The sequence below is a fragment of the Pseudomonas sp. P42 genome (assembly GCF_017973755.1).
GTDB classification, from domain to species: domain Bacteria; phylum Pseudomonadota; class Gammaproteobacteria; order Pseudomonadales; family Pseudomonadaceae; genus Aquipseudomonas; species Aquipseudomonas iridis.
In genome coordinates this window covers 115,344-346,029 of sequence record NZ_JACOPU010000006.1, presented here as the reverse complement: position 1 = coordinate 346,029, position 230,686 = coordinate 115,344, and the positions used below count along the sequence as shown (strand labels likewise).

The 230,686-nt window shown below is 56.2% G+C and carries 195 protein-coding genes, 1 tRNA gene, 14 pseudogenes and 2 riboswitches (2 of these 212 only partly in view); of the genes and pseudogenes, 105 read left to right on the top strand and 105 right to left on the bottom strand.

What is annotated here, in order from left to right; all coding sequences use genetic code 11:
• Positions 1–498, bottom strand: partial view of an SDR family NAD(P)-dependent oxidoreductase gene (locus H8B20_RS21010; protein WP_210624452.1) — the 5' portion only. The gene continues 276 nt to the left of window position 1, outside the view; 498 of the gene's 774 nt are visible here — the first part of the coding sequence; the start codon lies at positions 496–498; its stop codon lies off the left edge, out of view.
• Between the two features lie 156 nt (positions 499–654).
• On the opposite strand from H8B20_RS21010, the gene gcvA reads away from it, so the two are divergent.
• The 6 genes and pseudogenes from gcvA to tnpC form a co-directional block, all read left to right on the top strand.
• Positions 655–1,587 (top strand): transcriptional regulator GcvA, encoded by a 933-nt coding sequence (gcvA, locus tag H8B20_RS21005; RefSeq protein WP_210624451.1) that lies wholly within the window; start codon positions 655–657, stop codon positions 1,585–1,587.
• 452 nt (positions 1,588–2,039) lie between these two features.
• Positions 2,040–2,795, top strand: coding sequence for a DMT family transporter (locus H8B20_RS21000; RefSeq protein WP_342345717.1), 756 nt, complete (start codon positions 2,040–2,042; stop codon positions 2,793–2,795).
• Between the two features lie 159 nt (positions 2,796–2,954).
• On the top strand, positions 2,955–3,554 hold the full coding sequence (locus H8B20_RS20995) for an FMN-dependent NADH-azoreductase (protein WP_210624449.1): 600 nt from the start codon (positions 2,955–2,957) through the stop codon (positions 3,552–3,554).
• Between the two features lie 242 nt (positions 3,555–3,796).
• Positions 3,797–4,120: an IS66-like element accessory protein TnpA gene (tnpA, locus tag H8B20_RS20990; protein WP_210624448.1), complete on the top strand. Its 324-nt coding sequence runs from the start codon at positions 3,797–3,799 to the stop codon at positions 4,118–4,120.
• Positions 4,117–4,452 (top strand): IS66 family insertion sequence element accessory protein TnpB, encoded by a 336-nt coding sequence (tnpB, locus tag H8B20_RS27900; RefSeq protein WP_228732726.1) that lies wholly within the window; start codon positions 4,117–4,119, stop codon positions 4,450–4,452. Before tnpA ends, tnpB begins: the two co-directional genes overlap by 4 nt.
• Before the next feature lie 61 nt (positions 4,453–4,513).
• A pseudogene (tnpC, locus tag H8B20_RS20980) lies at positions 4,514–5,806 on the top strand (IS66 family transposase); the annotation flags it as partial.
• 139 nt (positions 5,807–5,945) lie between these two features.
• Here tnpC and H8B20_RS20975 read toward each other — a convergent pair.
• Positions 5,946–7,165 (bottom strand): IS3 family transposase gene (locus H8B20_RS20975; RefSeq protein ID WP_414704608.1). Its coding sequence is split into 2 segments (ribosomal slippage): positions 5,946–6,826 and positions 6,826–7,165, totalling 1,221 coding nucleotides; the frame shifts between segments, so codons are not numbered across the junction.
• Between the two features lie 550 nt (positions 7,166–7,715).
• On the opposite strand from H8B20_RS20975, the gene ltrA reads away from it, so the two are divergent.
• The 5 genes and pseudogenes from ltrA to H8B20_RS28375 all read left to right on the top strand — a co-directional run bounded on the left by ltrA (position 7,716) and on the right by H8B20_RS28375 (position 11,422).
• On the top strand, positions 7,716–9,200 hold the full coding sequence (ltrA, locus tag H8B20_RS20970; RefSeq protein ID WP_228732725.1) for a group II intron reverse transcriptase/maturase: 1,485 nt from the start codon (positions 7,716–7,718) through the stop codon (positions 9,198–9,200).
• A 30-nt stretch (positions 9,201–9,230) separates the two neighbouring features.
• A pseudogene (locus H8B20_RS28460) lies at positions 9,231–9,377 on the top strand (hypothetical protein); the annotation flags it as partial.
• A gap of 104 nt (positions 9,378–9,481) precedes the next feature.
• A pseudogene (locus H8B20_RS20965) lies at positions 9,482–9,699 on the top strand (transposase domain-containing protein); the annotation flags it as partial.
• Between the two features lie 367 nt (positions 9,700–10,066).
• Positions 10,067–10,834, top strand: a pseudogene (locus H8B20_RS28380) (PAS domain-containing protein); the annotation flags it as partial.
• Positions 10,826–11,422, top strand: coding sequence for a methyl-accepting chemotaxis protein (locus H8B20_RS28375; RefSeq protein ID WP_414704614.1), 597 nt, complete (start codon positions 10,826–10,828; stop codon positions 11,420–11,422). The pseudogene H8B20_RS28380 and the gene H8B20_RS28375, both read left to right, overlap by 9 nt.
• An 887-nt stretch (positions 11,423–12,309) precedes the next feature.
• Here H8B20_RS28375 and istB read toward each other — a convergent pair.
• From istB to H8B20_RS20945, 3 genes and pseudogenes are all read right to left on the bottom strand, one after another.
• Positions 12,310–13,065, bottom strand: coding sequence for an IS21-like element helper ATPase IstB (istB, locus tag H8B20_RS20955; RefSeq protein ID WP_210624445.1), 756 nt, complete (start codon positions 13,063–13,065; stop codon positions 12,310–12,312).
• A gap of 20 nt (positions 13,066–13,085) precedes the next feature.
• A pseudogene (gene istA, locus H8B20_RS20950) lies at positions 13,086–14,598 on the bottom strand (IS21 family transposase).
• A 310-nt stretch (positions 14,599–14,908) separates the two neighbouring features.
• Positions 14,909–15,400: pseudogene (locus tag H8B20_RS20945) on the bottom strand (IS66 family transposase); the annotation flags it as partial.
• A gap of 451 nt (positions 15,401–15,851) precedes the next feature.
• Between H8B20_RS20945 and H8B20_RS20940 the strand changes: the two are divergent.
• Positions 15,852–16,406 (top strand): restriction endonuclease, encoded by a 555-nt coding sequence (locus H8B20_RS20940; protein ID WP_210624444.1) that lies wholly within the window; start codon positions 15,852–15,854, stop codon positions 16,404–16,406.
• 178 nt (positions 16,407–16,584) lie between these two features.
• Here the strand turns inward: H8B20_RS20940 and H8B20_RS20935 are convergent, their stop codons facing one another.
• Positions 16,585–17,172, bottom strand: coding sequence for a TetR/AcrR family transcriptional regulator (locus H8B20_RS20935; protein ID WP_210624443.1), 588 nt, complete (start codon positions 17,170–17,172; stop codon positions 16,585–16,587).
• A gap of 165 nt (positions 17,173–17,337) precedes the next feature.
• Here H8B20_RS20935 and H8B20_RS20930 point away from each other — a divergent pair, with 165 nt between their 5' ends.
• The 7 genes from H8B20_RS20930 to H8B20_RS20900 all read left to right on the top strand — a co-directional run bounded on the left by H8B20_RS20930 (position 17,338) and on the right by H8B20_RS20900 (position 22,679).
• Positions 17,338–18,438: an alkene reductase gene (locus H8B20_RS20930; protein ID WP_210624442.1), complete on the top strand. Its 1,101-nt coding sequence runs from the start codon at positions 17,338–17,340 to the stop codon at positions 18,436–18,438.
• A gap of 51 nt (positions 18,439–18,489) precedes the next feature.
• Positions 18,490–19,272 (top strand): SDR family NAD(P)-dependent oxidoreductase, encoded by a 783-nt coding sequence (locus tag H8B20_RS20925; RefSeq protein ID WP_210624441.1) that lies wholly within the window; start codon positions 18,490–18,492, stop codon positions 19,270–19,272.
• A gap of 108 nt (positions 19,273–19,380) precedes the next feature.
• Positions 19,381–20,250: an alpha/beta fold hydrolase gene (locus tag H8B20_RS20920; RefSeq protein ID WP_210624440.1), complete on the top strand. Its 870-nt coding sequence runs from the start codon at positions 19,381–19,383 to the stop codon at positions 20,248–20,250.
• 75 nt (positions 20,251–20,325) lie between these two features.
• Positions 20,326–21,324, top strand: coding sequence for an NADP-dependent oxidoreductase (locus H8B20_RS20915; RefSeq protein WP_210624439.1), 999 nt, complete (start codon positions 20,326–20,328; stop codon positions 21,322–21,324).
• A 90-nt stretch (positions 21,325–21,414) separates the two neighbouring features.
• Positions 21,415–21,708: a hypothetical protein gene (locus H8B20_RS20910; RefSeq protein WP_210624438.1), complete on the top strand. Its 294-nt coding sequence runs from the start codon at positions 21,415–21,417 to the stop codon at positions 21,706–21,708.
• Positions 21,709–21,733: 25 nt separating this feature from the next.
• Positions 21,734–22,435, top strand: coding sequence for an ABC transporter ATP-binding protein (locus tag H8B20_RS20905; protein ID WP_210624437.1), 702 nt, complete (start codon positions 21,734–21,736; stop codon positions 22,433–22,435).
• A gap of 112 nt (positions 22,436–22,547) precedes the next feature.
• The gene (locus H8B20_RS20900) at positions 22,548–22,679 is read left to right on the top strand and encodes a DUF2256 domain-containing protein (RefSeq protein WP_210624436.1); all 132 of its coding nucleotides are present in this window, start codon (positions 22,548–22,550) and stop codon (positions 22,677–22,679) included.
• Positions 22,680–22,723: 44 nt separating this feature from the next.
• On the opposite strand, the gene H8B20_RS20895 is transcribed toward H8B20_RS20900, so the two are convergent.
• Together H8B20_RS20895 and H8B20_RS20890 are read right to left on the bottom strand one after the other, a co-directional pair.
• A complete protein-coding gene (locus H8B20_RS20895; protein ID WP_210624435.1) occupies positions 22,724–23,089 on the bottom strand; it encodes a histone-like nucleoid-structuring protein, MvaT/MvaU family in 366 nt (121 codons plus the stop codon).
• A gap of 387 nt (positions 23,090–23,476) precedes the next feature.
• Positions 23,477–24,603, bottom strand: a pseudogene (locus H8B20_RS20890) (GGDEF domain-containing protein).
• Positions 24,604–24,791: 188 nt separating this feature from the next.
• On the opposite strand from H8B20_RS20890, the gene H8B20_RS20885 reads away from it, so the two are divergent.
• A complete protein-coding gene (locus H8B20_RS20885; protein ID WP_342345716.1) occupies positions 24,792–25,781 on the top strand; it encodes a chloride channel protein in 990 nt (329 codons plus the stop codon).
• A 2-nt stretch (positions 25,782–25,783) separates the two neighbouring features.
• On the opposite strand, the gene H8B20_RS20880 is transcribed toward H8B20_RS20885, so the two are convergent.
• Complete coding sequence (locus H8B20_RS20880) at positions 25,784–27,061, bottom strand: DUF2254 domain-containing protein (protein WP_210624434.1); 1,278 nt, start codon at positions 27,059–27,061, stop codon at positions 25,784–25,786.
• Between the two features lie 271 nt (positions 27,062–27,332).
• Between H8B20_RS20880 and H8B20_RS20875 the strand changes: the two genes are divergently transcribed.
• Positions 27,333–27,668 (top strand): hypothetical protein, encoded by a 336-nt coding sequence (locus H8B20_RS20875; RefSeq protein ID WP_210624433.1) that lies wholly within the window; start codon positions 27,333–27,335, stop codon positions 27,666–27,668.
• A gap of 203 nt (positions 27,669–27,871) precedes the next feature.
• Here H8B20_RS20875 and H8B20_RS20870 read toward each other — a convergent pair whose 3' ends face one another.
• A complete protein-coding gene (locus H8B20_RS20870) occupies positions 27,872–28,234 on the bottom strand; it encodes a response regulator (protein WP_210624432.1) in 363 nt (120 codons plus the stop codon).
• Positions 28,235–28,257: 23 nt separating this feature from the next.
• Positions 28,258–29,697, bottom strand: coding sequence for an ATPase domain-containing protein (locus H8B20_RS20865; protein WP_210624431.1), 1,440 nt, complete (start codon positions 29,695–29,697; stop codon positions 28,258–28,260).
• Between the two features lie 316 nt (positions 29,698–30,013).
• A riboswitch (Fluoride riboswitch) is annotated at positions 30,014–30,074 on the top strand.
• A 144-nt stretch (positions 30,075–30,218) separates the two neighbouring features.
• Here H8B20_RS20865 and crcB point away from each other — a divergent pair.
• From crcB to ppa, 3 genes are read left to right on the top strand one after another with little or no spacing between them, the layout of a single operon-like run.
• Positions 30,219–30,602: a fluoride efflux transporter CrcB gene (gene crcB, locus H8B20_RS20860; RefSeq protein ID WP_210624430.1), complete on the top strand. Its 384-nt coding sequence runs from the start codon at positions 30,219–30,221 to the stop codon at positions 30,600–30,602.
• Positions 30,603–30,612: 10 nt separating this feature from the next.
• Positions 30,613–30,966: a DUF190 domain-containing protein gene (locus tag H8B20_RS20855; protein WP_210624429.1), complete on the top strand. Its 354-nt coding sequence runs from the start codon at positions 30,613–30,615 to the stop codon at positions 30,964–30,966.
• A gap of 2 nt (positions 30,967–30,968) precedes the next feature.
• Positions 30,969–31,499: an inorganic diphosphatase gene (ppa, locus tag H8B20_RS20850; RefSeq protein ID WP_210624428.1), complete on the top strand. Its 531-nt coding sequence runs from the start codon at positions 30,969–30,971 to the stop codon at positions 31,497–31,499.
• A gap of 486 nt (positions 31,500–31,985) precedes the next feature.
• Here the strand turns inward: ppa and H8B20_RS20845 are convergent, their stop codons facing one another.
• From H8B20_RS20845 to H8B20_RS20830, 4 genes and pseudogenes are all read right to left on the bottom strand, one after another.
• Entirely contained in the window at positions 31,986–32,768 is a 783-nt protein-coding gene (locus tag H8B20_RS20845) for a DUF4253 domain-containing protein (protein WP_228732724.1), read from the bottom strand.
• 136 nt (positions 32,769–32,904) lie between these two features.
• Positions 32,905–33,204 (bottom strand): annotated as a pseudogene (locus H8B20_RS20840) (hypothetical protein).
• A gap of 458 nt (positions 33,205–33,662) precedes the next feature.
• Entirely contained in the window at positions 33,663–34,715 is a 1,053-nt protein-coding gene (locus H8B20_RS20835) for a GGDEF domain-containing protein (RefSeq protein ID WP_210624427.1), read from the bottom strand.
• A 1,450-nt stretch (positions 34,716–36,165) separates the two neighbouring features.
• Positions 36,166–37,158 carry a TerC family protein gene (locus H8B20_RS20830; protein ID WP_210624426.1) on the bottom strand — a complete coding sequence of 331 codons (993 nt, stop codon included), beginning with the start codon at positions 37,156–37,158 and terminating at the stop codon, positions 36,166–36,168.
• A 366-nt stretch (positions 37,159–37,524) separates the two neighbouring features.
• Between H8B20_RS20830 and H8B20_RS20825 the strand changes: the two genes are divergently transcribed.
• Together H8B20_RS20825 and H8B20_RS20820 are read left to right on the top strand one after the other, a co-directional pair.
• The gene (locus H8B20_RS20825; protein WP_210624425.1) at positions 37,525–38,535 is read left to right on the top strand and encodes a zinc-dependent alcohol dehydrogenase family protein; all 1,011 of its coding nucleotides are present in this window, start codon (positions 37,525–37,527) and stop codon (positions 38,533–38,535) included.
• Between the two features lie 298 nt (positions 38,536–38,833).
• A complete protein-coding gene (locus H8B20_RS20820; RefSeq protein WP_210624424.1) occupies positions 38,834–40,414 on the top strand; it encodes a sensor domain-containing diguanylate cyclase in 1,581 nt (526 codons plus the stop codon).
• 357 nt (positions 40,415–40,771) lie between these two features.
• On the opposite strand, the gene H8B20_RS20815 is transcribed toward H8B20_RS20820, so the two are convergent.
• The 4 genes and pseudogenes from H8B20_RS20815 to H8B20_RS20800 all read right to left on the bottom strand — a co-directional run bounded on the left by H8B20_RS20815 (position 40,772) and on the right by H8B20_RS20800 (position 44,000).
• The gene (locus tag H8B20_RS20815; RefSeq protein ID WP_210624423.1) at positions 40,772–41,191 is read right to left on the bottom strand and encodes a DUF6691 family protein; all 420 of its coding nucleotides are present in this window, start codon (positions 41,189–41,191) and stop codon (positions 40,772–40,774) included.
• 2 nt (positions 41,192–41,193) lie between these two features.
• A pseudogene (locus H8B20_RS20810) lies at positions 41,194–41,628 on the bottom strand (YeeE/YedE family protein).
• 55 nt (positions 41,629–41,683) lie between these two features.
• Positions 41,684–43,171, bottom strand: a complete 1,488-nt coding sequence (locus H8B20_RS20805) for a SulP family inorganic anion transporter (RefSeq protein WP_210624422.1) — start codon at positions 43,169–43,171, stop codon at positions 41,684–41,686.
• 421 nt (positions 43,172–43,592) lie between these two features.
• Positions 43,593–44,000: a hypothetical protein gene (locus H8B20_RS20800; RefSeq protein WP_210624421.1), complete on the bottom strand. Its 408-nt coding sequence runs from the start codon at positions 43,998–44,000 to the stop codon at positions 43,593–43,595.
• A gap of 197 nt (positions 44,001–44,197) precedes the next feature.
• On the opposite strand from H8B20_RS20800, the gene H8B20_RS20795 reads away from it, so the two are divergent.
• Positions 44,198–44,533, top strand: coding sequence for a hypothetical protein (locus H8B20_RS20795; protein ID WP_210624420.1), 336 nt, complete (start codon positions 44,198–44,200; stop codon positions 44,531–44,533).
• A gap of 70 nt (positions 44,534–44,603) precedes the next feature.
• Here H8B20_RS20795 and H8B20_RS20790 read toward each other — a convergent pair whose 3' ends face one another.
• The gene (locus H8B20_RS20790) at positions 44,604–45,263 is read right to left on the bottom strand and encodes a hypothetical protein (RefSeq protein WP_082463614.1); all 660 of its coding nucleotides are present in this window, start codon (positions 45,261–45,263) and stop codon (positions 44,604–44,606) included.
• Between the two features lie 256 nt (positions 45,264–45,519).
• The gene (locus H8B20_RS20785; RefSeq protein WP_210624419.1) at positions 45,520–46,230 is read right to left on the bottom strand and encodes an SOS response-associated peptidase; all 711 of its coding nucleotides are present in this window, start codon (positions 46,228–46,230) and stop codon (positions 45,520–45,522) included.
• Between the two features lie 99 nt (positions 46,231–46,329).
• Here H8B20_RS20785 and H8B20_RS20780 point away from each other — a divergent pair, with 99 nt between their 5' ends.
• The 5 genes from H8B20_RS20780 (at position 46,330) to H8B20_RS20760 (ending at position 54,398) form a co-directional block, all read left to right on the top strand.
• A complete protein-coding gene (locus H8B20_RS20780; protein WP_210624418.1) occupies positions 46,330–46,761 on the top strand; it encodes a LexA family protein in 432 nt (143 codons plus the stop codon).
• A complete protein-coding gene (umuC, locus tag H8B20_RS20775) occupies positions 46,748–48,028 on the top strand; it encodes a translesion error-prone DNA polymerase V subunit UmuC (RefSeq protein WP_210624417.1) in 1,281 nt (426 codons plus the stop codon). The genes H8B20_RS20780 and umuC overlap by 14 nt, the downstream gene beginning before the upstream one ends.
• A 364-nt stretch (positions 48,029–48,392) precedes the next feature.
• Entirely contained in the window at positions 48,393–50,831 is a 2,439-nt protein-coding gene (locus tag H8B20_RS20770) for a tellurite resistance TerB family protein (protein WP_210624416.1), read from the top strand.
• Positions 50,828–52,123, top strand: a complete 1,296-nt coding sequence (locus tag H8B20_RS20765; RefSeq protein WP_210624415.1) for an ATP-binding protein — start codon at positions 50,828–50,830, stop codon at positions 52,121–52,123. Before H8B20_RS20770 ends, H8B20_RS20765 begins: the two co-directional genes overlap by 4 nt.
• Positions 52,098–54,398, top strand: a complete 2,301-nt coding sequence (locus H8B20_RS20760; RefSeq protein ID WP_210624414.1) for a DEAD/DEAH box helicase — start codon at positions 52,098–52,100, stop codon at positions 54,396–54,398. The genes H8B20_RS20765 and H8B20_RS20760 overlap by 26 nt, the downstream gene beginning before the upstream one ends.
• 297 nt (positions 54,399–54,695) lie before the next feature.
• Here H8B20_RS20760 and H8B20_RS20755 read toward each other — a convergent pair whose 3' ends face one another.
• From H8B20_RS20755 to H8B20_RS20745, 3 genes are all read right to left on the bottom strand, one after another.
• Positions 54,696–55,091 (bottom strand): hypothetical protein, encoded by a 396-nt coding sequence (locus H8B20_RS20755; RefSeq protein WP_210624413.1) that lies wholly within the window; start codon positions 55,089–55,091, stop codon positions 54,696–54,698.
• Positions 55,092–55,513: 422 nt separating this feature from the next.
• The gene (locus H8B20_RS20750; protein WP_210624412.1) at positions 55,514–55,909 is read right to left on the bottom strand and encodes a DUF6957 family protein; all 396 of its coding nucleotides are present in this window, start codon (positions 55,907–55,909) and stop codon (positions 55,514–55,516) included.
• Between the two features lie 21 nt (positions 55,910–55,930).
• Positions 55,931–56,533, bottom strand: coding sequence for a hypothetical protein (locus H8B20_RS20745; protein WP_228732723.1), 603 nt, complete (start codon positions 56,531–56,533; stop codon positions 55,931–55,933).
• Positions 56,534–56,564: 31 nt separating this feature from the next.
• Between H8B20_RS20745 and H8B20_RS20740 the strand changes: the two genes are divergently transcribed.
• Positions 56,565–57,044, top strand: coding sequence for an XRE family transcriptional regulator (locus H8B20_RS20740; protein WP_210624411.1), 480 nt, complete (start codon positions 56,565–56,567; stop codon positions 57,042–57,044).
• 1,033 nt (positions 57,045–58,077) lie between these two features.
• On the opposite strand, the gene H8B20_RS20735 is transcribed toward H8B20_RS20740, so the two are convergent.
• The 4 genes from H8B20_RS20735 to H8B20_RS20720 all read right to left on the bottom strand — a co-directional run bounded on the left by H8B20_RS20735 (position 58,078) and on the right by H8B20_RS20720 (position 62,833).
• Positions 58,078–59,100 (bottom strand): hypothetical protein, encoded by a 1,023-nt coding sequence (locus tag H8B20_RS20735; RefSeq protein ID WP_137211951.1) that lies wholly within the window; start codon positions 59,098–59,100, stop codon positions 58,078–58,080.
• 87 nt (positions 59,101–59,187) lie between these two features.
• Positions 59,188–60,060: a hypothetical protein gene (locus H8B20_RS20730; protein WP_137211950.1), complete on the bottom strand. Its 873-nt coding sequence runs from the start codon at positions 60,058–60,060 to the stop codon at positions 59,188–59,190.
• Positions 60,044–60,949: a TniB family NTP-binding protein gene (locus H8B20_RS20725; protein WP_228732722.1), complete on the bottom strand. Its 906-nt coding sequence runs from the start codon at positions 60,947–60,949 to the stop codon at positions 60,044–60,046. The genes H8B20_RS20730 and H8B20_RS20725 overlap by 17 nt, the downstream gene beginning before the upstream one ends.
• A gap of 108 nt (positions 60,950–61,057) precedes the next feature.
• A complete protein-coding gene (locus H8B20_RS20720) occupies positions 61,058–62,833 on the bottom strand; it encodes a Mu transposase C-terminal domain-containing protein (protein ID WP_210624410.1) in 1,776 nt (591 codons plus the stop codon).
• Between the two features lie 956 nt (positions 62,834–63,789).
• Between H8B20_RS20720 and H8B20_RS20710 the strand changes: the two are divergent.
• Positions 63,790–64,053, top strand: a pseudogene (locus H8B20_RS20710) (transposase domain-containing protein); the annotation flags it as partial.
• Here the strand turns inward: H8B20_RS20710 and H8B20_RS20705 are convergent.
• From H8B20_RS20705 to H8B20_RS20695, 3 genes are all read right to left on the bottom strand, one after another.
• Complete coding sequence (locus H8B20_RS20705; RefSeq protein WP_210624644.1) at positions 63,983–64,234, bottom strand: hypothetical protein; 252 nt, start codon at positions 64,232–64,234, stop codon at positions 63,983–63,985. The pseudogene H8B20_RS20710 and the gene H8B20_RS20705 sit on opposite strands and share 71 nt — an antisense overlap.
• Positions 64,227–64,754 (bottom strand): phosphate-starvation-inducible PsiE family protein, encoded by a 528-nt coding sequence (locus tag H8B20_RS20700; protein ID WP_414704613.1) that lies wholly within the window; start codon positions 64,752–64,754, stop codon positions 64,227–64,229. Before H8B20_RS20700 ends, H8B20_RS20705 begins: the two co-directional genes overlap by 8 nt.
• 99 nt (positions 64,755–64,853) lie before the next feature.
• The gene (locus tag H8B20_RS20695) at positions 64,854–67,613 is read right to left on the bottom strand and encodes an ATP-dependent Clp protease ATP-binding subunit (RefSeq protein ID WP_414704612.1); all 2,760 of its coding nucleotides are present in this window, start codon (positions 67,611–67,613) and stop codon (positions 64,854–64,856) included.
• Between the two features lie 579 nt (positions 67,614–68,192).
• Here H8B20_RS20695 and H8B20_RS20690 point away from each other — a divergent pair.
• The 3 genes from H8B20_RS20690 to H8B20_RS20680 all read left to right on the top strand — a co-directional run bounded on the left by H8B20_RS20690 (position 68,193) and on the right by H8B20_RS20680 (position 70,800).
• Positions 68,193–68,735 (top strand): redoxin domain-containing protein, encoded by a 543-nt coding sequence (locus tag H8B20_RS20690; protein ID WP_210624408.1) that lies wholly within the window; start codon positions 68,193–68,195, stop codon positions 68,733–68,735.
• A gap of 11 nt (positions 68,736–68,746) precedes the next feature.
• A complete protein-coding gene (locus H8B20_RS20685; RefSeq protein WP_210624407.1) occupies positions 68,747–69,286 on the top strand; it encodes a DsbA family protein in 540 nt (179 codons plus the stop codon).
• Between the two features lie 413 nt (positions 69,287–69,699).
• On the top strand, positions 69,700–70,800 hold the full coding sequence (locus H8B20_RS20680) for a low temperature requirement protein A (protein WP_210624406.1): 1,101 nt from the start codon (positions 69,700–69,702) through the stop codon (positions 70,798–70,800).
• A 141-nt stretch (positions 70,801–70,941) separates the two neighbouring features.
• Here the strand turns inward: H8B20_RS20680 and H8B20_RS20675 are convergent, their stop codons facing one another.
• Together H8B20_RS20675 and H8B20_RS20670 are read right to left on the bottom strand one after the other, a co-directional pair.
• The gene (locus H8B20_RS20675) at positions 70,942–71,757 is read right to left on the bottom strand and encodes a CmcJ/NvfI family oxidoreductase (RefSeq protein ID WP_228732721.1); all 816 of its coding nucleotides are present in this window, start codon (positions 71,755–71,757) and stop codon (positions 70,942–70,944) included.
• A 252-nt stretch (positions 71,758–72,009) separates the two neighbouring features.
• Entirely contained in the window at positions 72,010–72,897 is an 888-nt protein-coding gene (locus tag H8B20_RS20670; protein ID WP_210624405.1) for a LysR family transcriptional regulator, read from the bottom strand.
• Positions 72,898–73,000: 103 nt separating this feature from the next.
• On the opposite strand from H8B20_RS20670, the gene H8B20_RS20665 reads away from it, so the two are divergent.
• Complete coding sequence (locus H8B20_RS20665; protein ID WP_210624404.1) at positions 73,001–73,999, top strand: zinc-dependent alcohol dehydrogenase family protein; 999 nt, start codon at positions 73,001–73,003, stop codon at positions 73,997–73,999.
• On the opposite strand, the gene H8B20_RS20660 is transcribed toward H8B20_RS20665, so the two are convergent.
• Positions 73,996–74,298 carry an ArsR/SmtB family transcription factor gene (locus H8B20_RS20660; RefSeq protein ID WP_210624403.1) on the bottom strand — a complete coding sequence of 101 codons (303 nt, stop codon included), beginning with the start codon at positions 74,296–74,298 and terminating at the stop codon, positions 73,996–73,998. The two genes, H8B20_RS20665 and H8B20_RS20660, sit on opposite strands and share 4 nt — an antisense overlap.
• Positions 74,299–74,383: 85 nt before the next feature.
• Here H8B20_RS20660 and H8B20_RS20655 point away from each other — a divergent pair, with 85 nt between their 5' ends.
• From H8B20_RS20655 to H8B20_RS20645, 3 genes are all read left to right on the top strand, one after another.
• A complete protein-coding gene (locus H8B20_RS20655; protein ID WP_084322895.1) occupies positions 74,384–75,475 on the top strand; it encodes an NADH:flavin oxidoreductase/NADH oxidase in 1,092 nt (363 codons plus the stop codon).
• A 187-nt stretch (positions 75,476–75,662) separates the two neighbouring features.
• Entirely contained in the window at positions 75,663–75,956 is a 294-nt protein-coding gene (locus H8B20_RS20650) for a putative quinol monooxygenase (protein WP_210624402.1), read from the top strand.
• 10 nt (positions 75,957–75,966) lie between these two features.
• A complete protein-coding gene (locus H8B20_RS20645; protein WP_210624401.1) occupies positions 75,967–76,986 on the top strand; it encodes a zinc-binding alcohol dehydrogenase family protein in 1,020 nt (339 codons plus the stop codon).
• A 283-nt stretch (positions 76,987–77,269) separates the two neighbouring features.
• On the opposite strand, the gene H8B20_RS20640 is transcribed toward H8B20_RS20645, so the two are convergent.
• On the bottom strand, positions 77,270–78,535 hold the full coding sequence (locus tag H8B20_RS20640; RefSeq protein WP_215729417.1) for an OprD family porin: 1,266 nt from the start codon (positions 78,533–78,535) through the stop codon (positions 77,270–77,272).
• 730 nt (positions 78,536–79,265) lie between these two features.
• On the opposite strand from H8B20_RS20640, the gene H8B20_RS20635 reads away from it, so the two are divergent.
• Complete coding sequence (locus H8B20_RS20635) at positions 79,266–80,249, top strand: LLM class oxidoreductase (protein WP_210624399.1); 984 nt, start codon at positions 79,266–79,268, stop codon at positions 80,247–80,249.
• Between the two features lie 118 nt (positions 80,250–80,367).
• On the opposite strand, the gene H8B20_RS20630 is transcribed toward H8B20_RS20635, so the two are convergent.
• The gene (locus tag H8B20_RS20630) at positions 80,368–82,149 is read right to left on the bottom strand and encodes a monovalent cation:proton antiporter-2 (CPA2) family protein (protein WP_210624398.1); all 1,782 of its coding nucleotides are present in this window, start codon (positions 82,147–82,149) and stop codon (positions 80,368–80,370) included.
• A gap of 587 nt (positions 82,150–82,736) precedes the next feature.
• Between H8B20_RS20630 and H8B20_RS20625 the strand changes: the two genes are divergently transcribed.
• Both H8B20_RS20625 and H8B20_RS20620 read left to right on the top strand, forming a co-directional pair.
• The gene (locus tag H8B20_RS20625) at positions 82,737–83,480 is read left to right on the top strand and encodes an SPOR domain-containing protein (protein WP_116642245.1); all 744 of its coding nucleotides are present in this window, start codon (positions 82,737–82,739) and stop codon (positions 83,478–83,480) included.
• Positions 83,481–83,549: 69 nt separating this feature from the next.
• Positions 83,550–83,840, top strand: coding sequence for a DUF6388 family protein (locus tag H8B20_RS20620; RefSeq protein WP_210624397.1), 291 nt, complete (start codon positions 83,550–83,552; stop codon positions 83,838–83,840).
• 103 nt (positions 83,841–83,943) lie between these two features.
• Here the strand turns inward: H8B20_RS20620 and H8B20_RS20615 are convergent, their stop codons facing one another.
• Together H8B20_RS20615 and H8B20_RS20610 are read right to left on the bottom strand one after the other, a co-directional pair.
• Positions 83,944–84,798 (bottom strand): helix-turn-helix transcriptional regulator, encoded by an 855-nt coding sequence (locus tag H8B20_RS20615; protein ID WP_210552745.1) that lies wholly within the window; start codon positions 84,796–84,798, stop codon positions 83,944–83,946.
• A gap of 186 nt (positions 84,799–84,984) precedes the next feature.
• Positions 84,985–85,956 carry an XdhC family protein gene (locus H8B20_RS20610; RefSeq protein WP_210624396.1) on the bottom strand — a complete coding sequence of 324 codons (972 nt, stop codon included), beginning with the start codon at positions 85,954–85,956 and terminating at the stop codon, positions 84,985–84,987.
• A gap of 90 nt (positions 85,957–86,046) precedes the next feature.
• Between H8B20_RS20610 and H8B20_RS20605 the strand changes: the two genes are divergently transcribed.
• Positions 86,047–86,832: an alpha/beta fold hydrolase gene (locus tag H8B20_RS20605; protein ID WP_116642249.1), complete on the top strand. Its 786-nt coding sequence runs from the start codon at positions 86,047–86,049 to the stop codon at positions 86,830–86,832.
• On the opposite strand, the gene H8B20_RS20600 is transcribed toward H8B20_RS20605, so the two are convergent.
• The 7 genes from H8B20_RS20600 to H8B20_RS20570 all read right to left on the bottom strand — a co-directional run bounded on the left by H8B20_RS20600 (position 86,825) and on the right by H8B20_RS20570 (position 97,405).
• The gene (locus H8B20_RS20600) at positions 86,825–88,177 is read right to left on the bottom strand and encodes an MFS transporter (RefSeq protein WP_102615845.1); all 1,353 of its coding nucleotides are present in this window, start codon (positions 88,175–88,177) and stop codon (positions 86,825–86,827) included. The two genes, H8B20_RS20605 and H8B20_RS20600, sit on opposite strands and share 8 nt — an antisense overlap.
• 181 nt (positions 88,178–88,358) lie before the next feature.
• Positions 88,359–89,162, bottom strand: coding sequence for an enoyl-CoA hydratase/isomerase family protein (locus tag H8B20_RS20595; protein WP_102615846.1), 804 nt, complete (start codon positions 89,160–89,162; stop codon positions 88,359–88,361).
• A 19-nt stretch (positions 89,163–89,181) separates the two neighbouring features.
• Entirely contained in the window at positions 89,182–90,720 is a 1,539-nt protein-coding gene (locus H8B20_RS20590) for an AMP-binding protein (RefSeq protein WP_210624395.1), read from the bottom strand.
• A 5-nt stretch (positions 90,721–90,725) separates the two neighbouring features.
• A complete protein-coding gene (locus H8B20_RS20585) occupies positions 90,726–91,226 on the bottom strand; it encodes a (2Fe-2S)-binding protein (protein WP_064596717.1) in 501 nt (166 codons plus the stop codon).
• 2 nt (positions 91,227–91,228) lie between these two features.
• Positions 91,229–92,035: an FAD binding domain-containing protein gene (locus tag H8B20_RS20580; protein ID WP_210624394.1), complete on the bottom strand. Its 807-nt coding sequence runs from the start codon at positions 92,033–92,035 to the stop codon at positions 91,229–91,231.
• Positions 92,032–95,031, bottom strand: coding sequence for a xanthine dehydrogenase family protein molybdopterin-binding subunit (locus H8B20_RS20575; RefSeq protein WP_210624393.1), 3,000 nt, complete (start codon positions 95,029–95,031; stop codon positions 92,032–92,034). The genes H8B20_RS20580 and H8B20_RS20575 overlap by 4 nt, the downstream gene beginning before the upstream one ends.
• A gap of 163 nt (positions 95,032–95,194) precedes the next feature.
• Complete coding sequence (locus H8B20_RS20570) at positions 95,195–97,405, bottom strand: putative bifunctional diguanylate cyclase/phosphodiesterase (protein WP_210624392.1); 2,211 nt, start codon at positions 97,403–97,405, stop codon at positions 95,195–95,197.
• 535 nt (positions 97,406–97,940) lie between these two features.
• Here H8B20_RS20570 and H8B20_RS20565 point away from each other — a divergent pair.
• Positions 97,941–98,999, top strand: coding sequence for an ArsO family NAD(P)H-dependent flavin-containing monooxygenase (locus tag H8B20_RS20565; protein WP_210624391.1), 1,059 nt, complete (start codon positions 97,941–97,943; stop codon positions 98,997–98,999).
• A 109-nt stretch (positions 99,000–99,108) separates the two neighbouring features.
• On the top strand, positions 99,109–100,170 hold the full coding sequence (locus tag H8B20_RS20560; protein ID WP_210624390.1) for an SDR family oxidoreductase: 1,062 nt from the start codon (positions 99,109–99,111) through the stop codon (positions 100,168–100,170).
• Between the two features lie 443 nt (positions 100,171–100,613).
• On the opposite strand, the gene H8B20_RS27875 is transcribed toward H8B20_RS20560, so the two are convergent.
• Together H8B20_RS27875 and H8B20_RS28370 are read right to left on the bottom strand one after the other, a co-directional pair.
• Positions 100,614–101,099: a helix-turn-helix domain-containing protein gene (locus H8B20_RS27875; RefSeq protein ID WP_228732720.1), complete on the bottom strand. Its 486-nt coding sequence runs from the start codon at positions 101,097–101,099 to the stop codon at positions 100,614–100,616.
• 6 nt (positions 101,100–101,105) lie between these two features.
• Positions 101,106–101,405 (bottom strand): annotated as a pseudogene (locus H8B20_RS28370) (AraC family ligand binding domain-containing protein); the annotation flags it as partial.
• Between the two features lie 124 nt (positions 101,406–101,529).
• Between H8B20_RS28370 and H8B20_RS20550 the strand changes: the two are divergent.
• The 3 genes from H8B20_RS20550 to H8B20_RS20540 all read left to right on the top strand — a co-directional run bounded on the left by H8B20_RS20550 (position 101,530) and on the right by H8B20_RS20540 (position 102,720).
• Positions 101,530–101,994: a cupin domain-containing protein gene (locus H8B20_RS20550; protein WP_210624388.1), complete on the top strand. Its 465-nt coding sequence runs from the start codon at positions 101,530–101,532 to the stop codon at positions 101,992–101,994.
• A gap of 75 nt (positions 101,995–102,069) precedes the next feature.
• The gene (locus tag H8B20_RS20545) at positions 102,070–102,228 is read left to right on the top strand and encodes a DUF2256 domain-containing protein (RefSeq protein WP_115148002.1); all 159 of its coding nucleotides are present in this window, start codon (positions 102,070–102,072) and stop codon (positions 102,226–102,228) included.
• 30 nt (positions 102,229–102,258) lie between these two features.
• Entirely contained in the window at positions 102,259–102,720 is a 462-nt protein-coding gene (locus tag H8B20_RS20540; RefSeq protein WP_210624387.1) for a PAS domain-containing protein, read from the top strand.
• 48 nt (positions 102,721–102,768) lie between these two features.
• On the opposite strand, the gene H8B20_RS20535 is transcribed toward H8B20_RS20540, so the two are convergent.
• The 4 genes from H8B20_RS20535 to H8B20_RS20520 all read right to left on the bottom strand — a co-directional run bounded on the left by H8B20_RS20535 (position 102,769) and on the right by H8B20_RS20520 (position 105,537).
• Positions 102,769–103,026 (bottom strand): helix-hairpin-helix domain-containing protein, encoded by a 258-nt coding sequence (locus H8B20_RS20535; RefSeq protein ID WP_210624386.1) that lies wholly within the window; start codon positions 103,024–103,026, stop codon positions 102,769–102,771.
• A 220-nt stretch (positions 103,027–103,246) separates the two neighbouring features.
• Positions 103,247–103,888 carry an MFS transporter gene (locus H8B20_RS20530; protein WP_228732719.1) on the bottom strand — a complete coding sequence of 214 codons (642 nt, stop codon included), beginning with the start codon at positions 103,886–103,888 and terminating at the stop codon, positions 103,247–103,249.
• 58 nt (positions 103,889–103,946) lie between these two features.
• Entirely contained in the window at positions 103,947–104,711 is a 765-nt protein-coding gene (locus H8B20_RS20525; RefSeq protein WP_210624385.1) for an SDR family oxidoreductase, read from the bottom strand.
• 25 nt (positions 104,712–104,736) lie between these two features.
• On the bottom strand, positions 104,737–105,537 hold the full coding sequence (locus H8B20_RS20520) for an SDR family NAD(P)-dependent oxidoreductase (protein WP_210624384.1): 801 nt from the start codon (positions 105,535–105,537) through the stop codon (positions 104,737–104,739).
• Positions 105,538–105,646: 109 nt separating this feature from the next.
• Between H8B20_RS20520 and H8B20_RS20515 the strand changes: the two genes are divergently transcribed.
• The 3 genes from H8B20_RS20515 to H8B20_RS20505 all read left to right on the top strand — a co-directional run bounded on the left by H8B20_RS20515 (position 105,647) and on the right by H8B20_RS20505 (position 109,010).
• Positions 105,647–106,597, top strand: a complete 951-nt coding sequence (locus H8B20_RS20515) for a GlxA family transcriptional regulator (protein ID WP_210624383.1) — start codon at positions 105,647–105,649, stop codon at positions 106,595–106,597.
• Between the two features lie 266 nt (positions 106,598–106,863).
• Entirely contained in the window at positions 106,864–107,265 is a 402-nt protein-coding gene (locus tag H8B20_RS20510; RefSeq protein WP_210624382.1) for a DNA breaking-rejoining protein, read from the top strand.
• 179 nt (positions 107,266–107,444) lie between these two features.
• The gene (locus H8B20_RS20505; protein ID WP_210624381.1) at positions 107,445–109,010 is read left to right on the top strand and encodes an EAL domain-containing protein; all 1,566 of its coding nucleotides are present in this window, start codon (positions 107,445–107,447) and stop codon (positions 109,008–109,010) included.
• Positions 109,011–109,191: 181 nt separating this feature from the next.
• Here H8B20_RS20505 and H8B20_RS20500 read toward each other — a convergent pair whose 3' ends face one another.
• Together H8B20_RS20500 and H8B20_RS20495 are read right to left on the bottom strand one after the other, a co-directional pair.
• Complete coding sequence (locus H8B20_RS20500; protein ID WP_210624380.1) at positions 109,192–109,554, bottom strand: response regulator; 363 nt, start codon at positions 109,552–109,554, stop codon at positions 109,192–109,194.
• 23 nt (positions 109,555–109,577) lie between these two features.
• Positions 109,578–111,020 (bottom strand): ATPase domain-containing protein, encoded by a 1,443-nt coding sequence (locus H8B20_RS20495; protein ID WP_210624627.1) that lies wholly within the window; start codon positions 111,018–111,020, stop codon positions 109,578–109,580.
• Positions 111,021–111,187: 167 nt separating this feature from the next.
• On the opposite strand from H8B20_RS20495, the pseudogene H8B20_RS20490 reads away from it, so the two are divergent.
• A pseudogene (locus tag H8B20_RS20490) lies at positions 111,188–111,280 on the top strand (DUF190 domain-containing protein); the annotation flags it as partial.
• 12 nt (positions 111,281–111,292) lie between these two features.
• Here H8B20_RS20490 and H8B20_RS20485 read toward each other — a convergent pair.
• From H8B20_RS20485 to H8B20_RS20470, 4 genes are all read right to left on the bottom strand, one after another.
• Positions 111,293–112,156 carry a sensor domain-containing diguanylate cyclase gene (locus tag H8B20_RS20485; protein WP_210624379.1) on the bottom strand — a complete coding sequence of 288 codons (864 nt, stop codon included), beginning with the start codon at positions 112,154–112,156 and terminating at the stop codon, positions 111,293–111,295.
• 242 nt (positions 112,157–112,398) lie between these two features.
• Entirely contained in the window at positions 112,399–113,424 is a 1,026-nt protein-coding gene (locus tag H8B20_RS20480) for a sensor histidine kinase (protein WP_210624378.1), read from the bottom strand.
• A 10-nt stretch (positions 113,425–113,434) separates the two neighbouring features.
• Complete coding sequence (locus H8B20_RS20475) at positions 113,435–114,895, bottom strand: ATPase domain-containing protein (RefSeq protein ID WP_115148005.1); 1,461 nt, start codon at positions 114,893–114,895, stop codon at positions 113,435–113,437.
• Positions 114,892–115,326 carry a hypothetical protein gene (locus H8B20_RS20470; protein ID WP_228732718.1) on the bottom strand — a complete coding sequence of 145 codons (435 nt, stop codon included), beginning with the start codon at positions 115,324–115,326 and terminating at the stop codon, positions 114,892–114,894. The genes H8B20_RS20475 and H8B20_RS20470 overlap by 4 nt, the downstream gene beginning before the upstream one ends.
• A 429-nt stretch (positions 115,327–115,755) precedes the next feature.
• On the opposite strand from H8B20_RS20470, the gene nhaA reads away from it, so the two are divergent.
• The 3 genes from nhaA to H8B20_RS20455 all read left to right on the top strand — a co-directional run bounded on the left by nhaA (position 115,756) and on the right by H8B20_RS20455 (position 120,233).
• Positions 115,756–117,129: a Na+/H+ antiporter NhaA gene (nhaA, locus tag H8B20_RS20465; protein WP_210624377.1), complete on the top strand. Its 1,374-nt coding sequence runs from the start codon at positions 115,756–115,758 to the stop codon at positions 117,127–117,129.
• Between the two features lie 507 nt (positions 117,130–117,636).
• Positions 117,637–119,517: a DUF294 nucleotidyltransferase-like domain-containing protein gene (locus H8B20_RS20460; RefSeq protein ID WP_210624376.1), complete on the top strand. Its 1,881-nt coding sequence runs from the start codon at positions 117,637–117,639 to the stop codon at positions 119,515–119,517.
• Positions 119,514–120,233: a 3'-5' exonuclease gene (locus H8B20_RS20455; RefSeq protein ID WP_210624375.1), complete on the top strand. Its 720-nt coding sequence runs from the start codon at positions 119,514–119,516 to the stop codon at positions 120,231–120,233. Before H8B20_RS20460 ends, H8B20_RS20455 begins: the two co-directional genes overlap by 4 nt.
• A 112-nt stretch (positions 120,234–120,345) precedes the next feature.
• On the opposite strand, the gene H8B20_RS20450 is transcribed toward H8B20_RS20455, so the two are convergent.
• Positions 120,346–122,013: a BCCT family transporter gene (locus tag H8B20_RS20450; protein WP_210624374.1), complete on the bottom strand. Its 1,668-nt coding sequence runs from the start codon at positions 122,011–122,013 to the stop codon at positions 120,346–120,348.
• Positions 122,014–122,399: 386 nt separating this feature from the next.
• On the opposite strand from H8B20_RS20450, the gene H8B20_RS20445 reads away from it, so the two are divergent.
• Complete coding sequence (locus H8B20_RS20445; RefSeq protein WP_210624373.1) at positions 122,400–123,854, top strand: TrkH family potassium uptake protein; 1,455 nt, start codon at positions 122,400–122,402, stop codon at positions 123,852–123,854.
• 94 nt (positions 123,855–123,948) lie between these two features.
• Here H8B20_RS20445 and H8B20_RS20440 read toward each other — a convergent pair whose 3' ends face one another.
• From H8B20_RS20440 to H8B20_RS20430, 3 genes are all read right to left on the bottom strand, one after another.
• On the bottom strand, positions 123,949–125,235 hold the full coding sequence (locus H8B20_RS20440) for a DUF2254 domain-containing protein (RefSeq protein ID WP_210624625.1): 1,287 nt from the start codon (positions 125,233–125,235) through the stop codon (positions 123,949–123,951).
• 226 nt (positions 125,236–125,461) lie between these two features.
• Entirely contained in the window at positions 125,462–126,094 is a 633-nt protein-coding gene (locus tag H8B20_RS20435; protein WP_210624372.1) for a dTMP kinase, read from the bottom strand.
• Positions 126,095–126,152: 58 nt separating this feature from the next.
• Complete coding sequence (locus H8B20_RS20430) at positions 126,153–127,334, bottom strand: XylR family transcriptional regulator (RefSeq protein WP_210624371.1); 1,182 nt, start codon at positions 127,332–127,334, stop codon at positions 126,153–126,155.
• Between the two features lie 174 nt (positions 127,335–127,508).
• Here H8B20_RS20430 and xylA point away from each other — a divergent pair, with 174 nt between their 5' ends.
• From xylA to H8B20_RS20395, 7 genes and pseudogenes are all read left to right on the top strand, one after another.
• Complete coding sequence (xylA, locus tag H8B20_RS20425; protein ID WP_210624370.1) at positions 127,509–128,825, top strand: xylose isomerase; 1,317 nt, start codon at positions 127,509–127,511, stop codon at positions 128,823–128,825.
• A 148-nt stretch (positions 128,826–128,973) separates the two neighbouring features.
• The gene (gene xylF, locus H8B20_RS20420) at positions 128,974–129,975 is read left to right on the top strand and encodes a D-xylose ABC transporter substrate-binding protein (RefSeq protein WP_210624369.1); all 1,002 of its coding nucleotides are present in this window, start codon (positions 128,974–128,976) and stop codon (positions 129,973–129,975) included.
• Between the two features lie 156 nt (positions 129,976–130,131).
• Positions 130,132–131,688 (top strand): D-xylose ABC transporter ATP-binding protein, encoded by a 1,557-nt coding sequence (gene xylG / locus H8B20_RS20415; RefSeq protein WP_210624368.1) that lies wholly within the window; start codon positions 130,132–130,134, stop codon positions 131,686–131,688.
• Positions 131,689–132,825: a sugar ABC transporter permease gene (locus H8B20_RS20410; protein WP_210624367.1), complete on the top strand. Its 1,137-nt coding sequence runs from the start codon at positions 131,689–131,691 to the stop codon at positions 132,823–132,825.
• A 376-nt stretch (positions 132,826–133,201) separates the two neighbouring features.
• Positions 133,202–134,500 (top strand): MFS transporter, encoded by a 1,299-nt coding sequence (locus tag H8B20_RS20405; RefSeq protein ID WP_210624366.1) that lies wholly within the window; start codon positions 133,202–133,204, stop codon positions 134,498–134,500.
• Between the two features lie 90 nt (positions 134,501–134,590).
• Complete coding sequence (locus tag H8B20_RS20400; RefSeq protein WP_210624365.1) at positions 134,591–135,718, top strand: pyridoxal-phosphate-dependent aminotransferase family protein; 1,128 nt, start codon at positions 134,591–134,593, stop codon at positions 135,716–135,718.
• Between the two features lie 295 nt (positions 135,719–136,013).
• Positions 136,014–136,298 (top strand): annotated as a pseudogene (locus H8B20_RS20395) (hypothetical protein); the annotation flags it as partial.
• 342 nt (positions 136,299–136,640) lie between these two features.
• Here the strand turns inward: H8B20_RS20395 and H8B20_RS28150 are convergent.
• From H8B20_RS28150 to H8B20_RS20380, 3 genes are all read right to left on the bottom strand, one after another.
• Complete coding sequence (locus H8B20_RS28150; RefSeq protein ID WP_210624364.1) at positions 136,641–137,435, bottom strand: CPBP family intramembrane glutamic endopeptidase; 795 nt, start codon at positions 137,433–137,435, stop codon at positions 136,641–136,643.
• 209 nt (positions 137,436–137,644) lie between these two features.
• Complete coding sequence (locus H8B20_RS20385; RefSeq protein WP_210624624.1) at positions 137,645–139,771, bottom strand: TonB-dependent siderophore receptor; 2,127 nt, start codon at positions 139,769–139,771, stop codon at positions 137,645–137,647.
• 164 nt (positions 139,772–139,935) lie between these two features.
• A complete protein-coding gene (locus H8B20_RS20380) occupies positions 139,936–141,210 on the bottom strand; it encodes an NTP/NDP exchange transporter (protein WP_210624363.1) in 1,275 nt (424 codons plus the stop codon).
• A gap of 225 nt (positions 141,211–141,435) precedes the next feature.
• Here H8B20_RS20380 and H8B20_RS20375 point away from each other — a divergent pair, with 225 nt between their 5' ends.
• Both H8B20_RS20375 and H8B20_RS20370 read left to right on the top strand, forming a co-directional pair.
• Positions 141,436–142,251: a DUF1206 domain-containing protein gene (locus H8B20_RS20375; protein WP_210624362.1), complete on the top strand. Its 816-nt coding sequence runs from the start codon at positions 141,436–141,438 to the stop codon at positions 142,249–142,251.
• A 188-nt stretch (positions 142,252–142,439) separates the two neighbouring features.
• On the top strand, positions 142,440–143,648 hold the full coding sequence (locus H8B20_RS20370; RefSeq protein WP_210624361.1) for a sensor histidine kinase: 1,209 nt from the start codon (positions 142,440–142,442) through the stop codon (positions 143,646–143,648).
• Here the strand turns inward: H8B20_RS20370 and H8B20_RS20365 are convergent.
• Positions 143,605–145,109 (bottom strand): annotated as a pseudogene (locus H8B20_RS20365) (GGDEF domain-containing protein). The gene H8B20_RS20370 and the pseudogene H8B20_RS20365 overlap by 44 nt on opposite strands.
• Before the next feature lie 250 nt (positions 145,110–145,359).
• A riboswitch (cobalamin riboswitch) is annotated at positions 145,360–145,552 on the top strand.
• Between the two features lie 144 nt (positions 145,553–145,696).
• On the opposite strand from H8B20_RS20365, the gene H8B20_RS20360 reads away from it, so the two are divergent.
• From H8B20_RS20360 to H8B20_RS20350, 3 genes are read left to right on the top strand one after another with little or no spacing between them, the layout of a single operon-like run.
• Positions 145,697–146,710, top strand: coding sequence for an ABC transporter substrate-binding protein (locus tag H8B20_RS20360; RefSeq protein WP_210624360.1), 1,014 nt, complete (start codon positions 145,697–145,699; stop codon positions 146,708–146,710).
• Entirely contained in the window at positions 146,707–147,723 is a 1,017-nt protein-coding gene (locus H8B20_RS20355) for a FecCD family ABC transporter permease (protein WP_042559102.1), read from the top strand. Before H8B20_RS20360 ends, H8B20_RS20355 begins: the two co-directional genes overlap by 4 nt.
• Positions 147,720–148,511, top strand: coding sequence for an ABC transporter ATP-binding protein (locus tag H8B20_RS20350; protein ID WP_210624359.1), 792 nt, complete (start codon positions 147,720–147,722; stop codon positions 148,509–148,511). Before H8B20_RS20355 ends, H8B20_RS20350 begins: the two co-directional genes overlap by 4 nt.
• A gap of 4 nt (positions 148,512–148,515) precedes the next feature.
• On the opposite strand, the gene H8B20_RS20345 is transcribed toward H8B20_RS20350, so the two are convergent.
• Both H8B20_RS20345 and H8B20_RS20340 read right to left on the bottom strand, forming a co-directional pair.
• Complete coding sequence (locus H8B20_RS20345) at positions 148,516–148,977, bottom strand: GNAT family N-acetyltransferase (protein ID WP_228732746.1); 462 nt, start codon at positions 148,975–148,977, stop codon at positions 148,516–148,518.
• 83 nt (positions 148,978–149,060) lie between these two features.
• Complete coding sequence (locus H8B20_RS20340) at positions 149,061–149,912, bottom strand: ZIP family metal transporter (RefSeq protein ID WP_228732745.1); 852 nt, start codon at positions 149,910–149,912, stop codon at positions 149,061–149,063.
• 382 nt (positions 149,913–150,294) lie between these two features.
• Here H8B20_RS20340 and H8B20_RS20335 point away from each other — a divergent pair, with 382 nt between their 5' ends.
• Together H8B20_RS20335 and H8B20_RS20330 are read left to right on the top strand one after the other, a co-directional pair.
• On the top strand, positions 150,295–152,703 hold the full coding sequence (locus tag H8B20_RS20335) for a glucose/quinate/shikimate family membrane-bound PQQ-dependent dehydrogenase (protein WP_210624356.1): 2,409 nt from the start codon (positions 150,295–150,297) through the stop codon (positions 152,701–152,703).
• A 95-nt stretch (positions 152,704–152,798) separates the two neighbouring features.
• Positions 152,799–154,088 (top strand): carbohydrate porin, encoded by a 1,290-nt coding sequence (locus tag H8B20_RS20330; protein ID WP_210624355.1) that lies wholly within the window; start codon positions 152,799–152,801, stop codon positions 154,086–154,088.
• Positions 154,089–154,152: 64 nt separating this feature from the next.
• On the opposite strand, the gene H8B20_RS20325 is transcribed toward H8B20_RS20330, so the two are convergent.
• On the bottom strand, positions 154,153–154,344 hold the full coding sequence (locus H8B20_RS20325) for a hypothetical protein (RefSeq protein ID WP_047301057.1): 192 nt from the start codon (positions 154,342–154,344) through the stop codon (positions 154,153–154,155).
• A 177-nt stretch (positions 154,345–154,521) separates the two neighbouring features.
• On the opposite strand from H8B20_RS20325, the gene H8B20_RS20320 reads away from it, so the two are divergent.
• The gene (locus tag H8B20_RS20320; protein WP_042559095.1) at positions 154,522–155,424 is read left to right on the top strand and encodes a bestrophin family protein; all 903 of its coding nucleotides are present in this window, start codon (positions 154,522–154,524) and stop codon (positions 155,422–155,424) included.
• Positions 155,425–155,479: 55 nt separating this feature from the next.
• Here the strand turns inward: H8B20_RS20320 and H8B20_RS20315 are convergent, their stop codons facing one another.
• From H8B20_RS20315 to H8B20_RS20290, 6 genes are all read right to left on the bottom strand, one after another.
• Positions 155,480–155,728, bottom strand: a complete 249-nt coding sequence (locus H8B20_RS20315; RefSeq protein ID WP_042559094.1) for a hypothetical protein — start codon at positions 155,726–155,728, stop codon at positions 155,480–155,482.
• A 147-nt stretch (positions 155,729–155,875) separates the two neighbouring features.
• Positions 155,876–157,084: a chromate efflux transporter gene (gene chrA / locus H8B20_RS20310; RefSeq protein ID WP_210624354.1), complete on the bottom strand. Its 1,209-nt coding sequence runs from the start codon at positions 157,082–157,084 to the stop codon at positions 155,876–155,878.
• Between the two features lie 218 nt (positions 157,085–157,302).
• Positions 157,303–158,058 (bottom strand): bestrophin-like domain, encoded by a 756-nt coding sequence (locus H8B20_RS20305; protein ID WP_210624353.1) that lies wholly within the window; start codon positions 158,056–158,058, stop codon positions 157,303–157,305.
• Positions 158,059–158,308: 250 nt separating this feature from the next.
• On the bottom strand, positions 158,309–160,168 hold the full coding sequence (locus H8B20_RS20300; protein WP_210624352.1) for an ABC transporter ATP-binding protein: 1,860 nt from the start codon (positions 160,166–160,168) through the stop codon (positions 158,309–158,311).
• Between the two features lie 248 nt (positions 160,169–160,416).
• Positions 160,417–161,748: an ATP-binding protein gene (locus H8B20_RS20295; protein WP_210624351.1), complete on the bottom strand. Its 1,332-nt coding sequence runs from the start codon at positions 161,746–161,748 to the stop codon at positions 160,417–160,419.
• A complete protein-coding gene (locus tag H8B20_RS20290) occupies positions 161,745–162,455 on the bottom strand; it encodes a response regulator (RefSeq protein ID WP_200614289.1) in 711 nt (236 codons plus the stop codon). Before H8B20_RS20290 ends, H8B20_RS20295 begins: the two co-directional genes overlap by 4 nt.
• 165 nt (positions 162,456–162,620) lie before the next feature.
• Between H8B20_RS20290 and H8B20_RS20285 the strand changes: the two genes are divergently transcribed.
• The 3 genes from H8B20_RS20285 (at position 162,621) to proP (ending at position 165,358) form a co-directional block, all read left to right on the top strand.
• Positions 162,621–162,935 (top strand): hypothetical protein, encoded by a 315-nt coding sequence (locus H8B20_RS20285; RefSeq protein ID WP_042559089.1) that lies wholly within the window; start codon positions 162,621–162,623, stop codon positions 162,933–162,935.
• Positions 162,935–163,594, top strand: coding sequence for a DUF3313 domain-containing protein (locus H8B20_RS20280; protein WP_210624350.1), 660 nt, complete (start codon positions 162,935–162,937; stop codon positions 163,592–163,594). The genes H8B20_RS20285 and H8B20_RS20280 overlap by 1 nt, the downstream gene beginning before the upstream one ends.
• A gap of 261 nt (positions 163,595–163,855) precedes the next feature.
• Positions 163,856–165,358 (top strand): glycine betaine/L-proline transporter ProP, encoded by a 1,503-nt coding sequence (gene proP, locus H8B20_RS20275; protein WP_042559087.1) that lies wholly within the window; start codon positions 163,856–163,858, stop codon positions 165,356–165,358.
• Positions 165,359–165,421: 63 nt separating this feature from the next.
• Here proP and H8B20_RS20270 read toward each other — a convergent pair whose 3' ends face one another.
• Positions 165,422–166,537 (bottom strand): AI-2E family transporter, encoded by a 1,116-nt coding sequence (locus H8B20_RS20270; RefSeq protein ID WP_210624349.1) that lies wholly within the window; start codon positions 166,535–166,537, stop codon positions 165,422–165,424.
• A 251-nt stretch (positions 166,538–166,788) separates the two neighbouring features.
• On the opposite strand from H8B20_RS20270, the gene H8B20_RS20265 reads away from it, so the two are divergent.
• Entirely contained in the window at positions 166,789–168,492 is a 1,704-nt protein-coding gene (locus H8B20_RS20265) for an amidase (RefSeq protein WP_210624348.1), read from the top strand.
• A gap of 260 nt (positions 168,493–168,752) precedes the next feature.
• Here the strand turns inward: H8B20_RS20265 and H8B20_RS20260 are convergent, their stop codons facing one another.
• From H8B20_RS20260 to fdnG, 8 genes are all read right to left on the bottom strand, one after another.
• On the bottom strand, positions 168,753–169,220 hold the full coding sequence (locus H8B20_RS20260) for a hypothetical protein (protein WP_228732717.1): 468 nt from the start codon (positions 169,218–169,220) through the stop codon (positions 168,753–168,755).
• 84 nt (positions 169,221–169,304) lie between these two features.
• Positions 169,305–169,400, bottom strand: a tRNA-Sec gene (locus tag H8B20_RS20255).
• 6 nt (positions 169,401–169,406) lie between these two features.
• Positions 169,407–171,323, bottom strand: coding sequence for a selenocysteine-specific translation elongation factor (selB, locus tag H8B20_RS20250; protein ID WP_210624622.1), 1,917 nt, complete (start codon positions 171,321–171,323; stop codon positions 169,407–169,409).
• Positions 171,320–172,732: an L-seryl-tRNA(Sec) selenium transferase gene (gene selA, locus H8B20_RS20245; protein WP_210624347.1), complete on the bottom strand. Its 1,413-nt coding sequence runs from the start codon at positions 172,730–172,732 to the stop codon at positions 171,320–171,322. Before selA ends, selB begins: the two co-directional genes overlap by 4 nt.
• A 48-nt stretch (positions 172,733–172,780) precedes the next feature.
• On the bottom strand, positions 172,781–173,707 hold the full coding sequence (fdhE, locus tag H8B20_RS20240) for a formate dehydrogenase accessory protein FdhE (RefSeq protein ID WP_210624346.1): 927 nt from the start codon (positions 173,705–173,707) through the stop codon (positions 172,781–172,783).
• A 3-nt stretch (positions 173,708–173,710) separates the two neighbouring features.
• Positions 173,711–174,376 (bottom strand): formate dehydrogenase subunit gamma, encoded by a 666-nt coding sequence (locus H8B20_RS20235; protein WP_210624345.1) that lies wholly within the window; start codon positions 174,374–174,376, stop codon positions 173,711–173,713.
• Positions 174,373–175,308, bottom strand: coding sequence for a formate dehydrogenase subunit beta (fdxH, locus tag H8B20_RS20230; RefSeq protein ID WP_210624344.1), 936 nt, complete (start codon positions 175,306–175,308; stop codon positions 174,373–174,375). Before fdxH ends, H8B20_RS20235 begins: the two co-directional genes overlap by 4 nt.
• Positions 175,309–178,374, bottom strand: coding sequence for a formate dehydrogenase-N subunit alpha (fdnG, locus tag H8B20_RS20225; protein ID WP_210624343.1), 3,066 nt, complete (start codon positions 178,372–178,374; stop codon positions 175,309–175,311).
• A 332-nt stretch (positions 178,375–178,706) separates the two neighbouring features.
• On the opposite strand from fdnG, the gene H8B20_RS20220 reads away from it, so the two are divergent.
• The gene (locus H8B20_RS20220; protein ID WP_210624342.1) at positions 178,707–179,861 is read left to right on the top strand and encodes a MalY/PatB family protein; all 1,155 of its coding nucleotides are present in this window, start codon (positions 178,707–178,709) and stop codon (positions 179,859–179,861) included.
• 166 nt (positions 179,862–180,027) lie between these two features.
• On the top strand, positions 180,028–180,807 hold the full coding sequence (locus H8B20_RS20215) for a TSUP family transporter (RefSeq protein ID WP_042559075.1): 780 nt from the start codon (positions 180,028–180,030) through the stop codon (positions 180,805–180,807).
• Here H8B20_RS20215 and nudC read toward each other — a convergent pair.
• The 4 genes from nudC to H8B20_RS20195 all read right to left on the bottom strand — a co-directional run bounded on the left by nudC (position 180,775) and on the right by H8B20_RS20195 (position 185,116).
• Positions 180,775–181,605, bottom strand: a complete 831-nt coding sequence (nudC, locus tag H8B20_RS20210; RefSeq protein WP_210624341.1) for an NAD(+) diphosphatase — start codon at positions 181,603–181,605, stop codon at positions 180,775–180,777. The genes H8B20_RS20215 and nudC overlap by 33 nt on opposite strands.
• A 5-nt stretch (positions 181,606–181,610) precedes the next feature.
• Positions 181,611–182,423, bottom strand: a complete 813-nt coding sequence (locus H8B20_RS20205) for a crotonase/enoyl-CoA hydratase family protein (protein ID WP_210624340.1) — start codon at positions 182,421–182,423, stop codon at positions 181,611–181,613.
• A gap of 187 nt (positions 182,424–182,610) precedes the next feature.
• Positions 182,611–183,534, bottom strand: coding sequence for a magnesium transporter CorA family protein (locus H8B20_RS20200; protein ID WP_047301020.1), 924 nt, complete (start codon positions 183,532–183,534; stop codon positions 182,611–182,613).
• A gap of 7 nt (positions 183,535–183,541) precedes the next feature.
• Entirely contained in the window at positions 183,542–185,116 is a 1,575-nt protein-coding gene (locus H8B20_RS20195; RefSeq protein ID WP_042559071.1) for a RimK family protein, read from the bottom strand.
• Positions 185,117–185,208: 92 nt separating this feature from the next.
• On the opposite strand from H8B20_RS20195, the gene H8B20_RS20190 reads away from it, so the two are divergent.
• Positions 185,209–186,309 (top strand): GNAT family N-acetyltransferase/peptidase C39 family protein, encoded by a 1,101-nt coding sequence (locus H8B20_RS20190; protein ID WP_210624339.1) that lies wholly within the window; start codon positions 185,209–185,211, stop codon positions 186,307–186,309.
• Positions 186,310–186,374: 65 nt separating this feature from the next.
• On the opposite strand, the gene H8B20_RS20185 is transcribed toward H8B20_RS20190, so the two are convergent.
• Both H8B20_RS20185 and H8B20_RS20180 read right to left on the bottom strand, forming a co-directional pair.
• On the bottom strand, positions 186,375–187,529 hold the full coding sequence (locus tag H8B20_RS20185; protein ID WP_210624338.1) for a PQQ-dependent sugar dehydrogenase: 1,155 nt from the start codon (positions 187,527–187,529) through the stop codon (positions 186,375–186,377).
• Between the two features lie 51 nt (positions 187,530–187,580).
• On the bottom strand, positions 187,581–187,901 hold the full coding sequence (locus H8B20_RS20180) for a hypothetical protein (protein ID WP_210624337.1): 321 nt from the start codon (positions 187,899–187,901) through the stop codon (positions 187,581–187,583).
• A gap of 189 nt (positions 187,902–188,090) precedes the next feature.
• On the opposite strand from H8B20_RS20180, the gene ku reads away from it, so the two are divergent.
• Positions 188,091–188,951: a non-homologous end joining protein Ku gene (gene ku, locus H8B20_RS20175; protein ID WP_210624336.1), complete on the top strand. Its 861-nt coding sequence runs from the start codon at positions 188,091–188,093 to the stop codon at positions 188,949–188,951.
• Between the two features lie 142 nt (positions 188,952–189,093).
• Here the strand turns inward: ku and lpxO are convergent, their stop codons facing one another.
• Positions 189,094–189,993 (bottom strand): lipid A hydroxylase LpxO, encoded by a 900-nt coding sequence (gene lpxO / locus H8B20_RS20170; protein WP_210624335.1) that lies wholly within the window; start codon positions 189,991–189,993, stop codon positions 189,094–189,096.
• A 380-nt stretch (positions 189,994–190,373) separates the two neighbouring features.
• On the opposite strand from lpxO, the gene H8B20_RS20165 reads away from it, so the two are divergent.
• A complete protein-coding gene (locus H8B20_RS20165) occupies positions 190,374–191,960 on the top strand; it encodes an ABC-F family ATPase (protein WP_080896013.1) in 1,587 nt (528 codons plus the stop codon).
• A 267-nt stretch (positions 191,961–192,227) separates the two neighbouring features.
• Positions 192,228–193,415 carry an MFS transporter gene (locus tag H8B20_RS20160; RefSeq protein ID WP_210624334.1) on the top strand — a complete coding sequence of 396 codons (1,188 nt, stop codon included), beginning with the start codon at positions 192,228–192,230 and terminating at the stop codon, positions 193,413–193,415.
• 46 nt (positions 193,416–193,461) lie between these two features.
• Here H8B20_RS20160 and H8B20_RS20155 read toward each other — a convergent pair whose 3' ends face one another.
• Positions 193,462–194,499, bottom strand: coding sequence for an alpha/beta hydrolase family protein (locus tag H8B20_RS20155; RefSeq protein ID WP_210624621.1), 1,038 nt, complete (start codon positions 194,497–194,499; stop codon positions 193,462–193,464).
• 237 nt (positions 194,500–194,736) lie between these two features.
• Positions 194,737–195,348, bottom strand: a complete 612-nt coding sequence (locus tag H8B20_RS20150) for an FMN-dependent NADH-azoreductase (protein ID WP_210624333.1) — start codon at positions 195,346–195,348, stop codon at positions 194,737–194,739.
• Between the two features lie 128 nt (positions 195,349–195,476).
• Between H8B20_RS20150 and H8B20_RS20145 the strand changes: the two genes are divergently transcribed.
• Together H8B20_RS20145 and H8B20_RS20140 are read left to right on the top strand one after the other, a co-directional pair.
• Positions 195,477–196,385 (top strand): LysR substrate-binding domain-containing protein, encoded by a 909-nt coding sequence (locus H8B20_RS20145; RefSeq protein WP_210624332.1) that lies wholly within the window; start codon positions 195,477–195,479, stop codon positions 196,383–196,385.
• Complete coding sequence (locus tag H8B20_RS20140) at positions 196,382–196,741, top strand: MmcQ/YjbR family DNA-binding protein (RefSeq protein ID WP_210624331.1); 360 nt, start codon at positions 196,382–196,384, stop codon at positions 196,739–196,741. Before H8B20_RS20145 ends, H8B20_RS20140 begins: the two co-directional genes overlap by 4 nt.
• A 120-nt stretch (positions 196,742–196,861) precedes the next feature.
• Here H8B20_RS20140 and H8B20_RS20135 read toward each other — a convergent pair whose 3' ends face one another.
• Complete coding sequence (locus tag H8B20_RS20135) at positions 196,862–197,290, bottom strand: DUF1294 domain-containing protein (RefSeq protein WP_210624330.1); 429 nt, start codon at positions 197,288–197,290, stop codon at positions 196,862–196,864.
• Positions 197,287–198,117, bottom strand: coding sequence for an undecaprenyl-diphosphate phosphatase (locus tag H8B20_RS20130; protein ID WP_042559059.1), 831 nt, complete (start codon positions 198,115–198,117; stop codon positions 197,287–197,289). The genes H8B20_RS20135 and H8B20_RS20130 overlap by 4 nt, the downstream gene beginning before the upstream one ends.
• Positions 198,118–198,420: 303 nt before the next feature.
• On the opposite strand from H8B20_RS20130, the gene H8B20_RS20125 reads away from it, so the two are divergent.
• The 9 genes from H8B20_RS20125 (at position 198,421) to H8B20_RS20085 (ending at position 206,816) form a co-directional block, all read left to right on the top strand.
• A complete protein-coding gene (locus H8B20_RS20125; RefSeq protein WP_210624329.1) occupies positions 198,421–200,055 on the top strand; it encodes a methyl-accepting chemotaxis protein in 1,635 nt (544 codons plus the stop codon).
• Between the two features lie 357 nt (positions 200,056–200,412).
• Positions 200,413–200,976 carry a nicotinamide riboside transporter PnuC gene (pnuC, locus tag H8B20_RS20120; protein WP_150603107.1) on the top strand — a complete coding sequence of 188 codons (564 nt, stop codon included), beginning with the start codon at positions 200,413–200,415 and terminating at the stop codon, positions 200,974–200,976.
• A complete protein-coding gene (locus H8B20_RS20115; RefSeq protein ID WP_210624620.1) occupies positions 200,973–201,497 on the top strand; it encodes an AAA family ATPase in 525 nt (174 codons plus the stop codon). The genes pnuC and H8B20_RS20115 overlap by 4 nt, the downstream gene beginning before the upstream one ends.
• A gap of 347 nt (positions 201,498–201,844) precedes the next feature.
• On the top strand, positions 201,845–202,294 hold the full coding sequence (locus H8B20_RS20110; RefSeq protein ID WP_210624328.1) for a hypothetical protein: 450 nt from the start codon (positions 201,845–201,847) through the stop codon (positions 202,292–202,294).
• A gap of 1 nt (position 202,295) precedes the next feature.
• Complete coding sequence (locus H8B20_RS20105) at positions 202,296–202,868, top strand: adhesin (RefSeq protein WP_210624327.1); 573 nt, start codon at positions 202,296–202,298, stop codon at positions 202,866–202,868.
• 71 nt (positions 202,869–202,939) lie between these two features.
• Positions 202,940–203,932, top strand: a complete 993-nt coding sequence (locus tag H8B20_RS20100; protein ID WP_210624326.1) for a heme utilization protein — start codon at positions 202,940–202,942, stop codon at positions 203,930–203,932.
• A gap of 63 nt (positions 203,933–203,995) precedes the next feature.
• A complete protein-coding gene (locus H8B20_RS20095; protein ID WP_042559052.1) occupies positions 203,996–204,676 on the top strand; it encodes a C39 family peptidase in 681 nt (226 codons plus the stop codon).
• Positions 204,677–204,719: 43 nt separating this feature from the next.
• Complete coding sequence (locus H8B20_RS20090) at positions 204,720–205,466, top strand: hypothetical protein (protein WP_042559051.1); 747 nt, start codon at positions 204,720–204,722, stop codon at positions 205,464–205,466.
• Positions 205,467–205,511: 45 nt separating this feature from the next.
• A complete protein-coding gene (locus H8B20_RS20085; RefSeq protein ID WP_150591764.1) occupies positions 205,512–206,816 on the top strand; it encodes a transporter in 1,305 nt (434 codons plus the stop codon).
• Between the two features lie 65 nt (positions 206,817–206,881).
• Here the strand turns inward: H8B20_RS20085 and H8B20_RS20080 are convergent, their stop codons facing one another.
• A complete protein-coding gene (locus tag H8B20_RS20080; protein ID WP_210624325.1) occupies positions 206,882–208,207 on the bottom strand; it encodes a sigma-54 dependent transcriptional regulator in 1,326 nt (441 codons plus the stop codon).
• Between the two features lie 367 nt (positions 208,208–208,574).
• Between H8B20_RS20080 and H8B20_RS20075 the strand changes: the two genes are divergently transcribed.
• The 3 genes from H8B20_RS20075 (at position 208,575) to nhaB (ending at position 212,100) form a co-directional block, all read left to right on the top strand.
• Positions 208,575–208,841: a hypothetical protein gene (locus tag H8B20_RS20075; RefSeq protein WP_042559048.1), complete on the top strand. Its 267-nt coding sequence runs from the start codon at positions 208,575–208,577 to the stop codon at positions 208,839–208,841.
• Between the two features lie 281 nt (positions 208,842–209,122).
• The gene (locus tag H8B20_RS20070) at positions 209,123–210,412 is read left to right on the top strand and encodes an NHL repeat-containing protein (RefSeq protein ID WP_210624324.1); all 1,290 of its coding nucleotides are present in this window, start codon (positions 209,123–209,125) and stop codon (positions 210,410–210,412) included.
• 185 nt (positions 210,413–210,597) lie between these two features.
• Positions 210,598–212,100, top strand: coding sequence for a sodium/proton antiporter NhaB (gene nhaB, locus H8B20_RS20065; RefSeq protein ID WP_210624323.1), 1,503 nt, complete (start codon positions 210,598–210,600; stop codon positions 212,098–212,100).
• Between the two features lie 123 nt (positions 212,101–212,223).
• Here nhaB and H8B20_RS20060 read toward each other — a convergent pair whose 3' ends face one another.
• The 3 genes from H8B20_RS20060 to gnd are packed head-to-tail and all read right to left on the bottom strand — an operon-like array spanning position 212,224 to position 215,530.
• Positions 212,224–213,033, bottom strand: coding sequence for an HAD family hydrolase (locus tag H8B20_RS20060; protein ID WP_210624322.1), 810 nt, complete (start codon positions 213,031–213,033; stop codon positions 212,224–212,226).
• Positions 213,030–214,553, bottom strand: a complete 1,524-nt coding sequence (zwf, locus tag H8B20_RS20055) for a glucose-6-phosphate dehydrogenase (protein ID WP_210624321.1) — start codon at positions 214,551–214,553, stop codon at positions 213,030–213,032. Before zwf ends, H8B20_RS20060 begins: the two co-directional genes overlap by 4 nt.
• On the bottom strand, positions 214,550–215,530 hold the full coding sequence (gene gnd / locus H8B20_RS20050; RefSeq protein ID WP_042559043.1) for a phosphogluconate dehydrogenase (NAD(+)-dependent, decarboxylating): 981 nt from the start codon (positions 215,528–215,530) through the stop codon (positions 214,550–214,552). Before gnd ends, zwf begins: the two co-directional genes overlap by 4 nt.
• Positions 215,531–215,802: 272 nt before the next feature.
• On the opposite strand from gnd, the gene H8B20_RS20045 reads away from it, so the two are divergent.
• The 4 genes from H8B20_RS20045 to H8B20_RS20030 all read left to right on the top strand — a co-directional run bounded on the left by H8B20_RS20045 (position 215,803) and on the right by H8B20_RS20030 (position 220,716).
• Positions 215,803–215,985 (top strand): DUF6026 family protein, encoded by a 183-nt coding sequence (locus H8B20_RS20045; protein ID WP_042559042.1) that lies wholly within the window; start codon positions 215,803–215,805, stop codon positions 215,983–215,985.
• Positions 215,986–216,197: 212 nt separating this feature from the next.
• A complete protein-coding gene (locus tag H8B20_RS20040) occupies positions 216,198–217,946 on the top strand; it encodes a phosphoethanolamine transferase CptA (RefSeq protein WP_047300992.1) in 1,749 nt (582 codons plus the stop codon).
• A gap of 147 nt (positions 217,947–218,093) precedes the next feature.
• Positions 218,094–220,340: a TonB-dependent siderophore receptor gene (locus tag H8B20_RS20035; RefSeq protein WP_210624320.1), complete on the top strand. Its 2,247-nt coding sequence runs from the start codon at positions 218,094–218,096 to the stop codon at positions 220,338–220,340.
• A 166-nt stretch (positions 220,341–220,506) separates the two neighbouring features.
• Entirely contained in the window at positions 220,507–220,716 is a 210-nt protein-coding gene (locus H8B20_RS20030) for a hypothetical protein (RefSeq protein ID WP_210624319.1), read from the top strand.
• Between the two features lie 86 nt (positions 220,717–220,802).
• On the opposite strand, the gene H8B20_RS20025 is transcribed toward H8B20_RS20030, so the two are convergent.
• From H8B20_RS20025 to H8B20_RS20005, 5 genes are all read right to left on the bottom strand, one after another.
• Positions 220,803–221,300: a GNAT family N-acetyltransferase gene (locus H8B20_RS20025; RefSeq protein WP_115148045.1), complete on the bottom strand. Its 498-nt coding sequence runs from the start codon at positions 221,298–221,300 to the stop codon at positions 220,803–220,805.
• A 121-nt stretch (positions 221,301–221,421) separates the two neighbouring features.
• Positions 221,422–222,003, bottom strand: coding sequence for a DinB family protein (locus H8B20_RS20020; protein WP_210624318.1), 582 nt, complete (start codon positions 222,001–222,003; stop codon positions 221,422–221,424).
• Between the two features lie 17 nt (positions 222,004–222,020).
• The gene (gene zapE, locus H8B20_RS20015) at positions 222,021–223,139 is read right to left on the bottom strand and encodes a cell division protein ZapE (RefSeq protein WP_210624317.1); all 1,119 of its coding nucleotides are present in this window, start codon (positions 223,137–223,139) and stop codon (positions 222,021–222,023) included.
• 152 nt (positions 223,140–223,291) lie between these two features.
• Positions 223,292–224,251 (bottom strand): agmatinase, encoded by a 960-nt coding sequence (speB, locus tag H8B20_RS20010; protein WP_210624316.1) that lies wholly within the window; start codon positions 224,249–224,251, stop codon positions 223,292–223,294.
• Between the two features lie 16 nt (positions 224,252–224,267).
• Entirely contained in the window at positions 224,268–225,359 is a 1,092-nt protein-coding gene (locus H8B20_RS20005) for a polyamine ABC transporter substrate-binding protein (RefSeq protein ID WP_210624315.1), read from the bottom strand.
• A 99-nt stretch (positions 225,360–225,458) separates the two neighbouring features.
• Between H8B20_RS20005 and H8B20_RS20000 the strand changes: the two genes are divergently transcribed.
• From H8B20_RS20000 to H8B20_RS19990, 3 genes are all read left to right on the top strand, one after another.
• A complete protein-coding gene (locus tag H8B20_RS20000; protein ID WP_200614399.1) occupies positions 225,459–226,352 on the top strand; it encodes a LysR family transcriptional regulator in 894 nt (297 codons plus the stop codon).
• Between the two features lie 207 nt (positions 226,353–226,559).
• Positions 226,560–228,026 (top strand): nucleobase:cation symporter-2 family protein, encoded by a 1,467-nt coding sequence (locus H8B20_RS19995; RefSeq protein ID WP_150687372.1) that lies wholly within the window; start codon positions 226,560–226,562, stop codon positions 228,024–228,026.
• Positions 228,027–228,094: 68 nt separating this feature from the next.
• Complete coding sequence (locus tag H8B20_RS19990; protein ID WP_210624314.1) at positions 228,095–228,568, top strand: LEA/WHy family protein; 474 nt, start codon at positions 228,095–228,097, stop codon at positions 228,566–228,568.
• A gap of 117 nt (positions 228,569–228,685) precedes the next feature.
• Here the strand turns inward: H8B20_RS19990 and H8B20_RS19985 are convergent, their stop codons facing one another.
• Positions 228,686–229,609, bottom strand: coding sequence for a carbon-nitrogen hydrolase family protein (locus H8B20_RS19985; protein WP_210624313.1), 924 nt, complete (start codon positions 229,607–229,609; stop codon positions 228,686–228,688).
• 84 nt (positions 229,610–229,693) lie between these two features.
• On the opposite strand from H8B20_RS19985, the gene H8B20_RS19980 reads away from it, so the two are divergent.
• Positions 229,694–230,608 (top strand): LysR family transcriptional regulator, encoded by a 915-nt coding sequence (locus H8B20_RS19980; RefSeq protein WP_210624312.1) that lies wholly within the window; start codon positions 229,694–229,696, stop codon positions 230,606–230,608.
• 7 nt (positions 230,609–230,615) lie between these two features.
• On the opposite strand, the gene H8B20_RS19975 is transcribed toward H8B20_RS19980, so the two are convergent.
• Positions 230,616–230,686: the end of a hypothetical protein gene (locus H8B20_RS19975; protein WP_042559031.1), read on the bottom strand. It continues 181 nt past the right edge of the window; 71 of the gene's 252 nt are visible here — the last part of the coding sequence; the start codon falls outside the window, past its right edge; its stop codon occupies positions 230,616–230,618.

Genomic DNA, 230,686 nt, shown 5'->3' with positions numbered 1-230,686 from the left:
CGCATGCACCCCGGCGTTTGCTGCGGAGTAGGCTGCGGACGGAGTAGCACCGACGGCTTGGATTGCCCAGAGGGAGCCTGTTTGCACGATTACCCCTCCTCCACGCTTCTGCATGGCTTTAGCCGCAGCCTGAGCCATGAAGAATTTGCCTTTCAAAATGATATCTAGGAAGGAGTCGTACTCCTCCGGACTTACCTCAAGAAATGGTTTGGGATTGAAGATGCCTGCGTTGTTGATGAGGATATCTACCCCACCAAAGTTGTTGACTGCGGCATCAACCAGGGCTTGTGCTGTAGCTGGCTGTGCGATGTCCCCTGCGTAAGCGCGTACCATTTTGCCTGACGCATCGATTTCCAATGCGGCTTGAGCAAGCTTGTCAGCATCTCGACCACCGACCACGACGAGAGCGCCCGCCTGAACAAGACGTTTCGCGACTTCTTTACCGATACCCGAGCTGCCTCCAGTAATGATGGCTACCTTGTTAGAAAAACTTTGCATGCTTTAATCTCCGGGGTGGAGTTTCGGATGATGGACGGCGTATGGTGTTAAGTCCGCTGATACGCAGTGTCGATTACTGGCTTTGCATACATCCTGAAGAAAAGCGCCCTATCTGACGACCCATAAATTTTCGCTGATGAGACAGAAAAACTATCAATGACGACTCCCGCATACCTCAATGCATTGCGAGCTTTCGAAGCAGCGGCACGACACCAGAGCTTTTCATCAGCCGCTGCCGAGCTGAACGTCACGCCCGCTGCCGTAGGGCAGCAAGTTCGAAACCTGGAGTCATGGCTGGGCATTGCCTTATTCATGCGTGCAAGCAGCGGGACTGCTCGCCTGATGCTGACTGACGTAGCACGGACTGCCCTACCTGATATCCGAGAAGGGTTTGATCGCTTATCTATCGGATTGAGTCGCCTGAAAGACTCAAGCGTGCATGCGGGGCTCACGGTGACGGTAAGTCCGGCCTTCGCATCAAAATGGTTACTGCCACGAATTGAACGATTTCAACAGAAATATCCGGGGCTAGACGTTCTATTGGATACGAACGCTCGATCCGTGGACTTCCAGATTGAGCGTATCGATGTGGGTGTAAGGTACGGCGCGGGGAAATGGCCAGGGCTTACAGCTGTGCATCTGATGGATGAAGTTATGTTCCCTGTGTGCGCCCCGGACTTCGCCCGCCTGAAGAAGGGAAGACTTACGCCAAAGGCATTGGAACGCTGTACGCTAATTCATGACCTATCAATGGCCAACGACCGCGACTATCCCACATGGCGTATGTGGTTGGACGCTTCTGGGTTCACGCAGGTAAATTCAGACCATGGATTGCGAATCAACAACTCAGCTTCGGTTCTACAGGCAGCGATAGATGGGCAAGGCCTGGCGCTCGCCCGAAGCGTCATGGTCAAGGACGATTTGGCAGCAGGTCGTCTGATACGACCGTTTGCCGACAAAGGCGTGGACTGCCCTTTGACTCAGGCTTATTACATCGTTTACCGCCCTGAGTGCAGTGATCTACTTAAAGTGGAAGCTTTTCGAAACTGGCTGCTCGCGGAGGCTGACCAGCCGGTATCTCAGTCCTAGTCTTTTTTTCAGCACTCCCCATTTAGCCCCCACAACCTGGACTCCCAGGCCCGCAATAGGCAAGCCCGCTATGTGGCATACCTTAAATTTTTCACTCGAATCTCACTATCTGCCCCCCAAATTCGACAATCTCCGCTCAGTTCAAAAAACTGACTTCAACACGAGAAACAGATTCCTGAAACCGAATCCAGATGGCTAGCCCCGTGAAAACACGCCGCGTAGCTGGAGCGCTGCTCAAAAATCCTATCGACGTAGAAAAACTTTGTTGTGAGCAACTCAGAATCTGGAAGAGTATGGATATATCCTCATACTTAATGCTTCACCCTAGTAATGATCCTTTTAACCGATAAAGTTTTTCTATCCTTTGGCTCTAGGAAATGACAATAACTACGATCACGAATAGAGACCTCATAAGCCGCCCACGCTTGATAATCCAATTGATCCTATGCCTGGTGGCATTCGCGGCAAACTCGATCTTTTGTCGGCAGGCGTTGATGGAGGGTCAAATCGATCCTGAGTCTTTTACGGCGATTCGGTTGCTCAGCGGCGGCTTTTTTCTACTGCTGCTGATCAAACTTCGCACCCCTCAAACCACTATCCGTGGAAGCTGGAAAGGAGGTATTTCACTCTTCCTGTACGCCTATCTATTCTCTATCGCTTACGTTCAGCTAGGCGCAGGAATGGGAGCCCTGATTTTGTTCGGTGCGGTTCAGGTCACCATGTTCATTTTTTCATGGGCGCAAGGTGAACGCTTTCAGAAGAAAGTGGTGATCGGCATGCTGGTGGCATCCTGCGGGTTGCTTATATTGTTGTTGCCCAGCGCCAATTCTCCGCCGCTGGGTAGCGCATTGCTAATGACAATCTCAGGAGTAGCTTGGGGAGCCTATTCGCTGCTCGGAAAGTCAGCTGTGAATCCACTGGCGGAGACCGCCGGTAATTTTTCGAGAGCTCTCCCCTTTTTGCTTTTACTGACTCCAGCAACCGTTTTCGGAAGTGGCCTCAATATGAGCCTTCCTGGAGTGATGTTTGCCGTTGCATCTGGCGTGCTTGCATCAGGTTGCGGCTATGCGCTGTGGTACAGCACTGCTAAGCACATCAGCTCTCAGCAAGCCGCCACTCTTCAGTTAAGCGTTCCGATCATTGCTTCGCTGGCGGGTGTACTGGGAGGGGTGTCGCGTTGGCGTTGTTGCCGAGTTCTTCGGCAATAAGTCGTTAATCGTCAGGTGAATTTCTCCTGAATCCGCGCAGCCTGGACAACTGCAGAACGAATTTCTAGATTATTAACAACGGTTTTTTTGCGCTCTTATAGGATGTGAAAACGACTAATCTCTACCGTATCGACTCAAGCCGATAGAGAATAAAAAATCATGTCCAGTGTTCTAATCATCGAAAGCAGCGCCCTCCAACAGGAATCAGTATATCGCCAACTTACCCAACAATTTATCAACCAATGGCGAACTGCCAATCCAACAGATCAGATCATCATTCGTGACGTGGCGCTCAATCCTATACCCCACATGGACGCAAACTTGATCGGTGGCTGGATGAAGCCAGCTGGACAGCGTAGCGAAAATGAGCAGGTTTGCTTAGAACGATCCAACGAACTGACCAGCGAACTCTTGACCGCCGACGTGTTAGTCATAGCCTTGCCGATGTATAACTTCACTATCTCCAGCACGCTTAAAGCTTGGCTAGACCATGTGATCAGGGCTGGCGTAACGTTCAAATACACCCACGCACGCCCTCAAGGAGTGTTGACTGGCAAGCGCGCAGTCGTTTTAACCGCCCGAGGCGGAATTCATACTGATGACACTTCGGATCACCAAGAGCCATACCTACGTCAGTTACTGTTGTTTATTGGCATTCACGACATCACCTTTATCCACGCCGAAGTGGTCGATCTCGGCAGTATTTTTCGTGAAAAAGGTATCAGGCACGCCACGACATTGCTGACGCAAATTGTTTGAACCGTTACGTCCGAAATCAAATTCCGCTCGGTCTGCGTATTGAACCTTACCGAAGTACCGATTCGTCGCGAAACACTCGCAGTGAAATGAACGCCCACGGCGCGCCCATGCGATAGAGAGCACCGTGAGTCTGTGGACTTGTATGCGTCCGACCAAGTCATCTACCCGACCCCGCAAAGCCCGGACATGGTGTGCACTTAATTTAAGTGGACACCAGTTCTAGCGTTTTAAGCGGGTATTTCATGCAGCCGACACGCCGTTCGTATTCCAAATCCTTCAAGGCCAGGGTCATTCAAGAGTGTGTCCAACCCGGCGCTTCGATTGCCAGCGTTGCCCTCAGCCATAGCCTCAACGCGAACCTCGTCCACAAATGGATTCGGGTGCAAGCGCAGAAAAGCACGGCCCTCCAACCTGCATTCATCCCGTTGCCTATACACGAAACAGCCCACGGATCCTCAGCGAATATCAGCATTGAGATTCTGCACCCGCGCGGCACCGTCAAAGTGATCTGGCCAACCGATAATGCTGCTGCCTGTGCTGCATTCCTTCGAGACCTTTTGCGATGATCCGCATCGACATAATCTGGGTTGCCACCGAGCCCATGGACATGCGCGCCGGAACTGAAACGGCGCTGGCCAGAGTGATCGCGGTGTTCGGTGCGGCGAAGCCGCACTGCGCCTATCTGTTTGCCGATCGCCGCGCGACTCGGGTCAAAGTGCTGGTACACGATGGGATTGGCGTATTGCTGGCGGCACGTCGCTTGAACCGAGTTAAATACCATTGGCCAGGTGTTCGGCAAGGCAGTGAATTGCAGTTGGATACAGAGCAACTTCAGGCCATGTTGCTTGGCCTACCTTGGCAACGGATTGGCGCTGGCGGTGCAATCACGGTGCTTTAGAAACTGTAATTAGCATCTTGGTTTGCTGTCGCAGACGGTCTGCTTTGGTAAAATCCAAAGCATGACTTCCTCGCCTAATCTCGATCAAATGACTCCCGACCAACTGCGTGCGTTCGCTGCGCAATTGCTGTCGCAAGTCGAGACCATGGGCAAGAAGATCAACCGCGATCAAACGGTGATCGAGAAGCTGAACCACGAGATCGCACAGCTCAAGCGTTTGAAGTTTGCCAAGCGCAGCGAGCAGATGAGTCCTGATCAGGGCAGCCTGCTTGATGACCTGATCGATTCTGATATCGCGGCGACTGAGGCAGAGCTTCAGGCGTTGCAAATAGCACCAGCGGCGACCGAGGAAAAGCAAAAGCCGAAGCGCACGGCATTGCCGGCAGAATTCCCACTCACGTTGATCCATCACGAGCCGGCATGCGGCTGCGCACTGAGGCGCATCGGTGAAAATATCAGTGAAAAGCTGGACTACACGCCGGGCTTGTTTACCGTTGAGCGCCATGTTCGTGGCAAGTGGGTTTGCGATGACTGCGAAACGCTGATCCAGGCGCCGGTGCCGGCGCAGGTCATCGACAAGGGCATCCCGACGGCCGGGTTACTTGCTCACGTCATGATTGCGAAGTTCGCTGACCATCTTCCGCTTTACCGTCAGGAATCGATTTTTGGTCGTGCCGGCTTGGCGATTCCACGCTCCACGTTGGCTCAGTGGGTTGGCATGACAGGCGTGCAGTTGCAGCCCCTGGTCGATGCCTTGGGGACGTAGTGATCGGGCAACAGGTCATGCACGCGGATGAAACACCCGTGCAAATGCTTGCTCCAGGCTCGAAAAAAACTCACCGTTCTTATGTTTGCGCGTATGCCACCAGCCAGTTCTGCGAGACAGCCGCTGTCGTCTACGACTTCAGCCCCAGCCGCGCCGGCGAGCATGCTCGTAACTTCCTGCAAGGCTGGAAAGGCAAGTTGGTCTGCGATGATTTTGGCGGTTCCAAGGCCAGCTTCGAACTCGGCGTGACCGAGATCGGCTGCATGGCCCATGCCCGGCGCAAGTTCTTCGAGTTGCACGCAACTAACAAGAGCCAGATCGCCGAGCAGGCCCTGCGCTACATCCAGTTGTTGTACGAAGTCGAGAGCGAAGTGCGCGACCTGCAGCCGAATTTACGGCGCCGAATACGGCAAGAAACAGCCGTACCGGTGATGGATAGGTTGCATGCCTGGATGATCGCGCAGTGTGATGTTGTGCCCAAAGGGTCGGCTATCAGCAGAGCACTCGATTACAGCCTCAAACGCTGGGCAGAGCTGTCGCGCTACCATCGATGATGGGGCGGTTCCAATTGATAATAATTGGGCGGAGGTGCGACACGAAGTCGCTTACAGAAGTTGTTCCCCTTGGAGGGAACCACCCGTGTCACCGGGTGAATCTAGAAGGCTGAATCAAGAGCGCTTTCGACAATGTTGGATTTGCCCCTACAAAACCGGACACCTACTCCCCGTTAAATTGATGCGGCTGTCAAGCGCCTGAACTCCCTCGGCAAGCGATAGTTCAAGGCGCTGTGCGGATGCTGCTCGTTGTAGTGTTCGAAGGCAATTGCCAGGTTGCGCAACGCCGTTTCCCGATCCGGTTTGGGCATATGCCCCACGTAATCGCGCTTGATCATCTTCACGAAGCTCTCGGCCATGCCGTTGCTCTGCGGGCTGCGTACCGGGGTGGTCACCGGTTGCAAACCTATCTGCCGAGCAAACAGGCGCGTCTGTTCGGCGGTGTACGCCGAGCCGTTATCGCTTAGCCATTGCACCGGTGTGGTGGGCAGTTGGTCGCCAAAGCGCTTCTCCACGCTTTCCAGCATCAAGTCGCGGATATCATCGCCACTGTACCCGGTCGGGCTGGCGACCCAGCCGATAGCTTCGCGATCACAGCAGTCCAGGGCGAAGGTCACGCTCAGTTTGGCGCCGTCCTCGCAACGGAACTCAAAGCCGTCCGAGCACCAACGCGTATCGCTGGTCTCCACCGCAATACGGCCTTCGTGCCGACGCGGCACCCCGGGCTGTTTGATCCGGCGCTCCAGCAGCAAGTTGTGATCACGCATGACCCGGTAAACCCGCTTCACATTGATCGCCGGTAGTGACTGGGTTTCACGAGCGCGACGCAGTAATCCCCAGACGCGGCGGTAGCCGTAGCTGGGAAGCTCGCTGACCTGTTGCTGGATTTCAACTACCAGATCAGCATCGTCCACAGGCCTGCGTCGCCGTACTTTGGGCGATACCGATTGCTTGATTCGAACCGTTAATTGCGAGCGCGCTACACCGAGACATTCGCTGACCAGCTTCACTGGTCGTCCCCCGGCAACAAGGGTGAGTGCGCAATCCATTTTCGCGACCGGGCGATCTCCACGGCCTCTTTGAGGATTTCCGCTTCCATCGTCTTCTTGCCCAGCATCCGTTGCAGTTCACGGATCTGCTTGAGCGCATCGCTCAGCTCGGAGGCAGGCTCCACGGCCTCACCGACACTGACCGCCGACAGGCTGCCGTCCTGATACAGCTTGCGCCACAGGAACAGCTGGTTGGCATTGATGCCGTTGCGCCGAGCCACCACTGAAACGCTTTGTCCTGGCTCAAGGCTCTCTCGAACCATGGCCAGTTTCTGCTCTGGGCTCCAGCGACGACGCCGCTCCTGGCCCAAAAGCTCACCACTCTTATCGTTGCTATTAGTCATAAACATAACCGTTTGCCTATCCCTTATCGTAAGGGGGAAACGGTGTCCTGTCTTTCATGGGGCTCATTCAAATGTGACGAGGCACCGCAAGGTGCGGGGCACTAATCGTGAGAGGCGCACCCTTCTGGCAGCCATGGCCGGACAAGGGCTAGATAGTCGGTATGGTGAACGCATGTGAACCTGCGTAAAGGTCGTTAAGTTGAACGAGCGGAAATGGCTTATACGCTCGAACCAAAAGGTAGCGGAGGTGGGAACAGCGTTTTTCTGCACGCGCGTTCGTGACCCACATGCCTCCCGGTCGATAGCAGGCACCTAACCCGACGTACTTCAATAAGCGGAACGTGGAAATCCCGTATCGCCCCCGTGAGGGAAAGCCGTTTGTAAGAACTGCCCATGGCGGTGCGGGCGAAGGAACGAGGAAAAAGCGAACGCCACCCTGTAACGGGCTGGATAGAAGTTGAAACATCACTTCACGCGAAAGCGGGCAGACGTCCTCATGGTCTCTCTTCACAAGAGAGTAGGTAGAACCCTTTCAACGGAAGGAGAGTAAATGAACGCAGTAGCATTGGCGTGTGCACCTTCCGGCACGTCGTGGGACGGCATCAACTGGGCCGACGCTCAACGTCGAATAAGAGGGCTGCAAGCGCGTATTGTGAAGGCTGTACAAGACGGCAGGCATAATAAGTCGAAAGCTCTGCAATGGCTGCTGACTCACTCGTTTAGCGGCAAGGCATTGGCCGTGAAACGGGTGTCTGAAAACAAAGGCAAGAACACCCCCGGTGTGGACAAGGTCACTTGGAATACACCAGGAGCCAAGATCGGTGCGATAGCGTCATTGAGGCGGCGAGGCTACTCGCCGCTTCCGCTTCGGAGAGTGCTTATTCCGAAGAAAAACGGCAAGACGAGACCTCTCGGAATTCCCGCGATGAAATGCCGGGCCATGCAGGCGCTCCATTTGCTGGCTCTGGAACCGATAGCAGAAACCACTGCCGATCCGAACTGTTATGGGTTCAGGCCGGAACGCTCAACTGCGGATGCCGCCGCACAGTGCTTTGGTGTGCTGTCACGAAAAGCAAACGCGGAGTGGGTGTTAGAGGGCGACATTCAAGGCTGTTTCGACAATATCAGCCATGACTGGTTGATCGCCAACATCCCCATGGATAAAGCGATTTTACAGAAATGGCTCAAAGCCGGTTACGTCTACCAGAATGAGCTATTCCCTAACCACACCGGAACCCCGCATGGAGGCATCATTTCTCCGGTGTTGGCCAACATGACGCTGGATGGTTTGGAAGCGATGCTGGCAAAGAAATTTCCCAATGCAAAGTGGACAGGCCGAAAGATGCGCGTGGTGCGTTATGCAGATGACTTCATCATCACTGGCTGTTCGAAAGGCTGGCTTGAGAATGAAGTCAGGCCCGCCGTGGTTGAATTTCTGGCAGAACGTGGACTTGTCCTCTCTCCGGAAAAAACCAAAATAACGCACATAGGGGACGGGTTCGACTTCCTCGGATGGAACTTGCGCAAGTACAACGGCAAGCTCCTGATCAAGCCATCGAAAGCGAACATCAGGGCTCACCTTGCCAAGCTCCGGGAAGTGATCAAGACCAACAAGGCGATCAAGCAGGTCAATTTGATCGGGCTGCTTAACCCAATTTTACGGGGATGGGCAAACTATCAAAGCCACGTGGTCGCCAAGAAAGTCTTCGATCAGGTAGACAGCGAAGTCTGGACAATGCTTTGGCGCTGGGCGGTGAGACGGCATCCGCGCAAAGGAACCCGGTGGGTCAAGGACAGGTATTTCAAAGTCCGAGGATCGCGCCGGTGGGTGTTCACCACCGCTGAAAAATACGCAGACGGTAAGGTAAGGGAATACACCTTACTGAAGGAATCGGACACGCCGATAGTGCGGCACATCAAGATCAAGGCTGTTGCCAACCCGCATGATCCCAATTGGGATGAGTATTTCGAGTTCCGATGGGGCAAGAAAATGCTCAAATCAACGAAGGGACGAGCGAAGCTGTATCGCGTTTGACGACAGCAAGGCGGCCTATGTTCTGTTTGTCATAAGCCTGTTACCAAAGATACGCCGTGGCATAGTCGCCACATCGTAAAGTTGGGCGACGGCGGGACGGACGCCGCAGTCAATCTTGAGATCTACCATCTACGTTGCCCCAGAGATCAGCAGTACGCCAATTTCAAAGAGGTATAGCCGGGTACTTAAAAGTGCCTTTGTAGAGGCTTGAGCCGTGTGCTGGGAAACTCGCATGCACGGTTCTTACGGGGTTGGACGCGGGTAACCGCGTCTGACTACCCGACAACCAGATCCGGCCATGGGCTCTTGGGCGCAAGAACTGACTCTTCGCCTGATCGCTGCGCAGTGGCAAACGGGCGGCGGCGATCACGAGTTTGATTCAGTCTTCGCGACTGAATGGGTATGATCCATATGCTTATTTGAATGACCTGCTCACGCGCCTGCCGACGCAGCGGGCGAGCGAGATAAGTTGCTGCCGCATAAGTGGCAACCGGTTTAATCATGCGAGGCGTGATGGCCGGATTCATACGCTTCGAGTAAGAGCTTCGTTGGCGCATGGAAATCCTTACGATAAGGGTGATCGCGTCCGCTTCAAATACGCGGCCCCCATCGCCCAACGCTTCACCCTGCACCTCACGGTGCAACATGTATGAATCGGGGTCTGGTTGATTCGCCATTTCTTACCAGTATCGAACTTTCACCGACTATCCTCCGCCAGCTTTAACTGGCGCACTAAGCATCCGGCCAACCAACCTTCCTGGCCCCGACGCCAAAGTCACTTCTACGGTAAGCCTGACAGCGCCTATAAAGGATTCTTAATTACGGCCGATATCAGATATAGGAAAAAACCAACGAGAGGTTACGGCATGTTCAACTCAAATATCAAGAAAAAGCTCGCGTCAAAATCTGTAGAAGTCTCTGAATATAAAGGGTTAATTTCCGCAATGGATGTTTCAATGGCCATCGTCGAGCTTGGTCTCGATGGTAAGGTGATTCGCGCGAACGACAATTTCCTCACGGTGATGGGATACCGTGCTGATCAGGTCACCGGCATCTCACACCGGGATTTTTGCAAACCCTCGCTCGTCCTCCATCCGGAGTATGCTGAGTTTTGGAACCAACTACGGGCAGGTAAATTCATATCGGGAACGTTTCAGCGCGTGAACGCGAAAGGACAAACGATATGGCTTGAGGCCAGTTACAACCCAATTCTGGATCGAGAGGGAAAGGTAGGCAAAATTGTAAAATACGCCTTTAACGTAACCCAGAAGGTCATCAACGATTCTGAAGCTAGCAGCAAGCTCGCAGCATTGGATCGCGCCATGGCGGTCATCCAATTTGATCTGAAAGGTAACATTCTCAATGCCAATGAAAATTTTCTGAGCACCATGGGATACGCTCATAGCGATCTCAAAGGTAAACAACATAGAATGTTCTGCGATACTGAACTGGTAAACAGCAACGAATATGCAGATTTTTGGAGGCGGTTGAACTCTGGCGAGTATTTTAGCGGACAATTCAAGCGGATTGGCAAGCATGGACGCGTCGTATGGCTGGAGGCAACTTACAACCCAGTCTATGACGCAGAAGGAAAACTGGCGAAGATAGTCAAATTTGCCAGCGACATCACGGAGCGGGTAGAGAAATTTGAAGAGGACTCCCGCAGTGCCTCACGTGCCTATCATATTTCTGCAGAAACCGAAAAAGTCGCCGAACAAGGTGCTGAAGTTATTCAGCAAACCGCCAGAGAAATGCGACTCATAGCGGATCATATTGAATCTTCCGCACGATTGGTCGGCCAGCTAGGAGATCGCTCAGAGCAGATCACGGCCATCGTTAACACGATACGGGGCATCGCTGATCAGACCAACCTACTGGCGCTCAACGCAGCAATTGAGGCAGCCCGGGCGGGCGACCAAGGACGCGGCTTTGCAGTTGTGGCCGATGAGGTACGTCAGTTGGCGGGCCGAACAAGTCGTTCCACGACTGAGATTGCTGAAATGATCGGTAAAATTCTATCTGAGACCAGAGAAGCAGTCGCTAGCATGAATGCCACCCACGAAGGTGCCCAGAGAGGAGTCTCGCTTGCTGACCAAGCGGGAATGGTGATTCTGCAAATCCGTACGGGCACAAGTGATGCTGTAGAGGCTGTCAGCATGTTTGCCTCCAAGCTGGATGAGTCTGAGGTGATCCCTAAGAAAGCAGTAGGCTGGGTGGGCTGACCTGCCCGCACCTACAGTCGGGCTTCTGCTGATTAATATCATTTCAAATGAGCATATGGATCATGCTCCATGGATTCTAGTTCGTTGCGTGCAATTCTAACCTACAGCTTACTCGGCGGCCCTATCAACTATCTTGGCCATTGCTCGCTCCACCCACTTCCTTATTTGAGTATCGGCACGGCGAAATCCGCAAGCAGAAGCCAGTCTTGATTTGTATGGAGATGATTTATGAGCGCTGAGGAAGGTAAGCGGCCAGCGAACGAGCTTGCGCACTGCGCGGTCGGCGTCACACGTTGTCAATGGTTTCGCGGTGTCTGCCAACAACCTTGCAATCAGAGTGCAAGCCGCATTTTGATGGCTGCTCAACTGTACCGCATGTAAGTTTGCAAGGCGGGAGATCTTCGACCCACGTGAAACCGAGCTTTTTGTAAAGTGATCTGGCTGCCGTGTTTGACCTGAAAACACTGCGGTCGACAGAGTTGAAACCACCTCCCCCGACAATGTCTTATCACCGCTAAAGTTAAAGCAAATCCATAACCACTCCGGCGGTACTCTCGCTTTCCCTGCATTCCCAGAACTCCAATCGATTCGCTTCCGCCTGGCGGGCAAAAACTATCTGGATAGGCTTCAGCTGAGCCGACGGCCATGCTCGTTCACATATACCGGCCAATGATTTTCCAACACCTGCGCTAACGCACGTTCTATTACTTGAATAGTGGCGGGCTTGGCCGTGCCGAGTAACGACCCTCAGCGCTCACCTTGCGGATTCCACGACACTTGGACACTCAGCCCACGATCATTTGGACACTCGTTCCACGTTCACTTGGACACATGATCCACATCCACTTGGGCAGGCAGTCGGAGCGCAGCGACGCAGGTTTGCATTGTTAGTCTGAAGTCCCTGCCGTCGTCAATTTCGTTGCGCGTCTGCGCATCGATTCGCCCTTCAGTTCGATCCGATAAGCGTTATGCACCAGCCGGTCGAGGATCGCGTCGCCCAAGGTCGGATCGCCGATCAGTGCATGCCATTTGTCCACCGGCATCTGGCCGGTCACCAGCGTCGAGCGGTTGCCGTAGCGGTCGTCCAGTAGTTCGATCATGTCGCGCCGTTGCGCTGCGGTAAACGGCGCCAGGCCCCAGTCGTCCAGGATCAGCAAGTCGGTCTTGGCATGACCCGCCATCAGTTTCGCGAAGCGCCCGTCGCCGTGGGCCAGGCCTAGTTCTTCCATCAAGCGCGGCAGCCGCAGATAGCGCACGCTGTAACCGTCGCGGCAGGCTTTGTGGGCCAGCGCGCAGGCGAGCCAAGTTTTGCCTGCGCCGGTTGGGCCGCCGATGATCAGGTTCAGGCCGTCGCGCAGCCACTGACCGCTGCCCAGTTGCAGGATCAGCGCCTTGTCCAGGCCGCGCGGGCTACGGTAGTCGATGTCTTCCAGGCAGGCGTTGTGGCGTAGTCGGGCGGCTTTGAGGCGAGTCGTCAGGCGGGCGTCTTCGCGCTCGGTCAGCTCGCGGTCGACCATCAGGCCCAAGCGCTCGTCGAAGCTGAGATCGTTGATGTCAGACGTTGCGTGTTGTTCGCCAAGCGCCTTGATCATGCCGTGCAGGCGCAGGGTTTGTAGCTTGTCGAGGGTCGGGTTGGGCAGCATGTTCGTGCTCCTTTTTCAGGTCAGTGGTAGTAGCCGGGGCCGCGCAGGTTGATGTGCTCGTCGGGGCAGCAGCGGCAGGGTTTGCTGAGCCAGCGGCAGGCGTTCCAGCCGTTGGCGCAGGATCGATTCCAGGCTCTTGTAACTGCATGCGCCCAGTGCCAGCGCACGCTGGCACGCGGCTTCCAGCCGCGCTTCGCCGTGCTGTTTGTTCAGGCGCAGGATCCCCAGGCAGGCGCAGAAGCCGTGCTGCGGATGGATTCAGCGCTCGAGGATGTAGGCGATAACGCCAGCCGTGTTCGGCCCGGTTTGCTCTGCCCAGCGGATCAGCCGTTGCGGTGTCCATTCGGCGTGCTCGCGGTGACTTTTGGGCATGTGCTCGGTGTGGGTAGTGTGGCGGCCTTTGTGCGGCGAGCGCAGGTGGCTGGCCACACGCTGGTTGGCGTGGAAGCACTCGACGGTCTGGGCCGTGAGTCGCACTTCGAGTTGGTGCTTCACCAGTTGGTATGGCACCGAGTAGAAGTGACCGTCGACATCGACGTGGTAGTCGATGTGCACCCGCACCTTTTTCCACTCGGCGTAGATGTAAGGGTGTTCTGGTAGCGGTTGCAACGCCGGTTGGTCGATGGTCTCGAAGGCCGAGCGGCGTGAGCCGGGCAGCTTTTTGAAGGGCTTTTGGTTGAGGCGATCCAGCAGCAGTCCGATGGCAATGTTGAGTTCACCCAGCGAAAAGAACTGACGATTGCGCAGCACCGCCAGGATCCAGCGCTCGACCACTTGAACACCGACTTCGACCTTGGCTTTGTCCTTGGGTTTTCGTGAGCGAGCGGGCAATACGGCGACGCCGTAGTGCTCGGCCAGATCGCGGTAGCTGGGGTTGATATCGGGCTCGTAACGGTGCGCCTTGGTCACGCCACTGCGCAGATTTCGGGCACCAGGATCTGTACGGTGCCGCCGAAAAAAGCAAAACAGCGGGCGTGCGAGCCCAGCCAGTCGGGCAGTTTCTGCGACCAGGCGCCTCGGCGAAGGTGTAGCTGGAGGCGCCGAGGACGGCGACGAAGATCTGGGCCTGGCGGATCTCTCCGGTTCGCCGGTCGATGATCGGGACGGTCTGACCCGCGTAATCGACGAACAGCTTTTCGCCGGCGCGATGTTCCTGGCGCATGACCACGTCGACCTTGGCGGCCCAGAGCCGGTAGTGCTAGCAGAACCAGCTGTATTGAAAGCCTTGCGGATGGGCGAGTCGGTACTCTTGCCAGAGGAGAGCCAGAGTCACGCCGGGGCGCGCAGCTCGGCATGCGCCCAAGCCCAATCAGGCATCGGCCTTTGATCGCTGGGAACTGTTGGTGCTGGCGGAAACAGGCATCGCTCCAGCTCGGCGTCCGACAATGATGTCGGCCAAGTCAGCCCGCAAGCGTTGAAACAGTGCAGGTAATTGCCGGCACTGCCGCTGCTGATGCGCAGGCTGGCGGCGATCTTGCGCGCGGACAGGCCGGCGTCGAACTTTAGGCGTAGTACCTCTCGGATTTTACGCATGGATATACGCTCCACGACGACCTCTTCACTTCGATAAAAGAGGCCGATGGTAGTGAATAGTCCTGCGTTGCCGCCTGCCTGAGCGTGGGTCGGATCAGTGAGAAATCACTGTCCAAGTGCTCGTGTCCAAATCAGCGTGGAATCGCTATCCAAGTGTTCGTGGAATGGGTGTCCAAGTGCGCGTGGAATCCGCACTCACCTCACAAAAGACGGGGTAAAACGCGTGGAGATCGTTAAGTTTGATAGGCCGTACTTCCATGTTTACCTCACCAGTTTGATGCTGGGTCAGATCTGCAAAGTATAGACAGTCCTATTCGAATCCCCTCCATACGTGAGGTATTAGATCATGGATTTCACTCGCCCGCTGCGTCGGCAGCCGCGCCAGCACATCCTTTAACATAAGCATACGGATCATGCCCGTTGATGCGCAGCGATCCCGCAGACAACCAGTTAGACCGTCAGAGCGCGCACGGCCGGATCAAATTCTCGATCTGGCAGTTGTCGATGGGCACAGAACCATCTTCCAAGTAGCGCGTTAGCGCTACCCAGCGTTTGAGGCTGTAATCCAGAGCTCTAGCCGTGGCCGAACCCTCAGGCACAAGTTCAAGCTGGGCCAGCACCCACTCATGCAGCTTTTCAGCGATGCGCCCCGCTGTGTCTTGGCTTATCGCCAACGATCTTCTTCGCTCATTTCCCTGGCATGTCACTCGACCTCGTACAGACCGACGATTGACTGCAACGCTTGCTCCGCCAACTGGCTTTTATTGGCTACATGCAGTTCGAAGAATTTGCGGCGCGCATGGCGTCTCTCGAATAAGAGCTAATAGGCCATCACGAACACCTCGGGCATCGTCCCTAGGTGATTAGTTCAATTTTGATGAGCTGCGTAGCAGAGCTTTCAGCTCCCCGCCCAAAACAAAGGAAAAGCGACGTCCCTGCCGCCCTCCTATCTCTTTTCTATATCAAGCTGTAGGAATGCTACGTTTGGTCAAAGCCATGCGACCAACAAAGAGGCTCAGAGCCGCCCCCAACAGAAGCATCGCCAATGTGCTCCAGGCCGCGCGCGAAATTTGCTTCGCAGCAATCTCACCAGCTTCACGTGCCTTTTGCTCAGCTTGTTGTTTTCGAGGTGGGCAGGTTAGGAAAAATGGAAGTTTGGCTTACCTCGCAGTAACCTCACAGCAGCAGTTGATGCAGGAACCCTCCCGGCTAGCTAAAGCCGAACGGGCAAGCTCTCAGTTTAAGGACGACAAATGTTCCCACCAATGGCGAATCCCAATCTCGAAATTACCGCCACTGAATTCGAGCTCTTGGTCAGGGACTGGATCCTCAAACAGGGAGGTGAACTGAAATCGCTGGAGATCAAGCACGACGTTAAGGTCGAGGCCTACGACTCTACCTACCAGATCGACGTGCTGGCGAAATTCCAAGCTTTTGCAGGGGCCGAATTCATCGTGCTGATTGAGTGCAAAAAATACCGGAACGCGGTCGAGCGGGAGTTGGTTCAAGAACTGCACGACAAGGTGAGATCCGTCGGCGCTCATAAAGGGATGTTGTTCACCACCACGGGGTTTCAATCCGGAGCAATAAAATATGCAACAGCCCACAGTATTGCTCTGGTATCGATAATAAATGGCGCCGCCACCTACGAAACCCGCTCAGCTTATCCTGTGGTGACACAGCCAACGGCCTGGCTAAACCTCCCGAAGTTTGTACTATGGCATGTCGGTGAAAATGACGCTGGAAACATCACGATGAAATCCTTGGGTCGTGCTGAAACGGAGCTCGATGAGATATTTGGTGACTAGATCTATCTCCATATTCAAAAATCGGTGCCGTTTCCACTGATCATTAACTCGACCAGCCTACCGGATGAGTCACAGCCAAGACTCAACGGTTTAGACGCCATTCATCCTTCCGTCACTTAAAACTGCGAGACCTAACGTCCTGTTTCGATGACATCTCGGGGTTGTATCGGTCAGCCACTCATGCGCTACTTTTTTTACTCGATGGTAATGACGTCATTATCTCAGCACGACAAGTCTCCAGTATTTCATCAGCGAGGGAGGAGTCATCCGGACACGCACGCGACAGCATGACCGCGCCAATAGCATGGGCCAGCAGGTCGATCATTTTCGCTCGAGCCTCTCGCTTCGTCACATCCAGTCCCAATGTGTACTTTTCCTCGAGTGCTGCAAGCGTATTTTCAACTCCACTGGCAAAGGTCGCCTTCAAATCATCTGACTGACGGGCGGCGTCGCCACACAGGGCTGCCATCGTGCAACCCACTCCCCTGCCGTCTCGGTGATCCCTAGACACGTACAGATTTACAAATCCAGGAATGTCGAGATTGCAGGTACTCGAGAGCGATTTTGAAAGACTATTTTCAGCTGCCTCGGCCATCAAATCAGCCTTGGAACCGAAGTGCTTGTAAAAGCCCCCTTGGGTAAAACCGGCAGTCGCCATCAGCTCCGCCACACCCACACCATCGTAGCCACGCTCACGAAATAGCTCTGAAGCCGTCTCCACAATGTGAGCTCGGTTGGCGATTGATTGCGTCTTGGTGATCTTCATTTCTCGCCTTATGCCTCTTAAACAATGGCCTGACTATACTCTGATGTCGATCATAATCAAAATCGTTGACAGCTTTGATTGTGACCGACATCATAAATCAGCTCCCGCACGCCTTTGCCAACACGGCGCAGATCGCCGTCACTGATCAACACGTATGGAATCGACATGAACGACAAGACCTTGTTTGAGCCCTACACCCTTGGCTCGCTGACGCTTTCCAACAGAATCGTAATGGCGCCACTGACGCGAAACCGAGCTGGGGAAGGCTTTATTCCGAGCGAATTCGCTGCCACTTATTACAGTCAGAGGGCGTCTGCAGGCCTGCTGATTTCCGAGGCTACTCAGATCTCACAGCAAGGTCAGGGCTATCAAGACACGCCAGGGATTTATACGCAGGCGCAGATAGAGGGATGGCGTACCGTCACCGAGGCCGTTCATGCCAAAGGGGGACGCATTTTCTTGCAACTGTGGCATGTCGGGCGCGTATCTCACGTCGACCTTCAGGAAAACGGCGCCGCTCCGGTAGCACCTTCTGCCCTGCAAGCCGCGACGAAGGTATTCGTCAACAACAGCTTCGCAGATGTCTCAGCCCCACGGGCTCTTGATATCGAAGAGTTGCCTGGGATTGTAAATGACTTTCGCCGAGCGGCGACAAACGCCATCGCTGCGGGATTTGACGGCGTAGAGATCCACGGCGCAAACGGCTATTTGTTGGATCAGTTCCTCAAGGACGGCTCCAACATTCGCACTGATGCCTACGGTGGCTCGGTTGAAAACCGTGCTCGCTTACTGCTCGAGGTCACTGCTGCAGTGGTGGACGAGATCGGTGCTGATCGAACGGGAATTCGTATTTCCCCAGTATCACCTGCCAATGGTGTTTCAAGCAGTGATCCGCAGCAGCAATTTGATTACGTTGTCGATCAGCTTGATGCCTTTGACCTGGCTTATCTGCACGTGGTTGAAGGTGCAACGGGTGGCCCTCGCGACGTCGCCCCTTTCGATTTTGGCTCCCTGCGCCATCGCTTCAAAAATACCTACATCGCCAACAACGGCTATGACCTGAACCTTGCGGCCTCCCGACTCAACGACGATAAGGCTGATTTGATCGCCTTCGGTCGTCCGTTTATTGGCAACCCTGATTTGGTGGAACGACTCAAGTCCGATGCTTCGTTAGCCGCATTTGATCCGACCACTCTGTATGGCGGCGGTGCAGCGGGCTACATCGACTACCCGACGCTTGCCGAATCCAGCTCCGCGCAGGGCTGAACAGTTGCAAAACCAAATCGCTGATCGCCAACCATTCAAGAGCATCTATTTATGAGCATCCCTGAAACCGTCCTGATTACCGGCGCCTCGACAGGCATTGGCTCGACTTACGCCGAGCGCTTTGCCCAACGTGGGCACAACCTGGTGTTGGTCGCCCGTGACAAAGGCCGGTTAGAAGCACTTTCTTCCCGTCTGCGTGAGAAACACGGCGTTGCCATTGATGTGATCCAGGCTGATCTAACTCAAACCACCGATTTGACGACCGTCGAAGCTCGACTGCGTGATGACACCAGTATCGGCATCTTGGTAAATAATGCGGGCGCCGCCCAATCCGGCAGCTTCATCGAGCAATCCACGGACAGCGTTGCCAACCTGGTCGCGCTCAATACCACCGCATTGGTACGACTTGCCAGCGCAGTCGCTCCACGACTTGCACACGCTGGTAATGGCGCGATTATCAACATTGGCTCCGTGGTGGGGCTGGCACCGGAATTTGGCATGAGCGTCTACGGTGCAACCAAGGCGTTTGTGCTGTTTCTATCCCAAGGGCTGAGCCTCGAACTCTCGCCCAAAGGCGTCTACGTGCAGGCTGTTCTCCCTGCGGCCACCCGCACGGAAATCTGGGAGCGCGCAGGCATCGACATCAACACCTTGAGCGAAGTAATGGGCGTGGAAGATCTGGTCGATGCTGCACTGGTTGGTTTTGATCGTCGCGAGCCTGTGACCATTCCACCGTTACAAGACGCCGCCCGTTGGGATGCGTTGCAGGCTGCCCGCCAAGGTTTGCTTTCAGAGATTCGCCAGTCTGTAGTCGCCGAGCGCTATCAAGCCTAGGCGTGATTGTCACGCTGCAGGCGCTGATACGCATTCCTTGATGTAAAGGCGCTTGCTGCAGATTGCCTTAAATTCACTCATCCGCCCTCATCAGGGCATGGTGTGCACATGATCGTTGAAGCCACAAATCGTGACCTTGGATCGCCGGCGCAGTTCGTCTGCGCGGCAAACCTGCGGGTGACTGTCGAAGGAACAGCATTTGCCTACCGTGACTTGGGGCCAAGAGACGGGGTGCCGCTCGTTCTGTTGAATCATTGGGGCGCGGTCTTGGATAACTTTGACCCACGTATCGTCGATGGACTGGCCAGCACTCGGCGGATCATTGCCACTGACTACCGGGGAATCGGCGCATCGGGTGGAAACGCCCCTCTGACCGTTGGTGAAATGGCGAACGATGCAATCGCCGTGATCCGCGCGCTTGGATTCAAAAAAGTCGACCTGCTGGGTTTTTCATTGGGTGGATTTGTGGCACAGGACATCGCGATGAAAGCGCCTGAGCTAGTGCGCAAACTTATTCTGACTGGTACCGGGCCGACGAGCGGCCAAGGTATCGACAAGGTGTGGTCTGTGTCGTGGCCGTTGATGCTTAAGGGGCTTGTGACATTGCGCGACCCGAAGTTTTACCTTTTCTTCACCGGTACAGCCGATGGACAAAAAGCTGCCACGGATTTTCTAGATCAACTGAAGGAACGTAAGAAAGACCGGGACAAGAATCCAACGCCTACCGCCTTCATGCGGCAGCTAAAGGCGATTCAAGCCTGGGGCCGGCAACAGCCTCAGGATCTCAGCCGGATCCAGATACCCACGCTGATTGTAAACGGCGATAACGACATCATGGTTCCCACTGTGAACTCTGCCGAGTTGGCAAACCGTATTTCAAATTCGCAACTGATCATTTACCCCGACGCGGGTCACGGCGGCATCTTCCAATACCATTCTGATTTTGTGACGAGAGCGACGGCTTTTTTGAATGCCTGAACACGTTCGGATCGCCTTTAAGTAGCCTCTGAATTGCGCAGGCTGCCATCCCACTGAATCCATGAGAACTGAATCATGAAAGCTTTCCTGATCGACCGTTACGGCAAGAGTCATGGACGTATTGGCGAGGTGCCTGAACCGGAACCAGGAAACAACGACGTCCTGGTTAAGGTGCATGCCAGCAGCGTCAACGTGCTGGATTCGAAGATCAGCAAAGGTGAATTCAAACTGATCCTGCCGTACAAATTCCCGCTGATTATGGGAAACGACTTAGCAGGCGTCGTCGTTCGCGTAGGGCCCGGCGTGAGCAAATTCAAACCCGGTGATGAGGTCTATACCCGCCCTCCCCAGGCGCATATAGGAAGCTTTGCTGAGCTCATCGCGATTGAGGAAAGCGCCCTCGCGCTGAAACCCAAAAATACCAGCATGGAAGAAGCGGCTGCCCTACCCTTGGTTGCGCTGACTGCCTGGCAGGTGCTGGTTGAAACAGCCCGGCTGAAGAAAGGGCAAAAAGTCTTTATCCAGGCAGGTTCCGGTGGCGTCGGCACAATTGCCATCCAGCTTGCAAAACATCTGGGCGCTTTCGTCGCGACCACGACCAGCACAATTAACGTGGATTGGGTTAAAGCGTTAGGTGCGGACGTTGTCATCGACTACAAGCAGCAGAACTTCGAAGAAGTCCTGCGCGACTACGACGTCGTATTGAACAGCCTCGGCCCTGTCGAGCTGGAAAAATCACTCAGAATTCTGAAGCCTGGTGGCCAGCTCATCTCCATCTCGGGGCCTCCGACAGCAGAGTTCGCACAGGAGCAAAAGCTGTTCTGGGGACTGGGTTGGGTAATGCGTTTGTTGAGCAGTGGTATACGCAGAGAAGCTCGCAAAAAGGACGTCAGGTATTCGTTCGTGTTCATGCGCGCGAGCGGTGCTCAATTGAACAAAATCAATGCGCTTGTCGAGTCCGGAGCTATCACACCTGTGATAGATCAAACCTTCCCGTTTGAGTCCACGGCTGAGGCATTGAGCTATGTCGAACGGGGCAGAGCCAAAGGGAAAGTGATCATCAAGCTCATATGACTACAACTGACACTCGATAACTGGAGCTCGGGACGAGGGTTCATATCGTTTTCAGATAGACGTATGCGAGCAGGCTAGGAAATTAGGGTAATGACTGTCGATAATTTTAATACACGTAAATCCGTGCTGCCCCCTGAATCAGCTCAAGGTGAAGGTGAAGGTGAAGGTGAAGGTGAAGGTCAAATATGCACCGTCGACTCATTAATCGCTAATTCAACCAGCCTCCCGGACGAAACGTCTGGCTTAGTTATACGTGAAAAACACTCATCAGAAATGCCCTTTATTAACCCAGTTTCACAGCCTAGAAAAATTGAGCTGCATTCCAAACCTGCATTGCCAACACCTCCAATAATAGCCTGGCGCAAATTAATGCTGGAGCAATAGCGTCGAACCAGCACTTTGCTATGACTTGCCGTATTCCGTATTCAGCCCCGAGCTGAGCCGTGAATGCCACTTCGAATTTCGTCACTTAGCTCTCAAGTGCTTGCCTGGACAAACCGTCCAGAACCCCCGGAATCTGAGCGTCATTGAGAGCAAATTTGGGCACAAACTCCATCTCGCACATCTTGATGTACGACTATCTACCTACGAGCTCTTGCTACTCGCACAGCAAGGCAAGGCGCGCAGTTGGAAGACCAACGCAGAGGCGCGATTCAAGCCTGCTGAACTGCTTGAGCTACTTGGATTGCAACGTTTCGCCGAGAGCCAGCCAGGGCGACTTTCCGGGGGCGAACGACAGATGATTTCCCTAGCCCTTGCGCTCGTTCGCAGTCCGCAATTGCTCCTGCTGGACGAGCCCACATCGGCATTGGATCTAGCCAATCAATTGCAGATTCTTGATGCCGTAAGCGAGTACACACGCACGCACAAAATCGTCACGCTGGCGATCTTCCATGACATGAATCTGGCCAGTCGATACGCCGACGACACGCTCATGCTTGATCAGGGCATCGTGCATTGCTGCGGCCCAACGAGAACCACATTAACCCCAGAAAATCTCGCGCAGGTGTATGGGGTTGATTGCAGGGCGCTGAGCGTCGATGCCGGCGCATTCACAGCGATCTACCCAGTGTCAGTGATTGCGCCTGGGAGCCAGGCTGTCGGAAGATAAATTTTTACGTTTTATGTGAGGTCACGATGCTAAACCAGCGGACTAATCTTGACCCACAAGGCAACCACGCGCGCTGCCAAGACGTCCAGGGCATTGATGAATGTGATTCATTGTGAAAAAGAGTGCTCTGCCAGTCAAAACCTGCATGACCTGCGGCCTTCCCTTCATATGGAGGAAGAAATGGGTAAGCTGCTGGTATGAAGTTCGCTACTGCTCGGAGCGCTGCCGGCGCAGCAAAGGTTGAATTAAAAAAGGGCCATTAAGTCCCCTTTATCGTTCAATCTAAGATTACTTATTGAGCCAAGACTCAACAGTCGCAGAGCCGTGCTCAGCTTTCCACTCTTTCAGTGTTTTGTGATTACCCCCCTTGGTTTCTACGACTTCGCCTGTGTGAGGGTTTTTATAAACCTTCAACTGGCGAGGCTTGCGACTGCCCACTTTGGACTCGGCTACTGGAGCGCGACGACCTGCTTGTGGATCTAGCAGGTTGATCACGTCCTTGAGGCTGTAGCCGTATTTTGCGAGCAAATCGCGCAGCTTCTTTTCGAAATCAATTTCTTTTTGAAGACCTGCATCGCCTTTAAGAGCTTCGAGGGCTTGAAGCTGTTCCGCAAGGTGTTTTTCGAGCTGACGAAATTCTGCAAGTTTAGACATGGAAGTTCTCGATGTGGTTTGTACCTCAAGACTACATCAAAAACGTCTTTTGAGATTGTTGAGAATCACCGCATACAGATTCAAATTACTCAACAGTATTTTCCCGTCTACGCGGTGAGCTTACCCACAAGAGTGATGGAAATTACAGCTTCGCTGTAGGTAACAGACTCTCCAAGCTTTCAAACATTGAGACTTAACCGTTTTGCGGCCTGCTATGCAGGCCGTTTTCGATGAGTTAATGCGGTCGTTTTTTTTCAAATTGCTAGTGTAGGCAGTTGACCTTCAGTGGCGCGGGAGGACAATTCTGCTGAACACATCTGTGAGCAACACCACCTTTTCGCGCAGAACTTGTTTGTGAGAAGGGGATGTGCAGAAAGCGCGAGTCAGCTATTCAGCGACAGCAATTTGATTGCGTCCATAAAATTTCGCCTTGTACAACGCTTTGTCGGCAGAGTTCATCAAGCTGTAGAGGCTCTCGTCAGTGAAAGCCGATGACGCTACACCAAGGCTGGCAGTTATTCGTTCAACAGGTTCAGCTTTGAGTTCGGCGATGGTCTGAATCAACTCTTGCGCAATACTCATTGCGACATCAAGGGCCGTGTCAGGAAGCAATATAGCGAACTCTTCGCCACCGAGCCTGCCATGAACGTCAGTCTCGCGGATTGAAGCACTGATGGCCGCCCCCACCTGCCGCAGCACTTGATCTCCAATTTGATGACCGTACGAATCGTTGATGTGCTTGAAATGATCCATATCAAGCATCACCACACACACGATTGATCCCTTGCCCTTACATTCTAGATACAGCTTATGAGCCTCATCGAAAAAGGCGCGACGATTCTTGAGGCCTGTCAGCTCATCTGTTCGAGCGGCCCTGACAGATAACCTGTTTTCCAGTTCCAGCTCTCGGGTCAAGCGAAAAGCAGTTTCTAGCGCTCCTGACATCTTGCCTGTGGCACTGGCTACAAACGATACAAACACAAAAACAGACAGGGCCATGCCGACCTGAAGGGTTGAAGGCTGAAACAGAAGCCACGTTGAACACGGCAACAAAACCAGTCCCATCGAGACGATCGTCATGTTCCTATAAGCCGAGTAACATGACACAGCACTAACAGACATCCCGACCGTAAACAGCATAACCATCGCTTGGGCTAAAAGATCGTCGGCCGGTATAACCGCCAACGCCCCAGCCCCCCAAATCCCGGCGGACAATACAAGCGTACACCAGTACCTGCTTTCCCACCGGACTGGCGTACGCTCACTGATCTGGGCACAAAATAGCCGATGAACATCGAAATACGCAGTAACGTCGACGCTGTCAGTAAGGCTATCCAGCCAACAACCACAGCGTGATCAAACCGATCCCAACATAGCCAGCAAAGAATGACGGCCGCCATATAACTACCGAAAACAGCTGCACCGGATTGCCGAAATAACTGCTGCAATCGATCAGTTCGAACTTGTCCGGCTATTTCCGAGGCCTGATCACTTCCAAGCTCAAAATCATCCATAGAAACCGCCTGAGCATGATAAGTCGACAGAGCAAAATATGGCATTTAGCCATCGTGGTGACAACAGAGAACCTGCAAAACTTATAATTTTGTCTAAAGCCATTTGCAGCGGGAAAGGTCGAGTCAGGCAGCCACAATAGCAACAGACTAAAGCTTAGCATTCGCCTCCATGCGTCGGCGCACTTGGGGTGCGTCATGGATTGCGGAAAAAAATTGCCGGCATGCTGCTGGTGGCTTTTGCAAGGCTGACCGAAATCGTCATGGCGCAGTTTGCTCAACGTACCGCCGAGCGAGCGTGGCCTCCTCTTATCTATACCCCACTGATCTGCATGCTCGTAGTTTGGCTGACAACGCGCCTTTTCGTTGGCGCCCAAGGCAGCGGAGTTTCTCAGGCAATCGCAGCTAAACGACTTGCGCATCAAGGTAAGCCCGTTAACGGATTGGTTTCACTGCGCATTGCTTTCGCCAAGACAAGCTTTGGAGCTCAAGCGTTAATAGGCGGCTTTCCGGCGGGGCGTGAGCGCACCTCAGTGCAGGTTGCGGCATCCATCATGCACTTTTTTCACCGCTGGTTGCCCGATGCGCAAATCTTACGCAGTGAGAATCTCATTCTGGCGGGAGGTGCAGTGGGTATTCGGCAGCATTCAATACGCCCTTGGCGGCGACTACACCCGGTGTGGTTTGCCGGCATCTGTGGATTGGTCGTCGCCATCTTAGGTTGGTTGAGCGGCGGAATGTCGTTCGGTAGTGGATACGGCATTACCTCTAAGGTCATCGCATCCGATATAGTCCTGCCGTGGCACGCCCCCATTACTCGCTTCCTAGCGACCGTAGTGACCTACTTCTCTGGTATTCCAGGAGGTATTTTCGCCCCTTCGCTCACTGTAGTGGCCGCAGTCAGCGCCAATACCGCAGAGCTATTCCATCTGGCCGCTCAGCCCACTATTGCACTCTGCATGGTCGGATTTCTGGCTGCCGTTACTCAGTCGCCAATCACCTCCGCGATCATTGTGATGGAGATGATTGACAGCCACAGTATGGTGATCAGTCTCATGGCCGTCGCTTTGATTGCCAAGGCTATCAGTTCAAGAATGGGCCCTGAGTTGTATCAGCAATTGGCGCGAGGCTTTCTCGAGAGTGCAGAAGCGGCCACTAAGCAGAAGAATCCAACTCAATAAGCCTACCGCGTGATCGTTTTAGCCAGTGAGCTCAGTTGATCCTTCTCATGCTGCAGCGCTAAGGTGGTCTCTGCACGAGTGATCAGAAGATCCACGTGCCTGTCGCAGGCATCTTTAAAGATCGCTGGGTCTATTTCAGCGAGACTAATGAGGGCTTTCAACAGGCGCACGTTAACTTCCAGCAAAGCTGCACCGTCCCTGCTGATCGGGGCAAAAAAATCATCGAACAGGTCGTCAACCGTCAATCCTCGGAGAAATACCTGTTTACAACCGTGGTCTATTTGCGAGCCAGAGACGGGAGGCTTGCTCCAGCAAGTTAGAGTCCTCACTCCCCGGCCAATGACATCGATGGCTGTCCCAGGGTCGTTCACTGCAGGCGATAAGGCGCGAGAAGCGATTTCCGAGAGCACACAAAGCCCGAAGCGTGGATCATTTTCAAAGGTTCGACTAACGCCGATGGTTAGGGTCGCAAGAATCCTCTCTCTTGCAGTATCTATATCACCGGCCATCGTGTTGCCCAAGCTCACAATGTGAACGAGTGGCATTCCCTCGTGCACAAATGTCCCCGGAAGCACCTCCAGATAAATCTGTACTTGATCGTCCTGCGCGAAAGCTCCGAGTGCGCTTACATCAATATGTTGCACGTAACCTGTCAGCTCACTTTTGACGGTTATTGCGCCGAGAGATAGCGACAGATCTTTCGGGTAAGCTGAACCGCCCAAGTAAGGCCACTGAACTCGTTGAGTGATTGCCTCTATCGCAGCCTTCTCGACACGGTCGATGGTTTCCCCAACCCTTCCGAGCTTTGACAGGTGATCGATCCAGCGCAGGAGGGTGTAAACGATCAGGATGACCACAATTATCGTTACTGCGAACAGCAAAACCCGACCTTGCGTGCCATAAGCACCCGTGCTCAACGCGATGATCCCCACCAGGCTAAACAAGAATGAGCCTATAAACGTGGCAAGGGCATTTTGGGTCGTCGTGTCTTCCATTACCAAGGTGGTAGCGCGAGGTGTCACTCCGCTGCTCGCGGCCCCATAAGCGGTGACCATCGTGCTCAACGAGAAAGTTGTGACGGCCAGCATGCTGGAGGCAATGATCCCCAGAATTTTGTCTACTGCATCTGCGCCGATGCGCGCAGGCAATGACTCCGGAATAAAGTCTTTGAATACAACAGCGAGCAGTGCCGTAGCTACCCCTAGAAGGGAGAATAGGGAGGCTCTGAACCACAGCCGTTTGGTGAGTTGATTCGTTACCCAACGCCAACGAGCAATCATGTGCAATCCTTCAGTTACTACGTCAGTTGAACGCCGGGCGGCGCTGAAGTTTTATTCGGAAATTTGAAACGAATTTTACATCCTGGCTAGAGATGAAACATCTCATAGGTAACCGCAGAAACTGCCGAAGGCTTGCACGCCCAACACCACGCTGAAATGTTGAGCACGTAGCCCGAACTCACAGTGGCCATGTATGCTTCCAGAGGACACGTTCGAGCAGCCATCCTAGTAGAATACGTCGAGCTGATTACCGCCCCCTTCGAGATGTTCTATGAACTCCGAATTAACTGAAGAAGAAATGCGTCGTGCTCTATTCGGCGCGCCTCACCCCGAAGAGCAGGTATCTGCTCCTCAAGTACAGGAGCATGAGCCAGAAGTAGTGCCTGCGAAGCAAACAGCTGTTCCATCTGCAAAGAAAAGGGTGGCAAAAGCATTTACGCCTAGGCTGAAGGTAACTCTCAAGGTTGGAAACGAATTTGAGGGAAAAATGACCGAGTTGATTCACGAGGCTGATACGTTGAGCTCGCTGCTTGCTGAACAAGAGGCCGTGAAGGCCGCTAGGAAGAAGTACAAGTATGTGGACGTCGTCTCGGTAAAGTCGATGTAGCAGCGCCCAGGCTCGCTCTCCCGTCAAGGCTCTATAGGTGGTTTCAATGCTGCGGGTATCTGAATCGCTTCACCGTCGAACCATCATATTCACGCCGCTTATGTTGCAGATGAGCTATTGCGCTCATCCCAGTCGCTAAGCTGCCGCCGGGCTAGAAGGGAGCCCGGCTTGAGGTTGCTCTGGGTATGCACATGGGGCACTTACTAATCAGAGTCTAGTAGTTTTTTAACTTCGGCAATGATCAAATCGATGTTGAATGGCTTTGCCAAAACCGCATCAAACAGATCCGATCTTTCCATACCGATGTGGGCCTGAGCTCCGCTCATCAGGATGATCGGCAATTGATTCGCCGAAGGCAGCGCTCGAACGGCAGTGGCGAATTCCAGGCCGTCCATGACTGGCATCATAAAGTCCGTAATGATCAAAGCAGGCCGCTCTCTATCCAGCACCTCAAGCCCTTTCTGACCATTGCTGGCAGTTACCACCATGTACCCCTCATCCTCCAGCGCGAAGCTGAGAATTTCAGCGATCAAATACTCGTCGTCGATGACCAAAATGGTGGCCATTTTAATTCAACCCGCACAAAGGCTTAAGATTTTGAACCGGACGATGTCTCAGTGAGGACTGAAGGTTCATGTCTTAAAGCCTTTTTCAGGAAAACGTCTTGACCACGGATCACGACCTCAAATCGCGAAGGATCGTAGGAGCTGTCTCGTATTTTAAGAATGGAAAGCGTCCTGCTAAGTTCAGATTGATTCTCAGAGAACCGCATGAGCATGAGATTGTCGACGATGCTGGACAGGTCAGAGTTCGGCGCGCTGACCTCGGAGCCGAAAAGATCGCGCATTTCCCAAGAGGCAAATACGGTAACGCCCCTGGATCGCAGCTCGTTCATCAGTGCACTGAAGAAGTCAGCAATCCGCGCCGGATTTGTCGAGACTCGCGTCATACCGCTCAGGCTATCGATAAACAGACGCTTGATGCCCTTTTCTTCAACGAGATTCAGTAGTCGTGCGCCCAAACCATCCAGGAGGCCCTCTGTGGTGGGTTGCCATGCAATAGTCAGTGCGCCGCTGTCCTCCATACCCTTAATATCGATACCCAGTGATTGGCCTTTGAGTCGCAGCCGTTGTGGGCTTTCGTAGAAGCCAAAATGTAGCCCCGGCGCTTCCACAGTCGACTCAGCCAGGAACTTAAGGCCCAGCGTCGTTTTACCAATCCCTGAGGGGCCTATGACCAACGAAACACTGGAGCTGTGCAGACCTCCGCCTAATATGTCGTCCAGTGATTTGATGCCACTGGGGATACTCGTCATGTCAGCGCTGTCGGGAGAAGACGGATGGCTGTAAAGACTTTCGAGTCGTGGGTAAACCACCAAGCCATTGTCGGTAATTTCACACTCGTGAAGACCGGTCATTGCTCCGCTACCGCGAGTTTTACGCAACTGAATTCGGCGCACTGAGCGAGTGCCATACAGCTCTTCGCCCATCTCTATGACGCCATCAACCATGGTGTGCTCGGGGCTGCCGTCGTCGAGTCTGGAGCTGGTGAGAAACAGCACCGTGCAACCAGCAAAAGCAGCGTGCCCTTGCAACTCAGAAATGAATTTCTTGGTGTCGATGTGCGAGTCGGCTTTTGAGCGCGCATTGAGCAAACCGTCGACCACCATTACTGTGGCTTTTTGGCGGCTTATCTCGCGCCGAAGCAGTTTCACCACCTCCTCCAGACCTTCGTTTTCCAAAGTATCGAATGCGCTGACGAACTGGATTTCAGCCCCGACTTTGGAAGAGTCGAAGAAGCTCAGAGTCGAAAGAAATTGAAAAAGGCGATCGTGTGACTCGGCCAGCAGCGTTGCGACTAGAACCCGCCCACCCTTTTGCGCGTGATGGAACCCAAGTTGGTTGGCCAAGATCGTTTTTCCAGACCCTGGGCGCCCTTGGATGATGTATGAAGCCCCTGCTACCAGCCCGCCCTTGAGCAGAGCATCGAGCCCCTCTATTCCGCTTTGAAGGCGTTTTAGTTTTCCCACGATGCGACCCTGATCTGAAAAACAGGCTGTTTAAGCCGAGTGGACGGAATGCTAACGCCATTTCCGTTCTAGAGCCATTGAGCCTAGAGTATGGCTGGCTAAGAAAGTTGCTTGTCCCGTTCCAAGGCCGTCTTTTACTCGGACTTTATCCAGCTAACGCTTTTGTGAAATCAACCTTGCTAGCAGATGACCGTCTAATCCTGCAGTGATTCAAGTGCAGTAGCCGGCGGCGTGCATTTACTTAAAACATGCCAGATGCGTACCACGGGCGTGGATTGCACAAGCAGGTTCAAACATCGCCGGGCGCTGCTATAGGATGAAGAAAGGAGAGGGCATTCCTCCTTAAACCGCCTTGTGCTGATGATGCCTACGTGAACCCTGGACAGGGTGCGTAGGTGTGCCTCCCTGTCCTTCAATTTAGGACAGGATATGAATTTGCCCTTCGAGTTTTTCTTCTCTTTTCGTCTCCGCGCGAGCCGCTTGCCAGTTAGTCCACTCAGGTCTGATGAGGTGGGCTCCACATGGTGAAGTCATTAGTCGTCATCGCCATTGGTGCCTCACTTGGAGCTTGGTTGCGCTGGCTATTGGGCATGAAACTGAATGCTCTGTTCCCAACGATTCCTCCAGGCACTGTGGTTGCGAACATGGTTGGGGGTTACATCATCGGCTTGGCCATCGCCTTCTTGGCCGCATCTCCTTCCCTTAGTCCAGAGTGGCGCCTCCTGATCATCACGGGCTTCTGTGGTGGGCTTACCACCTTTTCCACATTTTCAGCCGAAACGGTTGCCTTGATTCAGGAAGGCAGACTGCTCTGGGCGCTTGGCTCAATTTCGTTGCACGTCGTAGGCTCGTTAGCGATGACCGCTGCCGGGCTTCTGTCCTACCAAATGATTGGTACTCGCTGAGGAGATAGAAATGAAAGGCTATATGGTCGTTTTCTTCACCCAACAAAACCGTCGTTATCAGGGAAAAATGCTAGGCGAATGGATAGTCGACGTTGCTAAAGAAATGGGGTTACGCGGCGCCACGCTCTGCACCGGAATCGAGGGGTTTGGGCACACAGGAAAACTGCATTCATCGCACTTTTTTGAGCTGGCGGATCAACCCACGGAGATTCGCTTGGCAATCACGGAAGATGAGGCAGAACGATTGTTCAAACGATTGGACGCTGAGGAAATATCGGTGTTTTTCACGAAGACGCCAATCGAGATGGGCACTCTTGGAAGAGTTCCATCCGATGCAACCACCTCCACAACTTCGGAGCTATGAACATGAGCTACTCGGACATCCCTGCTGGTAACGAGATCCCCGATGACTTCTTCACCGTTATCGAGATTCCAGCCAACCACTCGCCGATCAAGTACGAGGTAGACAAGCCAAGCGGAAAAATTTTTGTCGACCGCTTCCTCAGCACGCCGATGTTCTATCCGGCCAACTACGGTTTCATTCCAAATACATTGAGCGATGACGGCGATCCTTTGGACGTCCTGGTGATTTGCCCTTACCCGGTATCGCCTGGCGTTGTCATTCGCAGTCGCCCGATTGGTGTGATGTATATGACAGACGAAGCCGGTGCGGATGCCAAGGTGATCGCTGTGCCTCACGACAAGCTTGGTTCCATGTATAGCGACGTAAAGGAATGCTCAGATCTACCCGCGTTGCTCCTCGCACAGATCCAGCATTTCTTCGAAAACTACAAGGCATTGGAGCCGGGCAAGTGGGTGAAGATGGGCCGTTGGGGGAGCGCAGATGAGGCGCGGGAAGAGATTCGCAAGTCGGTTGATGCGTATACGCCTAAATAGGCTCTGCGCCAGAGTGAATGCGTCAGTTTGGAATAGACGCTGAGAGGCAAGTCAGTGTTGATTGGCCTCTCAATTGCTCGGAACATCAAATATCGCGATAACTACCCCCATGGAAATGGCAACGCTGGATAGGGCTGCGCCCAGTTGCCGGCATTCCTGAACAACCATGCTTTGGAGAATATTCGATACAGGACGTCGGAAAACGCTGAGTAATCGATGCAAGCGGAGCGCGGAGGCTGGCATCGCCGAAGGCGTGAAGGATGGACGCCCGCAGGGCCGAGATACGGCGGGACGCGGGAGCTCGGTTCTCGACAGCCTGCCCGCGCAAGCGGCTCGCCAATAGAGGTAGGTCTGTCAGATCTTGCTCGACTCAGAAGCGCAACCGTAGTGTGCCGAACACAACGTAAAATGCAACTGCCCTTCTCCAAGGCTGCCAAAAGCCCCTCCCCTCACAAGTTATGGTATCCGTTCAGCTGCGCACGGAGCTCACTCCACGTAACGAAGCCACAGATACGTCCGACCGGAGATCGCCTGTACGACTGCAGAAAAGCGTGCTTGTAGGTCATCATCGCTAGTGTTGTAGAGCGCACAGAAGTCTTCGGCTACTAAGTTAGCTAGGGATGTATCAGGCGGCTCAGAACGAATGAAGCCGATGTAAGAAGCACCTACGCCCATCAACTCATAGCCATGCGCTTCTGAAAAATGACGCGCAACCGCAAAATTTTTCGCAGGATCCAAGTCGGAAGTGAAATAGCCATTTGGAAAGGCTGCGAGTGTCTGGCAAGGCTGCTCAACGGGTACCAGTAACGCTGAAAGGGGCTGATCTAGAAGAGAGACAGGGTTGTCCTGATAACCGATCCACTCCTGCAGGGCCTCCTCACCTAGCGTCAAACCATGAGCGCAAACATCTTCGAAACACGTCGCTGAAACCAAGTTCATGAAATTGCGATAGCAGATTGCGAACTCCGCTTTGGTAGTCGGATAGCCTAGGTATTCACCATTCTCGAAGCACTCTGGAGGTAGGCCCGCTATGTCCTGCTTCGACGCATCGTCCATCCCTAAATTATTGCGCACATGTCCCGAGGTATAGCGGGCTTGGTGCAGATCATCGAGCGAGACCAGAAGTTTAAAGCCTGGGTGCGCCTCAGCAATCTTACGATGAGCTTCGGTCAGATCGTCAAAGCTCGCAATCCCGCTCACACCGTACTCATCGCATGTACCTACAGACGGGTTCTCACGCATGCCATTACCGCGAAATTCGATATCCATAACCCGTGGCCTGCTCCATGTTGCTACTGAACTGAGTGAGTAATCCTAAGCGTTCCAGGATCATCATAGGAAGATTCGCTCCCAAGCTACAACATGCCTTGGGTCGACTCCCCATGAATGGCCAATACTCCTTTTCTTATTGATAAGTATCAGCCTCCTCAGCGGGATAAAACTCCCCCTCCTTCCTCATCCTTTTTAGCTGTTCGCGCACTATCGACTCTACGATGGCAACTGCGGCTTGATCTTTAGGGTTGACTAATTGCAAGCACAAGCGTCTGACATTCTGATCGTGGGTGCCCTCGCTCATCATCTCGTGTGTGAAGACCTGTTCACCTCGCCAGAGACAAAGCTGTGCATGAGTACCACCGATTCATATCTCGTTGATTGACCTAAGTTTGGTGTCAGGCAGTTTATCCACGGTGATTATCTTATCCATTGCGCTGTACCTTACCGATGAGTAGACAAAGGTAGACTTACGGGCACTGGCGGTCGTTCCAAGCATCAGCAGTTCACCCACATCAATCGTCCTGAAACACATTCAGGATTGAGCTCAAACGCTCAATGATTGAAGTCGAAAAGACCGAATAGAAGACGGAAGTCCAACGACTAATCTGGCTGATTTTACATTCACATTGCCGGGCATGGAAATCTTACCGTTCCCTCATCTGCTCAATATCGCTAGCTCTATGGCATGGAGTCTTCGTAGACGCAGGCTTCCAAATCGCGGCTTAAATCTGCACATGCTGTCAAAGCAAATTAAACTAAACCCCCGCAATAAGAACTAACAAATAAATATCCAAGCAAAGGAACAAGCACCCTAAAAGTAATGGACAAACCAAGCGAAAGTTTTATTGCTAGCCATTACCTGGGGAAAAATTTTTGAGTATGAAAAAATCACTCACGAACCACACAATTACGCCCATTACTTTTTCCAGCATAAAGCATCTTATCAATACGATCAAAAGCCTGACTAAAAGACTCATGCTCTGCTATATATCCAACCGCCAATGTCGCTGTGACCTGCAGCCCCGTACTCACCGTAGTTCCTGCTTCGGTTCTAATACGATTCAATATACGAATAGCTACTTTTTCTGCTTCGCAAATTTTAGTATTTGGCATTAAAATCAAAAACTCCTCACCTCCCCAACGCGCAGCAATATCGGTCAATCTAACACTTTCAACTAACAGTTGTGAGACCTTCTTCAAAATACTGTCGCCACGCTCATGCCCAAAGCTATCATTAATAGCTTTAAACTTGTCAATATCTAGTAGGATAACAGAAGCTTTCACACTGGATGAATATCTCGAAGAACTCCCAAACCCACTCATAACCCGACGTCTCGTGTAGAGATTGGTTAGAGGATCTCTATTAGCAAGATTAAAGTGGTTAAGCTGCATTGAAAGTATGAATCTTACAAAAAGAATTGATCCATATAAAAGCAAAGCACAAGAAATAAAAGCATTTAACAATCCAAAGATACGCGAGACATCTGAGCTTATGACAGGCCTCAAATCAAAGCTTGCCCTAGCAGCATAACCACCAACAGCAACTCCAACAATAGCAAAACTTAATACAAAACGGCTTAAGCTTGATGCTTTGAAACAGAACGCCATTACAGGCACAATGCAAAACAAATAGAAATAAAAATTACTGTCCCAACCCAAGCTAAACGTCGCTATAGCAGCATGGATTATAACTTCCAAATTCATAACAACCCCAGCCAACATGTACCGCTCAAGCCTAATCGATAACAGACATAAAACATATGCAGCGACGCTTAGAAAATTAACCACGGCCATCAGCTTAGCTTGGAGAAATACAAAAACAAAGAATATAATAAAGTGAAAAAACAAAGCCATCCAGACTATAGGCTTTAAGTGTAACCAAAAGTGCGACGTTGCATCCTCAATAACCTGGGCGCGATCACTTTCAGACAAGCTATTCATATAAATCTACCAACATCCACCAGATGACTTAAGCTCACTAGATATTGAGAGCATTGCACTATGCAAAACAACACAAAAAAGCATTCCGCATTAAGTATATCAGAATCTTCAAGCCAACCCCACCACACTTAGAATCCAACAAGGCGAAATCACAATTAGAGCTAAAAAACTCACCCCAAGGGAGATTTGGGGAGCTTAAAAGCCAGAACACCTAGCTATTCACATGCAACCTTTCTTAAATTTTTATCAAATTTTTATTGCATTCCAAAGTATTTGCTGACGCTTAGGAGGTTTTCCTAGACAAAAAGTTCCAGACCCCACTTTTTTCGAGGCAATTAGTAGCGTTAATTTTTCAGATTTTGAAATAGCTACTTGGCTGTGATTTTTCAAGTTGATATGCGGATGACTTCCTTGCTCTCAATGACCGTACCAATTACTAGAGCAAGATAAACCTACGAACATATCAGCTTTATCTATGGCACACCTATCAACCTTGAAGAATCTTGGCGCACAATGAGAAGGCCGATCACTATGCAATTTAGCATCTGGGATAGACTCGTAGAGATATCTTTCAGCCAACTCATAAAAATCATTAAAGCCACCCACGCGCATAGACTAAGTAATAGTACCAAAGCATTCGATGATAACTCAGCCAGGAATGAAAAAAATGCTCTACTACGATTGGATTCCGCAGCAATATCTCAACGTGGCCTACAGCATGAACCAAGAAACTTAAATCCATCCCAACTGGGAGCTTGTACTTTCCAAGCATTCACTTACAGCAATGACCTGGCACACCTCATCAACGATGAATATTTCAAATATTTCAGTCAGTCGGCACAGACAAATAAGTGAGCATGCCCCTTCCTAAACCAACAGTAAGACTAAGTCGCGCGGCTATCAGATGAATGATGATTGGCGCCTCGGCATACAGGCACGCGCACAAAGCGATTACTAAATTAATACAGCCAACTAAGCCTAAAACGAATGCGCCTTGCGCTTGCTCAACGCCAATGTAAGCTATTGCATTAGCGATTCGAACAGCATCGACCCTCAAGGCAACAATCTAGTGAAAAGCGAGTATGAATGCGTCAGCTACGAAAATTCCTCCTATAAAAGTGAGAAGAAACCGAGATACCTTGTGGTATGACTTAGTTTGGAGCAAACTTGCAATACTCCTTACGACTATCCTCAGATATTGCACGACTCGCTATCAGCCCTCACCACCTACCGAGCATGGGATTGATATGCAGCAACCTGATGCACCTATATTCCAGTAGCGAACTTGTTCGCAAATCACGCTTGCTCATCTCATTGAAACACTATTGACATGAGCTGAGCAGAGCCGTAGATGATTCATTTTGAACTCGGTTCAGAGTTGCTGCCCCCATCTCTCAATGACAGACAATTCGCCAGGAAGCAGCCCTCTAGAGGCCATCCCCCTTTAAATTCAATCCTGCGAACTATCAGAGGCTTTATCGCGGGTTTTCCAAAGCGACAGCAGCACACCGCCCAGCAGCAGCCCCAGAGTCACGCTCAGGGAAATGACCGCCGGAATCTTGCCGATGATGCCGACGAGAAAAATCTTGCCTCCGATAAATACCAACACCAGCGCCAACGCGTACTTGAGGTAGGCAAAGCGATGAATCATTGCCGCCAGAGCGAAATACAACGCACGCAGACCGAGGATGGCGAAGATATTCGAGGTGTAGACGATGAAGGGGTCTTGGGTGATAGCAAAGATCGCCGGCACACTGTCTACGGCGAAGACCAAGTCTGCACACTCGATCAGCACCAAGGCTAGGAACAACGGCGTCGCCCAGAGCACAGACTTACCACTCGCATCGGCCTCGCGGACGAAGAAGCGCCCCTCATACAAGCGATCAGTCACTCGCATATGTTTGCGCAGGAACTTTACCAGAAGGTTATCGCTAAGATTCGGATGCGCATCTACCTTGCTAAACAACATCTTCACCCCGGTGAGAAGCAGGAAGATGCCGAATACATAGAGAATCCAGCTGAACTCGGCGATAAGCGCAGCACCTAGGCCGATCATGATCGCGCGTAGGACGATTACACCCAGAATGCCCCAGAATAGTACCTCGTGCTGATACTTTCGCGGAATTGAGAGAAAGCTAAAGATCATCGCCATCAGGAACACGTTGTCCATCGACAACGATTTCTCGATCAAAAAGCCGGTATAAAAATCCATACCAGCGTCACCGCCCTTGACCTGCCAAACCCAGAGGCCGAATAGCAGGCCAGCCGTGATATAGCCAGCAGAAAGCAGCAGACTTTCACGAACGCCGATTTCTCGCTGCTCACGATGCAGTACCCCAAGGTCAAAGACCAAGAGCCCCATCACGATGCTTATAAAAACCAGCCACAACCATGCGGCTGTGCCGAGGAATTCGGCTAGGAAGAACGGTTCTAGGGCAGTCATAAGCCCCTCCTCTGAGTGTCGAAGTTATAAAAACTGCAACTCCGACATGGCAGCGATCAGCTGTCAGAGGGGCCCGGGATTGCGATTTAGAATCTAGAGAGGTGCGCGGCGTTTCTCAACCTTGCAACATTTGCAAAGTATTTCAAGCTGGCAGGCCGCATTGATATCATTCGCCCGCGGGTTTCGTAGGTAGCGCTCCTACAGCGAGCAGGTTTCGTCATAACCAGCTGCATCGGAAAGAGGGTTTACTAAAGGCGCAATGAGCAAGAGATTGAAGATCTTTGCGGTTAGGTCGATCATCGAATCGTAATTTTTAAACTTTAATTTAGTTATTTCGCATAATTAGAAAACATAAGGAACGTCCCCATGAGCATTAGAACTATCTTCGTTCATCCCGGTGGAGGCTATGAAAACGTCGTGGTTGGCAGCAGTGAAGCTCGAGCAGCAGCGCGTGGAGAAATCACCGTACGTCTTCACGCCAACTCGCTCAACTACCACGACTTCGCGGTGGTCAGCGGTATGTGGGGGCCCAACGGAAAACGCATTCCCATGGCCGATGGGGCCGGTGAAGTCATTGCTATCGGCCCAGATGTAACAGAATTCAAGGTGGGCGACTCTGTCGTCAGCACCTTCTTCCCGGAGTGGATCGACGGTGTGCCACTTGTTGAAGGCTTCGTTAGCGTGCCGGGCGATGGTATTGACGGCTACGCTCGTGAGCAAGTGACGGCCAAAGCAACATCGTTTACCCTCGCACCTATTGGCTATAGCCATGCTGAAGCGTCGACGCTTACCACCGCAGGCCTTACTGCATGGCGCGCCTTGATGGCCGATTACTCACTCAAACCGGGCGACACAGTGCTCGTCCAAGGCACTGGTGGCGTTTCGATTTTTGCCCTGCAGTTCGCAAAAATGGCCGGTGCTACCGTCATTGCTACTTCTTCAAGCGACGAAAAACTTGAACGCCTGAAAGCTCTTGGCGCTGATCATGTAATCAATTACCGCAAAGACGTTAACTGGGGCGAAACTGCACGCGCTCTAACAGATGGCCGTGGCGTTGACCACATCATCGAAGTCGGCGGCCCAGCGACGCTTGAGCAGTCGATGATCGCAGTTCGTGTTGCTGGTCACATTTCCATCATAGGGATACTGAGTGGCGTAAGCGGTGCAATTAATTTTGTACCGGCACTGATCAAACAAGTGCGTCTGCAGGGGGTATTGGTGGGTAGCCGCCGCCATCAGCAAGACATGATCCGAGCCATCAATGCTAATGGCATGCGCCCGATTATTGATCGTCATTTCTCTATGAGCGAGATTGTCGAAGCGTTCAAGTATCAGGAAACCAACCAACATTTAGGCAAAATTTGCTTGGATATCTAGCCCACATGAATGGTCACAAGCCATTTGCCTATCTCAAAGAGATGCTGAGTTGGCTGCAGACGTATTGAGCAACATTCATTGGCCCATTGCCGCACTCCGCACCGACAGCAATGGGTCGTTTTTTGCCGCTCATGCCCACACAGTGTGATGATTAGAATTCACCATCCAGCGATCATTGCACGTGAGCGAAGGCTGGCTGTAGTTGAAGGGATACCCTTGTGCTACCTCCACTGTAATCGAATGAGAAATCTGCACGAAAGCTGCTATCGTCACCTGAACGCCAGTTTGATGAGTGCCTATGAAACTGCTATCACCATTTTCAACGAGCATCCCGCGGATATTGCTTACAAAAGCAGTGGTTGGATTTATCACTCTCGTCTGCCTGTCACTCATTCTCGCTACCGCTTGGCAAATGAGCCTATCCAGGAGCGAGCGCTTCACTAATGCCGAGCTGACTGTTTACAACATCGTCAGGGCTGTTGAGCAGCACACTCAGGATACGTTTAAGCACGCGGATAACACGCTGCGGCATCTCGTTGAGCATATAGAGCATGACGGCGTTTCAGACAACGATCAGAAATCCCGGCTGACGAAGCTGATGGCACAGAACGTAGCAAACACTGAAGGAATCCAAGAGATCTTCATCTACAACGAGAAAGGTAACTGGGTAGCTAATTCATTTACCAAAGACTTCAAAGCACGAAACATTAGTGATTCCGCTTATTTCATCTATCATCAAGAGCATAAAGATGATTCAGTTTATATCGGCTCCATTACAGAGAGTCGTACGACTGGGGATATGATTATTCCGGTTAGTCGTCGCATAAACGCTGCTGATGGCAGCTTTGCCGGAATCGCTTTGGCTACAATACCAGTTACTTACTTCCAAAGTTTTTTTGAGCGATTGGACGTAGACGACAAAGGGGTCATTTTATTAGCACTGAACAATGGGGACTTACTCGCCAGGCGGCCTACTTTAAAAGAGCTGAAGACCACAAACCTGTCTAAGGGAGAAATATTTAGCGTTTATCTACCACGCAACGACAGCGGCACGGCTGTTATCAAATCAATAGTTGACGGTGTAGAACGCGTTTATGCCTATCGTCGACTTTCTAAAACTCCAATCGTAGCCGCTGCTGGAGTGTCATTCGAGCATGTCTTAGCGCCTTGGTGGACTTATGCATACCGATCACTTGCGATGGTTAGCATCATCGTTGCGGCCTTGGCCTTTTTGGGAGTCCTGCTATACAAGCAAATTCAACAGTTGGTCATTGCGGAGAGTCAACTCAATAGTGCGAAGAAGGAGCTCGAAATTATAGCGCATACGGACAGCCTTACTCGCTTGGCAAACCGAAGATGCCTTGATCAGACCATACAGAAAGAATGGGGAAAAGCGTGTAGGAATCAATCCGATGTAGCGTTAATATTATTGGATATCGACTGGTTTAAGCAGTTCAATGATTGCTACGGCCACCTACAAGGTGACAACTGCTTGAAGCAGGTCGCCAGCATCATGGAAGTTAATGTTAAAAGGCCTATGGATTTACCCGCTAGATTCGGCGGAGAAGAATTTGTAGTTTTGCTGCCCGAGACGAATCTTGAGGGCGCGCTGCGGGTGGCTGAAAATATAAGATCCTCCGTTATCAACGCCAATATAGAGCACTCGGGGAGCCCGTTAAAAAAAGTGACCATTAGCTCAGGTGTAGTAGCCGTCAATACGCCTGATAGCGACGGCTATACCGCTGCACTGGCTGAAGCAGATAGGTTGCTCTACTATGCGAAAAATAAAGGGCGTAATTGCGTAGAAGGGGCGTTTATCCAAGTTCATTTTGCGGCTCGTGAATTTGAAGAAACTCTGTCAAAGCACACTGCAGTTTGAGGGCGTCCACGCGAAACCGCTGTTTTTAGATCAAATCGGTAAATATATATATACCACCTATAACCGAGCATGAGAAAGGCCAGTCCTACTCAAAATTTCTTTCTGGGCTGCCCAGCGCACCTAGCTTTAGAATTTGAATAAGCTACTTGGATCGTTTGATAAAAATCCAAATGCCATTAGCAAAATGGCTAGTTTGGCTATAGGCCAGCAAGATTCGCTCATGGGCAAAAAAGGCTCTTGGGTCGTCCATGTCTGACAATAAATACCCCTCAGCTCCCAATAAGTGAGATCGACCTGGTTAGCGGGTATAGATGCCTGACCGTGCGTCCGTCATTACCTTTCATTTCTATCCCCTAATCAGGCCGTGCACCGACGTTCTAATAGAGAGAACAAGTACATGCCGGCCAACATCGCCAATACGAATACGATGATCTGCCCATGCCCCGTAAGCAGGATAGCGACCGCTGGCCCAGGGCAGATCCCCGCAATTCCCCAACCTATACCGAACACCAAGCTGCCGCCAATCAAGCGGGCATCCAACTCCTTTTTCCTTGGTAACTGCATGGGGGCACCTAGCAAGGACTGCTTGTTCTTACGCGCCCAATTCAGGGGGATAACCGCCACTGCGATGGCCCCTCCCATCACCAGTGCGAGTGACGGATCCCAAGCCCCGGCCACGTCAAAAAAAGCTAACACTTTGGCAGGGTTCGACATCCCGGCCAAGAGCAGGCCAAGGCCGGAGATCAGTCCTGCAAAAAATGCGCTCAGCTTGTTCATTTTCATGCTCCCGCCACATGACGGATGACGTACACCGTTGTAAAACCAGCGGACATAAAGCATATCGTTACAGTGATGGAGCGGGCTGACAGTCGAGAGATCCCGCAAACGCCATGACCGCTAGTACAGCCGGAGCCGTAACGGGTTCCCACGCCGACGAGCAGCCCTGCAATAATCAGGGTCGGCCACCCTACCCTAATCTCGATCTCCGGAAGCACGGTAAATACTCCCCACAACAAAGGCGTAAGCAGCAGACCAAGAAGAAACAGCGCCTACTCGCTCCAGCCCTCGCTGCCAAATTGCATCACGCTACCAATCAACCCACTGATGCCTGCGATGCGACCATTTGCGAGAACGAATAAGCAAGCCGCCAGACCTATCAAGGCGCCTCCGCCCAATGAAGTCCAAGGCGTAAAGTGCACCCAATCAATGCTCATTTTGTTTCTCCGGCACAGTGGTGCTGATAAAGGACATGGTTCATTGTTGATCTCTTTAATGGTTCAGGAGCTTGTCGATGGCAAGGGGTTTGTCATGAACGCCGAAGCGGTCAACGATTGTTGCGCTGGCTTCATTGAGACCCAGCACTTCCACCTCAGCGCCTTCACGGCGGAACTTGATCACGACCTTATCCAGCGCTGCAACGGCGGTGATATCCCAGAAATGCGCCTGTGTGAGATCGATGGTGACCTTGTTGAGCGCTTCCTTGAAGTCAAAAACCTCAGTGAATTTGTCTGCAGAGCTAAAGAACACCTGGCCCACGACGTGGTAAGTCCGATGCGATTTCGTATCTTCCAGAGTGCTCTTGATATCCAGGTAGTGCCCGACCTTATTGGCAAAGAACAGCGAAGCCAGCAGCACACCTACCAGTACGCCGTAAGCCAGGTTGTGAGTGGCCACGACGACCACGACAGTCGCCACCATGACGAGGTTGGTCGACAGAGGATGCTCTTTCAGATTACGCAAAGAATCCCAGCTAAAGGTGCCGATGGACACCATGATCATCACAGCCACGAGTGCCGCCATAGGGATTTTTGAGAGCCATTCGCCAAGAAATACCACCATCAGCAGCAGGAAAACGCCGGCACACAATGTCGAGAGACGGGTGCGGCCACCAGATTTCACGTTGATGATCGACTGGCCGATCATGGCGCAACCGGCCATGCCGCCAAGCATACCGGCAGCGATGTTGGCCACGCCCTGGCCTTTGCACTCGCGGTTTTTGTTGCTGGTGGTATCGGTCAGATCGTCGACGATGGTCGCGGTCATCATTGATTCGAGTAGACCCACTACTGCCAACGCAGCCGAGTACGGGAAAATGATGCGCAGGGTTTCAAAATTCAGCGGCACCTCAGGCCAGAGGAAGATCGGAAGCGTATCAGGCAGTTGGCCCATATCACCGACGGTGCGGATATCAAAACCGAGGTAAATGGCGATGGCAGTCAGCGTCAGAATGCACACCAATGGAGAGGGAATCAGCTTGCCGATTTTCGGTAAATACGGAAACAGGTAGATGATTCCCAGGCCCGCAGCGGTCATGGCGTAGACGTGCCAGGTGACATTGGTCAGCTCAGGCAATTGCGCCATAAAAATCAGGATCGCCAATGCGTTTACGAAACCGGTGACTACCGACCGTGAAACGAACCGCATCAACGAGCCAAGCTTCAGGTATCCGGCAAGGATTTGAAGTACGCCACATAGAAGGGTCGCGGCCAGCAGATACTGAAGTCCGTGTTCTTTAACCAACGTAACCATGAGCAGTGCCATGGCGCCGGTAGCCGCCGAGATCATTCCGGGGCGCCCACCGACAAAGGCGATGACAGCACAGATACAGAAAGAGGCGTAAAGCCCAACCTTTGGGTCAACGCCGGCGATGATGGAAAAGGCGATGGCTTCTGGAATCAGTGCAAGGGCGACCACGATCCCCGCGAGCACATCTCCACGGACGTTGGAAAACCACGTTTGTCTAAGTTTTTGCAGCATAGAAAATATCCAAGGCAAAGCATCGCGCACGCCGAGGGAAAGGCGAGCGAATCGATACAAATTCAAATTTCGAGGATTTTTTGCTGTGTGCTTAAGGTGTAAAACCAGGCGTACAGCAGTGAGCACCCGCGAGCGAGGCTAGCGGAAGCACGGTCTTGCGAGGGGGCGTAGCGCTAAGGCGGCGTAGGCAGCCAGTAGATCGTTTGGAGTACAGTCATGCTGATGTTCCTGTATCTCAAGGGGGGAGGTTGAGCGGCAAGTATACAGTCAAGCTATTGCCGATTGCGACCAGCTAATAGCCACCTCGCTTTGGGCGGATTACTTTGAGAAATTCCTTTTGGAAATATCAGCCGCCTGCGCTTCTTTTGTCAGTTATCCATCCCCCTACCGACCTGGATTCGCAAGGAGCGCTTGCGCATGGTTAATGATTGAAGGCATTGGAATTGAGCAATGGCTGTCCACTCATCTCGATTGGTGGGACGTCGCAAGCCTTCTTTCTCTGATCTGACTTATCGACGAAGACGCAAACGAAGACGACCTTGCGAACCATCGCATCATCACGGCGGAGGATGGAAGCTCCACAATCGTACCGTTGCTGGTCTGTAGCGATGACATGAATTTCGACGGTACCGTGTTGGTCGCTGAGCAGGTAATCGAAGCTGACACCGAACACTGGTGGCGCTTCGGTCGAAGTATTTCGGACAAACTGGAAGTTGGAATCTCGACAAAATGGATCGCCGAGCGCAAGCCGGTAAGCTTCGCATTGGAGGCCTTCCAAAACGCATTGGAGCAGTTCACTCAGTTGTCGAAGACTAAGCCAGACAACCATTGCGATGACCCCTTAAGCCCTCAATAGCCTAGCTTACGTTGCATCATTTTTATCGGTATCAGGCCCACTACCACGTTGAAATGTTGCGAGCACGTAGCCCGAATTCACAGTGGGTATACATGCTTCCAGAGGACACGCTGGAGCAGCCATCCTAGTAGAATTCGTCGAGCTGATTACCGCCCCCTTTGAGATGTTCTATGAGCTCTGAATTAACTGAAGAAGAAATGCGTCGTGCCCTATTCGGTAGGCCTCAGCCCGAAGACCAGATGTCTGCGTCTCAAGTACAGGAGCCTGAGCCAGAAATGGTACCTACAAAGCCAGCAGAAGCTCCCCAAGTGAAGAAGAAAGTGGCGAAAGCATTTACGCCAAGGCTGAGGGTCACGTTACGTGTTGGAAACGAGTTTGAAGGGAAAATGATCGAATTGATTCACGAGGCTGATACGTTGAGCTCGTTGCTTGCTGAGCAAGAGGCTGTGAAGGCTGCTAGGAAGAAGTACAAGTACGTGGATGTCGTATCGGTTAAATCGATGTAGACGACGCAACTGGGCCTATGAGCTCTCTATCTCTAACGAGCGCCCTCCTTGGCTCTGCTCTCTATCTGCATCAACTCGGTGGCGTTGTCGACGAACAGCCCGTCACTTGTGGGTAAGTCTGGCAAACAAGCATAATTTTATTTTTGGGCTCAAAGCCATGATCAATCATGCAGCGTTGCACTTCTGCAGTGCGCCCGATGCTGGCGACGTCCAGATTCGACCCAAGTGGTTTCGCATAGCCGCACGCATACATCACTGGCAGGGCTTCACTATCATTGGCTACCTCGAATTCGAAATGGCGTGATGCTCCCGCTTTACGCCATGAGACCTGCATACGTTCATCCCGACCAGAATTAGGCTTGATTGGATGAAATGCTTCATCTTCTACAAACGGCAACGCTTCGAGCTGCGACAAACTAAGCGGACGACCCTGCCTTTTTTCGACGCAGGCTGGCATATTCTCCATTATTTCACAGTATTCAAAGCCGTCTTTACGTGTAAAACCGAGGCGCTGCATACACTGAAAGTGAATTATCTGTTCGTTTATTGGGAAATGGTTTTGTGGCCCTGCCACAGGGTCGCCGCATTCCGCCATTGCAGCTCTTACACCATCTACAGAGGTCGAAGTACGTTCCCATCGGGTGAATTCCGGTGATGGGGGGCAGCCGGTGAGTAAAAGTACCGATGAGATCAGGACTGGGATGGTAATGATCTGAGATTTGCTGAACATAATTTGTCCTTAATTTATGTCAGGCCACCCTAATGGTGTCCAACTCTTCGGGGCGAATAATCCCATCACATGACCCCTACAGTACCAGCCGGTATCTGGGCAGTCTCAGGTATGCCGGGTGTCAAAACTGGTGGTTGATCGAAGCGATGTCCGTTCTTAATGAAATCTGATAAGCGCTACTCATGGAAAGGCTTAGCAACGCTGCAGTTGCCTTCCATCAACATCGACAGACTACAGGACGTATTGCACGGGTTGATCATTCATCGCCGTCTGACCCCTTTGCGAGCGGCTCAACCAATTCTGGGCCCTGATTACGAACACTGCCCACAGCCTTGCTTACCTTGTACCAATGAAAATCGGTAGCAGGCCGGCAGTGTTCCATCGCGATTTCCCGCGCGCGTTCAGGGGAAGTATCTGAGGCGATCCATTCGCGGGCGTGCTCAGCGGCCAAAACCAGCGGTTTCCGATCATGGATATCTACCATCCCTTGATCACTGGCGGCGGTGATGATGACGAAGCCGTCGCGAGGGTCTGGCTCCAAGCCCTGGTGAACCTCAGCTAAACCAGCGAAGAACATCGGAGCCTGCTCCCTCAGGGTTATGAAGTAAGGCTGCTTTTTCTTTGGATCAGCCGGATCTTTGACCCACTCAAACCACCCGTTTGCCGGCGCAAGCACGCGACCGTTTGGCCAGAGCTGACTGAAGAATTTTCCACCCATGACTGTTTCAACCCTGGCGTTTATCGGATCAGGACGCTTTCCTTTCGCCCAAAATGGCGACCATCCCCACTTCACCTTATCAATGCTCAGCTTTTCGTCTAACGGGCGAATAATTTCCACGCGGGTCGTGGGTGCGACGTTGTATCGCTCCACTGGCCAAAGATCGTAGCCGTTGATTACAAGCTGCTCTGGCGCGAGCTCCTTCAGATAGTGATCCATCGATTCGTAGATCGAGTAGCGTCCGCACATGCTGTCACCCGTCGAATAGTGATGCTTATGAGATTGACCGCAAGCGAAGCAAATCGTTAACTGTATATACGTACAGTCCAAAACTTTAAGGCTTGCATCATGAGCATCACCATCCTCGGCCCACTCGCTACTGGCGGTAGGAAGCTGCCCCTTTATTCATCCAAGGTGCCGGCGGGCTTCCCCTCCCCTGCGGCTGATCACATCGAAAAGCACATCTCCCTTGATGAGTTGTTCGATATTCGAGCCCCGCATGTGTACCTGGTGAGAATCGATGGGGACAGCATGCAGGGCGCAGGAATCTATTCGGGGGATCTGGTGGTGGTTGATCGGAGCATCGATGCGGTCAGCGGCGATATAGTCATCGCAGCGCTGAACTCGGAGCCATTCTGCAAGCGCCTGCTTCTGCGTGAGAACGCCGTGATGCTTGTATCGGAGAACCCAAAATATCCGGCAAGGCATGTCATGGAGGGCGATGAGCTGGTGATCTGGGGTGTGGTGAAATACAGCGTGCGCGATCATGACAACACGTGAACCTGTGTTTGCCCTGATTGACTGCAACTCGTTCTATGCGAGCTGCGAGCGAGTGTTCAGACCCGACCTGGCGAAGACGCCAATCGTGGTGCTGTCCAACAACGATGGCTGCGTGATTGCCCGCAGCTACGACGCCAAACCGTTTGTGAAGATGGGTCAGCCATACTTCCAGATTAAAGACCACCTGCGCCGTTACGGCATCGTCGCGTTCAGCAGTAATTACGCTCTGTACGGCGACATGAGCGAACGCGTCATGACGATCATTGAATCGATGGTGCCTGCGCTCGAGGTCTATAGCATTGACGAGGCGTTTGCCGATCTGACGGGCATTGACGGTGACTTGTCCGCGTTTGGTCGACAGATGCGCTCTGCACTTCTCAAACGCACGGGCATCCCTGTCGGCGTGGGCATTGCACGCACCAAAACCCTGGCCAAGCTCGCCAACCATACCGCCAAGCGGTTGTTGGATATTACTGGTGGCGTAGTAGATCTATGCGATCCGTTCAAACGCGACTGGACGCTGCGTAATACGGATGTGGGAGAAGTCTGGGGCATCGGGAAGCGAATGATGGCTCACTTGGAGGTCATGGGCATCAAGACCGCCATGGACTTGGCGAAAGCCGATCCAACGATGCTTCGCCAGAAATTCAGTGTGGTGATCGAGAAAACTGCTCGCGAGCTTGCCGGCACCTCCTGTCTGGAACTGGGTGAAGCTGACCCACCCAAGCAAGAGATTTGCTGTAGCAGGATGTTCGGCACCCGGTTGACGCAGATCGAGCCGATCAAGGAGGCCGTCGCCACCTACACGCAACGCGCGGCGGAAAAGCTCAGAGCGCAAAACTCGCTGTGCAAGAAGATCCGCGTGAGTATCAGGACGGGCATGTTCAATCCCAAAGAAGCGAAGTACGCGAACGGCGCACTCGTCGAACTCCCTTACCCGACAAACGACGTTCGACTCATGACCAAGGCTGCGACCGAAGCCGTCAATCGCCTCTTCCAACCGGGCTTTAAATACAGCAAGGCAGAGGTTTTGCTGATGGATTTGCGACAGCCTGGCGAATTCACTGATGACCTGTTTGCGCAGTCCCAGCCCGTGATGGCGGACAAGGTCATGAGCGTCCTGGATGAGATCAATGGCCGGTGGGGAAAGGGAGTCGTCCGGTTGGCTAGCGTGCCTGCGGCGCCTGAATGGGCGATGCGTCGAGACCTAATGAGCCAAAGCTACACGACGAAGGTAGATCAGTTGTGGACGGTCAAGGCTAGGTAGCAGGCTGGCAAAAGCTTACGCTCATATGCACAGCGGGATATCGTGACCGCTGCTTACAGTTATGAGCAGCCGTTGCGGGCAGCCCCAAGAACGGAAACAGTCAGCCGCAAATTGAAAGCATCGCTCGTTGGAGAAGCTAGTCGGAATATCAGCACGGAGAGCTTCTAGCTAAACCCAATGAGATGAAAAGGTCTTGGTGGATCTCGGACTGGCAGTCTTTGCCCCATCATGAGAGGCAGAAAACGCCCGTAGCCCGAGGAATTCAACCTCCGTCGGCGCGATCTGACAGCGTATGCCACGCTTGGCGCCAATCGAAAAAATGCAGATACTGCCAATAAGCCAGCCGAACCTCATGGAGCACTTGATGGCACGGAAGCAAAAAAGCAGCCTTGGCATTTCGACCGTCGTGACCTTGATACTGATATTGGTCGTGGCCATCGCAGCTGCTCCATCTAATCTGCGGTTCACGGTTGCTTTTTTGGTCGGGATCGCTGGCATCATCTGGCTGATCAAGAAGTCTTCCGTAGAGTCACTGAAGCGCCCTACTCGCTTGAAAACGAATATCCTTGCCGACTCAATAGGTCAGACCGCCTCCTTGTCAAATCACGAGCAAAAATCTGAAATCAGCCTTGATGTGATCAGCGGACACTGCTCTGACTCAGATTTCCATACGATCAGGGCTGGCTCGCCTGAGCAGCAATTCACGATCCCCAAGCCTAAAAATCTATCCTCGAAAGCGCGATGGATTGGAAATGACGAAACCATCAATGTCGGTGGTAAGGCTCTGACGGTTCGCATGGTCTATTTTGCTGAGAAAACAGATCGCACATTCAACCATGAGCCCTCGCTGATTGACGGGCAACTGCCCGTGCAAATTACGCACGTGGATCTTACTGAAAAGCTCACCGGCTACTGGCCGAGTTACAGCGGAATTTCTCTTGCAGCACGACGTGGGTACCTGCAATGGCTGTCCGAGGGCCGCTGTGCACCCAGTGTGGATATAGGGTATGTCTTCATCTTCTTTTACGGCCTCGAGCGTCGGGTAATCGTTGATTCAATTACAGATGAGGCCGCGCGCTCGGAACTGCCGACCATCGCTGATGAGATTGGGCGTCTCAAAAACCTCTACGGGGACAACTCATCGTTTCGAAACTACGCGTCGAATCTGCTCAACCACATACAACTCATGGATGTGGAACCGCAGATGTACTTGAATGCACCGCCTCGATTTGAGTCGAATGGCTTTGAACTGCCGATTGCGCTACGACTGGCATTAGGCCAAATGGCTCTGGACAAACATCCCTTGAACGCGGCGTGGGCAATGGCATGGGTACATTCAGACCCTAACATCAGCCGCCGCACTGCCGTGAGCAGATGCGCGGATCAGTTTGCTTCACTGTTCGCGGCCCAATATTCCGCCCGCTATCCGAACGGCCTTGTGCTTACCCAAAATAAGACTCTACTAAAGATCGCCTATCGTTCCGCCTCTTCCCGCTTAAGCGCTCCCGAAATTGCGTTGGGTGATATACCGGATGTTTCCGCTACGTCAGCAACGCGCAACAAGCTGCAAGCTATAGTGGATGAATGCACGATAGTGCTCGACCCATACAGCAGATACCTGGGTCGAAACCCTGAGGGAGCCTCAAATCTGGAGGGTATTCTGCAACTGCCGGTTGCCCTATGGCCGGCAGCGGCGAAGGATGTAATCGCTGAATTGCAACTCCAAGTCGGTGATGAGCAGTTGGTCATGACTTTCGGGGATCTGGCAGGGCGCTTTGGATCTTCAGGAGCTTTGCCTCGCGGAACAACCGTAGCCTTGGCAAGAGCCCTCGAATCTTTGAATATCGGCTTTGAGCCAGATGTACTATCCGGTAGCCGTACTCCCAAAAATTCGGACACGATCGTTTTGTTCGCGACGGGTGACGATGATGGAAGCCTGCGGACAACTTCGGACTATCACGCTGCTGTGGTAACACTGGATTTGGCAAGCGCTGTTGCGGCCATAGATGGTGAAAGCTCAAGCGATGAGATGACCCAGCTAGGGCGGCATATCGATTCCTGGAGTCATCTTTGCGTATCTCATCGGAAACGGCTCAAAGCCCACCTGCAAATCCAAACTCTGCAGCCGCCTACTCTGGCGAGTCTAAAGAAAAAGTTAAGCCCTCTGAATGCCGATGCCAAACGCACCATAGCTGGATTCCTCGTTCATCTCGCTCAAGCTGACGGACACGTTTCGCCTCAGGAAGTCAGGCTGCTGGAACGTGTATATAAAACACTTGAGCTGGATCCACAGATGCTTTACGGGGACTTACACGGCGCGGCCATCAACCCTCCTAGGGACTTGTCCTCTACGCCCGCACTTGGTGCCGAATCTAGTCCTAACCAGGCCGGTGGTACGCCAAGCATTAATGACGCCTCCCGAGGCTTCAATTTGGACATGGACAAAATTGCGCAGCTTCAACGCGAAACGGCAGCGGTGTCAGCACTGCTGGCAGAGGTGTTCAATGATGAGTCTCCTGAACCACCTATCGTAAAAGTGAGTATCCGGGATCAGCCAACTGATCATGCGGCTACGGTACATGGGCTCGACACAGAACACTCAGCGTTTCTACGAATGATCGTGTCACGCCGAGAATGGAGCCGCCAAGAGCTGGAAGATGTTGCCACTGATATGGAGCTCATGCTGGACGGCGCTCTCGAGCACATCAACGACATGGCGTTTGAACGGTTCGACATGCCAGTCTCCGAGGGGGATGACCCCATCGAGATCAACCCAGATATCCTGGAAGAATTAGCCTTATGAGCACGATACGCGCCAAAGATCGCGATGCGGTCATCCAGTCATTGCGAGCCGGTGTAGTCCCCCGTGCAGGCCAACATCTAATTCAGGTGGGTCGAGCGGGAGAGCTGGACGCTCTTCTGAAAGATATAGATCGACTAGCTGACGGAGGCTCCGCTTTTAGGGTCGTTGTAGGCGAATATGGTGCGGGGAAAACCTTTTTTCTCAACCTTGTCAGAGGCATTGCGATGGAGCGAAAGCTGGTCACAATGCATGCCGATTTGAATCCCGACCGCAGGCTTCATGCATCCGGAGGACAAGCACGCTCCCTGTATGCAGAGCTCGCTAAAAACATGTCCACTCGGACGAAACCTGACGGTGGCGCGCTGCAAGGTATTGTTGAGAAATTCATTTCTCAAGCCAAATCTGAAGCCAAAACTCGAGGTGTCGAGAGCGAAGCCGTTATTCGCGAATTTCTGGCCGAGCTCACTGAGATGGTAAACGGCTACGATTTCGCCGACGTAATTGCCAAATACTGCCAAGGGTTTGAACAAGGCAACGAGCAGCTGAAGGCAGATGCCATTCGATGGCTACGAGGAGAATTTACTACCAGGACAGATGCTCGTTCGGCGCTTGGTGTCCGAACCATTATTGATGACGCATCGGTCTACGATCAGCTGAAGTTGCTGTCGCGATTCGTCCGGCTTGCAGGGTTTGGCGGCCTCATGATTTGCCTGGACGAGCTAGTGAACCTGTACAAGCTTGCGAACACCCAGGCACGCAACGCCAACTACGAGCAGATCTTGCGGATTTTGAATGATTCCTTACAAGGCTCGACTGAGGGTCTAGGTTTCGTGCTTGGCGGTACGCCAGAGTTTTTGATGGATACGCGTCGCGGGCTCTACAGTTACCCCGCCTTGCAGTCACGGCTTGCTGAAAACACGTTTGCCAAATCTGGATTGATCGACCTTTCCGGGCCAGTAATCCGCCTAGGCAGCCTGACTCCGGAAGACTTCTACGTACTGCTTCAAAAGCTGCGCACCGTTTATGCTTACGGCGACCCGGACAAGTATTTGATGCCGGATGAGGCAATTCCTGCCTTCATGTCGCAATGCAACCAACGATTGGGGGAAGCCTACTTCCGGACGCCACGTACGACTATTACGGCGTTCATCAACTTGCTCGCCGTACTGGAGCAGAACCCTGGAGCGGACTGGCGTACATTAGTAGGCGCTGTCCAGATTGCTCAGGACGACGGCGCCATGCAGGATCTAAGCATCGAGGCAGACGATGAGCTCACCAGTTTCAAACTCTGAATCCTCGTCTTTCGAGCGCCTGCATCCAGACGTCCAACAGTGGGTTTGGGCCCAAGGATGGACAGCATTGCGGGACGCCCAGGAATGGGCGATTTCCGCGCTGGTCGATGCTGACCGTGATGTGATCATCGCGGCCTCAACAGCTGCGGGTAAAACTGAGGCTGCGTTCTTGCCCATCCTCACGAACCTGATGAATCACCCCGCCCCTGCAGGTGCTGTCCTCTATATCAGCCCACTAAAGGCACTCATCAACGATCAGTGGGACAGACTGAGTCGACTGTGTGAACAACTGGATCTCTCTGTTGTGGCGTGGCACGGCGATGTGTCAGCAAGCAAAAAACACAAGTTTCTCAAGTCTCCCAGCGGCGTCCTGCTGATTACACCTGAGTCTCTGGAAGCATTGTTCGTAAACAGGGGCTCGAGTTTGGCCGGGCTGTTCCAGAACCTGCGTTACATCGTGGTTGACGAGCTGCATGCTTTCATTGGCAGCGAGCGTGGTAAGCAGCTCCAGTCATTGATGCAGCGTGTAGAGCTTGTAGCGGGGAGAACCCTACCGAGGGTCGGTTTGTCCGCCACGCTGGGAGACATGTCGCTAGCGAGTGAGTTTCTCAGGCCTGGGCACCCTCAACGGGTTCAGGTGGTTGAATCGAAATCATCTGGCCAGAATCTTCAGGTGCAAGTGCGCGGTTACATGATGCCGCCCATGCAAAAGCTCCGTCAGGTAGAACTACCAACCGCCGACAGCGACCAAGACATAGATGGAGACGAAGAGGAAGAGGAAGAGGAAGACAAATCTGGCTCGAGGCATGCCATCGCGGCGCACATGTACAAAGTGCTGCGCGGCAGTAACAACCTGATATTCCCCAACAGCCGGCAAGAGGTGGAGTGGTACGCGGATCGGTTGCGGCGGCTCTGTGAGATCAGCGGGATGCCCAATGAGTTTCTTCCCCATCACGGCAGCCTCTCGAAAGATCTGCGAGAAGACACGGAGCGCGCACTCAAGGCCGGTACACCTCCAGCATCCGCTGTATGCACCACGACCTTGGAGTTAGGGATAGATATCGGCAACATCAAGACTGTCGTCCAGATAGGCTCTCCGCCATCAGTCGCAAGCCTTCGCCAACGTCTAGGTCGGTCAGGTCGCCGGAACGGTGAACCTGCTACGCTGCGGGCGTACTGTCAGGAACGTGAGCTTACAGATCAATCGTTGTTATCAGACCTACTTCGCCAGAACCTCGTCCAAACCATCGCGATGATCAGGCTGCTTATTGGTAACTGGTTCGAGCCACCAAGAGCTGAAGGTTTGCACGCCTCTACTCTGGTGCAACAGATTCTGTCAGTGATCGCACAGCAAGGAGGCGCCAGCGCGGCGCAGCTATGGGGTGGTCTCGTTGAAAGCGGGACATTCAAAAGCATTTCCAAGCCCGACTTCTTTGCTCTACTGAAGGGACTCGGCGAGAAGAAACTGATCGTGCAAGACAGCTCAGGTCACCTGCTGCCAGGAGAAGTCGGCGAACGATTAATTAACCATTACGAATTCTATAGCGCCTTCACAAGCGATGAAGAGTTCAGGCTTATCCGCGAGGGCAAGCCGCTTGGGTCAATACCTGTAAGTCGGCCTCTGATGAAGGGTCAGCGAATCATCTTTGGTGGCCGGCGTTGGCGGGTACTGGATGTAGATATTGAAAAAAAGGTGATCGTCGTAACAGCCGCTCGGGGCGGTCAGCCCCCACAATTCGACGGGCTCGGTGCGATGGTGCACGATCATGTCCGCGAGGAAATGAGGGCTGTGCTGACCGAGGACACCCCCTGTCCCTTCATTGATAGCAAGGCGCAGGAACTACTCACCGAAGCCCGTAAATCCTTCAGATCTCTCGGGCTGGTAGATGAATTTACCTACGGGTCTGACTCGAAAACTCATCTACTGACCTGGCGTGGTGACCAAACCAATGACGCTCTGGTACTCATGTTCAATCATGTAGGAATGAGTTGTGAGAGCTCAGGCCTTGCGTTGTCCATCGGAGGGTCACAAAAAAAAATCGCTGACGCCCTCGCTAAGATCGCTGAGCTAGACCCTGACGACATCGAAGCCTTACTAGAAGGAGTCGAGAATCTCATCAGGGAAAAATGGGATTGGACGCTCCCCCGCTCACTACTCATGAAGTCCTATGCGTCATCTCAGTTGAATTTCAAAGGAGCGGTGGAGTTTGCAAAGTTCTTCACTACTCGGTGGCTACCCAGTGGAGGCGCCTTTGAAAGCACTACCGTCCATTGACACTGAGTTCACGTAGCCGAGTTCGTGTCCGCGCGTGAATTCAGAATACTGTCGTCAGCAAGGGCGAAACCTGTCGATCAGGCCAATGAGGTTCAGCCGTCTGATCAAAATGCACTCCGCGTCATGGAGCATTGACCGGAGCGTGGCTCATCTACCCGCAAGCGGAGCGCGTAGGCCTTCGGCCGAAGACGTGAGGATGGAAGCCCGGCAGGGCCGAGACGCGTAGTGGCTCGGTTTACAACAGCCGTCCGCGAAAGCGGCACGCCACGCCAGTTATATCAGTCGGATCCTTCGGCTTTATTCAGTACTGCTACCGTCGTGGGTCGAACACAGAGTGTTAACCCACTGCCCTCCGACAAGGCTGCCAGGAGCCCCGCACCTCTCACAAGTTTTTAAAGAGAGCCTTTCCGCCAGATCTACCGCTCCACGACAGTACGAATCACCACCGTCGTAAAAGAAATGGAGCTCGCCAAACTTAGATTTGATCTGCCCGATAGTCACCGGCGCAACACCAGGATGCCGCGTTAAATGTGCCTGCAGCGTATCGCAGAAAGTAAAGAGAAGACCGCGCCAGCCTAAATTGCAGTAGATCTCATCCACTCTAGGATCCGAGAAAAGCTGCGGATAACTCGCTCTGAACTCTTCAATCTCGATTTCAGGTAGAGCCTGGCCGTTCGTGGGAATATCGTTCATGTTCAGCTCAGCAAGGTAGCTCTGGTTGCGGTTCTGCCGTCTTTAGATAATTCAGCAGACTCTCGCTCCCACCATCACGGCGAAATGTGACGAGCACGAACCTACCGCCCGCCTCATCTGATAAGACCCAATAACTCCCCTCCTTCTGCGCCATTACCACGACGCCAGTTTGAAGAATGCGGCCGTCTTCAAACCTTCCATGAGGGTCGTCCCCTTGATGTCCGAATACGACTCCAACACATGTCCGGGACTTGATGACGGCTTCAGTGAGGTATGCAGTCACCGGTTGAGCGAAGCTTTGAGAAACAGCGCCGGCTAGGCACCGGAGATCAAAGTCAGAATGCTGTTTGCCGTGCAAATCTACTTCGATGGAGCTAGGCATTAAGTATCCTTACACATGAAATGACCACTGCTATACGCGATCAGAAAAAAGAGAAAATCGTTTTGAGACTCGCCGTTTGGCGTCGACCGGGGCCGACCAACACATACATGGTGTTCTTGGTCTCGGCCAGGATGCTACCGTCGAACGATGTGCACATACTAGACCGCACCCAATCACCAGGCTGAAAGCGACCACGGCTATCTTCTATTACTCGATGGGCAAAGACCACCAATGGAAGATGCCCAGCGGCGTGAATCCTGGCCAGATCATCAGCGGATACGTCTGCCTGGAAAAGAGTCCACTGCTCGACCACGCAATAAGCTTTCCTCGGAAAGCGCTCGGACACAACTGCACGAGCCTCATCCAGGCTCGGCGATACACCGTCTAAAAAAGTATGGTCATCATTCAACAGCTCGTTACCATCCGCGCTAGCCATTCACGCTGCTCCCCTGACCAGTCAGTGCACGCCTTGCCCAGCGCTACGATCGTAAAGGGTTTGCATATTGGTCAATGTCGTCACATCCAGGCAGGAACGATATGAGTCGTGGTAAATCGCGCCACCCTCAACTGTCACTACACAGACGGCGTCACCATCTGAATCTTGCCCCAGGGCCAAGCTCTCGACCTTCTCCATCCGCCAAGCGTCGCCACCATTCATGTTGGCTGGGGTGACAATCTGAATCTCTTTGACGAAGACCTCTTCGTCTTGTGACTGGAGCACTTGCTGAAGCTTGGGCTCGTCATTCACCATCAACTCAAACTCTTGTGCCCTGCCCTTCACGATCATTTTTACAGTGAGGTGGAACCAGTGCTTCCTGAGCATCCTGGAAACTGCATGCCAGTGCGCAAGGCCCTCCCCGAAAACTCCTGGGACGCCTGCCAAATCATTATCGTCTGTTCTAAACATCGGGTTCTCGTTGAATCCATCGCGACGGCGATGCTTTGAGGTTTGAGGGCAAGGGTCAGTGCGCCACGGCTCAATATCGCGGGATAGCTGGCGCTGAAGCTGGTCGTAATTGGCGAATAATACACTAAATTGACGTTTATTCGCACTGGTCAATTGTGGCTATATCCTGACTTTTGGGCAAGTCATGGAATTGAGAACCGCATTTGCAGGAGTGCTTCGTGCGCTCCGCGTAATACGACGTGCAAAGTACACCGACGTCTCGGATGCCACCCACCGGCGAAAGGTAAGTGCGCTAGAAAATGCCCAGACGAGCATCACCCTTGAGCAATTTGCAGATCTGGCGGAGTCGCTTGGGATCAGTCCGGTGGCGATGCTTAGCTTGTGCATTGCTCACCAAGAGGGAAAGCAGCCTCTTGAAGTAATGCGTGAAGCTGAGGTCGAGGTATCAGATTTTCACGCTGGTGGAGGAATGGAAGCGCTCAGCGAGCAATTTGATGGGAATGGCTCGCTTATAAAGCGGGGTCGGGGTAAGCCGTTGAATGCTGAGAATGAGAGAGCCGTGCTAGATCTTAAGGCGGTCGGCGCGACTCAGCAGCAGGCAGCAGCACAGTTGGGATTAGCATTGTCGTCTGTACGAGAGTACTGGAAAAAAAACAGGGAATGATCCAGTTTGCACTGGAACCGATCAAATGCGTCTACGCATAAATATGCCTAATTTTTTCTTTGCTACGAGCGACTTTTTTGTAAACGCTCGGTGAACCCAAACCAAGGCACTCACCTGAACCATGAGCCTGTGCTCCCCATTCTATTTCTGAAGTCAGATCTGATTATGCGACTAGACGCGAGAGTCGAGAAAGGTGTGGCCCTGCCAACAGCATCGGCAAATCAGAAACCCGTCGCCGGCCTCGCCTCACTGGTCGAGTTCAATGTGTGCATGGCACCGCCACGCGTCGGACAGGAACACAGTGTCAACACTCCCAGACTAAATTCCTGAGCGAGCCGTCCATTTTCGCAAGGTGGATTACGGGGCTATTCCGATGCAACGAATCAGTGCGCAGCAGGTTTAATGCTCCAACGTCCGAGCCGTCCGCTGTGCCTAAGTCGCGGCCTTGATTCATGATGCCGGCGGTTTGCGCGCGAAAACTCATATTTGATTTGACGTCGTAGATATTGAACGAAGACTTTTTATTGTCGATGAGCAACAGATAAATCAGCCCTGGGTGGTGCAAAATCCATTAGCGTATTCAACCGAGCGGTTGATTCTTTGGAGTAGAAGATTGTTGGAAGTCCGTATGGGACTATAGAGATGACCGAGGTGACTGGCATTTAAATCGTAGAAACTTTTCATGAGGCGATTGGCTAAGAGGCCCAATTTAGCGGATGGAAATTTCCGGATGACGCGAAGAGGGCCAAAACTGTCGAAATCCCCCCTGGCAAGTCTTGGTGACGCCAAAACCGACGCCGTGTGCCTATTCAAATCACATTGATCTGCTTGCCACAACCAGAAACCGTAAGGATTCAATGTATTGATCAAGGATGGCTTAGATATATCATCACACCCTTCCTTGAATTGGAGAGAGTAAGTTAGGATCTCCAAGGTAATCAAGTCCACATGTAAGACAACAACAAAGTGATGATACGAAAAGGTACCAGGGCGATGCACTAGACATCCCGGCACCCAAGTGAGTGTACTGATCTTACGCATCGTAACGAATCCGAATCAATTTAGGGATCTCCATCGATCTTAAGTTTAGGTATGACGTTTCATAAAGCTTAAGTTCAGAAAAAAGCAAGCTCAGAACTCCTGATGTCTTGTCGAGTATTAACCATATCGCGTCAGTGCTCCAAGGCGAAAAATAACCTTCATGAAGAGTCTTCCGCGCTTGTTCACTGGTAATCCAGCCCAAAATAATAGCGCTAAAATAAAGAGCGTACAGCCGAGCCAAGGAAGTGCTTCGATAGATTTCCTGGTAGAAATCGCCGTGAACCCCCAGGCCCGCATACGGGTCGCTGCCACCCCAATGATGAAATGCGATTTTGGGATAGCCGTGATGGAGCGCAGGACTCATCATGGCCCTCATTAATGTCACCATGAACATCTGAACATTGAAACTCTGTCCAGATTTGGACGCGAGTCTAGTCAGTTTGTGCAAGCGCTGTTGTGCTTTTAGCGCCAGACTATTCCTCATCCTCCAGACGTCACAGATGGCATCGCAGTTTTCCTTAAACTTAGGGTCATCCCAGTAGGACACAAATGCCTGAATTGTGTAATCGTCATGATTTATAAAAAAAATCGAAGAGTCGTGCAGTGGAATATGATGTAAATCACAGAATGGCTTGGTTAGGTAGCACCACTGAACCTTACTGATCGGAGTGCCTACCTGTTCGAAGGACGCCATAAAGCATTGCGAACAAAACGCCCTTCTGAACTGGGCCGGTATGGTCGGTCGACTGAATTCAGGAAATCGCTTACTTAACCAATCCTGAGAGATATTGAATGTTTTTTTGAATAACTCAACATAAACATTTTCATTCAATAGATCACGATCTTCAAACCGTTCAGCCCAGAGTTCCATTGAGTCGCGATTTTTGATCTCGCCTTCCGGCGAACTGAATCGCACATGGGAGATAATAGGTATTTGAGAGTTCACTCTCCACATCCATGAAGATAGCGTTTCGTCTGCTAGGGGTTCCGGCACTACGGGCTTTGTCGATTTCACTGGTGCTATTCCTTTGTTGGAAGGTAAATATTTGGCGACGCTGTCATTTGCATAGCGTAATTTGGCGAACTCTGTGCTCGAGGTATGTCAGCCGAACGCTTCATATTCAACGGCATGACGAAGGTCTGACACATGATAAAGCGACCCAGAAGTGGTTGGTTTTTTTGTAAAATCAGACATCTTCTCGTTGAAACTGCTGGACGCCTTCAAAAGTTCTGAGCAATAAATGGTTTCACACGCATAAATAATGCGGTCGATAGGCATATCTTGCTCACGTTTGAAGAGTTGAGACATGCAGGGAAATTGAACGCAAGTATCGAATTGCCCATTGCACCAGTCGTAAAATCTTTGAACAACGTCTTTTACATCGGCTGCCGATATTATTCCAGACACTGGAACAACCATGCTTTTGACGCGCCTTACCCGGCAGTAATCACCGAGCAGCCTCTTGTTCCTCGTAGACATAATAATCTTGAATTCACTTGGACACCGTGCAAGCTGTTGGAGCTGGTCAAAGAGAACCTCATGCGTATCGTTTTGGTTAGAAATGATATCCAAATCGTCGAAAATAATAATTTTTCGCGCGGCCCGACGGAATTGCATCAAGCTGTTCGGTACGTATGTGTGGCTCCGGAAATTGCTATATGGAAAAAGAGCGTGAAGTACTTGGCCAATCATGTTTAGCCGTTTTGAATAAAGACGCGGCGTCACAAAAATAACCTGGCTACGGTATTTCGAAGCGAACTCTTCAAGTATTGAGCTGATTCCTACCCCTGCCGCCCCCCGCAACATCAGAAAAATGGCTTCATCGGAATTGGCTACTCTGTCCAAAGCCTCGATAACCTCTCTGCGTTCAGGCCAGAGATACTGGAAGCCGTGGAGGCCTTCCAGTACTGCGCGGGCGATCTGGCGTTTTTTTAAAAGTGACAGATCATGCTTCATCTTATGCAGACTGCTCATCTTCTTCCGGGGGCATCTCTGCGCCACGAAGTGCATAGTTAAAATTCGCCATGATCTCATCGATGTTATCAAGGTGAAGGTGGTTGATGTGTTCGGTACCATCAATGATGCTGGCCATCGCCGATGCCTGCAGAATTTTCACGACGTTGTCGGTGATCCCCTGCCCTTTTTTCATGATTTTCAGGAAGAGCACTTGATCTTGGAAGTTGGTTTTTTTCTTCAGTGGCAAATGGTGGATATAGCTGGACACAAAGTTGCGAAACTCTGGGCCATTTTCCCACCCATTGAGGGCCACCACGGGATATCGACGTTCAAGCTGAGGATCCTGCCGAAGTACACGCGCTGCATCTGGAACCCCGAACGCAAACACTGAGAGGCCGTAGGTGGAGCCAGACAAATTCTTCAGAAGCGAAAGATTGATGCGCTGCTGAAGCTCGGTTAATGTTAGTGCATCATGAATTTCATCAATAACGATAGCGCGAATATTTTCAGTCCTGATGATGTATTGAAGTTCAGGAGTAATGTTATGGCCTTGCCGCGCCCTTCGCCCTACCCCCAAACCAAGTTCGCCCAGGATAAGATCCTTTAGTGAGTAGCCATTAGGGCTTTGGTGCATGGTCACGAAGATCATTTTGTTTTCGTTCGTCGCATTCCGGGCCTTCATCTCACCAATCAAGGCAGTTTTGCCTCCTCCTCCAGGAGATGTAACGAGCATACTGGGTGCGTTGATCTTGTTCCGCATCTTCATTGCCATTTCCATCCTTAGTATGATTTTCTGAGCGTTAGGATGGTGCACCCAGAAATCGTTGGAACAGGTGATAAGACGAACATCGTCTGACTCATTGAAGTGAATTTGAGACGCAGGGTGTACGTGCGAGTAATCTGTCATGGGAGTTCACAAAAGTGTGAGCGCATGAATGCCTTCAGGCTGATGTCTAAATAAGAGACAACAAAGACAAGCCCATGCGCTCAGGTTAAGTACAATATAGGCGTTTAATTAGTTGCTATCGTAAAAAGTCGGAGGCTGGTTGTAGTCAACATCTTCGGTCTTTTTGAAGAAACCGCCAATATCAAAAATATTCGACTTCTTAGATGACTTGCCGGTTTGATTTGCCTTGCCGGTAGTGCTGGGTGTGTTCGGCGCAACACGGCTCAGTGTGCTGTCACCTTCTGATTTTTTGCCGTGTAAACCTGCTTGTTTTTTATAGTCAGTTTTTCCTTTTACCGTTTTCCTCCTGCGCTTTTCCTGAGTAGTTAATTTTACTTCCTTATTTTTTTGCTTGGTAATTTCACCATAAGACTGCGCTCCTTCCTTCGTCATGGTGCCATCTCGATCTCCCTTTTGCTGGCGCTGCCAACGGTATGTCTCATAGTCCGAACTCCTACAGAAACTATTGCGCACACAAGGAATCCTCTCGAAAATCTCGCCAAGTTTTACGTAAATGAAACTCAAATCGTGTGGATCATACTTAACGGTCACCTCGTCGCGAACCCTGTCCTTAAGTAAGCGACCGTAATAAAATCTGCGGAAAATCTCAATACCTCCCGGCACGACTTTCTTATTAGAGACTTCTGGATAAAACCGGTATTTGAAGTCTTCATACTGGGACGTTTCCAAAACCCGACTGTTCGGTTTTTTAGAAAAGTGACCCTCCCATGCTTGCGCGGGAGTCTTATTTAGCTCCGAGTGTTTCGTCTGATGGTAGGCGTGTAGGGCATAGGCCAGCATACGGCGCAGCCCAGTTAGCCCTATTGCAGACTTCTTGTTACTTTTTAGATGCTTACCCTGCTGAGCATTGGAGCCTGTGGTGCCTGGCAGCGGATGGATCGTGTGGATCATCAACTTTCCAATCAGACTTTCAATATGGCCACCTTGGTGTTTTTCGGGAATATCTCGATGCTCAACGTCAATGCCAAAGTCCTTGGCGTTTAGGACGAATACGTCAGATATGAACTCCTTTGCATTATCAGTGTGGATGACTTCCGCCAATCCGTAGTAGGGAAGCAAGTGTTCTGGGAGTCCTAGGCTTTTCAGAAACTCCGCTTTGGGCAAGGCGCAGTTTTCCATAAGCATTGCAACAGATACAGCGCTTGGCGGAAGTAATGAGACGTAAAAACCAAGTATCACACGTGTATGCAAATCAACCGCTATACTTATGTAAGGACGTCCCAAGACGACATTTCTGTCTTCCTCATCCACTACCATAAGATCGACAACAGTGTGGTCGATCTGAACCCACTCCAACGGTCTCTTAGTAGCTTTATAACCGGGCTTTGCCCCATACCTTTGCTTGTTTTGGTCTCCTGTGTGAGTCATCTCGTAAAGAAGCGACTCTGTTTTGGCCTTGATCCAAGTCGAGACGGTATGGTAACTCGGCCTAAGCGTCCGCCGATTATCGGCTTGGGTTTGACAATGTTTCCATACCGCAGCGATGGTCTTGTGGCTAGGGTAATGTTCCTCGAACATCTCCTCTATTAATTTCAGAGTCTCAGGATCTGTCACTGTCAGGCCTGGCTTTCTCCCTGTCACATTCGATACCAGTGCCCTGTAACTTTTAGCTCCCGTCATGTATTTAAGTAGCTTGTAAAAGCGAGACTTCTTGATGCAAAGGATCTCCATAGCTACATCAGCACTAATTGTTCCTGTCAAATAGTCCTTGAGAATTTCGTATCGCCTAACCGCCTCCTCATGCCGTCTTATTTCGGCGATAGTACTGGTTGAATCTAGCTTCAGATTATAAGTTCCCAAAATATGTCCAGGAAGATCTTTCAATTACCATTCCTCTAATATGTGGTCAGATCTATGGTTTCTATTTTTTTTACGAGATATTCGCCAAACCTTAGATCGACCACTTTCGATTTTTTAAAGAGCGGGTTGTAACCGTCCAACTATTGGATGGCGAGCAGTAAACCCAAATCCATTTTGAAGGTCAAGAGCGCCTCATGGCACTGTCAATACATGTAAACTAAATTTTTTCCCAAGCTTCACTTGGCACACTAAATCGCTGGAAGCCCCAAGTACCGGGCGCTCTAGAATTTTCGAATATTTTTTATTCCTAAAAAACACCCATAACTTTATGGTTATATTGGCAGCCGATTAGGACTTCCAGTTAGTCATTTGAACTCAATGATGTTATTTAACGTCAAGACCTATCGAAAATTCAGATGCAAAAAACTTTGAAATGCTAAAAAAAGCTAACTGCTAAATATTTATAGATATATTGCCACTTTCCCCTTGTTTCTTTTGGAGAACGGAGACGGATAATATATGAGTATTGACAGAAATCTTGGCAACCAAGTGCTCTGAGTGGCGCATGCGGAGACACAGGAGAGGTGGAGGCAGGGGTTAGCTAGATTTTTTGCAGGACGCTTAGAGTGGTTTGAATTAATGAGTGGCAACTCACGAATTGGGCCTAAATAAACAAGCGGAAAATCATGATTTATTTTTTTTCTTGAATGGAAAAACCGTGATGGATTCCACTCATTTCTTTAAGAGGAGGGTTTGGAGTAGGAATTGCTGCGTTTTAAGGGTTTTCCACTCAAATCACGATTGGCGCAAACGTCCATTCTGTCAACGGGCCATGTCCTTCGTGTTCATGGCGAGTCATAGACTGAGGTGGCTGCCGATGAAACTGATTCAGTGCCGTTTCTCTTCTGGTCAGCGTGTACCGCTGCTTGTGCAAGCTGGTAATGCGGCGCCGTTGCCCATACTCGTTCCGTTCATCTACCTATCTCGATGACGGTGCTGTGCCCATCGATAATAACTGGTGCGAGAATCAAATCCGGCCGTGGGCTCTTGGGCGCTCGAACTGGCTGTTCGCGGGCTCGTTACGCAGCGGTAAACGTGCGGCGGCGATCATGAGTTTGATCCAGTCCGCGCGGCTCAACGGACATGATCCGTATGCTTACTTGAAGGATGTTCTTACACGCCTGCCGACGCAGCGTGCGAGTGAGATAACCGACCTGTTGCCGCACAGGTGGGCGCCCGTTTAATCACACAAGGTGTGTTGGGCGGACGCTTACTCAAAAATTGCCCATTCTTGCTGGCGAGAAACAGCACATAGCCCGGCATGCCGACGACCCCGGCTAGCGAAGCAAAGTTGATCACCCCGCTGGCCTTGATGTTCTCTCGGTGGAAAATTGTTGGCATTGCGAAGCCCTCGTAGCTATTCATCCTTATCACACTCTCGTAAGTCATCCTTATCACGCTCCCGTAAGAGCCAGCAGACGATGCCGAGCACCAAGGTGGCAAATCCTAGTGCGGCAATGGTGAGCGCAGGCGTAGCGGCAGAATCGAGAATAACGAACTTCCGGCTGAGCGCCAGCAAGGCGATCAACAGCACTGTCCGAACCTGAACGATGCTGTTGCGTCGTAGGGCCGGGCGCACAATCGAATGCTTAAACTCCAGGGCTATCAGCACGGTGAAGATTGAGCCAAAGAGGGCTTGGAAAACATCGTGATCTAGAGGGTCAATCGCACCACCGATCACCAACGGCACAACCCTGCGACAGAGCTGCAGTAGCGCCATCAAAATCACAGACGCGATGATGAGACTGAGCGCTATAACAACCAATTGTTCGAAACGTTCGTAAGCATTCATCAGCGCCCACTGAAGTCTGAAATTTTTCAGCGTCGAGTTGCGCTCACGCCTTTCAGAATCAGGCTTTGACACGATAACCCTCCACACTTGCATCTTCAGTCCGCCGGGCTCGTCCAGGCATTTGAGGATCCAGTACACCACTGCACGTCGTGATCAACAGGCCTGCTCCCAGGTTACGTGAGTGTGCTGGGGCTAAGTCCCGGTCTCCGCAGTAGGTGCAAGATCATCAGGCTGGTCTGGCGGACTACTCTTTCCGGAGGTCTTTGGCGCATCCACCTCCACTTTATTGAAGACCACTTCCCTACGTTCCGTGTCGTAACCCAACTCAACACTGTCGCCGGCTTGCAGCTTGCCAGCGAGCATTTCCTTCGCAAGCCGCGTTTCGACGGCCTGGCGAATCTGACGTTTCAATTCGCGCGCGCCAAACTCAGGCTGATAACCAACATCCGCCAGATGATCGATGAGTGAGCCATCAATTTTCACTGTGATGTTCTGTGCAGCTGCGGTTCGAATGACCCGATCAAGTTGAATGCTCACAATCGATCGGATGTTGTCACGGGTAAGGGCATGGAACACGATGATGTCATCAATACGGTTCAGGAATTCGGGACGAAAATGCCCTTTCAGGACGCCCATTAATTCATCACGTAACGCTTTATCCGTAAGGCGTTCATCTTCGGGGCGCTCAAGATTCTCCATGATAATGGGAGAGCCCAAGTTGCTGGTGGCAATGATGATCGTATTGCTGAAGTCCACGACACGTCCCTTACCGTCCGTTAGACGCCCATCGTCGAATACCTGCAGCAATACGTTGCTAACATCGGGATGCGCTTTCTCGATCTCGTCGAGCAGAATCACACTGTAGGGCTTGCGGCGGACACGCTCTGTCAACTGACCGCCTTCGTCGTATCCCACATAACCGGGTGGCGCCCCGATCAAACGAGCAACCGCATGCCGCTCCATGTACTCCGACATATCAATACGAATGATCGATTGCTCGTCACCAAACACCGTTTCCGCCAACGCTTTGGCAAGTTCAGTTTTGCCAACGCCCGTAGGGCCTAGAAAGAGAAACGTAGCAATAGGTCTGTTCGCCTGGCCAAGGCCGGCTCGAGGCAAACGAACGGCATCGCTGACTGCGAGAACAGCGTCTTCCTGCCCAACCAGCCGCTCACGCAACGTGTCTTCCATGTTCAACAGCTTTTGACGCTCTTCCTGCGTAAGCTCGGTCACAGGAATACCGGTGAGACGGGACAGCACCTCGGCAATTGACTCCAGGGTCACTTCAAGGGTTTCGGAACCTGTCTTGCGCTGCCAGGCTTCTGTTTCCTCTCCCAGTTGCGCTTGTTTTTGACCAATGCGTTCTTCGAAGCCTTTGGATTCATCAAAACGTTTACGGGAAGATGCATAGTCCTGTTCACGCTTAAGTTGCGTGATTTCGGCTTCCAACTCCTGGATGCCAGCCGGCCTTGAGGAGGAACTGATTCGAACACGGGCCGCGGCCTGATCGATCAGGTCAATGGCTTTATCCGGCAGGTAGCGCGAGGTGATGTAACGATCCGACAGCTCTGCTGCCGCCACAAATGCTTCATCGGCGAATGTGACCTGATGATGAGCCTCAAGCTTATCGCGCAGCCCACGCAGGATAATGATGGTCTGTTCGACGGTGGGCTCGGATATCAGCACAGGCTGAAAACGTCGTTCAAGCGCTGCGTCTTTTTCGATGTGCTTTTGATACTCATTGAGTGTCGTCGCACCGATCAAACTAAGCTCTCCGCGTGCCAATGCGGGCTTCAAGACGTTGGCGATATCCAGGCCACCCTCCTCACCACCCTGCCCCGCGCCAACGATCGTGTGCAACTCGTCAATGAACAGAATAAGCTCCGAGCTTTTTGCGGCGACTTCATCAAGCAGTTGCTTGGCTCGCTCCTCGAATTCACCACGATATTTAGAGCCCGCAACCATTGAGTTCAGATTGATTTCAACAAGCCGTCTGCCACGCAGAATCTCAGGGACATCGCCCTTTACTATTCGTTGTGCAAGCCCTTCAACGATGGCTGTTTTACCGACGCCAGGTTCGCCGATAAGAACCGGATTGTTCTTTCTGCGCCGCGCCAGCACCTCGATGGTATTTTCGATTTCCTGCGCGCGCCCCAGTACGGGATCCAGTTTGCCCTCACGAGCCAGTGACGTCAGGTCGCGACCGAACTTGTCGAGTGTCGGTGTTCCCGTCGGGGTGTCGACTCGCCCATCCTCAGCCCCCTTACCCACCACCTTTACCACCTTCTGCCGCAAGGCTTCAGGCGTTACGCCGTATTTTTTAAGCAACGTCCCGGCAATACTTTCAGGGACAGAAGCAAGTCCGATCAACAAATGTTCGGGGCCCACGTACGAATGCCCTAAATCACGAGAGGCCTGGAATGCAAAATTGAATCCTTTCTTCAAGCGCGGAGAAATGGTCATCTGATCGACCGAAACCTCAGCAGTGCCCCTCTGCGCATGTTGATCGATGTAGCCTTTGATATCGTCCGGAGAAAGCTTTAACTCCTTGAGCAAAGCCGCACCAACATCGGTATCCGCCAGCACGTACAACAGATGCTCGGTATCGAGGTCGCTGCGGTTCAGCTCATGGGCTTTCTCTCCGGCACGCTGCAGGATTTCGAGCGTCTGGGAACTGAATGCATCGGTGGCATCGACAGACTCTCGAGGCACTTGCGCAGAGAGCCTGACGTCATCCGCCCCCGGCTCCATTGCTCCGCCCATGCTGTCGAAAAAGCGAGAGACTCCCCCGCCCAACAGAGAGTCGAATGGGTTCAACATGCTTTGATGACGTATGAGTTGGCGGTAATCGTGGTCACAAACCGACATTGTTCTGGCTTGGCCATTTTGCGATACGGTCACGCGCGCGACCGCTGGTCTCGCATTACATATTTCACAGAGAGTAGCCATGATGAGTTGTCTCCAAAGGTGGATAACACGAACTCATTCAGATGGATCTACTTCCCTGTAAACGATGCTCAAGAAGCTGGGACATGAGATCCGCATTACGCTGAGCTTGATCAGGAAGACGATGATGTTGCGGGGAATGGCAGTCACGACAGACGATGCCATCCAATCAAGATAGTCGGGTCTCATCAAAACACGCTATGGGCGACTCAGGATACCGACGAACGACGTCTGATAATTTCATGGGCAACAGAACGAGCGAGGTCTTGCTGAGGAAACCGAAAACGCGTTCAGCTACTACGGCAAGCGACAACAGCGACTATAGTCATTGGTGAGCCAGAGCGAATCCTGTCGCCGCTCTACCCTCCTGGCCCTCAATCAAATACCGCGAAAGCACGGCGGACGTCGTCGTGCTTCTTGAAGCGGAACGTGATCGTCTCACTGCCGAAAACACTCAGGCTCAGGCTGAGATCAAGGCATCGTTGCCGTTATAAATCCCTTGATGGTGGATGGAGTTATCCCGCCGGCCAAGTCGTATCCCCCTGAGTAGACCCCAACCACCTCCTTTCTATCAGGGCTCAAGCAATGAACACCTCAGAATTGGATGATGCAAAAAAAACGAATGACGACCTGGCTCAGGGGCCGCTGTCAGCCGGCACTGTCGCGCCCGACTTCACGCTGAACGCGACCCCTGATCAACATCTATCGCTGCGCGAGCTAAAGGGAAATCCCGTGATACTGGCGTTTTATCCCGCTGACTGGAGTGCGGTTTGTGGTGACCAGCTGACCTTGTACAACCAGTTGCTACCCACATTCAGAGAATACGGTGCGACGCTACTGGGTATTTCGGTTGACAGCGCCTGGTGTCATCAGGCCTTCGCCAAAGACCGGAATTTTCACTTCAGCCTGCTGGCCGATTTCGAGCCCAAAGGTGCTGTGGCGCGACAGTATGGAGCGTACGACTCCCCCTTGGGAGTTTGTAAGCGGGCACTGTTCGTGATTGACAAGGAGGGAGTGATCGCCTGGAGCTACATCTCACCAATGGCAATCAACCCTGGGGCGGACGGCATTCTGGACGCGCTGGATGCTCTAGCGAATTCGCCAAAAAGCGCGCCAACCAAAAATTAGCAGGTGATCACATGGCCACTCTCAAAGTGCCGGTAAGTGCCAACGACCATCGCCAGGGAAGTGCGCATGCCAAGGTCACCTTGGTGGAATTTGGCGACTATGAATGTCCCTATTGCGGTGAAGCGTATTGGATGGTCAAGAATCTGCAACAGCATTTTCGCGATGATCTGCAATTCGTGTTCCGTAACTTTCCACTGACCACCGCGCACCCGCATGCGATGGCCGCAGCGGTCACCGCTGAGTACGCCGGGAGTCGAGGGTTCTTCTGGGAGGCTCACGACGAATTGTATGAAAATCAGGATCGATTGGGTCCGCCGCTGTATCGCGCCATTGTTCTAAAACACGGCCTTTCCAGCGAGGAACTCGACGTTGCCATGCGAGAGGACACTTACATCCCCAAAATACAATCCGACTTCAATGGCGGTGTACGCAGCGGCGTGAATGGCACCCCGGCGTTTTACATTGACGGGCTTCGCTATGACGGGGCTCCAGAGTTTACCGAAATGAGTCAGCTGATTGAGCTTCTGTTAGTGCGCGGACGAAATCGCTAGATAGCCACATCGGCCTGGCATCACCCACACCGTAGCCGAGGGCGAGCGTGCCCCATTGCGCAGCGCACCAGGTGTGCATTCGATAATATTTCAATACAGGGGATTGAAGAATCCACGGTGCTGCCAGCGATAAGCATCGCTCATAAAGCAGCGGCACGAAAATTTCAGCCCAGCGAACCGAGGACATAAAAAATGGCGATGTTAATTTTTGACAGTTCGGAAGATTCCATAGTCGAGGCCCGTGTCCTGGTCGAGGCGCTGAATGAATGGTTGGCGGAACAGCAACCCAGTTGCCCGCTAAGGTCCGCCCGTGCGCAATGTTGCTATCGGCCCGATGGCACGCTGGATTCTGTATTGACCGTACTAACAGACGTGGTGGTGGATTAAAGAGGTGCACACGGAGCCAGCAGCGAATGAAATCTTTGAAGTATTATGAAAAGAATCGACACGCCACATGGTTAGAGTTGTTTTTTGACCTGATTTTTGTTGTTGCAATTGGCAAGGTTACGCATACTCTCGGACATCTTCATCACGGCCATTTTGAACAGGAGCAATTATGGACATTTTTACTGCTTTTTGTTCCATTATGGTGGATCTGGTCCAGCCACACGATTTACTCAAATAGGTTTGACACAGACAGTAACCTTCACCGCTTGGCAACTTTATTTTTAATGTTGCTGCTCATTGTGCTGTCTGCACGGATTGGGGAAGAATTGGAAGTAAACTATGCGCTTGTTATTACCTGCTATTTTGGTATACGTGCCATCATCAGTATTATGTACATTTCGTCCATAAATAAATTCGATCACCGTAGTGAATTCTCCTCCAGGCTTGGCTTCGCCCTGTTAGTTAGCGCAGCTGTTAGTCTTTCATCCATTCTTTTTGACCCACCTATGCGTTACCTTGTCGCTTACATTGGGGTTTTTCTTGATATTCTGCTCCCTTTATTTTCTTGGGGTAAGCTAAAACCATTGCCCGCACATACAGAACACTTGGTTGAACGACTAGGTTTACTCACCCTCATCTTATTGGGCGAGTCGGTAATTAGCCTTTCTGGAGGGTTATCTGACATTCAATGGGATCGTTATAATGTGATGGCGGCAATCACCGGATTTATCATGATTTGCAGTATCTGGTGGATATATTTTGATAGCTTTTACTTGTTGAGCAAAAATGAAAGCAGTATGAGTGGACACTCCTTAATCTACTCGCACCTTTTTCTATTTATGGGGCTAGCACTTCTCGCAAATTTGATCAGGCATGCGATCCTGAATGACATTGCGATGCGCGATTTCCAGATTACGTCAATCATCGGCATGGCCTTATTTTTCTTAGGCAAGCAATATGGCTACTTCATAGCGGTACCTAAAATAAGGAAATACATACTACAAAACACCTTGATCGTGTTTTCTCTAGGTGGTTTGGTTATATTCCTACCCCGCGTCGAGTACATATTGGTCGGCCTGACAGCAACCATGATCTGTTATGTTTTACTAAACTTCAGGTATCGTTGAATCTTTAAAGTTTGGCCATATCACGGGTGGATCAGCTATCCGCGCACATCCATACATCCCTACCAACCAAAGCGGGTGTTCGCCTGGAAAGCACGGGGGCAAACACAGCGCTGCGGGAGGCCCGCGCCAAGCGGCAAAAACCTAATCAAAGAAGGCCAGGGTGCGAACTTCGATACTCTCGCGCGGCGGGGCTCCCGGCGGCGTATTGGGGTCCTTGAAGGCGGTATGGGGCGTGAAGCGGGCACGGCCGTCGTGACGTGAGTCATACCCCTTGATCAGCAAGACTTCGTCACGGCGCATGTCCGGAAAATAGTACCAGCGCTGTTGCGGATTGTAGGCCAGGTGGTAGATCTCACCGATACGATCCGGATAGACCAAATCGGTGGCCAGCAGGTCATTGGGGTCGAGCGTCGAGGCATCCAGCACCGCCAGCGGTGAGCGCTTGACGGGGCCGCTCATCGGGCGCCAGAGGTTAATCTGGGCCACCGAGACCCGTGCGGCGGCCTGATCCTGGCCCAGCACGTCGCGAATACGTTCAGGCCCCGAGCGGTCGGTGTAGTCATTATGCACACGGCTGGCTGGCCCGCGAATATCCCGCCGCTCGGCGTCGCTGCGCCTGGTGTGGTCGAAGATGACGACCCGGCTCGCGCCCGTCAACTCCTTGATCAAGGCCTTGACCTCGTCATAGTAGACGCTTTCCACTGAGGTATCGTCGTAGAGATCGTCGACCACCGTATCCCGCCGATGGAGTTCAAACCCCTGCTTGTCCAGAGAAAGGCTGTCTGCCAACGGACGACCGTTGTGTATCGTGACCTCGCGCTCCTCCTGCTCAGCAAAGTAGTGTGGTTCACTGTTACCGGTCAGAGCCTCGGTATGCACATAGGGCTTCGCATCGTGCTTGACCAGGTAGGTGAGTTTTGTGATGACGCCAGCGGGCATATCAGTTGTGCACTTCAAGTAACACCTCCCGGTCTGCTGAGCGCATTCGGCGTGGTGTCACCGTGGCGGCGCTATAGCTTGCCTGTAAACAGCCTCATCCTCGATCGTATGCTTTCCAAGGGACACTTTCAAATGCACCCGGAGGTGCATGGTCCCCGACCGGTAGAACAGGACATACCTACCCCGACACCGACGTGCAGCTTGACCAAATTCAGAAAGCAAAAAACGAAAGCGCTTCAAAAGGTGGATTGTCGCCCACCAGCACTCAGTTTAAACGGGGTGGGCTGCGACCCACTCTTTGAGATGAGCAACAAAACTGAGAACAGTCGGAGCGATGTTTTCTCTTGAAGGGTATACCGCATAGATTCCCACCGGCGGCTCAATGGCCCAATCGGAAAAAGCCTCCACCAGTTTTCCTGAATCAAGATCATCTCGTATATGCCAGTCCATCAGCAGCGCTACTCCATGCCCATCTATTGCCATCTGGCGAACCACTTCACCCAAACTGGATGAAAAACGGTTGCGTATTTTGCATGTTTTTTTAACGCCTCCTCGGGACATGGTCCAACTGGAATCCTTTCCGACGATGAGGCCGTCCAGCGTGGTTAAGTCTTTTGGAGAGGTAGGCATACCCTGTTTTTCCCAATATTGGGGGGCGGCGCAAATCAGACGTCGGGACGCAGAAATCCTCTGCGCGATCAGGGATGAATCGGCCATTACTCCGTGCCGAATCGCAAGGTCGGTACCATGGGCGGCCAAATCAACCAGTTGATCTGTCGGGTGTAAATCAACGATAACGCCAGGGTAGCGTTTGAGATAACTGCTGACGACGCTCGATAAATAACCTTGGGCAAATGTTGCGGAAGCGGTTATGCGTAGATGACCGGTCATCTCGGTTTTCTGGAAAAATCCTCGCTCCGCCTTTTTGACGCTTTCCAAGATGCTTAGTGCGTGTTGATAAAGCTTCTCACCGTCCGAAGTGGGACTTAGCTTGCGCGTGGTGCGGTTAAAAAGTCTCCGACCAACGCTGTCTTCAAGGGCCAGAAGACGCTTGCTTGCGCCTGCGGCAGTCATGCCCATTCGTTCGGACGCTGCGCGGATGGACCCCTCCTCGAAAACAGCAATAAACAACCGCAATTCATCAATGGAATCCAGCATTTATTACCAACCAAAAGGACCGAAAGATTCAATAATTTTAGCGTATTTATCCGATATTACTGATGATAAATTTGTTGGCCTATTGTTCCTCGGAGTCTAAGCCTTGAAAGCCATTGTGATAAATCAGCATGGTAACTCAGACCTTTTTGTAGAAATTAATACGGAAAGCCCCGTTGCCCGCCCAGGTCATGTGATTATCGACGTGCGGGCCACAAGCGTGAATCCAGTGGACACGAAAATTCGTCGGGGCAGCGAAGGTACGGCCGGTCTGACTTTTCCGGCAATTCTTCACATCGATGTTTCAGGGGTGGTCAGCTCCGTTGGTGCTGGTGTGACCCGCTTTGACGTAGGCGATGAAGTCTATGGCTGCTTCGGTGGCATCGTGGGGATTCCCGGTGCGCTGGCAGATCAGATGGAGGCCGATGCTGAGATGCTTGCTCTTAAACCCAAGTCGCTCTCTTTTGGCGAAGCAGCCAGCTTGCCGCTCGTGGCAATTACGGCCTGGGAGGCGCTGATCGACCGAGCCTCGATCAAACCCAATGACAACGTCTTGGTGCATGGTGGCACCGGTGGTGTTGGGCACATAGGCGTTCAATTGGCCAAGGTTCTGGGGGCCAGGGTTTCGACGACTGTTTCAACGCCAGAAAAAGCGGAAATTGCCCGTCAACTGGGCGCCGATGAGATTATTTTTTATAACAGCGAGACGCCCCGGGAATACAGTCAGCGAATCACCGAAGGAAAAGGATTCGATACGGTCTTCGATACCTTGGGCGGTGAGGTCTTACAAAACTCACTGAAAGCCGCGAAACTTAAAGGCCATGTTGTCTCGATCATCGGTTACGACAGCTACGATCTGACCGAAATGCACTTTAAGGCATTGAGACTCGACTTCGTATTCATGGCTATTTCGATCATTCATAACGAAGGCCGCAAGCACCATGGCGAGATCCTGCAAAGGCTGGCTGCCCTGGTTGATCGCGGCTTGGTTAAACCACTGATCGATGAGCGCCATGACTTCACTGCTGCGGGTGTCAGCGCGGCACATGATCGCCTTGAGTCAGGCCGTGCCATTGGCAAAGTCGTCATTGAGCGACAGGCTTAGTCGTGCTGGGACAGGATCGTTTCCAGCAGGCCCGGAAAACGGTTACTCAAGTCTTCTCTACGCAACGAGTTCATGTGGGTCGTGCCGACGGTCTGGGTTTGAACCAAGCCGGCTTCTCGCAGCACCCGAAAATGATGAGACATGGTGGACTTCGCGCGGCCACCGTCGAGGTCGCCGCAGCTGGCCTCTCCCAGCTCGGCGAGGCGCCGGACAATCTCCAGGCGTACAGGGTCGCTCAAGGCGTAAAAAAGACGCTCAAGCACGAATTCGCTGAGAGGAAGGTGTTTGAAGGGGCGCATGAGCGAATCATACACGGGTTTGCTCTAGGTCAATAGTTCGAATATTATCGAACAACAGTAATAGTATCCCTTGGAGAAAAACCTGATGTCTGCACTGTTCCAGCCTTTCACGCTCAAGGATGTCTCCCTTCGCAACCGGATCGCGATTCCCCCCATGTGCATGTACTCGGCCAATGATGGCCTGATCAACGATTGGCACACTGTGCACTATGCCACCCTCGCGCGTGGCGGGGCGGGACTGGTGGTTGTCGAGGCGACCGCCGTGTCACCCGAAGGACGGATCACGCCTGGCTGCGCTGGTATCTGGAATGATGAGCTCGCTCGTGCCTTCGTGCCGGTGGTGCAATCGATCAAGGCTGCCGGCGCAGTGCCAGGTATCCAGATTGCCCACGCGGGGCGCAAGGCCAGTGCGAACCGTCCTTGGGAAGGTGACGATCATATCGGCGAGGATGATTTGCGTGGCTGGCAGACCATCGCCCCGTCGGCTGTTGCCTTTGGCGCTCATCTCGCCAAGCAGCCGAAAGCCATGACGCTGGAGGATATCGCCCGAGTCCGCGAGGATTTTGTCTCCGCCGCTCGCCGTGCACGTGAAGCTGGCTTCGAGTGGTTGGAGCTGCATTTCGCCCATGGCTATCTGGCCCAGTCATTCCTCTCTGAACACTCCAACCTTCGTGACGACGCCTACGGCGGAAATTTCGATAACCGTAGCCGCTTTCTGCTGGAAACACTGGCCGCGGTTCGCGAAGTATGGCCAGAGCACTTGCCGCTGACTGCTCGTCTGGGTGTCATCGAATACGATGGTCGGGATGAACAGACTTTGTCAGAGGCTATCGAACTGACACGTCGTTTCAAGGACGGTGGATTGGACTTGCTCAGTGTCAGTATCGGATTCACCATCCCTGAGTCCAACATTCCTTGGGCCCCCGGTTTCATGGGCGAAGTTACCCAGCGGGTACGGCGCGAGGCGGGGATTGCGGTGGCCTCGGCATGGGGCTTCGGCACGCCGAGCGTCGCCGAAGAAGCGGTGAAGAGTGGTCAACTGGACCTGGCGATGATTGGCCGGGCGCACCTGGGCAATCCAAACTGGTCCTATTCAGCCGCCCAGGCGCTGGGTGTAGAGCGTGCTGCCTGGACCCTGCCCGCTCCCTATGCCCATTGGCTTGAACGCTACAGGTGATCCCGCCGGAGCGAGGGCGCTCGCATGGCCTTAGGGCTATCAACTGGGTCGAATGCCCAAACGGGCAAGATGGTTGTCGCGCTCTCACCCGAATTCAGGTTTTTGGCCATGGCCGGCAGGGACATCTTCGATATTCCGTGCCAGCCACTGCGCTCGTTCTTTATATCGCACACAGACAGGAGGTTTGATGACCACCCCTCTGACACTGATTGCCACCTTGGTCGCCAAGGCCGGTTTCGAAGCCGGGCTCGAGCAAACGCTGCAGGGCCTGCAAGGCCCAAGCCGAGGCGAAGCGGACTGCATCCAGTACGACTTCCATCGTGATGCCGAGCAGGCTCGCACTTTCCACATGATCGAACAGTGGCGGGACGAAGCGACGCTGACTGCTCACGAAGCGACACCGCATTTTCAGGCAGCGCTCCCTTTCATCGAACGTGCTGCTGAAAAGCTCACCATCACGAAAATGTATTGCATCTCCTGAGGATCTTCGAATGAAAGCCATCGCACACTTCAAATGCCTGCCTATTGAACATCCCGACGCCTTGGTGGAGATCGATATTCCCGAGCCAGTGCCGGGGCCGCGCGACTTGCTCGTAGAGGTAAAGGCCGTATCGGTCAATCCTGTCGATACCAAGGTGCGGCAGGGCTACGTACCGCACGAGGACGAAAGCCAGCCGCGCATCCTCGGTTGGGACGCTGCCGGCGTGGTCAAGTCGGTCGGCAGCGACGTAACGCTCTTCAAGCCCGGTGACAGGGTTTGGTACGCCGGATCGCTGATCCGCCCGGGCAGCAACAGTGAGCTGCAACTGGTGGACGAGCGTATCGTCGGCTCAATGCCCCAGTCGCTGGATTTCAGCGAGGCTGCGGCATTGCCACTGACTTCCTTGACCGCTTGGGAATTGCTGTTTGATCGCCTCGGTGTTGCACGCGATACCACCGACCGGGGCGAAACGCTGCTGATCATCGGCGCTGCAGGCGGGGTGGGTTCAATCCTGACTCAGCTGGCGCGTCAGCTAACCGGGTTGACGATCATTGGTACGGCTTCGCGCCCTGAAACCCAGACCTGGGTCACTGAGCTTGGTGCGCATCATGTCATCGACCATACCAAGCCACTCAGCGAGGAGCTCAAGCGCATCGGTATCGCACAAGTCAGCCATGTCGCTAGCCTGACCCAGACCGATCGGCACTACGAGCAAATCATCGAATCACTGAAGCCTCAGGGCAAGCTGGGCCTGATCGATGACCCGGCCACGCTGGACGCCGTACCGCTCAAGCGCAAGAGCCTGTCGTTGCACTGGGAGCTGATGTACACCCGCTCGCTTTACGAAACAGAGGACATGCAGGAGCAGCACAACATCCTCAACGAAGTTTCGCGGCGCATTGATGCGGGTGACTTGCGCACCACCGTTGGCGACAACTACGGGCGCATCAGCGCAGAAAATCTTCGTCGTGCCCATGCTCTGCTGGAAAGCGGCAAGGCGAAGGGCAAGGTCGTGCTGGAAGGCTTCTAAGGGGGTGTAGACAAACCCGCCGCCCCATTCGTTTTAATGCGATTTGACCACGCCACACTACAAGGCTGGTCGCGGATGGGCTGGCTGGGGCAACGTCTTGGGCTGCGGGCCAAAATTCTGCTGTTATGGGTGGAGGGATAAACGCCCAAAGAGGTAAGCCATCCGTTCCAGGTCTCAGCGCCCGCAGCGCTTGCCAAGCTCTTGAAGTGGAACCAGACGACTGAATCCATCATTAGCTCTGTAAACAAAGACAACGCTGGGAATTAACCGCTCATGACAATAGTTAGAGAAGCGGAATACTATAGCTCACAAAAACACGGTTCTGATCTACGCTACGAGCCGCTTCGCTGTTGGACTTGCCGTTACGCCAGCCGAACCCGACGCCTTTGAGCGCTCCGGACTGAACGACGTAGTCAAGGCTAATGTCTCTTTCCCATTCCTTCTGGCTGTCGCCTGTCGTAGTTTTAATATTATCGCCAGAAAGGTACATGACCGAGCCTTTCAGGCCAGGAACACCCAGAGCGGCGAAGTCGTAAGCATACTGACCGAAAGCTGTGCGCTCGCCTGCGCGGGTGAACGTTTGGATCAGACGATCGGTATACAGATACAGGCTTGCTCCACCGGCGCCCTTGTCTACCAGGCTACCCTGACTCAGTTGAGTGAAGTTGCTGCCATCCGACACACTTTGGTAGCCCGCAGTAATCGCGTGGCCCCCCAGTGTGTAAATCAACGCGGCACTCCAGGTCCGGTTGTCGATTTCTCCATCACCGTTTTTGGTGTAGCCATTCATTCTGTAGCCAGAGGTACCAGAGCTATTTGCACCTGACGAGTCAGTTTTGAAATAGCGCAGGTCAGTTTTAAGGGACTGATTGTCCGAGAGAGCAAAGGTGTGAATTAATCCCAAAAAATGCTGCGTATAGTAGTTATCGAGGCTGGCGTAGTAGTACTGAGCTGTAAGATCCTTGTTGACTTTCCAATCGGCCCCGGCGAAGTCAAACTGATTGCTTTCACGCGTACCACCAGCAACGGCCAGCCCCGTCTGATCGCTCGAACCACGTCCTGTTGCCTGGTTGATCCGACCTCCAGTCAAGGTCAGCCCCTTGAACTCGTTCGAGGTGATTTGACCGCCCTCGAAGGTTTGTGGAAGCACGCGCCCATCGTTGGCGACCAGTATTGGAAGTTTCGGAATCAAGGTGCCGTAGCGAAATTCCGTTTCCGACATTTTGACTTTTCCGGCCAGCCCTAGCCGGCTCCACTCGTCGACGGCACGGTTGTCACTGTCAGAAGGCATCATGCTGCTGCCGACATGCCGTCCTTGGCCGCTGTCCAGGGTAACCCCCAGCAACCCCAGGCCATCGACACCAAAGCCAACCATGCCACCGGTATAGCCCGATTTGAAGTCCAGCATGAAACCCTGCGCCCATTCTTCGGTTTTGGAAGGGGCGGCCATGCCATCGCGGTTGTCGTTATTGAAGTAGAAGTTTCTCATTCCCAAGGTGGCTTTGCTGTCACTCAGGAAGTCAGCATGCGCCTGAGCACTCAGCGTCATGCAAAAAAACACCGAACTTGCAGTTATTGTTTTTCTACTCACTTGTATTGCGCTCCATTTGTTTTTTTAAAGTAATAGAAGCAACGCAAAATCTTCCAGGGCAACGGAAATAACCATACGGGCCACGTGTCGGCCTTGACGTCATGCCTCGAACCGGGCGTACCGCCAGCGCTTGAAGACGTGTTGTTATGCCGCGCGATTGCGTTAGAGCCGAGTGTGTGAGAAAGGCACAGGGAGTGCCTTGCCTGGGCAGATGGAGTTCTGCGTTGGGGTATGACGATTAACCTTATCGTCTGAATGTCAGGACTGGGGCCGGACCCCATTGTCAGTCGTCTCCAATTCCAAATGCCCGGTGCCAGGGCCTATCGAGTACCCAAAAGCTCAGCGCAATGACCTGACCCGTCCTGTGTCACGGGTACCGAGACGGAGAACGACATGGCGGTTGCGCGCAAAGCCGCCTACGCTTGTTGGATGGTCCCCATGCTTTTGCTCAGGCGATGTATCGGGCTGGAGCGATCTGATTTATTTTGACCGTCCGCTCATCGCCAATCCGGACCTGCCCGCGCGCATGCCTGCAACTGGCCCTTCACACCGGTCGACCCGACCAGCATATACGGCGCAACGGGCGAAGACTGCACCCTTACCCCACCTGTCGTTCCCAGCGACCGATGCCGTAGCACCTCTGGAAACAGGGGCGCTGTTCACGTTTCTTCCATTGAGGAAAATGAGTATGTATCGGCCGAGCACGATTCCTTATCAGCAGCACCGAGGGTTCAGCCGAACCTTCACTCAGGGCCATTTGAGCCTTGGATTATTCTTTCCTTTGGAGGCCTTCGAGGGCGACACTCCGAGCATGCTCAACCAGGTCGAACTGGCCAAACGAGCAGAAGCGCTGGGCTTCTGCGCGCTGTGGTTTCGCGACGTGCCTCTTCGGGACCCCGGCTTCGGCGATGTTGGCCAACTGTTCGACCCTTGGGTCTACCTGGGTTACATGGCCGCTCATACGTCGGAGATAGCGCTTGGCACAGCATCCATTGCCATCCCGGTTCACCATCCTCTACACACGGCCAAGGCATCAGCCAGCGTTGATCAGTTGAGCGCAGGTCGCTTGATATTGGGGGTCGCTTCCGGCGATCGCCCTGTGGAGTTTTCGGCTTTTGGCGTCGATCCCGAAAGGCGCGGAGAAATCTTTCGCGAGCACTACGAGGTGATTCGCCGAGCCCACAGCACCAGCTTTGAGCCCATTCGCTGGAGCGGTGGTGAGATGCGGGGCGCAGATCTCATTCCGAAACCCACAACCCAAGTCATTCCAATGTTGGTGACCGGCAATAGCCGCCAGTCACTGGACTGGATCGCGCGCGAAAGCGTCGGATGGATCAACTACCCACGCATACCGAACATGCAGCGAATGATCGTGGAGGATTGGCGGCAAGAAGTCAGGAAGCAATGTGGCGCCGTCTATAAGCCCTTCATTCAGTCGCTCTACATCGACCTCGACGAGAACCCGTCCTCGCCGCCCACTCGCATTCATTTGGGGTTCAAACTCGGACGCTTCCATATGCGGTTTTTGCTCGAGTCGCTTGAGGAAATCGGAGTGGACCACGTGATCCTGAATCTCAAATACGGGAAGCGGCCGGCTGCGCAAGTTATTGAGGAATTGGGTGCACACATCGTTCCGCAATTCGGCGTGCAGCCGCGTCCTGAAGCGAATTGACCCGGCCGCTTGCCTGCCGGCCGAGGTGGTGCGGTTCAACAGGATGAGTTATCAGGCCTTGCGCAACCGCCCTCGCCTGATGACTGAAATCAGAACCCCTCCAGACGGCGATTGATGCTCACTGAGCATCCCGCGCTTCCTGGTTCGGTGGATCAATGCGCTCAATATTTCCCAGTACTAAGGCTCGTCCCGCAAACAGCCCGCCCGAAGTTTCCAGGGCAAAACGTTCGGCATCACGTTTGCGCACTTCGTCGATCACCGCGTCGGCTTCGTGCTCCGACGCCCCCAGAGTCACCACGGCCTGACGGCCGAGCAGCAGGGCGGCCTCAAAGGTTTCCCGCACTATGTAGTCGGCGTCGTGTTTGACCAATTCCAGCGCATGTTCGCGGTCAAAAGCGCGTACCACCAATTTCACCTGCGGGCAGAAGTGCCGCGTACTTTCGACAATGCGAGTCGCGGCTTTTTTATCGTCCACACAAACAATGATGGCGCGAGCGTGATGGGCGCCAGCGGCGTGCAATATTTCATGTCGGGCGCCATCGCCGTAATAGACCTTGAAACCATAGGGTGTCACGGCGCGGATGACCTCTGGATTTATATCGATGATGGAAATTTTCGCTCCCTGAGCGAGCGGCGCCTGGCAGGCAATCTGCCCCACGCGGCCAAAACCGATGATGAGTACATTGCAGCGCAGATTCTGTGCGGCTTCCACACCGTCCAGGGAAACGGTCCGCGCGCGAGCAAACCGTTTGTACAGCAATAAAGTCACCGGCGTTATGACCATGGAGAGCACCACAATAGCCGTCATATTGGCGTTGACTTCAGGACTGATGGCCCTGAGTTTGAGCGCTTCGGCAAATAGCACAAAAGCAAATTCGCCACCCTGCGCCATCAGCAAGGCGCGATCCAGCGCGTCGTCATGACCGCTTTTCGCGAGGCGCGCGACCGCATAAATACACAGCGCCTTGACCACCATCAGCGCCAGCACGCCGGAAATGATGAGCTTCCAGGCCTCGGCCACCAATTGCAGATCCAGCGACATGCCGACGCCGAGGAAAAACAGCCCCAGCAGCAGGCCGCGAAACGGCTCGATGTCGGCCTCCAACTGGTGGCGGAAAGTGGATTCGGACAGCAGCACACCGGCCGCGAAAGCCCCCATCGCCATTGAAAGACCGCCGAGTTCCATCAGCAACGCTGCGCCCAACACAACCAGCAGCGCAGCGGCAGTCATTACCTCGCGTGCTTTGGCATGGGCCAATACTCGAAACAGGGGATCGAGCAGCCACAATCCGATGGCCACCAATGAACCCAAGGACAGCGCTGCGATACCTATGCGTTGCCAAAGTGGTGACGTGGGTCCATTCGCCAACTCCGTGGGCGCCAGAAATGCCACCACCGCCAGCAAAGGGGCTATCAACAGGTCTTCAAACAACAAAATGGACACGACGTGCTGCCCTCTCGGCTCGGTAATGTCACCGCGTTCCGAGAGAACTTGCATAACCAGAGCCGTGGAGGTGAGTACAAAACCCGCTGCGCAGACAAATGACACCTGCCAAGAGAATCCGAAAGCCATGCCGACAAAAGTGAGCAGACATGCACTGACCACCACCTGCAGGCTGCCCAACCCAAAGATCTGCCTACGCAGGTCCCATAGGTGAGAGGGTTTCATCTCCAGGCCAATCACAAAAAGAAACATGACCACGCCCAACTCGGCCACCTCAAGGATGGTGTGGGGGTCATTGAAAAGTTGCAGTCCGAAGGGGCCAATGATCAGGCCCGCCGCCAGGTAACCGACCACTGAGCCGAGCCCGATGCGTTTGAACAGCGGCACTAGCAGCACGGCGGCGGCAAGCAAAATGACGACGCCCAATAATTGTCCTGCATTGCCTTCAACGGCCATAGCATTGACCCTCATCCCACATCAGGACCGGTAATGCTTCCACGGCCAGGCGTGTTGAGCAGAGCTTTCAAGCTGAGCGCTCAGTTCTGCAAATTCTTCAGGACCAAGCACGAGGTCTGGAGCGTTCACCAGGAACTCTCCAGGGTAGGAATGCCATCTGAAGTGTAGTGCAGGACACCGGCATCGTTTAAAAAGGGTGACAAAAAATTCAGTAGCTTCTCCCTGTCCGCACCGTAATGGGCCGGCTAACAATCCTTTCATTTATACCGAGCGCGTCGGCATGGCTTAAAGCTTTGGCCAGGTACTTCGGCCACGATATTCACCTTAAATACAAGTGCTTTAATAGGCTGCCATCAAATCCATCTGATACGGTTTTTTTTCGAACACCTGAGCCTTTTTCGTCAACCAACAGTCTATAAAGTGCATGCCCGATGTTCTTTAAAACAACAAAAAGCAGCCAACTAGTTTTGGCGCTTGGGCACACTGACGCGCTCAAGAATCTAGACCATCCCAGGATCAAAAATAGAACCCTGTTTTATCAGAACAAACGGGACAAATAACAATTCATTTGATTTGGAGATGGTGTCGTGCGAAAGCTTGGCTTGGGCTTCCTGTTAACTGGCGTTTTTGGGCAACTATCAGCACTTCTATGGACCTACTCGTCCACAGGACCCATTTGTCAAAATAACGTCGACAATTCATACATCCAGCAAAAAGTGACAAAGTTCGAACAACTACTCGATGACACCGCTAATAAAGTCGCGACAGAGCTCGGTACGATACATTCTGACGAGCTCGCACACCTTACGAAAAACGAATCCCGCATACCCGACTCAACGGAGGCTGACGCCGTACAGTTTTTGCTCGAAAAGCCAGACGAAACACCCGTACTTACGCTGACTTCATTGCCCACACAGGCACACAAATGGACAATTATTCTCAGCGGTCTGATTACTTTTATCGGCCTGCTCCTGGCACTCTTCGCTCGCAAAAAAACCATTGATCCGCAATGGCATGCCTTTCGCACAGTACCAGGCTCGCTGATCACGCTGGAACGCCCGTGCTTGACATGTGGCGGCTACATTTTCCACACTAAAAAAGAAGCTTCAATCACACCTTCATCCGGCCTATGGGTGGTCGAAATTGCATTGAATACACCTAGCCGCCATCGCGCAGTAAAAGCCATTCAGCAGTTGGAGTTGCCGGTAGCGCGTAAAGAAAACAACTTTGTCGTCATTGGCCCGTATAAACAAAAGCAGGACGCGGCTCGAGTCGTGAAAGAGTTGAGTGAAAGTCATGGTGTTAGAGGATGGATGATGGCGGGAAATTGACATAATCCTGTGTAGCGCTACTGATCTCGAAAAAAATGTCTACCTGTTTTATGACACGAGAGTGTATTCATGATCGCAAAAGAACTTAGAGCCGAACTCGCCCTGAAGAAATTCCTGGACGCCAACTTATGGATCCAGCTTGAACTCAGCGAGCTGAACTACAGCCTCGCTGAAAACTGCGGGCTCTCGCCAGAAGAATATCGCCTTAAATTTCTGAAAGAAGCATTTGAAGCAGAGGCGGATGCTCACGACTGCGATTGCTGGGACTTCATGCTGCAGTGGGTAGCCGAAACCAAGGAAGAACTTGAGTTGATACGCGAAGAACGCATGAAAGAGATTTATGACTTTCTGGACAATTAATAAACTCTACAAATTTCGCAGCCTATAAAAACCGCTCGTTTCAAGATAAAAGACTAATTTCATCGGCGGGAGTATTGCCCAATACCCCCGCCCTCCTCTCGGTTCAAACCGCCGCGTAACTATCCACTACACGCCGATACTGGCTGGGCGAAGCTCCGATGTGCTGACGGAAAAACCGTGTGAAATGACCTTGCTCGGAGAACCCGAGGTTCTCCGACAAAAGGCCCAGCGTTCCACTGCGCTCACGCTCAAGCCAAGCAAAAGCCCGGCGCATGCGCGCGTCGTTAAGCAACAGGTTCGGCGTCATGCCGGTGTCTTTCTTGAACAGCGCAAAGAAGTGTGCCCGAGACAGACCACAGGCCCGCGCGGCGTTGTCGATCGGGTTCGGATCATCGAGGTGCTCAAGCAACCAGGCGGTGCCACGGCGCACGCGTGCATCCCGAAACTCACCTGTGTTGGGCGCACCCAGTAGCGACAAATGCCGCCAGCTGGAAAAGTCCTCGATCAGTTCGATCAGGAAGTCGAACAGCATGAACTCCAAACGCTCTTTCGGCACGATCCCACAACCATGCGCTTCGGCGACCAGGATGTCGGCCAGGGTGCGATTTCGACTCGACAGCTCGATGCATGATTGGGCAAAAAAGTCCGGCCGACCGCTGAGCGCCAGCGATTGCTGGGCAGTGGCCAGCCAGGCGGGCTCTATGTAAAGCGCCAGGATTAGCGTGGCACCGGCACCCGGCTGCGGATCGTAGAAATGCGGCTCCCAGGCGTTGACCAGCACCGCGGTGCGATCACTGAGCGGAACCCGCCGACCGTTAACGTTGAAGTAAGTGTCCTCGCCGGACACTTTGACCAGCACATGGCATTCGGAATGGGTATGGGTGACCAGCGAATGATCCATATTCAGCAAGGCGACCCGGCCAAACCTGCCGTGGAAAACCCGTTGGGCAATCGACATCAGATTCCTCCTCGCTTGAAGCGATATTGTTATCGGCCTCAATGCATATCATCGGGGCGCTTATCTATTTCTCAAGCCCGTCGATCGGTCCATGGTTCAGCCACACTTGGCTGGCCACTATCGCGCGCGAATGACCGAGCGTCTACCTCGACTTTCGCAGCCCCCACGTTCGTCGGAAAAACCGCCTTACAAGGCATGGCGTTCTTTGCCGTGATAAACGCGCAGGATATCGGCCACCACCGCCAGAGCGATTTCCGCCGGGGCCTTGCTGCCCAGATCAAGGCCAATGGGCATGTGCAAACGGGCAATCTGCTCATCCGTCAGACCACCGATGCGTTTGAGCCGCTCGGCGCGTTTGGCCGAGGTTGCCTGGGAGCCCATGGCGCCGATGTAAAACGCTGGGGTGTGGACCGCTTCCATCAGCGCCAGATCATCGATTCGCGGATCGTGTGTCAGTGCCACCACCGCGGTCGCCGCGTGGCACCCGCCGGCGGCGATGAACATCGAGGGCAGCACGCGCTGCATCTGCACGCCTTCGAGATGTATGTGCAGCATCTCTTCACGGGGGTCGCAGGCGATGACTTCGCAGCCAATGGCGCGGGCAAAACTGGCGCAGAATTCGGCGACCGGCGAGAGCCCCGCCAGAATCAGTCGTAACGCAGGGCCCACGCTGATGCGCACGCTTTCGTCGACGACTTGCACCCGCTCGCTGCCGTGTCCGGTGTCCGGGTCCAGGCGCAAGACACCGCTGCTCAGCTCGATATGACGCAGCAGACGGCGCTGGCCGAGCAACGCCGCGTGCAGACTCTCCAGGTGCGCGATCCAATCAGGGCTGGCAGCGCGGTGCTCGACCAGCACAATCAGCACGCCACCACAGGGCAATCGCAGACGGTGACGTTGCTCGACGCTGTCGCCATAACTCACGATCTGCGCCGGTTCGCGTAACTCACCGCGCGTCAGGCTTTCGAGAAACTCCTCTTCGACGCAGCCACCCGACAGCGAGCCGACGTGTTCGCCTGTGCCATTGGTCACCAGCATCGCACCCGGCGCACGCGGTGCCGAGCCATAGGTGGAGAGCACCGTACATAGCCACTGGGCCTGCCCGGCGCGAGCCCATTGCAGTGCCTGGTCGATCACCTGAACATCGAGATGACGCATATTTTCTGTACCTCAAGCAAAGCGTGGTGCTGCATGCAGGGTTACGTTTACGGTAACCTGCGAGCAATCCTGTTCAATCGTTGATTCAACATGTCGCCACAACAGTTTTTGCAACTCGGGGCGCTGCGCCTGGAGCATCGCCAACTGCCTCCGGCTGACCCATCGCGACCGACACTGGTGCTGTTGCACGAAGGCCTCGGCAGCGCCGACCAATGGAAAGACTTCCCCCTGCGCCTGGCCCAGGCCAGCGGTTACGGTGTGGTCACTTACAGCCGTCAGGGTTATGGGCAATCGAGCCCGGTAACCCTGCCGCGTCCGCTGAACTACCTGAGCAGCGACGGCCCTCGGGAACTGCGGCAATTGCTCGATGCCTTGCAACTGCCGCAAGTGGTCTTGCTCGGTCACAGTGACGGCGCATCCATCGTCCTTGCCTATGCCGCCACCAACGATCCACGCGTGTTGGGCAGCATCGCACTGGCCCCTCACGTGATTGTCGAGGCCGAGAGCCTCGATGGCATTCGCCACACCACCGAGGCTTGGCATCTGGGCGAACTGCGCGAGCGCCTGGCACGTCACCATGGGACAAATGTCGATGGCGCTTTTCACGGTTGGAGCGACAGTTGGTTGCACCCGGACTTTTCCTTGGATGATCTCGAAGCGCAGTTGGCTTATATCGAAAAGCCGTTGCTGGTCATTCAGGGTCGCGAAGACCACTACGCCACGCCCGAGCAACTGGTGGTCATCCAGCGACAGGTCGCTGGACCGTGCCGCTGTGTGTTGCTGGATAACTGTCGGCACTTTCCCCAGACCGAAGCGACCGAGCAGACCTTGCAGCTGATCTGCGAATTCCTGAAGCGCCTCCCCGCCTTTACTTGAAATTGCCTTGGGTTTCTGGAATCACCACGCTGCCGATCAGGTAGATCACCGACAGACCGACGGCGAACATCGCCAACACCATGGGGATCTGCGCCGGGCTGCCGCTGACCAGGGACACAAAGGTCGGCATGGTTCCGCCGAGGGCGAAACCGATGTTCCAGGACAATCCGGTGCCGCTGGCTCGCAGCTCGGTGGCAAAGCGTTCGTTGAGGAAGATCAGAATCGGCGCGATGATCGCCCCACCTATGAAGCCTATACCCACGCAATACAGCGCAGTACGGGTCAGCGAACCCGATTCGGCGACACCCAGAAACATCATCGGCAGGCTCACCAGGTTGATCACACCCAGCAGCATGAAGGTCTTCTTGCGACCGATCAGGTCGCTCAGGTAACCGAAGGCCAGTGCTCCGACAATGGTTGCCACCGACCCGTACATGAGCATCTGCGAAGTCTGCGCATGAGGCACTTTGGCGACCACGTTGAGCAACGTCGGCAGATAACCGCAGGCCAGGTAATACGTGGCACCGCCTCCGAACGTAATCAGCAGGTTGACCAGCATCACGCCGCGGTACTCGCGACCGAACAGACGCTTGAGCGGCGACACGACAACTACCGCCGGCCCCTTGGTTTTGCGCGCTTGTTGCAGTTGCTGCCAGACCGGGGTCTCTTCCAGGTAACGGAACATCACCAGACCGAAAAACGTGCTTAGCAGGCCGCAGAAGAACATGAAGCGCCAGCCCCAGACGTCAAATTCTTCCCCGGGAAAGATCTCCGACAACACCAGATAAGTGAATGACGCCAACAGCGCGCCCATACCGGCGCCGGCACCACCGATCAACCCGGACATCAAGCCGCGATAGCGCGGCGAGATGGATTCGGTGCCGATGGTGTGAGTGGAGGCAACGATGCCACCCACGAAAATGCCCTGTATCACCCGCAAGACCAAAAACAGTATCGGGGCCAATATGCCGACCTGATGAATGGTCGGCAACGCGCCAAACAGTGCCGTGGAAATACCGACGCCGACCATCGACACCATCAACGCACGCTTGCGGCCGTGCTTATCGGCATACGCGCCGAAGATCGCCGAGCCCAGCGGACGCACCAGCAAGGCCACGGCGAACGAGGCATATACCGCGGCCAGCGACAGGGTCGGGGTGTCCGAGGGGAAGAACAGGCGGCCGATGATGGGCGCCACGTAGAGCAGAATGAACAGGTCGAACAAATCCAGCGCCCAGCCGAATGTCGAGGCAAATGCCGCGAGCAAGGCCTTGCCCGGTGGAATCTGTGGTGTATCGCAAGCGGCGCTGGAGGGTGATGCAGTTATTGTTGTTGTCGTAGTCATGGTTGCCTCACACAAACGGTGATCGAACGTTCTGCATCCCGGTGCACGGGTTGCGAGTAATCAGCAGGTCAGCGGTGAAACCTTGATGTGCCCTTTCAGTTGCATTGAAGGGGCGGCAGGCCCTGCTCCGTAAGGCGTACGCTGTTACCAACATACTCCCGGGCCCGCTCGCCAGTACGATTTACTCGCCGATAAACACGGCCGTACGCTTGCTGTGAAACGCTTCAACGCCTTCCTTGAAGTCCTTGGAGCTACGCAGACGGCTATAGCAGTGACCTTCCATTTCGATCGCGACGGTCAGCGGCGCATCTTCGTTGTCGTTGATCAGTTTTTTCGCCGTGCGCTGAGCCAACGGCGAGAAGCGCCGCAGTTCATCGACCAACGCGTCGACGGTGCTTTCCAGTTCGGTATCCGGCACGACCTCGGTCGCGATACCCCAGGCGTAGGCCTGGTCGCCGGTGATGCGTTTGGCGCGCATCACCATGTGCTTGGTGCGGGTGATGCCGATGATTTTCTGCAGACGCGCGGAGCCACCCGAGCCCGGGATCTGACCGAGGTTCTGCTCAGGCAAGGCGTAGCGAGTGGTTTGCGAAGCAATGCGGAAATCGCAGGCCAGGGACAGTTCGAAACCGACGCCGAAGGTGTAGCCACGGTTGGCAACGATCACCGGTTTTTCGCAACGTGCCGGTGCCGCGACATTCCAGGCCAGCTTCGAAACGTGCTCTGGCGATGCTTCGAGGAAACCCTTGATGTCGCCGCCGCTGGAGAAATGTTCACCCACCGAACGCAGCACGATGACACGCACATCTTTGTGTGCATCGAGGGCTTCGAAGACCAGGCGCAGTTGATCGCGCTGCCCCATGGAAATGACATTCAACGGTGCCCGGTTGAGGATGATATCAGCGCGCTCGCGGGACACATCGACTTCAACCTGGAAGCCATCGAACTGAGTGTCGAGAAATTGCTGGATCGCTTGTTGTTGCATGAGAGTGTCCTCTGGATGATTAGCTGATGGCCTTCAAGGCCTGTTCCTGAAATTCGGCCAGCAGCACGCGCCGCAGCACCTTGCCCACTGGAGATTTGGGAATCTGATCGATGAACTGGTAACGCCGTGGCCGCTTGAATTTGGCCAGGCCCGAAGCGATGCAATGGGCATCGAGCTCGCTTTCCGAGACCTCGGCGCGCGGCTTGATAAATGCGGCAATGATCTTGCCCCACTGCTCGTCGGGCAGACCGACCACCACCACCTCTTCTACTGCCGGGTGCAGAGAGAGCATGTTTTCGATTTCTGCCGGACTGACGTTTTCGCCGCCGGTGATGATCAAGTCATCGACACGACCCGTGACGAACAGATCGCCCTCCAGATCGAAGTAGCCGATGTCACCGGTGAAATACCATCCGTCACGCAATGCCTTGGCGGTCGCTTCGGGACGGTTCAGGTAGCCTTCGAACGCCTCGTCACTCGCCAGGTCGGCGATGATCTGGCCCTCCTCCAAGGGTTTGACCTGCACGTGCGGAGTTTCAGCGTCGATCGGCACCACGCGCACGCGCTGGTTCATTGCACTGCGCCCTGACGAACCGGGTTTGCGGCTGGCTTGCTGGTCGATGGTGAAGGTGTAGATCTCCGAGCTGCCGTAATGATTGACGAACAACTGCGGCTGAAACGCCTGCTCGACGCGACGCATCAAACCGTCGCTCATCGGTGCACCGGCAAAGCCGATTTTCTCCACACTGGCGACTCGCTCGCGGGCAAAGGCCGGGTGTTCGATGAGCATGTGGTAGAGCGTCGGCACCAGGTACAGGTTGCTGACCTTTTCCCGCTCGATGGCCTGCATCGTGGCTTCCACGTCGAACTTCGGCACACAGACGAAATGTCCGTCGATCAGCGCCATGGACAGCAACGAACGCACGCCCATGGTGTGGTAAAGCGGCATGACACCCAACGTGCACTCGCCCTGGCGATACAGGTTTTGCGCTACGTGCGCCACCGCCGCGGCGCGTTCGCAACGGTGTCGACGGGGCACGCCCTTGGGCTTGCTGGTGGTTCCGGAGGTGTACAGCAGCAGTGAAAAGTCTTCGGCGTCTGCCTGCAAAATGCTTCCGGAAGGCGTCTGCGAACACAGTTCCTCGAAACTCAGGTCGGTGTTGGCGGCACGCAGACCGGTGGCGATCCGTGGCAACCGTGTGGCGGCGCTGCAAGCGGCCACGGCGGTCACGGTCGCGTCGTCGTAAGCCACTGCACGGATTTGCGCGTCTTCGATGCAGTAGCCCAGCTCATCGGCAGTCGAACGCCAGTTCAACGGGGTCATGACGATGCCGGCAAACTGACAGGCCCAGTGCAGGGTTGCCATCTGCCAGCGGTTCTGCATCACTACCAGCAGTCGATCACCGTGTTGCAGGCCAAGGCATTGCAAGCCCCAAGCGGCGCTCTGGATATCGACGAACCAGTCTTCATAGGTTTTCTTCAACGCACCGTCACTGACCGCCACGGCGTGCGGCCGGCGTTCAACGGCAGCGAGGAAACTGCGTCCGAGATCGAACATTGTTGTTATACCCCTTCGTTCGTTTGGCGCTGGGCAGCGACTTCGAGCACGGCCTGGACGATGCCGGTGTAGCCCGTGCAGCGACATAGATGCCCCGAAAGCATGTCGCGTACCTGTGTCTCGTCCGGGTTGGGTACCCGTTCCAGGAAATCCACGCAGGACATGAGAATGCCCGCAGTGCAAAAGCCGCACTGCAAGGCGTGATGACGGCGAAAGGCTTGTTGCAGGTCGCTCAGTGTGTCGTCGTCGGCCAAGGACTCGACGGTCTCGATACGCCGCTCGTGCCCCTGTACCGCGAGCATCAGGCAGGAGCGCATGGCGACTCCGTCCACCAGCACCGTGCAGGCACCGCAGACACCGTGTTCGCATCCGACATGGACACCGGTGGCACCGAGGTCGTGGCGAAGGAAGTCGCAGAGTTGGGTTCGCGGTTCAGCCAGGGCTTCGCGGGAGCGGCCATTGAGTTCCAGGCGAATCGGAAAGGTTTGGTCGGCAGTTACACGCATGTTCAGACTCCTTCGATCAGCTGATGACCCAGCTCGCGAATCAGTTGGCGGCGATAGGCAGCGCTGGCCTGCACATCGTCTTGTGCGTCGAGCGACCAGGCAGTTTGATTGAGCGCGTCCGGCAGCCCCGCACCACGAGGCAGACTGCGACGTTGCGGACGGTCAGCGACCCCGCCGATGCCAAGCTCGACCTGATCCGCGCCGATGGCTGCGGCCAGGGAGACAATCGCAAAGTCGCCGTGGCGCATGGCGATTTCGCGGAAGCGATAGGTGATGCCTTCGCGCTTAAGCGGAAAACGCACCTCGACGACCAGTTCATCCGCACGCTTATCGGTGGTGAGAATGCCTTGGAAGAAGTCGGCAGCCTTGACGATGCGCTTGCCTTTTTTCGACTCGAGAACGATCTCGCCGCCCAGCGTCACCAGGCACAGCGGCAACTCGGCGCTGGGGTCGGCGTGAGCCACCGAACCGCAGACCGTGCCGCGATTACGCGTCTGGAAGTGACCGATCCAGGGCATCGCCAGTGCCAGTAAAGGCACCTCGTCCATCAGGGTCGAACGCGCCAGCAGTTGCGCCTGTCGTACCCCGGCGCCTACCGCCAGGCAATCCTTGCGCAGTTCGATATAGGCCAGCTCAGCCACATGATTGATGTCGATCAGCAACTTGGGTTGAGCCAGGCGCATGTTCAGCACCGCCATCAGTGATTGGCCGCCAGCGATGATGCGAGCCTCCTGGCCATACTCGGCGAGCAACTCAACCACCTGACGACGGGAGTCAGCCCGAACGTAATCGAAAGCAGCCGGTTTCATTGAGCACCTCCCTTGCCAAACAGCGCGCCAAGCGAGGCCCGCAGTCGCGCCCACCAGCCGGTGGAGATGGCTTGGCCGCTGACCCGTTGTGACAGACGAGTAAAGATTTGTCCGATGATCACTTTCGAGGCCCCTTGCAACATTCGGCCGCCGACCGCGGCGACTTTGCCGCTGACCGCCACCTGGTATTGGTATTCCAGACGTGTGTGGCCATTTTCCAGCTCGACGAAACGCACCTTGGCCTGGCCCTGGGCCGAGCCCATGGAACTGCTGCCGGAACCGGACAGACGCAATGAATGCGGCGGGTCCAGATCACTCAGCGCAACCTTGGCCTCGAAGCGCGCACGGATCATGCCGACGCCGACGGTGACGTCTGCGCGGTAACGGTTTTCGCCTTCAAGCACGAGGTCGTGACAACCGGGAATGATCGCCGCCAGCGTCTGCGGGTCGAGCAAGGTATCGAAGACCTGTTGTGGCGAAGCAGGAATCATCACCGAGTCGTTGGCCCGCAGTGCCGGTCCACCGGCAGGTGCTGCGTCCAGGTTTTCATCGGGCTCCATACCGGCGGGCCGTGGCGGCTCGTCAATCCCGATTAGCGTGCGTACTTTCGATGGTGTCAGCGGCAGACGGATGTCCGAGCGACCGAGGGCGTCGGCCACCGCGTTGGCGATGCACACCGGCGTGCTCATATTGTTGCCCTCGCCCACACCCTTGGCGCCCAGCGGGGTGAATGGCGATGGCGTTTCCATGTGCAGGATCACCGGCTCGATCACTTCCGGTGCGGTCGGCACCAGATAATCGGCGAAGGTCCCGCTGAGGAAGCTGCCGTCCTCGCCATAGGCGAACTCTTCCATCAGCGCCGCGCCGAGGCCTTGAGTGAAACCCCCACGAATCTGGCCATCGACCAGCGCCGGGTTGAGCAGGCGGCCGGCGTCATGGCAGGTGACGTAGCGATCGATGTGGATCTCGCCGGTCATGCGGTCGATTTCCAGACCACAGATGTCGAAGACAAAGCCGTAGCACAGCGAGCTGTTGACCTGATCCTGGTCGTCCGGGGCCACCAATTGCGGCGGGCTCCAGAACGCGGTTTCGCGCAGACCGCCACTTTCACCTTCCGGCAGCAGGCCCGGCGACCAGTGGGTCGCACCGGCTATCCGATGGAATGGCGCCACCGCCCCGCCATTGACGACAAAAATCTTGCCGCCGGCGAAACGAATATCTTCGGGACTGGCCTGCAATTGCTCGGCGGCAATCGCGGCGAGGCGATCGCGGATCTTCAGCGCCGCCTTGTAGACGGCACCCGCCACAGCGCCGGCGAAGCGGCTGGAATAGTTGCCCGAGGCAATCGACCAGGCGTCCTTCTGGGTATCCAGTTCGACGTTGACCACGATGGATTCCAGCGCAACCCCAAGCACTTCGGCGACGACTTGAGCGACGGTGGTTTGATGGCCCTGCCCTTGCGGTGCCGAGGACACGTGCACACTGACGTCACCCAACGGGCCGACGTTGATGGTTGCGGTGGCGACAGCGCCGTTTTTCGGACCGGCCTTGCGTCGCTCTTCGGGTGTCATCGCGGTGGTGATGTAGCCCATGTTGGAAATCGACGGTTCGATGACAGCGGCATAACCGATGCCGTAGATCCGGCCTTCGGCACGCGCCTGATCACGACGTTCGAGCAACTCGTCGAGTCCACCGTCAGCCGCCGCCAAGGCAATGCCTGCCTGGTAATTGCCGGAATCGAGCAACGCACCGGCGGCCGCGCGATAAGGGAAGGCATCGGCCGGCACCAGGTTGCGGCGGATCACGTCCAACGGATCAAGCTTCAATTGCACGGCGATGTGTTGCAGCAATCGTTCAAGAGCGAAATACACCTGTGGGCCACCGAAACCACGGTTCAGGCCGGAAGGGGTTTTGTTGGTCAGCACCACTCGGTTGCGCACTTGCAAATTGCGGATTGCGTAGGCGCCCGTCAGGTTGCCGTGCATGCGGTAGAAAGTCGCCGGTTCAGGCGCTCTCAGGTAGGCACCACAATCGTCGATCTGGTCATAACGCAAAGCGGTGATACGGCCATCCGCTTCTACCGCTGCTTCAATTTCGGTCACCCGATTGGTCGCCGAAGAAGCCCCCTGAAGATGTTCCAGACGGTCCTCGACCCACTTCACCGGTGCACCGACCTTGCGTGACGCCAGCCCCATCATCACCACGTAAGGGAAAACCCCTTGCTTGATGCCAAAGCTGCCGCCGGAATCTTTCGGTGTACGCAAACGGAGGCGGTTGCCGGGTACATTCAGTGCCCGGGCCATGACCGTGTGCAACGCATAGGGACCCTGAAAATTGGCCAGCACGTCATAAATGCCGGTGGCGCGCTCGTACTGAGCCAGCACCACATAGCATTCGATGGGCGTGCAGGAACTGCGCGGAAACTTCACTTTGAGCGAGACCTTGTGCGGCGCCTGCTCGAAGGCCTGCTCCGGCTCGCCATAACGAAAGCGCCGTTCGTTGACCACGTTGCTGCCGACCGCTTCGTGCAGGATCGGCGCCTGTTCGGCGGTGGCCCGTTCGGGATCGATGATCGGTGGCAGCGGCTCGTATTCAACGCGCACACCTTCGATGGCGTCCTCGGCCAGATAGCGGCTCTCAGCGATCACTACGGCCACCGGCTCTCCGACGTAACGTACCTTGTCGACGGCGACGCACCAGTGCTCCATCGGCTGCCGCACACCCACCGGGAACGGCAGCGCCCAGCGTTTGACGTCTTCGCCGACCAGCACGCCGTGCACGCCTTTCATCAGCAGCGCACTGGAAAAGTCCACCGAGGTGATCCGCGCATGAGCGTGGGGTGAACGGATGATCGCCGCGTGAAGCGTTCCCGGAGGGATCGCAGCGTCATCGGCATAACAGCCGAGGCCGCGCAACAATGCGGCGTCCTCGACACGGGTCTGACGGGCGCCGATGTGGCCGGTCTGGCTTTCGGTAGCAGGCTGGAAACTAGTCATTTTTTTCGCGGCTCTTGTTGTTGTGCAGCGCGATAGCGTTAGAGCCGAGTGTGTGAGAAAGGCGCAGGGAGCGCCTTGCCTGGGGAGAGGGAGTTCTGCGCTGGGGTCTGAAAGTTTGCCTTAGCGTCTGATTTTCAGGTCTGGGTCCAGACAGCATTGGCGGTCAGGGATGGGACGCGGGATGGCTCAGGAAAGCTTCGATGTCTGCATAGGGCATTGGTTTGGCAAAGTAATACCCCTGAAAAACATCGCAGCGACTGCCCTTCAGGAAATCCACCTGAGACGCCGTTTCCACACCTTCGGCGACCACCGTCAGGCTGAGGTGATGGGCCATGGAAATTATGCCTTGGGTGATCGCAGCATCGTGATGGTCGGTGGCGATTTCCTGGATGAACGAGCGGTCAATCTTGATCTTGTCGATGGGCAAACGCTTGAGGTAGCTGAGGCTGGAAAAACCGGTGCCGAAATCATCGAGCGCAATGCAAACCCCCAACGCCTTGAGCCGGTGCAACGTGTCGATCGCCTGTTCAGCGTTATGCAACAGAAGCGACTCGGTGATCTCCAACTCCAGTTGCTCACCACAGAGTCCGTGTTTCTCCAGGGTGGCTTGTACATACTGGACGAAATGGCCACGCTGAAAATGCATCGGCGAAATATTCACCGCCATCGAGATGCCAGTGATGCCCTGCTCGCCTAACTGGCGCAAGTGCGCGCAGGCCGTATCGAGTACCCAAAGGCTCAGCGGGATGATCTGACCACTGTCCTCTGCCACCGGCACAAACACAGCGGGTGAGATAAATCCTTTTTCAGGATGCTCCCAGCGCAGCAACGCTTCGATCCCGACCACCCGCCCCGTGCGCGCCTCTATCTGAGGTTGATAATGCAGCTTGAACGATTGAGTTTCGATAGCCTTTTGCAGGTCATTGCGCAGGCTCGCGTGCTCGCAAACGCGCTGATTGAGATGGCTGGTGTACCACTGAAAGTTGTTGCGCCCTTGCTGCTTGGCTTTGTACATGGCCATGTCAGCCTGCTGGATCAGCTGCATCGGCTGCTCGATGTGACCATCGCTCAGGGTGATGCCAATACTTGCACTCACGTGCAGGTCAATGCCTTGGATGCAGTAGGGTCTGGCAATGCTGGCCATCAAGCGCTCGACCACCGGTACAACGTCCTCATCACGAAGCAGGTTCGGCAGCAGCACGATAAATTCGTCACCGCCCATGCGCACGATGGTGTCACCGGGACGAACCTGCCGGGTCATACGCTGCGCCACCTCAATCAGCACCTGATCGCCGAAGTAATGCCCGATCGAATCGTTGATGGATTTGAATCCATCCAGGTCAATGCACATCACCGCCAGACGACGCTTGCGCCGACGACTGATGTGACAATCCAGCATAAGCCGGTCTTCAAGCGAAACACGGTTAAGCAAACCGGTCAGCCGGTCATGGCTGGCATTGAAGCTCAATTGGCGCTCGAAATGCTTCTGCTCGCTGATGTCTCGGGCTATGCCAAATACCCCGACGATCTCTCCGTTGACCATGATCGGCAGGTTGGAAATGTCCATGGTCAGCAATTTATCACTCTCGTCGAGAAGCCGTGCCTCGAAGCGTTGAGGCTCTCCAGCGCGGGCTGCGGAAAAATGCTGACTGACCCGTTCCAGGTCTTCTTCGAGCAACAGGCGGGAAAAGTGATGACCGAGGAAATCGGTTGCGGTGTGCGGTTTCAGCTTCAGGCCTGCCGGATTCACACTCTGGATGTTGCCGGCCAGATCGAGGGCGAACACCGGGTTGGGGTTGTAGGTGAACAATGATCGAAAACGTTGTTCGCTTTCCTCCAGACGTTGGCCGTCACGTTCGCGGCGGATCGCAATGACTGCCAGTTGGGCTGCAAAGGCCAATCGTTGAATCTGCGCCTCGTCCGGCGCATGGGCGCGGTTCTGGTACAGGGCAAATGTACCCAACACGTTTCCTTGATGGGAGAGCAACGGCACCGACCAGCAGGAACGCAGGTTATGCCCCAGCGCCAGGCTGCGGAAACGCTCCCAGTTTGGGTCCTGGGCGATGTCTTCGGTGACCACAAGCTCGCGCCGGAATGCTGCGGTACCGCAGGTTCCTTCCTGTGGACCAATGGCCATTCCATGAATCGCCTCGCTGTACTCGGCCGGCAGCCCGGGCGCCGCGCCGCTTAGCAAGTGTTTGCCCTCGGCATCAGTGAGCAGGATAGAGCAGAAGGTTTCGGGGGTCTGTGCGTCGTGCATCTGACAGATGGCGCAGAGTATGTCGCCCAGATGATGGTCGGTCGCGATCATGCCGAGAATGTCACGTTGCGACTCGGGGAAGGTCTTGCTGTGAAAGCTCGGACGAGTATTCATGGTGGTTCCTGAAGACTATCGAGGTCGTCCGGTCTTCAGAGAGCCTGAAACAGTGGGCGGCCGATCACTGTCCACTAGTGCGTCGGACGCGCACTCTATAGAGCACCGACCCGCAAAAAAAAGGCTCAGATCCAACATAAAAAACGGTATCAGATTGCCGCCGTTTGGCTGGAATGGTCGGGGTGCTCCGTTCTGCTGGGCCGGACAGTTCGGAAGCTGCAGCCCGGTTTCCATGAACTTGGACCCATGAACATTTCCATGCCATTAGCCTTCGGACGTGCCGCAGAACATAGTAACGGCCTGCCTATGAACATATGACATGGCCCACTTGTATAACCATGTGTTATGTCAGATATGTTCCATCGACGACAAGCTGCCCTCGCTTCGACCGCCAGTTTCGTGGTCGGCGCAGCGTTGCCGCTGGCAGTAGCGCTTCACAGCGCCAACGGACAGCGTTGTATCTTGAGCAACATCAACAAACGTCCGCTTCGAATGGATTAACTTAATCTGACTTTCGCCGACCCAAGGATTCCCCATGCCTGCCGAAGTGGATGTTGCGATTATTGGCGGTGGCCAGTCCGCACTCGCCGTGGCTTACTTCCTGCGCCGTACCGGGCGTTCCTTTGTGATTATTGATGCCGAAGCGGGACCGGGTGGCGCCTGGCGGCATGGCTGGGATTCCCTGCGACTGTTTTCACCGTCGACCTGGAGCTCCATCGCCGGTTGGATGATGCCTCCGGTCACTGACGGCTACCCAAGTCGCGACAACGTACTCGATTACCTGCGCCAGTATGAGCAACGCTACCAATTTCCTGTCGAGCGCCCCTACTGGGTCAACGCTATTGAGCGTCGGGGCAATCACCTCCACGTAAAAGCCCAGGGCCGCAGTTGGCTGGCCCGCACCGTGGTCAGCGCGACCGGCACCTGGCGCCATCCCTACCTGCCGCATTACCCCGGCAGCGAAACCTTTACCGGCCAGCAATTGCATTCGGCCCACTACGTTAACGCCAAGCCGTTTGCCGGGAAAAAAGTCCTGGTGGTGGGCGGTGGCAACTCCGGCGCACAGATCCTCGCTGAAGTCTCGCAAGTCGCCGATGCCACCTGGGTCACTCCGCAGTCGCCAGAGTTTCTTGCCGATGACGTTGATGGACGGGTGCTCTTCGAACGCGCCACCGAACGCTTGAAAGCGCAGCTGGCCGGCATCGTCATTGAAAAGCCGGTTGGCGGCTTGGGCGATATCGTGATGGTGCCGCCAGTCGTCGAGGCTAGGGAGCGCGGCGTGCTGCACGCGGTTCGGCCGTTCCTGCGTTTCACCGAGACCGGCGTGACGTGGGCTGATGGCTCGCAAACGCCAGTCGACGCAGTGATCTGGTGCACCGGCTTCCGCCCTGCCCTCGGCTATTTGGAATCCCTGGGCGTGTGTACCGCCGACGGGCGCGTGGCCGTAAAAGGTACGCATTCGATTCAGGAACCGCGTTTGTGGTTGGTGGGTTATGGCGACTGGACAGGCGCCGCTTCGGCGACACTGATCGGCGTGACCCGAACGGCGCGCAGTACCGTTGAGGAAATTGAGCGGTTTTTGATGGAGCAGTGAGTCGGCTGTTGTGAATCAAGCCACGCACAACGAACGCCAATGCGAGTCCGGTTTAGGTTGAACCTCTGCTGCTCAGGCGGACTCCCAAACCTAAATCCAGGAGAAACGTATGACCCATACAGCTTTGGTCGTGGGTGCCAGCGGCATCGTCGGCAGCGCCATCACTCAATTACTCATCGATAACAAGTGGCAGGTCGCCGCGCTCTCGAGGCACCCATCACAAGTGCAAGGCGTGATACCTGTCGCGGCAGACCTTCAGGATCCCGCTTCGCTGGAACACGCTTTGGCGGATTTGAAACCCACTCATGTGTTCATTACCACATGGTCACGGCAAGCCTCAGAAGCCGAGAACATTCGCGTTAATGCCGCCATGGTACGCAACGTGCTCGCCGCCATTCGCCCAGCCAATAGCGTTGAGCACGTAGCGCTGGTTACTGGGCTAAAACACTATCTCGGCCCTTTCGAAGCCTATGGTAAAGGCAGCCTTCCGCAAACACCGTTTCGCGAAGAGCAAGGTCGTCTGGATGTCGAGAATTTCTATTACGCCCAGGAGGATGAACTTTTCGCCGCAGCTGAAAAAGACGGCTTTACGTGGAGCGTTCATCGGCCGCATACCGTTACTGGAGTGGCTGTAGGCAATGCGATGAATATGGCAACCACCCTCGCCGTTTATGCCTCGATTTGCAAACAAACCAATCGGCCCTTTGTGTTTCCAGGATCAAGAGTGCAGTGGGACAGCCTTACCGATATGACGGACGCCCGGCAGTTGGCGAAACAACAATTGTGGGCGGCCACCACGCCGGCTGCGGCGAATCAGGCATTCAACGTCACTAATGGCGATGTGTTTCGATGGCAGTGGATGTGGAGCCGAATTGCCGACTACTTCGACTTGCCTGCTGCCGATTATCCCGCTTCAGTGTCACCTCTTGAGAAGCAGATGGCTGACGACCAAACCGTATGGACGCAAATAGTCGCGGAACACGGTTTGAACGAGTCAGATATTGGTCGCTTGGTGTCCCCATGGCACACCGATGCTGACCTCGGTCGACCCATCGAAGTCGTCACGGATATGTCGAAAAGCCGTGCAATGGGATTCACTGCCTACCAAGCGAGCGATCAAGCATTTTTCGATGTGTTCGACAAACTACGCGAGATGCGCTTGATACCTTAGGTCGTGCCACAACACATATGCTCAAATGATTCCAAGGAGAGGAGAAGAAAAACGCCCGAGGTGCTTTGTGGGCCCATTGGTGAGAACGCCGGGCATATAAAGCAGGGTTTAGCGAGGCTCAAAAAAGCATCGTGATGCCTTTACCCGAAGAAGCGATAGCCTGGGGATCGACATTAGCTCTCCAGGCTTTCCCGTACTCAGTGCATCGCACCTCAGCAAGCGATGACTAGAGCTAGGTACACAGCTTCTCATGTACGCCAAGACATATACGTCGGCTCTTGAGCTGGCTGTATATTCAGCGAATGCTCCTGGCATTCGCTTCTATGAGAACCAACGCTTTGAAATTCTCAATGAACGTTTGGATTAGCACACTTGCCACCTTGAGAGATTGATGCGTTGGGTCATCTGATTCACGCCCCTTCTTTCAGAATGCTGTTTTCAGGCTATTGCCCTTTGTACCCCACGCTAGGCAATGAAACATATTTTGCGGGAGTGGTGCCGAGCGCCAGCTTGAACATCCTGATGAAGCTCGTTACGGCCTCATACCCTAGGTCTCCTGCTACTTGCTGGACGCTCTTCCCCTCAGCCAACAACTTCAGCGCGACCATCAGATGAAGCTGTCGACGCCATTTACCGAACGACATCCCGGTGTCCTTAAACAGCTGTCGTGAAAATGTGCGTTCGCTCATCCCGCCAAAACTTGCCCATTGCTCTAGCGTTCTTCTGCTATCAGGAGCCTGGATTAATGCTTCAGCTACCCGTTGTAACCTCGAATCTGCGGGAATTGGAAAATGTGTGCTCACCCTCGGCATAGCGCTCAACTCTTCAACCAGTAAATGGGTGATGAGATCTTTACTGAGAGTAGTGCGGTCGCTGCGACCCTCGCATAGCTCAATAATCATTTCGCGCAACATGGCACTGATACTCAACGTACAGCACTCGTCTGGAAGAGTGGATGCTGAGGGTGTGATGAAAAGGAAATAGCCGTGGGCGTTCGAAGAGGCGCGACTCTGATGCGGGACGCCGGCGGGAATCCAGAGAGCGCAATGTGGTGGCACTATCCAATGGTTATCAGCAACCTCGCACGCGACAACCCCTTGCATAGACAACACCAGTTGCCCTTGCTCATGAAGATGAGTATTTGATCCCGTGAGTCCCTCACTTAAGGCCGTAAAACTAATTGCAGTTACGATTTTTCCTGACGCGCCGGAAGGTAGAAGTAGATGCTTTGCCATTTTGACGTTTTTTGCATATTAATTGACCGGATATACAAATCCTACCACGGCTTATCCCAATAAAATCCTCCACAAGCGTGAGATGGCTATCCCCCCATCTGCCCGGAAATCACTGGAGGAAGGTATGAGTAGTAATTCGATTAAAGCCCGCATGATCAGCTCTGATGAGGGGCATCACGTTTTGCACCCTACAGGCGCCCGCATGAACATCAAGGTGTTTGCTACCGAAACGGGAGGAGTCTATTCGCTTATGGAGACCGTACTCCCACCCGGAGGTGAAGTGCCGCGACATATACACGAGGGTGAGGATGAAAATAACTATATCCTCGAAGGACAGTTAACCATGCAGATTGGCGAGGTTTTTCACTTGGCAGGGCAAGGCAGCTACGTCGTTGCTCCGCGCGGCGTACAGCAGTATTTTAAGAACGACGGTGACAGCGACTGTCGATTTCTCACCACCTTTACTCCTGGAGGAGCAGAAGGTTTTTTCAAGGAGGCCGGTGAATTGATACGTCGTCTGGCTCCCGAAAGGCCCACTCCGGAAGAACTGCTCCAGCTCCAGCAAAGATATGGTCTGAGCTATCTATAAAAGTGAAAAAGAACCGAGGCATCTTTGGGCTGTACCATCAGATGTTGTTCGCTCGATAGACGATGGTGAGTCATTTTGAAAAAGAGTGAGCTCCCAGTTAAAACCTGCATGACCTGCGGCCTTCCCTTCACATGGAGGAAAAAGTGGGCACGCTGCTGGCAGGAAGTCCGCTACTGCTCGGAGCGTTGCCGGCGCAAATCACCTTTAAAAGTCAGATCGCAAAGGTTGGTATAGACTTGCGTGAAAGTCACAGGGACTCTGGAAATGATCAATGCAGAATTGCTGAAACTGATGATCGAGGCATCCAACGATGGCATCGTTGTGGCAGAGCAGGAAGGTGATGAGAACGTTCTTATCTACGCCAACCAAGCCTTCCAGCGCCTGACGGGCTACAGCTCTGATGACACCTTGTATCAGGATTGCCGGTTCCTGCAGGGCGATGACCGAGACCAACCAGGCATTGTGGCTATCCGCGAGGCAATAAAGAACTTTCAGCCTTGCCGGCAAATCATTCGAAACTATCGCCATGACGGCAGTGCTTTCTGGAATGAGCTGTCGATTACCCCAGTGTTCAACGACGCAGATCAACTCACCTATTACATCGGCATCCAGAAGGACGTTACTGTCCAGGTCGAGGCGAGCGAGCGTGTCCGCGAGTTGGAGGCTGAAGTCGAGAATCTGAAAGCCCAGTTGACGGAATTACAACGAAACACTTCATCGATTTAAAGAACCATAGAAAACGGCAATAACAAGTCCGTTCATCGAGGCCAAAAGTCACTCTGTCACCGATAATCGTGGCGTGGAGCTCTTTGCGAGCTCAATGGCAGCGTTAATGGCGGCTCGAGCCTGGGGGCTGTTATTCCAACAAGTAGATCCCACTGCAGCCGATGCCTGGGCCAAAATGTCACAAACATCCGCTTTGCTGAGCATTGCCAGGGAGTCAAACCCCATCTGTTCAAGGCGAGCGATGACGGTTGGTCCTACGCCCTTCAATGCCAACAGGGCTTGCTGTTCCTTCAGGGTAAATGGCATCCGTAAACTCCTGTTCTCGGCCAGTTGAGCTAATGAAGTCTGCCCTAATGGTGCGCCCATCTCAATCGTCGCCCTCCTCGCCCAGGGGAAGGTACGGTCAGATCTCTGCAGCCTGTAGAACTGAAGCGACTGATACCTCACGTAGATGCGCCTGCTGATGCTTGTACACGTGCGCGACTGTTAGAGAATATCAAGGTGACCAAGGCCATCAGCAGAAACATCAACGAGGCAAGCAGCAAGCCGATGTAGCCAAATATGGGGTATAGCCACCCCGCTGCTGCCGACCCGACGCCAATACCGCAGGTACCCACAGCAGGATCAACGCCGCAGTGAATAAACCACTGGCACCGATGCCGAGGAAGAGATTACGCGCTCCGAACTCATGGGCGATCCAGGCGCTGATCGGCATACCGGCAAGGCCAGCGACACTCAGCCCAAGCAACACGATGGCGATGGCACGACCCTGCTGTTCACGCTCGACCAGGTTAGAGCCCAGAGCACCGAGGACAGGCCCGATGAAGGCCGCACCTAGCCCCATCATCACCCGAGAAAGCACCAGCGCTTCATAACTCGACGCAGCGGCGAAAAGCAGCGCCGCACCGCTGAAGATCGACAACCCTAGCAATACCTGCGAACGACGGCGCACGTGGCCCAAGGTCATCTGCAGCACCGGCGCGGCGATCGCGAAGGTGACCCCGAATACGGTGATCAGTAATGCGCTCTGGGCGTTGCTCAAGGCCCAAGCGGCGGAGATTGCTTCCAGGCTGCCCACTACCGAAAGAGCGCCGACCGCCTGGACGAAATAGGCCAGGCTGAGCAGGCGCAGAGCGAGAAGATCAGTGGCTGAAATGGAGCTGTGCATGTTGCTCTTCGGTGATTAATGAATGCGCCCGATCTCACGCGCAGGTCGGGCGCCGGGATCAGGCAACCGGGATAGGATTGTCGATTATCGACTGGTTAAATTGCTCCACCAGAACGTGCTCGTTTGGCCCGACATTGGCGCGCAGTGCAGCGATGCCATCAACGATCACCTCGGTAGTGGCTGTTTCCAGCTTGGCCAAGGTCTCGGCGATGAAGGCATCCAGAGGCATGGCACGAGGGTCGCCGCTCTTGTGAATCAGGTCGGTATCGACCCAAGGCGGAGCGATTTCCAGAACCTTGACGCTGGTCTCACGTAGCAAGAAGCGCTGCGACAGACTGTAGGAGTGGATGGCAGCCTTGGTTGCCGAGTACAACGCGGTGACGGCAATCGGAATGAACGCCAACACGGAGCTGTTATTAATGATGGTGGCGTCCGGCTGACGCTTGAGATGCTCGACGAATGCTGCGCTGACGCGCACTGGGCCAAGCAGGTTGGTGGACAACAGGCCGACAGCCTGCTCGTCGTCAAGATCACCTGAGGCAGCATTGTCGAACGGCATGATGCCGGCGTTGTTAATCACCACGTTGAGTTCGGGATGACGCTCAATCACCTGCTGCGCCACTTGCTTGATCTGCTGCGGATCGTTGATGTCCAGCACCACCGTGTCGATACCGGGGTTGGCGCGGGCGATCTCGTCCAGCAGTACCTGACGACGGCCTGCAATGATCACTTTGTTGCCACGTTGATGGAAGGCTTCGGCCAGGCCACGGCCGATGCCCGAGGTACCGCCGGTGATGAAGATCGTATTGCCGCTGAGTTTCATGTTGTTTCTCCTGATGAAGGTTCGATCAGCGCTTGGCGCTGTAGCGTGGCGCGGGTTGGTTGCTGGAAAGTTGCCTGGACATGACATTGCGAGCGGCCTCGTAGGCATGCCAGTGGCTATCGTCATGCAGCGAGGGAATGGAGATCAGTTCGCCGTGATCGAAGTCGATCAGCGCGGCGTCGACCAAAGCGCTGGCGGGCATCACGATGGCAGGGTCGAGGTGCTCAAGTGGCAGGCCGCCGTTGTCCCAGAACTCGGTGGCGGTCGCCCCTGGCAGTACGGCCTGGATGTGTATGCCTTTGTTGGCCAACTCGTGATGCAGCGACTGGCTGAACGCGGTGACGAAGGCCTTGGTGCCGCCGTATACGCCGTTTAGCAGTTCGGGGGCGATACTGACTATGGAGGAAATGTTGATGATGGCGCCGTTTCCACGCTCTACGAAACCGGGGATAACGGAGTAACTCAGGCGCATCAGTGCGGTTACGTTGAGATCAATCATTCGCGTCATGAGGCTGACATCGCTGTCTAGCAGTGGCGTATGGGTGCCGATGCCTGCGTTATTGACCAACAGGGTAATGCTCGCGTCTTCCCTGAGCTTGGCTTCGACGTTCGCAAGACTCTGGGCATCGCCCAGGTCGGCCTGCAGCACTTCGACCACGCGCTGGGTGTCGTCGGTAATGCGACGGGCCAGTTCGTTCAGGCGTTCGCGGTTGCGGGCAACAAGAATCAGGTCGTAGCCACGGCGGGCCAGGCGCTCGGCGTAAATGGCACCAATACCCGACGATGCGCCAGTGATCAGTGCGGTGCCTTTCGATGCTTTGCTCATGTTGTGTCTCCAAGTGGGCTGGGCTTGGGGCACATCATGGCGAGAGTTGGAAAAGACCTAAATGACGTATACAGTCATGTTTTAAGACATTGCTGAAACAGGCACCACTATGCACAGAATCGGCTACCTGCTTTCCGACGACTTTCAAGTGCTATCGCTGGCCACCCAGACCGTATTCGAGTACGCCAACATCGTAGCCGAGGCGCCCTTCTACTCCATCGAGTTCTTCTCCATCACCGGCGCAATCGTGCGCTCGTCCCTGGGACTGGGAATTGAAACCCGCGCCCTGAGTAACCCTGGCCTTGCGGACACTTGGATGATCGCAGGAGTCAACACGCCACTGGAAACGCTACCCAGTGAAGCGACACTGGCGTTCGTGCGCCAAGCCGGGCAACAGGCGCGCCGCGTTGCTGGCATCTGCACCGGTGGTTTCGTGCTGGCCCACGCGGGCCTGCTCGATGGCCGCCGCGCGACCACCCACTGGGCCTACGGTGCCGAGATGCAACGCCTCTATCCGCAGGTCAGCGTCGAGGATGATCGAATTTTCATCATAGATGGCAATGTGTGGACATCCGCTGGCATGACCGCCGGACTGGATCTGGCACTGGGCATGGTGGAAAAGGATCTGGGCCCGGAAGTGGCTCGTTCGGTAGCCCACAAGCTGGTCATGCATCAGCGTCGCTCGGGCGGGCAGTCGCAGCACTCGGAGATGCTTACCCTCGCGCCGAAATCCGACCGCATCCAGAACGCGCTGAACTATGCTCGACAGAATCTGCACAAACCGCTCAGCGTCGAGGAGCTGGCCGAGGCCGTGTACCTCAGTCCACGCCAGTTCACCCGTGTATTCACAGCAGAAACCGGGCAGTCCCCGGCCAAAGCTATAGAGCGTCTGCGTCTAGAGGCGGCGCGGGTCATGATTGAACAAAGCCGCCATTCGCTGGAGGTGATTGCCAAGGAAACCGGTTTTCGTGATCGTCGTCATATGCGCGAGGTATTTCTTCGCGGTTTTGGCGTTCCCCCTCAAGCAATACGACGAGATGTCCGAACCATGAATACCTGATTGGGGGCAGCAATAGTATTGTTCGCGGTGTTTCCGACCGCCTCACCTAGTTAGATAAGCCTGAGCAAGGAGCGTACCTGCAACTGCTTCAGGACAGAATCAACACGTGTGTAACTTTTATTGAGCTACGTTACACCAAGGAAGACATTCGGATCAGGCCAAAGAGCCACGAGCGTCTGAAAATCGCGTCTGCTGGCTACTTTGCAGACCGTTGATGCCTTTGCAATCCAACATCTAGTAAACCACCAAATTTCAAAGGAATGCCCATGAACAAAACGATTTACGGTCTGGCACTCACACTCGCTGCATCGGCTTGCTGGGCCGCCGACAAGGTGATCACCGTGCCGGTTAGCTTCGTTAAAGGCGCTAATAGCGCACAGGTTAAAGGCACTCTGAAGGGCTATGACACTGTCCAATACACGTTGGTAGCGAAATCAGGCCAGAGTATGACTGTGCAGATCACCGGCAGTAGCAACGCGAACTTCAATGTGTTCGCGCCAGGCGATCAACCGGGGCAATCGAGCGCATTGGGTAGTGGCGGTGTTGGCTCGGACTGGACTGGGGCGCTATCGGCTTCGGGAAAGTATACGGTTCAGGTTTTTCAGATGCGCGCTTCAGCTAGGCGTGGTGAGGCTGTGCCGTACACAATCAGCTTCAGTATTAAATGATCCATGGGGATTTGATTCTGATGGGCGGCTTTTTTTCGCCGAAGTTAAAACCTGACTGCTTATGCACTAACGACGATGGGCGCAGCAGGATAAGCCAGGCCCACTTGTCGCGCTAAGATAGGGTTCTGAAGTTTGAGCAACAAGTCCTTTCTCTATAACCAAGAACCAAGGCGGGGCCAATGCGGTCGACTGTAATCTGGCAGGGCGTAATTGCGAGTGCTCTCGTCACTTGCCTGGCATTGGGCGTAATGGGCGGTGTCGGATGGTTACTGACGCTAAATAGCACCGAGCGCCAACTGGAAGAAATTGCCGTCTTATTATCCAGGCGCGCCCAATCAACGCTCCTCCAAGCTTCAGATGCTCTGAAGTCAGTTGCATCCAGCGATCTGCTTCCTTGCAGCCCGGAAGGCATAGACCAGATGCGTCTGATTGCGGTCAATACCCTCTCAGTGAAATCAGTCGGCTACGTCCAGGAGGACATTTTTGTATGCGGATCCTGGGGGATGATCGGGAAGAAAGTCGACGCATTACCGGCAGATTTTACAACTGACGATGGTGTGAAAATCTCGATAGGGGTATCGCCCCTGCTTGAGTCAGCAAAGCCAATGATGGCTTTGGAATATGCCGCCTTCAACGTTCTTGTCGATTCGGAGCAGATACTGGACGTGCTGTTCGATCATCGTGTCAGGCTTGCGATAGCGACGACTAACGGCAACCTCATACGTGCCAGCAGCCAGGGAAGTGAAACAATCGTCACCCTGGCGCATATGGGGCCGACCCGAGGGCTTAGGGAGGGCTACCTCTATACGTCCATCCGTCAAGGTTCCTGGGTCGCGATTGCAGCGATACCCCGCGCTGAATTACTACGTATTCTTCTCTGGCACTCGGCCTACATGCTCCCTCTAGGTGCTTTACTTGCGGGCGTGGCGGTGCTAGGTATCTTCCGAGTGTCGAAACGGCGTCTATCACCGGTGGCGGCCCTTGAGCGCGCGGTGAAGCGGCATGAGTTTGTCGTGCATTATCAGCCGATCATTGAGCTTGAGCATGGCCGATGTGTGGGGGCGGAGGCTCTGATACGGTGGGTCAGGCCCGATCATGGGACAGTGTCACCTGACTTGTTCATCCCTCTGGCAGAAAAGAGCGGATTAATCCAAGCAATTACCGACCAAGTCATGAGTCAGGTAATACGCGATCTCAGAAATGTGCTCGTGGCTGATCGCTCCATGCATATTTCCATCAACCTGGCAGCATCCGATGTGAGCAGCGGACGGTTCATGGATGTGCTGGACAAGATGAGGGAGCAAGCCGGTGTACTTCCTTGCCAAATCTGGCTAGAGGCAACCGAGACTGGCTTCATGGATTTAGAACTGGCAAAAGAGACGATGAGCAAAGCTCGCGCCATGGGTTACGTTACTGCACTGGATGATTTCGGGACTGGATATTCCAGCCTGCAAAACCTCCAACAGTTACCGCTGGATATCCTGAAAATCGACAAGTCTTTTGTTGATGGTATTTCTCAACCGCAGACGGGAGCGGTTCTAATCGACCATTTGATCGGCATGGCTGACTCGTTGGGCTTGGCTATTGTGGCGGAAGGCGTTGAGACCGCAGATCAAATGGCCTATTTACGTTCCCATAACGTCCGCTACGCACAAGGTTGGCTTTTCGCCAAAGCAATGAGCGCTGAAGCATTCATTTCCTACCTGGACGGTGATATCCAGGATGATGCGCGAGTAGATTTGTAATACGTTCTTGTCGACGAGTTGTCGCGGTTCATGCCTGTCGAAAAGCTGCCACCCACCTGAAAGTAGCCAAGCTTGAGACTGATGAAGGTATGCAGGTCTGAACCGAGCAGGCCATCTCAGCCTGCTCCATATGGAGATCGCATTCGATCTGCCCATCAAATATGCCTTGCGGGACAGCTGACTAATCAGCAGCCAAGAGCTTTTTAACTTCGGCGATGATCAAGTCGATGTCGAATGGTTTTGCCAACACGGCATCAAACAAATCTGATCTCTGCATACCGATATGTGCCTGAGCACCGCTCATCAAGATGATCGGCAATTGACTAGCTAAAGGGAGAGCTCGAACGGCTGTGGCGAATTCCAGCCCGTCCATGACCGGCATCATGAAGTCGGTAATGATCAAGGCAGGCCGCTCTCTATCCAGTATCTCGAGCCCTTTTCGGCCATTGCTGGCCGTCACCACCATGAACCCCTCATCCTCTAGCGCAAAGCTGAGAATGTCAGCGATCAAATACTCGTCGTCGACGACCAGGATGGTGGACATGTTAATTCAACCCACTCAAAAGCTTAAGAAATTGAACCGGGCGATGACTCAGCGGGAACTGATGGTTCACGTCTTGAAGCCTTTTCCAGGAAAACATCTTGATCACGGATCACGACCACAAATCGCGAAGGATCGTAGGAGCTGTCTCGTATTTTAAGAATGGAAAGCGTCCTGCTAAGTTCAGATTGATTCTCAGAGAACCGCATGAGCATGAGATTGTCGACGATGCTGGACAGGTCAGAGTTCGGCGCGCTGACCTCGGAGCCGAAAAGATCGCGCATTTCCCAAGAGGCAAATACGGTAACGCCCCTGGATCGCAGCTCGTTCATCAGTGCACTGAAGAAGTCAGTAATCCGCGCCGGATTTGTCGAGACTCGCGTCATACCGCTCAGGCTATCGATAAACAGACGCTTGATGCCCTTTTCTTCAACGAGACTCAGTAGTCGTGCGCCCAAACCATCCAGGAGGCCCTCTGTGGTGGGTTGCCATGCGATGGTCAGTGCGCCGCTGTCTTCCATGCTTTTTAAATCGATGCCCAGTGATTTGCCCTTGAGTCGCAGCCGTTGTGGGCTTTCGTAGAAGCCGAAATGCAGGCCCGGAGCTTCCACGGTCGACTCGGCCAGGAATTTGAGGCCCAGCGTCGTTTTACCAATCCCGGAGGGGCCTATGACCAGAGACACACTGGAACTGTGCAGGCCTCCGCCCAAGATGTCGTCCAGTGATTCAATGCCACTGGCTATACGCGTCATGTCGGCGCTGTCGGGAGAGGACGGATGGCTGTAGAGACTTTCGAGCCGTGGATAAACAACCAGGCCATTGTCGGTAATTTCACACTCGTGAAGGCCGGTCATTGCTCCGCTGCCGCGAGTTTTACGCAGCTGAATTCGACGCACCGAACGAGTGCCATACAACTCTTCGCCCATCTCGATCACGCCATCAACCATCGTGTGCTCAGGACTGCCATCGTCAAGGCGAGAACTGGTTAGAAACAGCACCGTGCAACCAGCGAACGCGGCGTGTCCTTGCAGCTCAGAGATGAATTTCTTGGTGTCGATGTGGGAATCAGCTTTTGAACGCGCATTTAGCAAGCCGTCGACCACCATCACGGTGGCTTTCTGACGGCTTATCTCACGCCGAAGCAGCTTCACTACTTCGTCCAAACCTTCGTTTTCCAAAGTATCGAATGCGCTGACAAACTGGATTTCAGCCCCGACTTTGGAAGAGTCAAAGAAGCTCAGAGTCGAAAGAAATTGAAAAAGGCGATCGTGTGACTCGGCCAGCAGCGTTGCGACTAGAACCCGCCCACCCTTTTGCGCGTGATGGAACCCAAGCTGGTTGGCCAAGATCGTTTTTCCAGACCCTGGGCGCCCTTGGATGATGTATGAAGAGCCCGCTACCAGCCCGCCCTTGAGCAGAGCGTCGAGCCCTTCGATTCCACTTTCGAGGCGTTTTAGCTTTTCCACAATGCGACCCTGATCTGAAAAACAGGCTGTTTAAGCCGAATGGGGGAATGCTAACGCCATTTTCGCTCTGGGCCAATGCACTAATTGGTGGCATGCGTTTACTTACAACATGCTGGACGCCTAACTCGGTTTGATTGCTTGGAGCAGCTTGAACCATCGGTAGGCGCTGCGAATGGATCGTCGATAAGGCTAAAGAGATGGAGTTACGCGGCGCCACGCTCCGCACTGGAATTGAAGGGTTTGGACATACCGGACAGCTACATTAAGCCCCACGCTTAACTCTCCAAGGAGCGATACCTCTTCATTCGGTACATTTCACTATCCGAATGGGTGAGCAGTGTATCGGCATCATTTCCGTGCTCGGGATAATAGGCAACGCCAATACTGCACAAAGGCATCTTGAGTGTGCAGAACTCAGGGCCGAGTGGCTCAGCCATGACGTTGTGAATCTGCTCTAGCTTTTTGGAAATCGTGTCCCTCGACTGGACGTCTGTTAGCAGCACCGTGAATTCATCGCCGCCAATGCGAGCCACGGTGTCTGTCTCACGCACACAGCTTTTCAGACGCTGGGCAACAATGCACAGAACACGATCTCCCGCTGCGTGACCATGGACATCATTGATACTCTTGAAGTCATTTATATCCAAAAACAGCAGAGCTAGCTCATTACCATGGCGCTGCGCAGTCTGCAGTGCAGATATCAGTCGATCACTAAAGAGCGACCGATTGGTTAATTTCGTCAGCGGGTCGTGATGAGCGAGGAAGCGTAACTCCTCCTCGGCTTTAGCCAAGGCTGTAACGTTTCTTGCGACCCCAATCCGGGCACCGACCTCCTCCGACCAGAATGCAGCCCACAGGATGTACACGACTGCCCCATCCTTGCGGATGTAACGGTTCCGGAAATCGAAATGAGGTTGACCATTCATGACCCGGGAAATCGAAGCTCGCGTCGCATCCAAATCTTCAGGATGCATATAGCTGGTGATACTGGTGCCAATCAGCTCATCAGGGAGGTAGCCCAACAGGGCCTTACAGGCATCACTCACAAAAACAATGTGGTCGCTTTCATCAACCACAAAAACAGTATCCAACATTAAGTGGATCAGTTTGGGGTAGAGCGCTTGAAGATCGATGGCCATAAGTCATGTGGGTCTGAGTCGTTGAGCGCGATCATATCCCTATTTACAGGGTGGACTGCGAGGAATCTTGGTGGAAGTGGAATCCCGTCGCTTAGGCCATCCAGAGTGGATGCGTCCGCGGTGTAGTTCTGGACGTTCGTTGGCAATTGACCATCGTCCTGAACGCGCTCGCTGAAAAGCGCCCAGTGGTACTGGGGAGCGTCTGTGACAATCAGTTTTTACCGGCGGACGCAAATGAAAAGCTAGGGATTTAACAGCGGTATTTTCACTACGAATTCGCTTCCCTTGCCTTCCCCCGCACTTGTGCCGGTCACTGTTCCACTATGGGCTTCAACCAACTCGCGCACCACCGTCAGGCCAATGCCTAAGCCTGCGCCATTGAAACCCACTGCATGATCATCCTGGACAAACGGCTCAAAGATGAAAGGCAGCGCTTTGGCTGAGATACCAATGCCGGAATCCCGAATGCGAATTTCCAGCAGATTGGCTTCAACGGAAACGACAAGTGTGACAGTGCCACCTTTGGGCGTGTACTTGGCTGCGTTACCCAGCAAATTATCAAGAATCTGCGTCAGCCTTACAGGATCGCCGTTCACCGCTAAACGAGATTCCAAGCGTTCTGAGCTGAAACTCAAGCCGTGAGCGAGCATGACCGGGTTATAGATTGCTATTGCGTCACTAATGATGTCAGCCATGTTAGTAACCTGGAAGTTCAGGCGAAATTTACCGGTGGAAGCACGAGCAATGTCGAGCAAATCTTCCACGAGTCGGGACATCCGCTGTACTTGGCCTTCAATCAATAGCTGCATGCGAGGCAATTCTTCGCGAGGCATTCGCACCAGCCGGCCTGCAATCATGCTGATGGGCGTCAGTGGATTTCGCAGCTCGTGGGCCACTACAGAGAGGACATTGCGCTGCTGCTCCAGTGCCTGTTCAGCTGCAATTTGCAGGTCTTGGGCACTAAGCGCTGCGATAACCAATCGCTCGTTGGCTTCACGCATTTCCAAATACAGATGCTGTTCTGCCTGAGCATTTTTCTGATCTTCAACATCCGACTGCGCCGATAAAATGGCCAGCACTAACTGCTGATTGGCCTCAATGAGTTGCTCGACTTGCAAGGTATCGACAAGCTGGCTGTTGGCTTCGCTGAGTTGCTTTTGCAGCGCCGCGAGTGCCGCACGAGCCGCGACCGTTTTCCGGCCCAGTAGGAACAGCTCGCGTGCAGCAGTGGCTAAAGCCTGTTCATTCTTGCCGCTGGCCTCACTCATCATTCTTCGCTCATCTATCGACCTTGCTCAAAACCTGCCTTGTCGGTCGCCCACCGAGCAAACCTTCCTGCTCCGGCAACATGTCACCGATGTGTAGGCCGCTATCATCAATGAAGTACTGGCGTAACTCATCAGAGTGCGCACTGGCGCGAACCTTGACCACGGCCATGATGCGCAGCAACCGGCTCTGCACCTCAATATAGCGCTGGACGATGATTGCATCCGTCAAAAACGCTGTGCCGTAAGGGCTGAAACGCAGATCGGTGTAACGATCTTCCAGTTCCGAGGTCATCAAGACACTGACCCCGGAATTGGTCAGCGCCGTGACCATGCGCGACAGCGACTCGCGAAAATCCTCGCGAAAGGTCGGCGCCACTGCCAGTTCGAAGCCCGACAGCGAGTCGATGACCACACGAGTGGCTTTCAGCCGAGTGATCTCGCCGAGCAACAGCTGGACAATTTCGTCAATCGAGAGATCGGGAGCGCGACTATCCACCAGACCGACCTGCCCGCTCGCAATCAAACCCGACAGGGTCGCATTCTGAGAGTGATTGGGCCGTTGTTCGAATACTGCGATCACGCCGGTTTCACCATTGCGCGCGCCTTCGGCGAGGAAGGTCGCCGCGAGGATGCTTTTGCCTGACCCCGATGGGCCGGCCACCAGCAACGAATAGCCCCGAGGCAGACCTCCCCCGAGCATCTCGTCGAGCTGCGCTACCCCCATGCTCAAGCGCTTGATCGGTGATTGCGGCGGCGTATCAAACGGGCTAGCTATTACGGGTGCAAAAACCTTGATCCCGGAAGTTGCAATGCGGAAGGTGTGCAGGCCCGGCAACGTCGGTTGGCCGCGCATCTTCATGATTTCCAGCTTGCGTACCATGGAGTTGCGCTGAACGCTTTGTCGAAGCCAGATCAGGCCATCGGCCACGGTGAAAATCGGGTTGGTGTCGGTTTCAGTGAAATACTCGCCGATGAGGAACGTCGTCGCTTGCCACGTCGTCATCAGCATGCCCAGTTGCTGAACGAACTGCGGAAGGTTGTTGTTGGGGTTGTCCTGGGTCTGGCTGGCCAGCACCACGGAGCGGAACGAATCGACAAACACCAGCGCCGGCGAATGCGCTTCGACTTCGCTGACGATGCGCCGCAGCACCTCGTCCAGATCCCCGGCCAGGGTATCGTCGGCCAGGTTGATGTAACGGATCGACTGGTTGATCGCTTCGCTGTCGAAAAAGTCGAATTGCTGCTGATAACGCAGCATCTTCAATGGCGGTTCACCCAGGACGGTAAAGAACAGCGCCGGGCGTTCGGGCGTTGCCAGGGCAAACATCATCTGGTGGGCAAGTGTGGTCTTGCCGCAACCAGGAGGGCCGGCAATCAGATTGAACGAAAACTCCGGCAATCCTCCACCCAGCACCTCGTCCAGTCCAGGCACGCCGGTGGCCAGACGGTTGATAGTCACTTTGGTGCTCATGGCGAATTTTCCTGCGAGGGGGTGTCGCTCAAAGAAGGTTCCCACACGCCACGAAGCAAACTAGCGGTGAGCGAGGGCCCGATCAGTGTGGTCAGAAGCTCGTAGAAAGTAGTCAGCAACACTTCACCACAAAACAGTGCTTCGGTGTCCTGCTGCTCGACGAGTACGGATTTAAGGGCAATAAGATCCATCGCGGCCGGCAGACTGTCATAAGTGCCGGCGAGATGCGGATGAGCAGAAACACACAGATGTAAACTGCGCCGGTACAGGGCGACAACCCCTTGCTGGCCAATAATCGGCGTAAGGGCTGCGTCCATAGCCTGCAATTTCGCAACAATCGCCTCGGCGATGCTTGCAGTGTCAGCATTAAGACCGACACCCTGCGCCAGAGAAGCTACGATCCGGCGGCTCTCTTCGCTAAGCGTGGACATGGCTGACTGATATCTGATGAGCAGAGTCTGATGGTACACCCTCAAGCGAACTATTGAGTCCCTTGGATGCAACATTACAAATGCGACAGTAAATGGTGACGAAACAAGAAATGGTTGGTGAACAAGTTCAATGGCAGGGAGTCTTGGCTCTACCCCTAGGGTGACGCCCCACCCTTTCCTCGCCTCACTGAGAGTGAGCTGCCTTACAAAACGTGTATCGGAGGGTGGTGAACCGCTCGTGCGAACGAGACATAAGCGCCTTGGGCTCGAAAATGGATGTGAGTAATCGAAGCGCTTAACGGCTGAACACTAACGCAAAAGATTTGCGCCGAGGCGCATAGATTCATACCATCACAGCGGGTGTCCTGCTGTATTACGCGCAGGGCAGGTTAATCGTAACGTTGGTCGGGCCGCCATCGGAGAATTTCAGTGCCCGAAAATAACTCCCCTTCTCCGTCTATCCCCCGCCCTCAAGTACTCACAGAAAAAGCACTTGCTGCTCTTCAGCGTTTTTCGCACATTGAAGCGGTCAGCGGGATTGCTCTCTTAATTGCAGCTATAGCGGCTTTAGCTTGGGCAAACAGTTCTTTCTCTGCGAGCTACGAACACTTTTGGCATACCAGGCTCACTATTAGTTTTGGTGACATCAGCTTATCCCAATCACTTCATTTCCTCGTGAATGATGGGTTGATGACAATTTTTTTTCTAGTCGTCGGTGCTGAGATACGTCATGAAATCCATGATGGAGCCTTAGCGAATATTAGAATGGCTTTGCTTCCACTGGGTGCGGCATTAGGCGGCGTACTGGTTCCAGCGTTGATCTACATTGCCATCAATCATGGCACAGAAGCCAGTGATGGCTGGGCTGTGCCAACTGCAACAGATATCGCTTTCGCTGTAGGTGTACTTGCCTTACTGGGGAAGTCCATACCCGGAGGTGTAAGGGTATTGCTCTTAGCGTTAGCAATCATTGATGACATTGTCGCCATTCTTATCATCGCAGTATTTTATACTTCTAATTTGAATCTTGATGGAGTGGCAATTGCTGCGGGCGGATTGTTGATGATTTTCATGTTCCAGCGGATGGGCGTTGGCATGATGATCCCCTATGTATTGCCGGGCGCCATCATTTGGTACGGCTTGCTGAAAACAGGCGTTCATCCAACACTGGCGGGCGTGATTCTTGGGCTCTTGAGTCCGGTGCGCTCCATGCCAATGACAGAACGACCGCTAGATATTATTCAGCGAAACTTTCACGAATTGTTAGACCGATTCTCTTCAAATGATACGTCAGATCACTCGGTCACTAAGCCTCTGAAAGAAATACAGCAGGCCCAAAGGGAGATCCTTTCGCCTGTGCAGCGTATTCAAGCAACACTCCATCCATGGGTCGCCTTCGGTATCATGCCGCTTTTCGCATTAGCAAATGCCGGCGTTAGTTTCGCAGGAGCCGACCTTGAAAGCTCGCTATCACAAAATGTATTTATAGCGGTGATACTGGCATTGGTTGTCGGAAAACCATTAGGCGTTATTCTCTCGTCCTACGTTCTTTTGAAACTGAAGTGGTGTGAGCTTCCTTCTGACGTAGGCTGGGCTGGAATCGTTTTGGTAGGCCTGCTTGCGGGGATTGGCTTCACCATGTCGATTTTCATCGCATCTCTGGCATTTGACGATCCGGCCCTGCTAGCCGCATCAAAGTTGAGCGTCTTGTGCGCTTCCGGTGCCGCCGCAGTATTAGGCCTGAGCTGGATTTGGATGCGGCGATTAATCAAGGGCAAAAAACCCAAGGTAAACAGCGGATGATCCCTGGTTAGCGTGCACCGCGTTTTTTATCCAAAAACTGGTTACTGAGAAACGTGATTAGCCAATAGGTCATGATAATTTTTGTATCAAATTCCTTGTCGACAGTCCGAAAATCAGGGCTAATCTCAGGCTGTTGTTAAGCAGTCCACAAGTCATTCATATTGGCTTCTACGAGAATACCCTCCTCGGTTCAAGTGTTATGGGCGGGGGTCGCGTCGGGCACCCGCAAGGGTGGCTGGTCTAGCGCCAGCATTCTTACCTTCGCGGCTTCGCCCACCATCTGGCCATATAGACCTTTCAGCTCAATATGTGTTCTAGAGTGGACTCCACCAGCGATTGCTCCGGCGTGTGCAAGGCATGAAAGCCTAATATCAGCTGCCATATCCATGGGCACGACTGCCTTAATCTTATGATCCTTAAGGACCTATCTGATACCCTTTCGGCCATCATAAACTTTCGACATACACCTACTGGCGATCTTACCTTCGCCTAACATACCGAGGTTCCATGCAAGCCGAGATGCAGGAGATTAGCGACCATCTCTACCGTTTTGCTCCATTTGACAAGCTGCCTAGAGAGTCAGTAGACGCTACGGCACGGCGAGTGGATGTGCGCTATTTCAAAGCCGGCAGCGACATCCTGGAAGCTGGCGAAGTTATCCAGGATTTGCACTATGTTCGCAGCGGAGCCGTAGAGATTTATCGACGCAACGGTGAACTCTACAACCGGCTTGTCGAAGGCGATATCTTTGGCCAGGCAGGGCTTTTACGCAGCAACAAAGTACGTTTTCCTGCGAGAGCACTTGAAGACAGTCTGATTTACTATATCCCCGCAGACGTCTTTGCCGATCTATGCGCACAGCATGACGCCTTTGCGGATTTCGTTGAAGCTGAAGGGCACTCCAGGCTCAAGTCTGCTGTCGAGGCGCAAGGGCGGTCGAGCGAACTGATCCAGCTCAAATGCCGAGCCTTGCTGTCACGCTCGCTAGTGTGGGTTACATCGGATACCACCGTTCGCGAGGCTGCAAGGCTAATGACCGAACAACGTGTTGCTTGCGTCGTGGTCATGTCGCCAGCGGGACTGCAGGCAGGAGACACCCAAGGCATTGTGACCGACAGGGATCTTCGCACGCGGGTCGTCGCTGCCGGAAAGAATGCCGGTGAAACACTCATCAGCGACATTATGACTACAGATCCAGTGGCCATAAATGCTGATGATTCAGGGTTTGAAGCCATGCTTGTGATGCTACGCCGCAATATCCATCACCTGCCGGTTCTCAACCAGGGCCGCCCGATTGGCGTAATTAACCTGTCAGATATTATTCGGTACGAGTCCCACAGTAGCTTGTACCTGGTCAACAGAATATCTAACCAGACTTCCGTCGACGGTCTAAAGTCGCTCTTACGAGACCTACGAGGAACGTACATCCGCATGGTGCGAGATGGTGCGACCGCGCACATGATCGGCAGCGCTATCTCTGGAATCGGCAGAGCTTTCACGCAACGCCTGCTGGAACTTGCGGAAAAAAAGCTGGGCCCTCCACCAGTACCTTATTGCTTCATGGTACTCGGCTCGATGGCGCGCGATGAGCAACTGCTGATAAGCGATCAAGATAACGCTTTGGTGCTGGACGATCGATTCGACCCCTCCTCGCATGATGCATATTTCCGTAGCCTTGCATCGTTTGTGTGCGATGGCCTCGCCGCGTGTGGGTACAGCTACTGTAAGGGCGGGATCATGGCGACCAACGATCAATGGCGCCAGCCTTTGAAAGTTTGGCGCAGCTATTTTGATCAGTGGATCGAAAAACCAAACCCGACAACCTTACTCAATAGCTGCATCTTTTTCGATCTGGATGGCGTATTTGGCCAGCTCTCGCTGGTGCAAGAACTCAAAGTCCTGTGTGCTCAAAAATCCAGTCTACATCCCGGATTTCTCAACGCTATGGCAAGGATTGCGCTCAACCGGACACCCCCACTGGGATTCTTTCGTACCTTTGTCGTCGAGACAGATGGGCAACAGAAGAGAATCATCAATCTCAAAGGTCGCGGTACCGCCCCGCTCACCGACCTCATTCGCATCCATTCCCTCGCTTGCGGCAGTACCGCGCAGAACTCGTTTGATCGTATCGATGCAATCACTAGCGCTAATATCATGCCGCCCGAAGCACTTAAACACCTGCGCTATGCGCTGGAATTCCTCTCCATGGTGCGGATCCGGCATCAGGTAGAGGCCCTGGAGCAGGGAGAAACGCCCAATAACTATATCGAGCCTGAACGCTTCTCTAATAGCGAGCGACACAATCTCAAAGAGGCCTTCCAAGTCTTGAGTAACGGCCAGAACTTTTTGCGCTTTCGCTACCCGGCAAAGGGCCGCACCTCAAAATGAATGAGGCCAAGGTGCAATCGGATTACCCGGCGGACTGGCCAGACGAGTTCCGGGAATTGGCGCAGAAGTCGGCTAATTCCTGCTTGAGAGCGTTTTATCAGACGGGCGTTGTCTCACCACAAACCCTGATTGAAAGCGTGGAATTTCTTGCAATGGACGTGGAGACAACCGGGCTCAATGCCCAGGCTCACAGTATTGTCAGCATCGGTTTGGTGCCGTTCACCTTGAAGCGCATCTATTGCAGTAAGGCGGCGTATTGGGTGCTAAATCCATCATCAGAACTGAATGAAAAGTCAGTCACTTTCCACCATATTACCCACGCTGAGATTTTGAATGCTCCCTCGCTCCCAGAAGTGCTGGAGCCGCTTCTGCAGGCCATGGCTGGCAAAGTGATTGTCGTCCATTACCGCAATATCGAGCGTGAGTTTCTTGATGCAGCACTGCGTAGGCACCTCGGAGAAGGCCTGATGTTTCCGGTCGTAGACACGATGCAATTGGAAGCCAGGATGCATCGGCAAAAGCAAGGCTGGATTGCCAGGCTCTTGCGCCGCCCGCAGACATCCATACGATTGGCCGACAGCCGCACGCGCTATAACCTTCCAGCCTATCAAGGGCATCATGCGTTAACCGATGCCCTCGCTACCGCTGAGCTGCTACAAGCGCAGATAGCTACCCATTATTCACCTGCGACACCTATTGGTGCGCTATGGGACTGAATGCTCTGCGCTCTGCGCGCGCTCGACATGCCTCGGATAGGAGGCTCCTCAGGAGCCTCGACAATTTGTCAGAAGATCTCAATGGTTCCAGCGGTCGCTTTCCGCACAACCGCTAGCGGGGCTCGGACATCAGTCCCTTGACAAGGGATACGCAACCCAGCGCCAGAACAAGTGCGAAAGGCAGGCCCGTCGATACAGCCATAGCCTGCAGCGCCACAAGACCGCCGCCCAACAGTAGCGCAATGGCAATCACTCCCTCGATGACAGCCCAAAATACACGCTGCGGAACAGGCGCATCGACCTTGCCCCCTGCTGTGATCGTATCAATGACCAGGGAACCAGAGTCCGAGGAGGTGATAAAAAACACAATGACGAGAACAATGCCCAGGAACGAAGTAATTTCCTTGAGGGGTAGTTCTCCCAGCATCGCGAATAGCTTCAGCTCCAACACAGCATCCTTGACGCCAACCAGGTTTTGTACGGTAGCCTGGTCAATGGCAGTCCCGCCAAAAGTCGTCATCCACAATACCGACACCACGGTTGGAACCAGCAAGACCGAGATCAGGAACTCTCTGACTGTTCGGCCACGGCTGACGCGGGCAATAAACATCCCCACAAAGGGAGACCAGCTAATCCACCATGCCCAATAAAATGCAGTCCAGCCTTGAGTGAATTCAGTGTCAGTGCGTCCGAAAGGGTTGGAAAGTGCCGGAAGGTACTCAGCATACGTCACCAGATTTTTAAAGAATCCAGTGAAGATCGCCAAGGTGGGCCCAACAACAATGATGAACACTAGCAACAGCAATGCGAGGCCCATATTGATTTGAGACAGCATCTTGACGCCCTTGTCCAAGCCAGCAAGTACCGACCAGAGCGCAATTAAGGTGATACCAACGATCAGCACTACCTTGCTTAGATTCGTCGACTCAATACCAAAGAGATATTCAATCCCTGCTGCTGCCTGCTCTGCTCCTATCCCCAAGGAGGTCGCCAGTCCAAACAAGGTGGCAAATACCGCCAGGATATCGATCATGTGCCCCGGCCATCCCCAGACGCGCTCGCCTAGCAATGGATAGAAAATCGACCTTATGGAGAGCGGTAAGCCTTTGTTGTAAGAGAACAGCGCCAAGGATAAAGCAACGATTGCGTATATCGCCCAGGGATGGAGTCCCCAGTGGAAGATAGTGGCAGCCATTGCCAAGTCGGCGGAGGCCTTTGCATCACCCGCTGCTCCCCCTAACGGTGCCCAGTCGGTGCGCACACCACTTGCATCGACGGTCACACCGCCCATGGATGCCTGATAATGCGACATAGGTTCGGCCACGCCGTAGAACATCAAGCCGATGCCCATTCCCGCGGCGAAGAGCATCGAGAACCAGCCCACATAGCTATGGTCTGGTTTAGCGTCTCTACCGCCCAAACGAACCTTTCCCAGCGGGGAAAAAATCAGCACGATGCAGAGCACCACAAATATGTTTGCGATGCTCATGAACAGCCAGGCGAGATTGCCAGTTAACCAATTTCGGATAGAACTAAACAGCGGCTCAACCTCATTTTGAAGTGCGAGCGTCATAATCACGAATAACAGGATTGTTGCGGCTGAAATGATGAACACTTTGCCGTGAATATCGAGGGAGAACGAAAACTCACCCTTGATATTGTCTTGCCCGATGACATAGTCGGTGTCGATCAGATTGGCAGCTCCGCTAGGAGCAGGAATGCCATCCTCACCGTTTTGATGAGGTTTTTCCGGTAGATCATCGCTAGGTGATCGGCCCATAAGAGCCTCCTTGATTGTGGCACGCTGTAACGTGCAATGGCCGTTAGCCCCGCTGTTCCTATGGTATAAACGAGATGTGTAGGGTCCTATACTAACAAGCTTTCTAATCATGAGGCGAACGCTGCCTGGATCAGCCCCAGGAAAGCACGGCACCGTTCCCCTCTGAAATTAAAGAACGCGGACACGGATATGCGGTGGGGGACTTAAGCCAATCCATGATTAATCATCAGCCTCTAACGAAGCTAAAAGCCGCTATATTCCTTTGATTCCGGTCGCACGCTGCCGTCCCATTTGCACGGAGATCGCGATTTTTTTACGCAAAAATTACACGTATTGAATGTTAGCTATCGGATACTTCGCGGCGTTAATTTTGGCAGGCTAACTTCATGTCCTCCGCTGCACTCAGGCTTGTCGGTTTCATCTTAGGCATCTTTCTAATCACGTTGGGTGTGAGCATGGCTATACCCATGATCACGCTGGTGACTTTTGAGCGCAACGACGACCTCTCCGCCTTTCTCTGGTCAAGCTTGATCACGTTCATCTGTGGACTTCTGTTGATCGTGCGAGGGCGCCCGGACAATGTTCAGCTTCGTCCGAGGGATATGTATCTATTGACAACTTGCAGTTGGGTGGTGGTGTGTACCTTCGCAGCGTTGCCTATGGTGTTCATCAGTCACATCAGTTACACCGATGCGTTCTTTGAGACGATGTCCGGCATCACTACAACTGGCTCAACCGTTCTAAGTGGTTTGGATACCGCCTCACCCGGTTTGTTGATCTGGCGCTCGATGCTGCACTGGCTGGGTGGTATCGGCTTCATCGGCATGGCTGTAGCGATCCTTCCACTGCTGCGGGTGGGTGGCATGCGTCTTTTTCAGACAGAGTCCTCAGATTGGTCGGAGAAAGTAACGCCCCGCTCCCATGTGGCCGCTAAGTACATCCTCTTTCTCTATCTGGGGCTAACGGGCGCCGGAACTCTCGCACTATGGATCGCGGGGATGACACCCTTTGAGGCGGTCAACCACGCGATGTCCTTGATCTCTACTGGCGGTTTCTCAACCTCAGATGCATCACTTGGCCACTGGACACAGCCCGCGATTCACTGGATAGCGGTCGTCATCATGATTATGGGAAGCCTGCCCTTTACCTTGTACGTCGCGACGCTGCGCGGTAATCGTCGTGCGCTGTTCAAGGACCATCAGGTGCGCGGATTCGTAGGTTTTTTGGTCGTGACCTGGCTTGCGGTGGGTACGTGGCTGTGTTTACACAGCGACTACGGATGGTGGGATGCGTTTCGTATCGTGGCGGTCAATGTGACCTCGGTCGTCACGACCACCGGAGTCGCTTTAGGCGATTACACCTTGTGGGGTAGTTTTGCCGTTCTGTTGTTCTTCTATCTGACCTTTGTTGGTGGCTGTTCGGGTTCAACAGCAGGAGGCCTCAAAATCTTCCGCTTCCAGGTTGCTGGAGCTCTATTAGTGAGTAGCCTGAAGCAGTTGATCCATCCTCGTGCAGTGATTCAGAAGAAGTACAACGGTCATCCGATTGATGAAGAGATCTTGCGTTCGCTGTTGACCTTCTCATTCTTCTTCACCATCACTATTGCAGTGATCGCCTTAGGACTCGCCCTGATCGGACTAGATTGGACGACAGCATTGAGCGGAGCTGCCACTGCAGTGTGCAACGTGGGGCCAGGTTTAGGCACAATCATCGGGCCTGCTGGCAACTTCTCAACACTACCTGACGCAGCAAAATGGTTGCTTACCATTGGCATGCTGCTTGGACGGCTGGAGATACTCACCGTGCTGGTACTCTTCACACCGGTTTTTTGGAGGTATTAGTACTCTCACGGTCAGTTCAAGAATGGGTCCTGCAACAATTGGCCCGAGGCTTTCTTGAAAACGCGGAAGCTGCCACTAAGCCAAAGAGTCCAGCTCAATAGGCCTGCCGTGTGATTCTTCCAGCTAGTGAGGTCAGTTGATCCTTCTCGTGCTGAAGCGTAAGCGTGATCTCTGCGCGAGTGATGAGAAGATCCACGTGCCTGTTGCATGCATCTTTAAAGATCGCTGGGTTTATTTCAGCGAGGCTGATGAGGGCTTTTAACAGTCGTAGGTTTACTTCTAGCAAAGCTGCACCGTCTCTGCTGATCGGGGCAAAAAAGTCATCGAACAGATCATCAACCGTCAATCCTCGGAGAAAGACCTGTTTACAGCCCTGGTCTGTTTGCGAGCCAGAGACGTGAGGCTTGCTCCAGCAAGTCAAAGTCCTCACTCCCCTGCCAATGACATCGATGGCTGTTCCTGGGTCGTTCACCGCAGGCGACAAGGCGCGAGAAGCGATTTCCGAAAGAACGCAGAGTCCGAAGCGGGGATCATTTTCAAAGGTTCGCCGCACGCCTATGGTCAGCGTCGCTAGAACCTTCTCTCTTGCAGTATCGGTATCCCCGGCCCTCGTCTTCCCCAAGCTCACGATGTGTAGGAGTGGCATTCCCTCGTATACAAATGTCCCCGGGAGCACATCCAGATAAATCTGTATTTCATCATGCTGAGCAATAGCTCCAAGTGCACTCACATCGATATGTTGCACATAGCCTGTTAGCTCACTTTTAACTGTGATTGAGCTTGGAGGTAGCGACAGATCGGCTGGGTAAGCTGAGCCGCCTAAGTAGGGCCACTGAACACGTTGAGTGATTGCCTTTATTGCAGCCTTTTCGACGCGGTCGATGGTTTCTCCCACCCTTCCGAGTTTTGACAGGTGATCAATCCAGCGCAGGAGGGTGTAAACAATCAAGATGACCACAATTATCGTCACTGCGAACAGCAATACTCGACCTTGCGTGCCATAGGCGCCCGTGCTCAACGCGATGATCCCCACCAGGCTAAAAAGGAATGAGCCTATGAATGTGGCAAGTGCATTTTGGGTCGTGGTGTCCTCCATCACCAAGGTGGTAGCGCGCGGTGTCACTCCGCTGCTCGCGGCCCCGTAAGCGGTGACCATCGTGCTTAACGAGAAGGTTGTGACGGCCAGCATGCTAGAGGCAATGATCCCCAGAATATTGTCCACGGCATCCGCGCCGATGCGCGCCGACAATGATTCAGGGATGAAGTCTTTGACCACCACAGCGAGCAGTGCGGTCGCTACTCCGAGAACTGAAAACAAGGAAGCTCTGAACCACAACCTCTTTGTCAGTTGGCTTATTACCCAGCGCCAGCGAGCGATCATGTGCAATCCTTCAATGACTACGTCAGTTAACGTCGGGAGCAGCGCATAAGTTTTCTCCGGCAATTTGAAACGGATTTTCATCCCGGCTAGAAAAACATTACGGCTCGTGACCCGTCTCGAGAACATCCCCGTTCGAAATGTCAGCTTACCTGGCGTGTAGCAGCGGTCTGCAACGGGTGCGGACCTCAGCTAAAGATGGAAGGCTGGCCGATTGCGCTTCCCGCGCTTATAGCGCCCCCCGGTTCCGTGCCAACATCACCTGATAGATCTGAGTTACCACCTGCGTCGCCGCCTCTTCGATTGTTCCTTCATTACGACAGAGAACCCAACCGTGATCGGCTACCGCTTTTTCGAACGACTCGGTACACGCAACGTGCGCGGCATATTTCTGAATCACAGTGCCGCCCAGTCCTCGCGAACGTGTCGCGGCCCTTTCCCATGAAATTTCCGGTTCGGTAACGACGCCGACATGCAGGTCTGGCACTTGTACGTCTCGATCCATGTTCAACTGGAGAATGTCGGAAAACGGGACTGTTTGCCGAAACGCGGCGTCAGATGGATACCAGCGATCAATCAAGATGATGCTGTCTGGCGGCTGTTTCGTCAGTACGTGACGGGAAATCCAGCTACGACTTTCAGCAAAACCCTGGCATACAGCCCACTCCAGATCCGTGGAGGGATTTCGGGCGAGATTGTTAACCAGGGCCATGGTTTCACCCCTGAAAGGATCGCTTTTTCTCTCGCAAAGCCGGATGACTTTCTGGTTGCCCGCGCGCAGTACCTGCGTAATGGCTTCCAACAGTGTGGTTTTGCCGGTGCCCTTGGGCCCATCCAGAGAAACGAACAGCGGACGATTCATTGTTCACACAACAACTGAGACATTGATGAGCACTGTAACCTCATTTCCGGGTATTCCATCAGCTCACCCCTGCCCCTTGCTGATACTCACGAGGCGTACAGCCAAACTCCCGTCGGAACACCGTATGCAGATACTGCGCCGACTTGAAGCCACAACTGCGTGCGACGTCGGCAATCACCGAGTCGGTATTTCTTAGCCCGCTGGTGGCCGCCGCCAGTTTGAAACGCAGGATCTCGTCATGCACGCTGCAGCCTCGCTCAGCGCGAAAATGCGCTTCGAGTGACGAACGCGATACGCCGACATAAGCCGCTACCTGCGCCGTTTTGATGCCCTGGCAGGCGTATTGGCGGATGAACAGCAGCGCTTGCATGACGTGCGGATTGCCCAAGGGTTGGTGCAAACTCGACACTTGCACATTGACCGCATCGGGAGGAATCAGAATCTGCGTGCCGGTGGACGGCAGGCCGTGCAGCATCTGGTGGAGTAATTGCGCGGCGGTGCGGCCCATGGTTTCGGTGCCCTGGATGACCGAACTCAACGGCACTCGAGTCAGGCTGCGGGTGAGCGGGTCGTTGTCGATGCCGATCAAAGCCACCTGCTCTGGCACGGCGATGCCGGCGGTCAGGCAGGCCTGCAGCAACTGGCGGGCACGAGCGTCACTGACGGCGATGATACCGATGGGCTTGGGCAGGCCTTGCAGCCAGGCAATCAGCTGCTCGACGGCGCTGTCCCAGAGCGGCGCACTCGTACCCATACCGCGATAGATTTCGGCGTGCAGGCCGTCGCGCTGCATCAGTCTGCGAAAGGCTTTTTCCCGCTCCTGAGCCCAACGATTGGCCTGCGCTTCAGGCAGACTGAAGCAGGCGAAACGCTGCAGTCCCGCCTCAATCAAATGGTTGTAGGCCAGCGTCATCAACGCGTTGTTATCGGTGGCGACATACGGAATCGCTTTCGGATAGGCACGCTTATCCTCATACGAGCCCCCCACCGCTACCACCGGCAACTGGATGTCGGCCAGCGCTTCGCCAATCAGCGGATCGTCGAAGTCGGCAATGATGCCGTCACCCTGCCAGCGCTCGATCCCTTTCAAGCGACAGAGAAAATCCTCCTCCAGGAAAAGATCCCATGAAGCGCGGGTGCTGCTCAGGTAGTTGCCGATGCCGCTGATGATGCCACGGTCGTAGATCTTGCTGCCGTTGAACAACAGGGCGATGCGGTGAACAGGCGGTACGGTTTTCATTGTTTTTATGCTTGTTCTGAGCCCCTTGCTCGGAGGCGATGCAGACAGACTAGGCGCGTGGGCGACGAACCTCAATACGCAAAATCGCACCCCGTGTTGGTGTTTTTCATAATCAGCGGGCACCGGGCCGTTGCTAGTATCGAGACACCGCCAAGAACAACAAGGACAAGGTCAATGCAGTATTTCCCCGATGTCGAGCCGATTCGCTATGAAGGTCCGGACAGCGAGTCTCCCCTATCCTTTCGTCATTACGACGCCGACAAAGTCATCCTCGGCAAACCCATGCGCGAACACCTGCGCATGGCCGCCTGTTACTGGCACACGTTTGTCTGGCCGGGTTCCGATGTGTTCGGCGCGGGGACGTTCAAGCGCCCATGGCAACACGCCGGCGATCCGATGGAACTGGCCATTGGCAAGGCGGCAGCCGCCTTCGAATTCTTCACCAAACTGGGTATCGACTATTACTGCTTCCATGACACAGATGTCGCCCCGGAAGGTCAGTCGTTGAAGGAGTACCGCAACCACTTCGCGCAAATGATTGATCACCTGGAGCGGCATCAGGAAGAAAGCGGGATCAAGCTGCTGTGGGGCACCGCCAACTGCTTCAGCAACCCACGCTTTGCCGCGGGTGCCGCAAGCAACCCCGACCCCGAAGTGTTCGCCTGCGCTGCTGCCCAGGTGTTCAGCGCCATGAACGCGACCCATCGCCTCAAAGGTGCCAACTACGTGTTGTGGGGCGGTCGCGAAGGCTACGAAACCCTGCTCAACACTGACCTGAAACGTGAACGCGAACAACTGGGCCGCTTCATGCGCATGGTGGTCGAGCACAAGCACAAGATCGGTTTCACTGGTGACCTGCTGATCGAACCCAAGCCGCAGGAACCGACCAAGCACCAATACGATTACGACAGCGCCACCGTGTTCGGCTTCCTCCAGCAGTTCGGGCTGGAGCACGAAATCAAGGTCAACATCGAGGCCAACCACGCCACCCTGGCCGGCCATAGTTTTCATCACGAGATTGCGACGGCCGTCTCGCTGGGGATTTTCGGCAGCATCGATGCCAACCGGGGTGATCCGCAAAACGGCTGGGACACCGATCAATTCCCCAACAGCGTCGAAGAAATGACCTTGGCCACCTACGAAATCCTCAAGGCCGGCGGGTTCACGAATGGCGGGTTCAACTTCGACTCCAAGGTTCGCCGGCAAAGCCTCGATCAGATCGATCTGTTCCATGGTCATGTCGGTGCCATGGATGTGCTTGCCCTGTCTCTGGAACGCGCAGCGGCCATGGTGCAGAACGACGAACTACAACGGCTCAAGGATCAACGCTACGCCGGCTGGAAGCAGCCGTTCGGGCAGGCGCTGATGGCGGGTGACTTCAATCTTGAGTCCTTGGCCGAGCACGCTTTCACCAACGAGTTGAACCCGCAAGCCGTGAGCGGTCGCCAGGAAATGCTCGAGAACGTCGTCAACCGGTTTATCTATCGCTGATCACCCACAGAGTCTGCGGGCGCGCCACGCGGTGACATTTCAACGACAAATCTGTGCCTGCGGCGCTTGCGGATTCTCTACAGTTTTACCAGCCCGATAACTCATCGTCAGGCCGTGTCTTTCCAACAACAATAAAAGGACGCCCCACATGAAGAACGTAAAACGCACGCTGTTGGCCACCGCCCTGGCGCTGCTGTCACTGCCGGTGATGGCTGACGCTACCCACCCCAAAATCGGCTTCTCCATTGATGACCTGCGATTGGAACGCTGGTCGCGTGACCGTGACTATTTCGTCGCGGCGGCAGAAAAACTGGATGCCAAGGTCTTCGTACAGTCGGCTGATGCCAACGAGCAAAAGCAGATTTCGCAAATCGAAAACCTCATTTCCCGCGGCGTCGATGTCATCGTCATCGTGCCCTTCAACGCCACGGTGCTGACCAACGCGGTGGCCGAAGCGAAGAAAGCCGGGATCAAAGTCGTGTCCTATGATCGTCTGATCCTTAATGCCGATGTCGACGCCTACATTTCCTTCGATAACGAAAAGGTCGGCGAGATGCAGGCCAGCGGCGTGCTGAAAGCGGCGCCCAAGGGCAATTACTTTTTGCTCGGTGGTGCGCCCACCGACAACAACGCAAAAATCCTGCGTGAAGGCCAGATGAAAGTCCTGCAACCGGCCATCGACAAGGGTGATATCAAGATTGTCGGCCAACAGTGGGTGAAGGAATGGAACCCGACCGAAGCGCTGAGCATTGTTGAAAACGCCCTGACCCGCAACGACAACAAAATCGACGGCATCGTCGCCTCCAACGACGCCACGGCGGGCGGCGCCATCCAGGCCCTGGCCGCGCAGCAACTGGCGGGCAAAGTGCCGATTTCCGGGCAGGACGCCGACCTTGCAGCGGTCAAGCGAGTAATCGCCGGCACCCAAACCATGACCGTGTACAAGCCGCTGAAACTCATCGCCACCGAAGCGGCCAAGCTCTCGGTACAACTGGCGCGCAACGAGAAACCCACCTACAGCTCGCAGTACGACAACGGCAGCAAAAAAGTCGACACCATTCTGCTCACGCCTACACCGTTGACCAAGGACAACATCGATTTGCTGGAACAGGACGGCTTCTACACCAAGGCGCAAATTGCCGGGAAGTGACCGGATCGCAAATCTCTGGTTAAACCTTGTGGGAGCGAGCCTGATCGCGAAGGCGGAGTGTCAGTCAATAAAGCTCTGTCTGAAAAAGCGTCTTCGCGAGCAGGCTCGCTCCCACAGAGTTAAGTGTCTGAGCCTTATGGAATACGAGCCCTCGTTATGTCTGACTATTTGCTGCAAATGAACGGAATCGTCAAAACCTTCGGCGGTGTCAAGGCGCTCAACGGTATCGACATCAAGGTCAAACCGGGGGAATGCGTAGGCCTGTGCGGCGAGAATGGCGCCGGCAAGTCCACACTGATGAAGATCCTTTCGGCGGTCTATCCCCACGGCACCTGGGACGGTGAAATCCTCTGGGACGGGCAACCGCTCACGGCGCAATCGATCAGCGAGACGGAAGCAGCCGGGATCGTCATCATTCACCAGGAACTGACGCTGGTGCCTGACCTGTCGGTGGCCGAAAATATTTTCATGGGCCATGAACTGACGCTGCCTGGCGGGCGGATGAATTACCCGGCGATGATTCACCGCGCCGAAGCTTTGATGCGCGAGCTGAAAGTGCCCGACATGAACGTAGCGCTGCCGGTATCGCAGTATGGCGGTGGCTATCAGCAACTGGTGGAAATCGCCAAAGCCCTGAACAAAAAGGCCCGCCTGCTGATCCTCGATGAACCTTCATCAGCCTTGAGCCGCTCGGAAATCGAGGTGTTGCTGGACATCATCCGCGACCTCAAAGCCAAGGGGGTTGCCTGCGTCTATATCTCGCACAAGCTCGATGAAGTGGCTGCCGTGTGCGACACCATTTCAGTGATCCGCGACGGCAAACATATCGCCACCACCGCCATGGCCGACATGGACATTCCACAGATCATCACCCAAATGGTCGGTCGGGAAATGAGCAACCTTTACCCCACCGAGCCACACGACATTGGCGAGGTAATTTTCGAGGCCCGTCACATCACCTGCTACGACGTCGACAACCCCAAGCGCAAACGGGTCGACGATATCTCGTTCGTCCTCAAACGCGGCGAGATCCTCGGCATCGCCGGGCTGGTCGGCGCCGGCCGTACCGAACTGGTGACCGCATTGTTCGGCGCTTACCCGGGGCACCATGAGGGCGAAGTCTGGCTGGACGGCCAGCCCATCGACACCCGCACGCCGCTCAAATCGATTCGTGCCGGCCTCTGCCTGGTGCCGGAGGACCGCAAGCGCCAGGGGATCATTCCGGACCTGGGCGTCGGCCAGAACATCACCCTCGCCGTGCTGGACACCTACTCGAAACTCACCCGTATCGATGCCGAGGCCGAGCTGGGCAGCATCGATCATGAAATCGCCCGCCTGCACCTCAAGACCGCCAGCCCGTATCTGCCAATCACCAGCCTGTCGGGTGGCAATCAACAAAAAGCCGTTCTGGCGAAGATGCTACTCACCCAACCCCGGGTGCTGATTCTCGATGAGCCGACCCGAGGCGTGGACGTCGGTGCCAAATACGAAATCTACAAGTTGATGGGCGCGCTGGCGGCCGCAGGCGTGTCGATCATCATGGTGTCGTCGGAGCTGGCCGAAGTGCTCGGCGTTTCCGATCGCGTGCTGGTGATCGGCGAAGGTCAGTTGCGTGGCGACTTCATCAACCATGAACTCACCCAGGAGCAGGTGCTCGCCGCCGCCCTCAGCCAGCCTGGCAGCCATAACAATAATGATCGGAAATCCGCGTAAATGAATCAGGTCAAACAACTGTTCACCCGCTACAAAATGCTCGCGCTGGTGTTTGCCGTGGTGTTGATCTGGCTGTTCTTCAGCTGGCAGACCGAGGGCGGATTCCTCACCCCGCGCAACCTCTCCAATCTGCTGCGGCAAATGTCCATTACCGGAATTCTCGCCTGCGGCATGGTGCTGGTGATCATCAGCGGCGAGATCGATTTGTCGGTCGGCTCATTGCTGGGCCTGCTCGGTGGCCTCGCAGCCATTCTCGATGTGATCTACGACGTCCCGCTGCTGGCGAATCTGAGCCTGGTCGCCCTCTGTGGACTTTTGATCGGTCTCGCCAACGGTTACATGGCGGCTTACTTGCGCATACCGTCCTTCATTGTCGGACTGGGGGGCATGCTGGCGTTTCGCGGGATTTTGCTGGGGATTACCGGCGGCACGACCATCGCGCCGGTGTCGCCGGAACTCGTCTACATCGGTCAGGGGTACTTGCCCCACGCGATCGGCACCGGCCTGGGCGTTCTGCTGTTTGCGCTGACAGTGTTCTTGACCTGGAAACAACGGCGCAATCGCGCCCTTCACGGCCTGGCGGCGCGTTCGCTGGTGCGTGACGTCATCCGCGTGTTGGTGATTGGCGCCGTGCTGGCCGGCTTCGTCCAGACGCTCAACAGTTACGACGGCATTCCCGTGCCGGTCTTGTTGCTGCTTGTTTTGCTGGGCGTGTTCAGCTATGTCGCCAGTCAGACCGTGTTCGGTCGGCGCGTCTATGCCGTCGGCAGCAATATGGAAGCGACGCGCCTGTCCGGTATCAATGTGCAGGCCGTGAAACTGTGGATTTTCGGGATCATGGGCGTGATGTGCGCCCTCGCCGGCGTGGTCAACACCGCGCGCCTGGCCGCCGGTTCACCCTCGGCCGGCAGCATGGGTGAACTCGACGCCATCGCCGCCTGCTTCATCGGCGGCACCTCCATGCGCGGCGGTTCGGGGACAGTCTACGGCGCCCTCCTCGGCGCGCTGGTCATCACCAGCCTGGACAACGGCATGTCCATGCTCGACGTCGACAGCTATTGGCAGATGATCGTCAAGGGCAGCATTCTGGTGCTGGCCGTGTGGGTGGATGTGAGTACGCGCACCGGACGCCGTTGAGGTGCGATGACTGTGGCCACGGGCATCTTTTTGCTGACGTATCGCAAGGCAGTCGTCAAGGCTGAGGTCAAAGCCGGGTGTGAGGCTTTGGAACATTTGTGCAATGCAAAACGATGACCTGTCGTTATGTCTGAGCCTTGATTGGCCTGCGTCCAACTGCCGCAGCAAACAGCCATTGGAAAATTCTGCACAAGCCTTAGAATCCGCGCGCTCTTGCAGCCGCCAGATTTGGCGCCCGAGGCTTACCTGACGGGCTGGCCCCACCTCGGACTCAATCGCCCCTCCCGTTCTGCGAGCACTTGCACCCCACACACTTCGGCTTGGCAATCGCATGCGCAGAGGCGCGCGTTCTGCTGTTCGTTTTCTAGAGGTTTTTATGTCTGCGCGTTTGCTGGCCATGGCGCTGGCGCCCTTGCTTGGGCTGTTCATTGTTGCGCTGGGCAACGGTTTCATGTCATCCCTGACCACCCTTCGACTGGACGCTGCCGGTGCGTCGACCACGATGATCGGTCTCGTCTCTTCGGCCTACTTCATTGGTTTGACCCTGGGCGCCGTGTTCAATGACCGTTTGATTTTGCGCATCGGTCATATCCGCGCCTACGGCAGCTTTGCCTCGCTGATCGCGGTGACCATCCTGCTGCAAGGGTTGTTCTATGACACGTGGGGCTGGTTTGCCCTGCGCCTGATCAATGGCTGGGCCACGGTCGGTGTATTTCTGGTGATCGAAAGCTGGCTGTTGCTGGCAGGTGACGCGAAGATTCGCGGGCGCTTGCTCGCGTTGTACATGATCGTCTTGTACGGCGCCGGCGTGCTGGGCCAGGCAACGCTGGGGAGAATTACCGGTTTGAGCGACAGCGCACCGTTCATGGTCGCTGGCATGCTCGCCTCGTTGTCGGTGCTGCCGATCGTGATCCTGCCGCGAGTCTCGCCTCTGCTCGATCAAGTGGAGCCACTCAAGCCACGGCAATTGTTGGGCGTGACGCCGACCGGGCTGGTCGGTTGTTTCGGCTCGGGTATCACCATCGCGGCGATTTACACCTTGCTGCCGCTATACCTGCAACGCAGCGGTCTGGATGTCGGCGAAGTCGGTAGCATGATGGCCTGGACCATCCTCGGGGCGATGCTCCTGCAATACCCGGTCGGACGCTGGTCCGACCGCAAGGACCGCTTGCAGGTGCTGACCCTTCTGACCGTGGCGTGCAGCGCATTGTCGCTGGTGATCGTCGTACTGCCGTTGTCCTCGACCCTGCTCGCCGCGATGTTGTTTCTGCTCGGCGGCGGTGTGTTCGCGCTTTACCCGGTTGCCGTCAGCCACGCCGCCGATCGCGCCCCTGCCGAAGCGTTGGTGCCGATGATTCAGGGCTTGCTGCTGATCAACTCGCTGGGCTCGGCGATCAGTCCGATGATGATCTCGCCGGTGATGAATTCGTTCGGTGCCAATGGCCTGTTCTGGGTATTTGCGCTGGTCAATCTGTGCATGGTCACCTTCTTCCTGTGGCGACGTGGCAAACGCCCGGTTCCGGCCAATCCCGCGCCTTTCGCGGCGGCGGCGACCTTCTCGCCGACAGGTGCGGAGTTGCGGGTGACCGAAGATCTGCGTCAGGCGGTGCAGGATCATCCGCCGATGGTTGACGCGCTGAGCGGCGAGCCTTCGCCGCAATGTGAAGCACGCTAAGCTCATTTGCGTAATTCGATGAGCCCATTAGCGCCTTTTGCCTACACTCCTTGGCATTGATGTTTACCTCTGTGCCCAAGGAGTCACCTTATGTCCAAGCTCTACCCCAGTGTCGATCCCGAGGGGCTGGTCGAGTACTCAGTGGTCTACACCGACCGCTCGCTAAACCACATGTCGCAGTCCTTTCAAGGGGTGATGAAGAACATTTCCGCAACCCTTAAACAGGTCTACAACGCCGAGGCTGTTGCGGTGGTTCCGGGCAGCGGCACATTCGGCATGGAGGCGGTGGCGCGGCAGTTCGCCACTGGCCAGCAGTGCCTGGTGATCCGCAACGGCTGGTTCAGCTATCGCTGGAGCCAGATCCTTGAGATGGGCAACATTCCGGCCGCCACCACGGTACTCAAAGCCCGGCCAGTCGAAACCGGTCACCAAGCGGCCTATGCCCCGCCGCCTCTGGACGAAGTGCTGGCAGCCATTGCGGCGCAGAAGCCGCAAATAGTCTTCGCGCCCCATGTTGAAACTTCATCCGGGATCCTCCTGCCCGACGAGTACTTGCGGGCAGTCGGCGACGCCGTGCATGCGGTGGGCGGCCTGTTCGTGCTGGACTGCATCGCTTCAGGCACGATTTGGGTGGATATGCACAAATGCGCCGTCGACCTGTTGATCAGCGCACCGCAGAAAGGCTGGAGCGCCTCCCCTTGCTGCGCCCTGGTAATGCTCAGCGCTAGGGCCCTCGAGCGCATCGAACAGACGCAAAGCAGCAGCTTTGCCTGCGACCTGAAAAAGTGGCTGCAGATCATGCAAGCCTACGAACAGGGCGGACATGCCTACCATGCGACCATGCCCAGCGATGCCCTCGTGCGGTTCAACGACGTGATGAAAGAGACGCAAGCCTACGGTTTCGACAAAGTTCGCGACGAGCAACAGGCGCTGGGTGATCGGGTTCGGGCCCTGTTGACCGGTAAAGGCTTCAAAAGCGTGGCGGCTGCCGGCTTTCAGGCCCCTGGCGTCGTGGTGAGCTACACCGATGATGCCGACATCAAGAACGGCAAGAAATTTGCCCATTATGGTCTGCAGATCGCTGCCGGCGTACCGTTGCAATGCGACGAACCGGCCGACTTCCAGACCTTCCGCATCGGGCTGTTCGGCCTCGAGAAACTGCAAAATATCGAGCGTACGATCAATACGCTTGAGCAGGCAGTGGATGAGGTTATTTAGATACCCGGCCGTGTGCGTGAAGACCAATAGTCTCTTGGCAGAGGCTTGAACCGTGTGCTGGAACTCGTATGAACGGGTGGATGAGAGCAACTGTCTGACTACCCGACAATCAGATCCGACCAAGGGCGTTCGGCCGTTCAAACTGGCCACTAAGACCTATACTGCCGGAGCACTTTCGTCGAGGTGGCGACAAGTCGTTTCGCCCGGCCTCGGCCCTGCGCGTGCTGTCGTATGACCATGATGCTCGTGCAGTACGTACATCCACTCTCAAACAAAAGGAGAATTTCGCATGAATATGAACACGTTTTTGCTGGGAGCCACCACTTTACTGTTTGCCACCGTGGCCAGTGCTGACATTCCGCTACTCAACTACGACTGCCCGACCAATATCGCCGTGCATGCGGATCAGGGCGGGCCGGTGTACATCAATGGCAAGGAGGCCAAACTGAAGAAATTCAATAACAACGCCTATGAAGCCAAAGGCTCTGGCGTGACGATTTCCCTCACGCGCAATCCAGATGAGTCATGGGACGTATCCTATACCGGTAAAGGCGGGGCCAATGGGGTGTGCAAGCCAGCGACATCGGGCGCTGCGAGTGCTGCCGGTGGCGCCAGTGGCACATCTGCCACCAGCAAGGCAGAGAAAGCCTGCCTGGCCGAGGTGGCGAAGAAAACCGGTGTGGCCGTCAGCAAACTTTCGGTGACCGACGTCATGACCGCCGAAGCGGGAGTTGGCGTGACGATCAAGGTACCTGACGCGGACGCTCCTTGGTCGTGCCTGTCTGATGCCAGTGGCAAAGTCCAAGGTGCAAGTTATACCGGATCTGAAGGCAAACTCTGAGTTCTAGCCAAGCGCCTTCTGCTTGCGCGATCGGCATCCCAACAGGGCTTCGCCCTGCCGATCGCGCAACTCAGCGACGCCTTAATGCCCAGAGGGTAACGCACCCAACAGGGCGATAATGAAAAGCGTCCAGTCATTGAGTATATGAGCGCCCGTGGAGACCCAGATGTTTTTCGTCATGATGTAGGGCAGCAGCAGAACCAGCCGCGCGCTGCCGATGACAACGAAAGCCTGCACCATGTTCCAATCATAGGTCGGCAAGTGCGCCGCGCCGAATAGCAGGGCCGACAAGAGCCAAGCACCGATGATCGCACCCTTGCGTGACCAGTGCAGCCGCGCAAACAGGAACGTCATGATTGCGAGGAATGGCAAAATCGTCAGCACCTCCTCGCCCAATAGCTGCGGCAGCGTCTTGAGAAAGAAGAGCAAGTGCTCGACGGATGTTTGCGTCGCCAGCCCGGCGAAAACCGGGTTCGAGTGCATGCCTATGGTCTTCATGACCACCAGGCCGATGACCATGGTGACCACGATGTTGAGCAGCGCGAACAGTATCATCCACTTGATGTCGCGGATCGTGACCCTGCGGAACAATGCCCAGCAATGTTGCCGCGTGATCCATGCCAGCACCGCCAGCGGGATGGCGAAGAACAGGATTGCGGGAATGAATTGCCCAACGCTTCCCGCAAACAATGGCAACGGCGCTATTAGCACCAGGAACCCGGCCACCACCCCAAGCATTAACAGCAGCCATTGTTTGCCTGAAAGGCCCACGGGCTTGCCGTTGTAGTACGGGAAGTCGTCGTCGGGGTACTCCAGCCAACGGAAAAGCTGAACTGCCGCGGATTCGTCGGCACTGACCTGCTTGCAGTTATCCACGGGGAACCTCTCTGCGATGGAACTTCCATACTGCCATTCACCGTAGCAGTGCTGGGCCGAGTCGCAAGGCGTTTTCGCGCGCCGAGCAAAGACACCCCGCTGACAGAGACAACCAGCCCGATCTGCCGATGCTGGTTGGGAAATTGTCAGAAAAGCAGAGCGAGCGTGTCTATTTGCTTAGCGTCAGGTCGCCGGTGCGTCCGGAACATCTACAAGGTGTAAGAAACACCCACTTGAACGGTTCGCGGTTCACCAGGGTACGCGTACACATTGCCGAAGGCGCCTTCTTCATAGTCGCGGTCGAAGACATTCTTCACATCAAGGTTAAGCCTGACCTTGTCGTTGATCTTGTAGAAGCTGAGCAAATCGACAACGGTGTAACTGCCCATTGAAAACGCCGTATTAGCAGTCTGACCGGCACGTTCGTCAACGTACTTGCCGCCCATACCCAAACCCAATCCCTTCAGATTGCCATCCTGAAATTCATAAACGTTGAGCAGGCTGAAGCTGTTCTTCGGAATGTTCATCAGTCGTGTGCCCGACTGGATTACATTGTCCTTGGTGACTTCAGCGTCCACATAAGCATAACCGCCAATCACCCGCCACTCCGGGGTTACGTTGCCTGCCACGTTGAGATCAAAGCCACGGCTGCGCACCTCTCCAGCGGCCACGCTGAAAGTGGAGTCCACGGGATCGGTGGTGAGGACGTTTCGTTTTTCAATCTGGTAGATCGCTGCGTCGACGCTTAACTGGCGATCCAGCGCCTCCCATTTGATCCCCATCTCATAAGACTTACCCTTTTCCGGTTCAAAACCGCCGCCCTGCCGACTTGCTCCCGAATTGGGTTTGAATGAGCGTGCGGTATTGGCATACACCGCGACGGTATCGGTAAGGTCATAAAGCAAGCCAAGACGCGGAGTCACCGCATTGTCGCTTGCCTCCCAGCTTTTTCCGCCTGGTACATAGGTTTCATAGTCATGCTCGAAACGTTCGAAACGGGCACCCGCCAGAACTTTCAGGCGCTCGGTCAATGCCACTTGATCCTGGATGAAGGCGGCGTAGGTCTTGAGATTTTCCTTGTCGTGGGTCGGCGTACGGGTCAGGGCGGGACGCGCCTGACCATATACCGGATTGAAGATATCAATCGGGTAGGCACCTACCGCGCCACTGGAACGCTGGATGATGGACTTGTAGTCGTAATCCTCGTACTCGATTCCGGTCAACAGCGTGTGATCGAAGTCCCCGGTTGAAAAATGTCCGGTGAGGTTCAGTTGGGTGTCCTTGTCCGTCCACTCCAGTTTGCGATAGTTGAAGTTGCGCCCCAGCGTGCGCCCGTCGGCAGCGACGCCATTCGCTTCAATGGCGTTGCCCTGCAATGTGCCATCGAGCCATTGGAAACCACCGCCCAATGTCCAGTTATCGCTCAGTAGATGTTCGAAACGAAGCTGCGCCATGTTGTTGTCGTTGTGCAATTTGCCGACATCTTTTTCGCCAAAGAAGGTATCGCGAGACGCGGTACCGATCTGATTCGGATAACGCGTGACGCCACGATCCAGCGGGTGATTATTGCGCATGAAATCACCCTCGAAAATCACCTTGGTATCGTCGCTGGCCTGCCAGGAAATAACCGGCGTCACGCCATAGCGCTCGGTTTCAACATGATCGCGGAAGGTATCACCGCCCTCACCCACCACATTCAAGCGAAAGGCCAGGCGGCCTTCTTCGTCGATCGGGCCGGAAGCATCCAGCGTGCCACGCTTCATTCCCTGATCATCCAGTTGGCTGCCCAGGGTAACGGTGCGCTCCATCAGAGGTTGTTTGGAGACCACGTTGAACGTGCCACCTGGATCACCTCGGCCATAGAGAGTAGTGGCGGGGCCTCGCAGTACTTCAAGACGCTCGATGGTGTTCGCATCGGGCATGTTCGGATAACCACGGTTGATCGGGAAACCGTTGCGATAGAACTCGCCCGTGGTAAATCCACGCACTGTGAAAGTAGTCAGTCCCTGGCCTCCGAAGTTATTGGCCCGGCCTACCCCGCCGGCGTAATCAAGCGCGTCCTGAAGCCGAGTAGCGCCGATGTCTTCGACAGCGTCTTTGGTCACCACGCTCATTGACTGCGGGGTCTCGTGAATCGCCGTGTCGGTCCGTGTTGCGCTGGCAGAACGCGTTGCTCGGTAGCCCTTCACCGGCCCTTGGGCGGCTTCGTACTGCGCAGTACCGACGATGTCGGTCGCCTCCAACTCCAGAATGGTTGTATCGGATGTCGCCTGCTCCGCCCAGGAAGAAGCGGAAAACGCCTGAAGCACACAGATGGAAAGCAGAGTACGACGCATCGAGGAAACCTTGAGGAAATAGCCAAATGGGACGGCATACGCGCCAATAATTTGCGGGAAATAATATATGACATTTCCAGCATTTGATACGTATTCGCATTTGTATTTATCAATACCACTTGGTTGCGACGAACCCTCCCCCAGATGATCGAGCAACGACTCCTTCACAATGACGAGGCGTTCAGCGTTGCCTTTTGCCGCTGTCGTTTGGCTAACCAAAAGCAAAGGATGCTCCACAGCCCTGCCACGGGCACAATAAAAACGGCCACCAATCCAAACCCGGCGCCCACCGCCGTCAACCCAACAGACAGCCAGCCACTGGCGGCATCCCCGCCTCGATAAACCAGGGTCTCGATGACATTTTTGGCTTTGTATTTTTCCTCACGGCTGACCACGGTCCAGAGCACTTCCCGTGCCGGACGCACAACGGCAAATTCGATAGCGCGACGCAAACCCTGCGCCAGAGCCACCGTGGCCGGCACCGGAGCCAATGCCATGGCAGTGAAAGCCACAATGGTGGCCACGGGCAATGCAACCAGCGCCCCGCCGACGCCAACGAGGCGGATCAACGGCCCGGTCAGCAATAGTTGAAAGATCAGGGTCAGCGCCGACACGATCAGATCGACGACAGCAAAAAACTGCGTCCTGCTGGCCACGTCCGAGTAACTGCCGGCGACTATCCGACCCTGCTCGAAATACAGGAATGTGGCGGCGGTCGTGTGCAGCAGCATGAATAGCACCAGCCCCAGCAGATACGGTGAACGTGTGATCAGGGTGATGCCCGCAAGCATGCTGCCGCCCATCTTTCGTTCAGCCATTATCGGGCCGGCAGACTGCGTGTCAGTCCGGGACAGCAGGCCCCGATAGCATCGCACCGCCAATTCCAGCAGCACAGCGGCGGCAAAGGTCAACGCTATCGGGCCAAGCTTGGTTGCCATGGTCGCTGCCAGCAGAGGGCCGACGAACGTGCCCAGGGTTCCTCCCGCCGCAATAAAGCCGAACAGACGCAAACCCTGTTCGCTGGAAAACCGGTCGACCAGTACGCTCCAGAAAATCGAAACGATGAACAGGTTGTAGATGCTGATCCAGACGAAAAACACCTGCCCCACCTGGATCGGCGCAATCCTGTTGGCAATCAACACGCCAAACACCAGCATCGACAAGGCGATGAAGCGATAGATCAACGGCACAAAACGCGTGGCGGGCAGCCGCGATACCAGTGCACCGAACAGAGGAACCATCAGCAGCATCACCAAAAAAGTCGCGGTGAACAGCCACTGCAATTTGTCTGCACCACCCTCCAGCCCCAGCGCATCTCGCAATGGGCGCACGAGGTAGTAGCTCGCCAGAACGCAGAAATGGAAGGCGAAACCCAGCAACAGTGCGGCCCTTTCGCCAGGCAAGACGCTTGCCCACATGAGGTTTATCGCCCGCATCATCGCTTGGGACCTTTGATCATGTACAAACGGCTAGCGAAAGACATTGAATACTCTTCCGAGCAAGTCATAGGGTCTTCAGTCAACACGCAGTATGTGCACACTTCGGCAGTAGCATTAACAGAACACGGTCAGGCTTCCCCAATCAACCCTTCAACGTGCTTTATCGAACCCCTGCTGCAGCGGCGGGTCTGCTCGTATACAACTTCTCTGCTCGGAAATATTTCAATGCTCGCCCAACACACCCTTGTTCTGCTCGCGCGTTGCGGTTACGCCGCTCGCGGCGTTCTGTATCTGATCATTGGGATATTCGCGCTGCTGGCGGCTCAAGACGCCACGAAACCAAAAGACAGTCATAAAAGTCTCGAGGCACTGCTGAGCCAGCCATTTGGGTATGTCTTGATTGGATTGGTGGTGGCAGGTCTGCTCGCCTTCGCAGCGTGGCGCGTGTTGCAAGCTATTCGCGACGTTGATCATCACGGTACCGAATTCAAGGGGCTCGTCATTCGTGCAGGTTTGTTCGCGGGAGGTCTGGTCAATGGCGCGTTGGCGGTTTTTGCATTGGGCCTGCTCGTCAGTGGTGCTGGAAGCTCGGGTAACGCCGGGGATGGCAAAACGAAGGATTTGCTGGCGCATCTTTTGTCGTTCGAGCATTCGAACCTGCTGATCTACCTTGTTGCGCTAGTTCCGCTAGGTGTCGGCATTGCGCACATCATCAAAGGCTGGAAAGCGTCGTTCGAGAAGTACTTTGAAGCTGACGAAGACGTTATGCGCTATATCCGCCCGGTGTCGCGATTCGGACTGATTGCACGAGGCGTGGTGTTTATCGAGATTGCAGTGCTAATGGCGATCAGCGGCTCTCTTTACAAAGCCACGAATCCCCCGGGAATGAAGGAAGCCCTTGATGCTCTGCAAAGTATGCCTTTTGGCGGGTTGATTCTGATGGTGATGGCGTTGGGGTTGATCGCCTTCTCGGTTTACAGTTTCTCCGAAGGCGCCTGGCGCAAAATAAACATGGACGTGCCGGGCGTAGAGAAGCACTAGCGGCAAAGTGAATGCTGGTCGCAGGAAGTTGTAAGGGGAGCGCCCTTGTACGCATAACGCAATCAGCGTTCAGGGCGAAGCGTTCCATAGGACAGCGCAGCAAAACAGCAATTCCGTGTTCTACTTCGCGTTGCGGCTTCCCCATCACTCCTGTCTGGAACTCGCCCTCCTGACCAGGATCCATGCACATGCGACTGTCCGACTTCATCACCGCCAACCTCGAGCCGATTCTGCAGGACTGGGACGATTTTGCGCGAACGATTGAGACGCCCGGTGCACCGCTGGACACAGAAGCCCTGCGTGATCATGCCGAACAGATGCTCGACGCCATAGTGCTCGATCTACGAACTAAACAGACTGCAAAAGAACAACTGGCGAAGGCGCATGGCAATGCCCCGTCCAATGATCTGGAAACACCCGCTGAAACCCACGCGGTCACGCGGCTCATGGCAGGCTTCACGATCGATCAGATGGTCTCCGAATATCGCGCGCTCAGAGCCAGCGTACTCAACCAGTGGTCTAAACAGGTCAAGGCCGGCACGCCACTCGACATCGATGACATGACGAGATTTCATGAAGCAATCGACCAAGCCCTCGCCGAGTCAATTGCAAGCTATTCGCGAGCCGTTGAAGCGTCACGGAATCTCTTTCTGGGCATCCTTGGCCATGACCTGAGAACCCCGCTGGGCGCGATCTTGCTCGGCGCCGACATGTTGCGGCGCTCACAAGACATCGGCACCAAGGCCACGAAGATTTCCACGCAAATTTACACCAGCGTCAAGCGCGCCAGTCAGATTGTCGGTGACCTGCTGGATTTGACTCGTTGCCAGATGGGCCCCGGCATACCTGTTAAAACAGAGCGCCTGGATTTGTTGCCCTTGTGCGAGCGCATCGTTGATGAGCTGCGGGCGTTCTACCCGAGTGCCGCTATCCTCTTCGAGCCCAAAAGATCCTGTCATGGTGAATTCGATGGCGCACGGATGGAGCAGGTTCTTTCCAACCTGATCGGCAATGCCGTGCAGCATGGCGATAACCAACGGCCAGTAACCGTTTCTCTGGATACCGATGAGGAGCATGTGATTTTCACCGTGCATAACAGCGGTGAGCCCATTCCAGATGATGTGATGCCGTTCATCTTCAACCCGATGGGCCGTTTTTCTCAGCACTCGATCATCGACCATGACCCCAGTGAAGGCTTGGGGCTAGGGTTGTTTATTGCTTCAGAGATCGTTACATCGCACGGCGGCGTCATCGAGGTCACTTCGGATTCGCAAAGCGGTACCACCTTCGTCGTCACGGTTCCAAAGCTTCATCGCAAGCACAATGATTCCTGGCATCTGCAGCAAGTGACACTTACGACCCACCCCTCACATACTGATGTCGACCCCGTGCCTTAGCGGTGTACAACGCCTGATCGGCCACCTCGATCAAACCTTGCAGATGATCCAGTTCCGACCCCGTGGCGGTCGCAATCCCGATACTGACACTGACGCGTCCGAGCGGGCTGGCGGTGTGGGGGATGTTTGCTTGCTGCAAGCGGTCGATGATCAGTTGCGCCACTATTGCGGCGCCGTCGCTGTCGGTGTCAGGCATGATCACGGCCATCTCTTCACCGCCATATCGGGCCACCCGGTCCGACGGGCGCCGCACACATTCGTCCAGGATTCTGCCAACGGTTTGCAGACAGGCGTCTCCGGCAACATGCCCGAGTGAATCGTTGAACAGCTTGAAGTGGTCGATATCGATCATTAGCAACGCCAACGTCGTACCGTCACGTCGTGCGCGCCGGGCTTCCATGGCGAGGCTTTGATCAAAGCAGCGTCGATTGGCCAGGCCGGTCAGGGCATCTTTCATCGCCAGCAACTCCAGTTGCCGATTGGTTGAGAGCAACTGCTGCTGGGTTCCTCGCAACTGATCTTCTGCTCGGGTACGCCGACGGATATCCACAATCAGGAACCAGCCGATGAGGCCCGTGAGCCCCAGCAGCCCGGTTACCACCACCGCCGACAGCAACGCCTCCGTGCGCCACGCGGCGAGAGCTTCGCGCTTGCCGAGTGCCACCGTCGTTATCAGCGGCAGCCGGTCACTCTTGCGGAAAGCGTAGAGCCGCTCCACACCATCCAGGCTGGATGTAAACGACGCGGTGCCCACTGATCGATCCACCAGATACTTGGCATAGATGGGCGATTGGGAAAAGTTGCGGCCCATGTCCTGCTCGCGGAATGGATAACGAACCAGCAACGTACCATCGGTGTAGGACAACCCGATGGCGCCCTCCTGCCCCACGTCGATCTTTCCGAACAACCGAAGAAAGTTTTCGACGCCCAACGTGACCGCCACCACCCCGGCAAACTCTCCGCGCGCATCATTGAAGCGGCGGCTGAGGGTGATTACCCATTCCTGATTGGAGCGGCTCTGGATAGGCGGACCGATAAAGGTCTCACGGCTGGGATCGTCGCGATGATGAATGAAATAGGCCCGATCACGGCTGCTCGCCCCGGCCGGAATCGGTCGGTTGGAGGACATCAGCCAGCGTCCCTGATTGTCGTAAATCGCGATACCACTGAGCTGTGGCATCAACGGTTCCTGGCGGGTGATCAATGCACTCAGCCGCTGAATCTGCGCGGGGCCGCTACCTTCGATTTCCAGGCGCTCGACAAGCCCGAGTAAAAGCAGCGAGCTTTGGCGGACAATCCCCTCGGAGTAGGTAGAAAGCGCCTGGGTCAGGTTCAAGCCGTGGACATTCACTTCCTCGAGTGCTCGATCTCGAGAGGCCAATACTTTCCAGACCGTCAATGACGCAGAGAGCAACCGATCACGAACAGCAAAAGCACAACCAGGTGCGAATCACGCTTCACGTCATTACCTTCAGAAAAGTCCGGTTTTCCGTTCCCGCGACTATTGGGTCAGGGCAATAGCTGGGGCCATTCGTCCTCGTGTGACGCAAGGATACAAGTTGCGCTAAATCGTTGCAGTAACTGAATAGTGGGAGAAAAAGGTGCTGCGCATAAAAGTACTTTAATGGTCTGTTGTCCTCACCAGCCCTCCTGCTGACGCCGCCCGCCCCCTTGAACGAGCACGCCCGTTCGCCTCAACCGCCACGATCGGATACCATGCCGCCCGCCGGTTTCCAATTGGGATTAATAGGGAATCCGTGATGCGCCCAACGCATCAAACGGAACTGCCCCCGCAACTGTAGATGCTGAGCCTTAGTCCGAACTGCCACTGGGATTGCTCCCGGGAAGGCTGACGCAGGCGACGACGCATCAGTCAGGAGACCTGCCGGCCAAGCAACAATCACTAACCGGCGGGGTGTCCGGGAAGGACATCCTTGTGCGCGCGTCACTTCGGTGATCGGCCTGGCACTGCTTTTAAGGCAGTGTGAGCGATGTGTTTCCAGAACCTGCACCCTGGCTCCGTGTACGGTTCAAATGGAGATTGCATCATGCTGTTGCCTCGTTTTGTCGCCCTCGTCGTTGGCCTGGGTGTTGGCGCCCTCGCCCATGCTGCACCGACGCATTACCCCCTGACGATTGAAAACTGCGGCAGCACGCTGACCTTCGCGCAGGCCCCTGCCCGTGCGGTGACGATCGGCCAGGCCGGTACGGAAATGCTTTTTGCGCTCGGGCTGGCTGACAAAATGGTCGGCACATCGCTGTGGTTCAATGATGTGCTGGCGCAGTACAAGGCGAAAAACGACAACATCGAGCGCTTGGCCGATAACGAACCGAGTTTCGAATCGGTGATCGCCAAGCGTCCGCAACTGGTGGCTGTCGAGTTGGAATGGATGGTCGGGCCACAAGGCGCGGTCGGCACCCGCGAACAGTTTCACGAACTGAAGATTCCAACGTATCTGATGCCGTCTGACTGCGAGGCCAAGGACAATCTGGTCGGTTCCGACGGCACGCGTCTGGCGCCGTTTCGCATCGACAGCATCTATAAAAGCATCACCCAGTTCGGTGAGATTTTTGATGTCCAGGCGCGTGCGCAGCAGCTGAACACAGACCTCAAGGCGAGCCTCGCCAAGTCCATTGCCATGGCGAATGACAAGAACCCGAAAGACATCAGCGCGTTGGTCTGGTTTTCCAGTGCCAGTCTGGATATCGACCCGTACGTCGCCGGGCACAAGGGCGTTCCAGACTTCATGCTCAACACGCTGGGCGTGCGCAACGTCGTGGAGTCCGATGAGGAATGGCCAACCGTCGGCTGGGAAACCATCGCCAAAGCCAACCCGACGTTCCTGGTCATCGCACGCATGGATCGCCGGCGCTTCCCGGCTGATGACTACCTGAAGAAGCTGGAATTCCTGCGCAACGATCCCGTGACCCGCAACATGGACGCGGTGAAAAACAACCGCATCATTATTCTCGACGCCATGGCCATGCAGGCCAGCATACGCACATTCGACGGTATCGCCGCGCTGGCGAGCGCCATCAACGGATACGACCTGTCCAAATGACCGCGACGTTGATACGCACTTTGCTTGCACTGACGATCCTGCTTTTAGCGGTGATTGCGGGTGTGGCCATTGGTGAGACAACCATTGATCCCATCGTGGTGTTTCAGGTGCTGGCCAACAAACTGTGGGCGGCCGGGTATGTTCTTGATCCGATCGACGAAGGCATCGTCTGGAACTATCGCCTGACTCGCGCGCTGGTGGCTGCCGCTTGTGGCGCTGGCCTGGCGACTTGCGGGGTGATTCTGCAATCGCTGCTGCGCAACCCGTTGGCCGATCCGTATCTGCTGGGCATTTCCGCTGGTGCTTCTACGGGCGCGGTGATGGTCGCGTTGCTCGGGTTCGGCGCGGGGGCGATTTCCATGTCAGTTGGCGCGTTCGGCGGCGCTGTTGTGGCGTTCGCCGTGGTGGTTTTGCTCGGCCGCGCCGCTGGCTCACCGGGTAATACCGGCCAGATCATTTTGGCGGGGATCGCCGGCTCGCAGCTGTTCAATGCGCTCACGGCATTTCTGATCACCAAGTCGGCCAGTTCCGAACAGGCTCGCGGCATCATGTTCTGGATGCTCGGCAATCTCAGCGGCGTGCGCTGGCCATCGGTGTGGCTGGCGGTGCCGGTGGCGGTCATCGGGCTCGTTGTGTGCCTGTGGCATCGGCGTGCGCTGGACGCGTTTACCTTCGGTGTAGATTCAGCTGCTTCGCTGGGGATTCCGGTGCGTCGCGTGCAATTGCTGTTGATCAGTTGTGCCGCATTGGTGACGGCTGTGATGGTATCGATTGTCGGCTCGATCGGTTTCGTGGGTCTGGTCATTCCCCACGCTGTAAGGCTGTTGCTCGGCACTCGACACACGCGTCTGCTGCCAGCAAGTGCACTGGGTGGCGCGGTGTTTCTGATTGCTGCTGATGTTCTGTCGCGCACGCTCATTAAAGGCCAGGTGATCCCGGTCGGCGTGATTACCGCGCTGGTCGGTGCGCCGGTGTTCGCGCTGATCCTGATCGGCCGGAGGAATGCCCGATGAATGCGCTATCCCCGGCTGCCGGCGAATCGGTGCTGCAGTGCTGCGGCCTCGGCTTTGATATCCGCGATGCACGGTTGCTGCACGAGATCGATCTGGACATCCGCCGCGGCGAAACCCTTGGCCTTGTCGGCCCCAACGGTTCCGGCAAATCCACTTTGCTGAAATTACTCTGCGGCGTACGCGCGCCCAGTCGTGGCGACATCCATCTCCACGGCCAGCGCTTGAAGACGCTATCGCGTCGAACCATCGCGCAAACGCTGGCAGTGGTTGAGCAACAGGCGGACACCCTCGACGCGATCAGCGTGTTTGACGCAGTAGCGCTGGGTCGAACGCCCTGGTTGTCGGCGCTCAGTCCGTGGTCTGCCGAGGACGACGGCATCGTCGATCAGGCCTTGCGCGATGTTGACGCGGCGCATCTGCGCAATCGCTCCTGGCGCAGCCTTTCCGGTGGCGAGCGCCAGCGTGTGCACATCGCTCGCGCCCTCGCCCAGCGCCCGCAAATTCTGTTGCTGGACGAACCCACCAACCACTTGGATATCCAGCATCAACTGTCTATTTTGCATGTGGTTCAAGCGTTGCCGGTGACCACGGTGATTGCCCTGCACGATCTCAATCAGGCACTGACTTGTGATCGTTTGGCCGTACTGGAAAAGGGCCGACTCGTCGCCCTCGGCAAACCCCTTGAAGTGCTGACTGCGCAACGCCTGCTGGAAACGTTTGGTGTCCACGCGCACTACCTGACTGACCCGTTCGACGGCGCGCAGATCCTGCGATTGCGCTCTTCCTGAATGGTCAGTTTTGAATCCGGCAATCCATATGAGTCGTCTGCCAAACCGGGTCGGCATCCACGGCGATCACCTCAAAGCCACGCTTGAGCCAGAAATTGATCGCGCCCGGCAAAAATGGGTGCGTGTGCAGGTAGATCACATGAACCCCGGCACGTTCGGCTGACGACTTCAGTTCTTGGTAAAGCCCACTGGCCAATCCTGAGCGTCTGAACTCGGGAACGACAAACAGCCGCACCACTTCCACGACTTCGAGTTGCTGATAGTCGAGGTGCTCGAAGCGATCGTCATAGGGTAGATAGCCGATCGTGGCGACGATGCGGCCGTCATGACGGGCGAGCAGAAAACGTCCGGCGCCACTTATGTAAGTCTCTTCAAAATTCGCCAGATCTGGCGGGATTCCTGTGGCGCTCAGCTTCGGAAAAAGCTCAGCGCGAGCCTGCATGACAAAGTCGATGACCTCGGCCATTTCTGACCGGGCCACGGCCTCGATGTTGAATGTGGACACATGCCCTCCTTTGTTGACCATGGTTTTGACAAGACGATGAGCGATTAGCCCAGCGCCGTGTCGAGAAACATCATCACGCCGAACCCGAGCATCAGCCCCAGCGTCGCCGGTGTTTCGTGGCCATTGCGGTGCGTTTCGGGAATCACTTCGTGGGACACCACGAAAATCATCGCGCCAGCGGCAAGCCCCAGCGCAATCGGATAACCGAGGGCAAAGCTGCTGGAAATGCCCAGACCGACGACCGCGCCGATCGGCTCCATCAACCCCGATGCGATGGCAATCATCGCCGCGCGCAGCGCTGAAATACCGGTCACCCGCAAGGCCAGAGCCACCGCCAAGCCTTCGGGAATGTCCTGAATGGCAATGGCTGTTGTCAGGGGCAGGCCGACCTGCATGTCGCCATTGGCGAAACTGACGCCGATGGCCATGCCTTCCGGCAAGTTGTGCAAGGTAATCGCCAAGACGAACAACCAGACCCGATTGATGCGCTCGACTTGAGGCCCGCGCCGTCCACTCTCGGTATGTTCGTGAGGGACGAATCGGTCGAGTCCGATCATCAACGCCACCCCCAGGCCCAATCCCAGCACGACGATGCCGGCAGCCAGCAACGGGCTGCCGCTAAGCTCCCGAGCGGCTTCGATACCGGGAAGAATCAATGAAAACGAACTGGCGGCGAGCATCATGCCGGCGGCAAAGCCGAGCATGATGTCCTGCGTGCGAGCGGCGATGTCGCGCAGCGCAATGGCCGCTACGGCGCCCAGTGCGGTTGCACCAAATCCGGAAAGTCCGCCCAGTATGGCGAGTTGCAAGTTATCGCGGTTGGCATTCACCAAAGCACCGTAGCCGCTGACCAGCAACAGCACCGCCACCCCTGCCAGTACCAGCCAAAACATCATGCCCACCCAGCGTCGGTTTGACGGTTCGGTCGGCCTTGCAGACGCAACAGGTTGTGACATTGATCCTCCTGATTTTTCCAAGTTGGAACACCTCACGCCTGCGCCAGGATCGGCACCGGTGCAGGCATTCCACAATGATCTGAAACGCGGTCGAAAGGAATAATTGCAATTTCCATGGCGCGCCTGCGACGGGCGGCGCTCACCGCCGATTCTGCGCCTGTCGACAGCATTTGGCCAAACGGAACAAACGCTTAACGAGGTCCGAACCTTCCGATGGAGCGCTTGATTCGAGGGCGAACTACGCTTGAAGCGTGAAATTGTGTTTTAACTAGGTAGTTACCTAACTATATAATGGGCGCCTCATTTCAACGGGGCTCTCAACGTGAAGCAAAGTCAACGCGTCTCTGGCGTATCAAAATTCATTCTGATCGGGCTGGGTGTGATCATCGCCCTGCTCGGTCTGGCGCTGGCGGCCGGGGGCGTGAAGTTGGTCGGCCTCGGTGGTTCGTGGTACTTCCTGGTCGGCGGTGTGGCGATGGCCATCGCCGGTGTTCTTATCGCGCGCTACAAGCCGGCCGGTGCCTGGTTGTTCGCAGCGTTCCTGCTCGCAACCGCTATCTGGGCGGTCAGCGACGTGGGCCTGGTGTTCTGGCCGTTGTTCTCGCGTCTGTTCATGTTCGGCGCGGTCGGCCTGGCCGTTACGTTGGTCTACCCCCTGCTGACGCGTGCCAACGGTGGCGTGCCTGGTCGTGGCGCTTATGGCGTTGCCGCCGTATTGGCGGTGGCACTGGCCGTTGCCGCCGGCAACATGTTCGTCGCCCACCCTACCGTCGCAGCGACCGGCACTGGTCCGGGGCTCACCCCCGTGGAGCCAGAAAAAGCTCAGAAAGACTGGGCTCACTACGGCAATACCGAAGGCGGCAGCCGCTTCGCCGCGCTGGACCAGATCAACCGTACCAACGTCGACAAATTGCAGGTCGCATGGACTTACCACACCGGTGACGTCGCCGAGAGCGATGGCAACGGTGCCGAAGACCAGCTCACCCCGCTGCAGGTCGGCAACAAAGTGTTCATCTGCACCCCGCACAACAATCTGATCGCGCTGGATGCCGACACTGGCAAGGAAATCTGGAAAAACTCGATCAACGCCCAGTCGAAAGTCTGGCAGCGTTGCCGTGGCATGGCTTACTTCGACGCCACGGCGGCAGTCGCCAAGCCAGAAAACTCGCCGGTCGCTCAGGACACTGCCGCCGCCCTCCCTGCCCACTGCCAGCGCCGTTTGCTGACCAACACCATCGACGCACGCCTCATTGCTGTGGATGCCGACACCGGCGAGTTCTGCCGGGGTTTTGGCAACAACGGCCAGGTTGATCTCAAGGCCGGTCTGGGCAATGTCCCGGACAGCTACTATCAGTTGTCCTCCGCACCGCTGATGGCCGGGACCACCGTCGTCGTCGGCGGTCGAGTGGCCGACAACGTGCAAACCGACATGCCGGGCGGCGTGATCCGTGGTTTCGATGTGATGACGGGCGCCATGCGCTGGGCATTCGATCCGGGCAACCCGCAGGATCGCAACGCACCAGCCGAAGGCAGCACCTATGTGCGCAGCACGCCGAACAGCTGGGCGCCGATGTCTTACGACGCGGCGACCAACACCGTGTTCCTGCCGATGGGCAGTTCTTCCACCGACATCTACGGTGTCGAGCGCAGCAAACTGGATCACACCTACGGTGCATCGATCCTCGCGCTGGACGCCAACAGTGGTGAAGAAAAGTGGGTGTTCCAGACCGTTCACAACGATCTCTGGGACTTCGACCTGCCGATGCAGCCGAGCCTGATCGATTTCACCAAGGACGGCAAAACCGTTCCGGCGCTGGTCATCGGTACCAAGGCTGGTCAGATTTATGTGTTGGATCGCGCCACCGGCAAACCGCTGACCAACGTTGAAGAAGTACCGGTCAAAGCGGCCAACATCCCTAACGAGCCGTACTCGCCAACCCAGCCAAAATCGGTAGGCATGCCGCAGATCGGTGCGCAGCACCTGACCGAATCGGACATGTGGGGCGCGACGCCGTACGACCAACTGTTGTGCCGTATCGATTTCAAGTCGATGCGCTATGACGGTTTGTACACCGCGCCGGGCACCGACAAGTCACTGAGCTTCCCGGGTTCGCTGGGCGGCATGAACTGGGGCAGCATCTCCACCGATCCGGTGCATGGCTTCATCTTCGTCAACGACATGCGCCTGGGTCTGTGGATTCAGATGATCCCGTCGCAGAACAAGGCTCAGGCCGCTTCCGGTGGAGAATCACTGAACACCGGCATGGGCGCCGTGCCGCTCAAGGGCACGCCTTACGCGGTGAACAAAAACCGCTTCCTGTCGGTCGCCGGTATTCCTTGCCAGGCGCCGCCGTTCGGTACGCTGACCGCCATCGATATGAAAACCCAGAAAGTCGCCTGGCAAGTGCCGGTCGGCACTGTTGAAGACACGGGCCCGTTGGGTATCCGCATGCACCTGCCGATCAAGGTCGGTCTGCCAACCCTCGGCGGCACGCTGTCGACTCAAGGTGGCCTGATCTTTATCGCCGGCACTCAGGACTTCTACCTGCGCGCCTTCAACAGTGGCAACGGTGAAGAAATCTGGAAGGCGCGTCTGCCTGTGGGCAGCCAGGGCGGTCCGATGACTTACGTTTCGCCGAAGACCGGCAAGCAGTTCATCGTTGTCACCGCCGGTGGTGCTCGTCAGTCGACCGATCGTGGCGACTACGTGATGGCTTACGCGCTGCCGTAAACATCTGCGAGCCACTTCATTGCACTTGTGCGCGGCACCTTCGGGTGCCGCGCCGCTTTATGCCTATCGCTGTAGATTTCATCAGGAAAATTTCCATGTTTCGTTTTTCTCATATGGGCTGGCTCAACGGCGTGCTGTTGGGGCTGACCTGCAGCACCGCCCTGCCCGCCTTCGCCGATACCGGTTCGAACCTCTTGACCCGCAACACCCTGACTGGCGATTGGGGCGGCCTGCGCCACCAGATGGACGAAGACGGCATCAAGTTCACCGGCGATTACAGCGGCGAGACGGCCTACAACGCCGACGGTGGGCTGCATCGTTCGGCGCGCTACTCGCAGAACATCAAGCTGGGCGTGCAGTTTGACCTGAGCAAACTGTACGGCGTGGACAACGCCGGCAAGGTCCAACTGACCATGAACGACCGTCGCGGCAACAGCGCCTCTGAAGATCTGGTCGGCAACCGCCTGCCAATCCAGGAAAACTACGGTGGTCTCTACACCCGCCTGACCGAGTTGAGCTACGAACGCTCGCTGTTTACCCCGGCGCTGAACGTCAAACTCGGCTACATGGCCATGGGCAACGACCTCGGCGGGCTGGACAGTGGCATTCTCTGCAACTTCATGAACGCCGGTTTCTGCGGCCACCCGCTGAACATGTCCGGCGGCAGCGGCTGGACCAACTACCCCAACGCCCGGTTGGGTGTACGGGTGAAATACGACCTGTCGCCATCTTGGCAACTGCGTGTGGCCGCATTCAATGTCGACCCCGAAAGCAACGGTAACGCCAGCCGTGCCTGGCATCTTGGCCCGAAACACACGACGGGCACCGTAGTGCCGATCGAGTTGGTGTACAAGCGCGCAGGTGACTTGCCGGGTGAATACAAGGTGGGTTACTACTACGACAGCTCCGATGTAAAACGCATCGACAGCGACAAGGAAGAGTCCGGTCGCGACGGTCATTACTTGCTGGTCGATCAGGCGGTGTGGCGCTCGCAAGCGTCCGAAGGTCGCAGCCTGCACGCCTTCGGCCAATATTCGGCAGCCAGCACCGCCGCCTCGCCGTTCAGCAAGTGGTATGGCACGGGCGTGGTTCTGTATAAACCGTTCGAAGGCCGGCCGCGTGACACTGTCGCCCTCGGGTACGGCCGCGCTGTGCCCAACCCGCGCAGTCGCGATGTGCAACAAGACGCCGCACTGAACAACGGCACAGCGTTCCCGAATCTGGACAGCGCCGAGCAGTTGATCGAACTCGGTTACGGTTATCAGGCCACGCCCTGGCTGACCTTGCGGCCGAATATGCAGTACATCATCGAGCCGGGCGCTTTTTCCGGCCAAGACATCGACAATGCGCTGGTGTTTGGCTTGCAGGTGAAAGCTGCGCTCTGATTGGCCGATTGCAGACCCAAAAAAACCGGCGGAATGCCGGTTTTTTATGGCTCGATCATGTTGATCAGGGATGCTCGCTCGATACCGAATTATTCGCATCCACATCGCTCATGTCTTCCTCAAGCGGCGCTTCGTCGTCTGCTGGCAACGGGACCTCGGGGTCCTCGCGCCGCGGATCGTGTCCTGTCTCGTTGTCCGTGGTGCGAGTCACTTCCTGCTGAGACTTGTTGCCTGGCGCGTTTTCATCAATTTCCATGCTGGCTCTCCAACCGGGGCGCGGGAAGTCCGTGCTTGAAGTTCAGAAACGATCCGGTCTGAGGAGTGCCGCGTTCTGGACGAATGGACGACAGGTATTTCAATCGGCGAACCTTTACCCCGAAAACACCGTCCGAGCTAGGGCGTAAATGCTTACCGCTCGCCTCGAGGTTTCCGTTTGAAAGCTGCCATCATCAAAAAATACCGTCTGATCATCAAAACCATGGGCTATGTGGGCTGGGCCCTGTTTTGGCTATTGCTCTGGGATATCGCCGTCACCGTAGACTTCATGTTGTTTCTCAATGCCAAGATCAACCTGCCGCTGATGCCCCTGACATTGCTCGGTTCGGCATTGGTGGTGTTGATCAGTTTTCGCAACAGCAGTGCCTATAACCGTTGGTGGGAGGCGCGAACGCTGTGGGGCATGATGATCAACAGTTCCCGCAGCTACGCCCGGCAAGTGCTGACGCTGCTGGACGACACCGGCAGCGAGGTGAATCCGGTCAAATCAACCCTGCTGCGCCGTCATGTGGCCTATGTGAATTGCCTCGCGGCGCATCTTCAGGGCGAGCCTTGCCCCGAAGAAATTCGCGCGTTTATCCCTGCCGACGAGTTCGCCCGCAGCGGCACCACCAATAACTTCGCCAACGACATCCTCACCGGTTCCGCCGCCCTGCTGGCGAAAGAATACAAGGCCGGGCGACTGGACAGCATTCGCCTTGCGCGGCTGGAATCGACCATGGTCGATCTGTCCAACAGCCAGGGCGGAATGGAGCGGATCGCCAATACGCCGCTGCCGTACCCTTATGTGTATTTCCCACGGCTGTTTATTTCGCTGTTCTGCCTGATCGTGCCAGTGGGGCTGGTGGAATCCCTGGGCTGGTACACCCCGCTCGCCTCGACCGTGGTGGGCTTCATGCTGCTGGCCATCGAACGTATCGGCACCGATCTACAGAGCCCGTTTCGTCTCAGTGAACACCAGATTCAGATGGAAGCGCTGTGCGAAACCATTGAGAAAAACCTGCAGTCGATGCAGCGTGATTCCTTGGGTGATGTGCACAGGGTTGAGGAGCTGGCCTGAAGTGAAGCCAATGGCTAAGAAAGCTAGGGCGTAAAGCCCTAGCAGATGGCAGGTGTCACTTTTTCTTCTTTGCAGGCTTATCAGACTTCTCTGATTTCTTGGCCTTTTCTGGCTTGCTATCAGCCTTCTTTGCAGACTTCTTGGGTTCGGCGTCTTTCTTTTTGTCCTTCTTGTCGGAGGATTTGGAAAGCGTCGAAGCCGCCGCTGATTTTTTTGCCGGTGATGACTTTTTGTCTTTCAAGTCCTTGCTGGCTTTCGAAGCGTCACCTTTGCTTTTCTTCTCGTCTTTAGCCACGTTGATCACCTCTCGGAGGGTGCCGATATTGGCACATTGCCTGTGTGATTATTCACAAGCTAATCATTAGGTGAGCGAGCCCAAGAGCGGTTCAAATTTTTTATGCGTTGAGATCGGCTTTGAGGGATGCACCGTTTACTTGGCAGGTGACCTGATTCATACCAAGACACTCAACACCCACCCCGCCACCCCCGTGCCGATTACAACCAGCCACGCCGGCAACTTCCACACCATCAGCGCCATCAGGGCAACCAGTGCGAGGGCGAAGTCTTGCGGCTTGAGAATCGCGCTGGTCCACACAGGTTGATAAAGCGCGGCCAGCAATAGGCCAACGACGGCCGCGTTCACCCCGGCCAAAGCGGCTTGTGCACGCACGCTGCGACGTAAATGTTCCCAGAAAGGCAAGGCGCCGACGACCAACAAAAACGCTGGGGCAAAGATCGCCAGCAAGCAGATCATGGCGCCCGCCCAACCTGAAGGTGGGAAGCTCATGGAGGCGCCGAGAAACGCCGCGAACGTAAACAACGGACCCGGCACAGCCTGCGCAGCACCGTATCCGGCCAGGAACGTTTCGTTGTTGACCCAACCGGAGGGCACTACTTCTGCTTGCAGAAGAGGCAGAACCACGTGGCCGCCGCCGAATACCAGGGAACCGGAACGGTAGAAAGCATCGACCATTGCCAGGCTTTGATCGTTTACCCGTTCGGCCAACAACGGTAGCCCCACCAACAACAGAAGAAACAAGGCCAGCCACATCACTCCAGCTCTGCGGCTGATCGGAAAAGACAGCACGTCATGCTCGACACGTTGCGCGGGTTTGAACAGCATCAGCCCCAGCCATCCAGCCACGACAATCACGCTGACCTGCCCCCAGGCAGACGGCGCAAGCAACGCGACGCACGCGGCAATCACCATGAGGGTAATTCGCGGTACGTCCGTGCACAGGTTTCGAGCCATACCCCACACGGCTTGAGCAACCACCGCAACAGCCACGATTTTGAGGCCATGCAGCGCGCCGGGCGAAAGAACAGCGCCATAACGGGAAAGGCCCAGTGCAAACAAAATCATCAGCATCGCCGACGGCAACGTGAACCCGGCCCAAGCAGCGAGCGCACCGCGATATCCTGCGCGGGACAGGCCCAAAGCGATGCCGACCTGACTGCTCGCCGGTCCTGGCAGAAACTGACACAACGCGACCAAATCGGCATAGCTGCGCTCGGTCAGCCATTGCCGCCGGCTGACGAACTCATGGTGGAAGTAGCCCAAGTGAGCAATGGGACCACCGAATGAAGTCAATCCGAGCCGCAGAAAGATCAGAAACACCGACCAGGCACTGTTTCGTTCAGTCGTACAAGAGTCGGCCATGTACCCGCGTTCCTTCTTGAATAGTCGAGCAACGATAGCGTATTTCGATTTATTGAGAAGTTACAGGGTCATTGTTCCATTACCGTTAAAACGCTGGGGACGCTGATCAGCTGCTTCCTGCCGCACCACGTGCAACGGCTGGAGCATTGGCATCCGGGCCAGAGGAGTAACGAGTGGCCGAAAGCTGAGACTCAGAATGCGAACGCCCAACAAACCGCTTAGAGCTGCATTTCGGCGAGCGCCCTGCGCAGGGGCTCATCGGATATCTGGATAGGGCCGTGAAATGGCACATCCATGTCCAGAACGAGGTAAACAGAGGCCGCGATGAGCAATGACGAGACAATGAACATTCCAATCACCATCGAGTTCCGGGGAGCGCGGTATCCGAAACTGGCGAAGATGAGTGTCAGCCAGGCAACCAGCATCCCGATCAAAGGGCCCGGAATCGCGCCCTCTGACTGCTCGACGATCCTCCAGCGTTGCTCGATGATCGAATGATATTGCTGACGGATATCCTGAAGCATCGTTTCATGGAAGCGATCCGGTGGCTTTATGCCGGTCAACGACTTGCCTATGTCATCCAGGTATTTAGCCGCTTCGCTGTCGCGATGCTGCAAGGCCTCATCACCTCGATACGGAGTCTCGATAGCGCGCTCGATATAGGTGATCAGACGGTTGCGCGTGTCTTGTGTCGCCTCTCCATAGCCTCGTAGCGTCCGGTCAAAAATAATCAGACTGGTTGCATAGCCATGGAAGTTCGCATCTATGGACTCGTAGGTGTTTTTGGCGGAATTGATCATCAGACCAAAGACCAGCGACGTCATGACCACAAAAATGTTGGCGACCAGGCGAATGACGGTATTGGTCTCGTCATCCCGGTGGTGGGACGCCAGCTTGGGGTACCCATTCATCATGAAAAGCGAAGCAGCAACCAGGCACCCGAAAATGGCCAGGGCGATCCAGAGAGAGTTCATGCATCAGCACCCTGAGCAGTTGAGTCAAGTCTTGGAGCATAGACTGTCAGGCGTTCTCGGAGTTTCCCTGTTCAGACACAGGTTTGCCTGCTGGGGAATGACCGCGATGCTGAGTCGAAAGCCGGCGTTGGTGACTGGCAGGTACGCGTCGACCTCTGCCCAAAATTCTGGTTAACCACAGGCTACTGTCGGCCCATATAGAGGGCGCATGGACGGAACTCAATAAATCCGCGCCATGCGCCCTGGCATCTCAAGCCTGATCCAGTGCCTCGACCAACCCCTTGTCCTCACCCAGAAACCCGCCGCTTTGATGCTGCCAAAGCCGCGCGTACACGCCGTTCCTCTCCAGTAATTCGCTGTGGGTGCCCTGTTCGATAATGCGTCCGTCATCCATCACGATGAGCCGGTCCATGGCCGCGATCGTCGACAGCCGATGGGCGATAGCAATCACGGTTTTGCCCTGCATCATGTCATCGAGGCTTTCCTGAATGGCCACTTCGACTTCCGAATCCAGCGCGCTGGTGGCTTCATCAAGCAGCAGGATCGGCGCGTTCTTGAGCATTACCCGGGCAATCGCGACGCGTTGCCGTTGACCGCCCGACAGCTTGATGCCCCGCTCACCGACCAGTGTGTCGTAGCCGCTATGGCCTTGGCGGTCGCTCAGTTGACTGATGAACTCATCGGCCTGGGCGCTGGCGGCGGCGCTGCGGATTTGCGCATCGGTGGCGTCGGGACGGCCGTAGGCGATGTTGTCGCGAATCGAACGATGCAGCAGCGAGGTGTCCTGGGTAACCATGCCGATGGCACTGCGCAGACTGTCCTGGGTCACTTTCGCGATGTTTTGCCCGTCGATGCGAATCTCGCCGCTGTCGACGTCATAGAAGCGCAGCAGCAAGTTGATCAGCGTGGATTTGCCGGCGCCGGAGCGGCCGACCAGACCGATCTTTTCACCCGGGCGGATTTTCAGGCTGAGGCCATCGAGCACCTGGCGTTCGCCGTTGTAATTGAAGTGCACCTTATCGAAAGTAACGGCGCCGCCCTTGGTCACCAGTACACCTGCATCCGGCGCGTCCTGCACCTTGGCGCCTTGCGTCAGCGTGGCCATGCCATCCTGCACGGTGCCAATGCTCTCGAACAGCGAGGTCATCTGCCACATGATCCAGTTCGACATGCCGTTGATACGCAACGCCATGGCAGTGATTGCCGCCACGGCACCGGCACCGACATCGCCCTGGTGCCAAAGCCACAGGGCGTAACCACCCGCGGACATGATCAGCCCCACCACCAAGGCCTGGTTGACGATCTCGAACCTGCTGACGAGACGCATCTGGCGAAAACCGGTCAGCTTGAAATCTTCCATCGCTGCACGGGCGAAGTGCGCTTCACGATTGGAATGGGAGAACAGCTTCACCGTCGTGATGTTGGTGTAGGCGTCCGAGATTCGCCCGGTCATCATTGACCGCGCATTGGCCTGCTCCTGCCCGACTTTGCCCAGCCGAGGCACGAAGTACCACATGGCCAGCGCGAACAACACCGCCCAACCAATGAACGGCAGCATCAGTTTCAGCGCGAAGCCACCGGCCAGCGCGATGATCGCGATGAAATACACGCCGATCCCGGGAATGATCTCGATCAGGGTAAACAACACGTCACGCACTGCCAGCGCGGTTTGCATCACCTTGGTGGTGACCCGGCCGGAAAACTCATCGGAAAAAAACGAAAGGCTCTGCCGCAGCATCAGGCGATGGAAATCCCAACGCAGGCGCAACGGCAAGTTAATCGCCAATATCTGGTGCTGCACCATGGTGCGCAACGCAACCAGCCCGACACTGGTCACCATGACGATGCCCATGCCCCACAACACCCGACTTTCCTGCGCAGCCGCTTCGCCGCCCGCCTGCCAGGTCGAAAGCAGATCCACGACCTGCCCTAGAAAGGAAAACAGCCAGGCTTCGTAAATCGACACAGCGGCACTCAGCAGCGCAAGCAGCAGAATGTAACCGCGCGCGCCTCGCGTACAGGCCCACAGAAAACGCGCCAGGCCGTTGGGCGGCGGTGGTACCTCGTCAGGCGGAAAAGGGTCGAGTCTTCGTTCAAACGCACGAAGCATGGTGATCTCCAAAACTGTCAGTTGAGGAGATTCTGCCATTGAATGGTTGGCAGGAGGTCTTTGTGAAAAAGTGTGTGTCCGTGGGGACGGCTGTGGGCCATAAACTACAGATCGCTTTTCACGCAGCTTTCCAGCAGGTCGAATAATGCGCGTCTGTCCAGCTTAGGAATGCGATCCCATCGAATTCGTATAACCACGGAATGTCCTGGCGCTGATAACGGTGCCCCTGACAGCGGCTAAAGACGTGGTCATTGAATCGGCAACTCAACCCGTGCCACTAACCCGCCACCGCTGCGATTGCTCAACGTCAGTTCCCCGCCCTGCTCACGCACAATGGCCCGAGCCGCGGAAAGTCCGAGTCCGACCCCGCCGGTCTCGCGGTTGCGTGAGGTTTCGAGGCGTAAGAACGGATCGAACACGCGCTCCAGCGACTCTTCGGCAATCCCCGGCCCTTCGTCGCTGACCTCGATGCAGATCGTGTAGCCATCGCCGCTCAAGGCGATGCTCGGGTGTTGCGCGTACTTCTCGGCATTTTCCAGCAGGTTGACGATCACTCGTTTGATGCCAAGCGGCCGACCCTCATACACCCAGTGTGCCGGGCCGCTGTAATCGACGGCGATGTTCTGGTCACGGTAGTCATCGATGATGGTTTGCAGCAGTTCGGCAAGGTCAAACGCCGTGGTGGGCTCCCCATGGGTGTCCTCGCGAAAAAACGCCAACGCGGCGTTGATCATCGACTGCATTTCTTCGATGTCACGAATCTGTTTGCCTTGGTTATCCAGATCTTCCATGAACTCGCTGCGCAAGCGCATGCGGGTCAGCGGTGCGCGCAAGTCGTGGGAGATGGACGCGAGCATGTGCGTGCGTTCGCCGATGAAATGCTGAATCTGCGCCTGCATGGTGTTGAAGGCGATGATCGCCTGGCGGATTTCCTCAGGGCCTTCGATCTTGATCGGCGGTGCGCGCAGATCACCACCGAAACGCCGCGCGGCGCTGGCGAAACGTTGCAAGGGTTTAGCCAGTTGGCGCGTGGCGATCCAGGCCACCAGCAAGGTCGCGATCAGGCCGAGGGCGATAACCACCGCAATCCGCGTACTCGCCTCCAGCCCCCAAACCCGTTCCGGTGGGGTGAACGACAACCAACTGCCATCGACCAGTTGCACAAGTGCGGCATAGTGCGCCTGCGTGCTGTGGCTCGGCCAGTCGTCGGGGTTGAAGGCTTCCATGGTTCGGCCATCGGCCAACAGCAGTTGCAGCACCGGCACCCTGCCCGCTTCAACCGGATTGCCGCCCGCCGGCAGCCCGAAGTCGGCGCGCTGCGCTTTCCACGCCACTTTCAGCCGCGGGCTGCTTGCCGCGTCCGCCAACTGCGGGCGCAACGGTACCGGCGCGGCCTCGATCACGCGCACGGTAGCGGCAATCTGTTCCAGCAAACCGGTACGCTCAATCGGCGGACGCGCCCAGATCCCGGCGACCTGCACGAACAAGGCATTAAGGGCCAGCGACGTCAGCATCGCCGCGACGATAGTCAGGGCAATCCGCCGACTGAGGGTGTCGCGCCGCAGCATCCGGCGGATCACGAGCGGCTGACCTTGGCCGTGAACATGTAACCGCCGTTGCGAACGGTACGGATCAGGTCCGGACGTTTGCAGTCGGGCTCGATCTTGCGCCGCAACCGGCTGACCTGCACATCGATGCTGCGATCAAACGCGTCGTGGCCCTGGCCGTGGGTCAGGTCGATCAATTGCTCGCGAGTCAGAATGCGTTGCGGATGCTCAAGAAACACCACCAGCAAGTCGAACTCGCCGCCAGACAGCGGAATCATCACGTTTTGCGGTGAGCGCAGTTCGCGGCAGGTGATATCCAGATGCCAACCGGCGAAGGCAATCACCGGCCGGGACGGTTCGCTCGGCTGACTGGCCGGTTCGCTCGCGCGGCGCTGCACGGCACGCAGACGAGCCAGCAGTTCACGCGGTGCAAACGGCTTGGTGACGTAGTCATCCGCCCCCAGCTCCAGGCCGACAATGCGGTCGCTCAGTTCGCCCATAGCGGTGAGCATGATGATCGGAATGGCCATCTGCGCGCGCACTTTCTGGCACAGACTCAAGCCGCCCTCCCCGGGCAGCATCAGGTCGAGAATGATCGTGTCCGGTCGCTGCTGGTCGATCGCCGCCCACATCGCCTCGCCGTCCGCCGCTACATCGACTTCATAGGCGTGCTGGACGAAGAACTTCTTCAGCAGCGACAGAATTTCCACGTCGTCGTCGACGATCAGCAGTCTGCTCACGGGCACAGGATCCTCAATCCAGAAAAGAGCGCATCTAAAACCATTCTGGCGTCCGGGTCATTTATTTCAATCGAGCAACATTCCTTCGCCAGTGACATCAACCGGACATCGTCCGGCAAAAACCGTCCTGCATCCTGCACACCTTTCCAAATCAGGGGGTTGTTCATGAAGGCCTTACACAGCAGGTATACCGCCGAGGGGCATAACGCCCAATATCCGTTGATCCTCAGCCAGCGCACGACAGCACCGACACACGATACGCCGATCCTGTTTCAGGAGTTTTGCCTGGGATTGTCCAGTGATCAGAGCCGGATTGTCCTGCGCCGTTACTTCGAGCAGTTCAGCCCGACCAACGCCCAGTGGGTGGAGTACGCCCATTCGATACCGGCCGCCGACCTCATCCACTGGATCATGACGCACGGCCAGTTGCACATCGAGTGTTCGCAAGACACCCCGCCAAAGCACAAGGAATCGCATTGATGAGAAGCCATTGCCTGATGTCGATTTTGTGCACGGCGTCCCTGAGCATGTCGGCTTGCAGCAGCCAAAAGGTCGAACATACCGGGTTTCTGCACGACTACAGCGTATTGAAGGAGCACAAGTCGCCTTCGGGTCAGGACGTATTGGGTTGGGTCAGTCCGGCATTGGTCAGAGGTCGTTACACCCAGGCCTATTTGGCGCCGAGTCAGTTCTATCCCAGCGCAGAGCCGACTGACCGGATTCCAATGAGCACGCTGTCCGGGGTGACCGAGTATTACGACGCAGCCCTCAGGCATGAACTGGGCAAAGTGCTGCAACTGGTGTCCACGCCCGGCCCGAATACGCTGATCGTCAGGCCGGCTATCACCCGGGTCAGTGCCAGCACCCAAGGCCTGCAATTTTATGAATGGCTGCCGGTCACACTGGTCGCGGCTGGCGTGAGCACCGCCACCGGCATCCGCGATCAGGACAGTGAAATCGCCACGGAAGTCTCTTTCGAGGACGGTTCGACCGGCGAAGTGGTGGCCGAAGTCGTGCGCAAGGGCACCGGCGTGCCGCTGGAAAACGACAAACAGGTGCTGAGCGCCGACGACGTCAAAGTGGTGCTGGATGGCTGGGCCAGTGATCTGGGTAAATCGTACGTGGCGATTCGTAAGTAGAGCCCGTGGCCGGGTGCATCGGTCGTAAAGCCGTTTTTTGTCTGATGTGAAGTGCAGCTTTCGACAGCCCTCGGGACACTGCCCCCCCGTAGGAACTGTCGCGTGAAACGAAGCTGCGATCTTTTGATCTCGTGTTTGAAAATTAAAAAAAGCCGCGAGCGGTGAATTATTTCGTGTCCTCATGTATCAGACCCATTAAGCACGCGCCATCAAATAGATGGCATTGACGCGAAAAGATGGATCAGTAAAGAGAATACCCGGATGAAATCACGTAAAAGCAGCGTCAAACCGATTGGTCTGAAAGACATCACAATCGTCGATGACGTCAAGATGCGCAAAGCCATTACGGCCGCTGCACTCGGCAATGCCATGGAATGGTTCGACTTTGGCGTCTACGGCTTTGTCGCGTATGCGCTCGGCAAGATCTTCTTCCCCGGCGCCGATCCTGGCGTACAAATGATCGCGGCATTGGCGACATTCTCCGTGCCGTTCCTGATCCGGCCGCTGGGCGGTCTGTTTTTCGGCGCGTTGGGCGACAAGTACGGACGACAGAAAGTCCTCGCCGCGACCATCGTCATCATGTCCCTCAGCACCTTCGCCATCGGCCTGATCCCCTCCTATGACTCCATAGGTATCTGGGCGCCGATCCTGCTGTTGCTGGCGAAAATGGCCCAAGGCTTTTCCGTCGGTGGCGAATACACCGGTGCCTCGATCTTCGTCGCCGAATACGCGCCGGACCGCAAACGCGGCTTCCTCGGCAGTTGGCTGGACTTCGGTTCGATTGCCGGTTTCGTCCTTGGCGCCGGTGTAGTGGTGATGATCTCGACGATTATCGGCGAAGAGCAGTTTCTCGAGTGGGGCTGGCGTCTGCCGTTCTTCCTCGCCCTGCCATTGGGCATGATCGGTCTGTATCTGCGTCATGCGCTCGAAGAAACACCAGCGTTCCAGCAGCACGTGGAGAAACTCGAACAAGGCGACCGCGAAGGTCTGGCCCGTGGCCCGAAAGTGTCGTTCAAGGAAATCGCCACCCAACACTGGCGTAGCCTGATGACCTGCGTCGGCGTGGTCGCGGTGACCAACGTCACCTATTACATGCTGCTCACTTACATGCCGAGTTACCTGTCGCATAACCTGCACTACAGCGAAAACCGTGGCGTGTTGATCATCATCGCGATCATGGTCGGCATGTTGTTCGTGCAGCCGCTGATTGGTTTTGTCAGCGACAAGATCGGCCGCAAGCCCTTTATCGTCATCGGCAGCATTGGCCTGTTCGTCCTTGCCATTCCGGCGTTCATCCTGATCAACAGCGGCAAGATCGGCCTGATTTTCGCCGGGCTGCTGATGCTGGCGGTGTTGCTGAATTTCTTTATCGGCGTGATGGCCTCGACCCTGCCAGCGATGTTCCCGACGCACATTCGCTACAGTGCACTGGCGGCGTCCTTCAACATTTCCGTGTTGATCGCCGGCCTGACGCCGACCGTCGTGGCCTGGCTGGTGGAAAGCACCAACGACCTGTACATGCCGGCGTACTACCTGATGGTGGTTGCCGTGGTCGGTCTGATCACCGGCGTGACAATGAAGGAAACGGCGAACAAACCGTTGCGTGGCGCCGCCCCCGCAGCCTCTGACCTCGCAGAGGCGAAGGAGCTGCTGCAAGAACATCACGACAATATCGAGCAGAAGATCGAAGACATCGATGCCGAAATTGCCGAGCTGGAAGCCAAGCGCAACAACCTGGTGCAACAGCATCCACGGATCAACTGAACCCTGCGTGGCCCGGTGCAGAATCCTGCCCGGGCTGCTGCAACCTCTTCAGCACTGCGTGAGTCAGGACAGATTTTGCTCTGGCGGCGATTCCAGCACCTGGGTGACGTCGTCGGGTTGATACACCCAACCCATAAACAACGCATAACCGACCGCCAGAATCACCGGCCCGGTGAACAACCCGATAATCCCGCTGGTCACCATGCCGCCGAGGGCGCCGATCAACACGACGGGCATCGGCACGGCCACGCCGCGTCCCAACAGCATCGGTTTGAGCACATCGTCGGAAAGCCCGGCAACCACCATCCACACGGCGAAAATCACCGTCGCGACGCTGACGCCTTGCTGCGCAAAAACAAAAATCACTACAGGTAGCGTGATCAACAGCACCGGCAATTGCGTGATGCCCAGCAACAGCACCAATAGCGCCAATATGCCGGCCGCCGGTACGCCCATGATCACCAGGGCGACGCCGATCAGCAGCATCTGGATAAAAGCGATGCCCACCACGCCCTGAGCTACGGCGCGAATGGTCGCCGTGCACAATTGGGCAATCTGCTGCCCACGCACGGGCCCGGAAATCCGCGTGGTGACGGCGACGGCGGTGCGATGGCCGCTTTCACCGTAGGTCATGATCAGCCCGGCAACGATCAGCGCTACGACGAACACCACAATGCCCGCTCCCACCCCGGCCGCTTGGTGCAGCATCACTTTGCCCCAATCCTTGAGGTGCGGCGCCAGTTCCTGGAAAGCCCAGCTCAGATCCTGCGAAGCGTGCTGCCAGATGCCGAAAATCGGTGGCCCGATCAGCGGCCAGTTCTCGACATTGGCCGGCGGCGGCGGGATCTCGAATTGGCCGCTTTCAAGCACCTGCATCCCGCCCTTCACCGAGTCGGCCACCGAGGCGCCCAGCAGACTCAACGGCACCATCAGGATCAGCAATCCCAGCAACACCAAAATAACCGCCGCCCAGCCGTAGCGCTGACCAAGTTTTGCGCCGAGCATCCGGTTCAACGGGTACAGGGTGACGGCCAGGATCAGCGCCCAGAGCATCACATTGAGAAACGGATGGAAAATGTCGTAACAGAACAGCACCAACGTGGCGATCAACCCCGCACGGATCAGGACGTCAAGCAAAGCTCTGGAGCTGTTGAAAGCGATCAGCGGTTTCTCGTCCACAGTGGTTTTCCTGTCAAGCGTATCGTTAGGAATGCGCTGAGCCTAGATCACCGCCTTGCAGTCTGCCTGTTTGATTGATGGGCCCGCCAAGGAGGCATCGATGGACAAAAACCATCCCGCCGATTACTCCGCGCCCGGCATGGTGTTAAATAGGCGCCAGTCTTAACCTTGTCGCTAAAGCCGTGCACGAGAACTGATATGAATAGCTCTTCAAAAAACCATGACGCTCAACTGCAATCGGCGGTGAACGCATGATCGAAGTCACTGAAGTTTCCATCGCCCAATTGCGCGCTGCGCTTGAGTCCGGCCAGACCACGTCGCTTGAGCTGGTGCAGGCCTATCTCGCCCGCATCGATGCCTACGACGGCGCCGACACGGCGACAGCGCTCAGCGCGGTTGTCGTGCGCAACCCCGAAGCGCTGAACGAAGCCCGGGCCGCCGACGCCCGCCGCGCCAAAGGCGAAACCCTGAGCCCGCTCGACGGCATTCCTTACACCGCCAAGGACAGTTATCTGGTCAAGGGCCTGACCGCTGCGTCCGGCAGCCCGGCCTTTGTTGATCTGGTGGCTTACCGCGACGCGTTTACCATCGAGCGTCTGCGCGGTGCCGGGGCGATTTGCCTGGGCAAGACCAACATGCCGCCGATGGCCAATGGCGGCATGCAGCGCGGGGTTTATGGCCGCGCCGAGAGCCCGTACAACGCTGACTTCCTCACCGCACCGTTCGCTTCCGGTTCGTCCAATGGCGCTGGCACCGCCACGGCCGCAAGTTTTGCCGCATTCGGCCTGGCGGAAGAAACCTGGTCGAGCGGGCGCGGACCTGCTTCAAACAATGGCCTGTGCGCCTACACGCCGTCGCGCGGTGTGATCTCGGTGCGCGGCAACTGGCCGCTGACCCCGACCATGGATGTCGTGGTGCCCTACGCACGCACCATGGCTGACTTGCTCGAAGTCCTCGACATCGTCGTTGCCGAAGACCCTGACACCCGTGGCGACCTATGGCGCCTGCAACCCTGGGTGCCGATTCCGAGTGTCAGCACCGTACGCCCCGCCGCTTACGCCGAACTGGCTGCCGACCGCACCGCGCTGGCCGGCAAGCGCTTCGCCGTGCCGCGCATGTTCATCAACGCCGACCCTGACGCTGGCACCAGCGAAGCGCCGGGCATCGGCGGCCCCACCGGCCAACGCATCAACACGCGCGCGTCGGTGATCGATCTGTGGAAACAGGCACGTCAGGCGCTGGAAACCGCCGGTGCCGAAGTGATCGAAACCGACTTTCCGCTGGTCTCCAACTGCGAAGGCGACCGCCCCGGCGCACCGACCGTGTTCACCCGTGGGCTGGTGTCCAAAGAGTTTCTCCACCATGAACTGTGGGACCTGACCGCCTGGGCTTTTGACGACTTCCTGCAAGCCAACGGCGACCCGAAGCTCAATCGTCTGGTCGACGTCGACGGTGCGAAAATCTTCCCGCACGAGCCGGGCACTCTGCCCAACCGTGAGGGTGACCTTGTCGCCGGCATGGACGAATACGTACGCATGGCCGAGCGTGGCATCACGCCGTGGAATGAAATCTCCACTGTTCCCGATGGCTTGCGTGGCCTGGAACAAACCCGGCGCATCGATCTTGAGGACTGGATGGATAAGCTGGGCCTCGACGCCGTGCTGTTCCCGACCGTCGCCGATGTCGCCCCGGCGGATGCGGATGTGAACCCGGAGTCCGCCGACATCGCCTGGAGCAACGGCATCTGGGTCGCCAATGGCAACCTCGCGATCCGCCACCTGGGCGTGCCCACCGTCACCGTGCCGATGGGCGTCATGGCCGACATCGGCATGCCGGTCGGCCTGACCTTCGCCGGCCGCGCTTACGACGACTCGAACCTGCTGCGCCTGGCCGCGGCGTTTGAATCGACGGGCAGTAAACGCATGATCCCGCCACGCACCCCGCCGTTGTCATAACGCGGTCAAGCTGTGGGAGTGAGCCTGCTCGCGAGAGCGGTGTGTCAGTGGATAGAAATGTTGCTTGATGCACTGCAAACGCTGGCAAGCCAGCTCCCACAATTTTATCTGTTACCAAAAATGGTGGGCACATCCCAAATCCCTGTGGGAGCTGGCTTGCCAGCGATGGCGCCGAGTCAGTCAGCATCGCTTCGCGCACCACGTTGACGTTCGGCGAAATGACAGTCGAAACCCCGGTGTTCGACAAACGCCTTCATCCGTCACTCCGGCATCTCACCGATAATCTCAATCAGATCATCCCGGCGAATTTCATTGGCCTTGACCGCCGCGGCAACATCGCGCCTGGATAAAGGAAAACGTTTAAAAATCTCGTTCAACGTAACGGCATCAATGCTTTCCAACCACTGCGGGACAACCACCGAGCCGCCGTAATTCGGCTCCATCGTCACCGTTTCGTGATCAATCGGGCCTTTGTGGTTGAAGTAGACCAAGTAACGTGTGAACCCTTCCGGGTAACTTTTATCTTCATAAAGCGTAGTGCCCACCGGCAGTACGTAGCGGGTTTCATCACCATTGCGCCCGCCAATCAGCAGCGGCGCTGTGGTTCTGATCATTGACATCCCACGTGTCACCGTGCCGTGCATGATCACGTAGTAAAGCCATCCCGCAGCATTCACACACACCAACAAGGTGAAGAACAGCAAGGTGCTTCTGGTTAGATTTTTCAAGCGGATCTCCGGCAGTCCATTGTCAGGATTGCCGGATGGTACAGGGTAGGCGCTGGCGAGAGCTGCGATCTTCTGTTTGCAAAGTGGCGGAAGGCAGCCGGAGTCGAACCTGCCCGGGAACGGATGCCGTCCCCAACCGGGTTTGAAGCCCGGCCGCGCCACCGGGCGCGATTGCCTTCCTTGAACTCAATGCGCGTCAGCGGTGGCCAGCGCGTTGTCGTAACGGATTTGTCGTGATTCGCCGCTGCGCCGGGTCAGGCCGAGGCGGTCGAAGTATTCGAGGTATTGAATTGAGCGTTTGCGTCCCAAGCCTAGCGCATCGCGGAAGGTTGTCACCTGGATCTGCGGATTTTCCTTGGCCAGTTGCTGCAACATGGCCACCATTTGCCGGAGCATCGCGTCGCTGATAAACAGGTCGCGCACCACTTGATGCATCAGCCCAAGGCGCGCGCGTTTGCGCAGCAGCAAGCGGACAACGGCGTCGTCCTGATCAACAACTCCGGCGATGTCGCGCACCCACGGCGGATCGAATCCGGCCTGTTCGAACAGCGGTTGCAGTTGAAGCCACAAGGTTTCGTCTTCGGCATTCAAGCGCACCTGATGACCCGGCAGGTGCAGCCACGGCCCGCTGGCGTTGATCGAACCGGCGCCGAGCAATTCCTCCAACAGACTGACGAAGATAGAACGCTCCAGCGCCAACCCGCTGAACCGCCGAAGTCGATCCCGGTCCGGGCCCATCTGATCGGGCTCCAGTTCATGAAACTTCGTCAGTTGTTCCAGCAGGGTGAATTTCAGTTGACCCCAGCGCTGCACGTTGAACAGCACCGGCCCTTGGCGCGTATTGATCAACCGAACGTTCTGCGGCAATGACCAGTCTTCGCGCGGACGATTGAACTGGCGTTCCAGCCGCTGCGGATCGAGGCCGCCGGCGCTGTGATTGAGCAACACCGGCAGCACCTGCTCAAAACATTCACTGTGCGCCAAGGCCTCAAGTTGCGCCAGCCGTTCGGGGGTGCGACGTTGGCGGGCCGGGGCGAACGGGTCGAGCACCTGTCCGCCGCCGAGGGTACGTTGCGCACTGTGGTCGCGCAGGATCAGCCGATCGCCCTTCACCGCGTGCACCGGTGCGTTGATCAGCAATTGCGCGAACATGCGTTCGCCGGGGTTCAGGCGCGGGCCTTCGAGCAGGGCGACGCGGGCGATCACGTCTTGAGTGCCGAGGTGCAGATGCGCCGGGTGGAAGTGCTCGAAGGGGCGTTCGCCGGGCAACAGTTGAAACTCGATATCGACCCGTTGCGTTGGCGCGTACAGCCACTCGCTCAGCAGCCATTGGCCGCGGTGGATTTGCTCCAGCGCCAGACGATCGCCGCTGATATTCAATGCCACGCGCTGCCCGGCGCACCCGTGTTCGGAGGGCTGATTCTGCGCATGCAAACCACGAACCCTTACGGCTTTACCGGCAGGCCCCAAAAGCAGTTTGTCGCCCGCCGCGACCACGCCCGACAGCGCCGTGCCGGTGACCACAATCCCGGCACCGGCGACGCTGAAGGCGCGATCGATGGCCAGACGAAAACCACCATCCCGACTGCGTTCAAGCACTTCACGTTGGCTCTGCAGCAAGACCTGTCGCAATTCATCAATGCCCTGCCCGCTCACGCTCGATACAGCCAGAATCGGCGCCTCGGCAAACGGCCCGGCTTCGAGCAAGTCCAGCGTCTGGCGCTGCACTTCCTCCACCCTACCCGCCTCAACCCGGTCGCACTTGGTGATCGCCACCACCGCACGGGGAATGCCGAGCAACTGGACAATCGCCAGATGTTCGCGGGTTTGCGGCATCACGCCGTCATCCGCCGCAATGACCAGCAACACCAGATCAATGCCCTGCGCGCCGGCGAGCATGTTGTGTGTGAATTTTTCATGGCCAGGCACATCGATGAAACCGCTCAGCCCGGCGCCCGGTTCCAGCTCGGCATACAGATAACCGAGGTCGATGGTCATGCCGCGCTCGCGCTCCTGCGGGCGGCGGTCGCCGGTTTGCCCGGTCAGCGCTTGCAGCAACGAGGTCTTGCCGTGGTCGATGTGCCCTGCCGTGCCGACAATCATTGCGCGACCTGCAATAGCGGCAACTGCGCCAGCCATGCGGGCTCGTCGTCGAGTTGGCGCAGATCCAGCCACAACGCGTCGTCATCAATGCGCCCGAGCACCGGGATCGGCAAGGCACGCAGCGCTGCTTCAAGGTTGAGCAGATGACGGCCGCGCAATCGCCTGGACACTTGCGGGCGCAAACACAGCGCCGCACTGGGCAGGCGCGCCACCGGTTGGCTGCCACTGCCGATCATGCCGAGTGACTGCACGGCACCCACACGCCAGACCTCGCCCAAAACGTCAGCCATGGCCGGTTGCAATCGTGACGCCTGCGCAAAAATGTCGGCTTGCGCACGGGTCAACAGGCGCAGACTCGGCAATCGCTCGGCCAGTCGATCCGGATCGCGATACAAACCCAGCACGGCTTCCAGCGCCGCCAGGGTCAACTTGTCGACCCGCAATGCACGCTTGAGTGGGTTCTTCTTGATCTTGGCGATCAGCGCTTTGCTTCCGACAATCAATCCGGCCTGCGGGCCGCCGAGCAACTTGTCACCGCTGAAGGTGACGATATCGGCGCCATCGAGCAGCGCCTGACGCACCGTCGGTTCTGCTGGCAACCCCCAGCGCGTCAAATCCAGCAGACTGCCGCTGCCCAGGTCCTCCAACAACGGCAGCCCGTGACGATGCGCCAACTCGGCCAGCTCGGCGGTCGGCACCCGGGCCGTAAAACCCTCAATGCTGTAGTTGCTCGCATGCACACGCATGATCAAACCGCTGCGCGGACTGATCGCCGCTTCGTAATCACGGGCATGAGTGCGATTGGTGGTGCCGACTTCGTGCAAACGCACGCCGGCGCGGGCCATGATGTCGGGGATGCGAAAAGCGCCGCCGATCTCGATCAACTCGCCGCGCGAGATGATGCCTTCCTTGCGTGCACCGAGGCTGTTGAGCGTCAGCAGCACCGCCGCGGCATTGTTGTTGACCACGGTGACGGCTTCGGCGCCGGTCAGTTCGCGGATCAGGCCTTCGATCAAATCATCACGATCACCGCGTTTACCGCTGGCCAGATCAAACTCAAGATTGAGCGGATAACGCGCCGCCATTTGTACCGCTTCGATGGCTTCTTCAGGCAATAGCGCCCGGCCGAGATTGGTGTGCAACACCGTGCCGGTCAGGTTGAACACCCGCCGAACCTGGCTGCGTTGTTGCTGCACGAGCCGTTCGCCCACCCGGCCGGCCAGCACTTCAGGGCTGATTTCAACCGCCGACAACTGCCCGTTCACCACACTGGAGCGCAGTTCATCCAGCAGCTCTCGCAAACTCGTCAGCAACGCCTCACGCCCATAACGCTCGGCCAGCGGCAGACACGCCGGGTGACGCAACAAACCATCAATGGAAGGTAATCGCAGGGCAACACTTGCAGACATCTGCCACTCCCGAAACAAAAGACTGTCCGGCGAGTGTAGACGCTGCGCTCATTCGTCTCCCGGTGCCAGCAACAGATTCGGTGCCAGGCGCTGATAGCCGTCCTGCGCCAGACGCATGTCCAGCAGCAAACTGCTCAGATCGGCCGACAACGCCTCGGCGTCGGCATCGTTCTCCAGATAGAGCAATTTCAGATAGTTGTTGCAGCCCGGACAGACTTCGGCTCGCAGTGGCGCCTGATTGGCGGCGTGGCGATCATCCTCAAAACTCAGGTAGTCGAGGCCTTTGCTCGACTCGCAATACACGCACTTGACCCTCACCACGTGCCATTCACAGGCGCACAGCGAACACACCAGATAGCGCAAGCCGTTGTGTTTGCCGCGATGGCGAACCACGCCGATCATGGCCGGTGAACCGCAGGCTGGGCATTGGCTGAGGCTGTCGCCGGGTTTGAGTTGCAGGTTGGGCGCGCTGAGCAGCCAGTGGCTCCACGCCGCTTGCAACGCCGCGCCGAGAAACGGCACCAGTTGCGCCGGCACCATGGAATATTGACCGCTGAGCAGCGCCACCGCCCAGCTGCGCAATTGCCCGGAGTCGGCGCTACGCAGCACGCTGATTGCATCGATCACGGCGGGTTGCGCGGGAGGTGCGTAGCGTTGCAGTAGAGCCGCAAGCCAGGCTTGCCAGTCATCTTCGCGGATCAATGTATCGGCGCCGAACGGCGGCAAACCGTGTTGCTGGCACAGGGCAAGCCGTTGCTGATCGACTGGCCCGGTCGACGGCGGATCATCCAGCACTTGCTGCTGAGCCCGGCACAAACCGGCGATCAAGCGCAGATACTCGGCCAACGGGTGCCCTTCGGCCAATCGCTCCAGACGTTCGGCGCGCAAAGTAAAAAGGTTGTGCGGTGGCAGGTGCAGAAACGGCGGCGAACTGGCCGCCGCTTCGATTTCTCCGGGTTCAAGAATGCTTGGCAAAGGTCAGCCCTTTTTGGTGATCGGTCGCTCTGGCACGTCCGGTTGACGCTCATCGCGGGTGATGTCGCGATACCACAGTGCGTGGTGTTTCTTCGCCCAGGCGCGGCTGACCCAACCATGCAGCATCGCGTCGACCGAGCCCTTGATCCACAGCCCTGCGTAGATGTGGATGATGATGCTGAGGATCAGCACAAACCCGGCCAGTGCATGCAGCAGCATTGACCAGCGGATCAGGGTAATGCCGAAAAACGCGCTGAACCAGGCGCGCCAGATCACCAGCCCGGTGAACAGCAACGCGAGCATGCACAGCAGTAAAGTCCAGAACAGCAGCTTTTGCCCGGCGTTGTACTTGCCAACCGGCGGCACGGATTCTTCGTCGTTGACCATGACCCGATCAATGCGCCGCAGCCACTGCCGGTCATTGGCGATGAAGAAGTTGGCGCGCCAGAAATTGAACACCAGCCCGAGAAACAACACGAACATCGCCACACCCATGAACGGGTGCAGAATCCGCGTCCACGGCCCACCGCCGAACAGATGGGTCAACCAGAACATCGATGGATGAAACAGCGCCAGCCCCGACAGCCCGGCCATGAAAAACAGAATCGCCACCAGCCAGTGATTGGTGCGCTGGTTGGCGGTGTAACGCAGGATCGTCTTGTTGCTCATGGCCGGTCCTCCCCGCGTGGGTCGAAGGTATGCACCGCCGGATCAACGACATGCACCGAGGTGTCGGGCGCGGTCGGATGTTCATCCTCTTCAACCCGGTTCGGGCCGATGCGCACGTAGTGGAAGAACCCGGCCAGCACCGCTGCGCCCATCGCCAGCAGGCCCAGCGGTTTGCTGATGCCTTTCCACAAGCCCACCAGCGGACTGATGGTCGGCGCATCGGGCAGACCGGCGTAAATCCTCGGCGTGTCGGCGTGGTGCAGCACGTACATGACGTGAGTGCCGCCGACGCCGGCCGGATCATACAAGCCGGCGTTCTCGAAGCCACGGCTTTTCAGGTCGACGATGCGTTCGGCGGCGTGTTCCTTCATGTCTTCCTTGGTGCCGAAGACGATGGCGCCGGTCGGGCAGGTTTTCACACAGGCCGGCTCCAGGCCTACCGCGACTCGATCCGAACACAGGGTGCACTTGTACGCCTTGTGATCTTTTTGCGAGATACGCGGAATGTTGAACGGGCACCCGGTGATGCAATAACCGCAACCGATGCAGTGATCCTGATCGAAGTCGACGATACCGTTGGCGTGCTTGATGATCGCGCCGGGGCTCGGACACGCCGCGAGGCACCCCGGCTCGGCGCAGTGCATGCAGCCGTCCTTGCGGATCAGCCATTCGAGGTTTCCGGCGTCGGTTTCGTGCTCGGTGAAGCGCATCAGCGTCCAGGATTGTGCGCTCAGATCCTGCGGGTTGTCGTAGGTGCCGTGGTTGTGGCCGACCTCGTCGCGCAGTTCGTTCCATTCCGAACAGGCAACCTGGCAGGCCTTGCAGCCGATGCATTTGGTGGTGTCGATCAGCTTGGCCACGGCCTCCTGATTCCTCACCGAGGGCGGCACCGTGGTGGTGGCCGAGCGGGCAATGATGTCTTGGCTGGCCATTTAGATTTTCTCCACGTTGACCAGGAATGACTTGGATTCCGGGGTCTGTGTGTTGCCATCGCCGAGGAACGGCACCAGGGTGTTGGTCAGGTAACCGTGACGCGTCAGGCCGGTAAAACCCCAGTGCAACGGGATGCCGATCTGATGCACGACCTGGCCGTTGACCTGCAGCGGCCGGATCCTTTTGGTCACTACCGCGACCGCTTCAATGAATCCGCGTTTGCAACTGACCCGCACTCGATCACCTGCAGCGATGCCCTTCTCTTTCGCCAGCACCTCGCCGATTTCGACGAACTGCTCAGGCTGGGCAATCGCGTTCAACTTGCAGTGCTTGCTCCAGAAGTGGAAATGCTCGGTCAAGCGATAGCTGGTGCCGGCGTACGGGAAGTCCTTGGCTTCGCCGAGGGTTTCCCACACCGAATCGAAGATCCGCGCTGCCGGGTTGCTGGTGGCCTGTTTGTTTTGCGGGTGCAGCGGGTTGATGCCGATGGGGGTTTCGAACGGCTCGTAATGCTCGGGGAATGGCCCTTCATTCATCTTGTCGACGGCGAAGAACCGCGCCACACCTTCCGGGTTCATGATGAACGGGTTCATCCCGGCTTCCGGCGGCACGTCGGCCTTGTAGTCCGGCACATCGGTGCCGGTCCAGACTTTACCGTTCCACCAGACCAGACGCTTTTTCGGGTCCCACGGTTTGCCCGCAACGTCTGCGGAAGCGCGGTTGTAGAGAATCCGCCGATTGGCCGGCCAGGCCCAGGCCCATCCCTGGTGCTGATGCATGCCATACGGGTCGGCATTGTCGCGCCGGGCCATCTGATTACCGGCCTCGGTCCAGCTGCCAGCGAAAATCCAGCAACCGGACGCGGTGCTGCCGTCATCCTTGAGCAAGCCGAACCCGGCCAGTTGCGTGCCAGCCTTGACCGTTGCGCCGGTGGCATCGGTGAAGTCTGTGACGGCGCTGCCGTTGATCTCTTTGGCCAGTTCTTCCGGAGACGGCTCGTCGGCGATCTTGTACGGCCACGTCAGTTTCAGCAGCGGGTCGGGAAACTTGCCGCCCTCAGCCTGATAACGCTTGCGCAGGCGCAGGAACAGTTCGCTCATGATGCGGATGTCGGTCTGCGCTTCGCCCGGGCCATCGGCGCCCTTCCAGTGCCATTGCAGCCAGCGGCTGCTGTTGACCAGCGAGCCGTCCTCTTCGGCAAAACAGGTGGTCGGCAGGCGAATGACTTCAGTCTGGATCTCGTCGGTTTTCACATCGTTGTACGGTCCGACGTTGTGCCAGAACTCCGACGTTTCGGTGGCCAGCGGGTCCATCACCACCAGCCATTTGAGTTTGGCCAACGCGCCCATCACGCGGTTCTTGTCAGGCAACGCGGCGATCGGATTAAAGCCTTGGCAGAAGTAGCCGTTGACCTTGCCCTGGCTCATCAGGTCGAACATCTTCAACACGTCGTAGTTGGGGATGTCGAGTTTCGGCAAATGGTCGTAGAGCCAATTGTTCTCGGCCGTGGCGTGAGCGCCGTACCACGACTTCATCAGGCTGACGTGGAATTTGCTGTAGTTCTGCCAGTACGAGAGTTGCCCCGGCCGCAACGGTACTTGCGTACGTTTGTGGATGTAGGTGGCGTAATCCTGCTCGGTGTCGGTGCCCAATGACAGATAGCCCGGCAACGCATTGGAAAGCAATCCGAGGTCAGTCAGGCCCTGAATGTTCGAGTGCCCGCGCAAGGCATTCACCCCGCCGCCCGGCATGCCGACATTGCCCAGCAACAGTTGCACCATCGCCGCACTGCGGATGATTTGCGCGCCGATCGAATGCTGGGTCCAGCCGAGCGCGTAGAGAATCGTCATGGTCTTGCCCGGTATCGAGCACGTGGCGATTTCGTCCCAGATTTTCTGCATGGCATCGACCGGCATCCCGCAGATCTGGCTCGCGAGGTCGATGGTGTAGCGGCTGTAATGCTGCTTCATCAGCTGATAGACGCAGCGCGGATCTTGCAGGGTCGGGTCGACTCGGACGAAGCCGTCCTCGCCCATTTCGTAACCCCAGCCAGACTTGTCGGTATAGCTGCGTTTGGCCACGTCGTAACCACTGAAGATGCCGTCCTCGAAGCCATAACCGGCTTTGACGATGAACGATACATCGGTGTAATTGCGCACGTATTCGTGCTGGATCTTGTCCTCGGTCAGCAGGTAATTGATCAAACCGCCCATGAAGGCGATGTCGGTACCGGTGCGGATCGGCGCGTAATAATCTGCCACCGAAGCGGTCCGGGTAAAACGCGGATCGACCACGATCAGCCGCGCGGCGTTGTGCGCCTTGGCCTCGGTCACCCATTTGAAGCCGCACGGATGCGCTTCTGCTGCGTTGCCGCCCATCACCAGGATCAGATTCGCGTTAGCGATATCGGTCCAGGTATTGGTCATGGCACCACGGCCGTACGTCGGGGCAAGACTTGCCACCGTCGGACCGTGTCAGACACGCGCCTGGTTATCGAACCCCAGTAGACCGAGGCTGCGAATCACCTTCTGGGTGATATAGCCCGCTTCGTTGGACGCCGCCGAGGCCGCGAGGAATCCGGTGGTCAGCCAGCGATTCACCGTTTGCCCGTTGGCATTTTTCTCGATGAAATTGGCGTCGCGGTCGGTTTTCATCAGGTCGACGATGCGATCCAGCGCTTCATCCCAACTGATCCGCGTCCATTCGCTGCTGCCAGGTTTGCGCGTCTGCGGATACAGCAAACGGCCCGGGCTGTGAATGAAGTCCAGCAGGCCCGCGCCTTTTGGACAGAGGGTGCCACGGTTGACCGGGTGGTCGGCGTCGCCCTCGATGTGGATGATATTTTGCGCGACATTCTTCCCGGCATCGCCCTGGCTGTACATGATCAAGCCGCAGCCGACCGAGCAATACGGGCAGGTGTTGCGGGTTTCATGGGTGTGGGCAAGCTTGAAGTGACGCACCTGCTCGGCGAAGGCAGGCGTCGGGGCCATGCCCAACGCGCCCAGGCTTGAGCCTGCAAGGCCGATACCGGCGACCTTGAAGAACTGACGACGGCTGAGATCCATCGTGCACTCCTGATCAGGTGGAACCCGGTACTGATGCCGGGCTTTATCTGGACAAACACGGTTGCGGCAACGGGTGCCCGCTTTTTCACTGTAGACAATGACCACACAGACTGTGTGAAAACCGACCGTCGGCCGTTTGTCGGGGCTCTCCCTGACAACTTCAATTCCCTGTGGGAGCTGGCTTGCCAGCGATGACGTCGGCACATCCAACAATGATGGTGACTGATCCACCGTTATCGCTGGCAAGCCAGCTCCCACAGGTTTTGTGTGCTCCCACAAGGTCATGGGCTTATCATGGCGGACAGAACTCACCCGCCTTCACGAGACCGCGCATGACTTTCGATTTTGATCAGGTATTCGACCGCCACAACACGGGCAGCACCAAGTGGAGCCGCTATTCGGCCGACGTGCTGCCGATGTGGGTCGCTGATATGGATTTCGCCGCGCCGCCGGTGGTCATCGAGGCGCTGCAACAGCGCCTGCTGCACCCGCTGGTGGGTTACAGCGTCGCGCAGGACAACCTGCGTGAAGCCATCGTTGCCGACCTCTGGAACAAGTTCGCCTGGAAGGTGCAGCCGCAAGAGCTGATCTTCCTGCCAGGCGTTGAATCCGGTTTCAACATGGCGCTCAAGGCGCTGGTGCAGCCGCAGCAGAATGTCGTGGTGCAAGTGCCGAACTACCCGCCACTGCGCCATGCGCCGGCTCATTGGGGTTTGAACAAGATTGAGCTGGAATTCGTGCCGCAGGCTGACGGCACCTACGCCACGCCGCTGGACACTTTGCGTGATTCGCTGAACGGTGGCGGCGCGCTGCTGCTGAGCAACCCGCACAACCCGATCGGCAAAGTGTTCGGCCGCGATGAGCTGCAAGCGCTGGCGGATATCTGCGTGGCGCAGGACGCATGGATCATCTCCGACGAAATCCATGCCGAGCTGTGCTTCGATGGCCGCGTGCACATTCCGACCGCGTCGCTGAGCGCGGAAATCGCCCAGCGCACGATCACCCTGATGTCAGCGAGCAAGGCGTACAACATCGCCGGCCTCAAGACTTCGTTCATGATCATCCAGGACGCCGCCCTGCGCGAACGCGTCAATCAAGCCCGTTGCGGCATGGTCGACAGCGTCAATCCGCTGGGCATGGAAGCCACCCGTGTCGCTTACAGCGAAGCTGGACCATGGCTTGCCGAGTTGAAAACCTACCTGCAGGCCAACCGTGATTATCTGGTTGAAGCGGTTCGCAGCCGTTTGCCGGGCGTGACCATTAATGTGCCGCAGGGGACTTATCTGGCCTGGCTCGATTGCTCGGCGCTGGATCTGGAAAACCCTCAGCAGTTCTTCCTTGAACAGGCCAAGGTAGGTTTGAGCGCCGGGCTGGACTTTGGCGATCAGAATCAGCAATTCGTGCGGCTGAACTTTGGGTGCCCGCGGTCGTTGCTGGAAGAAGGAATTGCGCGGATGGCGCGGGCCTTGGCTGATCGTAGTGTCTGACGCTTAGCGAGAAGCTCCTGCAGGGTCTTTGAGATCAACGCAAAAACCTGTGGGAGCGAGCCTGCTCGCGAAGACGTCCGTCGACTCGCCGCAACACTTGGAAATGAGTAACATGGCAGCCCTCCGCGCAGCCCCGATCTGCTCCCCTGCCGAATAAGTCGACTCCATGCCTTTTGAACTCAGCGTTGACCTCACCACTTTGGCCATTCTGGCCGTTGTCGCTTTCGTTGCCGGTTTCATCGATGCCATCGCTGGCGGTGGCGGTCTGTTGACCACGCCTGCGCTGCTGACCGCTGGCCTGCCGCCGCATCTGGTGCTGGGCACCAATAAGCTGAGTTCAACCTTCGGATCGGCGACGGCCAGTTTCACTTTCTACCGGCGCAAGCTGTTTCATCCTCGCCAGTGGATGCACGCGATTGTCGGCACCCTGGTCGGTGCGTTGACCGGCGCCGTCGTCGCTCATTACCTGCCGGCAGAATGGCTGAACAAAATGCTCCCGGTGATCGTCTTCGCTTGCGGCCTGTATCTGCTGTTCGGCGGCACGCCAAAAGCGCCGCTGGACAGCAACGCGCCGATCAAGAAGAAGTGGCAATCGACCCAAGGCTTCAGCCTCGGTTTCTACGACGGCGTGGCCGGTCCCGGCACGGGGGCGTTCTGGACCGTCAGCAGCTTGCTGCTGTACCCGATCGACCTGGTCAAGGCCAGCGGCGTGGCCCGCAGCATGAACTTCGTCAGCAACATTGCGGCGCTGTCGGTGTTCGTGTTTTCCGGGCAAGTGGACTGGATCATCGGCCTGAGCATGGGCCTGTCGGTGATGGTTGGCGCATTCTTTGGTGCGCGCACCGCGATCAGCGGTGGCGCCAAGTTCATTCGCCCGGTGTTCATCACCGTGGTGCTGGGGTTGACCGTGCGCCTAGCCTGGCAGCACTGGTTCAGCGTGGCCTAAACGCCGCGCCACATAGACGTCGATCAGGTAACGGGCAATCGATTTTGCCGCCGGCAACGGCGGCAGATCGTGCACGTTGAACCACTGGGCGTCTTCGATCTCGTCTTCCTGACAGACAATCTCGCCGCCCGCGTATTCCGCGTGAAAACCCAGCATCATCGAGTGCGGGAACGGCCAGCACTGGCTACCCAGATACTGGATGTTCTTCACCTCGATCTGCACTTCTTCGCGCACCTCGCGAATCAGGCAGTCCTCCGCCGATTCGCCCGGCTCGGCGAAACCGGCCAGCGTGCTGTAGACGCCAGTGACGAAGCGCGGTGAGCGTGCCAGCAGAATTTCGTCGCCACGGGTAATCAGCACGATCATGCTCGGCGAAATCCGCGGATAACTGCGCAGATCACACGGCTGGCAATACATCGCCCGCTCGCGCGGCACTTGCTTCATGGCTTGCCCGCAATTGCCACAGAAGCGGTGTTCACGGGCCCAGGTGCCGATCTGCGCGGCATAACCCAGCACTTTGTAGATCGTGTGATCGCCGTCGAGCATGAACGCCCGCAGGCCCTTCCAGCTGCAACCCATGACCTCGCTGGCACTGCGCAATTCCAGCAGGTACACCGGCTCGCCATCGAGGTGGCCGATGCCATGCTCGGCCAGCACCGACAAGTCCTGACGCTTGAGCCATTCCCTTGGGAACAGCGCGCCGTTGTCGTCGAACAGAAAGCCTTCGGCGCTACGCGCCACGGCCCAGCCGCCGGTTTGATCGGTGTCCAGTACTGCAGTGGTCCAGCGAGATGTCATGGTTCTCAATCCACAAATTCGGGTTTCTGTTTGCTCATATGGGCGGCCATGGCCACGCGCAAGTCGGTGGATTGCAACATGGCGGCGTTCCAGGTGGCAACGTATTCGAGGCCGTCGTCGATGCGATGGTCACGCATGTAGCTGATCATTTCCTTGGTGCCGGCAATTGCGATGGGCGACTTGGACGCGATGTCGCGAGCGATATCCAGCACACCTTCCAGCAGCGCGTCCTTGTCACTGTAAACGCGATTGACCAGACCGATGCTGCGCGCTTCTTCAGCGCCAAAGTGGCGACCGGTGTAAGCCAGCTCACGCAGCATGCCGTCACCGATGATCCGTGGCAACCGTTGCAAAGTGCCAACATCGGCGGCCATGCCGATATCGATTTCCTTGATCGAGAATTGCGCGTCTTCAGCTGCATAACGCATGTCGCAGGCGGCGATCAGATCGATCGCGCCACCCAGGCAATAACCCTGAATCGCCGCGATGACCGGTTTGCGGCAGTTATCGACGGCGTTGAACGAGGCTTGCAGGGTCAAGATCTTTTTGCGCAGCAGGCGCGCGTTGCGGCCGACATCCTTGCCCAGTTCATTGGCGACGCCGGCGAGCATCATCAGGTCGATGCCGGAGGAAAAGTGTTTACCGTTACCGCTTAGCACCACCACGCGCACTTCGTCGGTGTCGTCGATCCACTGGAAAATCTCGACGATCTCGCTCCAGAACGCGGCGTTCATCGAGTTGATCTTTTCCGGACGATTGATCTGCACATGGGCGATATTGTCGGCCAGTTCGACGCTGAAGGCGGAGTATTGAGACATGGCAGTGATCCTTTACCGGGCTGAAATGAGGCCCGAACTATAACAAGGCATCACGGTGGCGGTTCGGCCAAAAGCGGGACTGTCAGAAATACATAAACCGTGTAGGCGCTGAAGGAGGCTGCGATCTTTTGATCTTGAAAATCAAAAGATCGCAGCCTTCGGCAGCTCCTAAAGGGATTACCAACGATCAACTGGCCAAACGCCGTAGACCAAACAACATCCCTCCCGCTCCCAGCAACATCGCCGCCAAAAACAGCGGATACGAGACCCACCACGGTGTTCCCGCCGTCATCATGCTGAACTCCGACATCCCACCAATGCTCGCAATCAGGTTCAACGGCAAAAACACCACGTTGATCAACGTCAGTTTGCGCAACAGGTTGTTCATGCTGTTGTTCATCAGGTTGCCGCGCGCGTCGATCAGCCCGGAGAACACCGTGGAGTAAATCTCCGCCTGTTTGTAGCACTGGTTGTTTTCGATGATCAGGTCGTCGATCAGGCCGATCGCTTCGCTGTTGAAATGCAGTTTTTCGGCGTGGTTGCGCAGCCGCGTCAGCACTGCGCCGTTGCTGTGCAGGGCGTTGATGTAATAGATCAGGCTTTCGCTGAGGTTGAACATCTGCACCAGATGCTGGTTCTGCATCGAGGCATTGAATTTTTGCTGCAACTCGCGGGCGACCAGTTTGATCACCTTCAAGTGCCCGAGGTAGTGATGGATGTTGTTGAACAGCAGGTCGAGCAGAACATCCAGCGGCGTGTTTAACGGTTGGCGAGTGCCGAGGCCGTGCAGCGGCGTGTCGTCGGTGGCGATCACCAGCAACTGCCCGGGCGAGAAAAGCAAACCGCACGAAGACACTTCAAACGCCAGGCTGCCGCCACCGGAATAGTTTTCCGGGCGCTTCCAGATCAGGAACAAGTGGTCGGGGTGAAACTCGATTCGCGACACTTCGTCCGGATCGAGTGCCGAGGCCAGTGCGTGCTCATCGACTTTGAAATGACTGTGCAGCAGGTCACGCTCGGCGGCGTCGGGATCGCTGAACAGCATCACCTCGGCGTCCAGTCGTTCGACTCGCTGCAAGGCGCCGCGGCTCAATGCAAAACTGTTGATCATCGGCGCTTCACCAGGCCTGGCCGCGACGCTTGAGCTCCAGCCGCCGCACGAACTCTTCCAGCACCAGCGAATACAAGTCGTCCTGCAAATAAGCGTCTTCGATACCGGCGTCCAGGTTCGGGTTGTCGTTGACTTCGATCACCACCACCTTGTCGCCAGCCTGTTTCAGGTCCACGCCATAGAGACCGTCGCCGATCAGGTTGGCTGTTTTCACCGCCAGTTCCACCACGGCGCGGGGGGCCTCGTGGATCGCCATTGTCCGGCATTCGCCGTTGATGTCCTGACCCTTGGCCTTATGGTTGTAGATTTGCCAGTGCCCCTTGGACATGAAGTACTGGCAGGCGAAGATCGGTTTGCGGTTGAGCACGCCAATGCGCCAGTCGTACTCGGTGTAGAAAAACTCCTGGGCCAGCAACAGCACCGAATGTTCGAACAGCTCGGCCGTGGCTTCGAGCAGCGCCTGCTGGCTTTCGACCTTGATCACACCCCGCGAGAAACAGCCATCGGGGATCTTCAACACCAATGGAAAACCAAGCCGCTCCCCTACCCGTTCGAAATCTTCGGGTCGCTCCTTGTACAGAATCTCCGTCGCCGGCATGCCCAGTTGATGGCTGTTGAGCAGGTCGGTGAGGTAGACCTTGTTGGTGCAGCGCAGAATCGAGGCCGGATCGTCCATCACCACCAGCCCCTCGCTTTCAGCCTTCTTGGCGAAACGGTAGGTATGGTTGTCGACGCTGGTGGTTTCGCGAATCAGCAAGCCGTCGTACTCGGCGAGTCGCGCGTAATCCTTGCGCTCGATCAGCTCGACGTCGATGCCCATGGTCTTGCCGACCCGAACAAAGTTCGCAAGCGCCTTGCTGTTTGATGGCGGCAGCGCTTCCTGCGGATCGTGCAAGATCGCCACGTCATACCGCGCCACTTGCCGGGAACGCGGCACCCGCCAGACTTTGCGGCTGAAGCCATCAAGCGCGTTGGCGAATTGATCTTCCTGGTCGTCGCGCAACTTATGCAACGTGCCGGACTTTATACCCTCGATGTGCCAACCGTTAGTTCGACGAAACTCAACTAGCAGAATCGGACAGGGAAACACTTCAAACAATTGTCGAGCCAGATCCTGTAATGGCTCGATATGAGTCTTGCCAAAGTACAGCGTCAGGGTAAAACCTTCGGTATCGCTATAGAGATGATGACTGAGGGCTTTTTCCAGGGTTTTATCAAGGTCGTCCAGCGCCAGGCCGTAAAGTGATTTTTTGGTCAGTTCGCTGATCGTGCGAACCGACGGAATCACTTTGTGGCCACGGGCTTCGGCCAGTAGCGAGCAGTAATAGCCATGGCCGAGGTACTTGTAGCTGCGGCACAGATTGATCACCTGCACACGCTTGCCCGGCTCGCTGTCACGGGTTTGCTCGAGGTATTCCTGCGCCGTGATGATGTCCTCACTGGGGAAGTACGAAGCCCAATCTTCCTTGCGCTCGACAATGATCAACACCCGGCTGGAAGTACCAGTTGCTGAATTTAAATAAGTTGCCGCCGGCAAATTTTGCTCGGATACTTCGCGCCAATGACCCTGTACCGCTGACATAGAGATTGATCCGTTGGAGAACAAGACCTTTTCTATTAAGCACGAAGTTTTTCGAAAGTCTCGTTTCGTTACGCAACTTTTACGGTGGTCATATGAATGCTGTTTTTCGTTTGGCGGTAGTTGAAGATCTGCCGGCGTTGCTGGCATTGGAAATGCAATGTTTCACCACGGACGGGCTCAGCCGTCGCAGTTTTCACTGGATGATTACCCGCGCCCACGCACAGCTGCTGGTGGCCGAGGTCGACGGCCATTTACGGGGTTACGCACTGGCGTTGTTTCACCGCGGTACGTCGCTGGCGCGCCTGTATTCCATTGCCATTGCCGCCGAGGCGCGCGGGAGCGGATTGGGTAAACAACTGCTGCAACGTATCGAGACTTGCGCGCTGGAACACGATTGCGCGTACCTGCGCTTGGAGGTACGCACTGACAACCCCGCCGCCATTGCCCTGTATGAACGCAACGGCTACCGGCGTTTTGCACTCATCCACGATTACTACGAAGACCATGCCGACGCGCTGCGCCTGGAGAAACGCATTCTCCAGCATCGAGACTCACGCAGCATCAAAGTGCCTTGGTACGGACAAACCACCGATTTCACCTGTGGCCCGGCGTGTCTGTTGATGGCCATGGGGGCGTTGCAGTCAGAACGCTTGTTGGAGCGCCGTGAGGAACTGCAGATCTGGCGCGAGGCGACGACCGTTTTCATGACGTCGGGACATGGTGGTTGCAGTCCGCAGGGATTGGCGCTCGCCGCATGGCGACGGGGATTTCGCGTGCGTCTGGAGTTGAGCCTGGCGGGGCCGTTGTTCCTCGACGGCGTACGCAATGAGCATAAAAAAGACGTCATGCGCCTGGTCCATGAAGAATTCACCGCACAGTTGGCGCAGACCGATGTCGAGCGCGTAATCGGTGCTCCGCTGGATTTGCCGCGCTTGCTGGAAGCGGGAGGCCAACCGCTGGTGCTGATCAGCAGCTATCGGCTGACTCGATCGAAATCGCCGCACTGGGTGGTGGTGACCGATTGCGATGAGGATTTCGTTTACCTGCACGATCCGGACGTCGACCATAGCCAGCACCGCCAGCCCATTGACTGCCAGCATGTGCCGGTCAGCCATGGCGAGTTCGAGAAGATGTGCCGGTTTGGGCGGGGGAAGTTACGAGCGGTGGTGATTCTTTACGCTCGTAGTGAGTAGTCGGCCCCTGATGCTGATATTGAACCTGTAGGAGCCTTTCGGCAGCTCCTACAGGGGCATGAGTCTTAGAGATCGGGTTTCAGGCCGATCTTATAGAGCGAACCGTTCTCCTCATCCGTCAGCACATACAAGTACCCATCCGGTCCCTGCCGCACGTCTCGAATGCGCTGTTTCAGCTCACCCAACAAGCGCTCCTCATGCACGACCTTGTCGCCATCGAACTGCAAGCGAATCAACTCCTGACTCACCAGCGCGCCGATAAACAGGTTTTTCTGCCAGGGTTTGAAGCGATCGGCATCGTAAAACGCCATGCCGGTGACGCCCGGTGATCTCTCCCACACATGGCGCGGATCGACGCCCCCTTCAACGCTTTTGCCTTTGGCTTCGGGAATCGGCAGCAGCGAATAGTTGATGCCGTGGGTCGCCAGAGGCCAACCGTAGTTTTTCCCGCGTTCGATGATATTCACCTCATCACCGCCGCGCGGGCCGTGTTCGTTTTCCCAGACGGTGCCGTTCCACGGGTTAAGTGCTGCACCCTGCGGGTTGCGAATGCCGTAAGCCCAGATTTCCGGGCGCACGCCTGACTGCCCCACGAATGGATTGTCGTCCGGAACCTTACCGTCCGGGTAGATCCGCACAATCTTGCCTTGCAGCTTGTCGAGATCCTGCGCGGTCGGCCGGTCGTTGTTTTCACCCAGGGTGATGAACAGATAACCATCGCGATCAAACACCAGCCGAGAACCGAAGTGGTTTCCGGTGGAGAGCTTTGGTTCCTGACGGAAGATCACTTTGAAATCCTTCAGCGTTTTCAAGTCATCCGACAGGTAACCGCGTCCCACCGCCGTGCCTGCCTTGTTCCCAGCGCCGCCACCTTCGGCGTAGGACAGGTAAACCAGGCGGTCCTGTTTAAAGTCGGGTGACAACACGACATCCAGCAAACCGCCCTGCCCCTTGGCCCATACTTGCGGCACGCCGCTTAGAGGAGCCGATAGCTTGCCGTCCGCCCCCACCACGCGCAGATTGCCCGGTCGTTCGGTCACCAGCATGCCTTGGCGATCCGGCAGGAAGGCCAGCGACCATGGATGCTCAAGCCCTTGGGCAATTGTTGTGACTTCGAGAGTGCCTTGCTCGCTTTGCAGCTCTTTGGGGGCAGCGGCGAATGCCGGAGCACTGATCAGAGCGCCGGCGCACAGGCTGGCCAGAAGGGTTTTACGCAACATGCACGATTCCTTTTGTCGTTTCAAAGTCTGGCAGACCGTTTTACCTGCCGTTTAACGTTGAGTGTCGGTGCTTCGCGAGGGTGGGTTTGGAATGAATGTAGGTGGCTTGGCCGGCGCTGAACGGATCGGCTGGCCATTGCCAATGCCCCGGTTATCGAGGGTTGGCGAACGGGGCACGGGAACGGTGCTTGGTCCACGGATGGGCGGCGCACTGGGCTGGGTGCCCTGCATGCTGTTGGGATTCGCCCGGCGAATCGGACTGTTATAGGGATTGTTGCTGTTGCCGGTCGGACTCTGCGCCAGCACAACGTCCGCATGAACCAGACCGCCACTGAGTGTCAGGACGGCAATGCCAATCAGAAATCGGTTCATGGGTCAGCCTCTCGATGTGCGTGGTGTAGAGCCTTCGAGTCCACGCTACGCTTCAGGTTCGGATTTGTTAACCCGTCGGCCTTAAACAACATGTAACACGGCTTGACCGAACCCAATTGAAAACGCGCATTCTCTGGAAACTTTCGCGCCGGGCTTCAGGTCACCTGATCATCACTTGGAGAACTCACCATGGCTCGGGCAATCTGGAAAGGCGCGATCAGCTTCGGACTGGTCCATATCCCTGTCGCGCTGGTTTCAGCGACCTCATCCCAAGGCGTGGACTTTGACTGGCTGGACAGTCGCAGCATGGACCCGGTGGGCTACAAGCGCGTCAACAAGGTGACCGGCAAGGAAGTTACCAAGGAAAACATCGTCAAAGGTGTGGCCTACGAAAAGGGTCGTTATGTGGTGCTCAGCGAAGAGGAAATCCGCTCGGCGCACCCGGTTTCGACCCAGACCATCGACATCTTTTCCTTCGTCGACGCCGAGCAGATCCCGTTGCAGAACATCGATACGCCCTACTACCTGGCGCCGGACAAGCGCGGTGGCAAGGTGTACGCGCTGTTGCGTGAAACGTTAAGCAAAACCAACAAGGTTGCGCTCGCCCGCGTCGTCTTGCACACGCGCCAGTATCTGGCGGCGGTGATGCCGCTGGAGTCAGCGCTGGTGCTGGTGAAATTGCGCTGGCCCCAGGAAGTACGCGGCCTCGATCAGTTGGAACTGGGCAGCGAAGTGACCAAGCCTCAGCTTGCCAAAGGTGAGTTGGACATGGCCAAACGTCTGGTCGAGGACATGAGCGGGGACTGGAGCCCCGAGGATTACAAAGACGAGTTCGAAGACAAGATCATGGCGCTGGTGGAGAAAAAGGCCCATAAGGGCGAGATCGAGGATGTCGAGACGGTGGGTGGCGAGGAACAACGCAAGACTGCCGATGTTATCGACTTGACTGAGCTGCTTAAACGTAGCCTGGGTGGCAAGGCCACCGCCAAGCCGAAGCCCAAAACGGCGAGCAAGGCAGCGCCAGCGAAGAAGGCTAAAAAAGCCTCCTGAGTCATCGGTTGAATCTCAGGGCCTCATCGCTGGCAAGCCAGCTCCCACAGGTTTTAGCGGTGTAAATGCGATTGAAGCATCACACCTGCCATTGTGGGAGCTGGCTTGCCGGCGATGGCGTCAGGACAGTAACAGCAAATGTTCAGATCAGAACAAAGATCGCCAGCAAACCACCAAAGATCGCCCACTTTTCCATGTAGTACCGAGCACGATTACGCTTTTTCAGCTCTTTGCCACGCAACCTGATCTTGTAGATTTTAGTAAACAAACGGTTGATCCCACCGGTACGGTCGCCCGCATCGTTGGGCGCACCGGCGGCGGACATTACCGTACGGCTGAACCAGGCATTGAACGCTGCAGCCCAGCGATACTTCATTGGGCGCTCAATGTCGCAGAACAGGATGATGCGGTTCTTGTCGGTGGTGTTTTCCGCGTAATGGATGAAGGTTTCATCGAACATCACCGCTTCACCGTCACGCCAGTGGTAGTTCTCACCGTCGACGTTGATGTAGCAACCCGCATCGTTAGGCGTGTCCAGGCCCAAGTGGTAACGATAGGAGCCGGCGTACGGGTCGCGATGGCGTACCAGTTTCGAACCTGGCGGCAGTTCGGCGAACATCGCGGCCTTGATTGAGCCGATGCTCTGAACCAGTTCCGTGGTGCGAGGGCACAGCTTCATGGCCGACGGATGGCTCTCGCCGTACCACTTGAGGTAGAAACGCTTCCAGCCGCTTTTGAAGAAGGAGTTGAAACCGACGTCGTCGTATTGGTTCGAACGCTTGATCTCCCCCGCGCGCAGCAGGTTCTGGCCCTCCTCGCGGATTTCTTCCCAATGCGCCTGCAACGGGCTCAGGTCAGGAAATTCAGTAGGATCAAGGTAAGGCTTGTTCGGCTTTTTCGAGAACAGGTAGAGAAAGCAGTTGATCGGTGCCAGAAACGTCGAATGATCGCTCAGTTGCCGACCCAGTTTGTGGCGCACACGGCCACGCAAGTGAACGTATGCAATGGAAATGACATAAATAGCAGCAATGATGAGTTTCACGGAATTCGTCACACGTCAGAAGTGAACAAACTGCGCGCCTGTCGGCCTGAGGCCCAGCGTCTTATGCAGTGGTCTGAGTACAAAATGGCACGTCCTTGAGCCCGCGCCGCTGTAGGGCGGTGGGTGAATGGATGGCATTTTAGCCACACTTTGTAACCGATAGTGAACCTTCATCTGTGAAAAACTGTCCCGCGATTGTGCCAATCGGCACCCGCGACGTCTTCGCCCTATCGTTTAAAGAGCCAGACCAGTACAATCGCCGCCAAACTTTACGCGCCCCCTTGGTTGATGCCGGGAACTCCCCGCCTCAGCGCACCTTGACTCGGGCCAAGCGCTACAGCCGCACCCTCGCTATTCAGAATGCTTCGCAGGAAAAACTCTTGATCTCTACAGCTAACATCACGATGCAGTTCGGCGCCAAGCCGCTCTTCGAAAACGTTTCCGTCAAATTTGCCGCGGGTAACCGTTATGGCCTGATCGGCGCCAACGGTTGCGGCAAGTCGACCTTCATGAAAATCCTCGGCGGTGACCTTGACCCGACGGGTGGCCAGGTCATGCTCGAGCCGAACGTGCGCCTGGGTAAGCTGCGCCAGGATCAGTTCGCCTACGAAGAATTCACCGTGATCGATACCGTGATCATGGGTCACGAAGAGCTGTGGAAGGTCAAGGCCGAGCGCGATCGCATCTACTCGTTGCCGGAAATGTCTGAAGAAGACGGCATGGCCGTGGCCGAGCTGGAAACCGAATTCGCCGAAATGGACGGCTACACCGCCGAATCCCGTGCCGGTGAACTGCTGCTGGGCCTGGGTATCGGCATCGAGCAGCACTTCGGCCCGATGAGCGAAGTGTCGCCAGGCTGGAAGCTGCGCGTGTTGCTGGCTCAGGCACTGTTCTCCGACCCGGAAGTGCTGTTGCTCGACGAACCGACCAACCACCTGGACATCAACACCATTCGCTGGCTGGAAAACATTCTGACCCAGCGTAACAGCCTGATGATCATCATCTCTCACGACCGTCACTTCCTGAACAGCGTGTGCACGCACATGGCCGACCTGGATTACGGCGAGCTGCGCCTGTTCCCGGGCAACTACGACGAGTACATGACCGTGGCGACCCAGTCCCGCGAGCAACTGCTGTCGGACAACGCCAAGAAGAAAGCACAGATTTCCGAGCTGCAATCGTTCGTCAGCCGCTTCTCGGCCAACGCCTCGAAAGCCAAGCAGGCCACTTCCCGCGCCAAGGCGATCGACAAGATCCAACTGGCCGAGGTCAAGCCTTCGAGCCGCGTGAGCCCGTTCATCCGCTTCGATCAAAACAAAAAGCTGCACCGCCAGGCTGTCATGGTCGAGAAGATGGCCAAAGGTTTTGACGGCAAGCCGCTGTTCAAGGATTTCAGCTTCCAGGTTGAAGCCGGCGAGCGCGTCGCGATCATCGGCCCGAACGGTATCGGTAAGACCACGCTGCTGCGTACCTTGGTCAACGAACTGACTCCGGATGCCGGTAGCGTCAAGTGGACCGACGCCGCCGAGCTGGGCTACTACGCTCAGGATCACGCGCACGACTTCGAAGACGACATGACCCTGTTCGACTGGATGGGTCAGTGGACTCAGGGCGAGCAAGTGATCCGTGGCACTTTGGGTCGGATGCTGTTCTCCAACGACGAAATCCTCAAGTCGGTGAAGGTGATTTCCGGTGGTGAGCAAGGCCGCATGCTGTTCGGCAAGCTGATCCTGCAAAAGCCGAACGTGCTGATCATGGACGAACCGACCAACCACCTGGACATGGAATCGATCGAAGCGCTGAACCTGGCGCTGGAAAACTACCCGGGCACGCTGATCTTCGTCAGCCACGACCGTGAGTTCGTATCGTCCCTGGCCACTCGCATCATCGAGCTGAGCCCGGACGGCGTGACCGACTTCAGCGGTACGTACGATGATTACCTGCGTAGCCAGGGTGTCGTATTCTAAAAAGCAGCTTCGAGTTTTCAGCTGCTAGCTGCAAGTTAAGAGCCCTGTCCATGTGACAGGGCTTTTTGCATTTCAGGGGCAGTCATTTTTTGGTGCAGACACCTTCGCGAGCACAGGGGAATGCATTTCAGGGGTGGGAGCGAGCCTGCTCGCGAAGGGGCAATCATCAGCGATATCCATTCCGGAAAAATAGTTAGCCAGCTTCCTTTTATTCCACACCCACGCCATGATGCGAATTCTCCCACCGCCGCCCGCGAACGAGTCCTCATGTCTGCGCAGCAACTGCCACCGCAACGCTCCATGGCGATCACCGTGCAGATCGTCTCTATCGTTTTCTACACCTTTATTGCCTTCCTTTGCATCGGGCTGCCGATTGCGGTGCTACCGGGTTATGTTCATGAACAACTGGGTTTCAGCGCGATCATTGCCGGACTGGTGATCGGCTCGCAGTACCTGGCCACCCTGCTCAGCCGGCCAATGGCCGGGCGCATGTCTGACACCATCGGCACCAAACGGGCGATCGTGTATGGCTTGCTGGGGATTGTGCTCAGTGGCGCGCTGACGCTGTTGTCAACGCTGCTGCAAAGCTATCCGCTGCCGAGCCTGTTGATTCTGATTCTCGGGCGATTGTTGCTGGGCATTGCGCAGGGGCTGATCGGTGTCGGCACCATCAGTTGGCGCATGGGCCAGGTCGGGGTCGAGCACACCGCCAGGTCCATCGGCTGGAACGGTATCGCGTCCTATGGCGCCATTGCGATTGGTGCGCCGCTGGGGGTGGTGATGGTGGCCGAATACGGTTTCGCCAGCCTCGGTATTTCGCTGTCGGTCTTGGCGGCCGGGGCGTTGCTGTTGATTCGTAACAAACCTTCGGTACCGGTGATACGCGGTGAGCGTCTGCCGTTTTGGGCCGTGTTCGGGCGGATTGCACCGTTCGGCGCGAGCCTCACGCTGGCCTCAATCGGCTACGGCACACTCACCACATTTATCACCCTCTATTACCTCAACCGCGGATGGAGCGGCGCGGCGTATTGCCTGACGGTGTTCGGGGTGTGCTTCATCGTGTCGCGACTGATGTTTATTTCGGCAATCAGTCGATTCGGCGGTTTCACCTCGGCCATCGTCTGCATTGCCGTTGAAACCGTGGGGCTGGTGATGCTGTGGCTCGCGCCCTCCACCGCGTTTGCATTGATCGGCGCCGGACTGGCGGGGTTTGGCCTGTCGTTGGTGTATCCGGCACTGGGCGTGGAGGCGATCAAGCAGGTACCGAGTTCCAGTCGCGGTGCCGGGTTGAGTGCCTACGCGGTGTTCTTTGATCTGGCACTGACGGTTGCCGGGCCGTTGATGGGGGCGGTGGCGTTGAATCTGGGATATTCGTGGATTTTCTTCAGTGCGGCGCTGTTGTCGGTGACGGGGCTGGGGTTGACCTTGATACTCAAGCGCCGGGCAATTTCCTGAATACTCCCACAGGGTTTTATGGTGACTTCAGGATAAACACCTGACGCTATTGATCCGCAGTCTGCATACCCGCCCGTGTAGGCCGGCCCAAGGCATGGGCGAAGAATCGGCCGGCCTCGGAAATCAGATTGCGATGAATGTCTTTGCGATCAACCCCATCGGCATCCGTACACAACGCCGGCATGGCAATGATCTGCTCTTCGTTGCACGGCGCCATGAACACAAAGTGCCCTGCCCCGGCCAGCAATTTGAAGTCCGGTGCAGTCGGCAGTTTGCGCGCCAGTGCGGCAGCGTTTTTATCGAAAGCCACCAGCTTGTCGCCATCGCCGCTGTACAGCAGCACGGGCACATGCACGTCAGCCAGCGTATGTCGGCCGAATTTCAGGCTGAGCGGCGCCATCAGCAACAAGGCGTGCACGCGTGGGTCGGCCACCGGTTGCAAGTCATCACGGTCAACAATGAGCTCGCCTTGGGTGTTGCAGGCATCGCGGTCGTCCGGGCGCTCCTGGCAATAGCGGCGCAGGCGATCCAGATCCGGTTGCGCCCCCGAGAGAATCAACGCTGTCTCGCCCCCGGCCGAATAGCCGATCACGCCGACCTGCTCAGCATTGACGAACGGCGCCAGCATGGGGTCCCCAAGGGTGGCAGTGATCGCTTCGGAAATCTGGATCGGCCGCCCGTAAAGATTGCTCAGGGTGCCGAGTCGGCTGTGATCCCTGGAATTGTCGCCGGGATGAATCACCGCCACCACGACGAACCCCTTGCGCGCCAGTGACGTGGCAAGATCGTGCAGGGCCAGCGGCGTGCCGGTGTTGCCATGAGACAGCATCAGCATCGGGAATCGGCCCATGGCGACTTTGGTGTCTTCGCCGGCTTCGACCGAATAACCCTCGAGCAGGCTCAGGTGTTCACGGTCGCTGGAGGGATAGAACGCGATGGCGCGCATCGGTTGCAAGTCGAGCGGATCGAGGAACGTCATCTCGTGGTAACCAACGCTCCAGACAGGATGGCGCCCCGGCGCCGCCTGCACCGTAATCAGGCTGCCGAGCAGGCAAATCAGTAACGTTGCACAAAGACGTATCACCGGACGCCCCACCCTGTTGTGACTCAATCGTAAGATCCGTTGCAGTGTGAGACCAGAAAGCCGTGGATTCGGTGCGCAGGTCACGACATTGCACTCAGACGCTGATCGTTTGACTGCATAACCCGGGCCAGATTATGTAACAGTCAGAAACAAAAAACTCCGTATTTGGCCCTTGCGGAACCAGAATACAGAGTTTTTGGGGGGCTACCTGAACATCAGCTGTTTTTTACGCAAGCCTTACGCGGCGGCGAACAGTTGCTCGCTGATCTTCGCTTGCGCGGCGGTCATGGCGTTGTTGCGCACTTCGTCACCGTACGCCAAGCCTTCGGCACGGACGATTTCGATGTCGGTGATGCCAAGGAAACCCAATACCAGCTTCAGATATTCTTCGTGGGCGATACCGCTGGCCTGACCGGCGTGAATGCCGCCAGAGGTGGAAACGATCACTACTTTCTTGCCGCCGCACAGGCCTTCAGGGCCGGCTTCGGTATAGCGGAAGGTTTGACCGGCAACGGCAACACGGTCGATCCACGCCTTGAGTTGGGTCGGTACGGTGAAGTTGTACATCGGTGCGGCGATCACTACAGCGTCAGCAGCGATGAACTCGGCCAGCGTCGAAGCACTCAGCTCGGCTTCGTGTTGTTGTGCAGCGTTGCGCAGTTCAGCGGTGGTGCCTGCGGCAACCAGCGTGGTCGACGAGAAATGGCTGATGGCGTCAGCGGCCAGGTCGCGGTAAGTCACCACAGCGCTTGGCTCAGCGGCTTGCCAGGCTTTGACGACTTCGCTGCTCAACAGACGGGAAGCCGAGTTGTCGCCCAGAATGCTCGAATCGATATGCAGCAGTTTCATGTGGAATCCCCTGGAATGAATCGCCGGTGGCGACGGAATGGAGACAATCCTACGCAACAAACCAATAGCTGATTAGCCGCCAGCAATGCGATAGTTCGTCCCACTGATAGAACAGTTGGATATCAACCATGCAAGATCTCAACGATCTCTACTATTTCGCCAAAGTCGTCGAGGCTGGTGGTTTTGCGGCGGCCGGCCGTTTGCTGGGGATTCCCAAGTCACGACTGTCGCGGCGCATCGCCGAACTGGAAGAGCGTCTCGGTGCGCGTTTACTGCAGCGCACCACACGCCAACTCAACCTCACTGCGGTCGGCGAGCGTTATTTGCGTCACTGTCAGGCGATGCTGCTTGAAGCGGAAATGGCCGACGAAGCCGTCGCCAGCATGTCCAGCGAACCGCGGGGACGTTTGCGGGTGTCCTGCCCTACCGGCCTGGCGCATGAAATGCTGCCGTGGGTGATCAGCGACTTCCTCGGCAAATTTCCTCAGGTGCAACTTGAAGTGGTGCTGCTCAATCGTCGGGTCGATCTGGTCGCCGAAGGGTTTGATGTTGCCCTGCGCGTGCGCGAGTTGGGCGATGAAGACCCGTTACTGGTCACGCGCCGTCTACGTCAGGCGCAAATGGTGGTCGTGGCCAGCCCGACATTCATGCAAGGTCAGTCGATCAGCCACCCGCAAGACCTGAAGAACCTGCCGGTGCTCGGGGCGCTTGAGGCCGATCGGCTGGTGCATGTGCGTTTACTCGATCAAGAGGGCACCAGTTTCGAGCTGAGCATGGAAGCACGGCTGGGCATCGACGATTTTGTCGTGCGCAAGGCTTGTGTCCTGGCCGGCCAGGGCTTCACGTTACTGCCCATGATGTATTGCGAGGCCGAGCTGGAAAGCGGCGCGCTGGTGCAGTTGCTGCCAGAATGGTCGCTGCCCGGCGGTTGGCTGCAAGCGGTGTACCCGCATCGGCGCGGGGTCATGCCGGCGGTGCGTGCGTGGATTGATCACCTGGTCGAGTCGTTCAATGCCTGTGGGGAGCGGTTGTTATGAGCAAGGGAAAAATGAGCGAAGCGGACGTCGCCGCGTTTTGTCTGGCATTGCCCGGCGCGCGCGAGGATTACAAGTGGGGTGGCGTGCGCGTATTTTCGATTTCCGGCAACAAGATGTTTGCCTTGCAAGGGCTGCGTGGGGATTCGCTGGCGTTCAAGGTCGACAAGGACCTGTTTTTAGGCCATTGCGACCGCCCCGGGATTCATCCGGCTCCTTATCTGGCAAGGGCACAGTGGATCATCATGCACCCGCCCTACCCGCTGGGCACCGAGGAATTGCAGGGGTTGCTGCAACGGTCACATCAGTTGGTGGTGAGCAAGTTGCCGAAGAAAACCCGAATCGGATTGCTGCTTTAACACCTCACTATGGCGGCATTTTTGCTTGACACTTCACCCCTGTAGGAGCTGCCGAAGGCTGCAAAAACCTAGATCAAAAGATCGCAGCCTTCGGCAGCTCCTACAAGGGTGTGCGTGGGTTTAGATGAGGGATAACAGGTTCGAGCCAAGAAACAACTGGTCGATCCAGAACATCTGATGCAACACAACAATCACCCAGAACAGCACCTGAAACGACACCTTGCGCGTCTTGTGCCGGAACACCTGCTGGGCAATCAACGCCCCCGGCCAGCCACCGGCTAGTTCCACCGCATGGAGGATGTTTTCCGGCGTACGCCACGCATCGTTGCGAGCCTTGCGCTTGTCCGCCCAGTACATGAAAAACGCCAACACGCTGACAATCCCATACGCCGCCAGCGGCACCAGAGAAATGCCGCTCAGCCACATCGACAGCGAGCCTGCCAACGGCAATGCGCAGACGATCAACAGGACGACCAGCTTCAGTTTCAGGTTCTGAATACCGCCACCGGACGGCCGACCTTCAGGGCGGCGCGCGCGCGAATCACTCATGCCTTGGCCGCCGACCAGTCCACCCAGCCGAACTGCCACGTCGCCAGAATCACCAGCCCGAACACAATCCGATACCAGGCGAATGCCGCGTAGCTATGGCTGCCGATGAACTTGAGCAGACCGCGCACGGCGATCATCGCGAAGATAAACGCGGTGACGAAACCGATGGCAAACACCGGGAAATCCGCCGGCACAAACAGATCGCGATACTTGTAGCCCGAGTACACCGCGGCACCGACCATGGTCGGCATGGCGAGGAAGAACGAGAACTCGGTGGCTGTCTTGCGCGACAGGCCGAACAGCAGGCCGCCAATGATCGTCGAGCCGGAACGCGAAGTGCCGGGAATCATTGCCAGGCATTGGGCGAAGCCGATTTTAAGGGCGTCGCTCCAGCGAATCTCATCGACCGTTTCGGCATGCACTTCATGCTGACGCTTTTCCGCCCACAGCATGATCACCCCGCCCACCACCAACGCCGCCGCAACAGTGATCGGGTTGAACAGGTATTCGTGGATCAGGTCGGCAAAAATCACCCCCAACACCACGGCTGGCAAGAACGCGATCAGCAGATTAGCTGTGAAGCGCCGCGCACTTGGCTGGGTCGGCAAGCCAATGACCACGTCGATAATCTTGCGGCGAAATTCCCAGACCACGGCGAGAATCGCGCCAAGCTGAATAATGATGTTGAACGCCATGGCCCGTTCGCCGCCGAAGTTGAGCAGGTCGGCAACAATGATCTGGTGTCCGGTACTGGAAATGGGCAAAAACTCCGTCAGCCCTTCTACAACTCCTAGTATCAATGCCTGCAAGGCGGTCCAAAGATCCATCAATCCCCCAAAGAGCGATGCACGCGGGCATGCCCCGATAGTATTTTTTACGTTCACTGCGATCAGCGTAGCTGGTTAATGCTGGACCGATTCCGCGCGCACAGGATCCCTACGAACGGGTCAAAATTCCGTGAAATATCAACTTCGATTCAGGTTTTCACGCGCGGGGCCGAAATCCTAACAGACAAGCCTTAATAGCGCTGCCGCGTTATACGACTTGGGTCGCGTATGCCCGCTCGCGAAATCGTGATCGGATGCTGGCGGTCGTTAATTACAAGAAAAAGAATCCGGAGTGACAGCGTTATGAACAGCTTGCGCAGTGTGTCGATCAGCCGACGCTTGTGGCTCATCTTGATTGTGGCGGTGGTCATGTTGTTGACCTTGGGCGTGTTGATGCTCAAGCAGATCCACGACGACCTGTATCACGCCAAAGCCCAGAAAACCCAGCACGTGGTGCAAACCGCGAGCGGCCTGCTGACCTATTACCACGACCTGGAAACCGCCGGCACGCTGACTAAAGAGGCCGCGCAGAAACAGGCCCTTACTGCCATCCGTGGGCTGCGTTATGACCAGAGCGATTACTTCTGGATCAACGACCTGACCCCTGTGATGGTCATGCACCCGACCAATCCCAAACTCGAAGGCCAGAATCTTTCGGCCATCCGCGACCCGGACGGTTTTGCGGTGTTCAACGAGATGGTCGCGATTGCCCGTTCCAAGGGCGCCGGCATGGTCGACTACCGCTGGCCGAAACCCGGCGCGAGTGAGCCGGTGGCCAAGACCTCCTACGTCAAGCTGTTCGAACCGTGGGGCTGGGTGCTCGGTTCCGGCGTGTACGTAGACGATGTGCAGGGCGAATTCCAGGGCCAGGTGATCAAGGCCACCGTTATCGGGCTGGCGATTGCCGTGATCATGGCTCTGCTGGTGATCCTGATCGCGCGCAGCATCGTGCGCCCCTTGCAGGAAACCGTGAACGCCATGGCCAACATCGCCAGCGGCGAAAGTGACCTGACCCGCTGCCTCGATACCCACGGCAAGGACGAAGTGACCGAACTGGCTCACCACTTCAATGCGTTTACCGCCAAATTGCGCCGGGTGATCGGTGAGTTGCAGGTGTCGGCCAGTGCGCTCGGTCAATCGTCCAGCGAACTGGGCAACGATGCCTCGCAAGCCCAGCAGCGTAGCCAGCAGCAATCGCAACAAATGGAGCTGGTGGCCACCGCGATCAACGAGGTGACTTACGGCGTGCAGGACGTAGCGAAAAACGCCGAGCATGCGGCCACCGAAATGCGTAATGCCGAGGCGCAGGCGCAACAGGGCCAGATCAATATCGACGGCAGCCTGCAACAGATCGACAAGCTCTCGGGCACCATTGACCAAGCGGTCGAGGTGATTCGCACCTTGGCCACCGAAAGTACCCAGATCGGCAGCGTGCTGGAGGTGATTCGCTCGATTGCCGAGCAAACCAACCTGCTTGCCCTCAACGCGGCGATCGAAGCGGCACGGGCCGGTGAACAGGGTCGTGGATTCGCCGTGGTGGCGGATGAAGTGCGTTTGCTGGCGCAACGTACGCAGAAGTCGACAGCGGAAATCCAGTCGATGATCGAACGCCTGCAAAATCATTCCGAGGCGGCGGTGAAGGTCATCGGTGACAGCAGCAAGGCGTCGCAACTGACCATTGAACAGGCTGGGCTCGCGGGCGCGAGCCTGAATGCCATCGGCCAGGCGTTGCGCAACCTCAGTGGCCTGAACGCATCGATTGCCAGCGCCACGCTGCAACAAGCGCATGTGGTCGAGGACATCAACCAGAACGTTACCCAGGCGGCGGGGCTTTCTCACAGCACGGCCATGGCGGCAGAACAGTCGAGTGCGGCGAGCGTAAGACTTGGGCAGTTGAGCGAACAACTCAACGGCCTGCTACGCCAGTTCCGCGTTTAGTACATAACCTGTGGGAGCGCGCTTGCTCGCGATAGCGGCTTGTCGGTTGGGAGATGTTGCCTGACCCACCGCTATCGCTGGCAAGCCAGCTCCCACAGGTTTTTGTGCAGCGCCATCTTCTGTGAGCACAACAAAAATCCATGTGGGCGCTGGCAGGCTTTGGCGGTGTACCACAAAGGCTGAGCATCGCATAAATCCCTGCGGAGCTGGCTTGCCAGCGATGGGGGCGCGACATTCAGCATCAGTCTTGAGTGGGCCGACACACTCGCCAGCAAGTTCGCTCCGACAGGGTCCTTCAGTGTTCTGGCGAATACAGTACAATCCGCCACCTCTTTCAACTCCCCTCAAGGAACCCACATGTCCGGGCTTGAACTGTTTGCCGCCGCTCTCGGTGTCATCGCCGTGTGGCTGACGGTCAAACAGAATCCGTGGTGCTGGCCGATCGGGCTGGTCATGGTGCTGCTCTATAGCTGGATCTTCTTTGAAGTGAAGCTGTATTCGGACATGTTGCTGCAAGTGATCTACGCCGCCCTGCAAGTTTATGGCTGGTGGCAATGGACGCGCGCCGGGACGATGCATGACGGGCGTCAGGTCACGCGCCTGGATGCTCGTTCGATAGCCCTTGGCTTGGGTGTCGGCGCTGTCGGCAGTGTTTTGCTGGGTGCGGCCATGGCGCACTGGACTGACGCGGCGCAACCGTGGCTCGACGCGGCGCTCACCGGTTTCAGCCTGGTTGCGCAGTTATGGATGGCGCAGAAACGCCTGCAATGCTGGGCACTGTGGTTCGTGCTCGACGTGATTTTTGTCGGCCTGTTCCTTTATAAGGGGCTTTACCTCACCGCGGGCCTGTACGCGCTCTTCACCGTGATTGCCATTCAGGGCTTTCGTGAATGGCGCGCCGACCCGGCACTGCGCACATGAAGGTCGTGGTGCTGACCGGCCCGGAATCCACCGGCAAGAGCTGGCTGGCGGCAGGCCTTGAGCAACAGTTTGGCGGTTTGCGGGTGGACGAGTACGTGCGTTGGTTTATCGAGCAGAATCCGCGTGACACCTGCCTGTCCGACATCCCCGAGATCGCTCGCGGGCAATTGCAGTGGGAAGACCAGGCGCGGGCGCAACAACCGGCGCTGCTGATTCTCGACACCCACTTGTTGAGCAATATTCTCTGGAGCCAGACCCTGTTTGGCGCGTGCCCGGACTGGCTGGAAGGCGAGTTGCTGGCGCGCCATTACGACCTGCACCTTCTGTTGTCCCCGGAACGCATTGACTGGACCGATGACGGTCAGCGCTGCCAGCCGGATCTGGATCAGCGTCTGGCTTTCTTCCAGGCCACGCGCGATTGGCTGGAACAGCATCGGCAACCGTGCCAGATCATTCAGGGCGACTGGGCGGAGCGACAGGCCCAGGTCTTCGCGGCCGTTGCGCGCCTGTTGGCCGACTGACGGGGCGCCAGGCCCACTGTTTCACCCTGTTTTGGGGGAAGACTGTCCATTCCTGAAACACTCGCCCAAGTGCAGAGTGGCCGTTTCAACGCTATTCATCGCTTTGTCATGGCACTTGTTACGCCACTGATACACATCCCCGCAAACCCTTGTTCCAGAGCTTTGTTTAGCCAATTGACAGGCTGGAGAGACTTCGTGTGTTTCAACGCTGAAACACACTGTGCATCGACTCTGCGCGCTTTACTGATAACTCACTGGAAAATAACAACAATTCAAAAGCGGCACAGCTTTCGCTATCTCCTTCATAACGCTGACAAGGGCAGCCCACTGAAGAAGGAATTGCAGCCGTGGGGAATATCCAAAAACGCATGACCTGCCTTCTGCTGATCGGATCAGCGGCTAGCGCGTTTATCAGTTTCAACGTTCAGGCCGAAGGCAATGGTGTGATCGTCCTAGATCGCGATGTTCAGCCTATCCCTATCGGTCGCAATGGCGGCAAAGACCCCTACCCGACAACAGTCAACGCCAACCCCTCCGCTCGAATCAATCAGACCCTGAGCAGCACTGAACTCAGTGACGGTGACTTTGCCGGGATCGCCAGTGGTTCTTCGATACGCGGCAACATGAACACACCTGCTTCGAACCTGCCGGGGATGAACACGCTGACCAACACGAACGGCTTGCCGGGCATGAGGACTGGCACCGGCGGCGGTGCCGGCGGCTCGATCTCCAATACCGTCAACCGTGCCATGAGCACTGGCCTGGCCCCCTTGACCCGCATGGCCGGAGGCCAATGAGATGAATCGCACTCTCCTTCTCCTCGCCGTGCTCGGTTGCACCAGCGCCATGGCTGACCCGAATTCAGTCAATAGCGCAAACATTCAGGATTCAGGCATGCAATACCGCGGCAATTTCAACGTCAACCAGGCCGCCGGTGACCAGATGCAACAAGCCAATACCAAGGCTATCGCCATCGGTACGGAATCTCAGGCCACCACCCGCGTCATCCAGAGGATCGACACACCTGCCGATCGCTCGATGAACGCCACCGCCAACATCGGCGGCAACTCTTTCAGTAATGGCAACGGAATTCTGGGTGTCAACCAGGGCGCCGGGGCCAACAACCAAATGGCCAATGTGACGCGTGTCAGCATCAGTGCTGCCCCGCAGAGCATTGACGATAGCGCCCTTTCGCAACAGAACGTGGCGTTGTTACCGAGCTCAGGAGCAACTGGTACCTCAATCGGCAGTCGCCAGGTCACGACAAGTGATCAGGCCTTCACCGGCAGCCGCGGGGTAATCCAGGTGAACCAGAGTGCCGGGGTGGGGAACCGTATGGCTAACACCCTGAGCATCCGGGTCGCAGACTGACCCAAATAAAAAGCAGTGCAATTAGAAAGTACCAACACTTAACCAACTAATAAGCACGATGGAGAAACACCATGAAACCTACAATGGCTCTCAAACCACTGGTTTTCGCACTTGCAGCAGTGATGGCAATCGCAGCACAGGCAGGCGGTCGTAATGACGATCATGGTAATGGGCACGGCAACGGGCATGGTAATAACCAGCCTAAAGGCCCAACCCTGGAACAACTGCTGCAAATCACCGCAGGCGCCGGCGCCGCTGTGCTTGACGTGCAAGACAGCGACGGCAACGAGGTGAAAAACCAGGGCACTGTGAATAACGCTAACGCCAGTGACTCGCTCAACAATTCCAACGGCAACATGGGCGCCAACGTTGCAGCCGGCGACGGCAACCAGCAGGACAACGCTGCTGCACTGGCCACCGCTGACGAAAGCTTCATCTTCGGCAACGCTGTTGCTGCCTCGAGTGCTACTCAAGTCAACAACAACAACTATGTGAAAAACTCATCCACCTTCAACAACGCCAATCTCAACAACGCAGGCAACAACGGTTCCGGCAACATCGGTATCAACGTCACTGCCGGCAACTTCAACCAGCAGAAAAACAACCTGGCGATCGCCGTATCCGGTGGCCGCGTAGCTCAGGCTGCTGCTTCTGCCAACCAGTCTTCCACTGGCCTGGTTGTAGAAAACAAAGGCGTGCAGGCCTACAAAACCGACACCCTCACCGGCACCTATGCCGCTGCCGGCGTGTTCAAGGCAAAAGGCACTGCAACCATCGAAGACGATAATGATCACGGCGGTTGGGGCAATCGTGGCGGCGGCCACGGCGGCAACGATGACCAGAAAGCCAAGTTCGAAGCCGTGGGTACCTTTGGCCTCGCTGGCGTAACCACTCAGCAAGTCATGACCAAAGACGGCTGGAAAGCGCCAGTGGTCAACAATGCCAACATGACCAACTCGATGAACAACTTCTCCGGCAACGGCGGAGCCAACGTCTCGGCGGGTGTGGGCAACCAACAAAGCAACTCGCTGTCCATCGCCGCAGGTTGCAGAGCCTGCCTGTAATCGCGATCGAAACGAAAGCCCCGGAAACGGGGCTTTTCCTCAGTCCGCAAAGGCGTATCGATCATGCGTAAAACGGCCCTTTTCGCTTTGCTTTGCCTGTGTGGCCTGACTCAGGCTGCGCAGATGCCTGTGGCTGCCCTGCCGGGCGGCGTACTGGTCTACAAGGACGTGCAAAGCATTCGTGAGCGCAAGTTTGCCGACATCGTCGAACAGAAAACCGATTTCAGTTGCGGCGCTGCCGCACTGGCCACGGTGTTACGCCAGGCTTATTGGCTCGACGTCGATGAGGATCACATCATCAAAGGCATGCTGGTCAATGCAGACCAGGACCTTGTTCGTACTCAAGGTTTCTCCATGCTCGACATGAAGCGCTACGTGGAAAGCATCGGCATGCGTGCCAGAGGTTACCGGATACCGCCCGAGAAGCTCGAAGCGGTGACGATTCCGGTGGTGGTACTGATAGATATTCGCGGCTATAAGCATTTCGTTGTGTTGCAGCGTGCAGACAAGGAGTGGGTTTACATCGGAGACCCTGTCCTGGGACATAAGCGCTACAAACACGATGACTTTGTCAAAGGTTGGAACGGCATTGTCTTCGCCATCGTCGGCCCCGGGTACGACAAGGCCAACGCCTTGCGCAGTCCACCGGTACCGTTGACGGCCAAGAACCAGCTGGATGGCTTCAACCCTGTCAAAGATGCTGAATTGATGGATTTCGGGTTCATACAGAGCGACTTCTTTTAATCGCCGATTATAGAAATGGGACTGGATGTCCCGGGAGCAGCAAATGAAAACCTCATACTGGCTGGCCGCCGCCTGCCTGGCGGCGAGTGCTTCAGGCTATGCCAATGCAGGATTCACACCTATCGAAATCAAGGACCATGAGCTCGCCGAGCTGCGTGGTCGTTATGTCATGCCGGGGCGAATTATCAGCTTCGGCATTGTCATGAGCAGTACATGGCGCAACGCCAGCGGTGACTTGATCGGGGCCGCGACCTCGATGCAGATTCAGGCCGCGACGGTCAAACCGGAATTCTACGTCTCGACCATCAAAGAGACCGGCAACGGCAGCGTCCCTGTGCTGGGTACGGGCACCGTTATCGGTGGCGCGGGACTCAACAGCAGCCAGGGCGTGACGCAAAGCGTACGTGCTGCCGGCGACAGCAATACCGCCAACAACAATGTTGCAATCAACGTCAAAGAAGCCAGTCAGGCACCTGCATTGGCACCTTCCCAAGGCCAGGCGCTGGTCGCCGGACAAACCATCAATGGCAGCAACGCTGCGGGCAGTGTCGCGGTTTCGGCCACTGGCGGCGGCGTTCAAATGGCCATTCAAGCCAGCGGCAATCAGGGGACTGCCCTGCAACAAGTCGCCCAGGGCGGTTTGCTGCAGAACACTCGATTGCTGGGCAGCGCCAACGTGGTCAACAACCTGACTCAACTCAACGTCGTACTCAACAATAACGGCAGAAGCGCCGGTGCACTGGACTGCAACCTGACCCAACTCGGTGCCCTACGCAGTATTGGATATTGAACTACGCTGATTCTCGATCATTGGGCTTAAAGGGACGGCTTATTCATGTATCGATCAGTATCACTGCGCGCAGCAGTGTGTTTGAGCACTCTTATCCCTGCCGCGATGCTGCAAGCGGCTCCTAACGCGGATGTAGAGGCCCTGAAACAGGAACTTCTGGAGCTGAAGCAACGATACGAAGTACAACAAAAAGCCCTGGCGGTACTCGAGCAACGGGTACGCCAGGTTGAAGAACAACCCTCTGCCCCACCGCCAAAACGGTTGGCGAAATCGCCGTCGGACATGAAAGGCAATCGCGTCGCCACCGGTACCGGTGCTGCCGCAGCATCAGGAGGAGCCGCCGGGGGCAGCGGCGCCTCTTACGGGCAATCGCTGGCTGACGATTCACAACCGGCGCAAAGCGTATCCAACCTCTATGACGAGGCCAGCGGCTTTTTCGGCGGTGGCAAATTCAGCGTTGAAACCGGCCTCACTTATTCACGCTATGACACTCGCCAGCTGATTCTCAACGGCTTTCTGGCACTGGACTCGATTTTTCTCGGCAACATCAACCTCGACCGGATCAAGGCCGATACCTGGACGCTCGACCTGACAGGCCGCTACAACTTCGACAATCGCTGGCAGTTCGATTTGAACGTGCCCGTGGTGTACCGCGAGTCGACGTATCAGTCGGGCGGCGGCAACGAGGGTGCGGCGGGCGTCACCACCGAGGAAACCGTCACCAAGGATCCAACCATCGGCGACGTCAACTTCGGTATTGCGTACAAGTTCCTCGACGAGTCGGTCAACACGCCGGATGCGGTAGTCACCTTGCGGGTCAAGGCGCCAACCGGCAAGGATCCGTTCGGGATCAAACTGCGCCAGACCGACGCCAACTCCAACCTGTTCGTACCTGACACCCTGCCGACCGGCAACGGCGTCTGGTCGATCACCCCGGGCATCTCGCTGGTCAAGACGTTTGACCCGGCCGTGCTGTTCGGCAGCCTGTCCTATACGCACAACCTCGAGGAGTCGTTCGACGATATCAGCTCCACCGTCAACCAGAAAAACCCGGGCAAGGTGAAGATCGGCGACAGCTTCCAGATCGGCGCGGGTATTGCCTTCGCACTGAACGAGAAGATGAGTATGTCGTTCTCGGTATCCGACCTGGTGCAGCGCAAGAGCAAACTGAAGCAGGATGGCGGGGATTGGGAATCGGTGGTGTCCAGCGACGCCAACGCCGGTTACTTCAACGTCGGCATGACCATTGCGGCCACCGACAACCTGACCATCGTGCCCAACTTGTCCATCGGCATTACCGAGGATGCGCCGGACTTTTCCTTCAGCCTGAAATTCCCGTACTACTTCTAAACTTGCTGACATTAAAAAAGCCCGCTGCGAGATGATCGCAGCGGGCCCTTTTTATGCTCCCCGCCCTAGCGGATCTGGTGTTTGTGCAGCAAACGGTAGAACGTCGGCCGGGAAACGCCGAGCACTTTGGCCGCAACACTGAGATTATCGCTGTGCCGGTTCAAGACGTCGCACAGGGCCTGGCGTTCGGCGCGGGTCTTGTAGTCTTCCAGGGTGCCCATGGGCGTGGCGATCGAATGCTGGCTGATCAGCCCCAGATCCCGCGCTTCGATCTGCCGGCCTTCGGCCAAAACCAGGCCCCGACGCACGCGGTTGGCCAATTCACGAACATTGCCCGGCCAATCATGCTTGCCCATGGCAATCAACGCATCTTCGCTGAAGCTGCGCGGACGGCGGCCGGTTTCTTGGCTGTAGAAATGCGAGAAGTGGTTGGCCAGCATCGACAGATCACCATGCCGTTCGCGCAACGGCGCGGTGACGACTTGCAGCACGTTAAGCCGGTAATAAAGGTCTTCCCGAAAGCGCTTCTTCTCGATTGCCGCCTCAAGATCGACGTGGGTCGCCGCCAGTACGCGTACATCCACCGCAATAGGCTGACTGCCACCCACTCGTTCAATGTGCTTCTCCTGCAGAAACCGCAGCAGATTGGCTTGTAATTCCAGCGGCAGATCGCCAATTTCATCCAGAAACAACGTACCGCCGTTGGCCGCTTCAATGCGCCCGACCTTGCGTTGATGAGCGCCGGTAAACGCACCTTTTTCGTGTCCAAACAGCTCGGACTGAATCAAATGCTCGGGAATCGCCCCGCAATTGATCGCCACAAAAGGCTTGCTGTGGCGTTGGGATTGGCGATGCAGTGTGCGCGCGACCAGTTCTTTGCCAGTGCCGCTTTCGCCACGGATCAACACTGGCGATTCGGTGGGCGCCAGTTTACTGAGCAACTTGCGCAGTTCGCGGATCGGTTTGCTGTCGCCAAGCAGTTCATGTTCGGGCTGATCGACGTGGATCGTGCCCTGCCCGCGCAGCCGCGCCATGCCGAAGGCCCGGCCGAGGGTGACCTGCACCCGTGACACGTCGAACGGCAAGGTATGAAAATCGAAAAACCATTCGCAAACGAAGTCGCCAACGTTCTGCAATCGCAGAACTTCCTGATTGAGCACGGCGATCCATTCGGTGCCGCTGCGGCTGATCAGTTCTTTAACGGCTTCGGGTCGTTCCAGATGAAAGGGCTGCAAACGCAAGAGCCCGACATCACAGCTGCGGTCGGCAGCGTTTTCCAGGGTACAACTGTCGACATCCCACCCTACCGCGCGTAAACCCGGTAACAGGCGGTGGCAGTCGTCGCACGGATCGACCACCAATAAACGTCGTAACGCAGGCGCTTCGCTCATGACTGTTCCTTGGCGCCAAATTTTAAGAAAAGGTTGAAAAAACAGTCATTTGGCAGACCTGACTGTAACACTAGCAAGATTTTGACAGCGCCTTGTATCGTTTGCTTATAGGTGTACAACCAAACTCGTTATAAGAACGTTAGTTGTTAGTTAGCTATCGACTTATATCTGTTCTTGACTCGCCGTTAACAAGCTTTCGCCAAGCTTTCAAAACTGACTTAAAACCGGGTATATGAAAGAAAGTCGAAATTTCTTTGCCAAGAGTGTGACCTGCTCCCCGGTTGCGTGCATCAGTACAAGTAACCAGCCGAACGGTCAGCCCAACCGACGGCAAATCACTGATTGGGCACTATAGAGAGAAGACCCCATGACCGCCCCGCTCCGTATCAACGAAGCACTTTTGATTGCCAACCACGCCTTCAAGCCTTTCCAGTGCGTGGCCTGGGCGCCGCAAGACGGCAATGGCGAACTGAGCCTGACCGTTATCGACCGCACCAACTCCCACATCGGTCGCAAACAGATTCCCAGCAGTGCCTACTCCGATCCAGCACAACTTGAGCAACTGCTGCAGCAGGCGCGTGCTGAACTGAGCGAAGAAGGTTACGCGCTGCAATCCTGGTCGATGCCACACTGATAACCGGGTGATGCGGATGACTTCCTGGTCATCCGCCCTCCTCTTGTTAGTTGCTGTTTCTGATTAGTCGTCGGTACTTTTGTACAACTTTCGGCAATGCGCTCCAGCGTAATTGCTTGGCACGCTTGCAATTGGTTCAAAAAGACACTGTTCTGGCACAGTGCGACCCTCCACCTGTTAGTTCTTACAGTTGTACTTCCCTCAGTTCAGGTTTTGAATGTTCCGCTCATGCAGTTACCAGCCGATTTTCGGTGTTGGTCAACTCGCAAGGAGATGCGTGCATGTCCACACTGAACGCCTTTGCGCTCCCAGCGTTATTGAATGACGCGGGACAACTTGACCAAACCTTTGCCCACGGCGGCGTTGCTCAGGTGTACTTCGCCGGGAGTTTGTCCAGCCTGACCGAGGATGTCGCGCTCGATGCGCAGGGGCGAACTCTGGTGGCGGCGAAAGTCGGCGTTGCCGAAGGCAGCCGTTTCGGCCTCGCACGGTTGCTCGCAGATGGTTCTGCGGATTTGTCCTTCGGTAATCAGGGCAGCGTGATTGACACGTTTGCCCATGGTTTCGAAGCGATGGCCGGCAAAGTCCAGGCGCTCGCCGATGGACGCATCCTGCTGGCCGGTTTGCACTATGAAAACAGCCATCGCACCTTGCCCGCCCTGGCCTTGTTCGATGCGCAAGGCAATCCGGATCAGACGTTCGGCGACAATGGCCGGCAAGTCGTGCGTCTACCAGGCGACTTGTCCATGGGCACCCGCGACACCTGGCTCCCGCCCGGTGTACCCGGTGCCGAAGCCTGCGACTTCGCGGTTCAGGAAGACGGGCATATCCTGCTGATCGCCAACCATCACTTCGAACTCGCCGATCACGCCGGCATGCTGATCCGTCTCAAACCCGACGGTAGCCTGGATGAGACTTTCAACGGTCGCGGCTTCGTGATGATCCGCCATTTGCTGCTCAATACCTGGCTCAACAGTCTATTGTTGCAGGCCGACGGACGGATCGTGGTCGGCGGATCGATCGACTTTCCGCAGCAAGGTCTGTTGGCGCGATACCTGCCCGAGGGTTGTCTTGATGATAGCTTCGCGGTGGATGGTTTCATGGCGTTCACCGCCCAAGGCAAAAGTGCACTGGTCAGTCAGATTCTTGAGTCCACCGAATCACTGCACTGTTTCGGCAGCAGTCGCGACCCGATCCGCTGCCTGGCGCTCACAATGCACCTCAATGGTCGCCCGGATTCGCACATCAACAATGGCCAGCCGCAACTGCTCGAAATCGGACCCAGCGGCTGCCAGTGGAGCGCCGCGCAACGCATGGCAGACGGTCGGATGATTGCGGTGGGAGCAACCCTTGGCGGTGTCGAGGCAGACTTCATCGTCGCTCGTTATCGCACCGATGGCAGCCTCGATCCAAGCTTCGGTCATGGCCGCGGCTGGCTACGCACACGTCTTGGCCGCAGCCTCGACACGGCCAACTCACTGGCCGTGCGACCAGACGGCGAGATACTGGTGGGTGGCTATTCGCTGGATGGCAACTACCGGGCGATGGTTGCGCGGTACCTCAATCACTGAACTTCCCCTGACACAATTACGCCTCCTGTAGGCGCTGCCGAAGGCTGCTGTTTTTTGATTTTAGAAACAGGATCGAAGGATCGCAGCCTTCAGCAGTTCTACAGGGGCGTGTTTCAGGCAGTTAGAACTTGAACTCGGCTGAAACATCCGGCAACTTGCGCGCTTCTGAATACAAGGAGCAACCGATGTCCGGTTCAATCGCCCAGGCGCTAGCGCACAACTTTCTCGGGCACTCGCCACGTTGGTACAAGGCGACCATCGTCGGCTTCCTGATCCTCAATGCGCTCGTGCTGTTCACCGTCGGCCCAGTCGCGGCGAGCTGGCTGTTGGTGATCGAGTTCATTTTCACCCTGGCCATGGCCCTCAAGTGTTATCCGCTGATGCCCGGTGGTTTGCTGTTGATCGAAGCCCTGCTGCTGAAGATGACCACACCGCAGGCGCTCTACGATGAGCTGGTGCACAACTTCCCGGTGATCCTGCTGTTGATGTTCATGGTCGCCGGCATCTACTTCATGAAAGACCTGCTGCTATATCTGTTTTCGCGACTGCTGTTGGGCGTGCGCTCCAAAGCGATACTGTCGCTGATGTTCTGCTTTCTGTCGGCGTTTCTCTCGGCGTTCCTCGATGCCCTGACGGTAACCGCAGTGATCATCAGTGCAGCGGTAGGCTTTTACTCGGTCTACCATCGGGTGGCCTCGGGCAACGATCCGCGCAAAGACAGCGAATTCGGCAACGACCAACACCTGCCGACCCTGCACTATGACGACCTGGAACAATTTCGCTCGTTTCTGCGCAGCCTGTTGATGCACGGCGCGGTCGGCACAGCGCTTGGCGGCGTCTGTACGCTGGTGGGCGAGCCGCAGAACCTGCTGATTGGCCATGAAATGGGCTGGCATTTTGCGGAGTTCTTCCTGAAAGTCGCGCCGGTGTCCCTGCCGGTATTGGCCGCGGGCCTGGTGACCTGCGTGTTGCTGGAAAAACTGCGCTGGTTCGGTTACGGCACCCTGTTGCCGGACAACGTGCGCGCCGTACTGGCCAACTACGCCGCCGAAGACAACGCCGAACGTACCGCGCGTCAACGCGCTGCGCTGCTGGTGCAAGGCGCCGCCGCGCTGATCCTGATTGGATGCCTGGCCTTTCACGTGGCAGAGGTCGGCTTGATCGGCTTGATGGTGATTGTGCTGATCACCGCATTTACCGGGATCACCGACGAGCATCGTCTGGGCAGCGCGTTCAAGGACGCCATGCCGTTCACTGCATTGCTGGTGGTGTTTTTTGCCGTGGTGGCAGTGATTCACGATCAACAGCTGTTTGTGCCGCTGATTACGTGGGTACTGACGCTGCCGGTAGATCAACAACCGGGCATGCTGTTTATAGCCAACGGCCTGTTATCGGCCATCAGCGACAACGTGTTTGTCGCAACCATCTACATCACCGAAGTGAAGCAGGCATTCCTCGCAGGCCAAATGAGCCGCGAGCATTTCGAGACGCTGGCGATTGCGATCAACACCGGCACCAACCTGCCGAGTGTGGCGACGCCAAATGGTCAGGCCGCGTTTCTGTTCCTGCTGACGTCGGCGATTGCGCCGCTGGTGCGCTTGTCCTACGGGCGGATGGTATGGATGGCAGTGCCTTACACCGTGGTGATGGGCCTGCTAGGCTGGTATGCCGTCAGTTACTGGCTCTGATCAACACCGAATAAACCTGTGGGAGCGAGCCTGCTCGCGAAGAGGGAGAGTCAGACAACGGATTCGTTGATTGACACACCGTTTTCGCGAGCAGGCTCGCTCCCACATCGGGACCCGGTTGAGTCAGCGAGCAAGGATGTATTTCTCGATCGCCTGGGCCACACCGTCTTCGGTGTTCGGCGCCGTCACCACGTCAGCCTGACGCTGCACCGCCTCTTCCGCCTGGCCCATGGCAATCGACAACCCCGCGCAATGGAACATCGCCGGATCATTGCCGCCATCGCCAATCGCCGCTGTCTGCGCAAGCGGCACGCCCAGATGTGCAGCCAGTGTCGCCAGTGCCGTGCCCTTGTTCGCCTCCAGCGCCGTGACGTCGAGGTACACCGGTTGTGAGCGCGAGACTTGCGCCATGCCGTTGACCTTGGACAACAGGCGCGCTTCCAGCTCGATCAGAAACTCGGTGTTGTTACTGGTCGCGACGATCTTGTCGATGCGCTCCAGATACGGCTCAAAACTCTCCACCACCACCGGCGGATAACCAAGGCCATGCTGTTCGCGCGGCACCATCGGCCCGTTCGGGTCTTTGAGCAGCCAGTCACCGCCGCTGAACACCCAGACTTCAACATCAGGCTGGTCCGCGAACGTCGCCAGTGCAATCAGTGCGGTTGCCGCCGGCAGGTAATGCGCCACCAGCAGACTGCCGTCCGGATTGACGATGGTGCCGCCATTGAACGCCGCGGTCGGCAGGTCGACGCCCAAGGCTTCGATCTGCTGCAGCATGGCTTTGGGTGGACGACCGGTGGCGAGGCTGAACAGCACGCCCGCCTCGCGCAACGACCGGACAGCGTCGATGGTGCGCTGGCTCAGACTGTGATCGGGCAACAACAGCGTACCGTCCATATCGCTCAGCAAAAAACGGACAGGCTCGCTCATCCCAGACCATGCCAGACGCGGCCATCGCGAGTGAGTAGATCTTCGGCAGCCTGCGGGCCATCTTCACCGGCGGCATAGTTTTGCACGCTCGCATCCTGCTGCCAGGCGTCGAGGAACGGCTGCACGGCACGCCAGCCATTCTCGATGTTGTCGGCGCGCTGGAACAGTGTCTGATCGCCAGTCAGGCAGTCGTAGATGAGTGTTTCGTAGCCGGTCGACGGCTGCATCTCGAAGAAATCCTTGTAAGCGAAACCCAGCTCGATGTTGGCCATGTTCAACGCCGGACCGGGACGTTTGGCCAGCAGATCGAACCACATGCCTTCGTTCGGCTGGATCTGGATGCGCAGGTAGGTCGGCTGCAACTCGTCGACTTCGGTGTCGCGAAACTGCGCATATGGCGCCGGTTTGAAGCAAATAACGATTTCGGTGTCGCGCACGCTCATGCGCTTGCCGGTGCGCAGGTAGAACGGCACGCCGACCCAGCGCCAGTTGTCGATCATCACCTTGAGCGCGACGTAGGTTTCGGTGCTGCTGTCGGGTGCAACGTTGGCCTCTTCGCGATAACCAGCCAGTGGCTTACCGCCCACTTCGCCGGCGCTGTACTGCCCGCGCACCGAGTTGGCCCGCGCTTCTTCCACGGTCCATGGGCGAATGGCGCCGACCACCTTGGCCTTCTCGCCCCGCACCGCATCGGCGCCGAACGCCGCCGGAGGTTCCATGGCCACCATCGCCAGCAACTGGAACAAGTGATTGGGCACCATGTCACGCAGCGCGCCGGTGTGTTCGTAAAAACTGCCACGGGTTTCAACGCCAACGGTTTCCGCGGCGGTGATCTGTACGTGGTCGATGTAGTGATTGTTCCAGAATGCTTCGAACAGGCTGTTGGAGAACCGGCTGACCAGAATGTTCTGCACGGTTTCCTTGCCCAGGTAATGGTCGATCCGATAGATCTGCTTCTCGGACATCACCTTGAGCAAACAGGCATTCAGTGCTTCGGCAGTTTGCAGATCGGAACCGAACGGCTTCTCGATCACCACCCTTCTGAACGCTTCAGGGGTTTCCTCGAGCAAACCGGTGCTGCCGAGACGGCGCACCACTTCGCTGAAGAAACGTGGTGCGGTGGCCAGATAGAACACCGCATTGCCGGTGCCACTGTCGGCGATTTTCGCCGCCAGCGCGGAATAAGTGCTGTCGTCCAGGAAGTCGCCCTGGACGTAGCTGATACCTTTGGCGAGCTTGGCCCACAAGGCCGGATCAAGCATCTGATCGCCCTTGCCGACCTTCGCCGCCACTTCGGTGCGGATGAAGTCTTCGAGTTTTTGCGCGAAGGCTTCATCGGTAATGGCGTTGTGATCAACGCCGACGATCCGCAGACCCTCATCAAGCAGGCCGTCGCGACTCAGGTTGTAAAGCGCGGGCATGAGCAAGCGCTTGACCAGGTCACCGTGGGCACCGAACAGAAACAGCGTGGTCGGTGGTGCGGGTTCTGCCTTGGATTTTCTGCGGATCGTATGGGTCATTTTTTCGCAGTCTCTACGTGGCCGCCGAAGCCGAAGCGCTGGGCCGAAAGAATCTTGTCGCCAAAAGTGCCCTGACCGCGTGAGCGGTAGCGCGAGAACAGCGAGTTCGACAGCACCGGTACCGGCACCGCTTGTTCCATGGCGGCTTCGATGGTCCATTGACCTTCGCCACTGTCTGCCACCGAGCCGGAGAAACCGTCGAGTTTCGGGTCGCTGGCCAAGGCGTCGGCAGTCAGGTCGAGCAACCAGGACGACACCACGCTGCCACGACGCCAGACTTCAGCGATGTCAGCCACGTTGAGATCAAAACGCTGATCTTCCGGCAGACGCTCGCTGGATTTGGTCTTGAGGATGTCGAAACCTTCGGCGAAGGCCGCCATCATTCCGTACTCGATGCCGTTGTGAATCATCTTCACAAAATGTCCGGCACCGGCGGGACCGGCGTGGATGTAGCCGTGTTCGGCACGCGGGTCATCGGACTTGCGGTCCTTGGTGCGCGGAATATCGCCCATGCCCGGCGCCAATGCGGCAAACAGCGGGTCGAGACGTTTTACGGTCTCGGCATCGCCGCCGATCATCATGCAGTAACCGCGCTCCAGGCCCCAGACGCCACCGGAGGTGCCGACGTCGATGTAGTGCAGGCCCTTCTCGGCCAGGGTTCTGGCGCGGCGGATGTCATCCTTATAGTTGGTGTTGCCACCGTCGATAATAGTGTCGCCAGCTTCCAGCAGGTTGCTCAGCGTTTCGATGGTGTCTTCGGTCGGCGCGCCGGCCGGCAGCATGACCCACACGGCCCGTGGTTTGGCCAGGCCTGCAACCAGTGCCGGCAAATCGGCAACGCCCGTGGAGCCCTCGGCGACCAGGTTATCGATGAAAGCGGTATTGCGGTCGAAAACAACGGTGGTGTGACCGTTGAGCATCAGACGCCGCGCAATATTGCCGCCCATACGGCCCAGTCCAATAATCCCGAGTTGCATGTGCTGATGCTCCTTACTACAAATAATGTGTGTCAAAAGGTATAGCCCAACGCGACTAATGGAGGTTAGTCCAGAGCACCGGGATGAAGTTTCCGGGCATTGTGCCCGATCTAGACTGATAACGCCCTCAAACCTGTCGAAGACACACCGACCATGAAAAATAAAAAAGTTCCATTCAGTGGCAAAAGAAAACAAAATTGGTGCCGATAGTAAGTCAGCACCTCAAAACGGGGGCTATTTACAGTTGAGACATACCATTTGCGAGGTGAGCAATGGGCACAGTACACACAGCAATGCCGGCACAAACCCTGTACGTCACGATTCGTCGCGATGAATTGCGTCAGTTGAAAGACGAGCGCGACCAATTGAAGCAGGAGTTGGCGCAACTGCGCGCGTTGACCCATGGCGCTCAGTCCAAACCGTTGCCGGTTGTCCAGCGTCACCCGCACGCCTGACCTTCCCCGCTGTTTTCGGGAGCAGCCGACGCTGTTCCCGTCACGATGTACCCAAGGCCGTTTAAGTACAGACAAGCGCGCCGATTAACAAAACTTTCACATTCCCTTCGTGATACTGCGCCGCATTCTGGCCGTACCTGCGCGTGCGGCGTCCGTTCGTCGGTTTCATGGATGTTCCGGCGGTAGTTGTAACGAGTGAGCTGGAGCGCCGAATGGCATTGTTCAAACGCAGCAAAACGACTGCGGCAGGTTTCGATTGGGCCGGTGTTCTCTGGCTGTTTGTGTTCTTCTGGTACTTTTCCGGCATTACCCAACTGCTGATTCAGATAACCGGCACCTCCGGTTTCACGGGGTTTCGCCAAGCGTTCGTGATGAGCGCGATCTGGCTGGCACCGATGCTGTTGTTCCCCAAACGCACAAAACTGCTCGCCGGCCTGATCGGCGTGGTGCTGTGGGCCTGTTCGATGGCCAGCCTGGGTTACTTCTTCATTTATCAGCAGGAATTCTCCCAGAGCGTCATCTTCATCATGTTCGAGTCGAACGTGTCTGAAGCCGGCGAGTACATGACTCAGTACTTTGCCTGGTGGATGGTGGCGGCGTTCCTGGCGCATACCGCATTCGCCTGGTTCCTGTGGACTCGCTTGCGCCCGGTGTACATGCCCCGTGGCCGCGCAATGGTCGCTGCCGCGGCTATCGTGATCGCTGTCGTCGGTTATCCGCTGGTCAAGCAAACGCTGCGCATGGGCACCTTCGCTCAAGGCTTCGAGAAGTTCGAAACCCGTATCGAGCCGGCGGTGCCATGGCAAATGGCAGTGGCTTATCACCGTTATCTCGACACCCTGGAAGACATGCAGGGCATGCTGGACAGTGCCAGCAAGATCCCGCCGCTGCATAACCTCAAGGCTGCCGGAGCTGATCAGCCGTCAACGCTTGTGCTGGTAATCGGCGAGTCGACCAACCGTCAGCGCATGAGCCTGTACGGCTACCCGCGCAACACCACGCCGGAACTGGACAAACTCAAGGATCAACTGGCGATTTTCGACAACGTCGTGACCCCTCGCCCCTACACCATCGAGGCGTTGCAGCAGGTACTGACTTTCGCTGACGAAGAAAACCCGGACCTCTACCTGTCTACGCCATCGTTGGTCAGCATGATGAAACAGGCGGGTTACAAGACCTTCTGGATCACCAACCAGCAGACCATGACCAAGCGCAACACCATGCTCACGACCTTCTCCGAACAGGCCGACGAGCAGGTGTACCTCAACAACAACCGCAACCAGAACGCTGCCCAGTACGACGGCGACGTGATCGAGCCGTTCAACAAGGCGCTGGCCGATGCGGCGCCGCGCAAGTTGATCGTCGTGCATTTGCTTGGCACCCACATGAGCTACCAATACCGTTATCCGCCGACCTTCGACAAGTTCAAGGATCGCAACGGTGTTCCGCCGGGTGTGCGTGACGATCAGGTACCGACCTACAACAGCTATGACAACGCCGTGCTGTACAACGACTTTGTCGTGTCGAGCCTGATCAAGGATTATGCCAAATCCGATCCGAATGGCTTCCTGCTGTATCTCTCGGACCACGGCGAAGACGTGTTCGACTCGGTGGGTCACAGCACCCTGGGCCGCAACGAAAACAAACCGACCGCGCCGATGTACACCATTCCGTTCATGGCCTGGGCCTCGCCGAAATGGCGCGAAAACCATGACTGGAACCTGGCCGGTGACTTGCAGCGACCGTACAGCAGCTCGCATCTGATCCACACGTGGGCAGACCTGGCCGGTTTGAGCTTCGACGAACTGGACCGCAGCAAAAGCGTGGTCAGCGACAGCTTCAAGGTTCGTCCACTGCTGATCGGCGATCCGTATCAACGTGAACAACGGGCGCTGATCGATTTCAGCCTGATGAAGCCCAAGCCCGTCGCGGGCGCAGAGTCGAAAGTCGTACAACAGTGACATCGCAAAGGGGCCGAAACCGGCCCCTTTTTCATGCCTGCAACATTCTTAAATGAAAGTATTTCGCGTTTGATACTAAATCGCAGTTTCGCGCTTCGTCTTTGAACAAACGGATTTTTTCCCCTCGAAGACAAGGAGTCGGCTGCGATGTTCGCGCCCATCACCCGTTCCATGACCCTTACCCTGGGCCTCTGCGGAGCCGCCCTGAGCCCCGATCTGCTGGCTGAGTCCGAAGCCGAAAAACCACCGGAGCCCACCGCTCCGGCGCTGGAACTGGCATCGACCAACATCTCCGCGCAAGGCCTGGGCAGCAGCACCGAAAACACCCACGCTTACACCACCGGCGCTATGAGCACTGCTACGCGGATGAACCTGTCGATCAAGCAAACGCCACAGTCGGTGTCGGTGGTCACCCGCCAGCAGATGGATGATTTCAAGCTCGGTACATTGTCCGAAGCCATGAGCCAGACCACTGGCGTGGTGGTCCAGCACCTTGACTCGGATCGGGTCGGCTATTCCTCCCGGGGTTATTCGATCAACAATTTCCAGATCGACGGGATGCTCAACACGTTCGACCGCATGAAGTCAGACGCCGACACCATCATCTACGACCGCATAGAAGTTGTGCGCGGTGCCACTGGCCTGACAACGGGTGCGGGCGATCCGTCCGCGACCATCAACATGGTGCGCAAACGGCCGACGGCCCAGCTTCAGGCGCTGGCCGGGGTCAGCGGTGGCAGCTACGACGATTACTACAGTTACGTCGATGTCGGTGGCCCGCTGGCCTTTGATGGGCGTTTGCGCGGGCGTACGGTGCTGGCTTATCGCGACAGCCAGTCGTTTCGCGACAAGTACGCGCTGCAACGGGAAGTCGGCTACGGGATTCTTGAGGCCGACCTGACCGATTCCACGGTGCTCGCCGTGGGTTATGACTATCAGGACAAGCAGGTGCAAGGTTCGGCCTGGGGCACCGTACCTTACTGGAACGCCGATGGCGGCAAGGCCGGACTGGGTCGCTCGACCAATATGGCGACTTCCTGGAGTTCGTGGCCGCTCAAGGATAAAACCGCCTTCGCCACCCTTGATCAGGCACTGGCTGGAGGCTGGCACCTGAAGGCGGCCTACACCCATCGCCAAAGCGATATCGACGGCAAGGTCTACTATGGCGGCGAAGGTTTCCCCGACGCAGACCGCAGTGGCATGGTTGCTTACTCTTCGCACATGGTCGGCACGCAGAAAATGGACGTCTATGACTTCAATCTCTCCGGCCCCTATTCGTTGCTCGGTCGTGAGCACGAAATGATGTTCGGCTATGGCGAAGCAGAACACCGTTCCTACTCCCCGAAGACCGTCAACGGACCGCGTGCCGCCGGTTACGGCAGCATCCGCGACTGGAAATACATGGGCGATATCGCCAAGTTCCCCGACACCGTCACAGGCCTCACCAGCTCCAGGGGCAACACGCGACAGAAGGCGGGCTATATCGCCACGCGCCTGAGCCTGACCGATCAGTTGAACGCCGTGATCGGCAGCCGCTACGGCAGTTGGGAAGGCGAAAATGCCGACTACTCGTATGACAAAAGCCTGCGATTGACCCGCGTTGAAACAACTCGCCAGCAACAAAGTGACGTCTGGACACCCTATGCCGGGCTGCTCTACGACCTGACGCCGGAATACACCGCTTACGTCAGCTACACCGATATTTTCAAACCGCAGAGCAACCGCGACAGCAGCCGCAAGTACCTCGATCCGGTCGTCGGCAGCAACTATGAAGTGGGCCTCAAAGGCAGTTTGCTGGAAGAGCGGCTCAACGTGGCCACGGCGCTGTTCTGGAGCAAGCAGGACAACGTTGCCGAGGTCGACAATTCGGTGCCGCCAGATCCGGTCACCCGCGAAAAGTTCTACAAGTCAGGCGGTAAAGGCAACAAGGTCAATGGTTTCGAAGCCGAGGTCTCCGGCGAAATTCTCAACGGCTGGAACATGACCGCCGGCTACACCTACACCCATTCGGCCAACGGTGAGCAACAACGGACCAATGAAAACCAACCGCTGAACATGCTGCGGGTTTCCACGGCGTATCGTTTGCCGGGTGAATGGCAGGCATTCACCGTCGGCGGTGCAGTGAATTGGCAGAGCCGTATTTTCGGCGATTCGAATCGCCCGATCGGCCGGGATGCCGAGGGCGAATTCATCACCGAAAATGCCAAAATTCACCAGGGCGCCTACACCGTGGTCAAGCTGATGTCGCGCTACGCGATCGACAAAAACCTCTCGGCCTCGCTGAACGTCGATAACCTCTTCGACAAGAAGTACTACGAAAACGTCGGTTTCTACAACGGCGTGTATTGGGGCGATCCGCGCACAGTGACGGTGAGCCTGGACTGGAAGCTCTGACTTTCTTTTATGCCCCCATCACCTGTAGTGCAGGAACAAGCGTCCTCGCTACAGGTATGGCACGCCGTCAAAGGGTGTTAACCCCGAGTTAATTCGCTCCGCACACAATTGCCTCCGAGATCTGCTTCATGGACGAACGGCTCCGACTTGTTCAGTAGGAGGCACCATGAAAATCACCACCGCAATGCTTGCCGGGCTACTCGCCCTTGGTTCCGCCAGCGCTTTCGCTGAAGGTGGCGCCGAACGCATGCGTCATTACTTCGACAATTTCCCGGTCCATCACGCGCAAAGCGAACAGGCGAACGACGCCAATGTGAAAGAGATTCGGGTTCCCGCCGATCAGACGGCGCAAGTCACCGAGTCCTACCGCGACTGAGTTTTTACAGAGCAACCGATGAACCTCCCACGGCTGCGCTCCGGCCTGGGGGAAGACAGTTAGGCGCCCTTTTCGGGCGCCTTTTTTTATGCCTGAAGATCCTTGATCCAGAACAACATGCGCCCGTGATCAGGGTTGAACATGCCGGGCGCAAAACCGAACTTGCTGTAGGCGTTCTGCGCCACGGCGTTGCCTTCCAGTACTTCGAGAGTGATCTTGCAGCAGCCGCGCTGACGGGAGATTTCCTCGACCTTGCGGAGCATTTTCTGGCTCAATCCCAAACCGCGAAACTTGCTCATCACCGCCACATCGTGGACGTTGACCAAGGGTTTGCATGCGAACGTGGAAAACCCCTCAAAGCAGTTCACCAACCCTGCCGGTTCACCGCCGACGAACGCCAGCACACTGAAGGCGTGGGGCCGGCGCGCCAGTTCTTCGGGCAATCGTCGCAGCAACTCAGGGTCGATCGGCTGCTCGCCGCCCATGGGATCTTCTGCATAGTGATTGAGTACAACGCCAATGGCCTCGGCATGCACTGGATTGGTGTAACTGGCCTGAAGCACAAGAATTTCTGCGGAATCCATTTCCATCCCCGAACACAAAAGCCCCAGCGCGCAAAGTGCTTGCTGAAAGGCACAGCAAGACCTTAGCGCGAGCGCGGTGCGGCCGACAACCCGCAGGGAAAGCAAAAGATCACAAGGTCGTTCAACGACCCCAGATCAGCTCCTCGGTCCAGCCCAGCTCAGCAAAATCCCCGGCGCGCAATCGCGCCTCACCCACACAGAAAAACTCGTCGAGTTGCGGCGGTTTCACGGCGGTATCGCTGAGCATCCCGTGCACCTGCCCACGATGATGGATCTGATGCTCAAACAGGTGTGAAAGCATACGCAAGCGGCTGTCGTGCTGAGGTATCTCGCGGGCGATGGTGACGAGCCGGCCCAGATCGGCATCGCGCAGTTGTTCGCAATAAGCGATCAGCCGACGATCAACACGGGCCTGTTCTTCACGCAATGGAAGTGGGTCGGTAAAGGGTTCGGCGGCGTTGAAAAACACGTAGCAGTCCGGATGCGGTTCGTCCCCGCGCAGTTCGCGCTCCAGCGCATCCACGTAGAACCAGTCACAGGTGAGGATATGGTTGAGGGTCAGCCGCAGGCTCGGAAAAAAACTCACCCGAGGGGCAGACAGGTCGCTGTCGCCGAGTTGCGTCCAGGCCTTGGCCAGTCGGTGATTGGCCCAGGCGTTTTGATACGCCATGGTCAATAGATGATGGGACAGCGGCTGGTTCATGTGGGCGCCCTCTTCTTTCAAGCCTCGGCAAAGCGTTGCAATTGCATTTCCTGCAAGCGACTGAGGGTGCGGTGGAACGGGAACTGCAGATAGCCCTCGGTGTAGAGCGCCTCCATTGCCACGTGTGCCTCAATGTAAAGCGGGACCTTGCGGTCGTAGCACTCGTCCACCAAGGCAATAAAACGCCGCACGCCATCGTCGTGCACCGATAACTGTGGCAACTCACGATCCCCCGCCACCACTTGCGCGCTGCCGTCTTCGGTGCCGCGAGCGATACGTCCTTCGCGCTTCTGTGCGCTGAGGTTCGGCACGTCGTTCAACAGAATAGCCCGGTAGTTGTCGCACAGCGCGATGAAATCCATGGCGGCGAACGGTTGCTCGCACAGGTCAGCGTAACGACACCAGAGCACCGTCTGACTGGCCTGCACCACGTTGAGCACTCGATGGCCGACCGCTACCGGTGCAGCGCTGGCCGATTGCCCGGCCGTCAACGCGTCAAAGACCTCGCGCAGCGCACTGGTGCCTTCGGCAGTGGCGACAAAGTAGCGCTGGTGAATCGCGCCCGGATGCAGGCGATGATCCTCGGCGCCATTCACCGGAACCACCTGCATATGCGCCTTTATCGCGGCGATCGCCGGGACAAAACGGTCGCGATTGAAGCCATCGGCGTACAAATCATCCGGCGGCAGATTGGATGTACAGACCACCACAACGCCTTCGTCGAACATCACCTGGAACAGGCGCCCGAGAATGATCGCATCGCCAATATCGTTGACGAACAGTTCGTCGAAGCACAGCACCCGCACTTCGCTCGCCAGCTCCTTGGCCAGCGCACGCAGCGGATCGGCGATGCCGGTCAACTGGAACGAACGCTGGTGCACCCAGCCCATGAAATGATGGAAGTGTTGCCGCCGCGCCGGCACTCGCAAGCTTTGATAGAACTGATCCATCAGCCACGTCTTGCCGCGCCCGACAGGGCCCCACAAGTACACGCCGCTGACCGAGCGGGCGCCGGCGTGCAAGGCTTGGTGGCATTTTTGCAGCGCCCATACGGCGTGTTCCTGAGCTTCATCCTGGATGAAACCCTTGTGCTCGATGGCATGCTGCCAGGCGCTTAGCGGAGAGTCGAAAGTCATGCGCGGCAGTATGCCATGGTGTCCCCCGAAAAAATGTGGGCTTTTTGCCGACGTTTTTTCCAGCCCGATTCGACTCAACCCCGCCCACCTCAAACCAAACCCTATGGGCTGCCGAGAGAAACGCTGGCTCCCACAGGATTTTGTGTCGCGTTTCAGAGGTCGACTTTGTGCCTCGCGGCATACAGGCAGAGCATTTCCATGGCCAATGTCGCCGCTGCAAGTGAAGTGACTTCCGCATGGTCATAAGCCGGCGCCACTTCCACCACGTCCATGCCGACCAGATTGATCCCGCGCAAGCCGCCGAGGATTTCCAGCGCCTGCACCGTGCTCAAGCCGCCGCAAACCGGCGTCCCGGTGCCGGGGGCGAAGGCGGGATCGAGGCAGTCGATATCGAACGTCAGGTACACCGGGTTATCGCCGACCCGCGCGCGAATCGCTTCAACAATCGCCTCACAGCCGCGCCGATGCACCTGCCGGGCGTCGAGCACCTGGAAGCCCTGATGATCGTCATTGGTGGTGCGCAAACCGATCTGCACCGAACGCGCCGGATCCACCAGACCTTCGCGCGCCGCATGCCAGAACATGGTGCCGTGATCGACGCGCTTGCCGTCCTCGTCCGGCCAGGTGTCGCTGTGTGCGTCGAAGTGGATCAACGACAGTTTGCCGTGCTTGCGCGCATGGGCCTTGAGCAGTGGGTAGCTGATGAAGTGATCGCCACCGAAGGTCAACATGGCGCTGCCGGCATTGAGGATATGTTCGGCGTGGGCCTCAATGCTTTCCGGGATGCTGTGCGGCGCGCCGTAGTCGAAATCGCAGTCGCCGAAGTCGACCACCGCCAGATGATCGAACGGGTCAAACGCCCACGGCCAGTGACGTTCCCAGGCAATGCCGCTGGACGCCGCGCGAATCCCGCGTGGTCCGAATCGAGCGCCCGGGCGGTTGCTGGTGGCGGTGTCGAACGGCACGCCGCTGACCGCCACGTCGACGCCACGCAGGTCGCGGCTGTAGCGTCGACGCATGAAACTGGTGATCCCGGCGTAAGTGCTTTCGGCGCAAGTGCCGTAAAGGCTGTCGCGCGTCATGGCTTGGTCATTGAGGTTTGGCACGTCCATCGGTGTGCTCCTTTTGTTATTGGTGGCTACGGAAAGAGGTCCACAGACGCGTGCGCTGACGCATTTCCTTGAGACTCATGCTGCGGTCGGCATAAAGCCGTTCGCGCACGGCGCTCGGCGGATAAATGTCGGGGTCGTTGCGCACCGCTTCATCCACCAGCGGCGTCGCGGCCTGGTTGGCGGTGGCGAAAAACAGCGTATTGGTCAGCTCGGCGACCGAATCGGGGCGCAACATGAACTCGATGAACGCCTGGGCCGCTTCGGGGTGCGGCGCATCCTTGGGGATCGCCAGGTTGTCCTGCCAGATCAGCGTGCCTTCCCTGGGAATGCGGTAAGCGACCTCAAACGGTTTGTCAGCCTTGCGCGCCTGATCGGCGGCCATGCTCGCGTCGCCGTTGTAGGTCAGGGCCAGACACACTGTGCCGTTGGCCAGATCGCTGATCTGTCGACCGGTGGCGACGTACAGCACCGACGGCTGAAGTGTGTGCAACAACGCCTCGGCGGCGGCCAGATCCTGCTTGTCGGTGCTGTACGGATCTTTGCCGAGGTAATGCAGCGCCAGGCCGATGACCTCCTGCGGCGAATCGAGAATCGCGATCCCGCAGTCCTTCAGCTTGCTGGCGTATTCTGGTTTGAACAGCAGATCGAGGCTGTTCAACGGCACGTCAGGCAGGCGTTGTTTGACCGCTTCGACGTTCATCCCCAGCCCGAGCGTGCCCCAGGTGTAAGGCACGCCATAGCGATTGCCGGGGTCGACGGCGGCAAGTTTCTCCAGCAGATCGGCATCGAGATTGGCGTACCCCATCAGCCCGTCGTGGGGAATCTCTTTCAGTGCGCCGGCCGCCAGTCCACGGGCCAGCACGCTGGAGGACGGCACCACCACGTCGTAGCCGCTGCCGCCCGTGAGCAGTTTGGTTTCCAGCACCTCGGACGTATCGAACGTGTCGTAGCGCACATGGATGCCTGTTGCCTGCTCGAAGCGCTGCAAGGTCTTCGGCGGCACGTAATCGGCCCAGCTATAGAGGTTGAGGGTTTTGTCCTCGGCGTGAGCGTTGATGACCACGGACAACAACAGCGCGGGGAAACACAGCTTGAACACTTGAGCCATGACGAACACCTGACCGGAGGAAGTGGTGGCAGGATGCGCGCTCGGATACATTGGCAAAATACCAAGTTTATTAACCTGACTTTATCCCGGAGTAATGTGATGCTCGGGCAGCTTCATGATGTCGATTTGCAGTTGTTGCGCCTGTTTGTGCGGGTGGTTGAATGCGGCGGGTTTAGCGCGGCGCAAGGCGAACTGGGCCTTAGCCAGTCGAGCATCAGTCAGCAGATGGCGAAGCTGGAAACCCGTCTCGGTTATCGCCTGTGCAGCCGGGGCAAGGGCGGTTTCAGCGTAACGCCCAAAGGTGAGCAGCTGTTGATCGCCGTCCGCAGCCTGTTTGAATCGATTGAGACCTTTCGCCACCAATCCAACGGGGTCGCCGGGCGTTTGATCGGCGAAGTGCGTTTGGGCATCTCCGAAGCAGTCGACCAATCGGTGCTGCAACGGGTCGCCGAAGCGATCCGGCGCTTTCGAGAACGCGATGAATCAGTGCGCATCGAATTGATCAGCGCAATGCCCGGCGAGATGGAACGACTGCTGCTGCAACAACGGCTGGATCTGGCGATAGGCTATTTCTCGCAGGTGCAAAGTGCGTTCGACTACCGCCATTTGTTCAGTGAGACCCAGCATTTGTATTGCGCGGTCGGGCATCCGTTGTTCAGCGATGACGCGCCCAGCGATGCGGCGATCGAGGCGTGTGACCGGGTTGATCATCCGTACCGTTTTTTACGCTTTGAAGAGCCGTTTCAAGGCAAGCGCTGTTCGGCGCGATCGGAGCAGGTTGAAGGCACGCTGGCGTTTATCCTGTCCGGCAAACATGTGGGTTATCTGCCGGATCACTACGCGGCTGGCTGGCAGAATAGCGGCCTGTTGCGTCCGCTGCGTGAGGGTGAGTTGAGTTTTGACGTGGCGTTCCATCTGGCCCGGCATCGGGCGCAGGTACCGGGGGATGCGCAGAAGGCGTTTGAAGAGGATTTGCTGGCGGCGTTTACCTGAAAGATCGCATGCTTCGACAGCTGCTGAACCAATCCCCTGTAGGCGCCACCGAAGTCTGCGATCGTTCGAAGTTGCCTGTGAAATCCTTCTACACCCAATAAAACCTGACCTTTCAGGCAGTTTTATTGCGTTGCCCTCGCCGCCCTCTTCCGGCATCCTGCGCCTCCATTTTCTGACCCGGCCCCGCCTCACGGCGCGCAAATCATCATGACCGCCTCCGAAAAAGCCCTGCGCAACAACGATCTGATCTACGGCCTCAACGACCGCCCGCACCTGACCGCCACTGTGTTTGCAGCGTTGCAACACGTGTTGGCGAGTTTCGTCGGCATCATCACCCCGACCCTGATCATGGGTGGCGCCCTTGGTCTGCAAAGCGAAATCCCTTACCTGATCAGCATGGCGCTGTTCGTCTCGGGCCTGGGCACGTTCGTTCAGGCCAAGCGTTTCGGCCCGGTGGGCTCTGGCTTGCTATGCCTGCAAGGAACAAGTTTTTCCTTTATCAGCGTGATTCTCAGTGCCGGGTTTATGGTCAAGGCCCGCGGTGGCGGCACCGATGAAATCCTCTCGACGATCTTCGGCGTGTGCTTTTTCGCCGCGTTCATTGAAGTGGCGCTGAGCCAGTTCATCGGCAAATTGCGCATGCTGATTACCCCGGTGGTCACTGGCACGATCATCACGCTGATGGGCCTGTCACTGATCAAAGTGGCAATGACCGACATCGCCGGCGGTTTCGGCGCGGCGGATTTGGGCGGCGCCAGCCATTTGTTTCTGGCGGCGCTGGTGCTCGGCACGATTGTTGTGCTGAACCGAGTCGACGTGCCGTTCCTGCGTCTGGGCGCGATAGTTATCGGCCTGACCCTCGGCTATGTGGTTGCGTGGTTGATGGGCAGCGTCGACTTTGCCAATCTGCCCGACGTGCCGGTGGTCAGCGTGCCGGTGCCGTTCAAGTACGGCTTCAATTTCGACTGGGTAGCGTTTGTGCCCATCGCGGTGATTTTCCTCGTCTCGCCGCTGGAAGCTGCCGGTGACCTGACTGCCAACTCGATGATTTCCCGGCAACCGGTCAAAGGCCCGTTATACATCCGCCGGATCAAGTCCGGTTTGCTCGCCGATGGTCTCAACTCGGCAATGGCAGCGGTGTTCAACAGCATGCCGATGGTGACCTTCGCGCAGAACAACGGCGTGATTCAGCTCACCGGCGTGGCCAGCCGTTACGTCGCCTTCTTCATTGCCGGGCTGCTGGTTTTGCTGGGGCTGTTCCCGATGATTGGTGCGGTGTTGCAACTGATGCCAAAACCCGTGCTCGGCGGCGCCGAACTGGTGATGTTCGGCACCGTGGCCGTGGCCGGGATCAAGATCCTCGCCGAGGCTGGCCTGCACCGGCGCAACATGCTGATCGTGGCCATTTCCCTGGGCATGGGCCTGGGCATCGCCGCCGTGCCGGAAGTCCTGCGCGAACTGCCCCAGGCGTTGCGCAACATCTTCGAATCGCCGATCACCGTGGGCGCGTTGTGCGCTATCGTGCTGAACATCTTCCTGCCGGAAGAATTCATCGAACTTGAGGAGGACGACTTCGATCCGGAAGCCTCTATCCTGCAAGTCATGGAAAACCCGGATGTTCCGGCCAAGGGTGAACCTGCCTCGCCTGCGGCTGTCGCACAGTTGAACCGCTAACGCTGCGCTCTGAATAAAAAAGGGCTGATCCGGTAGCGGCTCAGCCCTTTTTTGTTGAGAGACTGTTTATGCGCCGCTTGCACGCTTTGATCCTGTCGCTACTTTTGCTGTCGCTCAGTGCCTGCGCGCTGTTTCCCAATCGTGACCCGGTCAGCATCAACGTGGTCGGGATCGAACCGCTGACCAGTCAGGATCTGGAAGTGCGTTTCGCGATCAAACTGCGCGTACAGAACCCCAACGAAACCGCTATCGATTACAACGGCATCGCCCTCGATCTGGAGGTCAACGGCCATGCTCTGGCCTCGGGCGTCAGCGACCAGAGCGGGACGATCGGGCGGTTTTCCGAAACCGTGGTCAGCGTCCCGGTCAGCGTTTCCGCGTTCTCGGTGTTGCGCCAGACCCTCGGCCTGAGCCAGGCGCAAACCCTCGACAACCTGCCCTACGTGCTGCGCGGCAAACTCGCCGGCGGACTTTTCGGCACCATGCGTTTTGTCGACAGCGGCAAGCTCAGCCTGCCCAAGGCCAGCGCCGCGACCTGGTAAAAATGCGTTAGCCTCGCTGATCAACCCACTGACCTTGCCAGGCTGGCGCAATCCAGGATCCCGGTTGTTGTCCTGTGGGGATCCAGATACGACCCAGGCCAGGCTTTTCCACAAGGGTTATGTGTTGAACCGCACGCCCGGTTTCGCGCGCTCATCAACGCTCAACTCGAACACATCCGGCCGCGCATAATGGCCGACCACGTCGAAGTCATAGCGCGCCCGGATCAGGTCATCCGTATCGATTTCAGCCGTCAGCAGCCCTGCCTCGCCGCGTAACGGCCCCGCCAGCACATCACCCATCGGCCCGACGATCACGCTGCCACCGGCAATCAATGAACGATCCTGCGGCCAATTGGCGATCTCTAAACCCAGCTCATTCGGCGACGCCTGCACCTGACAGGCGCTGACCACAAAACAGCGCCCCTCATGAGCGATGTGGCGCATGCTTACCTGCCACATCTCGCGCTCATCCACGGTCGGTGCGCACCAGACCTCAATGCCCTTGGCGTACATCGCCGTGCGCAGCAAAGGCATCATGTTCTCCCAGCACACCACCGCGCCGAGTTTGCCGACCTGGCTGTCGAGCACCGGCAGCGTCGAGCCGTCGCCCTTGCCCCAAATCAGCCGCTCGGTACCGGTGGGCATCAGTTTGCGGTGTTTGGCGACAAGTCCGGACTGCGGATCGAAATACAGCGCCGTGCAATACAACGTGCTGCCCGAGCGCTCGATCACGCCGATCACCAGATTGGCCCCGGTGCGCGCCGCCAGAGCCGCCAACGCGTCGGTCTCCGCACCCGGCACATCAATGGCATTGGCAAAATAACGCGCATACGCTTCACGGCCTTCTGGCAATCGATAACCCAGTTGCGTGCCGAAGCCTTCTCCTTTCGGATAGCCGCCGAGCAAGGCTTCCGGCATCACCACCAACGCCGCGCCCGATTCAATGATGGCCGCCTCCCAACTGAGAATCTGCGCCAGGGTTGCGTCTTTGCCGCCGGGTAATGCGCCGATTTGCAGCGCAGCAACGATTGATTTTGGCATCGCGGTCACTCCATCCGATTCAAGTGTTGCTGATTCTCCGGCGTCACGGGATCATGAATAAAGCCCCGTTCGCTGCTGAATGATATGAGCCAAATGAATATCTCCACGGTCGACCTCAACCTGTTGAAAGTCTTCGAAGCCCTGCATGAAGAATCCAGTGCCAGCCGCGCAGCGTTGCGCCTGGGCGTGACGCAATCGGCAGTCAGCGCGGCATTGCGGCGTCTGCGTGAGGTTTACGGCGATCAATTGTTTGTGCGCACCGGCCGAGGATTGGCGCCGACGCTCAAGGCCAATCAGCTGAAACCGGTGGTCAGCGAGGCGCTGAACAAATGCAGGCAAAGTCTGGCGATGGTTGATCCGACGGCCAATCACTACGACGGTCGTTCGGTCACTGTTGGCCTTTCGGACGATTTTGAAATTGCTTACGGCCGTCGCTTGATCGAGGAAATCGCCCGCAGTGCACCGAAACTGCGGCTGATCTTCCGCCAGACCCACAGCCAGATCGTCGCCCGCGCGCTGATGGAACGCAGCATCGACTTGGCGATCACTGCCGGCGGCTTTGCCGAACGCTTGCTCAGCCGTCAGGTCTTGGGCGAAGGGGGGTATGCGTGCCTGTTGGACCCTGTGAGCCTTGCGCCCGGCCAGCTACAAATCGATCTGCAGGAGTTTGTTGCCCGCGAACATCTTCTGGTGTCGTCGGGTGGTTTTATCGGCATCACCGATGAAGGGCTGGCGGCATCAGGGTTGACTCGACGAGTGTGTGCGTCGACCACGCATTTTGCCGCGCTGCCTTTTCTGCTCAAAGGCAGTCAGGCGGTGGCGACGATCCCGGCGCATGCCGCCGCGAGCATCGCCGCCCTCAGCGGCCTGGCGCTGTTGCCCTGCCCGCTGGCCTTGCCGCGTTACCCGATCGAGCTGGGCTGGCGCACCAGTACCCAGATCGACCCTGTGGTGGTGAAGGTCCGCGAAGCCATTGTTGCGTGCTTCAACCGCGACTGAAGCGGCGTTACTTCGCCGCCATCAAGCGGTTGACCTCACTGCGCACCATGTTGGCGAACTCCGGCGGTGACATGCCGT

What these genes read in the sequence shown, in the direction of transcription:
- H8B20_RS20150 (WP_210624333.1), bottom strand. Translation starts at nt 195,348, where the DNA reads ATGAAACTGCTGCATATCGATTCGAGCATTCTGGGCGACAACTCGGCT.
- H8B20_RS20075 (WP_042559048.1), top strand. Translation starts at nt 208,575, where the DNA reads ATGACCGCCCCGCTCCGTATCAACGAAGCACTTTTGATTGCCAACCAC.
- H8B20_RS20830 (WP_210624426.1), bottom strand. Translation starts at nt 37,158, where the DNA reads ATGACTGCCCTAGAACCGTTCTTCCTAGCCGAATTCCTCGGCACAGCC.
- H8B20_RS20305 (WP_210624353.1), bottom strand. Translation starts at nt 158,058, where the DNA reads ATGAACTCTCTCTGGATCGCCCTGGCCATTTTCGGGTGCCTGGTTGCT.
- H8B20_RS20340 (WP_228732745.1), bottom strand. Translation starts at nt 149,912, where the DNA reads ATGATGTTTTGGCTGGTACTGGCAGGGGTGGCGGTGCTGTTGCTGGTC.
- H8B20_RS20610 (WP_210624396.1), bottom strand. Translation starts at nt 85,956, where the DNA reads ATGCGTCATCTCGATGTTCAGGTGATCGACCAGGCACTGCAATGGGCT.
- H8B20_RS20855 (WP_210624429.1), top strand. Translation starts at nt 30,613, where the DNA reads ATGAAAGGCTATATGGTCGTTTTCTTCACCCAACAAAACCGTCGTTAT.
- tnpA (WP_210624448.1), top strand. Translation starts at nt 3,797, where the DNA reads ATGCAGCCGACACGCCGTTCGTATTCCAAATCCTTCAAGGCCAGGGTC.
- H8B20_RS20760 (WP_210624414.1), top strand. Translation starts at nt 52,098, where the DNA reads ATGAGCTCACCAGTTTCAAACTCTGAATCCTCGTCTTTCGAGCGCCTG.
- H8B20_RS20485 (WP_210624379.1), bottom strand. Translation starts at nt 112,156, where the DNA reads ATGGCCATCGATCTTCAAGCGCTCTACCCCAAACTGATCCACTTAATG.
- H8B20_RS20730 (WP_137211950.1), bottom strand. Translation starts at nt 60,060, where the DNA reads ATGAGCAGTCTGCATAAGATGAAGCATGATCTGTCACTTTTAAAAAAA.
- H8B20_RS20615 (WP_210552745.1), bottom strand. Translation starts at nt 84,798, where the DNA reads ATGTCGATTGCCCAACGGGTTTTCCACGGCAGGTTTGGCCGGGTCGCC.
- H8B20_RS20700 (WP_414704613.1), bottom strand. Translation starts at nt 64,754, where the DNA reads ATGCAAGTGTGGAGGGTTATCGTGTCAAAGCCTGATTCTGAAAGGCGT.
- H8B20_RS20115 (WP_210624620.1), top strand. Translation starts at nt 200,973, where the DNA reads ATGAAGGTCGTGGTGCTGACCGGCCCGGAATCCACCGGCAAGAGCTGG.
- H8B20_RS20800 (WP_210624421.1), bottom strand. Translation starts at nt 44,000, where the DNA reads ATGGTTGTCTGGCTTAGTCTTCGACAACTGAGTGAACTGCTCCAATGC.
- H8B20_RS20690 (WP_210624408.1), top strand. Translation starts at nt 68,193, where the DNA reads ATGAACACCTCAGAATTGGATGATGCAAAAAAAACGAATGACGACCTG.
- H8B20_RS20040 (WP_047300992.1), top strand. Translation starts at nt 216,198, where the DNA reads ATGGCATTGTTCAAACGCAGCAAAACGACTGCGGCAGGTTTCGATTGG.
- H8B20_RS20520 (WP_210624384.1), bottom strand. Translation starts at nt 105,537, where the DNA reads ATGAGCAAAGCATCGAAAGGCACCGCACTGATCACTGGCGCATCGTCG.
- H8B20_RS20780 (WP_210624418.1), top strand. Translation starts at nt 46,330, where the DNA reads ATGAGCATCACCATCCTCGGCCCACTCGCTACTGGCGGTAGGAAGCTG.
- H8B20_RS20450 (WP_210624374.1), bottom strand. Translation starts at nt 122,013, where the DNA reads ATGGGCCGATCACCTAGCGATGATCTACCGGAAAAACCTCATCAAAAC.
- H8B20_RS19985 (WP_210624313.1), bottom strand. Translation starts at nt 229,609, where the DNA reads ATGCCAAAATCAATCGTTGCTGCGCTGCAAATCGGCGCATTACCCGGC.
- H8B20_RS20790 (WP_082463614.1), bottom strand. Translation starts at nt 45,263, where the DNA reads ATGTTCAGCAAATCTCAGATCATTACCATCCCAGTCCTGATCTCATCG.
- H8B20_RS20145 (WP_210624332.1), top strand. Translation starts at nt 195,477, where the DNA reads ATGCAAGATCTCAACGATCTCTACTATTTCGCCAAAGTCGTCGAGGCT.
- H8B20_RS20005 (WP_210624315.1), bottom strand. Translation starts at nt 225,359, where the DNA reads ATGGCTCAAGTGTTCAAGCTGTGTTTCCCCGCGCTGTTGTTGTCCGTG.
- H8B20_RS20895 (WP_210624435.1), bottom strand. Translation starts at nt 23,089, where the DNA reads ATGTCTAAACTTGCAGAATTTCGTCAGCTCGAAAAACACCTTGCGGAA.
- pnuC (WP_150603107.1), top strand. Translation starts at nt 200,413, where the DNA reads ATGTCCGGGCTTGAACTGTTTGCCGCCGCTCTCGGTGTCATCGCCGTG.
- H8B20_RS20200 (WP_047301020.1), bottom strand. Translation starts at nt 183,534, where the DNA reads ATGATCAACAGTTTTGCATTGAGCCGCGGCGCCTTGCAGCGAGTCGAA.
- H8B20_RS20130 (WP_042559059.1), bottom strand. Translation starts at nt 198,117, where the DNA reads ATGGATCTTTGGACCGCCTTGCAGGCATTGATACTAGGAGTTGTAGAA.
- H8B20_RS20795 (WP_210624420.1), top strand. Translation starts at nt 44,198, where the DNA reads ATGAGCTCTGAATTAACTGAAGAAGAAATGCGTCGTGCCCTATTCGGT.
- H8B20_RS20750 (WP_210624412.1), bottom strand. Translation starts at nt 55,909, where the DNA reads ATGGCTAGCGCGGATGGTAACGAGCTGTTGAATGATGACCATACTTTT.
- H8B20_RS20645 (WP_210624401.1), top strand. Translation starts at nt 75,967, where the DNA reads ATGAAAGCCATCGCACACTTCAAATGCCTGCCTATTGAACATCCCGAC.
- H8B20_RS20510 (WP_210624382.1), top strand. Translation starts at nt 106,864, where the DNA reads ATGAACAAAACGATTTACGGTCTGGCACTCACACTCGCTGCATCGGCT.
- H8B20_RS20090 (WP_042559051.1), top strand. Translation starts at nt 204,720, where the DNA reads ATGAAAACCTCATACTGGCTGGCCGCCGCCTGCCTGGCGGCGAGTGCT.
- H8B20_RS20565 (WP_210624391.1), top strand. Translation starts at nt 97,941, where the DNA reads ATGCCTGCCGAAGTGGATGTTGCGATTATTGGCGGTGGCCAGTCCGCA.
- xylA (WP_210624370.1), top strand. Translation starts at nt 127,509, where the DNA reads ATGCAGTATTTCCCCGATGTCGAGCCGATTCGCTATGAAGGTCCGGAC.
- H8B20_RS20475 (WP_115148005.1), bottom strand. Translation starts at nt 114,895, where the DNA reads ATGAGCACCAAAGTGACTATCAACCGTCTGGCCACCGGCGTGCCTGGA.
- H8B20_RS20930 (WP_210624442.1), top strand. Translation starts at nt 17,338, where the DNA reads ATGAACGACAAGACCTTGTTTGAGCCCTACACCCTTGGCTCGCTGACG.
- H8B20_RS20870 (WP_210624432.1), bottom strand. Translation starts at nt 28,234, where the DNA reads ATGGCCACCATTTTGGTCATCGACGACGAGTATTTGATCGCTGAAATT.
- ltrA (WP_228732725.1), top strand. Translation starts at nt 7,716, where the DNA reads ATGAACGCAGTAGCATTGGCGTGTGCACCTTCCGGCACGTCGTGGGAC.
- H8B20_RS20825 (WP_210624425.1), top strand. Translation starts at nt 37,525, where the DNA reads ATGAGCATTAGAACTATCTTCGTTCATCCCGGTGGAGGCTATGAAAAC.
- H8B20_RS20500 (WP_210624380.1), bottom strand. Translation starts at nt 109,554, where the DNA reads ATGTCCACCATCCTGGTCGTCGACGACGAGTATTTGATCGCTGACATT.
- fdxH (WP_210624344.1), bottom strand. Translation starts at nt 175,308, where the DNA reads ATGGCCAGCCAAGACATCATTGCCCGCTCGGCCACCACCACGGTGCCG.
- H8B20_RS20030 (WP_210624319.1), top strand. Translation starts at nt 220,507, where the DNA reads ATGAAAATCACCACCGCAATGCTTGCCGGGCTACTCGCCCTTGGTTCC.
- H8B20_RS20940 (WP_210624444.1), top strand. Translation starts at nt 15,852, where the DNA reads ATGTTCCCACCAATGGCGAATCCCAATCTCGAAATTACCGCCACTGAA.
- H8B20_RS20655 (WP_084322895.1), top strand. Translation starts at nt 74,384, where the DNA reads ATGTCTGCACTGTTCCAGCCTTTCACGCTCAAGGATGTCTCCCTTCGC.
- H8B20_RS20630 (WP_210624398.1), bottom strand. Translation starts at nt 82,149, where the DNA reads ATGGCCGTTGAAGGCAATGCAGGACAATTATTGGGCGTCGTCATTTTG.
- H8B20_RS20575 (WP_210624393.1), bottom strand. Translation starts at nt 95,031, where the DNA reads ATGACTAGTTTCCAGCCTGCTACCGAAAGCCAGACCGGCCACATCGGC.
- H8B20_RS20725 (WP_228732722.1), bottom strand. Translation starts at nt 60,949, where the DNA reads ATGACAGATTACTCGCACGTACACCCTGCGTCTCAAATTCACTTCAAT.
- H8B20_RS20570 (WP_210624392.1), bottom strand. Translation starts at nt 97,405, where the DNA reads ATGAATACTCGTCCGAGCTTTCACAGCAAGACCTTCCCCGAGTCGCAA.
- H8B20_RS20325 (WP_047301057.1), bottom strand. Translation starts at nt 154,344, where the DNA reads ATGGAAATTGATGAAAACGCGCCAGGCAACAAGTCTCAGCAGGAAGTG.
- H8B20_RS20540 (WP_210624387.1), top strand. Translation starts at nt 102,259, where the DNA reads ATGATCAATGCAGAATTGCTGAAACTGATGATCGAGGCATCCAACGAT.
- H8B20_RS20660 (WP_210624403.1), bottom strand. Translation starts at nt 74,298, where the DNA reads ATGCGCCCCTTCAAACACCTTCCTCTCAGCGAATTCGTGCTTGAGCGT.
- H8B20_RS20025 (WP_115148045.1), bottom strand. Translation starts at nt 221,300, where the DNA reads ATGGATTCCGCAGAAATTCTTGTGCTTCAGGCCAGTTACACCAATCCA.
- nhaB (WP_210624323.1), top strand. Translation starts at nt 210,598, where the DNA reads ATGTCCGGTTCAATCGCCCAGGCGCTAGCGCACAACTTTCTCGGGCAC.
- zwf (WP_210624321.1), bottom strand. Translation starts at nt 214,553, where the DNA reads ATGACCCATACGATCCGCAGAAAATCCAAGGCAGAACCCGCACCACCG.
- H8B20_RS20635 (WP_210624399.1), top strand. Translation starts at nt 79,266, where the DNA reads ATGTATCGGCCGAGCACGATTCCTTATCAGCAGCACCGAGGGTTCAGC.
- crcB (WP_210624430.1), top strand. Translation starts at nt 30,219, where the DNA reads ATGGTGAAGTCATTAGTCGTCATCGCCATTGGTGCCTCACTTGGAGCT.
- H8B20_RS20095 (WP_042559052.1), top strand. Translation starts at nt 203,996, where the DNA reads ATGCGTAAAACGGCCCTTTTCGCTTTGCTTTGCCTGTGTGGCCTGACT.
- speB (WP_210624316.1), bottom strand. Translation starts at nt 224,251, where the DNA reads ATGGACGTGCCAAACCTCAATGACCAAGCCATGACGCGCGACAGCCTT.
- ppa (WP_210624428.1), top strand. Translation starts at nt 30,969, where the DNA reads ATGAGCTACTCGGACATCCCTGCTGGTAACGAGATCCCCGATGACTTC.
- H8B20_RS20410 (WP_210624367.1), top strand. Translation starts at nt 131,689, where the DNA reads ATGAATCAGGTCAAACAACTGTTCACCCGCTACAAAATGCTCGCGCTG.
- H8B20_RS20385 (WP_210624624.1), bottom strand. Translation starts at nt 139,771, where the DNA reads ATGCGTCGTACTCTGCTTTCCATCTGTGTGCTTCAGGCGTTTTCCGCT.
- H8B20_RS20185 (WP_210624338.1), bottom strand. Translation starts at nt 187,529, where the DNA reads ATGTTGCGTAAAACCCTTCTGGCCAGCCTGTGCGCCGGCGCTCTGATC.
- H8B20_RS20535 (WP_210624386.1), bottom strand. Translation starts at nt 103,026, where the DNA reads ATGCCATTTACCCTGAAGGAACAGCAAGCCCTGTTGGCATTGAAGGGC.
- ku (WP_210624336.1), top strand. Translation starts at nt 188,091, where the DNA reads ATGGCTCGGGCAATCTGGAAAGGCGCGATCAGCTTCGGACTGGTCCAT.
- H8B20_RS20445 (WP_210624373.1), top strand. Translation starts at nt 122,400, where the DNA reads ATGTCCTCCGCTGCACTCAGGCTTGTCGGTTTCATCTTAGGCATCTTT.
- H8B20_RS20600 (WP_102615845.1), bottom strand. Translation starts at nt 88,177, where the DNA reads ATGACTACGACAACAACAATAACTGCATCACCCTCCAGCGCCGCTTGC.
- H8B20_RS20035 (WP_210624320.1), top strand. Translation starts at nt 218,094, where the DNA reads ATGTTCGCGCCCATCACCCGTTCCATGACCCTTACCCTGGGCCTCTGC.
- H8B20_RS20405 (WP_210624366.1), top strand. Translation starts at nt 133,202, where the DNA reads ATGTCTGCGCGTTTGCTGGCCATGGCGCTGGCGCCCTTGCTTGGGCTG.
- H8B20_RS20435 (WP_210624372.1), bottom strand. Translation starts at nt 126,094, where the DNA reads ATGAATCGTCCGCTGTTCGTTTCTCTGGATGGGCCCAAGGGCACCGGC.
- H8B20_RS20815 (WP_210624423.1), bottom strand. Translation starts at nt 41,191, where the DNA reads ATGAACAAGCTGAGCGCATTTTTTGCAGGACTGATCTCCGGCCTTGGC.
- H8B20_RS20835 (WP_210624427.1), bottom strand. Translation starts at nt 34,715, where the DNA reads ATGAATAGCTTGTCTGAAAGTGATCGCGCCCAGGTTATTGAGGATGCA.
- H8B20_RS20370 (WP_210624361.1), top strand. Translation starts at nt 142,440, where the DNA reads ATGCGACTGTCCGACTTCATCACCGCCAACCTCGAGCCGATTCTGCAG.
- H8B20_RS20515 (WP_210624383.1), top strand. Translation starts at nt 105,647, where the DNA reads ATGCACAGAATCGGCTACCTGCTTTCCGACGACTTTCAAGTGCTATCG.
- H8B20_RS20000 (WP_200614399.1), top strand. Translation starts at nt 225,459, where the DNA reads ATGCTCGGGCAGCTTCATGATGTCGATTTGCAGTTGTTGCGCCTGTTT.
- H8B20_RS20705 (WP_210624644.1), bottom strand. Translation starts at nt 64,234, where the DNA reads ATGAATAGCTACGAGGGCTTCGCAATGCCAACAATTTTCCACCGAGAG.
- H8B20_RS20135 (WP_210624330.1), bottom strand. Translation starts at nt 197,290, where the DNA reads ATGAGTGATTCGCGCGCGCGCCGCCCTGAAGGTCGGCCGTCCGGTGGC.
- xylF (WP_210624369.1), top strand. Translation starts at nt 128,974, where the DNA reads ATGAAGAACGTAAAACGCACGCTGTTGGCCACCGCCCTGGCGCTGCTG.
- H8B20_RS19980 (WP_210624312.1), top strand. Translation starts at nt 229,694, where the DNA reads ATGAGCCAAATGAATATCTCCACGGTCGACCTCAACCTGTTGAAAGTC.
- H8B20_RS20685 (WP_210624407.1), top strand. Translation starts at nt 68,747, where the DNA reads ATGGCCACTCTCAAAGTGCCGGTAAGTGCCAACGACCATCGCCAGGGA.
- H8B20_RS20100 (WP_210624326.1), top strand. Translation starts at nt 202,940, where the DNA reads ATGAAACCTACAATGGCTCTCAAACCACTGGTTTTCGCACTTGCAGCA.
- selA (WP_210624347.1), bottom strand. Translation starts at nt 172,732, where the DNA reads ATGTCTGCAAGTGTTGCCCTGCGATTACCTTCCATTGATGGTTTGTTG.
- istB (WP_210624445.1), bottom strand. Translation starts at nt 13,065, where the DNA reads ATGCTGCCCAACCCGACCCTCGACAAGCTACAAACCCTGCGCCTGCAC.
- H8B20_RS20585 (WP_064596717.1), bottom strand. Translation starts at nt 91,226, where the DNA reads ATGCGTGTAACTGCCGACCAAACCTTTCCGATTCGCCTGGAACTCAAT.
- H8B20_RS20300 (WP_210624352.1), bottom strand. Translation starts at nt 160,168, where the DNA reads ATGCTTCGTGCGTTTGAACGAAGACTCGACCCTTTTCCGCCTGACGAG.
- H8B20_RS20480 (WP_210624378.1), bottom strand. Translation starts at nt 113,424, where the DNA reads ATGAGTGAGGCCAGCGGCAAGAATGAACAGGCTTTAGCCACTGCTGCA.
- H8B20_RS20770 (WP_210624416.1), top strand. Translation starts at nt 48,393, where the DNA reads ATGGCACGGAAGCAAAAAAGCAGCCTTGGCATTTCGACCGTCGTGACC.
- H8B20_RS20875 (WP_210624433.1), top strand. Translation starts at nt 27,333, where the DNA reads ATGAACTCCGAATTAACTGAAGAAGAAATGCGTCGTGCTCTATTCGGC.
- H8B20_RS20505 (WP_210624381.1), top strand. Translation starts at nt 107,445, where the DNA reads ATGCGGTCGACTGTAATCTGGCAGGGCGTAATTGCGAGTGCTCTCGTC.
- H8B20_RS20755 (WP_210624413.1), bottom strand. Translation starts at nt 55,091, where the DNA reads ATGAACGATATTCCCACGAACGGCCAGGCTCTACCTGAAATCGAGATT.
- H8B20_RS20605 (WP_116642249.1), top strand. Translation starts at nt 86,047, where the DNA reads ATGTCGCCACAACAGTTTTTGCAACTCGGGGCGCTGCGCCTGGAGCAT.
- H8B20_RS20935 (WP_210624443.1), bottom strand. Translation starts at nt 17,172, where the DNA reads ATGAAGATCACCAAGACGCAATCAATCGCCAACCGAGCTCACATTGTG.
- H8B20_RS20650 (WP_210624402.1), top strand. Translation starts at nt 75,663, where the DNA reads ATGACCACCCCTCTGACACTGATTGCCACCTTGGTCGCCAAGGCCGGT.
- H8B20_RS20215 (WP_042559075.1), top strand. Translation starts at nt 180,028, where the DNA reads ATGCCTTTTGAACTCAGCGTTGACCTCACCACTTTGGCCATTCTGGCC.
- H8B20_RS20430 (WP_210624371.1), bottom strand. Translation starts at nt 127,334, where the DNA reads ATGAAAACCGTACCGCCTGTTCACCGCATCGCCCTGTTGTTCAACGGC.
- selB (WP_210624622.1), bottom strand. Translation starts at nt 171,323, where the DNA reads ATGATTGTCGGCACGGCAGGGCACATCGACCACGGCAAGACCTCGTTG.
- H8B20_RS20190 (WP_210624339.1), top strand. Translation starts at nt 185,209, where the DNA reads ATGAATGCTGTTTTTCGTTTGGCGGTAGTTGAAGATCTGCCGGCGTTG.
- H8B20_RS20180 (WP_210624337.1), bottom strand. Translation starts at nt 187,901, where the DNA reads ATGAACCGATTTCTGATTGGCATTGCCGTCCTGACACTCAGTGGCGGT.
- H8B20_RS20470 (WP_228732718.1), bottom strand. Translation starts at nt 115,326, where the DNA reads ATGTCCACGCTTAGCGAAGAGAGCCGCCGGATCGTAGCTTCTCTGGCG.
- H8B20_RS20070 (WP_210624324.1), top strand. Translation starts at nt 209,123, where the DNA reads ATGTCCACACTGAACGCCTTTGCGCTCCCAGCGTTATTGAATGACGCG.
- H8B20_RS20530 (WP_228732719.1), bottom strand. Translation starts at nt 103,888, where the DNA reads ATGCACAGCTCCATTTCAGCCACTGATCTTCTCGCTCTGCGCCTGCTC.
- H8B20_RS20265 (WP_210624348.1), top strand. Translation starts at nt 166,789, where the DNA reads ATGATCGAAGTCACTGAAGTTTCCATCGCCCAATTGCGCGCTGCGCTT.
- H8B20_RS20670 (WP_210624405.1), bottom strand. Translation starts at nt 72,897, where the DNA reads ATGCTGGATTCCATTGATGAATTGCGGTTGTTTATTGCTGTTTTCGAG.
- H8B20_RS20640 (WP_215729417.1), bottom strand. Translation starts at nt 78,535, where the DNA reads ATGACGCTGAGTGCTCAGGCGCATGCTGACTTCCTGAGTGACAGCAAA.
- H8B20_RS20350 (WP_210624359.1), top strand. Translation starts at nt 147,720, where the DNA reads ATGAATGCGCTATCCCCGGCTGCCGGCGAATCGGTGCTGCAGTGCTGC.
- H8B20_RS20220 (WP_210624342.1), top strand. Translation starts at nt 178,707, where the DNA reads ATGACTTTCGATTTTGATCAGGTATTCGACCGCCACAACACGGGCAGC.
- H8B20_RS20740 (WP_210624411.1), top strand. Translation starts at nt 56,565, where the DNA reads ATGGAATTGAGAACCGCATTTGCAGGAGTGCTTCGTGCGCTCCGCGTA.
- H8B20_RS20525 (WP_210624385.1), bottom strand. Translation starts at nt 104,711, where the DNA reads ATGAAACTCAGCGGCAATACGATCTTCATCACCGGCGGTACCTCGGGC.
- H8B20_RS20915 (WP_210624439.1), top strand. Translation starts at nt 20,326, where the DNA reads ATGAAAGCTTTCCTGATCGACCGTTACGGCAAGAGTCATGGACGTATT.
- H8B20_RS20195 (WP_042559071.1), bottom strand. Translation starts at nt 185,116, where the DNA reads ATGTCAGCGGTACAGGGTCATTGGCGCGAAGTATCCGAGCAAAATTTG.
- H8B20_RS20360 (WP_210624360.1), top strand. Translation starts at nt 145,697, where the DNA reads ATGCTGTTGCCTCGTTTTGTCGCCCTCGTCGTTGGCCTGGGTGTTGGC.
- gcvA (WP_210624451.1), top strand. Translation starts at nt 655, where the DNA reads ATGACGACTCCCGCATACCTCAATGCATTGCGAGCTTTCGAAGCAGCG.
- H8B20_RS20330 (WP_210624355.1), top strand. Translation starts at nt 152,799, where the DNA reads ATGTTTCGTTTTTCTCATATGGGCTGGCTCAACGGCGTGCTGTTGGGG.
- H8B20_RS20580 (WP_210624394.1), bottom strand. Translation starts at nt 92,035, where the DNA reads ATGAAACCGGCTGCTTTCGATTACGTTCGGGCTGACTCCCGTCGTCAG.
- chrA (WP_210624354.1), bottom strand. Translation starts at nt 157,084, where the DNA reads ATGGCCGACTCTTGTACGACTGAACGAAACAGTGCCTGGTCGGTGTTT.
- H8B20_RS20925 (WP_210624441.1), top strand. Translation starts at nt 18,490, where the DNA reads ATGAGCATCCCTGAAACCGTCCTGATTACCGGCGCCTCGACAGGCATT.
- H8B20_RS20805 (WP_210624422.1), bottom strand. Translation starts at nt 43,171, where the DNA reads ATGCTGCAAAAACTTAGACAAACGTGGTTTTCCAACGTCCGTGGAGAT.
- H8B20_RS20380 (WP_210624363.1), bottom strand. Translation starts at nt 141,210, where the DNA reads ATGATGCGGGCGATAAACCTCATGTGGGCAAGCGTCTTGCCTGGCGAA.
- H8B20_RS20045 (WP_042559042.1), top strand. Translation starts at nt 215,803, where the DNA reads ATGGGCACAGTACACACAGCAATGCCGGCACAAACCCTGTACGTCACG.
- tnpB (WP_228732726.1), top strand. Translation starts at nt 4,117, where the DNA reads ATGATCCGCATCGACATAATCTGGGTTGCCACCGAGCCCATGGACATG.
- gnd (WP_042559043.1), bottom strand. Translation starts at nt 215,530, where the DNA reads ATGCAACTCGGGATTATTGGACTGGGCCGTATGGGCGGCAATATTGCG.
- H8B20_RS20820 (WP_210624424.1), top strand. Translation starts at nt 38,834, where the DNA reads ATGAAACTGCTATCACCATTTTCAACGAGCATCCCGCGGATATTGCTT.
- proP (WP_042559087.1), top strand. Translation starts at nt 163,856, where the DNA reads ATGAAATCACGTAAAAGCAGCGTCAAACCGATTGGTCTGAAAGACATC.
- H8B20_RS20355 (WP_042559102.1), top strand. Translation starts at nt 146,707, where the DNA reads ATGACCGCGACGTTGATACGCACTTTGCTTGCACTGACGATCCTGCTT.
- H8B20_RS20880 (WP_210624434.1), bottom strand. Translation starts at nt 27,061, where the DNA reads ATGATTGCTCGTTGGCGTTGGGTAACGAATCAACTCACCAAACGGCTG.
- H8B20_RS20345 (WP_228732746.1), bottom strand. Translation starts at nt 148,977, where the DNA reads ATGGCCGAGGTCATCGACTTTGTCATGCAGGCTCGCGCTGAGCTTTTT.
- H8B20_RS20550 (WP_210624388.1), top strand. Translation starts at nt 101,530, where the DNA reads ATGAGTAGTAATTCGATTAAAGCCCGCATGATCAGCTCTGATGAGGGG.
- H8B20_RS20280 (WP_210624350.1), top strand. Translation starts at nt 162,935, where the DNA reads ATGAGAAGCCATTGCCTGATGTCGATTTTGTGCACGGCGTCCCTGAGC.
- H8B20_RS20020 (WP_210624318.1), bottom strand. Translation starts at nt 222,003, where the DNA reads ATGAACCAGCCGCTGTCCCATCATCTATTGACCATGGCGTATCAAAAC.
- H8B20_RS20455 (WP_210624375.1), top strand. Translation starts at nt 119,514, where the DNA reads ATGAATGAGGCCAAGGTGCAATCGGATTACCCGGCGGACTGGCCAGAC.
- H8B20_RS20845 (WP_228732724.1), bottom strand. Translation starts at nt 32,768, where the DNA reads ATGGATATCGAATTTCGCGGTAATGGCATGCGTGAGAACCCGTCTGTA.
- H8B20_RS20400 (WP_210624365.1), top strand. Translation starts at nt 134,591, where the DNA reads ATGTCCAAGCTCTACCCCAGTGTCGATCCCGAGGGGCTGGTCGAGTAC.
- H8B20_RS20560 (WP_210624390.1), top strand. Translation starts at nt 99,109, where the DNA reads ATGACCCATACAGCTTTGGTCGTGGGTGCCAGCGGCATCGTCGGCAGC.
- H8B20_RS20085 (WP_150591764.1), top strand. Translation starts at nt 205,512, where the DNA reads ATGTATCGATCAGTATCACTGCGCGCAGCAGTGTGTTTGAGCACTCTT.
- H8B20_RS20440 (WP_210624625.1), bottom strand. Translation starts at nt 125,235, where the DNA reads ATGATCGCTCGCTGGCGCTGGGTAATAAGCCAACTGACAAAGAGGTTG.
- H8B20_RS19995 (WP_150687372.1), top strand. Translation starts at nt 226,560, where the DNA reads ATGACCGCCTCCGAAAAAGCCCTGCGCAACAACGATCTGATCTACGGC.
- H8B20_RS20680 (WP_210624406.1), top strand. Translation starts at nt 69,700, where the DNA reads ATGAAATCTTTGAAGTATTATGAAAAGAATCGACACGCCACATGGTTA.
- H8B20_RS20920 (WP_210624440.1), top strand. Translation starts at nt 19,381, where the DNA reads ATGATCGTTGAAGCCACAAATCGTGACCTTGGATCGCCGGCGCAGTTC.
- H8B20_RS20590 (WP_210624395.1), bottom strand. Translation starts at nt 90,720, where the DNA reads ATGTTCGATCTCGGACGCAGTTTCCTCGCTGCCGTTGAACGCCGGCCG.
- H8B20_RS20080 (WP_210624325.1), bottom strand. Translation starts at nt 208,207, where the DNA reads ATGAGCGAAGCGCCTGCGTTACGACGTTTATTGGTGGTCGATCCGTGC.
- H8B20_RS20060 (WP_210624322.1), bottom strand. Translation starts at nt 213,033, where the DNA reads ATGAGCGAGCCTGTCCGTTTTTTGCTGAGCGATATGGACGGTACGCTG.
- H8B20_RS20620 (WP_210624397.1), top strand. Translation starts at nt 83,550, where the DNA reads ATGATCGCAAAAGAACTTAGAGCCGAACTCGCCCTGAAGAAATTCCTG.
- H8B20_RS20910 (WP_210624438.1), top strand. Translation starts at nt 21,415, where the DNA reads ATGACTGTCGATAATTTTAATACACGTAAATCCGTGCTGCCCCCTGAA.
- H8B20_RS20140 (WP_210624331.1), top strand. Translation starts at nt 196,382, where the DNA reads ATGAGCAAGGGAAAAATGAGCGAAGCGGACGTCGCCGCGTTTTGTCTG.
- H8B20_RS20375 (WP_210624362.1), top strand. Translation starts at nt 141,436, where the DNA reads ATGCTCGCCCAACACACCCTTGTTCTGCTCGCGCGTTGCGGTTACGCC.
- H8B20_RS20765 (WP_210624415.1), top strand. Translation starts at nt 50,828, where the DNA reads ATGAGCACGATACGCGCCAAAGATCGCGATGCGGTCATCCAGTCATTG.
- H8B20_RS20105 (WP_210624327.1), top strand. Translation starts at nt 202,296, where the DNA reads ATGAATCGCACTCTCCTTCTCCTCGCCGTGCTCGGTTGCACCAGCGCC.
- umuC (WP_210624417.1), top strand. Translation starts at nt 46,748, where the DNA reads ATGACAACACGTGAACCTGTGTTTGCCCTGATTGACTGCAACTCGTTC.
- H8B20_RS20995 (WP_210624449.1), top strand. Translation starts at nt 2,955, where the DNA reads ATGTCCAGTGTTCTAATCATCGAAAGCAGCGCCCTCCAACAGGAATCA.
- H8B20_RS20205 (WP_210624340.1), bottom strand. Translation starts at nt 182,423, where the DNA reads ATGTCTCAATACTCCGCCTTCAGCGTCGAACTGGCCGACAATATCGCC.
- H8B20_RS20125 (WP_210624329.1), top strand. Translation starts at nt 198,421, where the DNA reads ATGAACAGCTTGCGCAGTGTGTCGATCAGCCGACGCTTGTGGCTCATC.
- H8B20_RS20285 (WP_042559089.1), top strand. Translation starts at nt 162,621, where the DNA reads ATGAAGGCCTTACACAGCAGGTATACCGCCGAGGGGCATAACGCCCAA.
- H8B20_RS20785 (WP_210624419.1), bottom strand. Translation starts at nt 46,230, where the DNA reads ATGTGCGGACGCTACTCGATCTACGAATCGATGGATCACTATCTGAAG.
- H8B20_RS20160 (WP_210624334.1), top strand. Translation starts at nt 192,228, where the DNA reads ATGTCTGCGCAGCAACTGCCACCGCAACGCTCCATGGCGATCACCGTG.
- nudC (WP_210624341.1), bottom strand. Translation starts at nt 181,605, where the DNA reads ATGACATCTCGCTGGACCACTGCAGTACTGGACACCGATCAAACCGGC.
- H8B20_RS20460 (WP_210624376.1), top strand. Translation starts at nt 117,637, where the DNA reads ATGCAAGCCGAGATGCAGGAGATTAGCGACCATCTCTACCGTTTTGCT.
- zapE (WP_210624317.1), bottom strand. Translation starts at nt 223,139, where the DNA reads ATGACTTTCGACTCTCCGCTAAGCGCCTGGCAGCATGCCATCGAGCAC.
- H8B20_RS19990 (WP_210624314.1), top strand. Translation starts at nt 228,095, where the DNA reads ATGCGCCGCTTGCACGCTTTGATCCTGTCGCTACTTTTGCTGTCGCTC.
- H8B20_RS20235 (WP_210624345.1), bottom strand. Translation starts at nt 174,376, where the DNA reads ATGAGCAACAAGACGATCCTGCGTTACACCGCCAACCAGCGCACCAAT.
- H8B20_RS20595 (WP_102615846.1), bottom strand. Translation starts at nt 89,162, where the DNA reads ATGCAACAACAAGCGATCCAGCAATTTCTCGACACTCAGTTCGATGGC.
- xylG (WP_210624368.1), top strand. Translation starts at nt 130,132, where the DNA reads ATGTCTGACTATTTGCTGCAAATGAACGGAATCGTCAAAACCTTCGGC.